This is a genomic window from Nocardiopsis sp. NPDC049922, from assembly GCF_040660275.1.
Classification (GTDB): Bacteria; Actinomycetota; Actinomycetes; order Streptosporangiales; family Streptosporangiaceae; genus Nocardiopsis.
Genome location: NZ_JBFAME010000008.1, coordinates 56,828 through 285,446, shown reverse-complemented (window position 1 = coordinate 285,446; position 228,619 = coordinate 56,828). Strand labels below are relative to the sequence as shown.

Below are 228,619 nucleotides of genomic sequence, written 5' to 3'. Positions count from 1 at the left end.
CTCTCGTGGGCGATGCTCGCCGTGGAGCCGCTGCACGTGGCGCTGTGGGAGGGCCACCCCCAGGCCGACCAGCCGTCGGTGCGCCTGGCCGACCTCGCCGGCAGCCCGTGGGCGCTGACCCCTCCGGACGGGAGCGGCTGGCCGGAGTGCTTCTACCTGGCCTGCCAACGGGCCGGATTCTCCCCCGACGTGCCCTTCCGTCTCTACGACCGCTCGGAGATCCACGACCTCATCGCCGACCACCGCGCCGTGGCCCCGTGCCAGTCCGACTTCGACGCCTCGGACGGCGTCGTCATCCGACCGCTGGCCGGGGCCCCGATCCAGCTGCGCCACCTCCTGGTCTGGCGCCGCGACAGCCCGGTCCACCAGGCCTCGGACCGCATCGCCCGGGCCGCGCGCGAACTGTTGGACCGCTCCCCCAAGTCGGTGGCGGCCGGACGGGTGGACGTCGGCCGGGAGTAGGGGCTCAGCCGTGGGCCCGGGCGCGCAGCACACCGCGCGCCCACGGCACCACCGACCACGCGGCCATGCCCAGCCCCGCCAGGATCAGCGCGGCGGTCGCGATCCACTCGTGCGAGCCGTCGGGGTGGTACACGCGCGTGGCCGACCCGATGTCCACGGCCGCCGACACACTCCCTTCCGCACAGGCGAAGTCGCCGCCGGAGAGGTAGATCCACTCGTGCTCCACCGACCCGTCGTCGGACCTGTAGTCCCCGTAGCAGGTACAGGACACGTGCCCGAGGTGGTTCACGCAGTCCTGCGCGGCCGCCGTGAACCGGCCGGGGTCCCCGTCGGCGCGCAGCGCGCGGATGCTGCGGTCCACGTTTCCCGCGCCCAGGTAGGCGAGGAACAGGCCGAGCACGAGGACCACCACCGGGAAGGCGCCCATCCGGCGGCGGGTCACGCCGCCGCCCCCGGCGGCTCCTCCTCGTCGGCGCAGTCGCACACCATCGCGTCCCGTTCGGCGGGTCCGGGCCGCGCGTGCAGGTACAGGGCGACCACCATCGGCGCGAAGACCAGGGAGTTGTACAGCAGGTGCAGCTCCACGCGCGGGATGAGCAACTGGACGAGGCTGGTCGGATCCTCCCGTCCGGCGATGTTGACCCCGACCAGGGCCTGGACCAGCAGCAGCAGGTGTTCGAGGTGGTGCCAGAGCTGGATGCCGAGCGAGATCCACCACCAGGTGCGCGAGCGCCCGGTGAAGCCGGGCAGCAGCAGGAACAACCCCACGAGCATGACCAGCGCGTAGCCGTAGTGCAGCCACTCGGAGGTGACCAGCCAGGGGAAGGGGATGCCGAGTATGCCCCGGGCCTCGGCCACCGGCCAGTCCAGCGCGTAGATCTGCGCCGCCTGGGCCAGGTGTTCGGCCCAGTGCGCGAGGACGATCACCATGAAGGCGCGCAACCCGGTCCGGTGGCGGCGGGTGTTGAGCACGTCGATTCCGTCGCGGTAGGCCCGGCGGGCGCTCTGGCCGAGGATCATCGGACACTCCCGGGGGCGGTGGTCGGACGCTGTCGCCAGCGGGTGACCGGGGACACGGCGGCGATGGCGATTCTGGCCAGGCGGAACAACAACCGCATCAGCGTTCCTCGAAGGTGGGGGAGGTCGCGAGCGACCCGGGGCACAACGCCCATCGTGTGCGGGCGCCGAGCCCCGTTCATCCTCAGGATTGCTCTCCACCCGGGAACGCGCACGAATTCGGCGCCGGCGCGCTCGTGGAGTCCGCGCCGGGGAAGCGGAGGGGAAGGGTTCGGACCTCCCGCCTGGACGCCCGGGACACCGAACCGGCCCGAGCGGCAAGGCCCCGGTCGCGGGGCCGCGCCCGGCGTGTGCGCGACGAGGAGACGGCGCGGTCGCCCCCACGGCGGCCAAAAAGGGACATACGGCCCCTTGACCGCAATCGCAGAATGTTTTATTAGCGTCGAATTGAAGATTCTTGACCCGACCCGCACCAGCACCACGACGCAAGCTGGACCGAAATGCCCCGTGCGGACTGGTGGGGTTTTTGGGACCTCACGTCATTCGACCTGATTCGAACATGAGTTCGATTAGCGAACACGATCAGAAAAGTTAGTTATGGATGCAAAGAGCAATCTTGGAGAAGCTAACCCGTGAACCCCTAAGAAGGATGGAGCGGTGAGTCGCGCGCTTCCCCCACGGGCTCGCGCTCACGTCGACTCCGTGCTGACCCGTCACCGTAGGAGTGGTAGTGCGCGAAGCAGTGTACAAGGCCGTCGCGATGATCCACAGACGCTTCTCCGAGTCCATCACCCTGGAGGACATCGCCAACGAGGTCTTCGTCAGCCCCTTCCACCTGTCTCGGGTTTTCGCGCAGGAAGTCGGAGTCCCCCCGGGCAGGTACCTGACCGCGGTACGCATGTTCGAGGCGAAGAAACTCCTGATCAGCTCACCGATGAACGTGTGCGACATCGTCCACAGCGTCGGATACAACAGCGTCGGCACGTTCACCAGCCGATTCACCCGCGCGGTGGGAATGACCCCGCGCCAGTACCGCCACCCCGACGTCGAGCGACTGCTGGTGACCGCCTCGGGCGGATTCAGCCGCATGCCCTGCACACACGAACTGGAGGGCCTCGGTCCGACGCCCGTGAGCGGCCGCCCGGGCACGGGGACCCTGAGCGGCACCGTGGAGCTCCCCCGGTCCGCCAACGGCACCAACGTCCTGGTCGGGGCGTTCCACTCCCGGATCCCGCAGCAGGCCCCGGTCGCCCACAGGTTCCTTCCCTCGGGGCCGCGTGTCGACTTCACCCTCACGGACGTGCCGGTCGGGAGCTGGACGATCGTCGCCCTGGCCATGCGGACCGGGATCTCCTACGGCCGCGAGAACGTCTTCGTCGGCGTCTCCCCGGCCCGTGTCGGGGTCTCGCCGGGCGACGAGGCCCGGACCCACCTCTCGATGCGGCGGCTCGCCCCCACCGACGCCCCCATCGCGGTGACCCTCGCGGACACCTCCCCCCTCCCCGTCGATTCTCCGGCCCTGGTCTGCGGCTGACGCGCCCCCGCCGGACGCGGGTGGGGGCCGCGTGGCCAGGTCCGGCCAGGGGACCGCGCTCAGACCCCCCGCGAGATCGCAGTGGTCCACGACACGCGTATGGTGTAACCCGTGGGTAACATACTCGCGAGTAACCGACCGGAATCCTCTCTGACCTCCGGTTCCGCCCCCGATCACGGAGCCACCGTCCGCCGAGACGAATCACGGACCCCCAGGACTGACCATCATGCGCACACTGAGAACCCTCGCCCTGGCCCTGGCCGTCGCGGTCCTCACCGCCTCCTGCGGCGGGGAGCGGGCGGACGGTGAGGCCGGCGCCGCGGACCTCACCCAGGGGGTGACCGACGACGCCGTCGTCATCGGCACGCACCAGCCGCTCACCGGCGCCGCGGCGCCCGGTTTCCGGCACGTGTCCACCGGCGCGCGGGCCATGTTCGACTACATCAACGACAACGGCGGCATCCACGGGCGGCGGATCGAGTACCAGGTCCAGGACGACGGCTTCGACCCCGCGCACACGCAGGAGGCCACCCGCGCGCTGATGGAGGACCACGAGATCTTCGCGATGCTCGGCGGTCTGGGCACCCCCACCCACGAGTCGGTCATCGACGAGCTCAACGAGCGGGGCGTGCCGGACCTGTTCGTCTCCTCCGGCGCGCTGTCCTGGGACCAGCCCGAGGAGTACCCCTACAGCTACGGCTTCCAGGTGGACTACACCCGCGAGGCCAAGGTCCAGGGCGCGTTCATCGCCGAGCACCTCGCCGGCGAGGAGGTCGCGCTCCTGTACCAGAACGACGACGTGGGCCCCGCGTCGCACGCCGGGATCGAGCAGTACCTCTCCGAGGAGATCGTGGCCTGGGAGTCCTACGACCCCGGTGTGCCCGAACTCTCCGGTCAGATCACCGCGATGAAGGAGTCCGGCGCGGAGGTCGCCGTGTGCTACTGCATCCCCTCCTACCTCGCCCTGGCCGTCATGGAGTCCGCCGCGATCGGCTACGAGCCCCAGTGGGTCGCGCCCAGCTTCGGCGCGGACGTGCGGATCGTGACCGGTCTCATCGAGGAGTACGCCCAGGGCACCCCGGCCGAGGACATCCCGGCCGAGGCCTTCCTGGACGGGCTCATCATGACCGCGTTCCTGCCGATGGCCGCCCAGTCCGACGACCCGTGGACCGCGTTCTTCCGGGAGATCCACGAGCGGTACAACGAGGGGACTCCCTTCACCGACACCACGATCTACGGCATGGCGCAGGCGACGCTGTTCGCCCAGGTGCTCATGGAGACCGGCCCGGACCTGGACCGTGAGGCGCTCCTGACCGCCCTGAACGCCCGCGAGTGGACGGGACCGGGTCTGGTCCCCTTCTCCGCGACGGAGGACGACCACAGCGGGTACACCGGGGTCATGGTGGTGCAGCACCACGCCGAGGGCGGCTTGGAGGTCCTCCAGGAGCCCAGGACCACCGACAGCGGTGGCGGCGAGATCCTGGAGTTCGAGCTGGACCGCCCGAGCCCCGACGAGGTCCCGCTCTCGGACGCGGACGCGGCCCGGTAGACGACGCGGGTCAGGCCAGTCGGCCGGGCTCGGCGGGGAGCGTGAGGGTGAACACGGCCCCGCCGAGCAGGTCGCTGTCCGCGACGGTCAGCGTGCCGCCGTAGTCCTCGGCGATCTCCCGGGAGATCGGCAGGCCCAGACCGCTGCCGCCGGGATCGCGCTCGCGGGACTCCTGGAGGCGGGCGAAGCGTTCGAAGACCCGCTCCCGATCGCGCTCGGGCACCCCGGTGCCGTCGTCGTGCACCCGGAGGACGGCGTTCTCCCCCTCGCGGTCGATGGTGACCTCGATCCGGGAGCGGGCGTGCCGTTCGGCGTTGGCGACCAGGTTGGTGAGCACACGGGTCAGGCGCAGGCGGTTGACGAGCACCCAGACCGGCCCCGCCGAGTGCACCCTGATCACGGGGCCGTTGCGGCGGCCGACCAGTTCGTCGGCCACCAGTGCGGACAGGTCCACGCGCTGGCTGTCGGCGACCGCGCCGGTGTCCAGGCGGGCCAACTCCAGGAGGTCGACGACGATGTTCTCCAGCCGTTCGGTGTCGGCGAGCAGGGCGCTGAGCAGGAGTTCGCGGGCCCAGGGGTCGGGGTCGGGGTCGGACAGCTCGACCTCGATCCGGGTGCGCATCCCGGCGATGGGGTTGCGCAGTTCGTGCGAGGCGTCGGAGACGAACCGGTGCTGCTTGGCGACGGCCTCCGAGAGGCGTTCGAGACTGGCGTTGGCGGTGCGTGCCAGGTGCGCGATCTCGTCGTGGCTCCTGGGGACCGGGAGTCTGCGGTCCAGGTTGCTCGCCGACAACCGGTCCAGTTCGGCGCTGATCCGCTCCACGGGGCGCAGGGCCCGACCGACCCCGTACCAGGTGATGAGCCCGCTGATGCACAGCAGCACCCCCGACATGCCGCCCAGCACCACCTCGGGGGTGGCCGTCTCGACGAGCGTGGGCCTGAGGGAGGCCGCGAGGATCCAGACGTCCCCGTAGGCCGTCTCGTCGACCTCGTAGCCGACCACCAGGAGGCACTCGCGGTTCCTGAGATGGGCCTCGGGAGCGCAGACGGTGGTGTCGAAGCGGGGGGAGTCGGAGTCCTGCTCCGGCACGGCGAGCGGGGGCTCACCGTACATGGCGGCGCTGGCCGCCACGACCTCGTGGGTCTCCCGGTCGACGACCTGGAGCCACAGGATCGGCGCGTCGGTCGGGACCAGTTCGTCGTAACGGCTGTCGGCGATGTCGTCGGCCACCAACCGTGCCGCCCTGGCCGCCTGGTCCCGGTCCCGGTCGAGGACGAACTCCCGGACGGCGACGGCGGTCGCCAGTGACCACAGGCCGATGACCACGAGGAGCACCGATACGGCCCAGAGGGTGACACGGGCACGGATCGACTTCGGGCGCAGACGGCGCCACATCGCTTGAGCCTTGTCGATCCACTCTGACACCCGGCCATTGTCACTCAAAGTGACGTACTTGCGTCGGACGGTGCTCGGTGTGGCGATCCGGATCTGCGCAGGAACCCTGTGGCGTCGCGGCCGGGCGACGGCGCTGCCCTCGGGGGGCACCGGGGACGCCCGCCTCGGCACGGACGGCTGGGTCCCCGCCCGGTCAGGCCTCGTAGGGATCCGGCGGGTTGGCCACCTCCGACCGCTCCAGCGCCTCGAACCGGTGCTCGCTGACGTCGACCAGCTCGCCCTCCGGCTCGACCCACGTGCCGCGGACCGTCCACCAGGAGTCGGCCTCCGGCTCCGGCACGTTGGTGATGAGCACCCGGTTGACGATGGCGTCGGCGGCGCAGCACGCCATCTGGAGCCGGGCCAGGTACCACCCCTCGCCCTCGGGGTTGGGCACGGCGAACCCGGTCAGCTCGACCTCGCGCCCGGACAGCGCCCGTTCCTCGTCGACCCAGGCCCGCATCACGAACTGACGGATGTCCATGGCGACCACCTCGCCCGGCTCCGCGTCGTCCAGGCCGTCGTCGAACCGCCCCGAGGGAGGCCCCTCCCCCGGCGCGCTGGCGGGCTCACTGCGCTCCACCGTGTAGGAGCCCAGCGCGGGCGGGGCCACGACGAAGACGGCCACGACCGGCACCAGCAGCAGCCAGGCCACCCGGGGCGCGCGGGAGTGGTCGTGACCGTGGCCGCCCCCGGAGGCGTGATCGCCGTCCGCTCCCCCGTCGGCGGCCTCGGCGGCGCAGAACGCGTGGTCCTCCCCGTCGTCCTCGCCCCGGTTCCCGCCGCGGATCTCGGCGACCACGACCACGGCGCCGAGCGCGACCGTGACCGCACCGGCGGCGACCAGGAAGGGGCCGAACCCCGGTTTGACCCAGTTGAGGTACATGTCGGTGGGGATGGTGCTGGTCAGCGCCGCGGCCCCCAGCAGCACGAGGGTGAGTCCCTGGGCGATGCGGTTCACAGGATGAGGCCTCCGATCAGGAACGTGCTGAGCAGTCCGACCACCAGGCACAGCGGAGCGAACCGGACGGCGAAGCGCCACCCGAACACCGCCGCCTGCATCGCGATGAGCTTGAGGTCCACCATCGGGCCGATCACCATGAAGGCGAGCTTGGCCGTGGGCGAGAAGTCGGTGAAGCTGAGCGCGACGAAGGCGTCGGCCTCCGAGCAGATGGACAGCACGACCGCCAGCGCCGCCAGGACCAGCACCGACACCACGGGCGCCTCGGCCACCGACAGCAGCCACTCGCGCGGCACGAGGATGTTCAGGCTCGCCGCGGCAAGCGCGCCGACCACGAGGTAGCCGCCCGCGTGCATCATGTCGTGCAGCATCGAGTCGCGGAAGACCAGCCAGCGGGCGGCGCCCGCGGCGTGCGTGGGGGCGGGCAGCCGCAGCCAGTCCGCCCGGCCGAACCGCACCCAGATCCAGCCGATGACCACCGACGCCAGCAGCGAGGCCGCGAACCGGGCCAGCACCACCTCGGGCTGTCCGGCGAAGGCCACGGCGGTGGCGATCATGACGACCGGGTTGATGGCGGGCGCGGCCAGCAGGAACGTGAGCGCGGCGGCCGGAGCGACCCCGCGCTTGACCAGGCTTCCCGCGATGGGCACCGACGCGCACTCGCACCCCGGCAGGAGCGCCCCGGACAGTCCGGCGACGGGCACGGCCGCGGCCGGTCTGGACGGGAAGAAGCGCTGGTAGACCGAGGCGGGCACGAAGGCCGTGAGGGCGGCGGACAGGGCGACGCCGAACACCAGGAACGGCAGCGCCTGGAAGCTGATCGCGGTGAAGACGGTGGCCCAGGCGAGGAAGGCCTGGCTGGTCAGCTGGTCGGACAGCCACGCGTGCGCGAGCGCCATCGCGGTGATGAACAGGGCGAACAGCCAGACCGTCCCGGTCCTGCGCGCCCCGGAGCGGCGTCCCCACTCCGAGGGGGGCAGCTCGTCCCCACGCTCGTCCCACCCTCCGGCGAGCGAGTCGCCGAGGGAGGCGTGGGGGGTGGAACCGGCGGCTGAAGGGGTCCGGTCGGACACGGTGCTACTCCGCGTTGTCGGATGGAATCTTCAGGAATGGTAACCGAAAACCGTTTTCGTTCGGGACGGGCGACCGCGGCCTGTGGACAAGCCGGACGCCCCCCGCACGGACGGGCGCCGGGTCAGCGGCCGGCGCCGCCGTCCTCCCCGCCGTCGTCGGGGCGGTCCTGGTCGTCGGTCGGCACCACCGGGTCGCCCAGCCGTACGCCGTGGCCGCGCGCGATGTCCTCGGGCAGCGCGCCCTCGGGGTCGCCCCAGCACTCCACGTTCCTCAGGTCGGGCATCTTGGCCAGCGTGAACTGGGGGTCCAGGCCGTTGCGGTACTGACGACCGTAGTCCGCCAACAGCCGGAACGCGATCTCCGACAGCGGTATCAGCGCGACGAGGTTGACCACCGCCATCACGCCCATGAACACGTCCGCGAGCGTCCACACCAGGGTCAGCGGCGCCACGCTTCCGGCGAAAACGGCCACCAGGACGAGCGCGCGGAAGTAGGTCAGGTGGTGCGGCTCGGCGTCGAGGAACCTGAGGTTGGTCTCACCGTAGTAGTAGTTGCCCAGCACGGAGGAGAAGGCGAGCAGGAACAGGATGACGGTGAGCGCGTGCACCGCCCATCCGCCCAGGGAGGACGCCAGCGCGACCTGTGTGACCTGGACACCGCCCACCCCGCCGTACTCGGGCTCGGGCACCAGGATGATGAACGCGGTCACCGAGCAGATGAGGAGGGTGTCGAAGTACACGCCCAGGCACTGCACGAGGCCCTGCTTGACCGGGTGCGACACCGACGCCGTGGCGCCCGCGTTGGGCGCCGACCCCAGCCCCGCCTCGTTGGAGAACATGCCGCGGCGCATGCCCTGCACGATCGCCGCGCCCACGCCGCCGGCGACGAACTCCCGCGCGCCGAAGGCCGACACGAAGATGTCACTGATCACCCGCGGCAGCTCCTCCAGGTTGAGCAGGACGACGACCAGCCCGAGCAGGAGGTACAGGAGGGCCATCGTCGGGACGAGCGCCTCGGTCCAGTGGGCGATCCGGCGCACGCCGCCGAAGACGACCAGTGCGACCAGGCCGACCAGGAGCAGACCCACGACCGCGTTCAACAGCCAACCGCCGGGCCCCCCGAGCTCCGCCACGGTGGCGGCCACCGAGCCGGAGATGCTGTTGGCCTGCACGGAGTTGAAGACCAGGGGGAAGGTGATGGTGATGACCACGGCGAAGAGCACACCCATCCAGCGCTGCCCCAACCCGTGCTGCATGTAGTAGGCCGGGCCCCCGCGGAAGCCGGTCCCCGTGCGCACCTTGTACAGCTGCGCCAGGGTGGACTCCACGAAGGCGGCCGAGCCGACCACCGTCGCCATCAGCCACATCCAGAACACCGCGCCGGGCCCGCCCAGGACGATCGCCGTGGCCACGCCGACGATGTTGCCCGTGCCGACGCGCGAGGCGGCCGAGATGGCGAACGCCTGGAAGGAGGAGATCTCCGGCTTGCCGTCGGGTGCGACGCCGGGACTGCTGCGGATCACCCGGAACATCTCCGGGAGCAGCCGGAGCTGGACGAAGCCCGAGCGCAGGGTGAAGTAGACGGCCAGGACGATCAGGAGCGGGATGACCAACCAGCTCCAGAAGACGTCGTTGACTGCGGTGATGGCGTCGTTGAGGGCGTTCACCCGTTCCCCTTCTGGTGGCGCGGTCACCCCGGACCGGGACCGGGGCCGTCCCGCCACTGTCCACAAGGACGGGCGGCCCGAGCACTCGGGACACGCGAAATCGGGGTAAAGGACCGTCAGGATCCCGCGGCGCCGACCTATGCCGATGTCCCACATGGCGACGCGCCCACCTGTGGGGAGCATGAACATGGCCCAGGTCACGTTCGGTCCCTACCGTTCGTTCCATGGAACCGAACACCGCCTCCTCCCCCGCCCCGGATCAGCGCAGAACGCCCATCCTGCGCGTGGTGACGGCCAGCCTCGTCGGCACGACGATCGAGTGGTACGACTTCTTCCTGTACGGCGCGGCCGCCGCCCTCGTCTTCAACCAGATCTTCTTCCCCGAGGCCGACCCCCTGGTCGGGACCATGTTGGCGTTCACCACCTACGCGGTGGGCTTCGTGGCCCGACCGCTGGGCGGGCTGGTCTTCGGGCACTTCGGCGACCGGATCGGCCGCAAGCAGCTGCTCGTGATCAGCCTGCTGATGATGGGCGCCTCGACCTTCGCGATCGGCCTGCTGCCCACCTACGCCGCGATCGGTGTGGCCGCGCCCCTGCTGCTGACGCTCATGCGGGTCGTCCAGGGCTTCTCCCTGGGCGGGGAGTGGGGCGGCGCGGTGCTGCTCGTGTCCGAACACGGACGGCCCGAGCACCGGGGCTTCTGGGCATCCTGGCCGCAGGCGGGCGCGCCCGGCGGCAACCTGCTGGCCACGGCCGTCCTGGCGATCCTGTCCGTGACGATGACCGACGCGAGTTTCCTCGCCTGGGGTTGGCGCGTGCCCTTCCTGCTGTCGGGCGTGCTGGTGCTGGTCGGCCTGTGGATCCGGCTCGCCGTCAACGAGTCCGAGGTGTTCCGCGAGGCCCGTGAGCGCGCCGAGACCGCGGCCGTCCCCGAGCGCGCCCCCATCGTCGGCGTCCTGCGCGACCACTGGCGCGAGGCCCTCGTCGCCATGGGCGTGCGCATGGCGGAGAACGTGTCGTACTACATCGTCACCGCGTTCATCCTCGTCTACGCCACGCAGGAGGCCGAGCTGTCCAGGGCCGAGGTGCTCAACGCGGTGCTGGTCGCGTCCGCGGTCCACCTGGTGACCATCCCCGCCTGGGGCGCGCTGTCCGACCGGATCGGCCGCCGCCCGGTCGTCACGGTCGGCGCGGTCGGCATCGCCCTGTGGGGCTTCGCGTTCTTCCCGCTCATCGACGTCGGAACCTTCTGGTCGGCGACCCTGGCCGCGACCGTCGGACTGATCTTCCACGGCGCCATGTACGGGCCGCAGGGCGCCTTCTTCTCCGAGCTGTTCAGCACGCGCGTGCGCTACTCGGGCGCCTCCGTGGGCTACCAGCTGGCGTCGATCGTCGCCGGCGGCCTGGCGCCGCTGATCGCGACCGCCCTGCTCGCCGCGTTCGGCACCTCGCTGCCCGTGGCGCTGTACCTCACCGCCATGTGCGCGGTGACCCTGGTGGCCGTGGCCGTCGCCCGTGAGACGCGCGGCCGCGACCTGGGCGAGGCCGCGCCCGCACCGGCCGCCCGCTGACCGCGAACGCACGAGGGCTCGGGCCCGGCCGAAGCCGGACCCGAGCCCGTGGTGTGCGCGGACGCCCGTGTCAGGGCCGCCCGCCAGCGCGGATCAGTACCGCGAGGCCGAGTCGTAGCGGTCGCCGCGGCGGTTGTCGCCCCGGTAGCCGCCACGGCGCTCACCGTCGCGGAAGCCGCCGCCCTCACCGCGGCGGTCGCTACGGGGACGGTCGCCCCGGTAGCCGCCACGCGGGCCGCCCCGGCGCTCACCGGAGTCGCCGAAGCGCTCGCCCCGGGGACGGTCACCCCGGTAGCCGCCGCCCTCGCCGCGCTCGGACCGGCGCTCGCCGTCCCGGAAACCGCGGCGCTCACCGTCGCGGAAGCCGCCGCCCTCACCGCGGCGGTCGCCCCGGTAGCCGCCGCGCGGGCCGCCGCCCCGGTAGCCGCCGCCACGGGGGCCGCCCCGGCGCGGACCGCCACGGCCGCGGCGCGGGCGCTCGGGCTCCGGCGGCTCGATCCACGGCTCCCAGCTGGGCTCCTTGGCCCCGGTCACCTCGGTGAGCAGCTCGTCACCGGGGTTGACCAGGTGCTGCTTGGCGTCGACACCGGCGTCACTGAGCAGACGGCGGGCCATCCGGCGCTGGTTGGGCGCCACCAGGGACACCACGGCGCCCGAGGAGCCCGCGCGGGCGGTGCGGCCGCCGCGGTGCAGGTAGTCCTTGTGGCCGGTGGGCAGGTCGATGTTGACGACCAGGTCGATGCCGTCGACGTGGATGCCGCGCGCGGCGACGTCGGTGGCGACCAGGGCCTGGATGCGGCCCTCGCGGAACTTGGCGAGGGTGCGGGTGCGCACGCTCTGCGTCTTGCCGCCGTGCAGCGAGGCGCAGGGCACCCCGGCCTGGACCAGCTGCTCGCTGATGGTGTCGGCGCGGTACTTGCTGCGCACGAACAGGATGGTGCGGCCCTCACGCGCGGCGATCTGGGCGACGATCTTGTTCTTGTCACGCGGCAGCACCTTGAGCAGGTGGTGCTCCATGGTGGTGACCTGCGAGACCGGCGGGTCCACCGAGTGGGTGCGCGGGCTGTCCATGTACTTGCGCACCAGCTTGTCGACGTCGCCGTCGAGCGTGGCGGAGAACAGCAGGGTCTGGCCGTCGGGGTGCACCTGGTCGAGCAGCTCGCTGACCTGCGGCATGAAGCCCATGTCGCACATCTGGTCGGCCTCGTCGAGCACCGAGATCTCCACGTCGCCCAGGTCGCAGGCGCCCTGCTCGATCAGGTCGGTGAGGCGGCCCGGCGTGGCGACGAGGACGTCGACGCCACGGCGGAGCTCGTTGATCTGGCGGGTGTAGGAGCTGCCGCCCACGACGTCGCCGACGCGCACGCCCAGGACGCGGGCGTAGCCGCGCAGGGCGTCGCGCACCTGGTGGGCGAGTTCGCGGGTGGGCACGAGGATCAGGGCCCGCGGTCGGGCGGAGGCGGCGCGGCGCTCGGAGCAGCGGGTCAGGACCGGCAGGCCGAAGGCCAGGGTCTTGCCCGATCCGGTGCGGCCGCAGCCGAGGACGTCCCGTCCGTCGATCGCGTCGGGAATGGTGGCGGCCTGGATCGGGAACGGGGTGGTCACACCGTTCTTGGCCAGCTCGTCGACGATGTCCTGGGGCAGCCCGAGACCGTCGAAGGCAGGCTCTACGGCAGTGTCCGTCAAGTGACGTGTACCTTCCTCATCGTTTGGCGGCGTTTCGAGGAAGGCTCCACACGGCCCCGGGGACCCAGCGAAGAAATCACACAAACGCGCCTGATCACACGCGGAAGCGGGCCCCGATGGACATGGGGCTCCTGGGCTCTTCGGATCAAGAGTGGCGTCGACGCCGTCGACACGCTGTCCGCGTCTTGTGCGGCCCGGCACGCTCGGATGCGCGCGGCAATGGAATGACCGCTTGGAGCAGCGTACTAGAGATCCCCCCGGAACGGGGACGGGATGGGCGGTTTTCCCCGGTGATCCAGGTCTCCCCACCCCGTCCCGCGCGGGAGCGCGCGCTACCGCCGCCCCGCGGCCATCCCCTGGGCGAGCGCGGTGAGCCGGCCGATCTGGGCCCGGCGCTCGGCCGCGATCTGCTGTTCGAGCGTGTTGCCCGCGGCCTGCTGGAGCAGCGCCTTGGTGGCGGTCGCGGCGTCGCGGTCGGTGGCGAGCAGCCCCTGGACCAGGTCGTCGACGGCGCCGGGGAGTTCGTCGACGCCGACGACGAGTTCGGCCAGGCCCAGCTCGCGGGCCTCGTGGGCGCCCACCCGGCGCGCGGTCAGGCAGATCTCGGTCGCGCGGTGCACGCCCACGATGTCCACGAGGGGCTTGGTCCCGGTCAGGTCCGGAACCAGGCCGAGCGCCGGTTCCTTCATGCACAGGGAGGCGTCGTCGGCCAGGACGCGCAGGTCGCAGGACAGGGCCAGCTGGAACCCGGCGCCGATGGCGTGGCCGCGCACGGCCGCGACGGTCACCAGGTCGGGGCGGCGCAGCCACAGGAAGCCCTCCTGGAGACCGGCGATGTAGCCCTCCAGGTCGGCGGCGTCGGCCGAGCCGTCGGCCAGGCCCGCGACGATGGACCGCTCGCCGTCGACGCCCTCGGGGGAGAACATGGCGAGGTCGATGCCCGCGGAGAAGATGTCACCGTCTCCGGCGATGACGACGATTCGGACATCACTCGGCAGCGTCTGGCCAATGTGGGCCAGCGTGGTCCACGTACGGCCGGTCATCGCGTTGCGGCGCTCCGGACGGCTGATGGTGATCCGGGCGACGGGCCCGTCCACCGCCAGCCTCAGCCCCGCCCTGGACAGCTCCTCCTCGGTGGGCGCCGTCCCGGGGCCGTGCGCTGCCTGTGCCATGGGTTCCTCCGTCGTGTCGGGTTCCACCCTGACATTACTCTCCGGTAACCGAAGCGCCGCTGTCGGGCCGGGCCCGACGCGGCGGGACGCCGTCGGCCCCCTAGACGACCGGCCGCCGGCGGCGGGTGGCCCCGCCCCGCCCGCGCAGTTCGACCCCCGCCTCACCGAGCAGCCGGTGGACGAACCCGTAGGACCGGCCGGTGGCCGCCGCCAGCATGCGGATGCTCTCGCCCTCGTCGTAGCGGCGCTTGAGTCGGGTGGCCAGAGCCGAGCGGTCCTCCCCGGACACGCGCGTGCCCTTGCTCAGCGCATCGTTCACAGATCACTCCTCGGAGTCGTCGTGAGCCGGATCGGGCTCACCGCCATGATCCGGTACCGGAACGGGGCGACGCCACACCCACGGTGCGCCACGCCCCCGTCACTCTCCTCGGACAGGGTTTCGGAACACCGCAATCCACGCCCGAAACGGACGGGGGTGAACCTCGCGGCCCGCTGGGCGTCCCCGCCGCCGCGGACGGCCGGGGCCGGGGAGCGCACGGCTCACGCGAGCGCGATGAGGTCCTCGAACTCGGTGTTCCAGACGTCCTCGACTCCGTCGGGCAGGAGGATGACCCGCTCGGGCTGGAGCGCCTCGACCGCGCCCTCGTCGTGCGTGACCAGCACGATCGCGCCCTTGTAGTTGCGCAGAGCCGCCAGGATCTCCTCGCGGCTGGCCGGGTCGAGGTTGTTGGTCGGCTCGTCCAGCAGGAGCACGTTGGCGCTGGACACCACCAGGGTGGCCAGGGCCAGCCGCGTCTTCTCACCGCCCGAGAGCACCCCGGCGGGCTTGTCGACGTCGTCGCCGGTGAACAGGAAGGAGCCCAGGGTCTTGCGCGCCTCGACCTCCGGGAGGTCCGGGGCCGCGCTCATCATGTTCTCCAGCACGCTGCGGTCCACGTCCAGGGTCTCGTGCTCCTGGGCGTAGTACCCCAGTTTGAGCCCGTGGCCGGGGACGACGCGTCCGGTGTCGGGTGTCTCGACCTCGGCCAGCAGGCGCAGGAGCGTGGTCTTGCCCGCGCCGTTGAGCCCGAGGATCACGACGCGGCTGCCCCGGTCGATCGCCAGGTCCACGCCGGAGAAGATCTCCAGGGACCCGTAGGACTTGGACAGCCCCTCCGCCGTGAGCGGCGTCCGGCCGCTGGGCGCGGGGTCGGGGAAGCGCAGCTTGGCGACCCTGTCGGCCTTGCGCACGCCCTGCACGCCGCCCATGATCCGGTCGGCCCGGTTGAGCATCTGCTGCGCCGCCCGCGCCTTGGACGCCTTGGCCCGGAACCTGTCCGCCTGCTTGCGCAGGGTGTCGGCCTGCTTCTCGGCGTTGGCCAGTTCCCGGCGGCGGCGCCGCTCGTCGGCCTCGCGCTGGGTCAGGTACTGCTTCCAGCCCATGTTGTAGACGTCGATGACGCTGCGGTTGGCGTCGAGGTAGAACACCTTGTTGACCACGTGCTCGACCAGGTCGACGTCGTGGCTGATCACGATGAGGCCGCCCTGGTGCGACTTGAGGAAGTCACGCAGCCAGACGATCGAGTCGCCGTCCAGGTGGTTGGTGGGCTCGTCCAGCAGCAGGGTGTCCGACCCGCTGAACAGGATGCGCGCGAGTTCGATCCGGCGTCGCTGGCCGCCGGAGAGCGTGTGCAGCGGTTGGGCGAGCACGGTGTCGGGCAGCCCCAGGCTGGAGGCGATCGCGGCGGCCTCGGACTCGGCGGCGTACCCGCCCAGCACGTGCAGCCGCTCCTCCCACCGCGCGTAGGCGCGCACACCCTTGTTCCGCGTCTTGGTGTCCGTGCTGGCCATCTTCTTCTCGGCCGCGCGCAGCCCCTCCAGGGCCTCGTCGATGCCGCGCGCCGACAGGATCCGGTCCCGGGCGATCACGTCGAGGTCTCCGGTGCGCGGATCCTGGGGCAGGTAGCCGATGGAACCGGAGGACGTGACGGCGCCGCCGGTGGGCAGACCCTCGCCCGCGAGCACCTTGGTCATGGTGGTCTTGCCCGCGCCGTTGCGACCGACCAGGCCGATCCGGTCTCCCGCCGCGACGCGGAACGTGCTCGGCTCCAACAGGACCCGGGGTCCGACGCGCAGTTCGAGGTCGGTGGCGATCAGCATGGCAGGGGCTTCCTAGCGGTGGTGGGACGGGAACGGGACGGTACAGCCTAACGGCACCCGTCCGAGGCGGCACCGGGATTACGGCCGCGGGCCGGGGGTGGGCGGCCCCGCCCCCACAACGGGAGCGGGGCGGCCCGCATTCCCCCAGGGGACCGGGCCGCCCCGCGTCGATCGCGGACGTCCTCCCGCGCGGACCGGGTCCGCGGCCGGAGATCAGGCCTTCGTCGCGGACGCGCCGTCCGCCCCCTCGCCGCCGGGCGGTCCCGCGTCGCCGACGTCGACCGCCCTCCCGGAGCCGGGAGCCGCGGCGTGGTGCGTCGGCGGGCGGTTGCGCAGCAGGGCGGCGAGCACGGCGGCGATCGGCGTGGCCAGGAACAGGCCGGGGATGCCGCCGAGGATGCCGCCGACGGTCAGGGCGATGAGCACCACGGCCGAGGGCAGTTCGAGGGCCTGGCCGTAGATGCGGGGGGCGAAGACGTTGCTCTCCAGCTGCTGCACGAGGATCACCGCGCCGAGCACGACGAGGGCCACCACCCAGTTCTCCGTCACCAGGGCGACGAGGACGGCGAGCAGGCCGGAGAGGAAGGCGCCGATGATCGGGAGGAACGCGCCGACGAAGGTCAGCACGATCAGCGGGATGGCCAGGTTGGTGTCGATGAGGAAGACGAGGAAGACACCGATGCCGACCGCGTCGAAGAGGCCGACCATCGCCACACCGCGCACGTACCGGCCCATGACCCCGTAGGCCACGTGGCCGCTGTACCGCAGACCCGGGCGGGACTTGGGCGGCAGCAGGGTCACGATCCACTCCACCAGCCGGTCGCCCGAGTGCACGAAGTACACCGTCAGCGCGAGCATCAGCACGAGACCGACGAGCAGCTGGAACACCGCCGTCGTCGCGGTCCAGGCGCCGGTGAGGATCTGGTCCTGGTTCTCGCTGATCGTCTCCTCGATCTGGGCCCAGGCGCTGTCGATGATGTTGCTGAACAGCGCGGGGTCCAGGCCGAAGGGCACCTCCAGCTCCTGGAGCTGGATGACCGCGCTGTTGACGCTGGCCACGAGGTCGTCGAAACCGCTGACGGCGGGCGTCACGATCAGCGAGATGACCCCGCTGAGCACGGCGAGCCCGAAGATCACGCTGACCGCGGTGGACGTGCCCCGGCCGAACCCGGAGCGCTTGATCGGGTTGGGCCGACGCAGCCAGTTGGCCATCGGCATGAGCAACGCGGTGAGGAACACCGCGAGGATCAGGGGCAGCGTGACGACGCTCAGGTAGACGAGCGCGTAGACGAGCAGCCCCGCCACGACGCCGATGAGGAGCACCCGCCAGGCCACGTCGCTGACCATGCGGAGGATGTCGCCCGCGCCGACGTCGTCCTGTTCGGCCAGCTCCTCCTCGGGGATCTCCGGATCGGGCGCGGCCACGACCGGGGCCGCCGCCCGGACGCGGCGCTCGGCGCGGACTCCGCGGGCCGAGATCCACTTGTTCAGGAGCGCCCGCACTCCCGGCCGCTGGGCTTGCACATGGACTCCATTCTCTGGGGGTTGCGGGTGGGGCGTCCGGGAGCCGACGGGCCGGAGGAGCCGCCGTCGCCGGATGCGCCGGGGTGCGCGATCCGGTTCTCCCACGTCACATGGTTCCCAACGAATCAGAACTGCCAGGGTTCCCGGGGGCCGCCGCTGCGGACGATCTCGTTGCCGAAGGGCGCGAGGGCCACGGGGATCATCTTCAGCGACGCCCACGCCATGGGTAGTCCGATGATAGTCACGGCCAGCCCCACGGCGGTGACGACGTGGCCGATGGTCAGCCACCATCCGGCGACGATCAGCCAGATGACGTTGAGGACGGTGCTGCCCCCGCCCGCTCCCGGCTTGCGGACGAGGTCCCGGCCGAAGGGCCACAGGGCGTAGCTGGCCATGCGGAAGGAGGCCACACCGAAGGGGATCGTCACGATGAGGACGCAGCAGATCACGCCCGCCACGACGTAGCCGACCGCCAGCCAGAACCCGGCGACGAACAGCCAGATGATGTTGAGGATGAGTCGCAGGAGGGCCATGGTGTGCCTCGTCTCCTTGTGTGTACCGGGCGGGTCGGCGACCCCTGTGGCCGCCTCCGCACTTCTACCGTCTGTGACGCGCGGACGCCACGACCCGTTCGGCGCCGTTTCCCGGACCCTTCCCCTAGGGGTCGCGACCGGCGGACGGCGCCCCTCCCCCTACCGACGGCCGTCGCCCAGGGTGAGGACATACGGTCAAGCCCTATCGCGCGACCTGGTGCTGTCCGCAATGTGATCGGCGCATCAGGGAGAGCCCCTAGGCAGGCGGGACATCGCCCCATACGATGTGCTGTGTCCTTCGCAAGGCGAGAGAACTTGCGATTTGCGACAAACTCGGACAATCCACCAGATGCCACCCAGCGGGCATCAGGTTTCGGTAACGGTTCTGCGAGTAATTTCCCTACCCCCCGTGCATGAGCGGGAGTGGGGATGGCATGATTACGTACCGGCTCGGACGGAGGCCGTCACCGCCTCCGCAGCCGTTCGTGTGAGAGCACTCCGTCCCCGGCGGACCAGCGCCGCCAGGACCGTGTCTTCTCGTGGTCTCAGCCACACCGGGGAACACCGCCACACCGTCCGGCGTTCGCGTCGTGCGGGGTGCCTCACGCCGCATGACAACTTTTGGTGACTGAAGCTTTTTTCGACAGCTTACTAGCGATTTCAGTAGAGGTGGTTCAAGCATGTCTCAGGTACGTCGGCAGGCCGCGCTGCGCCCCCGCCCGAGCTGGGGGTGGCAGGATGCCGCCGCGTGCCGGGGCGAGGACCTTGTGCTCTTCTTCGGCCCCGACGGCGAGCGCCAGCCGGAGCGGGAGATCCGTGAGCGCAAGGCCAAGGAGATCTGCGCGGCCTGTCCGGTGCGAACCGACTGCCTGGACTACGCGATCTCGCGTCCGGAGAAATACGGCACCTGGGGCGGGCTCAACGAGGACGAGCGCGCCTCCGAGCGCCGCCGCCGGATGCGCCGCGCCAACGCTGCCTAGCCGAGGCTCCCGACGCCCGCTCTGCGGATCTCCCCCGGTGGCCCCGGCCCCCGAACAACCCGCGGCGCCCCGACGATCGTTCGTCGAGGGCGCCGCGGGTTTTCTCGTGCCCGTGCCCCCGGTCGTCGGCGGCGCGTGAGGGATCGCCGCCGGGCGTGGCTCGGGTTCACTCCTTTCGCCCCGCCAGGTGCCGGTCGAACCAGTCGAGCGCCTCCGTCGCGACCCGCCGCCACTCCCGGCCCCCTTCGAGGAGCTGCTCGGCGCCCTCCATCACCCGGAGATCGGTGGGGCCGCCCATCCGCCCGCGCGCCCACTCGCTCAGCTCGCGGACGAAGGAGTCGCCGCTCTCCAGCATCACCAGCACCGGCGCCCGCACCTTGGGCAGGCTCGGCTCGGCCAGGTCGATCCGGCCGCCGTAGACCACGACGGAGCCCACGTCCTGGGGTCGTTCGGCCGCCGTGAGCAGTGCCGCCGGGGCCGCCGTCCCCGAACCGAGGATCCCCACCGGTTCGTTGCCCGCGTCCGTGGCGCGCCGCAACCACGTGACCGCCGCGTTCAACCGGTCGCCCAGCACACCGGTGTCGGCGCCCTCCGCGCGCTCCGCCCGCTCGTCCTCGGTCAACAGGTCCAGGAGCAGGGTGGCGTAGCCGGCTCGGCGCAGCACCGAGGAGATCGCCCGCCAACGCGGATCGGCCCGGCCCTCCCCCATCGCCACGACGATCGCGCCGCGCAGGGTCGCGGGCATCGTGAGGTCTCCGTCGAGGTAGTCCTCGCCGGACCGGATCCGCACGCCGCGGGTGACGTCGGACGGCGGCTGGGCGCGTCCGCGCTCGGCGAGGATCGCGGTGACGTGCCCGTCGGAGAGCTGGGAGAAGTCGCGGTACCACTCCCCGACCGCGTGGAAGTTGTCCGGGGCGCTGAGGACGACCAGGGCGTCGGCCTCCGGCCGCAGGCTCTCGACGGCCTCCGGGGCCGCGACGGGCACGGCCAGGATGAGCCGGGCGGGTTGGGCCTGGCGGACCATCCGCAGCGCGGCTCGGGCGGTGCCGCCGGTGGCGACCCCGTCGTCGACGACCACGCAGTCGCGTCCGGCGATCCGCGGCGCGGGGCGGTCCCCCCGGTACACGCGGCGGCGGCGTTCGAGTTCGCCGCGCTCGGCCTCGACGGTCTCGGTCAGCGCCTGGCGCGGGATGCGCATCCGGGCCAGGGCGAGGTCGTCGAAGGTGACGTGCCCGTCCTCGGAGATCGCGCCGACGCCGAGTTCGGGACGGCCGGGGAGGCCGACCTTGCGGACCATGAGCACGTCGAAGTCGGCGTCGAGCAGTCGGGCGAGTTCGGCACCGACCGGAACCCCGCCTCGGGGCAGGGCCAGCACCAGCGGGTCCGTGACCGCGTACGGACGCACGCGCTCCGCGAGGCGGCGACCCGCCTCGGACCGGTCGGTGAAGGGCAGCGATACGGGTACCGGGTTCATGTCCTCACCGGCGCCGGGACCGTGGCCCCGGCACCGCTCCTCTCGGCTGTCCGGGTGAGCCGTTGGAAAAGTGGTACCGGCATACCCCGCGCGACGGCGGTCACAACCCCGCCGTCAGGCAAAAACCGTGAGTCAGGTGTTTCTCAGGGAGGTTCTGAGCACGCCCATGAGCAGCGCGTCGTGCCTGCGTCCCTCCCACAGCAGGGCGTCGCGCAGCCGCCCCTCGACGGTGAATCCGCACGACCGGTACACCGCGATCGCCCTCATGTTGAAGGCGTACACGTGCAGCCAGACGCGGTGCAGACCGATCCGGTCGAAGGCGTACTCCAGCACGAGTTCGGTCGCCTCCCGGCCCAACCCCTGTCCGGCGAACTCGATCGCCGACAGCGCGATGCGGTACCCGGCGCTCTCGTTCTCCGGGGACACGTCGTAGATGGACAGCTCGCCCAGGTAGCGCCCGTCCTTGGGAGCGGTGATGGCCAGGTCGAGGCGGTCGGTGCGGCCCGCCCGCGTCTCGCACCACTCGCGTGCCTGGCCGTAGGTGAGATGGCGGTGCGTACCGGTGAGTCTGCGCACCTCCTCGTCGAGGCTGGCGGCGAAGTAGGCGTCCGTGTGCTCCGGGCCCAGCGGCACCAGGCGCACGCGTTCGCCGACGAGGGTGGGCGCGTCTCGCAGCGCGCTCGCGTTCATCATGGGCACTTCCGGTTCCGTCCGGGCCGTGCGCACGGTTCCCGGCATGGGGGTCGGCGGGCAGGGATGGGGCCCGTGCGGGAGGGGCCGCGGGGCCGGTGCGGAACGTGACGGTGAATGTGGCGGAACACCTATGTAAATCGGCGGCGGCGTCGGAGGCAAGCCCGGGGCGGGCGCGAACGATATCCGGGTGACGCCCCGGGAGCGGAATGGATAGCATCCGCACGCACCGTCCGCCGCCCTGGGAGCCGCCGTGAACAGGTCCATCGCCCCGAAGACCCCGACCGCGGCGCCCCCGCCCGACGCCCGACGCGCACGGGTCGCGGTCTCCACCCTCTTCTTCGTCAACGGGTTCACCTACACGAACGCGGTGCCGTGGCTGCCCGTGATCAAGGCCGACCTGGGCCTGAGCAACGCGGAGCTGGGCATGGCGATCGCGGCGGGCCCCGGCGGCGCGCTCCTGACCGGAATGCTCGCGGGACCGCTGATCCACCGCTTCGGCAGCGGACGCGCGGCCGTCGGCACGAGCCTGATCACTCTGGGAGCGCTTCCGTTCATCGCCCTGGCGCAGAACTGGTGGATGCTCGCGGCCGCGTTCCTCGTCCTGGGCAGCGCCGACGCGTGGACCGACTCCGCGCAGAACGCGCACGGCCTGCGGGTGCAGCGACGCTACGGGCGCACCATCATCAACACCTTCCACGCGGTGTGGAGCATGGCCGCGGTCACGGGCGGTGTCGTGGGCGCGACGATGGCCGGTGCGGGCGTGCCCGTCCTGGCGCACCTGGGCGGGGTGGCGCTCGTGCTGGTGTGCGTGAACCTGCTGGTGAGCCGGATGCTGCTGCCCGGGGCCGAGCACAGCGAACGCGAGGACGGGGCCGAGGGCGCGGACGGGCGGCGCGCACGCGTGCCCGCGCGGGGCCTGCTCCTGTTGCTGTCCCTGGGCGCGCTGTTGGTCTTCGCGGCCGGGATCGAGGACTCGGCCGCGTCGTGGGGCGCGGTGTACATGACCACGGAACTGTCGGCGCCCCTGTTCCTGGCGGCGATGCCGTTCGTGGCGTGCCAGGCGATGATGACGGTGGGACGCCTGCTCGGGGACCGGGTGACCGACCGCTTCGGCGCGGCCGCCGTGGGCGCGGGGTGCGGACTGCTGGCCGCGGGCGGCATGGCGCTGGCGCTCCTGGTCCCGCATCCGGTGGCGGCCGTCGTCGGGTTCGGGATCATGGGCCTGGGTGTGTCCACGCTGTTCCCCCTGACGCTCGCCGCCGCCGGTGACGTGCCGGGGGTGCGCACGGGTGACGGCCTGGCGGTCGTGGGCTGGCTGGGGCGTGCGGGGCTGCTGGCCTTCCCGCCACTGGTCGGGGTGCTGGCGGACGCCACCGACCTGGGCACCGCGCTGTGGGTGGTCGCGGCGGCGGGTGCGGCGGCCTTCCTGCTCTCCCCCGCGCTGCGCCCTCGTCGCTGAGACGCCGTCGTGAGCCGGGCCGGTCGGGTGGGCCCGAACGGCAGGCGGTGCCCCGAGGCATGGAAAGGGCCCCCGACCGTGGAGGGTCGGGGGCCCGACACACGTCACGACCCATCGGGGCCGTGTGGGTGCGGTCGTCAGGCGACCGACGCGGGGCGGCGAGCACCGGCCCAGAGGGCCATCGCGCCGATCCCGGTCACGACCACGCCGCCGAGCACGAAGCCCTGGAGGTCGACGCCCGTCGTGGCGAGCGCCTCCTGCTCCTCGTCATCGTCGGACGACTCGTCGGAGTTCGAGTCGTCGCTCGGGGACTGGTTGTCGTCACCGTCGTCGTCGGAACCGTTGTCGCCGGAACCACCGTTGCCGGAGCCGCCGTTACCAGAACCGCCGTTACCGGAGCCGCCGTTGCCGGAACCGCCGCCGTTGTCGCCGGAGCCGCCGTCACCGGAGCCCCCGCCGTCACCGCCGCCGGAACCACCGTCGCCGCCACCGGAACCGTCGTCGCCGCCGCCGTCACCACCACCAGGGGGGGTGCCACCGCCGTCGCCGTCACCGTCACCACCACCAGGGGGGGTGCCACCGCCGTCGCCGTCACCGCCGCCGTCACCGTCACCACCACCAGGGGGGGTGCCGCCGCCGTCGCCGTCACCGCCGCCGTCACCGTCACCACCACCAGGGGGGGTGCCGCCACCGTCGCCGTCACCACCGCCAGGGGGGTTACCGTCGTCGCCGCCGTCACCGCCACCGGGGGGAGTACCGCCGTCGCCGCCGTCACCGCCACCAGGGGGGGTACCGCCGTCGCCGCCGTCGCCGCCGTCACCACCGCCAGGGGGAGTGCCGCCGTCACCGCCACCAGGGGGGGTGCCGCCGTCGCCCGGGGTGGGAGCGTCGAGTTGGGCCACGACGGAGGCCGCGACCGTCTGCTGCTCCACCCCGGGGGAGGTGGTGGACGCGGTCTCGTCGGTCGTGTCGGCGAACGCCGGGCCGACCGAGAATCCGGCCATGAACAGGCTGGCGGCGGTCACCGTCAGAGCCCGCTTCTTGGGGGACATCCGTCTCCTTATCTTTCCTTATGCCGAGTACTCACCGATGTGGAGTACTCACTGAGGGGGAATGGCGTAGAGGTGGTCGTCGTGGACCACGATCGCGTCGTCGCCGAGCAGTCCCCGCGGCTGCTCGGCCCCGGTGGGGAGCTCGGTGGCCGTACCGTCGGCGGTGACCGCCACGGACCGTCCGTCCAGCTGGCCGAAGACCTGGCGGCCGATGGCGATCTCCGGCTCGAATCCGGGGACGACGGCGCTCTCACCCGTTTCGAGGTCCACCACGGTGGGGCCGTAGGAGGCGACGCGCGTCCCGATCGGCAGGGAGGCGTAGCCCGCGTCCGCCATGTCGGCCTCGTCGACCTCGACCCCGCCGAGCACGGTGCCGTCCTCACGGTCGTGGAAGGCCAGGTAGCGTCCGTCGCCCTGGTTCGACCGCCAGAGAATGATCACGTACTCCTGGAGCGCGGTCATCACCCGGTCCATCTCGCCGGCCTCGCTCGGGCGCTGGGGGACGACCTCCGTGGAGCCGCCGTCGGGATCGATCCATTCCCAGGGACCGTCCACGACCGCGGTGAGGACCCGCTCGCCGTCGGCCAGCATGGCCGCCGAGCCCGCGGGAACCTCGACCTCGCGAAGCGCGCCGTCCGCCGGGACGAGGCTGCTGTCGCCCGTCCGCACGAGCACGGAGGAGTCTCCCGCGTACTGGACCACCGCGTCGTCGGGGAGGTCGACGCTGGTGGGATCACCGCCCTCCACCGGCCAGAACCACAGGGCCGCGCTGGTCTCCAGCACGACGGCGGGCGCGCCCTCGTGGAGGGCGAACCGGGGGATCCCCAGGGACTCCCCCATGTCCGCGGGGAGGTCGGCCGCCCAGAGGCGCTCGCCCTCGGCGTCGTACAGGTGGAGTTGGCCGCCGGGCGCGACGAGGGCCAGGTACGCGCCGTCGCGGCTGGTCCTCGGCCAGGTCCCGGGCGCCACCTCGGCGTCGAACACGTAGGTCTCGGAGTAGCCGGGCGGCGCGGCGGCCGGCAGCGGCTCGCCGGGGTCGTCCGTCTCCTCCGCCACGGGCCCGGCGGGACCGTCCGGCAGGAAGCGCAGGGCCAGGGCTCCCGCGCCCACGATCAACACGAGCGCGAGCGCGGCGGCTCCGGCGATCAGCAGCGCCCGTCCGCGTCGGTGCCCGCCGCCCTCAGCGGACCGCGGGCCGTGCGCGGGGCCCGGCTCGACGGTGTCGGCGGCCTGGACCACCCCGTCGGGGGTGGCGACCAGCCGCCAGAAGCCGTTGGCGTCGCGGGCGTCGACGAGCACCGGCTGCCCGATCCTGGCGGCGTAGCCGGTGGCGACGTCCAGCGCCGCGCGTCTCGTCTCCTTGGGCACGTGGCCGGTGACGATCTGGCGGTGCCCCTCGATGGAGATCTCGGCGCTCCGCTCGTCGGGAGCGATGACGATGACGACTGTGGGCCGGGACTGCCCCGGTCGGGACGCCCGGCTCATGGTGCCTCCGAAGGCATGGGAAGGGTGGACCTGTTCCTGTGAGCGGGTGACGGGTGGCCTCGATCGGCTGTGGCGGTGGCTCGCGGCCCGGGGCCGCCGGGCGCCGGATCTGCGCACGCGTGGTCAATGCTGCACGAGATGATACTGACCGTCGCTGGTCGTGTCGGAACGGATCTCCGGGCAGGGATGGGGTCTATGGGGCCAGGGATTCGGTCAACGGTGGACACACGGACACACATACTCCCCCCATTCCCCTGATGACCTGGGCAATCTCCTCGCGCTCAGGCCGATCACCGGCCTCCAGAACACCCTCGCCCGTGGAGTGGACACGTGAGAACGGCAATTGGTTCACACCGAAACTGGCCGAAACTGGCCACTCCTCCGTCGCCGTCGCCGCGCCCCGCCGCCGTCAGCGATCGCCCGCCATGGTCTCGATGACGGCCCTCTCCCGCCGACGGACCAGCCGGTCGGCGCGCTCGAAGCCGCGGTCGGCGATCTCGGCGCGGGCGGAGGCGGTGCGCACGGTCGGCCACATCGCGTCGATCTCGGAGTTGAGCGAGGAGCCCGCGAGAACCGCGACCGCCATGACGTAGAGCCAGGCGAGGATGGCGATCGGCGCGGCGAGGGAGCCGTAGATGCTCACGTCGCCGAACGAGGCGTCCAGGTAGGCGCGCAGCCCCGCGGACCCGGCCATGAGCACGATCGTCGCGAGCAGCGCGCCGGGCAGGTGGCGCCAGGGAGGTGTGCGCACCGGCACGCTGAGCACGTACAGGAGCGTCACCGCGGTCGTGGCGAGCAGGCCGACCACCGGCCAGTAGAAGTGGTTGAGCAGCCCCACCGTCGCCGGGAGCAGCTGGTGGACCAGGTCGGGCCCGGCGACCAGGATCGGCAGGACCAGGATCGCGAAGAGCAGTCCGCCCAGGTAGGCGACGAACGCCAGAACGCGTTGGCGCGCCCATCCCCGCAGATCGTCCAGGCCGTAGGCGATCGTGATCGACCGGATGAAGACGTTCATCGCCCGCGACCCCGACCACAGCGACACCAGGAAGGTCACCGACAGCAGTCCGCCCCGGACCCCGCCGAGGAAGTCGTCGACCAGCGGTTCCACGACGGTCCGCACGGTGTCCGGGGTCAGTGTGCGGGCGGCCAGGTCCAGGATCCACACGCGGATCTCCTCGACCAGGTCCTGGCCGAACACCGCCGCCAGCGGCCCCAGCGCGCCCAGCAGGCACAGCAGGAGCGCGGGAAGGGAGATCAGCGAGAAGAACGCCGACTCGGCGGCCAGCCCGAGCACCCGGTAGCGCGAGAAGGAGCGCAGCGTGCGCAGGAACAGCAGGACGGCACCGTGCGAGAACGGGTGCCGACGCAGCCACGCGTCGACCGCCCGCCAGAGCCCCTCCCAGAAACCGACCACGGGGAGAACGTTAGCGGCCGTCACCGGGGGCGCCCCCTCCCGCCCACCCCCGAGGGTGACGTGACTCACGTACCGACGTGGCGAACGTGCCTGGACAAGGCGGCTGGCCGCGTGCCATTCTCGATGCATGATCGCTGCTCTGGACCCCATGCTCTGCGTGCGCCGCCACGTGGACTTCCTTCGGGTCCGCAGCGCCATCTGTTGCAGCGTCGGTTGACCTCGCCGCCTTTGTGACGCACCCGTTATCCAGGAGTGCGCGCGGCCCCGGCGCTCGCCTTCTTCGATTCCCACACCCGTGGTCTCCACCCGTCCGCCCGGCACGATGACGTGCGGCGCGATCGGGCCAGCGGTGCGGGCGCCGGGCCCGTGAGCACCCCGCGACCTCATCGGAGACACCCGCGATGCCTCCCTCTTCCGCGCAGCCAGGCACGCCGACGTCGGCGGCCAAGCCCCGCCGACGCCGTGGCGAGGGCCAGTGGGCCCTCGGCTACCGTGAGCCGCTGAACAAGAACGAGGAGAACAAGAAGAACGACGACGGACTCAACGTCCGCGATCGGATCATCAACGTCTACTCCAAGGCCGGATTCGACTCCATCGACCCGGCCGACCTTCGCGGGCGTTTCCGCTGGTACGGGCTCTACACCCAGCGCGCCCCCGGCATCGACGGCGGCAAGACCGCCGTGCTGGAGCCCGAGGAGCTCGACGACCGCTACTTCATGCTGCGCGTGCGCGTCGACGGCGGTCAGCTGTCCGTCGCCCAGCTGCGCGCGGTCGCGGAGATCTCCCGCGACTACGCGCGTGACACCGCCGACGTCACCGACCGGCAGAACGTCCAGCTGCACTGGGTGCGGGTCGAGGACGTCCCCGCCATCTGGGAGAAGCTGGAGTCGGTGGGCCTGTCCACGATGGAGGCCTGCGGCGACACCCCGCGCGTGATCCTGGGCTGTCCGCTCGCCGGCGTGGCCGAGGACGAGATCCTCGACGCCACCCCGGAGATCCACCAGGTCCACGACGACCACATCGGCAGCCCGCTGTTCTCCAACCTGCCGCGCAAGTTCAAGTCGTCGATCTCCGGGTGCTCGTCGTACTGCACCAACCACGAGATCAACGACGTGGCCTTCGTCGGGGTGCGGAACGAGGCCGGGGAGGCGGGCTACGACCTGTTCGTCGGCGGTGGGCTGTCCACCAACCCGATGTTCGCCAAGCGGCTGGGCACGTTCGTCCGTCCCGACCAGGTGAGCGAGGTGTGGGCCGGGGTCTGCTCGATCTTCCGCGACTACGGCTTCCGCCGCCTGCGCACCCGCGCCCGGATCAAGTTCCTCATCAAGGAGTGGGGGCCGGAGAGGTTCCGCCAGGTCCTGGAGGAGGAGTACCTGGGCCACGCCCTCCCCGACGGCCCGGCGCCGGAGCTGGACCCCGGTCTGGAGCGCGACCACGTGGGCGTGCACCGCCAGCGCGACGGGCGCTTCTACGTCGGGTTCGCGCCGAAGGTGGGTCGGGTGTCGGGCGGCACGCTGCTGCGCGTCGCCGACATCGCCGAGGCGCACGGGTCCGACCGCATCCGCACCACCGCCGACCAGAAGCTGGTCATCCTCGACGTCGACGGGGACCGGGTCGACTCGATCACCGAGGCGTTGGAGGCCGAGGAGCTCCAGGTCAGGCCGAGCACGTTCCGCCGTCAGACCATGGCGTGCACCGGCATCGAGTTCTGCAAGCTGGCCATCGTGGAGACCAAGGGGCGCGCCTCGTCCCTGATCGACGAGCTGGAGAAGCGGCTCCCGGACTTCGACGAGCCGCTGACGATCAACGTCAACGGGTGCCCGAACTCCTGCGCGCGCATCCAGGTCGCCGACATCGGGCTCAAGGGCCAGCTGGTGATGAACGACCGGGGCGAGCAGGTGGAGGGCTACCAGATCCACCTGGGCGGCGGCATGGGGCTCACCGCGTCCTTCGGCAAGAAGGTCCGCGGCCTGAAGACCACCGCCGACGAGCTGCCCGACTACGTGGAGCGGGTGCTGCGCCGGTTCCAGGCCCAGAGGGAGGACGGGGAGTCCTTCGCCGCCTGGGTCGGGCGGGCCGACGAAGCCGACCTGAAGTAGGCCGCGTCCGGTCCCGGGAACGGGGCCGGACCCACCACCAAGGAAGAAGAGGTGCGCCATGTCCGAGAGGGCCGCGCCCTACTACTGCCCCTACTGCGGTGACGAGGACCTGGTGCCCGAGGAGGGCGCCGCGGTCAAGGGCGAGGGATACCCCTGGGCCTGTCTTTCCTGTGCCCGGGTGTTCCGGGTGAAGTACGTCGGGTTGCGCTCCGCGTCGTTCTCCGCGGGAGGCGCCCCCTCCAGACCGACGGAAGGTAACGCATGAACGCCACCACCGCCTCCGTGGGCGGCCCCGAACTCGCCGAGCGGGCCTCGCGTGAACTGGAGGAGGCCACGGCCCAGGAGATCATCGCCTGGGCCGCGGAGACCTTCGGCGACGGCCTGTGCATGACCTCGTCCATGGCCGACGCGCTGATGGTCGACCTGGCCTCGCGGGTCAAGCCGGGGATCGACGTGATCTTCCTGGACACGGGGTACCACTTCCCCGAGACCATCGGCACACGCGACGCCGTCGAGTCGGTGTACGACATCACGCTGGTCAACGTGGAGCCGAACCGCACGGTGGCCGAGCAGGATCAGGCCCTGGGCCCGCGTCTGCACGGGCGCAACCCGGAGCTGTGCTGCCACCTGCGCAAGGTCGAGCCGCTGCGGCGGGCGCTGGCGCCCTACTCGGCGTGGCTGACGGGCGTGCGCCGGGGGGACTCGGCGACGCGACGCGACACCCCGATCGTCCAGTGGGACCGGCGCCGCCGTATGACCAAGGTGAACCCGATCGCGCGGTGGACGCAGGACGAGGTGGACGCGTACGTCGCCGAGCACGGGGTGATCGTCAACCCGCTCCAGTACGACGGGTACCCGTCGATCGGGTGCGAGCCGTGCACCCGGCGTGTGGCCCCCGGGGAGGACCCCCGGAGCGGCCGGTGGGCCGGGACGGGCAAGACCGAGTGCGGGATCCACGTATGAGCACCGGGGCCCGGGGCGGGGTCGAGCGGGGATCGGTCCCGCTGCTGGCGGTGGCGCACGGCAGCGCCGACCCGCGGTCGGCGGCGGCCGTGTCGGCGCTGTTCGAGCGGGTGCGGACGCTGCGGCCCGGCCTGGACGTGCGCGTGTCCTACCTCGACCACGTGTCGCCCAGTGCCGAGGACGCGCTGACCGCCCTGGCCAGGGGCGGCGCGGGCGAGGTGGTCGTGCTGCCGACCCTGCTCACGGCGGCCTACCACAGCAAGGTGGACCTGCCCCGGGTCCTGGACAGGGCTCGCGAGGAGAGCCCCTGGCTGCGGGTGCGCTACGCCGACACCCTCGGCCCGCACCCGCTGCTGCTCGACGCCGTGGAGCGGCGGCTGGCGGAGGCGGGGGCCCGTCCCGGACCGGACACCGCCCTGGTCCTGGCCTCGGCGGGGTCCAGCGACCCGGAGGCCAACGCGACCGTGGTCTCCCTGGCGGAGCGGCTGGCCGAGCGGGGGCCGTGGCGGGAGGTGGTTCCGGCGTTCGCGTCGGCGGCGTCGCCCGGGCCCGGTGAGGCCGTGGCGGCGCTGCGGGAGCGGGGCGCCGGGCGGGTGGCGGTGGCGAGCTACCTGCTGGCGCCGGGGTTCTTCGCCGACCGGGTGCGCGACCGGTCGACGGCGGCGGGTGCGTCGGTGGTGTCCGAGGCCCTGGGCGACGTCCCCGAACTCGCCCGGGTGGTGCTGGAACGCTACGACGCCGCGGTGGCGGCGCGACACGCGCGCGTGTGAGACACGGGCGGTCCCTCTCGCCGAGGGGCCGCCCGTCGTCGTGCGGGGCGGTGGCGTCCGCCGTCCACAGGCCCGGGATTGGCTCTTGTGGGGCCCCTCGTCGGCGAGAAGAATCGTGGGCACGTCGGCCCGTCCGGGTCGCCGAAGCCACGTCGAACACGGGGGTCGAAGGTGTCGGAGCACGGGGGGATGCGGGAACTGCTGCGGGGGCTGACGGTGTTCGCGGGCCCGCTCGCGGAGTTCGACCCGAAGACCGCTCCGGAGGATCCCGCACGGCTGTTCCGGGACTGGTTCGCCGAGGCGGTCGAGGCCGGTGTCCGGGAACCGCACGCGATGACGGTGGCCACGGTGAACGGGCGCGGGGAGCCGTCCTCCCGGGTGGTCATCATGAAGGACTTCACGTCCGAGGGGTGGTGGTTCGCCACCACGACGGGCTCACGCAAGGGCCGGGACCTGGCCGAGAACCCGGGCGTCGCGCTGTCCTTCTACTGGGGTGAGCAGGGGCGTCAGGTCCGGGTGCGCGGTGTCGCGGAGCTGGCGAGCCCCGAGCAGTGCGCCGCCGACTACCTGGCCAGACCGCTGGAGTCGCGGGTGGCCGGTCTGCACGGGAGACAGAGTGAGCCGTTGGCCGAGCTGGCGGACGTCCACCGCACGGCCGACGAGAGCCGCGCGCGGTTGACGGCCGATCCCGGGTTGGTCCCCTCGGACTGGGGGCTGTACCGGGTGGCGGCGACCGAGGTCGAGTTCTGGCAGGCCGACCGGGACCGACGACACACCCGCCTGCGCTACGCCAGGCCCACGGTGGAGGCGGCGTGGGACCGCGAGCTGCTGTGGCCCTGAGCCGGAGCGGTCGGCGGAGCCGGTCCGCGGATGCGGGGTGCCCGGTGCGAGCCTGAGCCGGGATGGACGGCGGCACGGGTCTCGGGGGCGGGTGCGGACGCGGCGCGACCAGTGCATGACCCAGGCCCGCGCGGCGCCACTCCCCCGCGCCCCGGGCGCGGTCCCGGACGGTCGTGGTGACCGGCCCGGGCGGTGACTCCGTCGCCCACGGCTCCGCGTTCGGGGCTGGGAGGTCGCAGGCCACTCCACAACCGAACCCGATTCTGTTCGAGGTGGGTCCACGGGTTAGGATGCCGCCACTCCCACCGCTGACCCACGGACGGAAAGGCGACGATGCCCGCCACACACGAGGTGTTCAACCAGGCCATCCCGCTCGGCGACTACGCGGCCGCGGAGGACCCGGCGCTCCTGGAGGGGCTGCGGCGCGAGGGCGCCGGGTGGGCCGAGGCCGAGGTGCGCGAGGTCGGCGACGCCGCCGGGACCGAACGGGTCCGCTCCTGGGGCGAGTCGGCCAACGCCTACCCGCCCGTCCTGCGCACCCACGACCGGTACGGCCACCGCGTGGACGAGGTCGACTACCAGCCCGCCTACCACGTGCTCATGGAGCAGGCGGTCCAGCACGGCCTCCACGCGGCCCCGTGGGCCGACGACCGCGCGGGCGCGCACGTGGCGCGCGCCGCCAAGTTCTTCCTCTGGTCGCAGCCGGAGAGCGGCCACGGCTGCCCGATCTCGATGACCTACGCGGTCGTCCCGGCGCTGCGCCACGCCCCCGAGCTGGCCGCCCGGTACGAACCCCTGCTCACCTCCCGGACCTACGACTTCGGCCTGCGCCCGCCGCTGAGCAAGCGGGGGCTCATCGCGGGCATGTCGATGACCGAGAAGCAGGGCGGGTCGGACGTGCGGGCCAACACCACGCGCGCCGTGCCCACCGCCGAGGGCCACCACCTGCTGACCGGGCACAAGTGGTTCACGTCGGCGCCCATGAGCGACTTCTTCCTCACCCTCGCCCAGGCGCCCGAGGGCCTGAGCTGCTTCCTCGTCCCCCGTGTGCTGCCCGACGGCACCCGCAACGCGCTGTGCGTCCAGCGGCTCAAGGACAAGCTGGGCAACCGGTCCAACGCGTCGGCCGAGCTGGAGTACGACGGCGCCGTCGCGCACCTGGTCGGCGAGCCGGGTCGGGGTGTGCCCACCATCATCGACATGGTCAACAGCACCCGCCTCGACTGCGTCATCGGGTCGGCCGCCGGGATGCGCGCCGCCGTGGTGCACGCCCTCCACCACACCGAGCACCGCTCCGCCTTCGGCTCCCGGTTGGCGGAGCAGCCCCTCATGCGCAACGTCCTGGCCGATCTGGCGCTGGAGTCCGAGGCGGCCACCGCGCTGATGACCCGCCTGGCCGGGGCCGTGGACCGGTCGGTCCGCGGGGACGAGGCGGAGACCGCCTTCCGCCGTCTGGGCGTGGCCGTGGGCAAGTTCTGGGTGACCAAGCGGCAGCCCCCGCACGCGGCCGAGGCCCTGGAGTGCCTGGGCGGCAACGGGTACGTCGAGGAGTCGGGGATGCCCCGCCTGTTCCGGGACTCCCCGCTCAACTCCATCTGGGAGGGGTCCGGGAACGTGGCCGCGCTGGACGTCCTGCGCGCGATGGGCCGGTCCCCGGAGTCGGTGGAGGCCGTGCTCGCCGAACTCCGCGCCGCCTCGGGCTTCGACGCCTACTTCGACGCCGCCCTCAGGCGCCTGGAGCAGACCCTGTCCGACCTGGGCGAGGCGGAGTCCCGCGCCCGGTCGGTGGTGGAACTGATGGCGCTCACCCTCCAGGCGTCGCTGCTGCTGCGGTACGCGCCGACCCCCGTCGCCGAGGCCTTCACCGCCAGTCGTCTGGGCGGTGAGTGGGGCCACGTCTTCGGCACCCTGCCGGGCTGGATCGACAGCGAGGCGATCCTGGAGCGGGCCCGTCCCCGGAGGTAGTCCCGGCGGTCGGGGAGGGCGCCCTGCCCGACCGCCCGGCCCCGCGTCGGCCCGTACTGGAACACGCTGATAATTCCCACGAAAAGCCACAAATCGAGACAGGGCGCGAATGATCATCGCCTCTGACCGGCATAATTCGGCGACCGTGGCGGAAGGAAGAAGGCGAACGCGACCGCTCGCTTTCGGGCCGTGGCGGGACACAGTGCCCCCGAACCGGCTGGCGAAGGCCCTGACACCAAGAGACTGACGACGCCAATGGTGGAAGTCTGGCCCGGTAGTTCCTATCCGCTCGGTGCGACCTTCGACGGGTCCGGCACCAATTTCTCGCTCTTCTCCGAAGCCGCCGAACGCGTGGACCTGTGCCTGTTCGACGACGACGGGGAGGAGACCCGCCTCTCCTTGACCGAATACGACGGATTCGTCTGGCACGGATACCTTCCCGGCGTCGGTCCGGGACAGCGGTACGGATACCGCGTCCACGGCCCCTACGCGCCCGAGCACGGTCTGCGGTGCAACCCCAGGAAACTGCTCACCGACCCCTACGCCAAGGCGCTGAACGGCGAACTCACCTGGCACGAGTCCCTGTTCAGCTACCACTTCGCCGACCCCGCGCGCCGCAACAACGCCGACAGCGCGCCCTACGTGCCCAAGTGCGTGGTGGTGAGCCCGTTCTTCGACTGGGGCAACGAGTCCCGGCCCAGCACGCCCTACCACCGCACGGTCATCTACGAGGCCCACGTGCGCGGCCTGACCATGCGCCACCCCGGGATCCCGGAGCACCAGCGGGGCACCTACTCCGGGCTGGCCCATCCCGCGATGATCGACTACCTCACCTCGCTCGGGGTGACGGCGGTCGAGCTCATGCCCGTCCACCACTTCGTCCCCGAGCACGCCATGGTCGCCCGCGGGCTGACCAACTACTGGGGCTACAACACCCTGGCCTTCCTGGCCCCGCACAGCGGCTACGCGGCGCTCGGGTCGCGCGGCCAGCAGGTGCAGGAGTTCAAGGCGATGGTGAAGTCCCTGCACGAGGCGGGCATCGAGGTCCTGCTCGACGTGGTGTACAACCACACCGCCGAGGGCGACCACATGGGCCCCACCCTGTCGCTGCGGGGCATCGACAACCTGAGCTACTACCGGGTCAGCGACGAGGACCAGCGCTACTACCTCGACTACACCGGCTGCGGCAACAGCCTCAACGTGCGCCATCCGCACTCGCTCCAGCTCATCATGGACTCGCTCCGGTACTGGGTCCTGGAGATGCACGTGGACGGCTTCCGCTTCGACCTCGCCTCCGCGCTCGCGCGGGAGTTCCACGACGTGGACCGCCTGAGCACCTTCTTCGACATCGTCCAGCAGGACCCGGTGATCTCGCAGGTCAAGCTGATCGCCGAGCCCTGGGACGTGGGCCCGGGCGGTTACCAGGTGGGCAACTTCCCGCCGTTGTGGACCGAGTGGAACGGCAAGTACCGGGACACGGTCCGCGACTACTGGCGGGGCCAACCGGTGCTGGGAGAGCTCGCCTCCCGTCTGGCCGGGTCGAGCGACCTGTACCAGGACGACGGCCGCCGCCCCGTCGCCTCGATCAACTTCATCACCTGCCACGACGGCTTCACCCTGGCCGACCTGGTCTCCTACGACCACAAGCACAACGAGGCCAACGGCGAGGGCAACCGGGACGGCACCGACGACAACCGGTCCTGGAACCACGGTGTGGAGGGTCCCACCCGCGACCCCGAGATCATCACCCTGCGCCGACGCCAGGTGCGCAACTTCCTCACCACCCTGTACCTGTCGCAGGGCGTGGTGATGCTCTCGCACGGGGACGAGGTGGGCCGCACCCAGGACGGCAACAACAACGCCTACTGCCAGGACAACGAGATCTCCTGGATCGACTGGAAGGGCGCCGGTCTGGACGGGGAGGAGCCCGACAACGACCTCCTCGACTACGTACGCGTCCTGGCGCGTCTGCGTCGCGACCACCCGGTGTTCCGCCGGCGCAGATTCTTCCGCGGCAGTCCGGTGGAGGGCGGGCGCGGCGACGGTCGGGTGCTGCCCGACATCGTGTGGCTGCGTCCGAACGGCAAGCCGATGTCGGGCCCGGACTGGAACTCGACCCGGCAGGCCCTGGGCGTGTTCCTCAACGGGGACGCCATCACCGAACCGGACCCGCGCGGGCGGCGCATCCGCGACAGTTCGTTCCTCCTGCTGCTCAACAGCGGCGCGGAGGCGGTGGACTTCACCGTGCCGGGCACCGAGTACGGGATGGCGTGGGAGACGGTCCTGGACACCGCCGAGCCGGACGTGTCCGGACGTCCGTCCGTGGCCGCCTCCGGCCCCGTCCGGGTGATCGACCGGGCGCTGGTGCTGCTGCGCCGGGTCTCCCACCGGCACGGGCGCACCCCCTGAGCGGGGCCGGTCGACCGCGTGGTGGCGCCGTCCCGGCGCGAACGCCTCGGCGAGGCCGCCGAGACCCGGCGGTGGACGGCTCCGGGCGGTTCAGGGCTCGGCGGCCGACACCGCGGCCGGTCCGGCGGGCCTCGGAGCCGGAACGCCTACGCTTGGTGACCATGCCGTCGAACACCCCGAACACCCCGAACACCGCGCCCTCCGGCCCCGGCCCGTTCCGTCAGCTCCTGCCCGAGCCCGGCGCCGACGTGGACCTGGCCACCGCGTACGCCTACCCCGACGACCTCGACCGTCCGTTCGTGCGCGCCAACATGGTCTCCAGTGTGGACGGAGGCGCCATCGGGCCGTCCGGGCGCAGCCGCGACCTGTCCTCCGCCCCGGACCGGAGGGTGATGGGCGTCCTGCGCGGTCTGTGCGACGTGGTGCTGGTGGGCGCGGCGACCGCCCGCGTCGAGGGGTACGCGCCCGTCCGCCCGCGTGAGGTCTGGGAGCCGCTGCGGCGCGGGCGGCCCGGAACCCCGCCGATCGCGGTCGTCTCCCGCACCCTCGACCTCCCCGAGGCCCTGCTGACCTCGGCGCCCGAGGACGCCCGAACCATCGTGTTCACCACGGCGTCCGCGCCCAGGGAGCGCCGCGAGCGGGTCCGCGCGTGCGCCGACCTCGTCGTCGTCGACGGTCTGTCCGTGGGGCCCGAACACGTCGTGAACGCCCTCGGCGAGCGGGGGCTGTTCCGGGTGCTGACCGAGGGCGGTCCGCATCTGCTGGCGGAGTTCGTCGGAGCCGGGCTGCTGGACGAGCTGTGCCTCACCCTCAGTCCGCGCGTGTTGGGGTCGGGCGCACCGCGCGTCGTGGCCGGGGGCCCCGGGACGCCGGGCGCCCCGACGCGGGCGTCGGTCAGGAACACACCCGTGCGCATGGCGCACCTCCTGGAGGCCGAGGAGAACCTCTTCGCGCGTTACGTTCGAGAATAGGGAGGTCTTTGGGGCCGGACCGTATCCGGTTGGTTTCGGCTGCCCCACAACCACGCATGAATCGCCCCGCAACCGGACATACCCGATGTGTGCCATCCACTGGAAACACCCCCATTGGACACACCGCGACGGGGCTTACCGGCTTGGCCCCCCGGGCGAGAGGATGAACGTAGTGCCGACGTCCGACAACGGGTCCCCTCCGGTCTACCGGGAGATAGCCGAGGAGCTACGCGGGCAGATCCGCTCCGGGCGGTACGCCGACGGCGACCGCCTTCCCGGGGAGAACACCCTGATGGAGCGCCATGGCGTCGCACGGGCCACGGCACGCCAGGCGCTCTCCGTGCTCATCAACGAGGGTCTGGCCGTGGCGGTGCGCGGCTCGGGCATCTACGTCCGGCTCTTCCGGCCCGTCCGCAGGCACGGCGCGCGCCGCCTGTCCAAGGACCTGTGGGGCAGCGGGAGGGCGATCTGGCAGACCGACAGCGAGGACCGCGGCTACGAGGTCGACTCCCTCGACGTCGACGAGACCGTGGCGCCCGAGCACGTGGCCCGCGCGTTGGAACTGCCCGGGGGAGCCCGGGTGCTCCGCCGCTCCCGGCGCTACCTGGTGGACGGCAGGCCCGTCCAGAGCGCGGTCTCGCACTTGCCGCTGGCCGTCCTGGAGGCCCGGGGCGACTCCCCCGCCGCCCGCCGCGTGCGCGAGCACGACACCGGCCCCGGCGGGATCTACGCGCGGCTGGCCGACCTGGGGCACGCGCCCGCGCACTTCACGGAGGAGATCCGGGTCCGCATGCCCACGCCCGAGGAACGGTCCGACCTCGAACTCAGCGCGGGCACGCCCGTGCTGGAGGTGGCCCGCACCGCGCTGACCGGCGGGCACCGCCCGGTCGAGTTCAACGAGATCACCATGGACGGGTCGGCCTACGTCCTCCAGTACGACTTCGACGCCTGAGCCGCGCGCCCCTCCGCCCCCGCGCCGCCCCGTCGAGACCGGCCGACGCCACGCGAGGGGAGGGGCGCGTTCGCGCCCCTCCCCTCCGTTCTCTCAGTGACCACTCCGCCTGGAGGCGAACACCAGATACGTCAGGACCAGCAACACCAGCCCCACCGCGATCGCCCCGGCGGCCGCGAAGGGCAGACTGCCGGACGCCGTCATCGCCCATCGGGCGACACCGAGACCGAGGACGAGCGCGACGGCCAACGCGCACGCCGCCACGACCGTGACGAAGGCGAGCAGCTTCCCGTCGTTCCACGGCTCCGGCCTGGCGGCGTCGATCCGCGCCACGGCGACGCGCGCGCCGAGCTCCGTCGCCCAGCGCAGTTCCCGGCCCACGGTCGCCGCGCCCGCGGCGACCGATCCGGGCCAGGCCCTGACGCCCGCGGTGGCCTGATCCAGCCACCACAGTCCGTATCTGAATCTCCCCACGCGCAGTGGTCGCCTGCTGACTCCGAGTGCTTGCTGTGCCGTAACCACCATCTCACCTGCCCCGGCGCACATCGACCACTGACCCTGTTTGAGGCCTACCCCTGGCTTTGACGACCGAACGTGACCCAGGGGGAGGTTAGGTGTATATGGCCCTTAGGAAGGATTTGCCCCACTACAGATAGTGATGAGCGTTCCTTCCGAAACGCAGTCGAGGCGGCATCCGAGCCCGATTACCGGTAGCGTCGTCACCATGGCTGACGCAGCGGAACAGGGCGCCAACGGCGGGGCCCCGAGGATTCCCCAGACCGACGCGGAGTGGCGTGAGCGACTCAACGCGCAGGAGTACGCCGTACTCCGGCGGGCGGGCACCGAACGCCCGTGGAGCGGCGCCTACGTCGACACCAGGACCACCGGCGTCTACCAGTGCCGGGGGTGCGGAACCGAGCTGTTCCGCTCCAGTGAGAAGTTCGACTCGCACTGTGGCTGGCCCAGCTTCTACGACCCGGCCGACTCCGCCGCCGTCACCCTGCACGAGGACGCCTCCCTCGGCATGGTGCGGACCGAGGTGCGGTGCGCGACCTGCGCCTCCCACCTGGGCCACGTCTTCCACGGTGAGGGGTACGACACCCCCACCGACGCCCGGTACTGCATCAACTCCGTCGCCCTGACCCTGGAGCCCGCCGACCCGACGCAGTAGGTTGGCGTACCATCCTGGTTCCGGACACACGCGGGAGTACCCTCCCCAGCCAACGGCGGGTCGGCACCCACGCCCCGTCGGCGTCGGATCGGGGATAATCGCCTCCAGCGCACCAACGGTCGGCTCCGCCCACCCGCGGGGCGCCGCGCGGAGGAGACCCACCCGGTCTCCGCGCACGCGCCCCGCACCGCCGGACAGCCCCGCGGTGGTGTCCGGGGTGCGGACGAACCGACCGACCCGTGACGAAAGCGCTCGATGACCGACGACTCACCTTCCACAGCCGCCTCCCCACGCACTCCGGCCCGGCCGCGCCTCGGCATGGCCCAGGGGTCGGCGCCCTGGCTGCTGCCCGCCCTCGGCGCGGCGGGCGCCGCCGTACTGGCCGCCCGGGGATCCCGCCGACGCGCGGCGGCCGCCGTTCCGGTGATCGCCCTGGCCGCGGGCATGACGTGGTTCTTCCGCGACCCCGAGCGGGGCCCCGCCACCGGCCGCCTGATCTCCGCGGCCGACGGCGTCGTCCAGAGCATCGACCGCCAGTCCGACGGCCGGACGCGGGTGGCGGTGTTCATGAACCCCCTGAACGTGCACGTCAACCGTGCACCCCTCTCCGGAGTGGTCACCCGGGTCGAGCACCGCCCCGGGGGTTTCCGCCCCGCATTCGACAAGGACAGCGAGCGTAATGAGCGCGTCATCTGGACCCTTGAAACCGAGATCGGTGAGGTCACGGTCGTTCAAATCGCCGGCGCGATGGTCCGGCGTATCGTCCCGTATCTCGCTGCGGGGCAGAAGGTCGAGCAAGGCGAGAGGATCGGTCTCATCCGGTTCGGGTCGCGGGTCGACGTCTACCTTCCGTCCGGGGTCGCCCCGGCGGTGGAGGTCGGCCAGAAGGTCCGTGCCGGAGAAACCCGTCTTGACGCCGACTGAGCGAGCGCTCCTGGAGCCCGACACCGCGGCCCCGGCCGACGCCCCCCGTCTCCGACTGGGCGTGGCCGACTACCTGACGCTGGGCAACGCCCTGTGCGGCTTCCTCGCGGTGTGGGCGCTGGCCGCCGCGCAGTCGGCGCACGCCGCCTCGGGTGTCGGCGGGCCCCTGCCCAAGGCCGCCATGGCCACGGTCGTCGGACTGATGCTGGTGGCCGCCACCCTGGACGTCCTCGACGGTCGCGTCGCGCGCAAGCTCGGCGGCAGCGGCATGGGCGCCGAACTGGACAACCTCGCGGACGTGATCAGCTTCGGATTCGCCCCGGCGTTCTTCTTCGTGGTGTGGGGTGTGTTCTCCGGCGGTCCGGCCGTGCTGCCGGTCGTCGCCGGGGGCGCCGTCCTGCTGGCGGTCATCGTGCGCCTGGCGCGCTTCTCCTGCCAGGCGCCGGGGGCCGCCTACTTCACCGGGCTCCCCTGCCCGTTCGGCGCGATGGCGGTGGTGACCGTGGTCCTCATGGACCCGCCGCTGTACGCGGGCGTCTGCGCCGTGCTGCTCATCTCCTGGTTGATGGTGAGCCGGATGGAGTACCCCAAGCCGCGCGGCCGCAAGATCTACGCCGTGCTCGGCTCCCTGGCCACCGGTGTGGCCCTCATGGCCGCCTGGGGGGTGGGCCTGCCCGCGGGCGACGTGCTCATCTACCTCATGAGCGCGGTGGTCCTGGGCTTCATCGTCACGATCCCGTTCTACGTCCTGGCGACGCGCAGGTCGGCGGGGCGCTGAGCCGATCGCGAGGCACCCGGACGCGACGTGCCCCGGGCGGGTCCCCGCCCGGGGCACGGTCGTCCCGGCACGGGCCCGGGGCGCGTCGGCGCCGGTTACGGCAGGGCGTCGACGAGCTCGGCGACGCTCCGGCGGCGCCCCGTGTAGAACGGCAGCTCCTCACGGGTGTGCAGACGGGCCCTGGCGCCGCGCAGGTGCCGCATCAGGTCCACGATGCGGTGCAGCTCGTCGGCCTCGAAGGCCAGCAGCCACTCGTAGTCGTTGAGGCCGAAGGAGGACACGGTGTTGGCGCGCACGTCCGGGTAGGGGGCGGCCATGCGGCCGTGCTCGGCGAGCATCGCGCGGCGCTCGTCGTCGGGCAGCAGGTACCACTCGTAGGAGCGCACGAACGGGTACACGCACAGGTGGTCGCGCGGCTCCTCACCGGCGAGGAAGGCGGGCACGTGGCCGCGGTTGAACTCCGCGGGCCGGTGCAGGCCCACGACCGACCACACCGGGGTGCTGGCGCGGCCCAGGCGGGTGCGGCGGAAGGCGGTGTACATCTCCTGGACCTGCTCGGAGGTCTCGGCCACCCACCAGAACATGATGTCGGCGTCCGCGCGCAGACCCTGCACGTCGTAGCTTCCGCGGGTGGTGATCCCGCGCTCGGCGGACTTGTCAAGGAGGGTCTGGAGCTCGTCGGCCGCCGCGGCCCGGTCGACTCCGTCGAGGCCCTCGACCTTGAAGACCGACCACATGGTGTAGCGGATGAGCGCGTTCAGGTCGGTGCCGTCCTGGTCGACGGCGGTGTTCTGCTGGCCCGTCACGGGTTGACTCCTTGCTCGTTCGTTCCTTCGGCGTCGCCGCCGGGGGCGGTGTGACTGTTCGGGGGGAGGGTGCGCACCAGGCGCTCGGCCGCGCGGCCCGCGTCGGCCACGCACGCGGGGATGCCGACGCCACCGTAGGCGGCGCCGCACACCCCCAGGCCGGGGTGCCGGTCGACGGCGGCGCGGATCCGGTCGACCCGTGCGGTGTGGCCGACCCCGTACTGCGGGATGCCGTTCCACCAACGGGTGACCCGGCTCCGCACGGGGGGGCCGGCCAGCCCGGTCACCGTGGCCAGGTCGGCGGCGGCGACCGCGGTCAGTTCCTCGTCGGAGCGCTCCAGGGCCGCGGTCTCGCCGCCCCGGCCGATCGAGCAGCGCACCACGACCAGGTCGTCGCCGGGGTTGGCCGCGCGCAGCTCGTCGGCGATCCACGGCCACTTGTTGCTGGAGAAGGTGGCCGCCTTGATGGTCAGCCCCTCCCCCGCCGGGACGAGGAAGCCGCTGCCGGACAGCGGCCCCGGGAAGGCCGAGGCGGGCAGCACGAGGGTCACCAGGGCCATGCTCGCGTACTCGACGGCGGACAGCTCGCGCGCGGCCTCAGGCACGTGGTCGGCGAGCAGCCGGGCGGCCTCGGGCGCGGGGCAGGCCAGCAGGACGGCGTCGCAGTCCAGCCGGTCGCCCGTGCTCAGGTGGACCCGCCAGCCCTCCGGCAGGCGCCCCAGCGCGTCGGCCCGCGTGCCGGTGCGCACCCGGTCGCCGTGCCGCTCGGCCAGCGCGCCGACGAGTCCGGCGATCCCTCCGCGCAGCGACGCGAACACCGGCCCGGCGGAGGTGGGGGCGGCGCCCCGGCCCGCGAGGCTGGCGTGCACCGCGCGCATGAGGGAGCGGTCCTCGCGCGCCATGGGAGCGATCTGCGGCAGCGCCGCGTCGAGGGAGAGCCGGTCGGCCCGCCCCGCGTACACGCCGCCGAGCAGCGGTTCGACGAGCCGGTCGACGACCTCGTGCCCCATGCGCGTCCCGACGTAGGAGGCCACCGGCAGGTCGCCGCGTACGGGCGTGCGCGGCCACACCAGGTCCAGCCCGGCGCGCAGGGTCCCCCTCCAGCTGAGCACTCCGCTGCGGGCGAGTGCGCGCAGGTCCCCGGGCACCCCCATGAGCTGGCCCTTGGGCAGCGGCCGGATCCTGCCCCGGGTGTAGATCGCGGCGGAGCCGGGGCCGGGGTGGACGACGCGGTCGGCCAGGCCGAGTTCGGTGATGAGGTCGAGGGCCTCGGGGCGGCGGGCGAGCACCGACTCGGCCCCGGCGTCGACGGACACTCCCGCCACGGGCGAGGCGTGCAGCTTGCCGCCGGGCGTGTCCGCGGCCTCCACCACGGTGACGGCGGCTCCGAACCCGGTGAGGCGGTGGGCGGCGGTGAGTCCGGAGACCCCTCCCCCGACCACGACGACGTGCGGTGCTTCTGCCATGCCCCCAGCTTTCCAGATGCCGCGGGTCACACCGACCCGCCGTCCCCGAAACGCGGTGGTGCTCCCGTGCGCCGCGCGGCTCCCGCGTCCCGCCCGTCCCGTGTGCGGTCCGATCCGCGACCCCGTCGTTGCGCCGTCGTTATCCGAAGACCGAAACGCCCGCCCCGCGCCCCACGTCGAAGGGTCATGAGAGCAACCACTTTCCCCCAGCGGTGGCGTATGACGGTGGCCGGCCTGTCCACGGGTCTGGCCGTTCTCCTGGTGACCTCCTGCGGCGCGGCCGGTTCCGACTCCATGACCGCGGACGAAGCGGGCGCGTCGGCGCACGGGCGGGCCGAGAGCGCCGCCGTGGACGAGGGTGCGGCGGCGGACGTGGGCGCCCAGGCCGAGGAATTCGAGGAAGGGGCCGGGGACGGCGCGGGCGCGCTCGGCTCCGGCGTCGAGGACGCGAACCGCGACCTGATCCACACGGCGACCATGAGCGTGCGCGTCCAGGACGTGGAGGAGGCCGCTCAGCGCGCCGCGGAGCTGACCGTCGAGGCGGGCGGCTACGTGTCCTCCGAGCAGCTGTCGACCCCCGTCGGCGAGTCGCCCACCGCGACGCTGACCCTGCGCGTCCCCGCCGAGGACTACGAGGACGCGCTGACCGACCTGGCGGAGCTGGGCGACCGGTCCTCCCTGGAGCGCTCGGTGGACGACGTCACCGAGGAGGTCGCCGACGTCGAGAGCCGCATCGCCTCCGCCGAGGCGGCCCTGGAGACGCTGCGCGGATACCTGGAGGAGGCCGAGAACGTCGACGAACTGCTGCGTGTCGAACAGGAGATCCAGTTCCGCCAGTCGGAGCTGGAGGCCTTCCAGGCGCGGTTGGAGACGCTGGACAACCAGACTGCCTACTCCACGGTGCACCTGAGCCTGGACAGCCCGGACACCTACGTGGACGGCCCCTCCGGCGAGGCCGTCGGGTTCCTGGAGGCCCTGGAGCAGGGCTGGGGCGCCCTGGCGGCCGTCGCCCTGTGGACCGCGGTCATCGCGGGCTGGGCGCTCCCGTTCCTGGTGATCGCCGCGGTGGTCGGCCTCCCGCTGTGGTGGTACCTCAGGCGGCGCGCCCGCGCCGCGCGGGCCGCGCGCGAGGACGGCGCCACGGACCGGACCGACACGACGGCCGGCGGCGCCACCGACCGCGACGCCGGAGGTGACACCGACGGCGACGCGAACGCCACCGGGGACGGCGACGATGCCGGTTCACCGGGCCGGAACGGGTCGGACTAGGCGGCCCCGGGGCGGGTCAGCCCGCACGGGCTGACCCCGCGTCGGGCGGCCCCGCGGTCAACCGGCGGTCTGCTCGTGCACGTAGGCGGTCAGGCGCGTGAGCATGTCCGGGTCGGTGCTCGGCAGGACCCCGTGGCCCAGGTTGAACACGTGGCCCTCGGCGGCCCGTCCCCGGGACAGGATGTCGCGGGTCCGTCCGGCGACGACCTCCCACGGTGCGAACAGCGTCGCCGGGTCCAGGTTGCCCTGGAGGGTCTTGCCGGGCCCCACGCGGCGGACCGCCTCGTCGAGCGGCACCCGCCAGTCGACGCCCACGACGTCGGCGCCGGCCTCGCCGAGGAGGCCGAGCAGCTCGCCGGTGCCCACGCCGAAGTGGATGCGCGGCACGTCGTACTCGGCGAGCTGGCCGAAGATCCACGAGGTGTAGGGCAGCACGGAGGAGCGGTAGTCCTCGGCGCTGAGCGCGCCGACCCAGGAGTCGAACAGCTGCACGGCGCTGGCGCCCGCCTCCACCTGGGTGCGCAGGAAGCCCAGGGTGATCGCGGCCAGTCGGCGCATGAGCTCGTCCCAGAGCTCGGGCTCGCCGTACATGAGCGCCTTGGTGTGCTCGTGGTTCTTGGACGGGCCGCCCTCGATGAGGTAGGAGGCCAGGGTGAACGGCGCGCCCGCGAAGCCGATGAGCGGCGTGTCGCCCAGCTCGCCGACGAGCTGCCCGACCGCCTCGGTCACGTAGGGCAGGTCACCGGGCTCGATCTCGCGGAGCCGCTTGAGACCGGGCGCGTCGCGGATCGGCTCGGCGACGACGGGGCCGACTCCCGGCTTGATGTCGAGGTCGATGCCGACGGCCCGGAGCGGGACGACGATGTCGCTGAAGAAGATCGCGGCGTCGACGCCGTGGCGTCGCACGGGCTGCAGCGTGATCTCGGTGATCATGTCCGGGCGCGAGCACGCCTCGAGCATGGGCACGTCGGCGCGGACCCGGCGGTACTCGGGCAGGGAGCGCCCGGCCTGGCGCATGAACCACACCGGGGTGTGGGACACGGGCAGCCCTCGGCAGGCGCGAAGGAAGGGAGAGTCTTGAAGCGTCACACCTCGATCGTGCCATGCCCGTTCCGGTGCTCTCGCTCGGATCGCCGGACCGTGACCCGGACGGGCCCGGAATCCGGTGTGTCGGCCGGCGCCACGGTCCCAAGATCATCACAAAACACCGACACGCCGTGCGAACTCCGTACCGACGAAGGTGACTCGTGCCACGGTCGGTTCCGTTCCCATCAACCGACCCGCGCCCCGGTGTCGGTCGGCTGGCTATGCCCGAACGACCCCCGGGACGTGATCACCACAAGATGAAGGCTGACGTTTCCACCATGCCTGATGTCGGTAGCGCCGAGAACGCGCACGAGACGTTCCGGCGAGCGGTCGAGGCGCTGCACGGCCCCTCCGTGCGCCCGGAGATCGCCGTACGGGAGATCCCCGCCCCCCAGCGGCTGGCCCCCCACGCGGCCGCCGTGTCGGCCGAGGTGACCGTCCAGGGCGAGGAGATCGCCTGGGGGCGGCTCATCGTCCTGTACGACCCCGAGGGCACCCGCGACTGGCCCGGGCCGTTCCGGGTGGTGTGCCAGGTCAACTCCGAGCTGGAGTCGGAGATCGCCACCGATCCCCTGCTCGGACCGGTCGCCTGGAGCTGGCTCACCGACGCGTTGGACGCGCACGGGGCCGCCCACCACACACTCAGCGGCACGGTCACGCGGGCCACGACGGAGGGGTTCGGCACCAAGTCCGGCGAGGGCGCCACCACGGAGGTGGAGATGCGCGCCTCCTGGACGCCGGAGTCGGAGCAGCTGTCCGCCCATGTCAACGCCTGGTTGGCGCTGCTGGCCTCGGCCTCGGGACTGCCTCCCCTGGACGTCGCCGACATCGCCCGGCAGCGCTCCCGGTCCTGAGCCCGACCAGGGCCGTCCCAGGCCGGTGGGAGCGGTCCTCGTTCCGCGTCCGGTGGCCGCAGCGCATACCGTAGTGGTGTGGCGAACGCGTTGAACTCCAAGACAGAACCTCACGAACCAGGAAACGACGACGCTGAGAGGGCGCCTCTGCTGCGGGAGCCGCGTGAGGGCCTGCCCGACGTCACCTCCGACGCCGACGCGCTCGCCGGTGTGGTCGCGGCCGTCTCCGCCGGGACGGGCCCGGTGGCGGTGGACGCCGAACGCGCCTCCGGGTACCGGTACGGCCAGCGCGCCTACCTGGTCCAGCTGCGCCGGGAGGGTTCCGGTTCGGCGCTCATCGACCCGATCGCCTGCCCGGACCTGGGCGCGCTCGACGCGGCGCTGGACGGGACCGAGGTGGTCCTGCACGCCGCCCACCAGGACCTGCCGTGCCTGTCGGAGGTCAACCTGCGCCCGCGCAGGCTGTTCGACACCGAGCTCGCCGGTCGGCTGCTCGGGTACCAGCGCGTGGGGTTGGGGTTCATGGTGGAGCGCCTGCTGAACGTGCGCCTGGCCAAGGAGCACTCCGCCGTGGACTGGTCCCAGCGGCCCCTGCCCGAGGACTGGCTGCGCTACGCCGCGCTGGACGTGGAGATCCTCATCGAGCTGCGGGACGCGCTGGAGGAGGAGCTGGCCGAGACCGGCAAGCTGGAGTGGGCGCGCGAGGAGTTCGCGGCCGTGCTCGCGACCCCGCCGAAGGAACCGCGGCCGGATCCGTGGCGCCGGACGTCGGGCATCCACCGGGTGCGCAACCAGCGTTCCCTGGCCGCCGTGCGTGAGCTGTGGTACGAGCGGGACCGCATCGCCCAGGAGCGGGACGTCTCGCCCGGTCGGGTCCTGCCGGACGCCGCGATCGTGGAGGCCGCGGCGGCGATGCCGCGCACCTCCGGTGAGCTGGCCGGGATACGGCAGTTCGGGATCAAACTGGCGCGTCGCTACCTCACCACGTGGATCAGGGCCGTCAACCGGGCACGGGACATGCCCCAGACCGAACTCCCGCGCCCCAACGCGCCGGGCGACGGGCCGCCGCCGGTGAACCGGTGGTCGGACCGGGCGCCGGAGGCGGCGCGGCGGCTGGAGGCGGCGCGCGCGACGGTCACGGGGATCGCCGAGGACGTGGTGATGCCGACGGAGAACCTGCTCCTGCCGGACACCGTCCGGCGGCTGGCGTGGGCGCCGCCGCGGTCGGTCGACGCCGACTCGGTGGCCGCGTTCCTGCGCGAGCGCGGCGCCCGGGACTGGCAGGTGGGACTGACCGCGGAAGCCCTGGCCACGGCCCTGTCGGGAGCCGAGAAGGGCTGATTTTTACCCCCGCTTCACCCACTTAACCCCAACGTGACCGAACTCACCCCAAACGAGGGGTGGTTCACGCCTGTTCTCGCGCTGCGTGTCCGATTATGTTATGGAAATGTGCCCCGAACACCGGGGGGCTCTTGGTGAAGGCGACGATCCGCGGCGGTGTCCGCCGCGGGCGGCGATCAGGGAGATGTGGTGAGTCTGCTGGCGTTCTGGCGTGCGCTTCTGCGCGAAACCGGCCTGTCCCGAGCGGACAGGACGCGCCCGGCGTATACCGCGGCGCCCGCTCCCGTGGGCCCGTCCGAGGACCCGGCGGACGAGTACGTGCGCGTGGTGAGCGCGGCCGGGGTCTCCGTCGCGGGCGCCGAGGTCGACTCGGGGTACGCGACGGCCACCGAGACCGCCGAGCCGCTGCCGCGCCGTCCGGTCCCACGGACCGCCGGGCCCGCCCGTGCCACCGCCCCCGCCCCGACCGCCCAGTCCGGGGGCAGGCGCGCGGCGTCGTTGGAGCGCACCCTCCAGTCGCTCGTGGAGCGGCACGGCACCGAGCACCCGGACACCATCACCGCACGCAACAACCTCGCGACCAAGTACGCGCAGATGGGGCGGCGGCAGGCGGCCGTGCAGCAGTTCCAGCTGGCGCTGGGCGAGGCCGTGTCGGTGCACGGGGACGAGCACCCGCGCACCGAGATCATCCGCGAGAACCTGGCCTGGGCGCTGGAGGACGCGGGTCAGCCCACCGAGGCCGCCGCCCAGTGGGAGATCCTGCTGCGCGAGCGCGAGGAGCAGTTCGGCCCGGCCGACGAGGACACCGTGGAGGCGCGCAGCCACCTGGCCGCCTGCTACCGGCGCGACGGTCGGCTGGACGCCGCGATCGCCCACTACGAGCGGGCGATCGTGGACGTGGCCACGACCGAGCGGCGGGAGGAGCTCCGGTTGGGGCTGAGCATGGCGCTGAGCCTGGCGGGTCACTGCGAGGCCGCCATCGGGCAGCTGCGCACGGTGCTGCTGGCCCGTCGCCGCCGCCTGGGCAAGGGCCACCTGGACACGCTCGGCGTGCACCACCGGCTCGGCCGGGCGTTCACGCAGGCGGGCCGCCCGGACGAGGCGGTCGAGGTGCTGCGCGACGCCTACCGCGTGGCGCTGAACTCCTCGGGCGACCCGGAGGTGCGGCGGCTGACGCTGCGGCTGCGGCGCGACCTCGCGGGCGCCTACAACGCCGCGGGCCGTCCCCGCGAGGCGGACGCCCTGCTCTGAGCCCGATGACGCGGGGGCGCGCGGATCCGGTCCGCGCGCCCCTCTCCCGTGTTCCCGGACCCGTCCCTTCCCGCCGGGAGGCCCCTCCCGGCGGTCCGCGCGCGGTAGGTCCCGCCACCACTCGCGTTATTTGTTACTGGCGAGTAGCATGAGCGTGACAAGTCCGTCCCACCGCCTGAGAAGGAGGGCCCATCGTGCCGCGAACCGCACGCGATGTCGTGTTTGTCGACGGGGTCCGCACCCCGTTCGGCAAGTCTGGCAAGGGCCTCTACGCAGAGACGCGTGCCGACGACATGGTCGTCCGCGTCATCCGCGAGCTGCTGCGCCGCAACCCGGGTCTGCCGCCGGAGCGCATCGACGAGGTCGCCATCGCCGCCACCACCCAGATCGGCGACCAGGGCCTGACCATCGGCCGCAGCGCCGCCATCCTGGCCGGGCTGCCGCAGAGCGTCCCCGGCTACGCCATCGACCGCATGTGCGCCGGCGCGCTGACGGCCGTCACCACCTCCGGCGCGGGGATCTCCTTCGGCGCCTACGACGTGGTGATCGCCGGCGGCGTCGAGCACATGGGCCGCCACCCCATGGGTGAGGGCGTCGACCCCAACCCGCGTTTCCTCTCCGAGAAGCTGGTCGACCCGTCGGCCCTGGTCATGGGGAACACCGCGGAGAACCTGCACGACCGCTACCCGACCATCACCAAGGAGCGCGCCGACGCCTACGCGGTGCGCAGCCAGGAGAAGGTCGCCAAGGCCTACGCCGACGGCAAGATCCAGCAGGACCTCGTCGAGATGGTCGTCCGCTCCCTGGAGAAGGGCTGGGGCCTGGCCACCGAGGACGAGCCGCCGCGGCCCGGCACGACCATGGAGTCGCTCGCCGGCCTCAAGACCCCGTTCCGCGCCCACGGCAACGTGACGCCCGGTAACGCCGCCGGGCTCAACGACGGCGCGACCGGCGCGCTGCTCGCCGCCGAGGACGTCGCCGCCGAGCTCGGCCTGGACGCCCGCATGCGCCTGGTCGACTTCTCCTTCGCCGGCGTCGACCCGGCGGTCATGGGCGTCGGCCCGGTCCCGGCCACCGAGAAGCTGTTCGCGCGCCAGGGCATCTCGATGGACGACATCGGCGTCATCGAGATCAACGAGGCCTTCGCCGTCCAGGTGCTCGCCTTCCTGGAGCACTTCGGCCTCGCCGACGACGACGCCCGCGTCAACCCGTGGGGCGGCGCGATCGCCGTCGGCCACCCGCTGGCCTCCTCGGGTGTGCGCCTGATGATGCAGCTCGCGCGCCAGTTCGCCGAGCGCCCCGACGTCCGCTACGGCCTGACCACCATGTGCGTCGGCCTGGGCATGGGCGGGACCATCCTGTGGGAGAACACCAACTACGAGGGGGGCAAGTGAGCACCGCGATCGAGCAGGCCAGGGAACTCTTCGGCTCCGAGGTCGTCACCAACGCGATCTCCCGTGACGTCCAGCTCCCCTACGGGGCGGGCACCGCGGTCCTGATCACCCTGGACAACGGGCACGACCACACCAAGCCGAACACCTTCGGCCCCGGCGGTCTGCTCAGCCTGGACGCCGCGATCGAGGCCGCCAGGGAGCGGACCGACATCGTGGCCGTCGCCGTCACCGGCAAGCCGTTCATCTTCGCGGTGGGCGCCGACCTGACCGGCGTGCCCGCCCTCCAGAACCGCGAGCAGGCGCACGCCATCGGCAAGCTCGGGCACGACGTGTTCCGCAAGCTCGGCGAGCTGGACGTGCCGACGTTCGCGCTGGTCAACGGTGCCGCCATGGGTGGCGGCGTCGAGGTCGCGCTGCACTGCACCTACCGCACCGTCTCCTCGGGCGTCCCGGCGTTCGCGCTGCCCGAGACCTTTCTGGGCCTCGTCCCGGGCTGGGGCGGCACCTACCTGCTGCCCCACCTGATCGGCGCCGAGAAGGCCCTGAAGCTGATCGTCGACAACCCGCTCGCCCAGAACAAGATGATCAAGGGCACGCAGGTCTTCGAGATGGGCATCGCCGACGCCGTCTTCGAGCCCGCGGACTTCGTCGAGGAGTCGCTGCGCTGGGTGGCCCAGGTCGTCAAGGGCGACATCACGGTCGAGCGCCCCGAGGTCGACAAGGGCGAGGCGTGGGACAACGCGGTCAACATGGCCCGGTTCACCGTCGAGGGCAAGCTGCACGGCGCCGCCCCGGCCCCGGCCCGCGCGGTCGAGCTGGTCGCCGAGGCCAGGAACCGCACGCGTGACGAGGGCTTCGCCGCCGAGGACGACGCGCTCGCCGACCTGATCATGAGCGACCAGCTCAAGTCCGGCCTGTACGCGTTCGACCTGGTGCAGAAGCGCGCCAAGCGGCCCGCGGGCGCCCCGGACAAGCAGCTGGCGCGCAAGGTCACCAAGGTCGGCGTCGTGGGCGCCGGTCTGATGGCCGGGCAGCTGGCCCTGCTGTTCGCCCGCCGCCTGGACGTGCCGGTCGTCATGACCGACCTGGACCAGGAGCGCCTGGACAAGGGCGTGGCCTACGTCCACGGCGAGGTCGACAAGCTCCTGAAGAAGGGCCGCGTCAGCCAGGACAAGGCCAACCGCCTCAAGGGCCTGGTCACCGGTTCGCTGACCAAGGACGCCTTCGCCGACGCGGACTTCGTGATCGAGGCCGTCTTCGAGAAGATGGAGATCAAGCAGCAGGTGTTCGCCGAGGTGGAGGCCGTGGTCTCCCCCGAGGCCGTCCTGGCCACGAACACCTCCTCGCTGTCGGTCACCGAGATGGCGTCCAAGCTCCAGCACCCCGAGCGGGTCGTGGGCTTCCACTTCTTCAACCCGGTCGCCGTCCTTCCGCTGCTGGAGATCATCCGCGGTGAGAAGACCGACGACGCCGCGCTGGCCACGGCCTTCGCCACGGCCAAGAAGCTGAAGAAGACCGCGGTGCTGTGCAAGGACGCCCCGGCGTTCGTCGTCAACCGGCTGCTCACCCTGTTCATGGGCGAGGTCCTGGCGGCCGTGGAGGAGGGCACCGAGCCCGAGGCCGCCGACCGCGCGGTCGCCCCCCTGGGGCTGCCGATGTCGCCCCTGATGCTCCTCCAGCTGGTGGGCCCGGCGGTGGCGCTGCACGTGTCCGAGACGCTGCACGCGGCCTTCCCGGAGCGTTTCGCGGTGTCCGGGCAGCTGGCCGAGGTGGTCAAGGCCGGCAAGACGCAGATCTTCGCGCCGGACTTCAGCATCGACCCGGAGGTGAAGGCCCTGCTCAGCGGCGGGACCGCCCCGTCCGAGGAGAGCGCGATCCTGGACCGGGCGCTGCGCGCGCTGGCCCGCGAGGTCCGCATCATGCTGGACGAGGGCGTCGTGGCCGAGCCCGCCGACATCGACCTGTGCCTGATCACGGGCGCGGGTTGGCCGTTCCACACCGGTGGCATCACGCCGTACCTCGACCGCTCCGGCGTGTCCGAGGCCGTGAACGGCAAGCCGTTCCACGAGGGCGCGCTCAAGGCGCTCTGACGGTCGGTAGGACCCTGGACGGACCCAGCGGGCCCGTCGCCGAAAGGCGGCCGGGCCCGTTCTTCTATGTCATTTCCACACGAAACCGAATTACTGAAGAATTCAGTCACTCATTCATACTTGTCAGTAACCCTGTGTAATATCTGGTGCGTGGCAATCTCCCCAGAACACCAGATCTACACGGAGTTGTTCTCCGACTCCCCCGACATGGCCGTGGAGTTCCTGCGCAAGCGTGACGTCCGCATCCCGGACTACGAACGCAGCGAGATCACCAGTTTTCTCCGAGGATGCCTCGGCCTTCAGGGGGAGGAATCGGAGCCTCCCACCTCAGGCCGTGGTGACGGCCAAGCCGCCCGGGGGTGAGGTGGCTCACACCGGATGGGGATTCTCCCTTCCCTGTCGGCGCTTGTGGCTAGATTGCCGATCGTGACGACACCACCACACACAGACCAGGAAGCTGGGTACGCCCGGTACACCTTTCGGCTGCGTGTGTCGTCCACCGCCCGCCAAGCGCTGTCGCGCGAGTGGGATCGGTGTCGGTGGGTGTGGAACCAGTGCGTGGCCCAATCCCGCGCCGCACACGCGGCCAAGGAGGAGTGCGGTCCGGCCCGGTTGGACAAGATGCTGACCGGGTGGCGTGCGGCCAGGCGTCTGGCCCGGTACCAGCGGATGATGGCCCGCAGGAAACCCGCCAAGGGCCGAAAGCCATCGAAGGGCTACCAGCGGGCCAGGAGACAGGCGGCTCGGGCGCACGCGAAGGTCGCACGCCAACGTCAGGACAGCGCGCGGAAGTGGGCCAAGCGTGTGGTGCGTGACCATGACGCGATCGCGGTGGAGGACTTCACACCTCGGTTCCTGGCCAAGAGCACGATGGCGCGTAAGGCGGCGGACGCGGCGATCGGGGCGACGAAGCGCGCTCTGGTGGAGATGGGTCGCAAGCACGGCCGGGACGTGCGCCTGGTGCGTCCGGCGTTTACGACGATGGACTGCGGTTGGTGCGGTGCCAGAGCCAAGCACCGCCTGCCGTTGTCGGAGAGAACGTACACCTGCACCGCGTGCGGGGTTTCGCGTCCCAGGGACAAGAACTCGGCGTTCGTGGTGTTGGTCCGGGCGGGTCTGGCCCCGGCTGGTGTCGAGGGCATAAGACCGTGCGCCCCGCCGGGGCGCACGGCGGCCTGAGCCAGGAATCCCCGCACATCCCATGGCGGGAAGGGTGATGAGAATCCCCTTCCCTTCAGGGAGGGGAGCAGTCAAGTCCTGCGACCTCGGACACGTCGACCCGGTCGAACGCCGCTCCGACGTCGCCATCTGCTGCGTGGCGAGGGTCCCAACGGCCCCCACGACTCCCCCATGGGCGTCATCGTGAAGGTGCGGCGCGACCTGTCCGAACGCAAGCGCTTCACCGACCCGACCACCGTCGCCGCCTCCCCCGGCCTGGGGGTCCTCTCGGCGACGGCACACGGGGCCCGCAAGGCGGACGTCCTGGACGCCCTGCACGCCGGCCTCGACAAGATCGACCCGGAGAAGGCGGCGAAGTACATTGGTTACTCGCTCCGCCTACTCTCCGACACCGACGGACATAAAGCACTGGAGAAGCTCATGATGGCGGACACGTTCGAGTCCACTAGCGCCTGGACTGAGAGTCTCGAAGCCAAGGGCGAGGCGAAGGCGATCCTGCGCCTCCTCTCCAAGCACGGGATCGAGGTTCCCGAGGAGGCACGTGAGCGTATCAGCCAGTGCCAGGACGCGGACATGCTCGACACCTGGCTGGAACGGGCGGTAACCGCGGCCACGGTCGACGAGCTCTTCGACGAATGATCCTCGACTACCACAGCCCCTGGGCGGACAGCCTCAGGGCCGAGGGCAAGGCCGAGGGAGAAGCGGCCATGCTCCTGCGGGTCGTCAAGGCCCGGAACATCCACGTGACCGAGGAAGCGCGAGCCCGCATCATCGGCTGCCGAGACCTCACCCAGCTCGAAGCCTGGGCCGACCGAGTCCCGAGCATCACCTCCATCGACCAGCTCTTCGACGAGTAACGAAGTCCCGACGGGCCCGGCTCCCCAGATGACGACCGGGCCCGTCGGCTCCGCTCTCGCGGTCCTACACGCGCTCGGGCACCCGCGGCCGCCCGGTCGGGGCGGCCTCCCCCGGGGCGTCCTCCTCGGCGCCGCCCTCGGAGATGCCCACGCGGTCGTGCAGCCAGCGCAGCGGTCGCGGCAGCCACCAGTTGAGGTCGCCGAGCAGCCGCATGGTCGCGGGCACCATCACCGCCCGCACCAGCGTGGCGTCCACGACCACGGCCATGGCCAGGCCCACGCCGATGATCTTCAGGAACAGCAGCCCCGAGGTGCCCATGGCCACGAGCACGACCACCAGCAGCAGCGCGGCGCTCGTGATGATCCGCGCCGTCCGCTGGAGCCCCGTCGCGACCGCGTGGGTGTTGTCCCCGGTCCGCAGGTACTCCTCGCGCACCCGGCTGAGCAGGAACAGCTCGTAGTCCATCGCCAGGCCGAACGACACGACGGTGATGAGCACCAGGTAGGTCGGGTCGATGGTGCCGACCGCCTCGAAGCCCAGCAGTCCGGCGAGCGCCCCCTCCTGGAAGGCCAGGACCACCATGCCCAGGGAGGCGCCGAGCGACAGCGCGCCCATGAGCACAGCCTTGACCGGCAGCACCACGGAGCCGAAGGCGAGGAAGAGCAGGAGCACGGTCGCGCCGGCGACGAACGCCACGGTCGTGGGGACGGCGTCCACGATCGCCGCCACGTTGTCCAGCTGCCGTGCCGCCACACCGCCCACGAGGGCCTCCTCGGCGCCCTCGGGCAGGGGTTGGGCCCGGATCTCGCGGACCAGCTCAGCGGTCTCCGGGTCGTCGATCTCCCCCTCGTAGGCGACCAGCACGTGCGCGACGCCGTCACCGGTGCGCTCGACCCGGGAGAGCGCCACCGACGACGACAGCCCCTCCAGGCGCTCGGCGTACGCGGTGAGGTCCTCCCGCGCGACCTCCCCGGTGACGGCGATGTGCAGGCGTCCCATCCCACCGGCGGGGAAGTCCTCCTCCAGCGCCTCCGTGGCGATCCGGCTGGCGGCGTCCTCGGGCAGGTACCGCTGGTCCGTGGCGCCCAGCTGGGTGGCGGAAAGGCCGGAGCCGAGGATCAGCAGCACGCCGCCGACCGCGACCAGGGACACCGCCGGGCCCCGCATGACCGTGCGGGCCAGACGCGCCCACGCTCCGGCGCCGTCGTGGACCGCGCCGGTGACGGTACGCGTCGGCAGGGGCAGTCGGAGCCGGTCGATCCGCCGTCCCACCACCGACAGCAGCGCGGGCAGGAACACCAGGGCCGCGAGGAGGTCGAACACGACGACGGCGATCCCGCCCCAGCCGATCGACTTGAGGATGGGCTGGGGGAAGAACAGGAGCCCGGCGAAGGCGATGCCGACGGTGACTCCGGAGAAGGCGACGGTCCGCCCGGCGGTGTCCACCGTACGGCCGATCGCGGTGGCGACGGAGTCCCCGCGGTCCAGTTCCTCCCGGAAGCGGCTGACCATGAACAGTCCGTAGTCGATCGCCAGCCCCAGGCCGAGGATGGTGGCGACGTTGACGGCGAACACCGACACCTCGGTCACGTACGTCAGGGCGCGCAGCAGGGTGAGGGAGCCGAGGATGGCCAGGCCGCCGACGCTCAGCGGGACCAGGCCCGCCACGACGCCGCCGAAGATGAGCACGAGCAGGAACAGCAGGACCGGCAGGGTGAACAGCTCGGCGCGCACGATGTCGCTCTCGGCGGTCGCCGACAGCTCGTTCTCCACGCCGACGGGGCCGCCCAGGTGCGTCTCCAGCGGCCCGGCCGCCAGGACCTCGGCGACCTCCTCGAACTGGTGGAGACGGTCGGCGTGGGTCTCCCCGCTCAGGGTCACCGGCACGTAGGTGGCGTGCTGGTCCTCGGACACGAGCATGCCGCGTTCGACGTCGCTGAGGCTCTCGTCCAGGTAGACGTCGTAGGACGCGACCAGGTCCTCGGGAAGGTCGTCGGTGACGCGCTGGACGGCGGCCGCGAAGGTCGGGTTGGTCACCCGCATCTCGTCGCTGCGGAGGACGGCCACGATGTCGACGTCGTCGTGCCCCAGTTCCTCCTGGAGCAGTTCGGTGGCGCGGGTGGACTCGGCCCCCGGATCCTCGAAACCGCTCTCGCTGACGTCGGAGAAGACCCCCGAACCCCAGACGACGGCGAAGGCGGTGAAGAGCCCGGTGGCCGCCAGCACCCACCACCGCCGGCGGTGGACGGCCAGGCCCAGTCGGCCGAACAGGCCAGCGTGTGTCGGCATGCGACGCCCTCTCAGTGAACGCTCTTCATGGCGGTGAACGGCGTTTGCTAACGGTGTTCACTAAAGCGTGCACCCGTTACGATGTCAATATCGCCGACGAGAACCACAGCGCCACCGAACTGGCGCCCTGAGACGGGGTGTAGTGCAGCACATGACGAAACCGCAGGTCGCCCGAGGGCAGGCGGAACAGGCAGGACTGAGCCGCCGGGAGCGTGTGCGCGAGGCCACACTCACCGAGATCAAGGCGATCGCCAGACGGCACCTCGTCGAACACGGTCCCGCGGGGGTCTCCCTGCGCGCCATCGCCCGCGAGATGGGGATGACCGCGCCCGGCCTGTACCGCTACGTGTCGGGGATCGACGCCCTGCTCGTCGCGATCACGGCCGACATGTTCGACGAACTCGGCGCCGCCGTGGCCGCGGCCGACGCCAGCGTTCCCGACGAGGACACCGACCGGCGCATCCGCACGTCACTGCGCGCCTTCCGGGCCTGGGCGGTCAGCCACCGGAGCGAGTTCGCGATCATGTTCGGGCCCCGCCCCCACGTGGATCCGAACGCGGACACCGCTCCGGCGATCGAGGCCGCCCGGCGCTTCGCCGCCACCTTCTACACGCTCTTCGACCGGCTGCTGGCCGAACGCCGCTTCGTCCTGCCGGACAGCGCACACGTCACCCCCGAGCTCGCGCGCGAACTGCGCTCCTTCGCCGAGACCTGCGGCTTCTCCGCCCCGCACATCCCGGTGGAGGCGGTCATGGTGCTCAGTTCGTGCTGGGTGCGGCTCTACGGGGTGGTGTGCATGGAGGTCTTCGACCAGATGAGCGTCGTGATGCGCGACATGGAACCACTCTTCGAGTCCGAACTTCACACCGTGCTGACGGGCCTGGGGGTGAGGTACGAGCCGCCGGGGAGTACCGCACCCACCACCATCGGTTCATCCGATTAGGCCCCATACTGGAGGTTCGCCTTACATGCCGGATTCGCACCCGCGGGTCCGGCTATCTCCAGCGTGTGTCGGCACGAGAGCGAGGACGGACCCCGTGGAGAACCCACCCGGCGGTGACCGGCCCGGGAGCGAGGAACCCCTGACGCGACCACCCGGACCGGACGACACCGCCCCCACCCCACCGGCCGCCGCCCCGGCGCCCACCCCGAACCCCATCAGCCCCACCTCGACCCCCGTCCCCACGGACCCCGCCCAGACCAACCCCGCTCCCCCCGCCGCCCCGCCCAACGTGACGACGCCCCTTCCCCAGTACCCGGGCGATCACCCGCGAACGGCTCCTCAGGTGTCCCAGGGGTTCCCGGGAGGCCAGACGCCCCACAACCCTCAGGTGACCCAGGGATTCCACCAGTCCCAGGGCCCCCGGGTGCCCGAAGCGGTCCAGGGAACCCAGGCGTTCCAGGGGCCTCAAGGAACCCAGGCCCCCCAGGGGCCGCGGGACACCCAGCGTCTCCAGGGCCCGCCGCCGGTCCCGCACACCGCCCCGCACCAGGGGTTCGGGGACGCGTGGAACCACCGCCCGGGCACCCCTCCGGTCCCTCCGGGCGGCCACCCCGGCTGGGCCGGGTCCCCGCAGGCGGGCTGGGCTCCCCCGCACACGTGGTACCCCCCGCAACCGCCGCGCCGCCGGAGCGGCGGGAAGGTGCTGATCGGCACGGCGGCCGCGGCGGCGGTCGCGCTCTCGGCGCTGGCCGCGAGCGTCGTGACCGTGGTCAGCACCCCGCGCGAGGAGCCCTCGGCGGGGGGAGCGAACGTCTCCCTGTACTACGAGGCCGCCCTGACCGCGGCCCCGAACCCGGTGGAGGTCGACCTCGTCGACCACCCCCTGTACTCCGTCGCCATGCCCACGGCGGTCGAGTGCGACCCGCCCGAACTGGACACGGACTCCGACGAGTCCTGGGAGGCGTTCGCCGACGCGACCGGGGAGTGCCTGGACACGCTGTGGGAACCGGTGCTGGCCGAACTCGGGCTCCACGCCGAGACACCGGACATCACGGTCACCCGCGAGTCCCCCGACTCCGGCGACGAGGAGGGCTACACGCTCGCCTACTACGAGAGCGACTACACCCGCATCACCGTCGTCCTGCCCAACGTCCGCGAACTCGGCGCGTTCGTCCCCGACGAGGACCAGGAGGAGGTCTGGGTGGCCCTCATGGGGCACGAGTACGGCCACCACGTCCAGTTCGCGACCGGCATCCTCGACCTCTCCCACGAGCGGCAGTTCGGGTCCAAGGACGAGGAGGAGCAGCTGGAGGCACTGCGCCGGACCGAACTCCAGGCCGAGTGCATGGCCGGGGTCGGCCTGCGGGCGATCATGGACGGCGACGCCGAGGCCCTGGACGTCGTGGACGAGCACTTCAACGCCGGCGGCGACCTGGACACCCACGGCAGCGCGGTCAACCGGTCGTTCTGGCTGAGGGAGGGCTGGTCACGCGAGACCGTGGAGGGATGCGACACCTACGGCGCCGAGGCGCGCCGGGTCTCCTGAGCACCGTGCCCGAGCCCCCGCCCGACCCGTGGCGGGCGCGGGGCCCGGCCGGGGCTCAGTCGCCCTCGATGACCTCGCGGTAGGCCCCCCAGCCGTGCAGCTTCACCCGCTCCCCGCGGTCGAGCCGCTCGGCCTGCTCGGCCTCGGCGCTGTCGATGCGCAGCCAGTCGCCGTACCCGCTGTGCTCGATCCCCAGCTCGTCCAGGAGCGTCTCCAACGGGACCAGGTCCGGCGCGGCCGAGCGCAGCGTCGGCGCGTCGTCGAGGAGGGAGCGGACGGTCCCGGCGGCGTCGGACTTGTTCGTGCCGATCACCCCGGTGGCGCCGCGCTTGATCCATCCGGCCACGTAGTCGCCGGGGACGGGCAGCCCGCCGGTGTCCAGCACCCGGCCGGCCTCCTGCGGGACGGTCCGCTCGACCGGGTCGAAGGGGACGCCGGGCAACGGGACCCCCGCGTACCCCACCGACCGGAGCACCATCCCGACGTCGAGTTCGGTGGTCTCCCCGGTTCCCGCCAGGTGTCCGTCGGGGTCCAGGCGGGTGTGTTCCAACCGGACTCCGGTCACCCGGTCGGTCCCCAGGATCTCCTCCGGGCGCACCCAGAAGTGCAGCAGGACACGGCGCGGGCAGCCGCGCGGGGCGCGTCGCGCCTGGTCGGACAGCAGCCGCAGGTTGGTGCGCGCCGCCCGGGCCACCTGGTGCATCTCGGGGGCGGGTCCGCCCACGTCGGCGGGGTCGATGTCGACCTGGTCAGCGGGCACGACCACGTCCACGTCCGGCAGGGCGAGCAGGTCGCGCAGTTCGGGCGCGGTGAACTTCGCCTGGAGCGGGCCGCGCCGGGCCAGCAGGTGGACGACGCGCACGCGGCTGGCGGCCAGGGCCTCCAGGACGGGCTGGGGGATGTCGGTGTGCCGGAGCTCGTCGGCGGTCTTGGCGAGGATGCGCGCCACGTCCAGGGCCACGTTGCCCGCCCCGACCACGGCGACCTCCTCCGCGCCCAGGACGAACCGCTCCAGCTCGCTGTCGGGGTGGCCGCAGTACCAGTTGACGAAGTCGGTGGCGGCGACGCTTCCGGGCAGGTCCTCGCCGGGAACGCCCAGTCGGCGGTCGACGCTGGCGCCGGTCGCGTAGACCACGGCGTGGTGCGTGCGGGTCAGGTGGGCGCGGGTGAGGGTGGCCCCGAACTCGACCCCGCCGACGAAGCGCACGTGCGGGTGCTCCAGGACCTTGCGCAGCGCGCGGGCCACGCCCTTGATCTTGGTGTGGTCGGGGGCCACGCCGTAGCGGACCAGACCGTAGGGGGTGGGCAGCCGGTCCATGACGTCCACCCGGACGGGGACGCGGCTCTGGCGGGTGAGCGCGTCGGCCGCGTAGATGCCCGCCGGCCCGGATCCGATCACCGCCACCCGGAGCGGCTCGGCGGTGCGCTGCTGGTCGGGGTCGGGAACGGTCATGGGTCCATTCTGACAGTTCCGGGGCCGGTGCCGGGTGCACGTCGAGGGTGTCCCCGCGTCGGGGACACCCTCATTCGTGCGGATCCGGTGGAGGCCGGGGGCCGGGCCCCGCCGTGTCTCAGGCCCCGTCTCCGGTCAGGGAGCGGCCACCGGGGTCGAGGCGGACTCGGTGTGACGGGAGACGGTCTCGGTGAGCTTGCGGGAGAGCTCCTGGGGGGTCAGGCCCTGCTGTTCGAGGATGCGGTCGCGCTTGGCGTGGTCGAGGAACTCCTGCTCGATGCCGAAGGTGCGCACGGGCACGTCGACGTCGTTGTCGCGCAGGAGGCGGGCGACGGCGTCACCGACGGCGCCGGTGCGGCCGTTGTCCTCGATGACCGCCACGACGCGGTGCTCGGCGGCCTCGGCGACCAGGGCCTCGTCCAGGGGCTTGACCCACATCGGGTCGACGACGGTGACGCCGATGCCCTGGTCGGCCATCCGGTCGGCGACCTCGCAGGCGACCTGGGCCATACTGCCGACGCCCACGATGAGCAGGTCCTTGGAGCGGCCGCCCTCGGTGGCCCGGCGCAGCAGGTCCATGGAGCCGACCCGGCCGATCGCGTCGAGGTGCTCGGCGACCGCGCCCTTGGGGTAGCGCACGACCGTGGGGGCGTCCTCGACCGCGACGGCCTCGCGCAGGAGGCGGCGCAGACGTTCGGCGTCGCGCGGGGCGGCCAGGCGCAGACCCGGCACGACCTGGAGGATCGACATGTCCCACATGCCGTTGTGGCTGGCGCCGTCGTTGCCGGTCACCCCGGCGCGGTCCAGGCAGAAGGTGACGCCCTGCCGGTGCAGGGCGGCGTCCATGAGGACCTGGTCGAAACACCGGTTGAGGAAGGTGGCGTAGACGGCGACCACGGGGTGGAGGCCGTTCATGGCCATGCCGGTGGCGGCGGTGGCGGCGTGCTGCTCGGCGATGCCGACGTCGAAGCAGCGGTCGGGGTAGGCGGCGGCGAACTTGTCGAGCCCCGTGGGGTAGAGCATGGCCGCGGTGATGGCGACGACGTCCTCGCGCTCGGCGCCGATCTCCACCATGGTCTCACCGAAGACCGAGGTCCACTTCTCGGCCTTGGGTCCGGGCTTGGCCCGTCCGGTGTCGACGTCGAAGGGACCGGGGGCGTGGAACTGGTCCTCGTCGTGGTTCTCGGCGGGGGCGTAGCCCTTGCCCTTCTGCGTGATGCAGTGGACGATCACGGGTCCGCCGAAGTCGCGGGCGCGGCGCAGCGCCTTCTCCAGGGCGGGCTCGTCGTGGCCGTCGATGGGACCGAGGTACTTCAGCCCCAGGTCCTCGAACATCACCTGCGGCTGGATGGCGTCCTTGACGCCCTTCTTCAGGCCGTGCAGGGCCTCGTACAGGGGCTGGCCGACGACGGGCGTCCGGTTGAGCGTGGTCTTGGCCAGGTCGAGCGCCTGCTCGTAGCCGGGGGTCAGGCGCAGGGAGGCCAGGTGGTCGGCGATCCCGCCCCGGGTGGGCGAGTAGGAGCGGCCGTTGTCGTTGACCACGATGACCAGGCGCCGGTTCTTCCGCTCGGCGATGTTGTTGAGCGCCTCCCAGGCCATGCCGCCGGTGAGGGCGCCGTCGCCGATCACCGCGACCACGGTGCGGTCGTCGCGGCCCCGGACCTCGTTGGCCCGGGCCATGCCGTCGGCGTAGGACAGGGCGGTGGAGGCGTGCGAGTTCTCGATGAAGTCGTGCTCGGACTCGGCGCGGGACGGGTACCCGGACAGGCCGCCCTCGGACTTGAGGTTGGTGAAGTCGTGGCGGCCGGTGAGCACCTTGTGCGCGTAGGCCTGGTGACCGGTGTCGAAGAGGATGGGGTCCTTGGGCGAGTCGAAGACCCGGTGCAGGGCGATGGTCAGTTCGACGACGCCGAGGCTGGGGCCGAGGTGGCCGCCGGTCTGCGCACAGGAGTCGACCAGGAAGTCCCTGATCTCCCGCGCCAGCGTTGGAAGCTGGTCGGCCGGGAGCTTCTTGAGAGCTTCCGGATTGTGTATCGACTCGAACAGTGCCACTGTCTCGTCAGTCCCCTCGTCCAACGTGTCCGCGTGAGTTTGCCGTCTCCGGCCGCCGACCTGGCCCGGAATTGGCTACCGGCAGGTATACACACCCGAGTCTATGAGCCCGTGTCCACGGGTCGCACCCGGGACGGGAACGGGTCGGCGTCCCCGGTCGGAGCCGCCTTCGCCCCCGGAACGCTCCGGGCCGACGGCGCGTGCGCGGACATCGGTCCCACACGGTTTTCCGCGTACATTACTCGCTCCCGAGCATGTCATTGCCCCTCACCCACCGACGCTAACCGAGGGCGGCCCTCGTGAGCAGGCCCATCGCCGAGACCGTGACCACACACAGCATCGCCGCGCGCAGCCGGGCGGCGTCGATCCGGCGGCGCACGACGTTGCCCAACGCGAAACCGGCGCCGACGAACGGGATCGCGGCGACCCCCACGACGGCCGTCCGGGTGTCCAGCTGCCCGCCCGCCCCGAGCGCGACGAGGGAGACGGTCGCGCCGAGCAGGAAGAAGGCCGCCAGCGTGGCCCGCACCCGCGAGGGCGGCTCGTGCTGGTAGAGCAGCGCCATCGGGGGACCGCCCACCGACGTCGCGGTGCCCGCGAACCCGGACAGGCAGCCCGCGACGGCGAGGGAGCCCGGACTGATCCGCACGCGGAAGGACCACACGGACAGCACCACGGCGGTGAGCACCATGGCGCCGACCAGCCCGGCCAGCGCCCGGGGCGGGAGGGTGGCGACCACCCACACGCCCGCCACCGTCCCCGGGATCCGGGCGGGCAACCCCCAGGCCACCCCCTTCCAGTCCACGTGCCGCCACTCCTGGACCAGCGTGAACAGGGGGAGCAGGACCGCGGCGATGAGCATCGCCCCCGGCATGAGCGTCGGGTCCAGGAGGGAGATGACCGGCGCCGCCACCAGCCCGAGGCCGAGTCCGACCGTGCTCTGCACGGCCGCCCCCGCGAGGACGGCCGTTCCGGCGAGAAGGACGAAGACCCAGGGGTCCGCGGTGCCGAGCGGCCCGAGGGAGACGGGATCCAGGAGTGCTGTGTTCATCAGGGAGCCGACGCTACATGTCGACCCACCCGGTCGGGATTGGGAGGTGGGTTCATGGGATCACCAGGCGTGGACGTGCCTCCGCACCTCGTCGGTGTATTCCATGGCCCTCTCGGGGTGCAGGAACCAGTCGATGAGGCCGCTCGGGTCGCTGAAGGAGTCGGCGAACCGGTCGGCGGTCGGCTGGTGCTCGGCGGCCAGCCGGAACAGCTCCCACACGTGCCGGGGGCCGGAGAGCATGACGCCGCTCCACGCGGTCACGTGGCGGGCCTGGCGCCAGTACGAGGCGAAGGCCCCGCGCATGAACGCCTCGTCGAACGGCCGCGTTCCGTGGTCGACGATCGCGCGGCGGTAGACGTCGGCGCACAGGGAGGCCATGTTCGCCCCCTGCGCGGTGACGGGGTCGTTGGTGACCACGGTGTCGGCCATGCCCAGCACCGCGGTGCCGTGCGGCAGGCGGGCGACGGGCTCACGGACGACCGGGGCGTAGGCGCCGCGCAGCGCGGCCCCGGGGTCGGCGGGCCTGGCCCGGGCGAAGCGCTCGTGCTCCCAGGGCGCGTGCTCGCGCAGGAGGTCCGACAGCCCGTCGAACACCTCCTCGGCCGAGGCGTCGGGGGCCGCGGGGCGGTCCATCGGACCTCCCGGCACGGCCTCGACCATCACCGCGTGGCAGGACCCGGCCAGGGAGTAGGTGGGCAGGCTGATCACCTCCCCGACCCCGGGCAGGGCGGTGCGGCTGAGGATCGCGCCCTCGGGGTGGGGCTCCGCACCGGTGACGTAGGCGACCGTCAGGGTGCGCTGGGGAACGTCGGAGGACACCCGTGCGGTGTCCCTGGGGAAGATCCGGGCCGTCTCGCCCCGTCCCGCGGCGACGACGGTCAGGTCGTGGTCGCGGGCGAGGTCCTCCAGTTCCGCGACCGTGACGCGGCGGCGGAGGAACCGGCCGCCGTCGCGCACGAACCGCTCCAGCCACGCGGAGAGGGTGAGCCGCTGGTCGACGGACTGCGCGGGCTCGTCCAACCGGCCGACCCAGGACACGTCGGGGTCCGCCGTTCCCGCGACCCTGACCCCGACCCCCTCGATGAGCGGCGCGCGGTCGTGCCAGAGGGACAGCCCGTGGCGCCGCTCGCGGCGCAGGGCGGGCCCGAAGAGGCACTGGGTGGACAGCACCGGTCCCCCGCGCAGTTCCTCCGGGCCGCGCGGGCTGACCAGCGTGACGTCGTAGCCCTCGGCGCGTAGGCCGATGCCGAGCTGGAGGCCCGACGGGCCCGCGCCGATGACGAGGATCCTTCGCATGCTCTTCCCTCCTGGGGTGCGCCCCGGAACCCGGCCCGCGTGCCGGGGCCGACGTGGTCCGGGCACGACTGAGGGGCCGACGTGCGGGCGGCCCGCCCGGCGCCGAGGCGGTCGGTCGCGACGAACGTAACAGCGGCTCCGCGCGAGCCCCCTCCGGGTCCGGGTTCCGTCCACCGCGCCGGTCCTCGCGTGCGCGCACGCGAGGACCCCGGTCCGGCGGGAGGTCCGGACCGGGGTCGGGGCGGCCGGGAGTGGAGGAGCCGCCCTGCGGAGGGAGAACGGGTCGGGCGCTCGACGGCGCCGGCGCGCCCGACCCGCCTCCTAGGCGCCGCCCCGGGCGTGGGTCTTGCGACCGCGCCGGGAGACCGCGTCCAGGATGACCGCGATCAGCAGGACCGCCGCGGTGATCATGAACCGGACCGAGGTGTCCATCTGGAGCAGGAGCAGACCGGAGGTGATCGCGCCCAGGACCAGGCCGCCCAGGAGGGCGGAGTAGGCGTTGCCGCGACCGCCGAAGAGGCTGGTCCCGCCGATGACCGCCGCGGCGATGGCCATCATCAGCTCGGCCCCGCCGCCGGTGGACACGCTCGCCGCGAAGTTGCGCGAGACCAGCATGATCCCGCCGAGCGCGGCCAGCGTGGACGCGATGCCGAACACCGACACGCGGATGAGGTCCACGTTGATGCCCGCGCGCCGGGCCGCCTCGGCGTTGCCGCCCACCGCGTAGACCATGCGCCCGTAGCGGGTCTTGCGCAGGACCAGGTCCAGCAGGACGACGAACCCGACGAAGATGAGGAAGGCCAGCGGGACCCCGTTGTACTGGTTGAGCATCCACACGCCGCCGACCAGCGGGACCGCCAGCAGCGCGGTCCGCGCCAGGACCTCGACCGGCGCGCGGTGCGGCAGGCCGGACAGGCGCCTGCGGTGCTCGGCGGTCAGGACGGACACCAGGTACAGGGCCAGGGTCGCGGCCACGAGGGCCCAGCCCAGGACCGGGACGAAGTAGGTCTGGGTCAGGAGGGCGATGGGACCGCTGGAGCTGGTGTTGATGGTGCCGTCGCTGCCCATGAGGTACAGGTGCGTGCCCTGCCAGCCCAGAAGACCCGCCAGGGTGACGACGAAGGCGGGTACGCCCACCTTGGCGAAGATCACTCCGTGCAGGAGCCCGATGAGGAGCCCGACGCCGAGGGCGGCCAGGATCGCCAGCCACTCGTTGACCCCGTGCCGTACGGCGAGCACCGCGAGCACGGCGGCGGACAGACCGGCGACCGAGCCGATGGACAGGTCGATCTCGCCGAGCAGCAGCACCATGATCACGCCGGTGGTCATGAGGCCGATCGCGGCGATCTGCACGGTCAGGTTGGACAGGTTCTGCGGCGAGAGGAACCGGTCGTTGAGCGACTGGAAGACGACGGCGATGAGGATGAGCCCGACGATGACCGGGACCGGCCCGAGCTCGCCGCCGCGCATGTTGCGTCGGAGGGCCTGGAGCCAGCCGCGCGGGGAGGCCGCGGTGACGAGCAGTCGGGGGTCGCGCGCGGCCTCGGTGGGCGCCGCTTCCGTGGCGGTGTCCTCGTGGGTGAGGTGTGTCTGCTGGGTCATCGGTGGTCCTTCGTGGCCACGGCGGAGGCGCCAGTGCGTTCGGAGCGGCGGGTGACCGGGTTGTCGGTGGCGCCGGTGATGGCGGCCACGATCTCCTCGTAGCTGGTCTCCGCGATGGGGAAGTCCCCGGCGTTGCGGCCCAGTCGCAGCACGACGGCGCGGTCGGCGACCGCGCGGACGTCGGCCATGTTGTGGCTGATCAGCACCACGCCCAGGCCCTGGTCGCGCAGCCGCTCGATGAGGTCGAGCACCTGCGCGGTCTGGGCGACGCCCAGCGCGGCGGTCGGCTCGTCCAGCATGACGACGCGGGGCTGGCCCAGCAGGGAGCGGGCGATGGCGATGATCTGCCGCTGGCCTCCGGACAGGGCGGAGACGGGGATGCGCAGGTCGGGGATGCTCACCGAGAGGGAGTCCAGGAGCTCCCGGGCCCGGCTCTCCATGGCCACCTCGTCGAGGGTGCCCGGGAAGTGCAGCTGTTCGTTGCCGAGGAACAGGTTGGCGACGATGTCCAGGTTGTCGCACAGGGCGAGGTCCTGGTAGATGGTCGCGATGCCGAGCCGCTGGGCGTCGGAGGGCGAACCGATGCTGACCGGCTGCCCGTCCCACGCGATGGTCCCGCCGTTGTCGGCGGGGTGGGCCCCGGCGATCACCTTGACCAGGGTGGACTTGCCCGCTCCGTTGTCACCGAGCAGGGCGACGACCTCTCCGGCCGCGACGTGGAAGTCGACCTCGCTGAGGGCCCGGACGGCCCCGAAGGTCTTGGAGATCCCGGACAGTTCCAGGACGGGGTTGCTCATGGTGCTGGTGTCTCTTTCCTCGTCCCGGTGGCGGGGCGGGCCGGTCGGCCCCGGCCCGCCCGCCGTCGGGACGTCGCGCCGTGGACCTACAGGGCTTCCTGGCAGAACTCGGTGTCGGCGTAGTCGTCGGTGCAGATCTCCTCGATCGAGTAGAAACCGTCGGAGACGACCGTGTCGCCGATGTTCTCCTCGGTCACCGCGATCGGGTCGAGCAGGACGGACGGGACGGGCTCGCCGTCGGCGTCCTCGACGTCGGTGAGGGTGTACTCGCCCGCGTCGAGGTCCTGGCCGGTGGCCAGGGCGACCGCCATGGCGGCGGCGATCTCGGCCTCGGGGCGGATCGCCTTGTAGACGGTCATGTACTGCTCACCGGCGATGATCCGCTGGATGCCGTGCAGCTCGGCGTCCTGGCCGGTGACGGGGGGCAGGTCCTCGGTGTCGACGCCCGCGCTGCGCAGGGCGGAGATGATGCCCGAGGCCATGCCGTCGTTGGCGGAGTAGACGCCGATGATCTCGTCCACGCCCAGGGAGGTGATGGCGCCCTCCATCTGGCTGTTGGCCTGGTCGGGCGACCAGTCCGGGGTGTCGAACTCCTGGCCGATCTCGATCTGGTCGTCGAGGATCTCGTGGGCGCCCGCCTTGAAGTCGGCGGCGTTCGGGTCGGTGGGCGAGCCGTTGATCATGACGATCTGGCCGTCGCCCGCGGTGCCCTCCTGCTCGATCGCCTCCAGGAGCGCCTGCCCCTGGACCTGGCCGACGCGGACGTTGTCGAAGGACACGTACATGTCCACGCCGCCCTGGGCGAGGCGGTCGTAGGCGACGACGGGCACACCCTGGGACTGGGCCTCGTTCACGGTTCCGGCGGCCGCCTGGGAGTCGACCGCGCCGAGCACGAGCACGTCGACCCCGTCGGTCAGCATGGCCTGGGCCTGCGTCTGCTGCTCGTCCACGTCCTGGTCGGCGTTGGCGTAGGAGAGCTCGCAGTTGGGGCACAGCTCCGCGAGGGCCTCCTCGAAGTAGGGCCGGTCGAAGGCCTCGTAGCGGGCGGTCTGGAGTTCGGGCAGGAGGAGGCCGACGTGGAAGCCCTCCTCCAGGCTGTGCGTCTCCCGCTCGGCCTCGCCACCGGTGGTGGTGAGGGAGCCGCAGCCGGAGACGAGGAGGGCGAAGGCCGCGGTGGCGGCGGGGAGGGCCAGGGTGGCCGCTCGTCGGGTGAAGGTGCGTCGTGTGCTCAACGCGGGGTGCCTCTCTGGACGGGGGATCGGTGTGGGAACTCGCGAGTGATGGTGTGAAGTAGAACCCCACCGACGCCTTGTCGTCAACTCATGAACACATAACTGAAACATTACGAGTGATGTGTTCACCGGTTGAAGACAGTAAAAGTCCAGGTCAGAGCGGCGAACAGCACCTGTGACATCGTGTGAAGGATATGCGGACCGACCCGCGTTCAACCCGCGTCACCCACTCTGACCTCGGGGTACACGGGAGGCACGGCAGTGTCCACGGTACGCGTGAAGGCAACCGGAGGGCGGCGGGGAGGATGACGACGGGGTCAGCGCGCGACGCGCGACGCCGTCCACAACGCCCCGTACAGGGACGCGTCCCGGCCGAGCGAGCCGGACACGAGGGTCAGATCCCGCAGGGCGCCGCTCAGGGAACCGAGCTCCATCGCCCGCCGCATCGGCTCCAGCAGCAGGTCGCCGGCCTCGGCCAGACCGCCGCCGAGGGTGACCCGCTCCGGGTTGAACAGGTTGGCGACGATGGCCATCCCCTGCCCCAACGCCGTGCCCGCCTCGGCGATGATGCGTCGGCAGCCCGGGTCGCCCGTGCGGGCGGCCGCGACGACGTCGGTCACCCGGGGGCCGCCCGGACCACGGGCCACCTCCGAGTTCCGCGGCAGCATGGCCAGCAGGTAGCGCGCGCCCACGAACGTCTCCAGGCAGCCGCGGTTGCCGCACCGGCACACCTGGCCGCGCGGGTCGAGCGCGATGTGCCCGATCTCGCCCGCGGTGCCGCCCGCGCCCCGGAACAGCTCGCCGGACAGGACGATCCCGGCGCCCACGCCCTCCCCGATCACGAGGTGGATGAGGTGCTCGGCGCCCTCTCCCGCGCCGCGCCGCCCCTCGGCCAGCGCGGCGAGGTTGGCGTCGTTCTCCGCCGCCACGGGGACGCCGAGCCGTTCGGCCAGGGCTTCGGCGGGGCGGAAACCCGCCCACCGGGGCACGCACGAGATGGCGCCGACCTCGCCGGTGCCCGGATCGAGGGGACCGGGGATCGAGGCGACCGCCGAGGACACCGTGCGCAGGTCGATCCGCGCGCGCTGGAGGGTGGTCTCGGCCAGCCAGGCGGCCCGGCGCACGCTCCGCGCGGGGTCGGCGGCGACGTCGTAACCGATCTCCTCGCGTGCCAGGAGGTTGCCGTCGCTGTCCCCGACGCCGACCGCGACGTGGTCCGCGCCGAAGTCGACGGCCAGGACCGTGCCCGGCGGGCGCAGGAGGGTGACCGCCCGCGCCCGGCGGCCGTTGGAGGCGGTGTCGCGGACCGAGACCGTGCCCGCCGCGCGCAGGCCGCGCACGATGTTGGACACGCTCGCGGCGGACAGGCCGGTGGCGCGGGCCAGTTCGGCCTGGGTGCGCGTGCCGTCCCGGCGCAGCACGTCCACCACGCGGCGCTCGTTGGCCTGACGCAGGGCGGACTGGGACCCGGGCGTCACGGTGGCGTCGGTCACCCGGTTCCCCCTCGTGATCGGTGAATGCGACAGCGCCGTGCGCTGCTGTGAGGCATGCTACAAGGATTGAACGCAAGCGAGAACACGGCCCCACGGCTACCCTCCTGGATGTGCCAGTGGAGAGTGTCCGAACCAGCGACGACGGGTGGGAGAACCGCCTGGTCTCGGCCGTGCTGTCCCGCGCCCCGGAGCGGCGGCCGCGCGTGGTCGCGGTCGAGGGCCGGTCGGGATCGGGCAAGAGCACCGTCGCCGCGCGGCTGGCCGCCGCCCTGGACCGGGTGGGCGAGCCCTCGGCCGTGCTGACCATGGAGGACCTCTACCCGGGGTGGGAGGGGCTGTCGCTCGCCCACCGGTTCCTGAGGGAGTGGGTCCTGGAGCCGATCGCGCGCGGCGGACGCGTGGCCTGGCGGCGCTACGACTGGGAGCTCGGCCGCTTCGGGGAGGGATGGACGCCGCTGCCCCCTCCCCTGGCGGACGGCGTCGGCACACTCGTCGTCGAGGGGTGCGGCTGCGGGGCCGCCCCGGCCCGCCCCCACCTGGACGTCCTGGTGTGGGTGGCCGCGACCGACGCCGAACGGGCCGGTCGACTGGACCGACGCGGGGACGCGGCGCTGTACGCCCCCTACCGGGCCCTGTGGGCGCGGCAGGAGGAGGAGTTCCACGCCGAGCACCGTCCCCGGGAGCACGCGGACCTGGTCGTGGACAACTCGGCGGCGGGTGGGCCCGAGGGCTGAGGGGTGCTCGGCGCGGAGGTTCAGTCGCCGCTGACGCGCGTGGGGAGGTCCGCGCCCCGGACGAAGTCGGTCACGCGGTCGACCTGCTCGGGGTCCTTCAGGATGCGGTTGTGGCCCAGGCCGGTGGTGGTGACCAACCGCGACCGGTCGCCGAACGCCGCGTGCGCCCGTCGGGAGTGCTCCACCGGGACGACGGGGTCGTCCTCGTCGTGCAGCAGGAGCACCGGGTGGGTGAGCACGTCCGCCCCGTACATGGTGGAGAAGCGCGCCCACGCCGTGGTGTCCCCGCCGAAGTAGTGTCCCTCGATCGACGCGCGCAGCGCCCGTGACGTCCGCGGCCGCAGGCGGAGGGCGGCCTCGAAGCCGCCGGTCACGAACGCGAAGTCCGCCATGCCCGAGACCAGGACGACACGGTCGGCCGCCAGTCCCTCGCACAGGGCGTGGACGGCGAACGGCGCCCCCAGTGAGTGGGCGACGACCGCGCGGAACCGACCGTGGCGCGCCTGGAGCAGCTCCATGATCCTCCGGGCGTCGAGGATCGTGCCCACGGGACCGCCCGTGGCTCCGTGGCCCGGGGCGTCCCAGGCGACGGGGCTGTATCCGAGGTCGAGGAGTCGCCGCGCGATCGGGGCGAGTTGGGCGGCGCGCGAACCCCATCCGTGGACGAGCAGGACGGGGTGTTCGCCGTCGCCCCAGGCGTAGGCGGCGACATCCCAGCCGTCCACGGCGAGCCGTGCCGTGCGCGCGCTCCCGTGCAGGTCGAGCGCGCCCGGGGAGACCGGACGGGGCCGCGGCGGTCGGGCCCACGCCCTGCGGGCCAGGGCCCCGGCGAGGCGGGGAGCGGGAAGGGCGACCGCGTTGAGGGCGGCGCCGAGGAGAGGGGCGGTGTCCACGGTGGGCTCCTGGTGGTGGAAAAAACAGTACGAACGGTCGTATTATTTGTTTGCCATCATCGTTCCGTCAAGTGGTGGGTATCCTGTCCAGAACACCGACCGACCGTTCACTCCCGACGTCCGTGGAGGCGCCGAGCATGACCACCAGCACCGACGGCCGGATCCTGCGGGGCGAGCAGACGCGCCGGACGGTGCTCAGGCGCGCGGTGGACATCGCGTCGGAGGAGGGGCTGGAGAGCCTGTCCCTGGGTCGGCTGGCCAAGGAGCTCCAGATCAGCAAGAGCGGGGTGTTCGCGCACTTCGGCTCCAAGGAGGAGCTCCAGCTCGCCGCCGTCCGGGCGGCCAGCAGGATCTACCACGACCACGTGGTGCGCGAGGCCATGGAGGTGCCCCCCGGCGTGGGCCGCCTGTGGCGGCTGTGCGCGAACAAACTCGCCTACTCGCGCGAGCGCGTCTTCTCCGGGGGCTGCTTCTTCTACACCGTGACCGCCGAGTTCGAGTCCCGGCCGGGCCGGGTGCGCGAAGCCCTGGTCCGGGCGCAGCACGCGTGGCGCGACCTCATCGTGCGTACCGCGGAGGACGCCCGCCAACTCGGTGAGCTCTCGCAGGACACCGACACCGCGCTCCTCGCCTTCGAGGTGCACGCGTTCGTGGACACGGCCAACGCCCTGTCCCTGCTGGAGGACGACCTGACCACGCCCTACGTCACGGCCCGCGGAGCCCTCGCCGCCCGGCTCGACGCGCTGGCGACCCCCTCCGCCCCGCGACCGTGGGCCGACGAACCGGACGACGCGGTCACGCGCCCGGACTGACGCCGCCGGCCCGCGCTCAGCCCGACGCGCCGCCGTCCCCGTGCCTCCGCGAGGCGACCCCGACGTACACGCCGACGAGGCGGGCGATCACGGTGGCGAGGAAGAGGGTTCCGATCACGGCCTCGAAGGCGGCCATGGAGCGCATCCACGGTTCGACGGCGACGATGTCCCCGTACCCCAGCGTGGCGAGGGTGACGTACGAGAAGTACACGAAGCGCTGCCAGGTCATCGCCTCACCGGGGTACGCGCTGTCGACGAAGCTGCCGGGGAGGAGGATCTCGACCGCGCTGAACCAGGCCGCGAACACGCCCCCGATGAGGAGGTAGACGCTGATCGCGGCCACGATCACGTCCAGGCTGTGCGCCGCGCTACGCCAGTAGACGAACTTGAGCAGTGAGTAGACGACGCCGACCTGGAAGGCGGAGAGCGTGGCGAACAGGCCGAGCAGCGCCACCCTGTACTGGGGGTCGACGGCGACCCACAGGGCGAAGAACGCGAGCACCACGCCGATGACCAGGACCGGCAGCACCCGGTCGCGCTCGTCGTGGACGACGCGCAGCCCGAAGACGATCATCCCCGCGTAGAGCAGCATGTACAGCGCGGTCCAGCCCGGCCCGTGCAGCGTCAGCGGGTACCCGAACTGGAGCAACACCACGAACAGCAGGAACAGGCCGAGGTTCGGACTGCGGTCGCCCACGGTCGCCTCCCCCGCCGTGCCTGCCTGCGCGGCTGGCCCCGTCGCCGCACCACGATGATGCGGCAACGGGGCCGGTCACGTCAGTGCGACACCCCGGGCCGCCCGTGGGGGGTGCGTCGGCCACAGGCCTCAGGCGCCGCAGATCTCCCGCGCCCTGCGCAGGTCGCCCCGGATGCGTTCGACCCCGGCGGTCAGCTGCGGCAGCTGGGAGTTGGACTGCTGGAGTTCCCAGACCCGACGCGACCGGTGCGGAGGTCCGCCACACGTCACCCGCAGCACGCTGCCGGAGACCACCGCGCCGATCAGGCCGAGGAGACCGATCCAGATCATGAGGTTGATGACGAAGACCGGGATGATGAAGTCGGTGGTGATCCCGCTCTCGACGAAGGCGATCCCGAGCCCGACCGGAAAGCCGAAGGCGGCGTACCGGCAGTACCGCATGGTGTTGGACAGGCGTAGCTGGAGCCTGACCCGGTCGGCCAACGCGTCGTGCTTCGCTCGTGCGTCGTGGAAACGCCCCTCCCAGTCACGCTGCTGGTGGGCCAGGGCCCGCATCGTGGCCATCGATCCGTAGACGACGGCCGCGCACCCCGCGTTGACGGGCAGCGGGCTGGCCTCGACACGGCTCCACAGGATGTCGACCCAGTCGGACAACTCCTGGTCGCCGCCGGTGTCGGGCCGCACCATCCGCTCCGGGTGGAGCAGGAAGCTGAGGATGAGCGCCGGGTTGGCCTCGGCGCGGGCCGACCGCCACCCGGCCAGCTGGTCGACGAGCTGGCGGTGGAAGTCGATCCCGGCGCGTTCGGCCTCCTCCAGGTGGTCGGCGAGCTGGCGGAGACGGCCGGGCTCGGGGCCGTGGTGGGCGTCCATGACGCGCAGGACGTCCGGGCGGGCGAGCAGCGCCATCTCATTGGCCAGCGGCGCGCCGGTGAACAGCGGCCGGGGGTCGTTGAACAGGTCGCCCAGTTCCGCCGGGGTGACGCCGCGGCCGCGGAAGACCGGGGGCAGCTCGGGGCACAGTTGGGCGATGAACGAGGCGATGGCCAGGTTGGCGTCGTTGATCTGGCGGCGGAACAGGGAGCGGTCGACCGAGACGTCGCCGAGGTCGTCGACGATCCAGGCGCCGAGGGCCGCGCGTTCCGGCGGGTCGCTGAAGACGCGGACGGCGGCGTTCCAGTTCTGCTGCATGGCCGTGGCCAGGGAACGGGTGTCGGTGAACCGGACGCCGACGAAGTGGTACGGGGGCACGCCGCCGTGGTGGGGCGCGCTCGGCTGGCGGGTGGCGCCGGTGTTCGGGCCGGTCGCGGGCGGCGGGGTGGTGGAGGCGAGCCGGGTGTAGGGGCGGGTCGGGTCGACCGGCACGGGCCGCTCGACGCGCGTGGGGTCGATCGGGACCGGCCGCTCGACGCGGGTGGGGTCCACCGGGGCCGCCGGGGCGCTCGCGTCGATCCGCGTCCGGTCCACGCCCACGCGGGTGGCGGCGTCGGCCACCGCCTCGGTCCTCGCCGACTCGGGGGCGGCGGGCGGCGCGGCGGGCTGGGAGCCGTCGCCGGGCGCCGACACGAGCTGGTTGAGCAGGGTCGCGGCGTCGGGTCGGCGTTCGGGGTCCTTGTCCAGACAGGCGCGGACGATGTCGCGTAGGACGCCGGTGAGGGCGCCGAGTTCGGGTTCGGCGCTGAGGATCCGGGCGATGCGGGAGGCCTGGGTGGGGCCGGGGAAGGCCTCGTGCCCCGTGGCGGCGTAGACCATCACCGAGCCCCACGCGAAGATGTCCACGGCGGAGGTGAGCCGGGCCCCCTCCAGTTGTTCGGGCGCCATGTACCCGATGGTTCCGATGACCCCGCTGGCGGTGACCGACGTGGACTCCACGGCCTTGGCGATGCCGAAGTCGATCACCCGCGGCCCGTCGGGGGCCAGCATGATGTTCTCCGGTTTCAGGTCCCGGTGCACCACCCCGGCCGCGTGGATGGCCGCCAGAGCCGTCGCCGTGGAGACCGCCAGGCGGTGCAGCTCCACGCCGGTGCGCGGGCCCGTGTCGGCGACCGCGTCGTGCAGGGTGGGCCCGTCGATGAACTCCGTGGCGATCCACGGTTCGGCGGCCTCGGGATCGGCGTCGAGGATCGCGGCGATGCAGAAGCCGCTCACCCGCCGCGCCTGCTCGACCTCGGCCGTGAAGCGGCGACGCATGTCGGCGTCCCCCGCCCAGCTGGCGTGCAGCACCTTCACGGCGGCGCGGGTGCCGTCCGGGGCCTCGCCCAGGAACACCTCTCCGAATCCGCCGCGCCCGAGCGAGCGCGCCAGTCGGAAGTCACCGACGACGCGTCCGGTGCGGCCGTGCTCCGCACCCGGTCCGTCCTGGATCTGGGGGTCGTTCACCTTCGGCCCGTTTCTTGGTTGATGGTCACGCGGTCCGCGTCGGACGGTGGTCGCCGCGCTGGATCCGCTCGACGAGGTCGTCGGCGAGCATACCGAGGACGTCCGTCCCGCGTGAGCCGGAGTGACCGTGATGACCGTCCCGCCGCGTCCTTCTCCACACGAAGGCGGGGGCCGCCACCGTCGGTCGGACGGTGGCGGCCCCCGTTGAACCGCGCGGCGCGCCGTGTGGGCGCGGGCGGAGCCGTGGGACTACTTCGCGATGAGCTGGCGCAGCACGTACTGCAGGATGCCGCCGTTGCGGTAGTAGTCGGCCTCACCCGGGGTGTCGATGCGCACCACGGCGTCGAACTCGACGCCGGTGTCGGTGCTGACCTTCACCGTGCCCGGGACGCGGCCCTCGTTGAGCTCGGTCACGCCGGTGATGGAGAAGGTCTCCTCGCCGGTCAGGCCGAGGGAGTCGGCGGAGTGGCCCTCCGGGAACTGGAGCGGCAGGACGCCCATGCCGATCAGGTTCGAGCGGTGGATGCGCTCGTAGGACTCGGTGATGACCGCGCGGACGCCCAGCAGGCGGGTGCCCTTGGCGGCCCAGTCGCGCGAGGAGCCGGAGCCGTACTCCTTGCCGCCCAGGACGACCAGCGGGATGTCCTGCGCCGCGTAGTTCTGCGCGGCGTCGTAGATGAACGAGACCGGCGCCTCGGGCTGGGTGAAGTCGCGGGTGTAGCCGCCCTCGGTGCCCGGCGCGATCTGGTTGCGCAGGCGGATGTTGGCGAACGTGCCCCGGATCATCACCTCGTGGTTGCCGCGGCGGGAACCGTAGGAGTTGAAGTCGCGGCGCTCGACGCCGTGGGACGTGAGGTACTCGGCCGCCGGGGTGCCCGGCTTGATCGCGCCGGCCGGGGAGATGTGGTCGGTGGTGACCGAGTCGCCCAGCTTGGCCAGGACGCGGGCTCCGGTGATGTCGGCGACCGGAGCCGGGGTGGTGGCCATGCCCTCGAAGTACGGGGGCTTGCGGACGTAGGTGGACTCGTCCTCCCACTCGAAGGTGTTGCCGGTCGGCGTGGGCAGCGAGCGCCAGCGCTCGTCACCGGCGAACACGTCCGAGTAGGCGCTCTCGTACATGTCCGAGGCGATCGCGGAGTCCATGACCTCCTGGATCTCCTCGGCGGAGGGCCAGATGTCGGCCAGGTAGACCGGCTCGCCGTCGTTGCCGACGCCCAGGGGCTCGGTGGTGATGTCCACGTCGAGGGACCCGGCCAGCGCGTAGGCGACCACCAGCGGCGGCGAGGCCAGGTAGTTCATCTTCACGTCCGGGTTGATCCGGCCCTCGAAGTTGCGGTTGCCGGACAGGACCGCGGTGACCGCGAGGTCGTTGTCCTGAACCGCCTTGGAGATCTCCTCCGGCAGCGGGCCGGAGTTGCCGATGCAGGTGGTGCAGCCGTAGCCGACCAGGTTGAAGCCCAGCTTGTCCAGGTACGGGGTCAGGCCGGAGCGCTCGTAGTAGTCGGTGACGACCTTGGAGCCCGGGGCCATGGAGGTCTTGACCCACGGCTTGCGGGACAGGCCCTTGTCCACCGCCTTCTTGGCCAGCAGGGCGGCGCCCAGCATGACCGAGGGGTTGGAGGTGTTGGTGCAGGAGGTGATCGCGGCGATGACGACGGCGCCGTGGTCGATCTCGGTCTCCGTGCCGTCGGCCATGGTGACCTTGACCGGACGGTGCGGGCGCCCGTTGGCGGTCGTGGCCGGGGCGTCGGAGGCCGGGAAGGACTCCTCGCCCGCCTCGTCGTCGGAGACGTAGTTGTGGACGTCGTGGCGCCAGGTCGGCTTGGCCTCCGACAGGGCGATGCGGTCCTGCGGGCGCTTGGGGCCGGCGATGGACGGGACGACCTCGGCCAGGTCGAGCTCCAGGTACTCGGAGAACTCGGGCTCGTTGGCCGGGTCGTGCCAGAAGCCGTTGGCCTTGGCGTAGGCCTCGGTCAGGGCGACCTGCTGCTCGGAGCGGCCGGTCAGGCGCATGTAGCGGATGGTCTCGTCGTCGATCGGGAAGATCGCGGCGGTGGAGCCGAACTCCGGGCTCATGTTGCCGATGGTGGCGCGGTTGGCCAGCGGCACCGAGGCGACGCCCTCGCCGTAGAACTCGACGAACTTGCCGACCACACCGTGCTCGCGGAGCATCTCGGTGATGGTGAGCACCAGGTCGGTGGCGGTGGTGCCGGGCTTGAGCTGACCGGAGAGCTTGAAGCCGACCACGCGCGGGATGAGCATGGAGATCGGCTGGCCGAGCATGGCGGCCTCGGCCTCGATGCCGCCGACGCCCCAGCCCAGGATGCCCAGGCCGTTCTGCATGGTGGTGTGCGAGTCGGTGCCGACGCAGGTGTCGGGGTAGGCCTGGCCGCCCCGGCTCATGGTGACGCGCGCCAGGTGCTCGATGTTGGCCTGGTGCACGATGCCGGTGCCGGGCGGGACGACCTTGAACTCGTCGAAGGCGGTCTGGCCCCAGCGCAGGAACTTGTAGCGCTCGTAGTTGCGCTCGTACTCGATCTCGACGTTGCGCTCGAAGGCGTCCGGGCGGCCGAAGAGGTCGACGACGACGGAGTGGTCGATGACCAGCTCGGCCGGGGCGAGCGGGTTGATCTTGTCCGGGTCGCCGCCGAGGTCGCGCACGGCCTCGCGCATGGTGGCGAGGTCGACGACGCACGGCACGCCGGTGAAGTCCTGCATGATCACCCGCGCGGGGGTGAACTGGATCTCCTGGCTGGGCCGGGCCTTGGCGTCCCACCCACCCAGCGCGCGGATGTGGTCGGCGGTGACGTTGGCACCGTCCTCGGTGCGCAGAAGGTTCTCCAGCAGGACCTTCAGGCTGTAGGGAAGTCGGTTGGCGCCCTGGACGGCGTCCAACCGGAAGATCTCGTACGACTCGTCGCCAACACGCAACGTGTCACGGGCGCCGAAGCTGTTCGCGGACACGGTGTCTGCCTCCTGATCTCGCCACTGATGTCCCCAGCATCCTGCCCGATCGGGCGGGCGCGGGGCCTGCTGAGGCCGCCCTCACCGGATTCCGGGGCCTCGGAGAGCCACGGGGCTGCCCTCCGCTGCCCCCGGCATCCATCCGATCCACGCTGACCCGCGACGACACCACTCGTCCGGACCAGGCGGTCGTTGACCGCGGGCGTCCACGATGTTCGGGGCCGGGCGCCGACAAGCGGTCACGTTCACACGCCCGTACCGGGTGCGGGTCGGGGGGAGTCCCGCTGTTATCTTGATGTCAAGGTATCCAACTTGTATCTCGATATCAAGTTATCGGGCGGCGGTCCGACCCCCGACGCCACCCCCCGACAACCGCCCGCGACCGCCGCGCTCAGCCGAGCTGCGGCACGACCTTGTCGGCCACCAGTTCCAGGTGGTCCAGGTCGGACATGTCCAGCACCTGGAGGTACACGCGCTCGGCGCCGATCCCGGCGAACGCCCCGAGCTGGTCCACCAGCTCGTCCGGGGTGCCCGCCAGGCCGTTGCGCCGCAGTTCGGAGACCTCGCGGCCGATCCGGTCGGCCCGCCGCGCGATCTCCGGCTCGTCGCGCCCCACGCACAGGACCTGCGCGGCCGAGTAGACCATGGGGGAGGTCCGCCCGCAGGCGCGCACCGCCGCCCGGGTGCGCTCGAAGGCCGCGGAGGTGTCCTCGACCGAGCCGAACGGCACGTTGTACTCGTCGGCGAACTTGGCCGCCAAGCGCGGCGTGCGTTTGGGGCCGGTCCCGCCGATGAGCACGGGAGGATGCGGCTCCTGCTGGGGCTTGGGCAGCGCGGGGCCCTCCGCCAGCCGGTAGTGCCTGCCCTCGTAGCGGAAGCTCTCCCCCGCCGGTGTGGACCACAGGCCGGTGATGATGTCCAGCTGCTCCTCGTAGCGGTCGAAGCGCTCACGGGCCGCGGCCGGGAAGGGGATGCCGTAGGCCGCGTGCTCCTCCTCGTACCAGCCCGCGCCGAACCCGAAGTCGACGCGGCCGCCGCTCATCCGGTCCACCTGGGCGACGGCGATCGCCAGCGGTCCGGGGTAGCGGAAGGTCGCGGCGGTCATCAGCGTGCCGAGCCGGATCCGGGACGTCTCGCGGGCCAGACCCGCCAGTGTGATCCAGGCGTCGGTCGGTCCGGGCAGGCCACTGACGTGGTCGCCCATGTGCAGGTAGTGGTCGGAGCGGTAGACGGCGTCGAAGCCCAGCTCCTCAGCCGCGCGGGCGACGGCGAGCTGGTCCTCGTAGGTGGCCCCCTGCTGGGGCTCAAGGAAGATCCTCAGGCGCATACGCCCCATTTTCTCCCACCGCGGAGGGCGTGCGGACCTCCGGCGCGCGGGTACCGTCGAAAAGGCCTGACCAGCGCCCGCCCCTCCGTGAACCGATCCCCGTCCCCGTCCCGATAGCCCGACACGTGAAGCTGTTCCGCCGCTCGCGCCGCCGCGCGCCCTCCTATGGTCCCGACAGTTCCGACCCGGAGCTGCTGGCCGCCGTCGCCGCCGGGGAGTCCGACGCCCTGGAAATCCTGCACCGCCGCCACGCTCCCTGGCTGCGGGCACGTCTGCGCTACCGGTGTTCGGACCCCGACCAACTCGACGCCGCCCTCCAGGAGACCTTCCTGGCCGTGTGGCGCAACGCCGGGTCCTACACCCCGCGACCGGGCGACACCGACGCCGGGGCGTGGCTGTGGACCATCGCGATCCGCCAGCTCATCTCCCAGCTGCGCAAGCGCGCGAACCGCTGGATCGCGGACGTGGAACCCGAACCCTACGAGACCATCGGCGACGCCTCCGCGGAGGACATGGTCCTGCTCAACATCGAGCACGGCCCCCTGGGCGCCGCCCTGCACTCCCTCTCCCCGGAGCTGCGCGCGGCCATCCAGGCCACCGTGCTGGACGGACTCACCGTGCGGGAGGCCGCACAGATTCTCCAGATCCCCGAAGGAACCGTGAAGACACGGGTGATGCGCGCCAAGGCGCGCCTGCGGGAGGCACTGACATGAACTGGCACCTGACCCCTGCCCAGATAGGCGCGTACGCGTCCCACACCGTCGACGACGTCACGGCGATGTCCGTGGAGGCCCACCTGATGCACTGCGCACCCTGCCGAGGACTCCTGCCGGTGGACGAGGACTGGATCGAACGCAGTTGGGCGGATCTGCGCGACGTCGTCGACCGTCCCCGCCCGCACCCGGTCGAACGCCTGCTGCGCTCGCTCGGGCTACGCGACGGGACCGTGAAGCTGCTGGCCGCCACACCGCAGCTGTACCGGGCCTGGCTCATGTCCACGGTGCTCGTCCTGGTCTGCGCCCTGTTCGCCGCGCACGCGCTGCCGAGCGGATCACTCGTGTTCTCCTTCACCGCGCCGATCGTGCCCCTGGCCGGGGTGGCGCTCGCCTACGGCCGGGGCGTGGATCCGGCGCACACCCTGACCTCGATCACGCCGATGGCCGGACAGCGGCTCCTGTTCCTGCGCACGTGCGCGGTCCTGGTGCCCGCGGTGATCCTGTGCACCCTCGCCGCGCTGCTGATGCCCGTGCCCACCACGCCGTGGTCGGCGGTCTTCTGGCTGCTGCCCGCGTTGACGCTGGTCGCCGGTTCGCTCGTGCTGTCCCGGTGGGTCCACCTGAGCCTGGCCAGCGGTGCCGTGGGACTCCTGTGGCTGCTGTGCCTGGCGATGCTGTCCGGCGCCAAGCACCTCACCCCCCTGGCCATGGTCGCGCCGCACGCGCAGCCCTGGTGGGCCGTGGCCCTGGCCGCCCTGGTCGGCGCCCTCCTGATCCGTTCCCGGGTGAGGACCTCGTGACCGACCCGACCGTGCCCGCCGTCCACGCGCGCGGCCTGACCCGCAGCTACGGCAACCGGACCGCGCTCGACGGCCTCGACCTCGACCTGGGGCCGGGCGTGACCGGCCTGCTGGGCCGGAACGGGGCCGGGAAGACCACCCTGTTGCGGTGCCTGGCCACCGACCTGGACGCCGACCGGGGCGAACTGCGTCTCCTGGGACGCGACCCGCGACGCGCGACCGACCGCACCGAGATCCGGCGGAGTCTCGGCTACCTGCCGCAGAACCCCGAGTTCTACCCGCACTTCACCGCGTTCGGCCTGGTGGACTACGTGGCGTGCCTCAAGGAGCTGGGCGGGCGCCGGGCGCGCCACGACGAGGTGCGGCGCAGCCTGACCCGGGTGGGCCTGTACGACCGCCGCCACAGCCGGGTGCGCCGCCTGTCCGGAGGGATGCGCCAGCGGTTGGGGCTGGCCTGCGCGCTGCTGGGCGATCCCGCGCTCCTGCTCCTGGACGAGCCGACCATCGGTCTGGACCCCGAGCAGCGGATCCGGTTCCGCAGCCTGGTGTCCGAGCTGGCGACGTGGAGCACCGTCGTGCTCTCCACCCACCAGATCGAGGACGTGGCGGCCCTGTGCCGCCGTGTCGTATGCCTCGACCGGGGCCGCGTGGTGTTCGACGGGACGCCGGGCGAGCTGGTGGAGCGGGCCCAGGGCCGGGTGTGGGTGCAGCGGGAGCGTCCGCGCGCGGGGGTCACCACGTGGCGTCTGGCGGACGGCCGCTACCGCGTGCTCACCCCGGAGGGGACCGCCCCGGCCGACGACGCGCGCACCCCGGTGGAGCCCACCCTGGAGGACGCCTACCTCCTGCTCACCGGTGTGGAACGGGAGGCGGTGTGAGACGCGCCGCGGCGTTCGCACGGCTGACCGGCTTCAACGTCCTGAGACTCCTGGCCCAGCCCCTCCTGTACCTGGGAACGGCGGTCTCCGCGGTGCTGGTCTACGCCACCCAGGTCGGATACCCCCGGCCCACCGCGCTGGACGTGGCCAACACGACGGAGACCGCGGCACTCGCCGTCGCCACCACGATGTTCGCGGCGACCACCTTCCCCGCGGTGCGCGAGGCCCGCTACTCCGGCTCCGTCGTGGCGCCCCTCGGCCGCACCGGGCGGTTGCTCTCCCTCATGGTCGCCGCCGCTCTGGTCACGGTGGCGTGCCAGGCGACCGCGGCCGTGCTCTGCCACCTGGCCGCCGACGGCCCCCTGCCCGGGGCGGTCAGCCCGTACTCCCGGGCGGTCCCCTTCGCCCTGGCCCTGGCCGGGCCCGCCGCCTCGGTCGCGGCCGCGATGTGGACACGCTCCTACGCCCAGATCATCGTCCCCGTCGTGATCGTGCCCGGCTACCTCCTGTATCTCGACACGGCCCTGGCGACCACGAGCCCGGAGGTGGTCTATCGGGTACAGAGCCTGGCCGTCCTCAGCTTCGACCCCTTCTCCAACCGGTCGCCCAGCATCACCGTGCTCTCCGTGCTGTACCTGGTCTACGCCCTGCTGCTGGTCGGACTGTTCGTCTCGGTCGCGCTGACCGCCCGGCCCCGGCGGGGCGCGGCGCGCGGGATCGCCGCGGGGGCGTGCGCGGTCCTCGCCACGGGAGCCGTGGCCACGCCCGTGTACGCCAACGCGGTCTACGGGTGGGACCACGAGTTCCCCGACAGCGCCCTGCACGGCACCGCGAGCTGCGAGGTCAGGGAGGGGATCACCTACTGCCCGCTGCCGGGTTTCGAGAACCTGGTCGACGAGTGGCACGACGCGCTCGGCCCGCCCCTGGCGTTGCTGCCGGAGGGAGCCCGGGACCGCTCTCCGGTGGTCTGGCAGGACGGAGAGATGTTCACCCGGGACTTCGACGCGCCCGAGGGGCGCGGCGTCGTGGTGTACGACTTCGGACTGTTCGAGGACCCGTACTTCCAGGCCGAGCTCACCAGTGGGGCCGCCCGGGTGGTCCTCGGTCTGCCGGAGGCCTACACGGATCCGTGCTGGGCCACGGGGCAGGCACGGCTCCCCCTCATGGTCTGGCTGGCGACGGTCACCTGGGACGGCGCCGACGGACCCTGGCCGCCGGACATCAGCTACCAGCTGGCCACGTTCGGCCCCTCCAAGACGGACCTGGCGGTGGTGCGTGCACTGGAAGGACTGCCCGACGAACGCGTCGCGAAGGCCCTGGCCGACCACTGGGACGCGTTCTCCTCCGCGGAGGGTCGGACCGCGGACCTGGCCGAGCTGCTCGACGTCCCCGTACCCGCGGACGGGGACCGGGTGGCCGACGCGCAAGACTGGAACCGCCACGACCCGTGGTACTACTTCGAGCCCGAGGTCGACCTCCCCCCGGGGAACGCCGGCCCCTGCAACTGACCACGTCCCCGGGGCGCGGCGGAGCCCCCGCCACGGGCCCGGATAGGATGGCGCCCGTGAACACCCACTGGCACCGCGTTCTCCCACCTCCGTGCGCCTGAACGGGCGCACGAACCGGTCCTGATCCACACGGCGTCCCCCGCCCATGAGCCGGGACGCCTCTCCGTCGTGCGCCCGTCGCCGGTCCCCGAACCATCGACGACGGAGAGTCCACGACTGTGTCGAACCACACCACCCTGCCCACGCGGCGCCGCCTGGCCCGCGGCCCCCTGCCCGTCCTCGGCGCCGCCGTCCTGTGGGGAACCACGGGCACCGCGAGCTCCCTCGCCCCGGACGGCGCGCACGCGGCGGCCGTCGGGGCCGCGGGGCTGACCCTGGGCGGTCTGCTGCTGTTCCTGACCGGGCGCGGGTCGCTGACCCTCGTCCGCGCCGCCGACACCCGCACCCGGTGGGCGCTCGCCCTGGGCGCCCTCGCGGTCGCCGGGTACCCGCTGTCCTTCTACCCCGCGGTCGACCGGGCCGGGGTCGCGGTCGCGACCGTGATCACGCTGGGCAGCGCGCCCGTGTTCTCCGGGCTGCTGGTCTGGTGGGCCGAGCGGACGCGCCCCACCCGGCGGTGGTCGGTGGCCACTCTCGCCGCGGTGGTCGGCTGCGCGGTGCTCGTGTTCGGCTCGAAGGCGGGCGGCGCCAACGGTGACGCCGCGGGCGTGCTCCTGGCCCTGGCGGCCGGGGCGTCCTACGCGCTGTACGCGGTCATCGCCGGGTCGCTGATCCGGCGGGGCCACGCGTCCGGGGCCGTGATGGGCACGCTGTTCGCGGGCGGCGGCCTGCTGACGCTGCCGGTCCTGCTCTCGGCGGGCGCCGCGTGGCTGGCCACGACCAGCGGCGCGCTGGTCGCCCTGCACCTGGCGGTGCTCACCGTGTTCGTCGCCTACCGGCTGTTCGGGATGGGGCTCAGGCACACCCCGGCGTCGGTCGCCACCACGCTGACGCTGGCCGAGCCCGCGGTCGCCGCCCTCCTGGGGGTGCTGGTGGTCGGTGAGCGGCTGTCCGCGCTCTCCTGGGCGGGGATGGCCGTGCTGGCGCTCGGTCTGGCCGTGCTGCGCGCCCCCGAACGGCGACGCTAGGGCCGTCGGGGCCCGAGGGGCGCCTTCCCTCGGGCCCCGGACGTCCTGGTGTCGCGGTTCACGTGCCCCGTACGGGCTCCCACACGGGGATCCCGGCAGCGCGTGCGCTGGCGATCATGTCGCGGGTGCCCGCCCCGCCGGGGAACGCGATGCACCCGTCCGCGCCCAACCTGGCCATGTGCTTGTTGCGGATGGGTCCGGCCGCGCGCCCGTGCTCGGTCCACCGCGCGGGGTGGGGTTCGACGGTCCACCCGTAGGCGAAGGCGATGTGGTGGGCGAGCCGGTCCACCCCCGGGGGCTCGGGGCGACCGTCGCGCGTCGCCAGCTCGTAGGGCGTGCCGTCCTCCCGGACGGTCTTGCACGCCCCGTGGACGAGCACGTGGGGGCCGGTGGGGGCGTAGTGGGCGAGCGCACGCGCCACGGTGGCGGCGTCGGTGTAGTCGCGTCCCCCGGTCACGATGATGCGCACCGCTCACCGCCGCCGGTCGTCGCACCCGGCGTCGTCGCGGCGGGCGATCGCGATGCCGGGGTCGCGGGGGGACGCGGGTTCGTGCCCGGGGAGGAGGGTCATGAGGGGGCTCCTTGTGGTCGGTGCTGGTCCGATGGTGCCGTAGACCGGTGACGCATCAGCGACGCACGGGAGCGCGGGTCACTTCGATGTGCCCCGCTTGACCAGCACCGCGAGCATTTCCACGTGGTGGGTCATCGGGAACGCGTCGAAGGCTCGCAGGTCCGCCAGCGCGTATCCCTGGCCGTCGAAGGCGGCCAGGTCCCGGGCGAGCGTGGCCGGGTCGCACGACACGTAGGCGACCGCGCGCGGCCGGGTGCCCGCGAGCAGGCGCACGACCTCGGCGCCGCCACCGGCCCGCGGCGGGTCCAGGACGACCACGTCCGCGCGCACGTCCGCCCACTCGCGCATCTGGGCGGCCACGTCGCCCTGCTCGATCCGGGCCTGCTCCAGGTCCCGCAGGTTGTACCGGGCGTCGCGCACGGCCTCGGCGCCGCTCTCCACGCCCATCGCCCGCCCCTGCGGGCCGACGGCCTCGGCGAGCGGGCGGGTGAACAGCCCCGCGCCGCAGTACAGGTCCAGGGCGGTCTCCCCCGGCTTGGGCGCCAGGGCGTCCATGACCGCCTCGGTCAGGACCTCCCCCGCCGCCGGGTGCACCTGCCAGAAGCCGCCCGCGCTGACCCGGTACTCGTGTCCGGCCACGGTCTCCCGCACCCCGCGGCGCCCGCGCACCGACTGGACCCTGCCCCCCTTGAACCGCCGCAGGACGGCGCTGGAGGCCTTGAGCTCGGGCAGGGGGCCCAGCTTCGAGCCTGTCGGGGTCACGACGACGGCGCGGTCGGCGCAACTGGCGGAGGCCACCGCCTCCACGTCCCGGACGTCCTTCCAGACGGCGTCGGTCACCCCCAGTTCGGTCACGCCGGGGTGCGCGATCAGGCACTCGTCCACGGGCTCGATGTCGTGGGACCGGTGGCGGCGCAGCCCGGGGCGCCCGTCCCGGTCGACGGCGAAGCGCACGCGCGTGCGCCAGCCCAGGCCGTCGGGGTGCCCGGGCAGCTCCTCGACGACGACCTCGCGGTCGATCCCGGCGATGCGGTGCAGCTGGTCGGCGACGACCTTGGCCTTGATCCGGCGCTGCGCGTCGAGCGAGGCGTGCTGCCAGTCGCACCCGCCGCACTTTCCGGGCCCGGCGAACGGGCACGGGGCCTCGACCCGGTCCGGGGAGGCCGTGAGCACCTCGACGGCCTCGCCGCGCAGGAAGCGCGACGTCCGTTCGGTGATCCGCACCCGCACGCGCTCGCCGGGCAGAGCGTGACGGACGAAGACCACCTGGTCGTCGTGGCGTCCCACGCACCATCCGCCGTGCGCGACGTCGTCGACGGAGAGTTCGAGCTCGGTGCCCACACGGGTCATGGGGAAGTCCTTCGGAAGAGAGGCCGGGTACACCGGTGACCCTGCGCGCACAGCCACCAACCGCATCCAATCTAGCCGACCCGCGGGGCCTCCCGGACGGCCCGGACCTCGCGCGTCGGTTCCCGGGGCGGTCGCGCGTGTCGGGGCGATCTGTGCCAAGGTGTGACCGTGGGCGCACGGCGTCCACCGGGTCGAACGGCGATCTCGACGGGAGTACGGGCGAGGTGCACATCGTGATCATGGGGTGTGGGCGGGTGGGCTCCACCCTCGCGCACACACTGGTGGACCTGGGGCACTCGGTCGCGGTGATCGACCAGGACCCCGACGCGTTCCGGCGGCTGCGCGGCGCGGTCGCCAAGCACGCGGTCCGGGGCGTGGGGCACGACCGGGAGGTCCTGCTCGCGGCGGGGATCGACCACGCCGGGGCGTTCGCCGCGGTGAGCAACGGTGACAACTCCAACATCATCGCCGCCCGGGTGGCCCGCGAGACCTACGGCGTCGAGCACGTCGTCGCGCGCATCTACGACCCGCGCCGCGCCGAGGTCTACCAGCGCCTGGGCATTCCGACCGTGGGAACGGTGCGCTGGACCGCCGACACGATCCTGCGCCGCATGGTCCCCGGCGACGAGCGGCTGGCCGCCGGGCCCGAGTGGCACGACGCCTCCGGCACCCTGGCCATGAACGAACTGACGCTTCCCCCGAGCTGGGCCGGGCGCAGGGTGGCCGACCTGGAGGCGCGGGCCCCGGTCCGGGTCGTGTACCTGACCCGGGACGGCTCCATCCTGCTGGCGCGCTCCGACGAGCTCCTGGCCGGGGGCGACGTCCTGCACGTGGTCGCGCACGGCCGCGACCTCGACCAGCTGCGCCTGGACACCGGCGACGAGACGGGACACGAGTGAGATGCGGATCGCCATCGCGGGAGCGGGCAGTGTGGGCCGCTCCATCGCCACCGAACTGGCCGCCAGCGGTCACGACGTGCTGCTGATCGACCGGGAGACCCGGGCGATCGGCGTCGACGACCTCCCCCAGGTCGAGTGGCTGCTCGCCGACGCGTGCGAGCTGGCCAGCCTGGAGGACGCCCGACTGGGCGACGCCGACGTGGTGATCGCGGCCAGCAGCGACGACAAGGTGAACCTCGTGGTGTCGCTGCTGGCCAAGACCGAGTTCGGGGTGGACCGGGTGATCGCCCGGATCAACGAGCCCGACAACGAGTGGCTGTTCAACGAGTCGTGGGGCGTGGACCTCGCGGTCTCCCCGCCCCGGCTGATCGCGGACCTGGTCGAGGGCGTCACCGACGACGAGCTGGTCGAAGAGGACGCCCTGCCGCCGCTGCCGGGCGCGGAGATCGCCGAGTCCGTGCTGCACGCCGCGAGCCCGTTCGTGGGCGGGCCGGAGAGCGCCCTGACCGGGCGCCTTCCCGAGGGCGTGGCGCTGGTCGCGGTGGTCGGTCCGGGCGGTGTGCGCCCCCCGGACCCCGAACGCGGCCTGTCGGTGGGCAACACCGTGGTCTTCCTCGCCGAACCGGAGGCGCTGGGCCCCCTGGAGGCCCTGCTCGGCCCGGTCGACGACGCCGCCCCGAACGAGGGCTAGCCCTCGGTGGTGTCGTCGCCCTTCTCCGGGTCCTCCGGCCGGGCGGCGGCGCCGTTCTCCAGGGGGGTGCGGCCCCGGGCCAGCACCCACACCATGGCGGCGAACGCGGCCACCTGGAGCGGCCAGCCCATCCCGACCTTGGCCAGGCCGAGGAGGGCGAAGGTGTCGGCGACGTCGTAGTGGTCGAGCAGCCACAGCGGATACTGCACGACCACGCGGATCACGCACGGCAGGACCAGCAGCCACGTCAGCCGGGAGGACAGCCTGACCACGGCCGGGTTGGCCCGCCAGGAGGTGAAGTCCTCCTTGTTGCCGATGAACGGGCCGATCATCAGACCGATCGCGGGCCAGCGCACGAGCACCGACAGGCTCAGGACCACGGCGTAGACCGCGTTGTAGATGATGCCGGGCAGGAACGCGTCGGCCGCCTCGCCGCTGCGCATGGCGAAGACCGCCGCGATGCCGATGCCGAACAGGCTGGTGAGGACGTACTGCACCGACGAGCGCTGGACCAGGCGGACCGCGCCCAGCAGCAGCGCGGCCACCGCACCGGCGATGATCGACTGCCGCAGGTCGGACAGCACGATGTAGGTGAGCGTGAAGGTGAGGGTGGGCACGGCGGTCTCGACCATGCCGCGCTTGCCGCCCAGGGCCTTGGCCAGCTGTGACCGTACGAGCGCCTCGACGGTGTCCTCGGTGACCCTGGGCGTGTCCGCCCCGTCGCCGTTCCCGGTCGGCCCGGCGGTCTCCTCGGAGGCCCGCTGCTGGTCAGTCATCCCGCTCCCGGTCGGTGCTCGTCGTGTCCGGTCGGCGCCGCCCCCGCATCGGGTCCGGCGCCGTCAGTCCAGCCTAGTCCACGTGTCACCGCCGCCCCGGGACGAACGGCGGACGCGGTCGAATACGCGGCCTCGCTCCGTCCCACCCCGTCCCGGTTCGCCCGCCCTTGGCGTGTGCCCGGTGTCACACCTGGCGACCGTCGTCGCGAGTCCGTACGCTGGCGGCGTCGACCCCGTCGCGAGGAGCCCCCATGCGTTTGTCCGACCCGCCGAGAACCGACCACCTGGCGTTCGCCGCCGCCCTGGACCGGGTCCTGGCCGCCCCGGACGCCTCCCACGTGTGGTCCCCCCACTCGGTCGGCACGGTGCTGGGCCTGCTCGCCACCGGCGCTGCCGGTCGGACCCGGGACGAGCTGGAGCTGCTGCTCGGTCGGGACGTCCCCGTCCAGCTGGCCGCGCTGGACGCGGCGGTGTCCGCCGCCACCGGCCTGGACCTGGCCGCCCTCAACGGCCTGTACGTGCCCGACGACCTGCGCGTGCGGCCCGCCTTCGCGACGCAGGTGCGCGCCCGGCCCGGCGTCGAGGTGGAGGGGGTCGACTTCGCGCGCGACCCGGAGGGCGTGCGCCGACGGGTCAACGGCCGGGTGTCCGAGGTGACCCGGGGCCTGGTCCCGGCACTGCTGTCCGCCGGTTCGGTGCACCCCGACACACGGCTGCTCCTGGTCAACGCGCTGTGGGTCGCGATGGTGTGGACCGAGCCCTTCGCCGCGGACGCCACACGCGGGCGGACCTTCCACGCTCCCGCCGGTCCCCGCGAGGTCCCCACCATGCACCGCCGGGAGGACATGGCCTACGCGGAGGCGGCCGGGTGGCGCATGGTCGGGTTGGCGGGCGAGCACGGCCTCACCCTGGACGTGCTGCTGCCCGACGACCCCGCGTCCGCTCCCCCCGTGCCGGACGCGGCGGCGCTGGCCGACCTGTACCGGGCGCGCCGCCTCCGTGAGGTGAAGCTGGCGCTGCCCCGCTTCTCGGTGGAGACCGAGGCCCAGCTCCTCGCCCCCCTGGCGGAGCTGGGCGTCACGCGGCTGGCCGGTGACCGCGCCCGGTTCGACGGGATCAGCGACGAGCCGCTCCGGGTGGACGCGATCCTGCACCAGTCCGTGCTCCGGGTGGACGAGAAGGGCGCCGAGGGCGCAGCCGCCACCGCGGCGATCGTGGTGATGGCGGCGGTCGCCTCCTCGCCGCCCGTGGAGTTCACCGTGAACCGGCCGTTCGTGTTCGTCCTGCGGCGCGGCGAGGCGATCCTCTTCCTGGGCCGCATCACCGACCCCGTGGACCCCGGCCCCGCCGCGCCCTGAACGGCGGCCGCGGTCAGACGTCGAAGACCTCGAACTCCGTGGCCAGCGCCGCACCCACGCGGCGGCCCGCCTCCGCGGCGGCGCTGGACAGGAAGGACTTCTGGTCGAAGCCGTCCAGGTTGGCCAGGTACACCTCGTGCGCGTCGAGCGACGCGACCCCCGCCGCCAGGTCGGACTCGCCCAGTTCCACGAAGTGCGTGGAGCGGGGCGAGGCCCCGAAGGCCACGAACCGCACCCCGGACCACGGTTCGACGCCGTCACCGAGCTGGTCGCGGAACACCCACCGGTTGGCGGCGTCGCGGACCGCGTCGAGCAGGGCGGGGCCGAGCACCCGGTGGTCGGCGTGGTTGAACGAGGTGCCGCCCGGGAAGGCCTCGCGGAAGTTGACGGACACGATCACGTCGGGGCGGTGCCGCCGGATCGCCTCGGCGAGGGCGCGCCGCAGGGGGAGACCGTACTCCAGGGCGCCGTCCGCGAACTCGAGGAACTCCACGGTCTCGGCGCCCACGGCCGCCGCCGAGGCGCGCTGTTCGGCCATGCGCAGGGGGCCGCACTCCTCGGGCGGCAGGGCGTCGATGCCCGCCTCACCCCGCGTGACCATGAGCTCGACCACGCTCTTGCCCTGCCCGGTCCAGCGTGCGATCGCCGACGACACCCCGAACTCCAGGTCGTCGGGGTGCGCCACGACCGCCAGGGCTCGGTTCCAGTCCTCGGGAAGCGGCCGGGGGGCGCTGTTGTCGTTCGTGTCCGTCATGACACTCACCCTAGAACCTACGCCGCCCCGGCACGCCGCCCGATGGTTCAGGAACCCTCGGCCCCGTCGGGCGTCCGCCCGGCCTGACCCTCGCTGGACGAGCCGTTCGGGGAACTCCCGGCGTTGCCGCGCTGGGCCGCGCGATGGGCCGCGCGCTCCTTGACGGCGGCGGCCATCCGCTCCTGGAGCTGCTTGGGCACCGTGATCTCCAGCAGCTCGCTGGGCGGCACCGGCTGGTCGCCGCGGACCACGACGATGTTGGCGAACAGCTGCTCGGCCTCGGCCATCATCTCGGGCTTGGAGGCGCCCTCGCCGCGGATCACGCCGCGCAGCACCCAGCGCGGACCGTCCACGCCGATGAACCGCACCCGCTGGCCCAACTGCCTGCCGTCCTCGGTCTTCTTCCCCTTGACCGGGATGACGGCCTGGAGTTCGGGGCCGAAGGTCCCCGAGTGCTCCTCGGCCTTGCCGCCCTGCTTGGTGACCTGCTCGCGCAGCTCCTCGCGCATCTCGTCCCACAGCCCCGAGGACTTGGGGGCGGCGAAGGGCTGCACCTGGAGCGCGGTCTTGCCGCGCACGAGCGTCACGCCGATGATCTTCTGCTTGCCCCTGGCGTCCTGGGCGACGTTCACCTGGATGTCGGTGCCCTGTTCCATGGGCAGCTTGAGGCTGCCCAGGTCCATGCGCCGGGCCTCGGGAACGTCCTCGGTGGAGTCCCACGGGCCGGTGGCCCGGTACCGGTCGGCCTCCTTGTCGATCCGCTCGGTCGGCCGCTCTGGCTCGATCTCGTTGTCGAAGGAGACCTCTCCCGCGGCGCCGTTCCTCCGAGCGGCGGCCCCGGTCTCCGCGGCTCCGCCGGTCTTGTCGTCCCGCTTCTTACGGCGGCGTCCAAACACGCCCTTCACCTCTCCGCTTCCGTTGCTCCCCGGGTGGCACCGGGGTTTCGGGGCGCCGTCACCGCAGCGCGGCGTGGCCCCCGGTCGAACCGAACCCGCCCGCGCCGCGCACCGACTCGGGCAGGGAGTCCGCCTCGACGAACTCGGCCCGCTCCACGCGCTGGACGACCAGCTGCGCGATGCGGTCCCCGCGCGACAGGCGTACGGGGGTGTCCCGGTCGGTGTTGACGAGTGTCACCCTGATCTCGCCGCGGTACCCCGCGTCGACGGTGCCCGGCGCGTTGACGATGGTCACGCCGCAGCGCGCCGCCAGCCCCGAACGCGGGTGGACGAAGGCGGCGAACCCGTCGGGCAGGGCGATCGCCAGCCCGGTGGGGACCGTGGCCCGTTCGCCGGGGGCGAGGTCGACGTCGACGGCGGTGTACATGTCGGCGCCCGCGTCACCGGGGTGCGCGTACGCGGGCAGGGGAAGGCCGGGGTCCAGGCGGCGGACCGTGATCGGGATCCGTCCGCCTTCCAGGGATGAGGTACTCACAACCGCTGAGCCTATCGCCCTTCGGGAGGTGCGTCCGGTGTCCGACGCCCCGGTGCGCGGTGCGGGCCCCGGTCACGGCCGGACCCGGGGCATCCGCACGGGGGCGGGGCGCTCGGGCCCCGCCCCCGGCGGCCGTTCCGGCGCGGTGCTCAGTCCTCGGCGGACTCCGGCAGCGTCACCTCGACGGTGAGCTCGGCCTCGTCGGTGGCCTCGAAGTCGATCCCGGCGGCGCGACCGGCGGCGGCGATGTCACCGCCGGCGGCCCGGGCGGCCTCGACCTGCTTGCCCGAGACCCGGACGAGTTCGACCTCGGCGCGCATGGACAGCTTCGCCTCGGACTTGGCCTTGCGGACGGCGCGCAGCACCTCGGCGGTGGCGGCCAGCACGGCCGGGTCGCCGTCGACGGCGGCGGCGCGGTACTCGGCGGCCTCCGGCCAGGGTTGGGCGTGCACGGAGCCCTCCTGCCACCAGTTCCAGACCTCCTCGGTGACGAAGGGCAGGAACGGGGCGAACAGCCGGTGCAGGGCGCCCAGGGCGATGAGCAGGGCCGCGCGCGCCGAGGCGCCCTCGGCCGACTCGGTGTCGTAGGCGCGGGCCTTGACCAGCTCCAGGTAGTCGTCGCAGAAGTCCCAGAAGAACCGCTCGGCGCGCTCCAGGGCCCGGGTGTGGTCGTAGGCCCGGAAGGCGGCGGTGGCGTCGTCCACCACGTCCGCCAGGGTGGCCAGCATCGCGCGGTCCAGCGGCTCGGTGACCGCGGACGGGTCGGTGGCGGCGCCCTCGCCCGCGACCGACATGACGAACTTGCTGGCGTTGAGGATCTTGATGGACAGCCGTCGGCCGACCTTCATCTGACCCTCGTCCATGGCGGTGTCGGTGCCCAGGCGCCCGCTGGCCGCCCAGTACCGGACCGCGTCGGAGCTGTACTTCTCCAGCAGCGCGACCGGCGTGACGACGTTGCCCTTGGACTTGGACATCTTCTTGCGGTCCGGGTCCAGGATCCAGCCGGAGATGCCGGTGGTGCTCCAGGGCAGGGTGCCGTTCTCGAAGTGGGCGCGCACGACCGTGGAGAACAGCCAGGTGCGGATGATGTCCTGGCCCTGCGGACGGAAGTCCATCGGGAAGACGCGCTCGAACAGGTCGGGGTCGCGCTCCCACCCGGAGGCGATCTGCGGCGACAGGGAGGAGGTCGCCCAGGTGTCCATGACGTCGGGGTCGCCGATGAAGCCGCCCGCCTGGCCGCGCTGCTCCTCGGTGTAGCCCTCGGGCGTCTGCGAGCTGGGGTCGACCGGCAGCTGGGCCTCGCCCGGCAGGATCGGTTCGTCGTAGCGCGGGTTGCCCTCGGCGTCGAGCGGATACCAGACCGGGAACGGCACGCCGAAGAAGCGCTGGCGGCTGATCAGCCAGTCGCCGTTGAGGCCGCCGACCCAGTTCTCGTACCGCGAGCGCATGTGCTCGGGGTGCCAGACGAGCTCTCGCCCGCGCTCGATGAGCGCCTCGCGCAGGCTCTCGTCACGACCGCCGTTGCGGATGTACCACTGGCGGGTGGTGACGATCTCCAGGGGCTTGTCGCCCTTCTCGTAGAACTTCACCGGGTGGGTGATCGGGGTGGGCTCGCCGACCAGGTCGCCGCTGGCGCGCAGCAGCTCGACCATGCGCTCGCGCGCGGTGTGGACGGTGGCGCCGACGAGGGAGGCGTAGGCCTCGCGTCCCTCGGGGGACTCCAGGCCCTTGGGCGGGTCGGCCATGATGCGGCCGTCCCAGCCGATGACGGGGCGGGTCTCCAGCTGGAGCTCGCGCCACCAGGTGACGTCGGTGATGTCGCCGAAGGTGCAGATCATCGCGATGCCGGACCCCTTCTCGGGGTCGGCGATGCGGTGCGGCCGGACCGGAACCTCGACGCCGAAGACCGGCGTGCGCACGGTGGTGCCGAACAGGTCCTGGTAGCGCTCGTCGTCGGGGTGGGCGACCAGGGCGACGCAGGCCGCGAGCAGCTCGGGGCGGGTGGTCTCGATGTGGACCGGTTCGCCGTCGGGCTTGTGGAAGGCGAGCTTGTGGTAGGCGCTGGGGCGCTCCCGGTCCTCCAGTTCGGCCTGGGCGACGGCGGTGCGGAAGGTGACGTCCCACAGGGTGGGCGCCTCGGCCATGTAGGCCTCGCCGCGGGCCAGGTTGCGCAGGAAGGCGCGCTGGGCGGCGGCGCGGGAGTTGTCGTCGATGGTGGCGTAGGTGTGCCGCCAGTCGACGCTCAGCCCAAGGCGGCGCCAGATCGACTCGAAGACCTTCTCGTCCTCTTCGGTGAGCTGGTCGCACAGCTCGATGAAGTTGCGGCGGGAGATGGGGATCTGCCGCTTGGGGTCGGGCTTCTCCGGGGGCTGGAAGTCCGGGTCGTAGGGGATCGACGGGTCGCAGCGCACCCCGTAGTAGTTCTGGACGCGGCGTTCGGTGGGCAGGCCGTTGTCGTCCCAGCCCATCGGGTAGAAGACGGCCTTGCCGTTCATCCGCTGGAAGCGGGCGACGGTGTCGGTGTGCGTGTAGGAGAACACGTGGCCGATGTGCAGCGAGCCAGAGACGGTGGGCGGCGGGGTGTCGATGGAGAAGACGTCCTCGCGGCCGCGGGTGCGGTCGAAGTGGTAGACGCCGGACTCATCCCATACGTCGACCCACTTCGCCTCGATACCGTCCAGCGAGGGCTTGTCGGGCATGCGGAAGGAATGAGAGCCGTTGGTCATGTGGCAATGGTAGTGCGCCGAGGGCCGTGTTCGTTCCGCATTCCCGGCCCTCCCGAACGGACGTCAATACCCCAGCGGGGTATCATGCGTCCGAGGGGCGTCCGTGAAAGGATCCCCGGTACGGACACGGCGCGCGACGCGCGTGCCATCGAAGCCCAACGGAAACGGTGAACGAGACAACATGGCCAAGAAGGACGGCGGTGAACTCGCCCCCGCTCTGATCGGATTCGCGGCGGGGTTCGCCGCGGAGTACGTCACCCGCAAAGCCCTGACCTTCGCCTGGACCCGCGCCACCGGCGAGGAGCCCCCGACGGACATCGAGTCCCCCGAGGTCGGCCTCGGCCGCGCGCTGGGGTGGGCCGTGGTGGCCGGCGTCGGCGTGGAGGTCGCCCGGGTGCTGGCCGTGCGCACCGCGCGCAAGGGGCTGACCCGGTCCGGCCGCGACGCGATCGAGGCCTAGACCCGGCCCCGCCCCCCTCCGAGGGCGGGCGACGGGCCGACCGAGGCAAAGCCGGAGCCCGCGGAGGCGCGGAGCACGGACCCCGGAAGACACGCGGTGGGCGGCCCACCGCACGCGCCACGCGTGTGGTCGGCCGTCCACCGCCGTGCGCGGTGTCGGCGCCCGGGACGGCGGTCACCGCCGTGCGGGCCCCGGCGACGGGGGTCCGGCGGTGTCGCCGCGGACGGGGACGGTGGTCCGCCCCGTCCGCTCAGACGCATTCCTTGCAGATCAGCTGCTTGTCGCGCTGTTCGGCGAGCTGGCTGCGGTGGTGCACCAGGAAGCACCGCCCGCAGGTGAACTCGTCGGCCTGACGCGGGAGGACGCGGACCGCGAGCTCCTCGCCGGACAGATCCGCGCCGGGCAGCTCCATACCTTCGGCGACCTCGTCCGGGTCGGCGTCGATCGGCCCGGCGGCCTTCTCCCCGCGCCGCGCCTGCAACTCCTGGAGACTGTCCTCGTTGATTTCCTCGTCAGTCTTGCGCGGGCTGTCGTAGTCGGTGGCCATCTGTGCTAACTCCATCCCCCTCGTTCAGTGCCTCGTCGCGCGGGTGTAACGCTTGAGAGACCTTCGTTGTGCCCGGTTCGGCCGATGAGTTTTCCGCTCCTGGCGAACCGTGCCCCCTCCCGGGTCACCGTCCACAGGTCAGCGGCACTCTCGCGGGACCGTGACCGAAGACGGCCATGGCGGCCACGCGTCGGTCGGCTCCCCGTGTACCACCCGGAGTCGGGTTCCTGCTTAGGACCCTGTCCGCCCATCTCGGACGAGCGCGGAACACTCCCCCACCGGTGGGCAATATCCAAGACATGCCCACGTCAGGAGGGATTCCCTCCGTGTCCACGCCCGGGGAAGCATACCCACCCGGAGTCGGCGCTCGTGACAGGGGTGGGCGTGTCTTCGGACACGTATAGATACCACGAAGCGTGGCCGTACGCAGCTCGCGCGCGGCCCTCAGCGACGCTCGGCCGCCTCCGCGGCGGGAACGGGCAGGCACACCGTGACGACGAGCCCGCCGCCCGCGCGCGGCCAGGCGGTCACGACGCCCTCGTGCGCGCGCACGACGGAGCGGACGATGGACAGTCCCAACCCCGCGCTGCGCCCCGAGCCCACACGGTCGCCGGAGCCGCGACGGAACGGCTCGAAGAGGCCCTCGATCTCGTAGGCGGGGATCACCTTGCCCGAGTTCTCCACCTGGACGGCGGGGCGGCCCTCGTACATGCCGCTGCGGACGGTGATCTCACCCTCGGCGACGTTGTACTTGAGGGCGTTCTCCACGAGATTGCCCACGAGCCGCTCCAACAGGACGGGGTCGCCCTCCACCGGGGCCGGGCGCAGGTCCAGGCGCAGCTGGAGGCCGGACTCCGCCAGCTCGCCCGCCAACTGGCTGAGCACCGTCTCGGCGACCTCGCCGAGGTCGACGCGGGTGCGCGCCTCCAGCTCGCGGTCGCTGCGGGCCAGGAAGAGGAGGCCGTCGATGAGGCGTTCGTGGCGCGCGTTGGTCTCCAGCAGGGTCTGCCCGACGCTCTTGAGGTCGGCGGACACCTCCGGGGAGCTGAGCGCCACCTCCAGGAGGGTCCGGTTGATCGCCAGCGGGGTGCGCAGTTCGTGCGAGGCGTTGGCGACGAACCGGCGCTGTCCGTCGAAGGCGCGGTCGAGCCGCTCCAGCATGCCGTCGAAGGTGTCGGCGAGTTCGCGGATCTCGTCGTCGGGCCCGGACAGGGCGATCCGCTCGTGCAGGGAGCGTTCCGACAGCCGCCGGGCGATCCGGGTGATCTTCTGGAGCGGGGACAGGGCCCGCCCGGCCACCGCGTACCCCAACGCCACCGCGAGCAGCCCGACCAGGAACAGGGCGAGCAGGGAGAACCGCGTGACGTGGGTGAGGACCTCCTCGATGAGGTAGCTCTGCGCCGCCAGCTCCGAGGCGCTCTCCTCGTCCAGCAGGGCGTTGAGCAGCACCGTGACGATCAGGTAGTTGACCAGCACCAGCACCGAGCCCGCGGCGAAGAACAGCATCCCGTAGATGAGGGTGAGCCGCGAGCGCAGGCTGAGGTTGTCGGTGAAGCGGTGCACCCGTTCGGCGGCGGCGGAGCGCTCCGCCCCCTCTCCGGAGGGCGCCACGGTGTTGAGCCTGCGCCACGTGCCGGTGTCACCCGGGCGGGTCGGCTCGACCTGTCCGGGCTCCGGGCGCTCCGCCGGTCTCACAACCGGTACCCCGCGCCGGGGACGGTCTGGATGACCGGCGGGTCGCCGAGCTTCTTGCGCAGGGTCATGACCGTGACCCGGACGACGTTGGTGAAGGGGTCGGCGTTCTCGTCCCAGGCCTTCTCCAGCAGGCCCTCGGCGCTGACCACGGTCCCCCGCGCGCGCATGAGGACGTGGAGGACGGCGAACTCCTTGGGCGTCAGCGCCAGTTCGCGGCCATCGCGGTGGACCCGGTGGTTGGCCGGGTCGAGGGCGATGCCGTGCCGCTCCAGGACGGGAGGCAGCGGCGGCACCGCGCGGCGGCCCAGGGCGTGCACGCGGGCGACGAGCTCCGCGAAGGCGAAGGGTTTGGCCAGGTAGTCGTCGGCGCCCAGGGTGAGCCCCTCGACCTTGTCCTGGACCCCGCCGGAGGCGGTGAGCATGAGGATGCGGCCGGTGTAGCTGTCGCTCACCAGCGACCGGGCGACGTCGTCGCCGTGGGTGCCGGGCAGGTCGCGGTCCAGGACGACCACGTCGTAGTCGTTGACGGTCACGTACTCCAGGGCGGTGTCGCCGTCGTAGACCACGTCGACCGCCATCGACTCGCGCCGGAGTCCGACCGCCACGGCGTCAGCCAGGACCCGTTCGTCTTCGACCACGAGTACGCGCACGTTGACCTTCTCGACCTCTGTTGCCTGGGAAAAAGAAAAGAGGGGCCGCTGCCGGCGCATCCCCCAACACACCGGCAGCGGCGTTCTTGGTCCCGGCCGCGTCATCCGTTCTCCCACATCCGGAGTAAGGAGGCGGTAAACCCGCCGTGGCCTCCGTCGCGGAGGGCCACTCTCCTCATCCCGTGGGGACACGGGCGCTGGGCCGAGAGCATTCGATCCCTGCTTCGCACGGGGAGCCGCCGCCGACGAATCCCCCAACCGTCGGCGGCGGCCCAACCCCGCACATCTCGAATCTGACACATCAAGAATAAGAAACAAGTAAGCACGGGGCGCACCGGGGAAATGTGTCATGCGACACCCGCGCGCCCCGGCCCGTCCGGGGCCTCGGCGGCCCGGTCCGCGAAGCCGGGGGCGCCGATGGGGTTTGGATCACCATGCGGTAGGGGTAGGAGACGCACGCGTGGACACCGGCCGCCTCCGGCCGGACCGCGACGGGCACGCGCCACACCGAGGTGGCGCCACCGCATCGCGCGGACACGCAGTCGTGCGCTGACGGCTTTCACCGGGGCACCCGTGTGCCCCGGTGCCGACCCCTGAGAGAGGTGTCATGGGCGAGTTCCTCGCAGAGATCAAGGTCCGGATCAACGAGACCTCCCGGTCGCTCCGCTCGGCTCAGGCCGCCGGGGACGACTTCCTCGCCGACACACACGCGTCGGAGCTCGAGGACCTCTACCGGATCGCGGCTCGCAACGGCATCGACACCCGCTGCTGACGCGGGTGCGACGGCCCTGACCCGGATCCCCCCGGACCGGCGGGGCCGAGGACACGGGGCGGGGCGGACCGGTGGTCCGCCCCGCCCCTCACGTGTTCCCGGACGCTCACTCCGCCGCGGGCCCGCGGCCGGCGGCCCCGTCGGCCCTCAGCCGTCGGTGTCGGCGCCGAGCGGCGCCAACAACGCGTCGAGGGCCTCGTACAGCTCCGGGCGCGCCGCGATGACCAGATCGCCGCTGGGCGGCCCGCCGGCCGCCCCGCCCACGCGCACGCCCGCCTCGCTGGCGACCAGGCCGGGCGCGGCCCAGTCCCAGGGGTTCAGGCCGCGCTCGTAGTAGGCGTCGCAGCGGCCGGTCGCCAGCCCCGTCAGGTCCACGGCCGCGGCGCCGCAGCGCCGGATGTCGCGCACCCTGGGGAGCACCTCCAGCAGCACCCGCGCCTGCTGGGCGCGCCGCTCGGGGAAGTACCCGAAGCCGGTGGCGACCAGGGCCCGGTCCAGCGGCACCGCGTCCGGGGCCCGCAGCGCCACACCGTTGCGGCGGGATCCGTGCCCGAGGACCGCCTCGAACATCTCCCCGCGCGAGGGGACGTTCACGGCCGCGGCCACGACCCTCCCGTCCACCTCGGCGGCGATCGCCACCGCCCAGTCCGGGCTCCCGTACAGGTAGTTGACCGTGCCGTCGATCGGGTCGACGATCCACCGCACGCCGCTGGTGCCGCTCGCGCCGCCGCCCTCCTCGCCGAGGACCGCGTCGTGGGGGCGGGCCTCCAGCAGGCGGGTGCGGATGAGCTCCTCGGCGGCCCGGTCCATCTTCGTGACGACGTCCGTGGGGCTGGACTTGGTGTCGAGCACGGTGATGCCCGCCTGGCCCTCGGCGGCGAGCTCCCCCGCCTCGGCCGCCGCGCGCACGGCGAGCGCGCGCAGCTCCTCGGGGTTGGGCGGATGGTGGGTGGTACTCACGTGTGGTCCCCCGTTCGTGGGTCGCGGGCGGTTAGGGCGTGTGCCGTGGATGCTGCCCGTCGCGAGCGGCGTCTCCAGTGCGGCGCTCGCAAGGCCGAAGAAGGAGTCAGGGTGGGGTCCTTTCGACTGATGAGAACGCGGCGAGAGTTGTGCTGGGGCGTCGCGCAGCAGGGTATGTGTCCGCGACACACGCCCTCGGGGTCAGAGCAGTTCCGGCCTGGTCCACTCCTTGCCGTGGACGTGGTGGTCCAGGAAGGCGAAGATCGTCTCGTACCAGATCCGGGCGTTGCCGGGCTTGAGGATCCAGTGGTTCTCGTCGGGGAAGTACAGGAACTTGGCGTCCACCTCGTGCAGGAGCAGGTCGCGCCACAGCCGCAGGCCCTCGGAGATCGGCACGCGGTAGTCCTTGTCCCCGTGGATGACGAGCATGGGCGTGCGGACGCGGTCGGCGTGCAGGTGCGGCGAGTTCAGCGTGTAGCGGTCGGGCTGGGCGAGCGGGGTCCCGAACTCCCGCTCCCACACCGACGGGAGGTCCGTGGTGCAGCTGAAGCCGTCCAGCGCCCACAGCGAGGCGTGCGAGACGATGGCGCGGAAGCGGCCGGTGTGCCCGGCGATCCAGTTGGCCATGTACCCGCCGAAGGAGCCGCCCATCATGGCGGTGCGGTCGGCGTCGACGTCGGCGCGCGCCTCGGCGGCGTCGGTGATCGCCATGACGTCGGCGTGGGTGCGCGGCCCCCACTTCCCCCAGGCACGGCGCAGCATGTCCTGACCGTACCCGGTGGACAGGGCGGGGTCCGGCAGCAGGACCGCGTAGCCGCGCGCGGCGAGCAGCCAGGGGTTCCAGCGCCAGGACCAGCCGTTGAAGCTCATGTAGGGACCGCCGTGCACCCAGAGCATCAGGGGCGCGGGGGACTCGGCCGAGGCCTCCTCCGGCAGCACGAGCCAGGACCGGATCCGCGCGCCGTCGTCGGCGGTGGTCTCGATCTCGGTCAGGGTGCCGGGCATCGTCAGCTCGGAGCCGGGGGTGCGCAGCGCGGTGGGCGCGCCGTCGGCGGCGTCGGCGTCCAGCCGCACGGGCGCGGGCGGGGCGTCCCAGGCGTCGCGCAGGGCGAAGACGTGGCGGCCGTCGGGTGAGGGGTTGAGGGCGCTGTAGGCGCCGTGGTCGCCCGTGAGGCGGGTGAGCTCGCCGGAGTCCGGGTCGACGCGGAAGAGCGGTCTGCGGCCGTTCTGGTCGGCGACGAGGAAGACGGACGCGGAGTCGGCCGACCACGCGTACTCGCGCGGCCAGAGTTCGTGGTCGGCGAGCAGGTCGCGGCCCTCGCCCGTGGCGAGGTCGACCAGCCAGAGGGTGTGGTCGCGGGGCTCGCCGTCGTAGGTCCCGGCCGAGCCGCGCGTGAGCAGGACGTGGCGGCCGTCCGGGGAGACCAGGGGGCCGCCGAAGTCGTGGTCGGGGTCGCTGGCCAGGGTGCGGCGCTCGCCGGTGGCGGTGTCGACGGTGACGATGTCGGTGCGCAGGGAGCCCCGGCCGGTGGGGACCTGCCACTCGGTGACGAGGGCGGCGCCGTCGGGGGTGAGGTCGCCCGAGGCGTTCACCAGGGCCATGCCGGCGTCGGGGGTCAGGTCCCGGTGCTCACCGAGGCCGGAGTCGCCGTCGGCGGGCGGTTCGGCGACCAGGTAGCGCGGGTGGTCGGGGCCGATGTCGCCGTCCCAGTAGCGGATGGGCAGGGCCTCGTGGAGGATCGCGGTGACACCGGCCTCCTCGCGCGCCTTGCGGGCCTCCTGGTCGGCCTCGGCGGTCTCGCTGCCCGCGTGGGTGTCGGAGGTGAAGGCGACCAGGCCGGAGTCGCGCGCGACGGTGAAGGAGGAGACGCCGCCGGGTCTGGAGGCGACCTGGCGGGCCTCGCCGCCGCCGGCGGGCAGGAGCCACAGGGCGGCGCCCGGGGCATCGCCGGAGGTCGTGTCGGGGTCGGGTCTCCCGGAGCCGAACAGCAGCGATCCGTCGGGAAGGAAGCGGGCGACGCTCTCACCCTCGGCGGATCGGGTCAGGCGCCGGGGAGCGCTCCCGCCCTCGGACTCGGGGGCCGTGTCGATCTCCCACAGGGCGCTGTGGAAGGAGGCGCCGTCGGGGCCGAGGCCGCTGACGGGCGCCACGAGGCGGGTGCCGTCCGGGGAGAGGCGCAGCCCGTTGACACGGCGGAGACGGACGTACTCCGGCAGTTCGTACCAGGAACGAACCAAGGCGAATCCTCCTGAACCGTCGACGTGGGGTCTGGGCCGACCCTATCGGGCGCGTCCCCGCCGACGGCTGGAGCGCCCGCCCGGACGGGGGACCCGCGCGGACCGGCCGCCGGGGGTTTCGGTTCGGGCGCCGGCAGGGTTCTGCAAGACGAGTCGAGCCGCTAGCGAGGAACGAGCGTCAGGCGAAGACGAGGATGAAGAATCCCTGCCTCTGGGGCGCCCGAACACGGGCCGAAGCGAAGCGGAGGCCCAAGAAAAGCACAGCCGGGGACCTCCGCCCGACCCGGCTCAACGCTGCCGGCAGCAGACCTGACCGCCCTCGGCGCAGCGGGGCAGGTCGCCCAGGCGCACCGGCGCGGTCCCGTCGGTGTACTCGCGGACCAGCTCGGTCACCATGGACACGAACCGCGGGTGGGTGCCGGGGCTCAGCGCGCGCTCGTAGCCGACGCCGAGCTCGCGCGCGGTCTCGCGGGCCTCCACGTCGAGGTCGAACTTGACCTCCATGTGGTCGGAGACGAACCCGTGCGGGACGACCACGACCGCGGGGACGCCGTCCTTGGCCAGCTCCTCGATGCGGTCGTTGACGTCCGGCTCCAGCCAGGGCTGGCTGGGCGGGCCGCTGCGGCTCTGGTAGACGACCTCGTGCGGGTACTCGCCGTCGAGCCGCTCGGCCACCAGGCGCGCCACCTCGGCGAGCTGGGCCCCGTAGGCCCCCTCCGGACCGAACGCCTGGCCGGGACCGCCGCTGGCCTCGGCCATCGCGGTGGGGATGGAGTGCGCGGAGAACAGCAGCCGCGCGCCCGCGCGCCGCTCCTCGGGGAGCGCGGCGAGGGCGGCGCCGGTGTGCTCGACCAGGGGCTCGACGAAGCCCGGGTGGTCGTAGAAGGGACGGATCAGCTCGACCTCGGGGGCGTCGTCGCCCAGGGCGGCACGGGCCCGGTCGATGTCCTCGTGGTAGGCGGTCCGGCTGGACCAGTTGCAGTACGCGGAGGTGGGCAGCGCCAGCACCCGGCGCACGCCGTCGTCCCGCATCCGGGCGAGGGTGTCGGTGAGCATCGGCTCCCAGAACCGGTTCCCCCAGTAGACGGGAAGGTCCACCCCGTTGGCGGCGAAGTCGTCGGTGATCGCGGCGATCAGGTCCCGGCACTGCTGGTTGATCGGGCTCACGCCACCGAAGAGGAAGTAGTGCTCACCCACCTCCGCCAGCCGCTCGCGGGGGATGCCGCGCCCGCGGGTGACGTTCTCCAGGAACGGGATGACCTCGTCCTCGCCCTCCGGTCCTCCGAAGGAGATCAGCAAAAACGCGTCGTAAGGCCTCATGGGACCTATCAAACCAGCCCTCCCGGGGCCCGCTCGCCCACCCCCGCTCCGGTGTCCCGTGTTCTTCGGCCCACCGGGACACCCCTCCCCTCTGGCCACACAAGTGACTCGTGGGTAATGTCACGGTGCATGACTGACGTGTTGTGGAACACATGGGCGGGCACCCACCAGGCCCGCCCCCGGCGGACGGCGGCCCCGAACAGCACCGACGAGGTCGCGGCGGCGGTCGCCTCCGCCGCGGAGGAGGACCTGAGGGTCCGGATGGTCGGCTCGGGCCACTCCTTCACCGACGTGGCGGTCACCGACGGGCTCCTGCTCTCCCCCGCCTCCCTGGCCGCGGTGCGCTCGGTCGACCCCGACGCGGGAACGGTCACGGTCGAGGCCGGACTCCCGTTGTGCGACCTCAACGACGCCCTGGCCGAGCACGGCGTGGCCCTGGCCAACATGGGCGACATCGCCGTGCAGACCGTGGCCGGCGCCGTGCAGACGGGCACGCACGGGACCGGGCGGGACTCGGGCGGTCTGGCCAGCCAGGTCCTCGGACTGGAGATGGTGCTCGCCGACGGGTCGGTCGTGAAGTGCTCGGCCGACCGGGAGCCGGACCTGTTCCACGCCGCCCGGGTGGGGCTGGGCGCGTTCGGGGTGGTCACCGCGTTGACGATGGCGGTGCGCCCCGCGTTCCTGCTGCACGCGCGCGAGGAGCCGATGCCGCTGGACGAGGTCCTGGAGCGGCTGCCGGAGCTGCGCGCGGACAACGACCACTTCGAGTTCTTCTGGTTCCCCCACACCGGCAACACCAACACCAAGCGCAACAACATCACCGAGGGTCCCGCGCGTCCGCTCTCCACCCTCCAGGCGTGGTGGGACGACGACTTCCTGTCGAACACGGTCTTCGATCGCGTCAACCGGCTGTGCCGGAGCTTCCCCTCCCTGGTGCCGGGCGTGAACCGGATCAGTTCGCGGGCCCTGTCCGCGCGCGCCTACACGGACGTGTCGCACAAGGTGTTCGCGTCGGTGCGCGACGTGCGGTTCGTGGAGATGGAGTACGCGATCCCGGCCGAGCACGCGGCGGACGTGCTGCGGGAGGCGCGGTCGATCGTCGACCGGGGCGACCACCGGGTGAGCTTCCCGGTGGAGGTGCGCTTCGCCCCGGCCGACGACGTGTGGCTGTCCACGGCCCACGGCCGGGACACGGCCTACGTGGCGGTGCACATGTACCGGGGGGTCCCGTACGAGGCCTACTTCGCCGACCTGGAGGCGGTGTTCACGTCCGTGGGCGGCCGACCGCACTGGGGCAAGATGCACACGCGCGAGCGCGCCTACCTGGAGGAGGTGTACCCGCGCATGGGGGACGCGCTGGCGGTACGCGACCGGGTGGACCCGCACCGCCGGTTCGGCAACGCCTACCTGGACCGGGTGTTCGGGTGAGGGGAGGCCGTCCGGGGCGCGGCCCGGGGGCGGGTCAGGTGCCGGTCGAGGGGGCGCCGGCCGTGGAGTCGTCGACCGGGCGCTCCCCGTCCGGGTCGGTCTCCGGTTCACCGCCGCCGTCGTCGGGCGGGGTGGGCTCGGTGGTCCCGCCGTCGTCGCCGGTGTCCTCGTCCCCCGTCTCGCCGGGGTCGGGCGTGGGCGTGACCGGGTCCTGCCCGGTCCCTCCGTCGGTCCCGGTCCCGCCGGTGCCCTCCGCGCCCTCGTCGGCGGGCGTGTCCGTCTGCTCACCGGTGCTCTCGGGGACGTCCACGGTGACCTCGGGGGCCTCGGCGTCCTCCTCCTGCGCGGGCGGCGCGGAGGTCCCTCCCCCGAGGAGGGAGGGAGCGGTGGGTTCGTCCTGACCGTGCATCCACGCGGTCATCGAGCGGCCCGTGAGCAGCTCGAAGGCCAGGATCACCAGCATCACCAGGGTGAACACGATCACGGCCGGGACGAGGACGGCCTTCCAGCTCCGCCGCGCCGGGCGCTCCCCGGCCGGGGACCCCTCGGCCGGGGCGCCCCCGTCGTCCTCCGTGGTCGGCAGCGCCATGGTCCGGGTCGCGGCGACGTCGTCGGCTCCCCCGGCGACGTGCGGCAGCGCCGCCGTCCGGGCGGCGTCGGAGTCCGTCGCGGCCTCGGCGGGGGCGACCGGCGCGGCCGCGCCGGTCGTGGCGCCGACCGCCCTCTCCGCGAGGTGCCTGGCCTGTTCGCCGCTGCGCGAGAACCAGTGCTGGAGCAGAGGGCTGGCGACCGTGCTCAGGACGGCGATGACGGCCGCGCCGATGACCGTTCCGTACACGTTGAGGTAGGAGGCCGCGGTCGCCGCGGTGAGGGTGGCGGCGCCGGCCCCGGCGACCTGGGACACGCTCAGGTCGATCCGCTTCCTCGGTGTGCGGTCCTCCTCCTCGTCGTCCGCCTCGTGGTGTCCGGTCCGACCCATCCGGTCGTCCCCCCTTCGTCGGCCGCGCGGGGGCGCGGCGGGAACTCGATGGTGATCGCGGGATGGGCGGGGATCTCCAAACCACTACAAACCGCCCATAAATGAAGAACTCAGACTAAGCTCACCCAGTGCCCGATAACGCCAGGAGTCAAGAAGGGCCACATTCCGGTGGACATCGGCGTGTCGAGTTGCGCCGACAGGGATTCCGTGCTCCCGGAGCCGTCCGGGATCGGAGTTTTTCCCGGGCCTGGGGTGATTCGGTACCCGCGGGATACCATCGCGGCGGAGCCTTGGCGCGGGATGGACGACATCCCGCCACGACCGCTCCCGGTCGGCGCAGGGTCCGCGTGTCAAGATTGGCACCGGAGACGACCGTTGAGGACCCCGGGACGGTCCGGGGCGGCCCGTGGTGAGGACTACGGACGGGAGGCGGGCACACAGTTCGGACATGCCGGGCGCGGTACTGGCCGAACCGTGGTCGGCCGACCAGACTTGGAGAACGCGGGGGCTGGTCGCCGAACCTGCCCTCGACGGGACGCGAAAGGGAGGGCGATGCACGAGCTTCGCCTCGTGGCCGTGAGCGAGGACGGCACCTACCTGGTGCTCGCCAGCACAGGCCGTGGAACCCGTTTCATGCTGCCCGTCGACGACCGCCTTCGCGCCGCCGTACGCGGCCAGTTCTCCCGGCTCGGCCAGTACGAGATCGAAGTGGAGAATCCGTTGCGCCCCAAGGAAATCCAGGCCCGCATCCGGTCCGGCGAGACCGCGGAGGCCATTTCCGAGATCTCCGGGATCCCCATCGAACGGGTGCGCTGGTTCGAGGGCCCCGTCCTCCAGGAGCGCGAGTACATCGCCCAGCAGGCCCAGCGCGCCACCGTGCGCGCCACCGGCGACTCGGGCCCCGGCCCCTCCCTGGAGGAGGTGGTCACCAAGCGGATCGGCGCCCACCAGCTGGAGACCGGTGACGCCTCGTGGGACTCCTGGAAGCGGGAGGACCGGACCTGGCAGATCAAGCTCGTCTTCCTCCACGGCGGCGACGAGCGCGTCGCCCACTGGCTGTACGAGCCCAGACACAACAGCGTCACCCCCGCCGACGAGGAGGCCGTCCGGTTCACCGAGCCCGCGGCGCCGGTGCGGCCGACCACCCCCGACACGACGGTCACGCCCTTCGCCCCGCGTCGGCCCGAGGGCACGGCGGAGCGGCCCAGGACCGACTCCACGCAGCCCGCCGAACGCGGAACCGACCAGCCCGCCCGTCGGCTGTCCCCGGCCCGGGACGCGACCCCGGACGAGCCGCTGCGCCCCGCACCCCGCACCCTCCCCGACCCGTTCGAGGCGCCCGAGCCCGACGAGCGGTACCAGCGTCCGCCGGACCCCCTCCCGCCCCGGGAGGCTCCGCGCACCGACCCGGCGACCGCCCGCCGCGCTCCGGAGCGGACCGCCGACCGCCCGGCTCCCGCCGACCCCTTCGGCCCGATTCCCGCCGTCGAGCACCGCCCTCGGCCCGCCGAGCCGGACACCCCTCCACCCGCCGCCGAACCGCCCGCCCAACCCCGACCCGCGCGCCGGCGCCGCGCCACCATCGACCTCTCCGACACCGGCCCCACCCGCCCTGCCGCGCCGGAGCCGCCCTCGGCCCAGGCCGCGGCCAACGGCGCGCCCGACCGCGCCGCGCCCAAGCGCAAGGGCCGCGGCCGCCGCGCCTCCGTCCCGTCGTGGGACGAGATCATGTTCGGCTCCAAGAAGGGCGAGTAACCGCCCCGGCCGCGCCCCGCCCGGCCGTGGCGCCGCCCGTCCCCGTTCACGCCCCGGTGCGCCGCGCACCGGGGCGCGGTGCGCGCCCCCGCGTCGGCCCCGTCAGGCGCGCCCGCGCCGACCTCCGGCGCCACCGCGCGGACCCGCCCCGCCGCGCCGCGACCGACCCACCACCCTTGCCTGTGTCAGGGCGGACACCCGCGTGTCAGCGTTCTGTCAGACCGGGTCGGCAGACTGGTCGTCGAACGGTAGAAACGGAGGAGCGATGACTGACGCCATCCGCGCGGAGGGTCTGGTCAAGCAGTTCAAGGGCAAGCGCGCCCTCGACGGGGTCGACCTGACGGCGAGGACCGGGGCCGTGCTGGGCGTCCTGGGGCCCAACGGATCCGGGAAGACCACCACGGTGCGCATCCTGTCGACACTGCTGCGGCCCGACGGGGGCCACGCCGAGGTCGGGGGCTTCGACGTGGTCAAGCGGCCGCACGACGTGCGCCGACTGATCGGACTGACCGGCCAGTACGCGGCGGTCGACGCCGAGCTCACGGGCACCGAGAACCTGATGCTCATCGCACGCCTGCTGGGCTACGGCCGAGGCGCCGCCCGGGCGCGTTCGGCCGAGCTGCTGGAGCGCTTCGAGCTCACCGACGCCGCCGGCCGTCCCGCCAAGACCTACTCCGGCGGCATGCGCCGCCGGCTCGACCTGGCCGCGAGCCTCGTGGGCCACCCCACCCTGCTGTATCTGGACGAGCCGACCACCGGCCTGGACCCGCACAGCCGCAATGGCCTGTGGGACGTGGTGCGCGGTCTGGTCGACGACGGCGTCACCGTGCTGCTCACCACGCAGTACCTGGAGGAGGCCGACCAGCTCGCCGACGACATCGTCGTGCTGGACCACGGCAAGGTGATCAGCAGGGGCACGCCCGAGGAGCTCAAGAACCACGCGGGCAAGCAGGTCCTGGAGCTGCGCACGGTCGAACCCGAGCAGCTCGACCTGGCCGTCCGGATCGTCGAGGCGGTCACCAGCAGCCCGGTGACCCGCGACGGACTGGGCGCGAGCGTCGCGGTCACGGACGCCGCCGTCCTGCCCGAGGTGGTCCGCCGCCTCGACGAACAGGAGGTGGCCGTCGCCGAACTGTCACTGCGCAAGCCGAGTCTGGACGAGGTCTTCCTCGCGCTGACCGGACACACCGCCGAAGACGAGTCCACGGGGGAGACCGTGGCGGAAGGGGCCCGAGCATGAGCGACGTGACCACCCTCAAGCCCTCCGAGGGGGTGCACAGGAGCGGCGGCGCACCGACCGCGCCCCGGGCGATCGGCCCGGCGAACACGGTGAGCAACGGCCTCCAGCTGGCCTGGCGCAGCGTCCTGAAGATCAAGGCGAACCCCGAGGAGGTCCTCGGGCTCACGTTCATGCCGATCATGTTCGTGACGCTGTTCGTCTTCGTCTTCGGTCAGGCGATCATGGGCGACTGGCGGGAGTACCGGGACTTCCTCATGCCCGGCATCATCGCCCAGTCGGTGGTCTTCGCCACGCTCGGCACCGGGTTCACCCTGTGCCAGGACGTGGAGAAGGGCATCTTCGACCGGTTCCGGTCCCTGCCCATCGCGCGGTCCGCGCCCCTGATCGGCGCCATCCTGGGCGACCTGGTCCGGTACTCGATCACCGTGGTGATGGTGCTGCTGGTCGGCCTGGCCATCGGGTTCCGCCCCGACGGCGGCGTGGTCGGCGTGGTCGCCGCCGCCGCGCTCATCCTGCTGTTCGCCTTCGCGCTGTGCTGGATGTCGGCGTTCGTCGGCATGATGGTGCGCACCCCGATGGCCGTGCAGAGCTTCGGGATGATCCTCATGTTCCCGCTGACCTTCGGCAGCTCGGCCTTCGTCGCCCCGGAGGCCATGCCCAGCTGGATGCGGGTCGTCGCGGAGAACAACCCGATCACGCACGTCGTGAACGCCATGCGCGGCCTGATGATCGGCGGGGACGTCGCCGCTCCGGTCACCTGGACGCTGGTGTGGTCCGCGATCTTCGTCGCGGTCTTCGGCCCGCTGGCCGTGTGGGCCTACCGGCGCCGCACCTGAGCGACCGCGGCGCCGCGCTCCGGGGGATCCGGACGCGGCGCCGCCCGGGTCACATCGGCCGGACGCCCTCCAGGTCGTCCGGCACGATCGGGGCCAGCCACCCGTTCACGCCGGTGCGGATCTCCACGGGATCCGTCTCCGCCCCCTGGACGAGCAGACGTTCGAACCCCGCCTCGCCCAGCGCGTGTACGAGGTCCTCCCGGGCCGCCCGTACCAGCGGGCTCACCAGATTGGGCAGCCCCCGCAACGCCTGGGCGTGACCGAGCATGGCGGCCGCCCGTTGCGGCTCACCCGCCGCCAGGAAGGCGCCCAGGACCTCCAGCACGTCCGCGCAGACCGGCCCGAGTCCGCGCGCGGCCCGCCACCAGGCCCGCCCCGCGTCCCGCCAGGCCCGGTCGGAGTCACCGGCCCTCCACGCGACCGTGGCGGACACGAGCAGCCAGTACGGCTCGACGTAGACGGGGGCGAAGCCGCCCAGGCGCGTGACGGTCGGCCCGATCTCGTCCACCACGGCCCTGGCGCGCTCCAGGTCGCCGGACTCCCGCAGGAGCTGGGCCTCGGCCAGCCGCACGATCACCACGTGGTCGTCCTCACGCGGGGGTCCGTGTTCGGCCGTGGACTCCAGATCGCGCCGGGCCGCCTCCAGGTCGCCGACGTCGATGAGGACCTGGGCGCGCTTGACCCGGAACATCATCGCGATCGAGGTCAGCTCCGCCCGGTCCGCCAGCCCGATCCCATCGTCGAGCAGGACGCGGCACCGCTGCGCGTCGTCGAACCGGCGCAGGTCGGACAGCTGGAGAATGGCCTGGAGCTCACCCCAGCTGTCGCCGACGGCACGGAACCCCTCCCGCGCGTCGACCGAACGCTCCATGGCGCGTTTGGCGTCCCCGAAGACGGCGTCGAGCAGCGACATCATCAGGCGCACCATCGCCCGCAGCCAGGGATCGTCCTGGTCCGCCGCGCGTTCGATCCGCTCGCGGGCCGGTCCGTCCGGTCCCTCGTTGAGGGCCTCGTAGACGAGCCCGTACAGCAGCATGGGGTGGGCCTCGGGTCGTTCACCGGCGTCCCGGAGCACCCGCCGCACGGCGCGGATGTTGGCCAGGATGACCTCGTGGTCGGTTCCCCGCTCGGGCGCGCTGTGAAAGAGGCAGCTGGCGTAGGCGACGGCCCTCCCCTCCGGCACGCGGTCGCCGACCAGTGTCAGCACCTCGGCGCACCAGCGGCAGAACTGGTGCCAGCCGCCCTCCAGGATCCAGTACCACTGGGTGTACTCCACGAGGTCCAGGGCCAGGTCGACGTCCCCCCGCTGAACCGCCCAGCGCACGGCGGGTCCGCAGTTGTCCGCCTCGGCCCCGAGCCGGACCACCCACTCGGTCTGCCGGGGGCCGCGCAGCAGCGGCTCGGCCTCGCGCCACAGGTCGCGCACGTAGCGGGCCTGGAGGTCGCGGACCTGGTGCTCCTCACCGCTCTCGGCGAGCCGTTCGGCCGCATAGGCGCGGACGGTCTCCAGTTGGCGGTAGCGGGGCGGGGCGTCCTCGCGCACGGGGTTCTCCGCGATCACCAGTGACTTGTCGACCAGCGCGAACAGCACACCCCACACGTCGCGGCCGCCGACCGTCCCGTTCTCCCCCGGGTCCGCGCAGATCCGCTCGACGGCCTCCAGGGTGGCCCCTCCCGCGAAGATCGACAGGCGACGCAGGAGCCGGCGCTCGGGCTCGTCGAGCAGCTCCCAGCTCCAGTCGACGACCGCGCGCAGGGTGCGGTGGCCCGGACGCGCGGAACGGCTGCCCCCGGTCAGGAGACGGAACCGGTCGGAGAGGCGGTGGACCAGCTGGGCCGGGGACATCGACCGCAGGCGCGCGGCGGCCAGCTCCAGGGCCAGGGGCATGCCGTCCAGGGCTCGGACGATGCGCACGACGTGTCCGACGTTGTCGGCGGTGACCGCGAAGTCGGAGCGCACGGCGCGGGCGCGTTCGGTGAACAGCGCGACGGAGGCGAACCCGGCGGCCCGTTCGGCCGTGGCGCCCTCGGGGGGCAGTGCCAGGGGCGGGACCGGGACGAGCCGCTCCCCCTGCACTCCGAGGGGTTCACGGGAGGTGGTGAGCAGCCGCAGTCCCGGACAGCGGGCGAGCAGCGGCTCGACGACGCGCGCGACGTCGTCGACGAGGTGCTCGCAGTTGTCGAGCACGACGAACGCGGACTGGTCGCCGAGGTAGGCGGCGACGCGCTCCTCGGCCGGGGTCACGGGCGTGCTCGAACGCGCCTGGACGATGGCGTGGTCGCGCAGGTCCAGAGCGGCGACGACCGCGTCGACGATGTCGTCGCCGGAGCCGACCGGGGCCAGTTCGACGAACCAGCCGCCGCGGGAGAGCAGTTCGGGCGCGCGGTCGGCCAGTGCGCCGGCGATCTCGATGGCCAGTCGGGTCTTGCCCGCTCCGCCCGGACCGAGCAGGGTGACGAGTCGGGACTCGGTCAGCTGCGCGACGGCGGAGTCCACCTCGCTCTCGCGCGGCACGAAGCTGGTGAGGGCGGCGGGCAGGTGGAGCTGCGGGGGCGGCGTCCGGCGGTGGCCCCCGTCGCGACCGCGTGCGCCGACGGCGCCGATGTCCCCGCGGAGCACACGGAGGTGGACGTCCGACAGCCTCGGCGAGGGATCCAGACCCAGGTCCTCGGCGAGCCGAGCGCGGAAGGCCTCGTAGGCCTCCAGCGCGTCGGCGGTGCGCCCGGTCGCGGCGAGCGCGCGCATGAGGAGTTCGACGGGGCGTTCGCTGTGGGGTTCGCGCAGGGCCAGCGCCTCGGCCTCGGGCAGGGCGTCGTCGGCCCGGCCCAGGTCGAGCAGTGCGGTCAGGTGGTCCTCGACGAGCGCGGCGTGCGTCTCGGCCAGACGCCGCGCGACGTCCTCCGCCAGGCCCCGCGACGTGAGCTCGGGCAGGGCGGGCCCGCGCCACAGGGCCAGGGCGTCGCCGAGCGAGGTGAGCGCGGCGGCGGACTCCCCCGCGTCGAGCTGGGCCCGACCGCGCTTGGCCAGGGTGTCGAACTCCCCCAGGTCGACCTGTCGGGGGTCGATGACCAGCCGGTAGCCGGAGGCGTCGCCGTTGATCTCGACGTCGGGGCCCAGGGCTCGGCGCAGCCGCGACACCAGCGCCTGGAGGGCGTTGCCCGACGAGACCGGTGGTCCCTCCGTCCAGATCGCGTCCGTGAGCTCCTCGGTCGAGACCCGTTGACCGGGTCGGAGCAGGAGCAGGGTGAGGAGGGTGCGCAGGCGCGCGCCCCCGATGGTGATGGCCCGTCCGGACGCGTCGTGCACCAGGAGGGGGCCGAGGATGGAGAACCGCACGGGTCCATGATCACCCATCCGGTCACGTGATGCCCGGAATTACCCGTCCGACCGGAGCGTCCACCGGGCTCGGCGGCCGGTCGGCGGTGGAACGGCGGTGCGACGACTGCGGACCACGCGGCCGACCGCAGTAGGGTTCCCCTGGAACGTGCGTCGGCGGACCGCCGAGGTCGCCCGGCTCGACCCTCGCGGGTCCGGAGCCGGGTCGCCCCCGACGCCGTTCCTCCCGTACGTCGAATCGCGCCCCATCGGCCCGAAAGCCCAGCAGGAGTCCCATTGTTCCCGGCCCTCCCTTCCCCTTGGACCACCAGTGCGCGCACGGCGCCCGGCAGGCCCGCGCTCCGCGGCGCGGGCGTGGTCGGGGCGGGCGCCGTTCTGGCCCTGGCCACCGGGTGCGGCGTGCTCTCGCCCGGGCAGAACGGCGACATGCCCACCAACATCGACGTCACCAGCCCGCGCATGCAGCAGGGTGAGCCGCTGCCGGACGCCTACGCCTGCGGCGGCGGGGAGTCGGACGCGGACGAGGGGCCGGCCTCGCCGCCGGTGCGCTGGTCGGGGCTTCCGGACGGCGTGGGCTCGATCGCGCTGGTCGTGGACGACCCCCAGGCGGCGGAGGTGTTCTGGGTGGTCTTCGACCTGGACCCGCAGCTGGTCGAGCTGCGGCAGAACACCGTCCCGGCCGACGCCAAACAGGCCATGAACAGTTCCGGGGACGCGGGGTACGGCGCTCCCTGCCCCACCGACGGCGACGTGCACGAGTACCGCTTCACCGTGTACGCCCTGGACGGCACCCTCGACCTGCCCGACGGCGCCGAACTGAGCCGGACCCTGGAGGCGATCGCCGACCAGGCCGTCGCGCGCGGATCGCTGGTCACCACCAGCGAGTGACCGGAACCGCGGTCGGGCGGCGCCCCCGCGTACGGTTCCACGTTCGCCGCGTCCCGTTTGCTCCGGGTTCTACACGAGGAAGCTCCCGTCGCCCACTGCACACGGAGCACGACAAGGCATACAGTGGGGCCGTGCCCCTCACCCCGTTTCAGACGACCGTTATCCGTCCACCCGCCGCCCAGCACCCCGACCTGAGACCGCACCGGACCGCCCGCGTCGCGCCGGGCGCGCTGACCCGGCAGCCCGGACGCACGCGGATCCAGGCGGCCGCCGTCTCCCCCCGACCGGTCCCCGCCAGGCCGGTCCACGGTGCGCTCCGGATGCGGCCGACCTCTCCAAGGTAGTGCGTAGACCATGACCGTCACCGTCATCATCATCATCGCCGTCATCGTCGTGCTGGCCGTCCTGGTGCTCCTGCTGCTGGGCATGCGTGCCCTCAGCACGACGTCGCCCGAGGACGACTACGACGACGAGCAGGAGTACGAGAGCACCGGGGCCGACGACCGGGGTCGCGGGCGCGGGCGCGGACGCGGCGACCAGGAGGCGCCCCGCCGTCCCCGGCGGACCCGGGAGGACGGGGACGCAGAGCCCGACCGGCGTCCCCGGGGTCGGCGGAAACGCGGTGTGGACTGGGATGACGACGCCGACCTGTCCGGCAACGGCTTCTGGTCGAGCCTGGGCGACGAGGACCGGGACGACGGGCCGGCGACCGACGGCGTCGCGGACGACCGCGCGGCGGACGGCTACGACGACGTCGAGGCCTACGACGATGACGGCTACGACGAGGAGTACGACGGGTACGCCGACGAGGAGGACGGGGACTACGAGGACGAGCGCGACCCCGCACCGGAACGGACGCGCGGCGGCGTCCACGCCGAGGGCGGCACGAGCGGCGCGCGCCCGGCCGTGACCTCCGGTCCCTCCGACGACCTGGCGGTCCTGGCGAGCCTGGGTCAGAGCGGCGGCCCCGCCCCCGAACCCCGAACGGGCGACGCGCGGCCCCGAGCCGAACTGCCGCGGGCGGAGGACACCCGGGCGGACGCGCCCCGCGCGGCGACGCCGCGGGAGGACGCGCCCGGGGCGCGGCCGTCCCGCGACGAGGACCCGCTCGGCACCGGGCCCTGGACCCCCGACCGGGCGCTGCCCTCCGCGTCCGCCGAGCCGACTCCCTGGAGCGGGTCCGCCGACCGCGACCCGCTCGGCGGCTCGGGCTCCGCGAGCGCGTACGGCGGGTCCTACACCGGTTCCTCCTACAGCGGCTCCTCCTCAGCGACCCCCCTGGCGGGCTCCGCCGCCTCGGACGACCCGCTGTCGGGTCCGTCCGCCTACGGGACGGGGCCGTCCGGGTTCGGTGAACTCCCCCGGTCGAACGGCTCCGGGTCCACGGATCCGCTCGACCCCGGGTTCCGTCCGTCCTCCACCCCCGAGGACACCGGGTCGCCCATCTGGTCCAGCATGGACACGGGATCGCACCAGCGTCCGACGCCGCCGTCCCCGAGCGGGTACGGCCGAGGCCGCCCCGACGCGCCCGGCGGATACGACACGGGCACCCACCGGTACTCGTCCCACGACACCGGGGCGCACTCCCGGAGCTCGTACGACACCGGGACCCACGCGCGCGGGAGCCACGACACCGGCGCGCACACGAGGGGCGCCTACGGCACGCCGCCGTTCCCCGAGTACGACACCGGCACCCACACCGCCCCCGGCTCCTACGCCCGGCCCGAGTACGACACGGGCACGCACGCGCACCGGTCCTACGACACGGGCGCCCACACGCGGGGCGCCTACGGCACCCCCGCGCCCTCCGAGTTCGACTCCGGCACCCACCAGCGCTCCCACGACACCGGCGCGCACGCGCGCGGCTCGTACGCGAGCGAGCCGCTGTGGGGCGAGGACGCCCTCGGCGGGCCGAGTTCGCCCACCGTCCCCGGCTCCCCGAACGGGACGGGCGGCTTCGGCGGCGGCCACGCGGCGCCCGGCGAGCCCGGAGCGTCGCCGTTCGACACCGGCGGATACTCCCGGTACCCCTCGGAGCCGACCCCGCCGGGAGGCATCCCCTACCCGGGCGGATCACAGGGCTTCCCCACCGGCGGTTACCCGGCGGGCCCGCTGCCCGGAGAGGTTCCGGGCGACGCCCTCTCCGGCTACGGCCCCCAGCCGCCGCGGTCCCCCGAGCCCTACGGGAACCCCGACGCTCTCGGCGGCGGGTACACCGGACCGCACCCCGGTTACGCGGGCGGCCACCCGCCCGCGGAGGGCTGGGGGCGGTGGGAGGACACCCGGAACGGCGCTCCGCCCCTCCCTGGGCACCCGCACGTGCCCCCGCCCAGCCCCTCGTACGGCCCCCAGCACGGGGCGCCCGACGCGCAGAACCCGCCGGTGCACGGCCGGGACCACTACGAGGGCGGCTACGAGGACGGCCGGTTCATCTGAGCCGGGCACCGCGCACGGTGACCGCCCTCCGTGACACGGGGTGACCGGCCCCGCCGGTCAGCACACCCCTTCACACCGCCGAGGCGACGGGACATCCCCCGTCGCCTCGGCGGTTCTTCGTTCCCGGCACGCACGCCCGGTGTGAAACCAGGAAAACGGTTGCCAAATCCACGACAGTCCGTCACATCGCACGCGCTCCGTTGACTACAGTTGGTGATTGACACCGGACTCTCCGCGTCCGGCCCGTCGCTTCGCGTTCCCACGCGCATCCCCCGTCCGGACACCGACGTCCGCGTGCACCGCCACCCGACCGCCTGGTCCGACCCGAACGGAGCCACCATGCGCACCCACGCCCAGGGGCCACCGACCGAGCCGCCGGCCGCTCCGGCCGCGCACAGCCGTCTCCTCGACCGCAGAACGGTCGCGGCCGACGTCGGCGCCTCCCTCGTCGTCTTCCTGGTCGCCGTCCCCCTGTCGCTGGGCATCGCCGTCGCCGCGGGCGCGCCGCTCATCGCCGGACTGACCGCGGCCATCGTCGGCGGTATCGTCGCGGGGCTGTTCGGCGGCTCGATGGTGCAGGTCAGCGGGCCGACCGCGGCGCAGACCATCATCGTGGCCGAGCTGATCACCACCTACGGCTGGCGGGTCACCTGCCTCATCACCGTGCTCGCCGGGCTGCTCCAGATCGCCCTGGGCGCCGTCCGCATCGCCCGGGCGGCGCTGGCGGTCTCCCCGGCGGTGATCCACGGCATGCTCGCCGGGGTCGGCGCCACCATCGCCCTCGCACAACTGCACGTCGCGCTGGGCGGTGCGCCGCAGAGTTCGGCGCTCAGGAACATCACCGACCTGCCGCACCAGGTCGCGCACAACCACACCGCCGCCGTCGCGGTCGGGGTCATCACGATCGCGATCATGTTCGGCTGGGGCCGACTGCCGGCCATCGGCCGGATCCGCCCGTCGGTCGTGCCCGCCTCGCTGGTCGCGGTGGGCACCGCCACGGCCATCGCCACCCTGGGCCGGTGGGAGGTCCAGACCGTCACCCTGCCCGACTCCCTGGTCGAGGCCTGGTCCGGCCCGGCGCTGCCCGAGTCCGGCCAGTGGCACGGCGTCGTGCTGGCCGTGGCCGCGGTGGCGATGGTGGCCAGCGTGGAGTCGCTGCTGTCGGCGATCGCCGTGGACCGCGAGCACGGCGGTCGACGGGTCCAGCTCAACCGCGAGCTGTTCGGGCAGGGCGCCGCCAACACCGTCAGCGGGGCGCTGGGCGGGCTCCCCGTGGCGGGCGTGATCGTGCGCAGCACGACCAACGTGCGCGCCGGTGGGCGCACGCCGCTGTCGGCGATCCTGCACGGCGTGTGGATCCTGGTGTTCGTCGCCCTGTTCGCGCGCGTGGTCGAACTCATCCCGATGGCCGCGCTGGCCGCGCTGCTGGTCTTCGTCGGCGCGCGGATGGTGTCCATCGCCCACCTGCGCGACCTGCGCCGCCACCACGAGGCCAGCGTCTACCTGGTCACGCTGTTCGCGGTGGTCTTCCTCGGGCTGCTCGAAGGGGTGTGCCTGGGCTTCGCGCTGGCGATGATCGTCTCCCTCCGGCGGCTGACCCGCTTCACCGTGCTCACCGAGGAGCGCGGCGACCGCGTGCACGTGTCCGTCCACGGGTCGCTGACCTTCCTGGGGGTGCCGCGCCTGGCACACGTCCTGCGCACCATCCCCCCGGGCGCCCGGGTCGACCTCGACCTGCACGTGGACTTCATGGACCACGCCGCGTTCGAGGCCGTGCACGCCTGGCGCGTGGACCACGAGCGGAGCGGCGGCGCCGTCGACATCGACGAGGCCCACGAGCAGTGGTACACGCGCAGCTCCACCCGGACGGCGCCGGCGGCGAAGACCGCGCCGACCGGACAGGCGCGGTGGTGGGCGCCGTGGGAGATGCGCGGGGAGGCCGACAGTCAGCTGAACGCCCTGGGGCTGCTGACCGCCGGGGCCCGCGAGTACCACGCCAGCACCGCCGACCGCATGCGGTCGGTGATGAGCCGCCTGGCGCACGGCCAGAACCCGACCGCGCTGTTCGTCACGTGCGCCGACTCGCGGGTGGTGCCCAACCTCATCACCGCCAGCGGCCCGGGTGACCTGTTCACCCTGCGCAACGTGGGCAACCTGGTGCCGCCGTCGGGGACACCCGGAGACGGCTCGGTGGGCGCGGCGGTGGAGTACGCGGTGACGGTGCTGGGGGTGCCCTCGATCGTGGTGTGCGGACACTCGCACTGCGGGGCGATGCGGGCGCTCCTGGAGGGGGCCCACACGGACACCGCCGAGACCGGCACGTCGCACATGTGCCGCTGGCTGGCCAACGCGGGGCCGAGCCTGGCGCGCCTCGACGCGGCGCCGGACCTGCCCGAGGGCCCGCCGACGACGGAGACGCTGTGCCGCCTGGCCCAGGTCAACGTCGAGGAGCAGCTCGGCAACCTCATGAGCTACGAGGTGGTGCGGGAACGGGTGGAGTCGGGGACGTTGACGCTGACGGGGATGTACTACGACCTGGAGACGGCGCGGGTGCACCTGTTGGACGCCGCGACGGGTCGGTTCACTCCCGTGCCGGGCGTCGTCACCGGCACGGTCCCGCCGCAGCGCACGGGCACGGACGCCGGTGGTCAGTTGATCGACGAGTCCTCGTCCGGCGCGTCGTCACGGCCGTCCTGTTGAACGCCCGACGCCTGGTAGGTGGCGAGCGCGATGATCACGACGATGGCCAGGACCGGCAGGCCGAAGAGGATCACCCAGATGAACGCTGAGTCGAACAAGTGTCACCCATTCCCGTGAACGCCGATGCCCGTCGGGCCGCCGACCTCGCGGCCCACGGGCGGACGCGCTCCGGGCCCCGCCGGGGCGCGGAGCGCAGGGCCAATCTACCTTCGGACACACGGCTCGGGCCATCACCCGGGCGCTGTAACGCCCTAGCCCCGGCGCGTCGGGCCGGGTTCGGCGGAGAGGTGTGAGGGAGGGAGTCGGCCGGTAAGCCGGATTCTGTCGGTCCGAAGGGACCGGACGGTCATCCATCTGGGACCGCCGTTGCCGACGGCCTCGGTGCGGTCTACCCGCGGACTCGGGCGGGCCGCCCTCGAACATCCGCGCGGGAGCCCGGAGGCTCCCTTTTTGACCTTGCTCCGGGTGGGGTTTACCTAGCCGACCGGATCACTCCGGCCGCTGGTGGTCTCTTACACCACCGTTTCACCCTTACCACCGCGAACGGTGGCGGTCTGTTCTCTGTGGCACTGTCCCGCGGGTCACCCCGGGTCGGTGTTGCCGACCACCCTGCCCTGTGGAGTCCGGACTTTCCTCGAACCCGTACCGTCGGCACGGGTCCGCGACCGTCTGGCCGACTCCCCCTCATCCCGCATTCTACGCCCGTTGGCCGGGGGTTCCGCCCAGATGGGCGGTGTCGTTGAGCGAGCGGACCACCATGGGGCCGTCGGCGTAGCAGTCGACCTCGGTCAGGCAGGCCGTGTCCAGGTGCATCCGGTACAGCGCCGCCAGGGGGGCGAGCATCGCCCGTTGGACCACCACCTTGATCGGCGTCACGTGGGTGACCACCAGAACCGTGCGGCCCGCGTACCGGTCGACGAGCGCGTCCCGCGCGGCCACGACCCGCGCCGCGGCGTCGGCGAAGCTCTCGCCCCCGGGCGGCGCCGTCTCCGGGTCGGCCAGCCACCGGTCGACCTCCTCGGGCGCCCGGGCCCGCGCCTCGGCGAAGGTCATCCCCTCCCAGGCCCCGAAGTCGGTCTCGACGAACCCCTCGTCGATCTCGACCGACAGCCCGAGCTCCTTCGCCGCGTAGGCGGCGGTGTCGCGGGCGCGCCGCAGGGGCGAGGAGACCACCGCGTCGATCGACCACGCGGCGAGGCGGTGCGCGGCGGCCCCGGCCTGGGCGTGCCCGTGGTCGGTCAGCGGGAAGTCACCCCGACCCGCGAACCGGCGCTCCACGGACAGCGGGGTCTGTCCGTGCCGCAGCAGGACCAGCCGGGTCGGTCGGTCCTCGGCGGACGCCCAGCCGCCGCTCACTGCTCCGCCTGGGCGCCCAGACCCGACTCCTCGGTGCGCACGAGGATGCGGCGGCAGTCCTCGCAGCGGACGATCTCGTCGGCGGGGGTGGCGCGGATCTCGTTGAGCTCGACCGTGCTGAGCGCGAGCTTGCATCCGCCGCAGCGCCCGTACCGCAGCGGCGCGGCGGCCAACCCGTCGTACTGGCCGCGCAGCTTGTCGTACAGCGCCAGCAGGTCGGCGGGCACGTCGGCGGCGACGCGCTCGCGGTTCCGGGCGACCCGGTCCCGGTCCAACCGGATCTCGGCGGCGGCGGTGTCGCGGCGGGCCGTGACCTCGGTGTACCGGGCGGCCGTCTCCTCGTGTTCGGAGGTCAGACGGGCGGCCTCGGCCTCCAGCCCCTCGGCGCGCTCCATCACCGCCAGCACGACCTCCTCCAGCTCGGACTGGCGGCGGCCCAGGGAGGCGATCTCCGACTGGAGGTTCTGCAGCTCCTTGGCGTTGGTGATGGCCCCCGACTCCAGGCGCCCCGAGTCACGCTCGGCGCGCGCCCGCACCTGGTCGACGTCGCTCTCGGCCTTGCGCTGTTCACGGCCCACGTCGGAGATCCGCGTCCGCACGGCGATCAGTTCGGCGTCGATCTGGTCGACGCGCTCCTTGAGCTCCGCCGCCTCGGAGTCCTCCTTGAGGTTCCGGGCACGGTGGTCCAGACGCTGGAGCTCGGTGTCCAGGGCCTGGAGGTCGAGCAGTCTGGCCTGTGCGGCGGGTTCGGCTTTCACGTGTCACGTCTCCTGGAGTGGCTGGGGAAGGCGGGGTCGCCGTCCGCGCCCGTCTCTGTGCAGTTGGGTTCGACCGCCCGGTGGGGCGGAAGGGGAGCCTCAGATGTGATGGAAGGTCTGCGACCAGGCGTCCGTCACGACCGTCGACACCCGGATCTCCACGTTAGCCCCATCCCGGCCGTCTCCGCGCGCGAGCGCGTCGGCCAGGTGGATCGCCCCGTCCGCGAGCCAGGGCCACTCGCTGGCGAAGTGGGGGGTGTCGACCAGGGCGGGCCCCGGGTCCTCGGCGAACTCCGAGGCCGGGTGGTGGCGCAGGTCCGAGGTGACGAACGCGTCCACGCCCGCGGCCCGGGCGGCGCCCAGCAGTGAGTCACCCGCCCCGCCGGACACGGCGACCGTGGTGATCAGGCGGTCCAGGTCACCGGAGACGCGGATCCCGGGCGCCGTGGCGGGCAGCCCCTGGGCGACCTGGGCGGCGAAGTCGTGCAGGATCATCGGCTGGTCGAGGGCGCCGATCCGTCCGATGCCGCGCCGTCCCTCGGGGTCGGTGGCGTCGGGGTCGAGCGGACGCAGGGGCCCGGTCAGACCGATCGCGCGCGCCAGGGCGTCGGACACCCCGGGCGCGGCGGTGTCGGCGTTGGTGTGCGCGGTGTACAGCGCGGCCCCGGCGCGGATGAGCCGGTGGACGACGTTGCCCTTGGGGGTGTTCGCGGCGACGCTCGTGACGCCGCGCAGCATGAGCGGGTGGTGCGTGACGACCAGGTCGGCGCCCCACTCCAGGGCCTCGTCCACGACCGCGGCGACCGGGTCGACGGCGAACAGGACGCGCTCCACGCGCTGGTCGGGGTCGCCGCACACGAGTCCGACCGCGTCCCACGACATCGCCCACGCGGGTGGGTAGATCTCCTCGAACGCGGAGATCACGTCGGCCAGGCTGCGGGGCGGGGTCGCGGTGCTCACGGCCACGACCCTAGCGCCTCCCCGGACCGCCGCGCGCGGGAAGCCGGTCCGCGAGTCGACCGGCCACCGAACCCAGCCGATCGACGACCTCGGGCGGCGCGTCGAGGTCGAAGTCGGCGCCGAGGGAGACCACGGCCAGCGTGTACTGGCAGACCAGGTCGAGCGCGTCGGCGCTGATCCGCACCACGCACGCGTCCGGTCCCGTGGCCTCGATCGCTCCCGGGATCGGCCCGTGGAGCCGGGAGCGCACGGTCTCGGCGGACAGGTCCAGGCCGATCCGCGCGGTGTGGCGGTGGGTCGCCCCGGCGAAGGACCGGACGATGTACTCGGCGGGGTCCGCGGCGGGCAGCTCCCTGGGGGTGAAGCGGCGGTGCGTGCGCCGGATGCCGTCCATCCGGTCCACCCGGAACGTGCGCCAGTCCCCGCGGTCGGCGTCGTGCGCGATCAGGTACCAGCGTCCCTGGTGGTCGACCAGGTGGTGCGGTTCGACCCGGCGCTCCCGTCGGCGGCCCTCCCGGTCCCGGTAGTCGAAGTCCACGACCGCGTGCTCCCGGCAGCACGAGCCCAGCATCGCCAGGTCGCAGGGGCTGACGGTCGGGACCTCCCCCCGGCGCACCGCCGTGGTGGTGTCGCTGACCGCGGCCAGGCGCGGGCGCAGCCGGGAGGGCAGCACCCGCTGGAGTTTGGCCAGCGCCAGGAGCGCGCTCTCCTCGACACCGGACACGGTCACCAGGCCGAGCCCGATCGCCACCGCCTCCTCGTCGTCGAGCAGCAGCGGCGGAAGCTCGTGTCCGGGGACCATCCGGTAGCCGCCCGCGACCCCGGGCACGCCCTCCACCTGGTAGTCGAGGGACCGGAGCCGGTCGACGTCCCGACGGAGGGTGCGGGCGCTGACCCCGAGGCGGTCGGTCAGCTCCGCGCCCGTCCATTCGCGGCGGCTCTGCAGCAGCGACAGCAGGCGCAACAGCCGCTGCGGCATGCCCTTGCGGACCGATGTGTCGTCCATGCGCCCAGAATGCCAGCCATCGCGGCCATGATGTGGCCGCGATGGCTTCTAGGTTGTCCGCATGACGCAGACGACGCAGGACACGAACGTGGTGGAAGCGCTGGCCGCACGGGTCTCCGGACCGGTGCTGTCGTCGGCGGAGGACGGATACGACGCGGAGCGGACCGGGCTCCAACTCCTGGGCGGGCACCGCCCCTCGGCCGTGGTGGGGGCCGCCGACGTGGACGACGTGAGGACGGCCGTGGCCGTGGCCGCCGACCACGGGCTCCAGGTCGCGGTCCAGGCCAGCGGCCACGGGGTGGGCGTGCCCCTGGACGGGGGCGTCCTGATCAGCACCCGCCGCCTGGCGCGGGTGCGGGTGGACCCCGACCGGCGGACGGCGTGGGCGGAGGCGGGCACGCCCTGGGCCCACGTCATCGCGGCCGCCGCCGAGTACGGCCTGGCCCCGCTGTCCGGGAGCGCGCCGGGGGTCGGCGCGGTTCCGTACACGCTGACCGGCGGTGTGGGACTCCTGGCCAGGACCCACGGGTACGCCGCCGACCACGTCACGCGCCTCGACGTGGTGACCGCCGACGGTCGGGCGCGCCGGGTGTCGGAGCGGGAGGAACCGGACCTGTTCTGGGCGCTGCGCGGCGGTGGCGGCGCGTTCGGCGTGGTCACGGGGATGGAGATCCGGCTGTTCCCCCTGGAGCGCCTCTACGGCGGCAGCCTGTTCTTCGACGTCGACGGGGCGCCCGAGATCCTGGACGCGTGGCGCGAGTGGACCTCCACGGTCCCCGAGGAGCTGACCTCGGGGCTGACGAAGCTGGTCCTCCCCGACGTTCCGGGCGTGCCCGAACCGCTGCGGGGCAGGCACGTCGCCCAGGTGGCGGTGGCCTGGGCGGGCCGACCCGACCGGGGACCGGCCGTGGTCGAGCCGTTGCGCGCCGCCGGGCCGATCCTCGGCCAGACCCTGGGCGAGCTGCCCTACGCCAGGTCCGGGGAGGTGTACGCCGAACCCGACCACCCGCACGGCTTCCGGTCGCGCAACCTCCTGCTCGACGGGCTGGACCCGACGGCGACGGCGCGGTTGACCGAGATGACCGGCCCCGACCTGCCGTTCACGGCGGTGGTGGGGGTGCGCCACCTCGGCGGAGCACTGGCGCGGCGGCCGGAGCCGTCCAACGCGGTCGGCCACCGCGCCGCCGCCTACTCCCTGACCGTGATCACCGCCAACGGGGGCGGCGAGGAGGATCCGGGGGCGCGGGAGCTCCGGGACGGGGCCGCGTCGCTGTTCTCCGGGCGGGCGGTCGGACGCTCGCTCGGGTTCAGCTTCGGCCCGCTCGGCGACGGCGAGGTGCGGGAGGCCTTCGCGCCGGAGGACTTCCGGCGGCTGTCGCGGATCAGGGGCGTGTACGACCCGGACGAGGTGGTCCGGTCCAACCACCGGATCCCGCCGCTGGTGTGAGGCACGGGTCCGGCCGCGCCCCGCGCGTTCGGCCGGACCCGTGCCCACCTGCGTCTAGGCTGGTCACCGCTATGAACGATGAACAACAGCGGCCCCAGTCCCCGATCGGAGCCCACGTTCCGGTCGCGGGCGGCATGGCCACCAAGGGTCTGCCCTACGCCGAGGAGATCGGCGCCGAGACGGTGCAGGTGTTCGTGTCCAACCCGCGCGGGTGGGCGACCAACGGCGGCGACCCGGAGCAGGACGCCCGGATGCGGGAGCGCGCCGACCTCCCGCTGTTCGTGCACGCTCCCTACCTGATCAACCTGGGCGCGCCCAACGAGGAGACCGCGCAGAAGTCGGTCCGGTCCCTGGAGCACGCGCTGACCCGGGGCGGGGAGATCAACGCGCGCGGTGTGGTGGTGCACACCGGGTCGGCGGTCTCCGGCGGGCGCGAGGCCGGGCTGGAGCGGGTCCGCGACCGGCTGATGCCCCTGTTGGAACGGCTCGGCGGCGACGTCCCGCCGGTGCTCCTGGAGCCGATGGCCGGACAGGGCCAGGTGCTGTGCGCCACCGTCGACGACCTGGTGCCCTACTTCGAGGCCCTGGACTGGCACGACAACGTGGGCGTGTGCCTGGACACCGCCCACCTGTTCGCCGCCGGGCACGACATCTCCACGCCGGAGGGCATGCGCGAGACCCTGGACCGCTTCGGCGAGGTCGTGGGCGGGGACCGGCTGCGGGTGATCCACGTCAACGACTCCAAGGAGCCGTGCGGGAGCAAGAAGGACCGCCACGAGAACATCGGCGCCGGACACATCGGGACCCGGCCCTTCGGGGAGCTGTTCACGCACCCGGTGACCGCGGGGATCCCGCTGATCCTGGAGACGCCCGGCCCGGCGAAGCCGCACGCGGCCGACGTCGCCACGCTCAAGGAGCTGCGCGAGGGCTGACCCCGGGGGCGCGGTGGGGGTCGGCCGGGACGGCCTTCGCGGGCGTGCGCGGAACCGCCGCGCACCCCACCGTCGCCGTCCACGGGTATGGGCCACAATGGACGGACACGCCCGTGCGGGATGGGCCTCGCGCAATGGAAGGGAGCCCCGGATGGATCCGGTCTCCATGGTCGTCGGCGCCACGATCGCCCTCGGTGCGTTCGTGGCCGGTCGGATCGTCACCCGGCGCCAGGCGCGGCAGTCGCTCGAACAGCAGCGGCGCGAGGAACAGGCCCGGGCCCTGCACGGCGGGCCGCAGCAGCCCCAGCCGCTCTGCGGGTGCGGCCACCACCTGGTCTTCCACGACCGCGGGTCCAAGAAGTGCATGACGCAGGTGGTCATCCCCGGCCGTTGGACGGGGCAGAGCGGCTCGACCTACCGCCAGTGCATGTGTCAGGGCTACCGGGGTCCGATCCCGGTGGACGAGTACTACGCCCCGGACCTGCTGGAGGACAACGGCCCCTGACCGGCCCCGCCCGCCACGGCCCGCCGCCCCGCGCCGCCCCGGTCCGCGGGCAGCGCGCGGTGCGGAAGTCTGGACCACGGACCGCGCCGGGATGACAACCGTGCGTCCCGCCGCGACAATGTCCCAGCACCGACCAGCCAGAGAGTGGACGTTTACCCGTGACGACCCCTGTGACACCCACGATCGACCAGCGCATCGCCGACGAGCTCGGCGTGGGCGCGCACCAGGTCACCGCCGCCGTCGGACTCCTCGACGGCGGATCGACCGTGCCCTTCATCGCCCGGTACCGCAAGGAGGCGACCGGCGGGCTGGACGACGCGCAGCTGCGCACGCTGGAGGAGCGCCTGCGCTACCTCCGCGAGCTGGCCGAACGCCGGACCGCGGTCCTGGAGTCGATCCGCTCCCAGGGCAAGCTGGACGAGGAGCTGGAGGCGCGGATCAACGCCGCCGACTCCAAGGCCCGTCTTGAGGACATCTACCTCCCCTACAAACCCAAGCGTCGCACCAAGGCCCAGATCGCCCGCGAGGCCGGGCTCGAACCGCTGGCCGAGGGGCTCCTGGCCGACCCGTCGCTGGACCCGCGGGAGAGCGCCGCGGCCTACGTCGACGCCGACAGGGGCGTGGCCGACGCCAAGGCCGCCCTGGACGGCGCCCGCGCGATCCTGGTCGAGCGCTTCGCCGAGGACGCCGACCTCACCGGGCTGCTCCGTGAACGGCTGTGGAACCGGGGCCGCCTGGTGTCCGCCGTCCGCGAGGGCAGGGAGGAGTCGGGCGCGAAGTTCGCCGACTACTTCGCCTTCTCCGAGCCGCTGACCGAACTGCCCTCCCACCGCGTCCTGGCCCTGTACCGGGGCGAGAAGGAGGAGGTGCTCACCCTCACCCTGGAGCCGGAGGAGCCGCCCGCCGAGAGGGCCGACGGCACCACGCCCCGCAGCTCCTACGAGGACGCCATCGCCCACCACTTCGGCGTCGTGGACCGCGGCCGCCCCGCCGACCGCTGGCTCCAGGACACCGTCCGCTGGGCCTGGCGCACGCGCGTCCTGGTCCGCCTGGACATCGACGTGCGCATGCGGCTGTGGCAGCGGGCCGAGGACGAGGGCGTGAACGTCTTCGCCGCCAACCTGCGCGACCTGCTCCTGGCCGCCCCCGCCGGAACCCGCCCGACGCTGGGCCTGGACCCGGGCCTGCGCACGGGTGTGAAGGTCGTGGTCGTCGACGGCACCGGCAAGGTCGTGGCGACCGACACGATCTTCCCGCACGCGCCGCGCAGGGACTGGGAGGGCTCCCTGGCCACGCTGGCGCGGCTGAGCGCCGAGCACGGCGTGGAGCTCGTCGCGATCGGCAACGGCACGGCCTCGCGCGAGACCGACCGGCTCGCCGCCGACCTGCTCAAGCGCCACCCCGAACTCGGACTGACCAAGGTGATGGTGTCCGAGGCGGGCGCGTCGGTGTACTCGGCCTCCGCCTACGCCTCCGAGGAGCTGCCCGACCTGGACGTGTCCCTGCGCGGCGCTGCCTCCATCGCCCGCCGCCTCCAGGACCCGCTGGCCGAGCTGGTCAAGATCGACCCCAAGTCCATCGGCGTCGGCCAGTACCAGCACGACCTGGCCGAGGCGAAGCTGTCGCGCTCGCTCGACGCGGTCGTCGAGGACTGCGTGAACGGTGTGGGCGTGGACGTCAACACGGCGTCGGTCCCCCTGCTGACCCGGGTGTCGGGTGTGACCTCCACCCTGGCCCGCAACATCGTCGCCCACCGCGACGCCAACGGCCCCTTCCGCACGCGTGCGGCGCTGCGTTCGGTCGCGCGGATGGGCCCCAAGGCGTTCGAGCAGTGCGCGGGCTTCCTCCGGGTGCCCGACGGCGACGACCCGCTGGACGCCTCGGCCGTGCACCCCGAGGCGTACCCGGTCGTGCGGCGCATCCTGGACCGGACCGGCACGGACCTGCGGTCGCTGATCGGCGACGGGAAGGCGCTGTCGCGGATCCGGCCGCAGGACTTCGTCGACGACACGTTCGGGCTGCCGACCGTCACCGACATCCTCTCCGAGCTGGACAAGCCCGGCCGCGACCCGCGACCCGCGTTCACCACCGCGACCTTCAAGGAGGGCGTGGAGAAGCTGGATGACCTGGAGCCCGGGATGATCCTGGAGGGCGTGGTCACCAACGTGGCCGCGTTCGGGGCGTTCGTGGACGTGGGCGTGCACCAGGACGGCCTGGTCCACGTGTCGGCGCTGTCGCACCGGTTCGTCGAGGACCCGCGCGACGTGGTCAAACCCGGCGACGTGGTCCGGGTGAGGGTCCAGGACGTCGACATCCCGCGCAAGCGCATCTCGCTCACCATGCGCCTGGACGACGAGGCCCCCGGGGGGCGCGGCGGCCGGGGCGGCAAGGACGAGCGCGGCGGTCGCGGTGACCGCGGCGGCAGGGACGAGCGCGGCGGTCGCGGTGACCGGCGGCGCGGGGGAGGCGGCGGCCGGGGCGAGCGGAACCGGAACGACGCCCCCTCCGGCGCGATGGCCGACGCCCTGCGCCGTGCCGGTCTGAGCAAGTAGCGACCTCGCGCGCGGTGGCCGGGACCCGCGGGTCCCGGCCATCCGTCAACGGGGGTCGAGGGGCACGTCCCTCCACAGGTCGCGCACGGGCGAAGGGTCGGTCGGGTGGAGGTCGTCGACCAGGTCCCACACCCTGACCGGGGTCGCCTCGTCCGTCACCGGCGGCCAGCCCGGGTCCCCGGAGGCGGCGAAGGCGGCCCAGGCGTCCACCATCCGCTTGGACAGCGACCAGTGGTCGTCGGTGACCGCGTCGTCCAACAGGAACCGGGCCATGTCGGTGTCGAGCGTGCCGAACGCGAAGGGCAGGTCGAAGGCGTGGCAGGCGCCGAGCCTGCCGCCCAACACGGTGGTCTCGGCGGCCAGCCGGAAGAAGTGCGACCGGCCGCCTCCGGCCGCGTGCGCCTCGGCGAAGCGCACCGAGTACTCCGCGAACAGGGCGTCGCCCATGATCTCGTCGTACAGCTCGTCCAGGGTCGCCCCCGGGTACAGCGCCCGGTAGTCGGCGACCGCTCCCTCGGGCAGCCCCGCCCTGGCGGCGGCCCTGGTCAGGGCGGCCTCGTCGGCGATGCCCGGGCCCTCGCCCAGCCCGGTGAAGAGCCGGTACTCGTGCGCGTTGTGGCCGACGAGCAGGTCCACGTCGCGCGCCGAACCCCCGGCGACCGCCCGGAGCGGGGCGACGGGCAGTTCCGGCCCGCCGACCACGGGCGCGTAGCAGGTGAGGGTGCCCGGCCGACGCCGCAGGACGTCGTCGGTCGCCGCCAGGAGCCGTTCCGGGGGCAGCTCCGCGAGCGCCTCGGGCTCCAGCGGCGCCCCCGCCGCCTCGGCCACGCGCGCGGCGACGGCTCGGGCGGACTCCGCGGTCACCATGTCACTCGGAACGCTGTGCGCGACGGCCCGGCGGAAGTATCCGCGTGCCAGGGGCGAGGCCATCAGGCACGCGACCGCCCCCGCCCCGGCCGACTCCCCGGCGACCGTGACGCCGTCGGGGTCCCCGCCGAAGGCCGCGATGTTGTCGCGGACCCAGCGCAGGGCGGCGATCTGGTCCAGGAGGGCCCGGTTGTCCGGCCGTTCGGGCACGTGGCCGTACCCCTCGAACCCGAGGCGGAAGTTGACGCTCACCACGACGAGCCCGTTCTCGGCCAGCCGGGTGCCGTCGTAGGTCGGTTCCGCGGAGGACCCGACGATGTAGGCGCCGCCGTGGATCCACACCAGGACGGGAGCCCGCTCCCCCTCCCGGGCTCCGCTCCACACGTTGAGCGTCAGGCAGTCCAACGAGGTCTCGGACCCCCAGGGATGGGCGCCGATCATGCCGACGCTCTGCGGCGCGGGGGGACCGAAGTGCGCGCAGTCGCGCACGCCCTCCCACTCCGGCGCGGGCCGGGGCGCGGCGAACCGGTGCGCCCCGAAGGGCGCCGCCGCGTAGGGCAGCCCCCGGAAGACGGTGACGTCACCGTTCGCGGAACGCGCCGAGGGAATGCCCCGAACCCGTCCGCCCTCCGTCGTCACGATCCGTTCGACGTCCACCAGTGGCCTCCCGTCAGGTCTCCCGCCCCTCTTTCCTAACAACGTCAGGTTTGTCGCGCAAGGGGCGTGACGGGCACGGCGCCCGTCCCGAGGGTGACGCGTGCGGACGGCGCGCCCGTGACATACCATCCAGTCGGTACGTCCAGACGAGCGGAGACCCACCATGCGCGCCATCCAGATCACCGAGTTCGGCGGACCCGAGGTCCTCGTCCCCGCCGAGCTCCCCGACCCCGAGCCGGGACCGGACGGGATCCTCGTCGAGGTGTCCCGCGCCGGGATCAACTACGCCGACACCCACCAGGCCGAGAACAGCTACCTCGCCCCCTCCTCGCTCCCGATGGTCCCGGGCGCCGAGATCGCCGGACGCGCCCCCGACGGCCGCCGCGTCGTGGCGATCGTCGGCGGCGGGGGCTACGCCGAACGCGCCGCGGCCATGCCGGGCACGACCTTCGACATCCCCGACGGGGTCTCCGACGAGGCCGCGCTCGCGCTCGTCGTCCAGGGCGCGACCGCGTGGGTGCTGCTGCGCAGGAGCGTGCGGATGGACCCGGGCGAGTCCGTGGTGGTGCACGCCGCCGCGGGCGGGGTGGGCACGCTCGCCGTCCAACTCGCCAGGGCGTTCGGCGCGGGCCGGGTCATCGCGGTCGCCGGCGGCCAGGCCAAGCGCGACCTCGCCCTCGACCTGGGCGCCGACGCCGTCGTGGACTCCGCGGCGCCCGACATGACCGAGGCGCTCGTCGCCGCGAACGGGGGCCGGCGGGTGGACGCGGTCCTCGACATGGTCGGCGGCCGGGTGACCGACGAGAGCGTCCGGGCGCTGGCCCCGTTCGGCCGCCTGGCGTTCTACGGGATGGCCTCGCGCGAGGATCCCGAGCCGGTGCGGCTGCCCAACCTCATGCGGTTCTCCACCACCGTCGCCGGGATGTGGCTGCCGCACGCCTGGACGCTGCCGGGCGACGTGGTCGGCCAGGCCATGGCGGAGCTGTTCGCGATGGTCGCCGACGGCCGCCTGCGACCGGTCGTCGGCGGGACCTACCCCCTGTCCGAGGCGCGCCGGGCGCACGAGGACCTGCGCTCGCGCGGGACGGTCGGCAAGCTGACCCTCGACCCGTCGGTCTAGGGCGTGTGTGGTGGATGCTGCCCGTCGCGAGCGGCGCATCCAGTGCGGCTGTCGCAAGGCCGAAGAAGGAGTCAGCCTGGGTTGGCTGTCGACTGATGAGAACGCAGCGAGAGTTGTGCTGGGGCGACGCACAGCAGGGCAAGTGTCCGCCATACACGCCCTAGGGTCCGGCCCGGCGCCGTCGTCGCGCGTCGCGGCCGCACGGACCCTTGTGGCGCGCCCGTGACTCCCCGTAGGATCCCTCTGTGCATACCGACCAGTCGGTTTAAGGAGAACCAGATGACATCCCGGTTCGGCGGGCGGACCGCCATCGTCACCGGCGCCAGCCGCGGCATCGGTCTGGGCATCGCCCGACGCCTCGTCGACGAGGGCGCGCGGGTGTGCCTGACCGCGCGCGGCGCCGACGCCCTGGACGAGGCGGTCAAGGCCCTGGGCGGCCCCGACCACGCCGTCGCCGTGCCCGGCAGGGCCGACGACCCCGAGCACCAGGACGCCGCGGTCGCCGCCGCCATGGAGGCCTTCGGCAGCGTCGACCTGCTGGTCAACAACACCGGCATCAACCCGGTGTTCGGCCGGCTGATCGACCTGGACCCGGCCGCCGCGCGCAAGATGGTCGAGGTCAACGTGCTGTCCGCGCTCGCGTGGGTCCGCGCGGCGCACGAGGCGTGGATGGCCGACCACGGCGGCGCGGTCGTCAACGTCTCGTCCGTGGCCGGGACCCAGCCCTCGCCCGGCATCGGCTTCTACGGAGCCACCAAGGCGATGCTCAGCCACATCACCGCGGAGCTGGCCGTCGAGCTCGCGCCGGACGTGCGCGTCAACGGGGTGGCCCCCGCCGTGGTCAAGACGCGCTTCGCCTCCGCCCTGTACGAGGGGCGCGAGGAGGAGGTCTCCGCCGCCTACCCCCTGGGCCGCCTCGGCGTCCCCGAGGACGTGGCCGGCGCCGTCGCCTTCCTGCTGTCCGACGACGCCGCCTGGATCACCGGCCGCACGCTCGTCCTGGACGGCGGCGTCACGCTGACCGGGGGGTTCTGAGATGGAGCTGCACGAACGCGGGGCCGTCGTCACGGGGGCGGGCAACGGGATCGGGGCCGCGCTCGCGCGCCGACTGGCGGAGGCGGGGGCGCGCGTGGTCGTCAACGACCTGGACGCCGCCGCGGCCGAGGCCGTGGCCGCCGAGATCGGCGGGGTGGCCGTGCCGGGCGACGCGGCGAGCGAGGGGGGCGTCACGGCGCTCATCGCCGAGGCGGGCGCCCACCTGGGCGCGATCGACCTCTACGTGGCCAACGCTGGCGTGGGCATCGGGTTCGGCCCCGACACGGCGGAATCCGACTGGGACCTGTCCTGGCAGGTCAACGTGATGGCGCACGTGCGCGCCGCGCGCGAGCTCCTGCCGGGCTGGCTGGAGCGGGGCCAGGGGCGGTTCGTGTCCACCGTCTCGGCGGCGGGGCTGCTGACGATGCTCAGCAGCGCGCCCTACTCGGTGACCAAGCACGCCGCCCTGGCGTTCGGCGAGTGGCTGTCGGCCACCTACGGGGACCGGGGCGTCACCGTGCAGTGCGTGTGCCCGATGGGGGTGCGCACCGCGATGCTGGAGGCCAGCGGGGAGACCGGGAAGGCACTGATGGACGCGGACGCGATCACCCCCGAGGAGGCCGCCGACGCGGTCATGGCGGGGCTGGCGGACGGGCGCTTCCTCATCCTCCCCCACCCGCAGGTCGCCGGGTACTACGCGGCGCGGGCCACCGACACCGACGGCTGGCTGGCGGCGATGCGGCGCCTGAGGGCGAACGTCTTCACCGGGGAGGACGGGGCGTGACCGAGGAGCTTCCCGGACTGGATCCCGAGCGGCTGCGGGCGTACCTGGACCGCGCGGCGCCCGGGCTGGTCGCGGGCCCGCTGAGCGGCCACGTCATCGCGGGCGGCAAGTCCAACCTGACCTACGTCGTCGCCGACGGAACGGGCAGCTGGGTGGTGCGCCGCCCGCCGCTGGGGCACGTGCTGGCGACCGCGCACGACATGACGCGCGAGTACCGGGTGATGACGGCGCTGCGCGACACCCCCGTCCCCGTCCCGCGCACGTACGCCCTGTGCGAGGACCCCGACGTGCTCGGGGCGCCCTTCTACGTCATGGAGCACGTGGCGGGCACCCCCTTCCGCACCCGCGACGAGATCGCGGTGCTGGGCGCGGAGCGGACCCGCGCCGCGGCGGAGTCGCTCGTGGCCACGCTGGGCGCGCTGCACGCGGTGGCGCCCGAGAAGGTCGGGCTCGGTGACTTCGGCCGCCCCGTCGGCTTCCTGGAACGCCAGGTGGGGCGGTGGCGCACGCAGCTCGACGCCTCGCGCAGCCGCGACATCCCCGGGATCGACGAGCTGCACGAACGCCTCGCGCGGACGATCCCCGAGCAGTCGGCGCCCGCGATCGTGCACGGCGACTACCGGCTCGACAACGTCCTGGTCACCCCCGAGGGCGATCTCACGGCCGTCCTGGACTGGGAGATGGCCACCCTCGGGGACCCGCTCGTGGACCTGGGGCTGATGCTCGTCTACCGGGAGCAGACCACCGACGTGGGCGGCGACTCCGCGCCCGCGACCTCCGCCGAGGGATTCCCGTCCTCGGCCGAGCTGGTGGAGCTGTACACGGCGGCCACCGGTCGCGACGTGTCCCGGCTCGCCTGGTACGTGGCCTTCGGCTGCTTCAAGCTCGCGGTGATCGCCGAGGGCATCCACCTGCGGCACAGCCGGGGCCTCACCGTCGGCGCGGGCTTCGACCGGATCGGCGCGATGGTCGCGCCGCTGGTCGAGCGCGCCCACACCACCCTGAGGGAGGAATGATGGACTTCACCTTCGACGAGGAGACCGAGCGGCTGCGCGCGCGGCTGCTGGCCTTCATGGACGACCACGTCTACCCGGCCGAGCCGGTGCTGGAGGCCCAGCTCGCCGAACGCGACGACCCGTGGTCGACCGCGCCGGTCGTCCGCGAACTCCAGGAGAAGGCCCGCGGGCAGGGGCTGTGGAACCTCTTCCTGGCGGGCCACCCCGAACACGGGGGCGTCCCCAACCTCACCTACGCGCCGCTGGCCGAGATCACCGGCCGCAGCCCCCGGCTGGCCCCCGCCGCGCTCAACTGCGCCGCCCCCGACACCGGGAACATGGAGGTGCTGGCGATGTTCGGCACCGAGGAGCAGAAACGGCGGTGGCTGGAGCCCCTGCTGGAGGCGCGGATCCGGTCGGCCTTCGCGATGACCGAGCCGGACGTGGCCTCCTCCGACGCCACCAACATCGCCACGACCATCACCCGCGACGGCGACTCCTACGTGGTCAACGGCCGCAAGTGGTACATCACCGGGGCGCTCAACCCGGACTGCGCGGTCCTCATCGTCATGGGCAGGACCGATCCGGACGCCGAGCGGCACCGGCGGCAGAGCCTGGTGCTCGTGCCGCGCGACGCCCCGGGCGTGACCGTCCGGCGGGGCATGAGCGTGTACGGGTACGACGACGGCGACCACGGCGGCCACGCCGAGGTGGTCTTCGAGGACGTGCGCGTGCCCGCCGACCACCTGGTCGGCGGCGAGGGCGACGGGTTCGCGATCGCCCAGGCCCGTCTCGGTCCCGGGCGGATCCACCACTGCATGCGCGCCATCGGCATGGCCGAGCGGGCCCTGGAGCTGACCTGTCGGCGGGTGCTGGACCGGGTGGCGTTCGGGCGTCCGCTGGCGGACCAGGGGGTGGTGCGCGAGTGGATCGCCGAGGCGCGGGTCAGGATCGAGCAGCTGCGGCTGCTGGTGCTCAAGACCGCCTACCTGATGGACACCGTGGGCAACCGGGGCGCCCACACCGAGATCCAGGCGATCAAGATCGCCACGCCGCGCACGGTGGAGTGGATCCTGGACCGCGCCATCCAGGCGCACGGGGCGGCGGGGGTCAGCCAGGACCTTCCGTTGGCCGCGTGGATGGCGGGCGTCCGGGCACTGCGGTTCGCGGACGGTCCGGACGAGGTGCACCTGAGGTCCCTGGCCCGCGCCGAGCTGGCGCGGTACCGGTAGTTCCGGCCCCGGGGCACGCGCCCGGCGCGCGTGCCCGGGGCCGCGCCCTCCGTCAGTCCTTCGGGCGCAGTCCGCTGATGAGCAGTTCGGCGAAGTGCCGTCCGACGTCCTCGCCGGACAGGGCGCCGTCCTTGCGGTACCAGGTCCCCAGGTGGTGCACCGATCCGAAGAAGTAGTCGACGACCAGGTCGGCGGGCACGTCGTCGCGGAAGGCCCCCTCGTCCTGGCCCTGCTGGACCAGGTCGCGGAACAGCTCGTGGTAGCGCCTGCGCTCGGCGCGCACGGTGCGCTGCTTGTCCTGGTCCAGCTGGTGCATCGAGCGGAAGAAGATGACGGTGTCGTCCAGGTTGGCGACGCTGGTGACGATGACGTCGGCCGCCGCCTCGCGCACGCGCTCGGTGACCGGGGCGTCCTGGGCGGCGATCCGGACCAGGTGCTCGGTCTGCATCCGCAGCACGCGCGCGTAGACCTCGTAGAGCAGGTCGTCCTTGGAGCCGAAGTAGTGGTACATCGCGCCCTTGGTGACCCCGGCGGCCGCGACGATCTCCTGGACGGAGGTCCCCTCGAACCCCCGCTGGGCGAACAGCCGCGTCGCCGCCCCGAGCAGCCGCTCGGGCACCGCCCCGCGTTCGGGCACGGCCCCGGCCTCCGATCCGGCCGTTCGCTGTCCTCGCGCCATGTCCAGCCTCACCTCGCACCCCCGGACGGGGCGAATCGCCACCGACCAGGACAGCATACCGACCGGCTGGTACCCCATGCACGTGCCGACGCACGGGCCCGCGGACGTCACCCGTCCGTGAACTGCTCGGCGAAGGCGGCCGAGGGCTCGATCGGGGTGATGACGTCGACGAGGACGCCGCTGGGGTCGGCCACGATGAAGTGCCGCTGGCCGAAGTCCTCGCTGCGCAGGGACAGCTGGGGCGTGAGCCCGCCGCGCTCCACGAGCCGTTCCCACTCCGCGTCCACGTCCTCCACCTCGATGTTCAGCAGCAGTCCGCGCACGGGGAAGCGATAGGCCTCCGGCAGCGTGGGGTGCGTGTGGTCGAGGAGGGCGAGTTCGTGGGCGGGCGGGCCGGGGCGGCGCAGACTCACGTACCAGTCGGCCTCGAAGGTCACCTCGAAGCCGAACAGATCCGTGTAGAACGCCCGCGTCTCGTCGATGCGGGACGTGCAGATCACCGGGTAGAAGCTGGTCAGGCGCATGGTCGACTCCTTTTCACGTACTCTCGGTATGTGAAGGTATGCTATTGACGTACCAGAGGTATGTCAAGAGGGAGGGGACCCGATGGCCGCGACCACCCGCGCGCTGCAGAGGGAACGGACCCGGAGGGCACTGGTCGGGCACGCGCGTCGGCTGTTCGCCGAACACGGATACGCCGAGGTGGGCCTGGCCCAGGTCGTCGCGGCGGCCTCGGTGACCAAGGGCGCCCTGTACCACCAGTTCGACGGCAAGGCCGACCTGTTCCGCGCCGTCCTGGAGGAGGTCCAGGCGGAGGTCGCCGCGGCGGTGGCGGACGCCGCCGAGGCCCACGACGACCCCTGGCTCCGGCTCACCGCGGGGTGCCGGGCGTTCCTCACCGCCAGCACGGACCCACGGGTGCAGCGGATCATGCTCGTCGACGGCCCCGCCATCCTCGGCTGGGACACCTGGCGGTCCATGGACGAGGCCGGGTCGGCCCGCCACCTGGCCGAGGCGCTCACCGCACTGGCCGACGCGGGCGTGCTGCGCCCGCAGCCGATCGCACCGCTCGCCCACCTGCTCTCCGGCGCGATGAACGAGGCGGCCCTGTGGCTGGCCTCGTCCGGAACCGACCGCGACCTGGAGGACGTGTGGACGGCCCTGTCGGGGATGCTGGACTCGCTGCGGACCGACACGGCCACGCGCGGTGGGCGATAGGCTGGCCGGCATGTCGGAGCGCGCGCGGGAGGAGCGGGAGTTCAAGGCCGACTTCGTCCGGCGCTTCTCCGAGTACTGGCAGTCGCAGGGCCGCCCCCGCGCCGAGGGGCGCATCGTCGGCTTCCTCCTGGTCGCCGACCGCGAGGCGGTCACCGCCGACGAGATCGTCGAGGGCGCCCAGGTCAGCCGCGGGTCGGTCTCGCAGTCCGTGCGCCGCCTGGTGGACCTGGGCTTCGTGACCCTCAGGGAGGCGCCCGACCGGCGCTCGCGGCTGATCACCATGGACGAGGACGTCTGGGGCGGCTTCCTGCGCAACGAACGCGGCTACCTCAGGCAGCAGCGCGAACTGGCCCGGTCGGCGCTCGACCGGCTACCGGGGCTGAGCCCACCCTCCCGCACCCGCCTGCGCAACATGTACGACTACATGACCTGGCTGGACGACTACCACGACACCCTCCTGGCGCACTGGGAGGAGTACAAGGCGCGGCGGGACCGCTGATCAGGTGCGCTCGTGCGGGATGACCAGCGGGGTCCCGGTGCGCGGGTCGGGCACCACGTCGCAGGCCAGCCCGAAGACCTCCCCCACCAGGCGCGCGGTGACCACGTCCTCCGGCGTGCCGTCGGCGACCACGCGACCGCCCGCCATCATCACCAGGCGGGTGGCGAACCGGGCGGCCTGCGCCAGGTCGTGCAGGACCGCCACGACGGTCCGCCCCTTCCGATGCAGGTCGGCGAACAGCTCCAGCAGTTCGTACTGGTGCGCGATGTCCAGGTAGGTGGTCGGCTCGTCCAGCAGGAGGACACCGGTGTCCTGGGCCAGGACCATCGCCACCCACGCGCGCTGGCGCTGCCCCCCGGACAGCGACCCCACGAGGGAGTCGGCGAGGTCCGCCGTCCCCGTGAGCTCCAGCGCCTCGTCGACCGCCTCCTCGTCGCGCGGACTCCACTGCCGCAGGAGCGTGTGGTGCGGGAACCGTCCGCGCGCCGCCAGCGCCCGGACGGTGATGCCCTCCGGGGCGAGGGGGCTCTGCGGCAGGAGCGCCAGGCGCCGGGCGACCGCCTTGGCCCGCTGGGCGCGAACGTCGCGGCCGTGCAGCAGCACCCGCCCGGACACCGGCCTGTTCACCCGCCCCAACGCCTTGAGCAGGGTGGACTTCCCGCAGCCGTTGGGACCGACGATGACGGTGAACTCCCCCTCGGCCACCTCCAGGTCGAGGTCGCGCACGACCGGGTCGGCCCCGTACCCCAGGGTCAGGCCCTCCGCGGCCAGCACCGGACCGTTGCCCTCGCTCACACGACACCCCTTCGCCATTCACGAACCAACAGGTAGCACAGATACACCCCGCCCAGCGCCATGGTCAGGACGCCGACCGGCAGCCCCTCGGCCGCCGGGACCTGCTGCACGACCAGGTCGGCCGCGGCCAGCAGGAACGCCCCGACCAGGGCGGACACCGCCAGGTTCGGGCCGGGCACACCGGTCGTCCGGCGTGCGATCTGCGGCGCGGTCAGCGACACGAACGCGATCGGGCCCGCGACCGCGACGGCGGCGGCCGACAGCACCACCGACAGCACGATGGCCGCCGTGCGGGTGCGCCCGGCCCGCGCGCCGAGGGAGTCGGCCAGCTCGTCGCCCATCTCGTTGACCGCGACCGGTCCGGCCAGGGCCAGGGCGAACGGGACGGCCGCGGCCAGCGTGATCCCGATGGTCGCCGCGTGGTCCCACGACCGCGCCCCGAGACTCCCGTAGAGGTAGGCGGACAGGACGGCGGCCTCGTTCCTGGCCAGCACGGCGACGACGTACTGGGTGAAGGCGTGCGCCATGGCGGCCACGCCGATGCCCGCGACGATGAGGCGGCCGGGGTGGCGCAGCCCGGTGCCGGTGGCCAGGGCCACGAGGACCATGGCCAGCGCCGATCCGGCCAGCGCCCCCAGGGGGACGGACACGGCGCCGGGCAGCAGCAGCGCGGCGACCGCCGCTCCGGCCCCGGCGCCCGCGCCCAACCCGATCACGTCCGGGCTGCCCAGCGGGTTGCGGGTGACCGACTGGAACAGGGCGCCCGCCATGCCCAGGGCCGCGCCGGCGCCCAGGGCGACGGTCAGGCGCGGCCCGCGCAGACGGTCGAGCACGAAGGTCTCCGTGGCCTCCCCGGCCCCCGCGACGACGGCGGGCAGTCGGCCGAGCGGGATGCCGAGACGGCCCAGCGTGAGCGTGAGCGCGGCGGTCCCCGCCAGGAGGAGGACGTACAGGGCGGCCCACAGGAGTGCGCGCGCGTGGAGCGGCAGGGCGATCCTCCGCCCCACCCTCAGCACGGGACCGGTCCGGCGTCTCGTCGCCCGGCTCACGTCGTCCCCCGCATCCGTCGTACCGCGTACAGGAGCACGGGAGCGCCCACGAAGGCGGTGACCACGCCGACCATGAGCTCGATCGGCCGGGCGACCGTGCGGCCCACGACGTCGGCGAGCAGCAGCAGGGTGGGGCCGACGAGCAGGGCGAACGGCACCTGGAGGCGAAAGTCCACACCGACCGCGGCGCGGACGACGTGGGGGACGGCCAGGCCGACGAACCCGATGGGTCCCACGGCCGCGGTCGCCGCGGCCGCCAGGACGGTCGCCGCGAGGAGGGCGGCGGCGCGCACCGCCGCGGTGTTGGCCCCCGTGGACACGGCGGCCTCCTCTCCCAGGGCCAGGGCGTTGAGTCCGCCGGCCGCGAGCAGGGCCACGACGGTCGCGGCGGCGATGGCGGGCAGCACCGTCAGGGAGACGTCGAGGTCCCGTCCGGCCAGGGAGCCGACGACCCAGTACCGGTAGGTGTCGAACACCTCGGGCATACGCAGTGCGACCGCCTGCACGTAGGCGGTCAGGACCGCGGAGACCACCGCTCCGGCCAGGACGAGGCGGGCCGCCCCGCCGTCGCCGCCCCGGGTGCCGACGGCGTGGGCGATGAGTCCGGCCACGATCGCGCCGGGCAGCGCCCACCAGAGCGCCCCGGTGGTCGTGGTGGGTCCGAACAGGGCGGTGGCGGTGACCACGGCGGCCGCGGCCCCGGCGTTGACGCCGAGCAGACCGGGGTCGGCGAGCGGGTTGCGGGTGACGCCCTGCATCAGGGTGCCCGCCAGGGCCAGCGCGGCTCCGCAGAGGGCGCCCACGACGGTCCGCGCGAGGCGGCTCGCCACCACGGCGGCGGTGAACTCGTCCGCCTCGCCGGTCAGGACCGCCCACAGTTCGGCGGGCGGTGTGGGCCGCCCGCCGAGGGCGAGGCTCAGGACGACCGCCCCGGCCAGGGCCGCGGCACCGGCGCCAAGCGCGACGGCGGTGCGGGCGGGACCCCTCCGGGGCGGTGCCGGGAGTGTCTTCACGATCGCTCCGTCAGGGAGGTCAGCCGTCGACGTTCTCCGCGGCCTCCTGGATCAGGGGCACGTAGCGGTCGATGACCCAGGGGACGGTGAGCGGGTTGATGATCGAGGACGCGGTGACGAAGGAGGTGTCGTCGCTGGCGACCACGGAGCCGCGTTCGATGGCCGGGATCGCCGCGTACAGGTCCTGCGCCTCGATCTCGGCGCGAGTCTCGGGGTCGGTGTAGAAGGTGAAGATCAGGTCGCTGCCGTTGAGCTGGTCGGCGTTCTCCAGACCGATGACCGCCGAGTCGGTGCCCTCGGTCTCCGGGAAGGTCTCCACGACCGGGTCGACGGTCAGCCCCATGTTGCTGACCATGGCCACGCGCTGCTCGGTGGGCATGAGCACGCCCAGGGTGCCGGGGCCGTCGGTGTAGACGTAGGAGAAGACGAGGTCCGCGAACTCGGGGTTGTCCTCGGCGACCGCGGCGAACCGGTCCTCGATGTCCTCGATCAGTCCGGCGGCCTCGTCGGGCTGGCCCAGCGCGGTGGCGACGACCTCGATCTGCTCGTCCCACTCGGCGTTCCACGCCTCCTCGGCGTAGGCGACCGTGGGCGCGATGTCGGTGAGGACGTCGTACTGCTCCGGGGTGATCCCGGACCAGGGGGCGAGGATGACGTCGGGCTCCAGTTCGATGACGGCCTCGAAGTCGATGTCGTCGGCCCCGGCGAACTGGGTGGGCAGCTCGTCGCCCGCCTCGGTGACGGCCTCGTGGATCCAGGGCAGGTAGCCGGTCTCGTCGCTGCCCCACGGGTAGCTCTCGATGCCGACGGGGGTGACGCCGAGGGCGATCGCGGTCTCGGCGGAGCCCTGTCCGAGGGTGACCACGCGCTCGGGCCGCTCGGGGATCTCCGCCGAGCCGAGGGCGTGCTCGACGGTGACGGGGAAGGCGCCGTCAGCCGAGGCGGAGTCGCCTCCGCCCTGCTCCGCCGGTCCGGCGCCGCAGGCGGCGAGGCCGAGGGCCAGGAGGGCGGTCGATCCGAGAGCGCCGAGGCGGCGCGGGGTGGAGTCCATGCTGACGCTGCTTTCTTCGTGACGGGGGAGGGTCGCCTCGTGTCCGGAGGGCCGCGCGGGGACGGGGGTCCCAGGGGCGACGCGCGGGGGGATGGACCAGGACGGACCTGACGACAACCAAGGTAAGTCTAACCTCACTTCCCCGTCATTTCAAAAATTCTGAAACCGCCCGACGGGCCACGCCCGCGCCCCAGCGGCGCGCGACCCCCGTCGGGACCGCGCGCCGTCGCCCTCCGCGACCACGGGGAACGTGTGAAGGGTCACACTCCGCGACCGGCGAACCGCACGCGATTGCGCGAGTATCAGATATCTGATTATAGTCAGCATGCTTCCTTCTGATCGATATCAGTCACCTCTGCCCGTGGAACCTCGCAAGGAGTCGTCATCGTGTCCGGACCCCCAACCGCGCAGGCGACGGGAATCGGTCGGTCCTGGCTGCCGCTGGTCCTGGTGTGCGTCGCCGCGGCGCTCCTGCCCGCGGCCCTCACCGGATCGTCGGTCGCCCTCCCCGACATCGGCACCGACCTGGAGACGGACCTGGCTCCGTTGCAGTGGGTCGTGCACGCCTACAACGTGATGTTCGCCAGCTTCATGCTGGCCAGCGGCGGCCTGGCCGACCTGTTCGGCCGCCGCCTGATGTTCACCCTCGGACTCTCCCTCTTCGCCCTGTCCTCCCTGGTCAGCGGATTGATCAGCGACATCGTCCTGCTCGACGTCCTGCGCGGCGTCTCCGGCGCCGGCGCGGCCGCGGTGATGACCGCCGGGTCCGCCCTGCTCGCCCAGGTCTTCACCGATCCGGCCACCAGGGCGCGCGCCTTCAGCATGCTCGGCGCCTCCTTCGGCATGGGGCTGGCGCTCGGCCCCTCGACCGCGGGGCTGCTCGTCGGCGCGTTCGGCTGGCGCGGGGTGTTCATCGCGCAGGCGATCATCGCCGGTCTCGTCCTGCTGGGCGTGGCCAAGCTCCCCGAGTCCAGCGACCCCGACGCCACCCGCGTCGACTGGTGGGGCGCGGTCACCTTCACCAGCAGCCTGTTCCTGCTGACGCTCAGCGTGGTGGAGGGGCCCCAGCGCGGGTGGGGTGACCCGGTCGTACTCGGCGGCTTCGCCCTCGCGGCGGCGCTCATGGTCGCGTTCGTGGTGGCCGAGCGGGTGCAGCGGCGCCCGATGTTCGAGCTCTCCCTGCTGGGCAACCCCCGCTTCATCGCGGTGTGCCTGGTGCCGGTCCTGCTCGCCTTCGGCTTCGTGTGCCTGCTGGTCTTCCTGCCCTCCTACTTCATCGGCGTCAACGGGATGTCCCCGCAGGGTTCCGGCCTGACGATGATGCTGCTGACCGTCCCGGTCATGGGGCTCCCGCTGTTCGCGGGCCAGATGCTGCGCTTCATCCCCGTCGGCTGGCTGCTCGGCCTGAGCATGCTCCTCATCGGGCTCGGCGCCGCCTGGCTCACCACGCTCACCCCCGAGACCGCACTGGTCGGGCTGCTCGGCCCGCTCATGGTGATCGGCTCCGGCGTCGGCGTCTCCTTCGGCATCATCGACGGCGCCGCGGTCAGCTCCGTCGAACCCGCCCGCGCCGGTATGGCCGCCGGGATGTTCAACACCATGCGCCTGGCCAGCGAGGCGATCGCGGTCGCGGGCATGGGCGCCTTCCTGGTCAGCCTGACCCAGACCAACCTCACCGAACAGCTGCCCGCCGTGACCTCCGACGAGGCGCTCGACATCGGCGCCCTGGCCAACCAGGTCGCCCAGGGCGACCTCACCGGAGCGGCCGGAACGGTCACCGGCGACGAGACCGAGGTGTTCGGCGTCATGGCCGCCTCCTACACCGACGCCTTCCAACTCACGCTGTGGATCCTGGCGGCGGTCTGCCTGGCGGGCGTGCCCTTCATCATCGGCCTGCTGCGCGAGCCCCGGCCCTCGGCGGGCGAGGGCGCGCCCGCAGGAGCCGGCACCGCCGCGTCCACCGACCGGACCCCCGACGCGGACACCGACACCCCCGTCCCCACGCCGCGCTCCGAACCCGCCGGAGACGCGCACTGAGACCCGCGGGCCCCGGCCCGCACCCCACATCAACGCCAACCCCCAGTCCTTTCCGGGACGACGCAGTTCTCACAAGGAATAGGAAGGCCATCATGCGACGGATCAACAAGGCGATCTTCGCGTCCGCGACCGCCCTCGGGCTGGTCGTCGTGCCCGCCGCCGGCTCGGCGCTCGCCGAGCCCGACACCTCGGCCCAGGGCGGTGGGGACATCATCCAGCTCCCCGTCACCTTCGAGGTGGAGAACGTCAACCGGTCGGCCGTGCAGTGCAACACCGACGGCGAGACCTACGAGGTGGCCGGTCACCTGACCGCGCCCGCCGACGCCTTCCGCGGCCGCCCCCGCGACCTCACGGTCACCATGTACCAGCACGGCATCGCCGGCGGCGAGTGGTACTGGAACATGGACATGGAGGGTTACAACCACGTCGAGGAGATGGCCGAGCGCGGCCACATCTCCGTCAGCATCGACCGGCTCGGCTACGACGACAGCGGCGTCCCGAACGGCTACGACACCTGCATCGGCGCCCAGGCCGACGTCACCAACCAGATCGTCGAGCAGCTGCGCGAGGGCGACTACGAGCTCGACCGCTCGGTCGACCGGGGCGCCATCCCGGGCCGCCACATCCCCGAGTTCGACAAGGTCGTCCTCGCCGGTCAGTCCAACGGCGGTCTGATCGTCAACATCGCCGCGATCTCGTTCGGCAACGTGGACGGCCTGTCCGTGCACGGCTGGGGCGACCTCGGCTTCACCCCGGAGGCCGACGAGCGCTTCATCGCCGCGACCGGCGGCTGCCTCCAGCGGATGAGCCCGGCGATGGAGGACCCCCGCCCCGAGCTGCCCGAGGGCTACAACTACTACGACAACGGCACCGAGGAGTTCCTGACCGGTAACTTCGCCGACGCCACCCCGGAGATGCTGGAGGCGGTCACCCCGCTCCAGAACGCGCACCCGTGCAACGACATGTCCACCATCACCTCGGCGATCTACGTCGACCTGATGCGCATGGACGAGATCGACGTCCCGGTGCAGATCGTCTTCGGTGAGGAGGACGCCCGTATCCAGGATGTCCAGCTGCAGGCCGACCTGTACAGCGGTTCGCCCGACGTCCGCACCCTGGTGGTGCCGGACGCCGGTCACTACATGGGCCTGGAGCGCAACGCCGAGACGGTCTTCGAGGACATGGACGCGTGGCTGACCGAGTCCATCGGCTAGGCCTCGACGCCCCGCGCCGACACTGAACGGGACCGACTCCCCCACGGGGGTCGGTCCCCTTCGTCGTGCGGCGGGATGTGCCAGGGTGAGGCCAGGCGCCGTCGCGGAGGGCGCGGCGGGTGAAGGGGGCGACCATGTGTCTGCGTGGAACCGGTGAGACCGTCCGATCCCGGAGTGGGGAGGCGGTCGCGACCGACCCCCCGAGCGCTCCGGCGGCTCCCCGCCCCTGGCCGTCCGACCACCGGCGGATCGTCGACCTCAGCCACGTGGTGTCGCCGTCGATGCCCACCTTCGACGACGAGAAGCCGCGCCGGGAGCCGACCGGGCCCGTCCAGGCCGACGGCGCGTTCGGGTTCTGGTTGCAGCGCTGGACGCTGACCGAGCACACGGGCACCCACCTGGACGCGCCGGCGCACGTGATCGGGGGCGGCAGGACCGTCCCTGAGATCGCGCCGCACGAACTGGTCGTCCCCGCCGCGGTCATCGACATCCGGGCACGGGCGGCCGAGGACCCCGACACCGTGGTCACGGTGGACGACGTGCTGGCCTTCGAACGGGTCCACGGGCCGATCCCGGCCGGGGCGGCGGTGCTGATGAACTCCGGCTGGGACGCGCGCTGGCCCCAGGGTGACGGGGCCGTGCGCGGCGTGGGCGAGGACGGCGCCTGGCACTTCCCCGGCTTCGGGCCGGAGGCCTGCGAGTACCTCGTGTCGCGGCGCGGTGTGTCCGGGGTGGGCGTGGACACCCTGAGCACCGACCCGGGGACCACGACCGAGTACCCCGCGCACGAGGTGGTCGGACGGGCGGACCGGTGGGGGCTGGAGTGCCTGCGGGGACTGGACCAGCTGCCGCCGAGCGGCGCGACCCTCGTGGTCGGCGTGCTCCCGGGTGAGGAGGCCTCCGGTGGCCCGTGCCGGGTGCTGGCGATGTGGTGACTCAGGCGGAGCGGCGTCGGGAGCGTCGGGCAGCGGCTCGGCCACCCCGGCGGTCCGTCCGGGGCACCGCGGGACGTTCGAGCAGACGGTGACGGTGCCCCGGGTGCGCCGGGCCATCGTCCCCCCTCGACAGCACGTCCACCCATCGTACGCCGGGATGCGTGGGGCATCCGGATACCCGGAGCATCCGGACCGGGCACGACCCGGAGCGCGGGTGGGCCGGAGGGCGCCGTCAGGAGGAGACGTGGCCCGCGGTCGGCTCGTGGTCCTGTGGTGTCTTCCCTTCACCGGTCGACCGCGATCCCGGTGTCCTTCCCCCTCCATCCACGCTACACCCCGAGCACCCGTCCGCGCCGCCGGAACGACCGCCCGACCGGCGCCGGGAACGCGTCCGTTGACCCGGGACGCCATCCGTGTTGGGGTCGGAGCATGGAGACCTTCGCCGCCGTCGAGTTCGACGCCTGGGCGGTCCAGCGCCCGGGGCCGGTCGCCACCCGTCCGCTGCGCCGCGTGCGGCGGACGGTCCGACCGCCCACCGGGCACCAGATCGTGGTGCGCGTGCGCACGTGCGCCGTCTGCCGTACCGACCTGCACCTGGCCGAGGGGGACCTGCCGCCGCGCGGGCCGGGCACGGTGCCCGGACACGAGGTCGTCGGCGACGTGGTCGCCTCCGGGGAGGAGGCCGGTCGGCTGGCTCCGGGGACACGCGTGGGGGTGGCCTGGCTGGCCGGTACCTGCGGGGCGTGCCGCCACTGCCGACGCGGCGCCGAGAACCTGTGCCCCGACTCCACCTACACGGGGTGGGACACCGACGGCGGCTACGCCCGGTACCTGACCGCCGACGAACGCTACGCGCACCCGCTGCCGGAGGGGCTGGACGACGCGACCGCCGCGCCGCTCCTGTGCGCGGGCATCATCGGCCACCGCGCGCTCGCCCGCGCGGACCTGCCCGCCCGGGGGGTGCTCGGGATCTACGGGTTCGGCGCCTCCGCACACCTCACCGCGCAGGTCGCGCTCACCGGGGGCGCGCGCGTCCACGTCATGACCCGGTCGGAGCGGGCGCGGGAACTCGCGCTGCGCCTGGGGTGCCACTCGGCCGCGGGGGCCCGCGACGCCCCGCCCGAGCCGTTGGACTCCGCGATCCTGTTCGCCCCCGTCGGCGACCTGGTCCCCACCGCGCTGGCGGCGCTGGACCGCGGCGGGACGCTGTCGATCGCGGGCATCCACCTGAGCGACGTGCCGCCGCTCAACTACCGGGAGCACCTCTTCCAGGAGCGCACCGTCCGCAGCGTGACCGCCAACACGCGCGCCGACGCGCGCGCGTTCCTCGCCTTCGCCGCCGAGCACCCGCTGACCGTCGAGACCACGCCCTACCGGTTCGAGGACGCCGACCGGGCCCTGGCCGACCTGGCCGCCGACCGCGTCACCGGCGCCGCCGTCCTGGTCATGGCGGACGACTGACGGCCGGGCGCGGCCTCAGACGCGGTGGACGACCAGAACCGGACACGGCGCGTGGTGCAGCAGCGCGTGCGCGACGCCGCCCAGGGCCAGCCGGGCGAACCCGCGGGTGCCCCGGGCCCCGACCACGATCATGCGCGCCTCGCCCGCCGCGTCCAACAGCGCGGTCATGGGCTGGGACCGCACCACCTGTCGGACCACCTCCACGTCCGGGAAGTCGGGAAGGCGCCGGGCCAGCACCGTGTGGAGCGCCGCGCCCTGTTCCGCCACCATCTCCTCCTCGACGCGGCTCCACGGACCGACCCCGCTGTCGGCGAACACGGGCGCGGACCACGCCCACACCGCGCGCACCCGGTCCCCGTGCAGGTCCGCCATCCGCAGCGCCGCCGACAGCGCCCGGTCCGCGTGCCGCGAACCGTCCACGCCGACCACGACCTCGCTCTTGTCCGCGTCCATCCCCTCCTCGCCCACGACCAGCGCGTAGCCGGGGGCGTGCGCGGCGACCTGGTAGGCGACGGAGCCGATCCGCATCCCGGGGAAGCCGCCCCGGCCGCGCCTGCCCACGACGATGACGTCGAAGTCCTCCGCGTGCCTGAGCAGCTCCGCCGCGGGAGAGCCGTCGACCACGCGGACGTCGAGGTCCAGATCCGGCCAGCACTCGCGCACGTGTGCCTCCGCCCCCTCCGCCGCCGCGACGGCCTCCCGCTCCCACAGGTCCGAGGGCCAGCGCGACACCGACACGGTCAGGTCGCCGTCGAACACGGCCATCAGCGTCAGGCCGATCCCCCGGCACACCGCCTCCCGGGCTGCGCACTCAGCGGCGCGCAGACCCGCGTCGGAGCCGTCCACCCCTACCAGAATCGATCGCACGAGAGTCCCTCCGTCCTCACCCTCCATCGTCCACCCGGGGGTCACGTGCCCGCGACCGCGACACGGCGCCCGCCGGATGGGTCCGGCACACCTGGCCGCGGCTTTACCGACGCCGTGACCTCGAACGCGTATCGTCGAACGTGGGGCCGTGCCACTCGAGGTGACATGGGGAGGGACCATGTCCGATGCGACCGCGGGAAGCGAGAGCACCGCCGAGCACGCACCGGGACTCGGTGACCTGGGCGAGGAGCTGCGCCGGGTGATCCGGGCGGTGGGCGCCCACGCCGGTGCCGTCTACCTGCTCGAACCCGGTGACGACACTCTCGTGATGTCCGTGCTGGCGGGCGTCGCGCGAGATCTCGTGCGCTCCTGGTTCCGGGTCGCCCTGACCGCCGGACTGCCGGTGGCCGAGGCCGCCCGGGAGCGGCACCTGGTGTGGCTGCCGAGCGGTGAGGAGCTGGCCCACCGGTTCCCCCGGGCGGCGATCACCGTCCCCTACGACTTCGCGACCATCGCCCACCCGCTGATGCTGAACCGCGAGGTCCTCGGCGGGTTCTTCGTCATCGGCCGCTCCGACCGCCCCGGGCTGTCGAGCGAGGAGCGCGAGGAACTGGCGGGGGCCGCGCGGGCGATGGTCGACACCCTGGAGCACGCCCGCGCGATGGGGCGGCCGATCAGACCCACGCCCGCCCCCTACATGCTGCGTCCGCCGCCCCCGGCCTCGGACCCGCGCGAGGTCCTCAGCGAACTGGTCGACCGGCTGCCCGAGGGCCTGTGCTCCCTGGACGTCAACGGGCGCGTCACCATGGTCACCGACGCCGCCACCGAGCTTCTGGGCCAGCCGCGCGAGCGGATCGTCGGGCACCGTCCCTGGACGGCGCTGCCGTGGCTCGACAACCCGGTGTACGAGGACCGGTACCGGGCGGCGGTGCTCAGCCACCGTCCGACGGAGTTCGTGGCGCTGTGCCCGCCCGACCAGTGGCTGTCGTTCCGCCTCCATCCCGGGGAGACGGGCGTCAGCGTGCTGATCTCCGAGACCGAGGTCGACTGGGAGGGCGAGGAGCCGCACACCCGCCAGGCGCCGACCCGGGCCGGCGTCCTCTACCACATCCTCCACCTGGCCTCGGCGCTCACCGAGGCGGCGAGCGTGAACGACGTCATCGACCTGGTCGCGGGCGAGATCGTCCCGGCGGTGGGTGCGAGCGCGCTGGCCCTGTTCACCCACGACGCCGAGCGCAGGCAGCTGCGCCTGATCGGCCAGCGCGGGTTCGACCCGGCCTTCGTCGCCAGCATCGACGGGGAGTCGGCCGACGCCAAGGCGCCCGCCGCTCGGGCGTCGATGACGGGTGTGCCGGGGTTCTTCCGGTCCCTCAAGGAGTTGCAGACGGTCTACCCGTCGCCGGAGGTGTACGTCCAGAAGGACATGGAGGGATGGGCGTTCCTGCCCCTGGTGGCCTCGGGGCGCCCGGTCGGCGCGTGCATGCTCGGCTTCACCCGGCCGCACAACTTCACGGTGCAGGAGCGGGCGGTGCTCAACTCGCTGGGCGGCCTCATCGCCCAGGCGTTGGAGCGGGCACGGCTGTACGACCTCAAGCTCAACCTGGCGCGCGGTCTCCAGGCGGGGATGCTCCCGCGCTGGCTGCCGCGGATCCAGGGAATCTCGAGCGCGGCCCGCTACCTGCCGGGGACCGAGGGCATGGACATCGGCGGCGACTTCTACGACCTGATCCCGCTCGGGCCGGGCCGGGGCGCGGCGGTGATCGGGGACGTCCAGGGGCACAACGTGTCCGCCGCCGCTCTGATGGGACAGCTGCGCACGGCGGTCCTGGCGTACGCGACGGCCAGGGACGGCAGGCCGGGCGAGGTGTTGACCCAGACCAACCGGCTGCTGTGCATGATGGAGTCCGAGCTGTTCGCCAGCTGCCTCCTGCTGCGGTTGGACACGGTGTCCAGGCTGGTGCGCATGGCGCGGGCGGGCCACCCGGAGCCGCTGATGGGCGGGCTCGACGGCGGTCACATCCTGTCGGCGCCGGAGGGAATGCTGCTCGGGATCGATCCGGAGGCGGAGTACCCGGAGACCGAGTTCGAGCTGCTCCCGGGCGCGACGCTGGCGATGTACACCGACGGGCTGATCGAGGCGCCCGGGATCGACCTGGACGAGGCCAAGGCCGGGATGGCCGACCGGCTGGCGGCGCTGCACCACCTGCCGGTGGAGCGGGCCGCCGACGAGCTGACCTCGAAGGTCAGCGAGGTCCCGCACCGCAGGGACGACACGGCGCTGCTGCTCCTGCGCGCGGAGGACTGAGCGGGCCGGTCAGCCGGCGGCGGCCAGGGGCAGTCGCCTCCCGGCGGCGGGTGACCGCCGTCAGCCTCGCGTGAACTCGAACGTGGCGCCGTCGGTGGCGTCGTGGGAGACGTACTCGACCGTGTAGTCGAACAGCTCGGCCGACTCGCCGGGGCGGAGCGTGACCTCCTCGTCGGTCTCCCGGTTCCTGCGGTCCTCCTCCTCGGTCACGGTGACCTCGGCGCTCTGGTCGTCGGCGACCTCGATGTCGAACTCGTACTCGATGTCCCTGGTCTCCCAGAGATCTCCCGAGTGGCGCGTGCCACCGACCCCGACGGTGCAGTCGCCGTTGCGGCACAGAGTGGTGTTGGCTCCCGAGCAGGAGACCGAGGCGAGTGCCACGACGAGGGCCGCACCGCAGACAGCGGGGGTGCGAAGACGCATGCTGATTCCGCCCTTCGGATCCGGTTCCGGGGGTCTCCCGGTCCATGAGCAGAGGTCAGCGTAGCAGCCGGGTTCGCGGCAGCCGTCTGGCGAGAGGGCGGGCGCCCCCCGTCGCGGGCCGGTTCAGGGACGCTGGGGCGGACCGATCAGGGGTGCCTTCACGGGTGCCGCCAATCCCACGAACACCACCATCTCGCGGCCGCCCGGGTTGGTCAGGCGCGGTCGTGTCTGCCAGTTGTTGGCCAACCAGACGTTGCCGGACGGGTCGATCTGGATCCCCGTGTTCCGTACGAGCGCGTCACTGGTGTAGCCCGTGTCCGCCGGGGAGATGGGCTGGCCGGTCCGGTGTCCGGGCGGGCAGGCCGAGGTGTCGGCGCCGCACAGGTGGGCCACCCGCTGGCCGCCGAAGTTGGCGACCCAGACGTTGTCGTCTCCGTCGACCGCGATGCCCCACGGGATGTGCAGACCGCCGTTCTCGAAGGGGGCGCGCGGGGTGCTGCCGTCCGGGCCGATCACGGTGACGGAGGGGTCCGTCCCAGGGTTGAGGATCGACTCGAGGAAGTCCTCGATGCTGGCGTCCCCGCAGGGCGGCTGCACGACGTCGGAGTTGGCCACCCAGACGTTGCCCAGGCCGTCCGAGGCGATACCCATGGGCGCGTCGATCCCGCCGCCGTCGACCGATCCGACCGGTGTTCCGTCCGGGGCGAGCACCAGGACACTGGAGGTCCGGTTGCTGGTCACCCAGGCACGGCCCCGGGTGTCGATGGCGATCGCGAACGGCTCGGCCAGCAGGTCGGAGCCCGGATCGATGTTCTCCGCGTCGGACGGCACCCCGTCCGGGATCCGGGTCACGGTGTCGTTGCCGCAGTTGGCGACCCAGATGGTGCCGTCCCGGTCCGAGACGGTGCCCTGGGGTCGGCTGATGTCACCGAAGCGCCAGCCCGTGCGCGGAGAGAGCGGTCGCCCCTGGGAGTCGAACTGCGAGACGCTGCGGGAGAGCCGGTCCTGGTCCCGTTCGCACCCCAGGCCCTGGAAGCCGAAGTTGCCGACCCACGTGTCGCCCTTCGGGTCCAGGGTGACACCGTAGCCCGCGCCGTAGACACCGCCCCCGGAGAACGGCGCGCCCGGAGCGTCCCGACCGTCCGGCGTGAACTTCAGCAGCTGCTCACCGCCGCACACCGTCTCACGGGGGTCGGCGCCGAACTCGTAGTTGTTGATGATCCAGGCGTTGCCGTCGGCGTCGAAGGCCATGTTGCCCGGCCCGTCGAGTTCGCGGCCGTTGCCGACGTAGCTCAGGGCCAACGTCCAGGCGTCCGGCGCGGCTCCGAGGGCGGGGGCGAACACGTCCTCCGTCCGGGAGACCCTGAACAGCGGGTCGACCCGGTGGCCCGGGGCGCGGGCGACGTTGAGCGCCGCCTGCAACGTGTTCCGGGGCGGGCGCTGGCCCTCGGAGCGTGTGAGGCGAAAGAGGCGCTGGCAGGTGTCGGGACCGGTGCAGCTGGCCAGGAGGTTGGCCAGGGAGTTGAACGTGCGCAGGGTGGAGGTGCGGTCGCCGTTGGGCGGCGCGGCCAGGACCCGGGCGATCCCGCCGGTCCTGGCGTCGGCGAGGTTGCGCGAGGTGAGGGCGGCGTTCTGGGGTCCGGGGTGGGGACCGGCGATGTCCGGCCCGTCCATGAACTGCGCCATGGAGAAGGCGGTGGCCACGGTCGTCCGCTCGTTGACCACCGCACGGGAGCGTGGGGACGCGGGGAGCACGGCGGCCATGCTGACGGGGTCGCGGTCCGTGTCGCGGTAGCCCTGGCCGCGGGGATCCCCGTCCGCCACGAGGTAGAGGACCGCGTCGGGGTTCGAGGGGCGCCGGTAGCGGATCTCGAAACGCCCGTCCGGGGTACTGCGCGCGGATCCGAGGACGGTCGCCGGGGCGTCCCATCCGTCCCCCGCGCGGTACAGCCTGACGCGGGCCCCCGCCAGCGGCTCTCCCCCGTGGGTGACCGTGCCGAGCTGGCGGGCCGGACCGGGCTCAGGCCCCTCCGTACTGGCTGCCGAGGTGGTGGTGAGCGCGGCGAGGACGGCCCCGGCCACGAGGACACAGCGACGGCGCATGTGGACTCCGATCCACGTCGGCGACTCCACGTCGGAGCGCTCCGGGACTGACGGCGACGAGCGTAGCACTTTGCGTAATCAGATAGCCACGAAGAGTAATGAACGAGTCTCGGTGCGCACCGTTCAGGTGGAGTACCCCTCGCGGTCATCCGGGAGGGGCACCATGGCCGCTCCCCCACGTGAAAGCGAGCGCCCGCCCGTGTCCCTCCTCACCGCCCCCACCGGGACCGGGCGTGCGCGGCCCGCCGCTGTCGGCTCAGGCGAGCACCGACCCGAGATCGACGGGCTGAGGGCCGTCGCCGTGCTCCTGGTGGTCACCTACCACGTCTGGCTGGGGCGGGTCTCCGGCGGCGTCGACGTCTTCCTGATGCTGACCGGCTTCCTCATCACCGCCTCCCTGGTGCGCGCGGCCACCGGCCGGGGGATCCGCTACGGCGCCTTCCTGGCCCGGCTGGCCGCGCGTCTGGTGCCGACCGCCGCCGTCGTCGTCCTGGCGACGCTGGCCGCGACGTGGCTGTTCCTGCCCGAGACCCGGTGGCGCGAGGCGCCGGGCGACGCGGTCGCGGCCCTCCTCCACCACACGAACTGGCGTCTGGCGCTGAACTCGGTGGACTACCTGGCACGGGATGACCTCAACCCGCTCCAGCACTTCTGGTCGCTGTCGGTGCAGGGGCAGTTCTACCTGGTGTGGCCCGCGCTGGTCGCGGTCGCCGTGTGGACGGCCCGGCGCGGTGGACGTGACCCGCGCTCCCCGCTGCTCGTCGCCCTGTCCGCGGTCCTCGTGCTCTCGTTGGCCTACTCGGTGTTGATGACCCGGATCGACCAGCCGTGGGCCTACTTCGACACCGGCGCCCGGCTGTGGGAGTTCGCGCTCGGCGGGCTGCTGGCCCTGCTGCCGTTGGGAAGGGACCTGCCGCGGGCGCCGCGTGTGGCGCTGGGCTGGACCGGCCTGGCGGCGCTGGTGCTGTGCGGGGTGCTGCTGCCGGTGTCGTCGGTCTTCCCCGGGTACGCGGCGCTGTGGCCCACGATGGCCGCCGCGGCCGTCCTCGTGGCGGGCGCCTCCGGTTCGGAGTTCGGAGCCGACCGACTGCTCTCCCTGCGACCGCTGCGCTACCTGGGCTCGATCTCCTACGCGCTGTACCTGTGGCACTGGCCGCTGCTGGTGTTCTACCTGTCCCTCACCGGCCGTGGCCTGGCGACCCCGTGGGGCGGGGCGGCCGTCCTGGCGGTGTCGGTACTGCTGGCGGCGGCGACCACCCCGGTGGCCGACCGGCTGGCCGCGCTGGGGCGCGGCGGCGGGAGGAAGGCGGTGCGGCGCGGGGTGGCGGTGGCCCTGGCCTGTCTGCTGCCCGTTCTGCTCACGGCCGGGGCCTGGGCCGGGTTCCAGTCCGCCGAACGCGACCGGTGGGAGAGACTGCTCGCCGACGGCCGCAGCTACCCGGGAGCGGCCGCGGCCGACGGCGCGCAGGTGCCGGACCGGCCGGTCTACCCGCCACTGGTCTGGGCGGCCGAGGACGCGCCCGCGACCTACGACGACGGGTGCAACCAGACGACCGCCGCCCCCGAGGTGATCACGTGCGTCTACGGGGTCGACGACCCGGTGCGTACGGTGGCGCTGGTGGGCGGCTCGCACGCGGCGCACTGGTTCCCGGCCCTGGAGAGCATCGCCCTGGACCGCGACTGGCGGCTGGTCAACATCGTCAAGGGCGCCTGCCTGTTCACCGACGCCCCCCAGTCCTACCGGGGCGAGCCGTACACCTCGTGCGCGGAGTGGAACCGCGGGGTGATGGCCGAACTCGACCGGCTGCGGCCCGACACGGTCTTCACGACGGGCACCACGACCAGCCTGGACACCTCGATCGGCTACGGCGAGGAACAGGTCGTGGACGGCTACGTGGACCGGTGGCGCGAGCTCGGGGACATGGGGATCGACGTGGTGGCCGTGCGCGACACCCCGAGGTTCCGTTTCGACGTGCCCGGCTGCCTGGCCGAGGCCGACCCGGACGAGTGCACCTCGGCGCCGGAGGAGTCGATGGCGCCGGTCTCGCCGCTGGAGGAGGTCGAGCCGCCCCCGAACGTGACGGTGGTGGACCTGACCGACCGGTTCTGCGACCGCGACGCGTGCCGTCCCGTGATCGGCAACGTCCTCGTGTACTGGGACAGTAGCCACATCGGCGCGACGTTCATGCGCACCCTGGCGCCGGAGCTGGAACGGCGGTGGGCGCGGGCCGAGGGCTGGTGAGGTCCGCGGAAGGCAGGTCCCCGCTCGACCGTCCACCCGCCGGGCCCCAGAAGAGACGACGAGACGACCCGGCGAGGCGGCCGAAGGCCCCCGAGCAGGGTCGTCCTGAGTCCGTGGGCGCGAAGGGACTCGAACCCCTGACCTATTGCTTGTAAGGCAATTGCTCTGACCAACTGAGCTACGCGCCCGCGTCGCGAGCGATCATACCCTCTCGCCACGGCCGTCGCGCCTGCCGTTTCCGGGCAGGGAACGCAGCTCCCGCAGGTAGTCCTCCACCTCACGGGGCTCGGAGACGGGCGTGGTCACGGTCCAGCGGACGGTCCCGTCGGCGTCGACGAGGAAGGTGCCGCGCCGCGCGGTGCCGCGGGTGGGGTCGAAGACCCCGTAGGCGTCGGCGACCGCCCCGTGCGGCCAGAAGTCCGACAGCAGGGCGAACGGGAAGGACTCCCGGTCCGACCAGGTACGCAGGGCGAACACCGAGTCCACGGACACGGCGAGGACCGTGGCCCCCAGTGCCTCGAACTCCGCGTGGCGCGCGCTCAGGTCGGCCAGCTCGCCCGAGCAGACGCCGGAGAAGGCCAGGGGGTAGAAGACCAGCAGCACGGGGCGGCCCCGCAGGCCGGTCAGGGTCGTGTCCCGCCCGTACTGGTCGTGCAGCGTGAAGTCGGGCGCGTCGGCGCCGACGGTGATGGTGTCGGTCATGTTCGTCGGCGGGCGCTCCTCAGCGCCGCGCGCCCTCCCTCGGGACGCGCGGCACCGGATGCCCCCACCTCGTCGGGGTGGTGTCCGTCACCGCTTGGGAACGACCATACGGGTGCACGACCAGTCCGCGCCGACGCTGATCGCACTGGTCTGCGACAGCCCGGACGTGGTGGCCGCCTCGGAGACGTCGCCCGGGGCCACGTGCAGTTCGCGCCCCGCCTTGGGCGTCAGCACCAGGATGATGCCGCCGTCGGCGATCAGGGGCACCGTGTCCATCAGGGCGTCGGTGAGATCCCCCTCCTCGTCGGACCGCCACCACAGCAGTGCCGCGTCGACATCGCCGTCGAAGTCCTCGTCGACCAGTTCCTCGCCCGTGACTTCGGCGATGGAAGCGCGCAGTCCCTCGTCGACGTCGTCGTCGAAGCCGAATTCCTGCACCACCTGACCCGGCTTGAATCCGAGTCGGTCAGCCAAGCCGCGTTCGCTCTGTGCCTGGCCCGCGGTCGCGCTCACGAAAGTTCTCCTCCACAGATGGTTTTTCTCAATCTTGCCTGCACGAAGCAGTTGTCACAACGATGCCGGGCCACATTCACCGCCCGTCGCGTGGTTCCGTGACCATCGCTGATCGCCTAGTTCACACGCTAGTGGCATCTCCCGTCAACGCGCCGTTCGACCCGGGGCCCCAGCGGTTCCCGTCTCACGCCGTCGTCAGGAACGACAGGCGCACCTGCCGGTCCGGGTTGTCGATGTTGAGGTCGACCACGGCGACGGACTGCCACGTCCCCAGTTCGAGCCGTCCCGACAGCACGGGGACGGTGGTCTGCGGGGCGACGTAGGCGGGCATGACGTGTGATCGTCCGTGCCCGCGGGAGCCGTGCTTGTGCCGCCAGCGGTCGTCGGCGGGGAGCAGGTCGTCGAGTGAGGCGAGCAGGTCGTCGTCGGACCCGGCGCCGAGTTCGATGATGGCCACGCCGGCGGTCGCGTGCGGGACGAACACGTTGAGGAGTCCGTCGCCGCCGCCCGCGACGAAGTCGGCACACTCGCGGGTGATGTCCGTGATGCTCTCCGAACCTCCTGTGTGCAGCTCAAGGATCTGTGTCCGCATAGCGCCACCTTCGCGCAGCCGCGGCGCTCGTGCAACCATCTTCCGCCCGACTGTGGATGACGATGGGCCCACGAAACGCCATACTCGTCCACAACGTGTGAGAACCTGGGACAAACGAGGGGGAACGGTGACTGTCTCGTTACGTCTGGGGCCCCTGGTGCGGCACGCCGGACCGACCACCGCGACGGTGTGGGTGGAGACGGACGCGCCGTGCCTCGTGCGCGTCCGCGTCGACGGTCGCGAGGCCGCCTCGGCACGGACCTTCACCGTGCACGGACACCACTACGCGGTGTGCGACGTCGCCGGCCTCCCGTCCGGCGCGCGCCTCCCCTACGAGGTCCTCCTCGACGACGCGCCCGTGTGGCCCGAACCGGACAGCCCCTTCCCGCCCAGCGTCCTGCGCACCCTCGCCCCGGACGCCCCCACCCGCCTGCTGTACGGCTCGTGCCGCACCCCCACGGGCGACAGCCCGGAGGGCCTCGTCCGCTACGGACCCGACATGCTCCGCGCCACCGCCCGACGGCTGGCCCTCGAACCCGTCGACGGCAACCTCCTGCTGCTGCTCATCGGCGACCAGGTCTACGCCGACGAGGTCCAGGAGTCCATGCGCGCGGTCCTGCGCCGGTCGCGCGCCGCCGACCCCGCGGACGGCGCCCCCGACGACGAGGTGGTCCGGTACGACGAGTACGCCGAGCTCTACCGGCAGGCCTGGAGCGACCCCCAGGTGCGCTGGCTGCTGTCGACCGTCCCCAGCCTCATGGTCTTCGACGACCACGACGTCCGCGACGACTGGAACACCTCCGCCGCCTGGCGCCGCGCCATGGACGCCCTCCCCTGGTGGCGGTCGCGGATCACCAGCGGCCTGGGGTCGTACTGGGTCTACCAGCATCTGGGGAACCTCTCCCCCGACGCCCGCGCCGACGACCCCGTCTGGGCCCGGGTGCGCGACCACGGCTCCGACGCGGCCGAGGTCGTGGACGGCTTCGCCTGGCGCGCCCACGCCGAACCCTCCTCCTACCGCTGGAGCCACCGCCTCGACGTGGGACCGGTCCGCGTCCTGGTCACCGACACCCGGTGCGGTCGTGCCCTCGACGAGGGGGCCGAGCGGTCCATCCTCGGCCCGGACGGGCACGACTGGCTCGACGCACAGCTCACGGGCGGCCCCGAGCACGTCGTGGTCGCCTCCACGGTCCCCGTCCTGCTCCCCCCGGCCGTCCACCACCTGGAGGCCTGGAACGAGGCGGTGTGCGCGGGCGCGTGGGGCGGCTGGGCCCGGGGACCGGCCGAGCGGCTCCGCCAGGCCCTGGACCTGGAGCACTGGGGCGCCTTCCAGTACTCCTTCCGGCGCCTGGGCGCGGGCGTGCGCGCGCTGGCCGGCGGCGAACGCGGCCGGGCGCCGGCCACGGTCCTGTTCCTGAGCGGGGACGTCCACTTCTCCTACCTCGCCCGGACCGAGGGGGCGGACGGAACCCGCCGGGGCGGCGCGGAACCGGACGGAACGGAACCGGGAACGGCCCCGTCGGGCGGGCACCGCACACGCGTGGCCCAGCTCGTCTCCTCGCCGCTGTGCAACCAGACGCCGATCCACCTACGCCGGGCGGCCCGCCTGTCCGCCAGCGGGCCGTTCGCGGCCCTGGGAAGGGTCCTGGCGTGGCTCGCCAGGGCGCCCCGGCCCTGGCTCCGCTGGCGGCTGGAGGGTCCCCCCTACTTCGGGAACACCATCGGCGAGGTGGTCTTCGAGGGCGCCTCGGCGGAGGCCGCCTGGTACCACTGCCCCGGGGCGGGGCCGGACGCCCCGCCCCGGGTGCACCGCCGCGCGAGCGTGTGAGGTCGGGGCGCCGTCACGCGGAGCCCGGTCCGATCAGGGCTTGGGCGAGCTCGGCCGCCGCGTCGACCGCGTGCCGTGGCGGTCCCGACCGGCGACGGTCCGCAGGGCGCCGCCCCGTTCGATGATGCTCCGCGCCGCACGGTGCACGATCACCCGCGTCCCGTCGGCCGCCACCCGCGTCCGCTCGGTCCACACCCCGGCCCCGGAGCGCACCCCGCCTCGGGCGCCCGCGGCGTCCTCGCCCTCCGTGTCCACGCGGGTTCCCCGCTCCCCCGCGGTCGGGGCCGCCGGGCTGGCGTCCGCGGAGTCCGCGCCGCCCGGGGCCGCACCGGTCCCCGAACCCTCCGCCGCGGTCCGCTCGGCCGCCGACTCCGCCTCGGCCCGGCGCCGGTCCCGCTCCTCCCGCCACCGCCGCCAGGCGCGCGCGAGCGGCGTGGCGACCGGCCAGGTGACCGCGGCCGGGCGGGACAGGGCGTGCCAGAGGTAGGCGGTGGTGCCCCACGCCTCCATGGCGCGGCGCGCCCGCGTGATCGTGAAGAAGGTGGGCAGTGCCAGCAGCAGCTGCGGCCAGGCCAGCGCCAGGGCGGCCAGGAGCGGGTACAGGCCGCCGCCGATGAGGGACGCCGCGGCGCCGAGCAGCACCGGGACGAGGGCCAGGCACACCCGCAGGCTGGTGAACTGCCGGAAGCGGTGCAGGGACCGACGCGCGGAGACCGGCGGGGACAGCCCCTCCGGAAGCGGCGTCGGCTGGACGACCAGGGCCAGGAGCAGCGTCCCCACGCCCACCGAGGAGGCCAGGAGGATCGTCCACCCCGGCGCGGACAGACCACCCCCGACCACGAGGTAGACGAGGGCGAGGACCGGGATCGGCGCGGGGATCCAGAACAGGACCCTCCTGCGCAGCTCGCCCTCCTGTGTGGGCTGGAGCACGGCCTCGGTCGCCGTCTCGATCAGCCGGAAGCTCTTCCTCGGTCGCTCGACCACAGCCTTGACCCCCCAAGAACGTCGTGTCAGGGCGGCGCGGGAACCTCGCGTGTGCCCCTCCTCGCGGTCCCACCGGCGTCCCGCCCACCACAAAGTTATCCCTTTTCGTGTGGTCCCCGGGCGCACACGGGCAGTTACAGACATACCCGACCGGAGTGAAAGATCCATAAGTAGGCAGGTATGACGGGCAACGATCGGGTTACGGATGGATGCGCGACACGCGGCACGGCCTGCGAGGACCCCCTACGCGGCGCCCTCCAGCCGCCCCAGGGCCACGGCGATCCTGAGCACGAACGACCCGCGGCCGTCCGAGGGCGTGTGCCCGGTCAGTTCGGCGATGCGGCTGAGCCGGTACCGCACGGTGTTGGGGTGCACGAACAGCATCCGCGCCGTGGCCTCCAGCGACGACGCGTGTTCCAGGTACACCGACAGCGTGTCCAGCAGCGGCGACCCGGCCTTGGCCAGCGGGACGTGGACCTCCTCGACCAACTGCCGCCGCGCGTCGGCGTCCCCGTGCAGCGCGCGCTCGGGCAGCAGGTCGTCGGCGAGCACCGGGCGCGGCGCGTCGGGCCAGGCCACCGCCGCGCGCAGGCCGCTGACCGCCGCCCGCGCCGAGGACCCCGCGGCGCGCAGGTCGGGCACGGCCGGGCCGACCACGACCGGCCCCGGCCCGAACAGCCCGGCCAGGGGCTCCGCCGCGACGAGGGGCAGCTCCTCCTCCGGGTAGCGGTCGCCGACGCCGACCACGACGACCACCCGCGACCCCTGGCGGCCCGCGAGCACGTCGTGCCCGAGGCGCCGGGCGGCCGCGCGCAGGTCGTCCAGGACCTTGGCGCCGCCCTCGCCCTCCGTCTCCCCCGCCACGGCGATGACGGGGGTGTGCGACCAGCCCAGGGCCGACCCCCAGGTCTCCAGGCCCTCCTCCCGGTCGCCGTGCAGCAGCGCGTCGACGATGAGCGCCTCCAGGCGGGCGTCCCACGCGCCCCGGGCCTCGGCCGCCCGCGCGTAGACCTTCGCCGAGCTGAACGCCACCTCCCGCGTGTAGCGCAGCACCGCCTCGCGCAGCTGCTGGGCCCCGCCCGGCGCCGCGAGTTCGTCGACCTGGGCCTCGACCACGTCGATGACCACGCGGATCATGTCGACGGTCTGCTGGAGGGACACCGACCGGGTCAGCTCGCGCGGAGCCGTGCCGAACACCTCCACGGTGATCGCGGGCCGACCGCGCACGGGGTTGCGGAACCAGTCGACGAAGGCCGCCACCCCCGACTGCGCCACCAGGCCGATCCACGACCGGTCCTCGGCCGACATCCGGCGGAACCAGCCGAGCCGCTCGTCCATGCGCGCGACGGCGGCCGTGCCGAGCGCGCCCATGGAGCGCTCCAACCGCCGCACGGTCTCGGCGCGCACGCGGTCCTGCTCGGGCTGGTCCTGTCCCCCGCCGGAGGAGTCTCGGGCATCCTGGTCATGGGTGTTCACACCTCTAGGTTCGCATCCCGTGACCGCCCGGGGCGGCCCGCCCCGTGTCAGCCGCGCTCCGGAGCGCGCCGTCGGAGTCCCGCGTCCCAGTTGGCGCGCCCCTCCGGCTGCCCCGGAGTGATCTCTCACACTCAACGCGTACCTGCGGCTCCGCCCCTCGACTACCGTTTTGTGGAGGGCCTACAAACGACCCCGAGGGAACTTCGTGTCCCTCCCCCTCTGACTGGTGAACTCCCACAGGGCAAGGTTGATGACGTGCTTGTAATCGTTGCTCCAGGCCAAGGCGCCCAGGTCCCCGGCTTCCTCTCCCCGTGGCTCGAACTGTCCGGTGTCCCCGAACAGTTCGCCGCGTGGTCCGAGGTCACGGGTCTCGACCTGGTCCGCTACGGCACCGAGGCCGACGCGGACGAGATCCGCGACACGGCCGTCGCCCAGCCGCTGCTGGTCAGCGCCGGTCTGGCGGCCGCCTCCGCCATCCTGGGCACACTGACCACGCCCTCCCCGGCGCTGCCGGCCGACCGCGCCCTCGTGGACGCCGTCGCCGGTCACAGCGTGGGCGAGTTCACCGCCGCGGCGGTGGCCGGGGTCCTGTCCCCGCATGACGCCCTCGCGCTGGTCGCGGAGCGCGGCCGGGGCATGGCCGACGCCGCCGCGCGCACCGAGACCGGCATGACCGCCGTCCTCGGGGGCGTGCGCGAGGAGGTGCTCCAGGCCGTCGCGGACGCCGGGCTGACCCCCGCCAACGACAACGGATCCGGGCAGATCGTGGCCGCCGGGACCACCGAGCGGCTCGCCGCGTTCGCGGAGAACCCGCCCGCCCGCGCCCGACTGCGTCCCCTCTCCGTCGCCGGCGCGTTCCACACCGAGCACATGGCCCCCGCCGTGGAGCGCGTCCGCGCGGCCGCCGCTCCCCTGTCCCCCCAGGACCCCACGGTCCGGCTGCTGTCCAACGCCGACGGCGCCGTCGTCGAGCGCGGCTCGGAGTACCTCGACCGCCTCGTCTCCCAGATCTCCTCGCCGGTCCGCTGGGACTCCTGCACCCAGACCCTCGCCGACCTGGGCGTGACCGCCCTGATCGAGCTGACCCCGGCCGGCACCCTCACCGGCCTGGCCAAGCGGGCGCTGCGCGGGATCGAACTGCTCGCGGTGAAGACGCCGGACGACATCGACCGCGCCACCGCCCTCATCAAGGAGCACGCCGGGGTCAGCGCCCCGGCGGGCGCCGACCAGGAAGGCTGAGACATGTTCAACACCCCGAGCGCTCCCGCGGGCGCGACCATCGTCGCCTTCGGTGAGTACCAGCCCCCGCGGGTCGTGACCAACGCCGACCTGGAGGCCCGGGTCGAGACCACCGACGAGTGGATCCGCAGCCGCGTCGGCATCGAGGAGCGCCGCGTCGCCGGTCCCGAGGACACCGTGGCGAGCATGGGCGTGGCCGCGGGCGGCAAGGCGCTGGCGGCCAGCGGGCTGTCCCCCGACGACATCGACCTGGTGATCGTCGCCACGTGCACCGTCACCGACCAGATCCCCAACACCGCCGCGACGGTCGCCGCGCACCTGGGCATCACCGCCCCCGGCGCCTTCGACGTCAACGCCGCCTGCGCGGGCTTCTGCTACGCGCTCGGCGTCGCCTCGGACGCGGTGCGCGCCGGGAGCGCCCGCAACGTGCTGGTGGTCGGCTCCGAGAAGCTCAGCGACTGGGTGGACTGGGACGACCGGTCCACCTGCGTGATCTTCGCCGACGGCGCGGGCGCCGTCGTGGTCTCCGCGGCCGAGGAGCACGGCATCGGCCCCGTCGTCTGGGGCTCGGACGGCGACCGCGCCGACAAGATCTACCTGCGCGACCACAAGTACCTCTACCAGGAGGGTCAGGCGGTCTTCCGCTGGACCACCACGGAGCTGTACAAGGTCGCGCTGGAGGCCCTCGAGAGGGCCGGGGTGGAGCCCGGTGAGCTGACCGCGTTCGTGCCGCACCAGGCCAATCTGCGCATCGTGGAGTCGATCGCCCGGAAGCTGGGTGCGCCCCAGGCACTCGTGGCCCGCGATATCGTCACCGCTGGCAACACCTCCTCCGCGTCCATTCCCCTCGCGCTCTCGCGCATGGTCGGACGCGGAGAACTGCCCTCGGGGAGCATCGTGCTCACCCTGGGCTTCGGGGCGGGACTGGTCTACGCCGCTCAGGTGATCCGCATCCCCTGATCCCGCACCCCGGTCCGCGGTCACTCCGCACGAGCCGGCCCCGCACAGCGCGGGACGTCCCCGGAACAGAACGTCAAGCAAGGAGACACACGACATGGCCCACAGCGAGCAGGAGATCCTGACCGGCCTCGGCGAGATCATCGAGGAGATCGTCGGCACCGAGCCCTCCGAGGTCACTCCGGAGAAGAGCTTCGTCGACGACCTGGACATCGACTCGCTGTCCATGGTGGAGATCGCCGTCGCCGCCCAGGACAAGTTCGGCGTCGAGATCCCCGACGACCAGCTCAAGGACCTGAAGACGGTCCAGGACGTCATCACCTTCATCCAGAAGTAGCGTCCCCGGGTCGCCGGGGCCGGGAGCACCGGCCCCGGCGACCCCCTCCGCGAACCGCGGCGGCCGCGCGCCGCCCGGCCCCGTCCAGACATCCGCCAACGCCTCCCGGTTCCCCGCGTCCGGGTACGATCCACGAGAAGGGCGATCGGATCATGTCCAAGACCGATGTCGTCGTCACCGGCCTCGGCGCCACCACCCCCCTCGGGGGTGACGTCGCGACCACATGGTCCGCGCTCCTCGACGGCCGGTCCGGTGTCACCATGCTCGACCCCGACTGGCACGAGACGCTCCCGGTGCACTTCGCCGGGCGCATCGCGCAGGAGCCCGCCGAGAAGCTTCCCCGACCGAGGCTCCGCAGGCTCGACCGCACCCAGCAGTTCGCCCTGATCGCCGCCGAGGAGGCCTGGGCCGACGCGGGCAGCCCCGAGGTCGACCCCCTCCGCCTCGGTGTCGTCGTCTCCAGCGGTATCGGTGGCATCCTCACCATCCTCGAGCAGTACGACACCTTCCGTGAGAAGGGCTGGAAGCGGGTCTCCCCGTTCACCGTGCCCATGCTCATGCCCAACAGCCCCGCCGCCGCGGTCTCCCTGGAGTACGGCGCCCGTGCCGGCGCGCACGCCCCGGTCAGCGCCTGCGCGTCCAGCGCCGAGGCCATCGCCAACGCGATCGACATGATCCGCGACGGCCGCGCCGACATCGTCATCGCCGGAGGCACCGAGGCGGCGATCCACCCGCTCAACATCGCCTCGTTCGCGTCCATGCGCGCCCTGTCGACCCGCAACGACGACCCGCAGGGCGCCTCCCGCCCGTGGGACAAGGACCGTGACGGGTTCGTCATGGGCGAGGGCGCCGGGATCATCGTCCTGGAGTCCGCGGAGCACGCCGCCGGGCGCGGCGCCCGCGTGTACGCGCACGCCGCCGGTGTGGGCTACACCGCCGACTCCTACGACATCGTCCAGCCCGACCCCGAGGGCGCGGGCCAGGCCCGGGCGATCGACCTGGCCCTGGCCGACGGCGGCCTCGCGCCGAGCGACATCGTGCACGTCAACGCGCACGCCACGTCGACGCCCGCCGGCGACGTCGGCGAGACCCGCGCGATCCGCACCGCTCTGGGCGACAGCGCCACCGACCGCGTCGCGGTGACCTCGACCAAGTCGATGACCGGCCACCTGCTGGGCGGCGCGGGCGCCGTGGAGTCGATCGCCACGGTCCTGGCCCTGCACGACGGCCGCATCCCGCCGACGATCAACATCGAGGAGCTCGACCCGGAGGTCGTCGTGGACATCGTCCGCGACAAGCCCCGGGACATGCCCCCCGGCGACGTGGCGGCCATCAACGAGTCCTTCGGCTTCGGCGGGCACAACGTCGCCCTGGCGTTCCGCCGCGCCTGACCCGGCCTCTCCCGGGCGTCACGGCACCGCCGTGGCGCCCGTTCGCCGTGTCCGGCCCGGGTGACCGTGCGCGCACCGGCTGGGACTGCGTCCAGGTGAAGGTCTGCTGAACAGCGGCCCACAGGCCTTCTTCTCGGAATCGGGGCCCGTCACCATGGGAACGTGACTGTCCACTCGCCCCAGCATCTGGCCGAAATCCCGCATACCGACACGATCCCGCCGGCGCCCCGGCGCTCCTCCGGCTCCGTGACCTACCGGCCCGTCGTGGACCTCGACTCCGGAGCGGTCGTGGCCGTCGAGGTCGTCACGTCCCTGCCGCCGGCCAACCGGGACGGCGTCGCCGAGGTGACCACCCGGGAACAGGTCGTGGTCGCCGAGTGGCTGCTGACGCTGGTCAAGGAGGCGGCGGGCACCGAGAGCCTGCTGCCGCTCGTCCTTCCGCTGCCCGCGCGGACGCTGACCGCGGGCGACGAGTTCGTCTCGCTGGTCGAGAGTCGACTGCGCCAGGCGGGCCGACGCCCGCGCGACATCACGTTCATGCTCACCGCGGACCTGGCCGACCTGCCCCGTCAGACCGTCGCCGCCGGTGTGGCGCGGCTGCGCGCCGTCGGCTTCCGGTGCGGTTTCGGCAGCGCCCTCGTCCGGCCCGACCTGATCCTGGAGACCACGCCGTTCCTCGTCCGCCTGGACCCCACGATCGTGTCGGGGGTCTCCTCCGACCAACGGCGGACCACCATCGTCGAGGGGCTGGCCCGGATCGGCCGGGGCAGCGGGGTCTACGCGATGGCGGCGGGCGTGTCCAGCGCCGAGGACGTCGTCCGACTGCGCCGCTGCGGCCTGCGCGTGGGGACCGGTGACTTCTTCGCCGACAGCGACTGGCGGCCGGGCGAACGCGTGACGCCCGTGCCCGAACCCGTGCCGACCGACCAGGACCCGGGCGACGCCGGACCGCAGATCACCGAGTTCATGCTCCCGCCGGTGGGCTTCGACTCCGACTCCACCGCCGAGGAGATCATCGACGCGTTCACCGGCGACCCGGCGCTCAACAGCGTCATCCTCATCGACCACCGGGACCGCCCGCTGGGCGTCATCGACCGGACGCGGTTCCTGCTGTCGGTGACCGGCCGGTACGGGCACGCGCTGCACGCCAAGCGGCCCTCGATGCGGCTGGCGGAGTCGCCGAGGACCGTGCCCGCGTGGATGTCGGCGATCGCCGCGCTGCGTGTGGCCGGGCAGGACAACGCGCGCGTCTACGAGGACCTGATCGCCGTCAACTCCTACGGCCAGGTCGTGGGCGTGGTCCACGTGTCCGACCTGATCCAGTCGCTCTCACGCAGCTGATCCGGGTCCGCGCCGTCCCGGGCGCGCACCCGAGGCGTGCGGCGCGCGGCCGACCCCCGCCCGTGCCCGCTAGTGGCTGGGCGCGGGGCCCTTCGTGCCCGAGGGGCTGCTGGTCGGCACGCCCTCGTCCACGGTCTCGAACCCGCCGCGCTGCGCGGCCTCCTCGATGGCGCGCGCCATGCGCTCCCGGGTGGCCTCGTCGTGCAGGTAGTCCAGCGTGGGCCGCTTGGGCAGGCGGCCGTCGCCCGAGGACCGGCCCAGGGCACGGCGGCGCAGCCACGGCACCAGGTACTGGCGGGCCCAGCGGCGGTTCTCCCGACGGCGCAGGATGCGCGGCAGCTGCTGGGGCGGGGTGCTCCACGGGTCGGTCCAGGACTCACGGGAGCCCATCGGGAAGCCGAGCAGGTCGGCGACGCGGGCCGCGACGATCCGGTGCCCGGTGCCGTTGAGGTGGAGGCGGTCGTCGCTCCAGGCACGGGAGTCGGTGAGGGCGTTGAGCGCCCACAGGTCCACGATCTCGGTGCCGGTGCGCTCGGCGACGGCGCGCATGTGCATGCTGAACACGGCGATGCGGCCCCGGTAGTAGCGCAGGACGGGAATCCACCCGGTGTCGTGGCCGGACAGGATCACGACGCGGATCCCGGCGTCGCGCAGCCTCCGGATGCCCGTCTCGAACTGCTCGGCGAGTTCGTCCAGGTCCCCGCCGGGCCGCAGCACGTCGTTGCCGCCCGCCAGGACGGTCACCAGGTCCGGCTTCCACTCCAGGGTCTGGTCGAGCTGTTCACCGAAGATGTGCCGCATCCTGCGGCCGCGCACGGCGAGGTTCGCGTAGCGGAAGTCGGGTGCGTAGGAGCCGAGGTGCTCCGCGAGACGATCGGCGAAGCCTCGGTACTCGCCGTTCGGGCCGCTGTCGTCTTCCATCCCCTCGGTGATGCTGTCGCCGATCGCGACGTAGGACCGGATGGCGTCCGGTCTGCTCGCGCGCGCGGCCACTGGGGGATTCGTCTCTACGTCAGTCACGTCAACCAATCGTCCGGCTCGACCGCCCCACGCGCGCGTTGCGCCGAGGGCGCGCGGAACGGAAGTCTGGCAGGGGCCGCGATGCCGCCGCCCCGATCCGAACACCGTCGACCCCGGGCGGCCGCTGGGCGGCCCCCCGACCGAAGGGCGTTCGGACGAGGACAGTGCCCGATCAGCATACCCGTGACCGGTGTCAGCACGCCGGAACGGGGAGGGTTCGGGACGCGTCGGACACCCTGGTCCGGCCTGGTTCGGCGGGCGGCCCGCGCGCCGGAACCACCGGCCACGGCGGCCCTCCGCCACCCCCCGAAGGGTATGAGGTGGCTCACATCGACAGGGACCGCCGCGTCCGCGATGGCCCTTGTCACGGTCCCCGCACGGCCGGGTCACAGTCGGGTCGAGGGAGCCCGGGACGTCCTGGGGGTACCCATGTGGCTTCCGGCCACGTACGATCTCCGTCAAGTACTCACGGCGCCCCTGTCCCCCGGCACGCCGTGTCCGCTCACGGCACGACCGACCGGCCCCACCGGTCCGGCTCCCCATGGGTGAAGGGCGCGTACTGTGGTGCACCGAACCGAAGGCCCGTGCGGTTCCCTCCCAATTCACGTGCAGTCACCAGGAGGTCGAGGTCCCCAGCGGATGAACGCCGTCTCCCCGATCTGCCTCGTCGACCTCGCTCCCGCCCTGCGGTGGTCGCGGTCGCCGGACGTGGCACCCCTGCTCCACCACGACCGGCTCATCGACGGCTGGTGGCACTCCCTTCCCGTGGCCCGCGTGCTCGACATCGCCGGGCCGCCCTGGCTCGCCCACGGCATCGCCCGGCTGGCCACCGAACAGTGGGCGCACGTGCCGCTCAGCGAGTTCCTCCCGAGCCTGCGCACCCAACCGGTGGACTGCGCCGACCTGGCCGAGCCGGTACGCGGCGCGGTCACCGCGACCGCGGGCGACTGGGAGCACCTCATCTCCGCCAGCCCCCAGGAGATCCGGGAGTGGCCGATCCCCGGCTGCGGTGTCCTCGACATCGTCAGCACGGTGGCCTGGCGAGCCCTCCAGCCCTGCTGCGAACTGCCCAGCGGTCCCATGCCCTCCCCCGCGTTGATGCAGGAGGCCGTGCGCACGGTCGCGCACTGGCTGCCGGGCTCCGCCCCCGATCACGTGCGGAGCGCGCTGGAGTATCTCACCGCCGCGACGGGCGCGGCCGACGGGTCGGAGGTCTCCGAGGGTGCCGGGCTCGACCCGACACCTCCGCAGACCCCGGCGACCCGCGCCATCCGCACGCTTCGGGCCCTGCGCGCCCAACGCGCCGAGGACCAGTTCGCCCCGGAGGACGCCAGGACGGTCGAGGCCGCCGCGGTCGGACAGACGTCCGCGCCGACCGCCATGGTCAGCTCCGCCGCGATGATCCCGGGCGGGGTCCAGGGCGCCGAGGCCGTCGTCGCCGAGGGGCTCGGGGACCTGCGCTCGCAGTTCCGCAGCTCCCTGCTGGGCCCCGGACGCACGCTGCGCCGCCCCTCCTTCGGTCCGCCCAAGGCGATGCGCTCCGCGCCCGTGGAGGAGGAACCGTCCGCGCCCGCCCTGGGGGAGCACCCGCTGGTCGACCTGGTCGACGGCCTGTTCCGCTCCTGGCCCGACCTGGAGCGCACGGTGGCCGCGGAACGGCTCTTCGCCACCGACCCGATCAGCATCCGCGTGCTCTCCGAGCAGATCGCGGTGGACGTCAGCGAGATCCGGGCGGCCCAGCGCCGGGTCGAGGAACGCCTGCTGCGGTGGCTCAACTCCCCCGAGGGCGCGCCGATCACCAAGCACCTGCGCGAGCTGTCCGAGCAGCTGGGGTCGGCCACCACCATCGACCGGCTGATCAACGCGCACGCCGACCACGCCGTGAACGTGCCCACGCTGCACACGCCGCTGTGGCGGGTGGTCATCACCCTGTTCACCGACCGCCGGATGCACAACGGCTGGCTGATCGCCGACGACCCCAACCGCCTGCGCTGGCAGACCCGCGAGCTGCTGACCGACGCCCCGAGCCTCACCGAGGCGGGTATCCGCCTGGGGCAGATCGGCATCCGCCAGCAGGAGCTGCGGGCCTGGTTGCTGAGCACCCCGGGGGTGAGCCTCAAGGACGGGCACGTGTTCGTCGACCCGTCGGTGCCGATGGAGGCGCCCGCCAGCGGCTCGTCCGGCGGTTCCGGCGCCCGGACCGAGAACGGGCTGCCCATCCGGCGCCGTCCCGAGGGGCACGCGGCCCCGGCCGCCGAGGAGTCCCCCTCCGCTCCGGCGCCCGAGGTCCGCCCGCACAGAGCCGAGTACCCCCCGCCCGCGACCGCGCACCGACCCGACCCCGTGCCCTCCGGTCCGATCCCGGCCGTTCCCCCGCCCTCCGCGACCGCCCCGACGGGTCCCGTCGCCCCGGGCGACCCGGCGATGGCGGCGCGGTGCTTCCGCGCCCCGGACGGGCGCTGGTGGCACCGGGTCGACATCACCGCCGACCACCTCAACGGCGCTCCCGTGGCGGTCCCGGCGCGCTACGCGACGCATCTGGGCCTCCAGCCGGGCCGTCTGCTGTGCCTGACCGCCCCCGGCGCGGACCTGCTCGTGCTCGTGTGGCGCGACCAGCCCGCGTTCGACTCCCTGCGTCCGCTGCTGCGGCGGCAGGCGGCCCAGCCCGGTGACCGGATGTTCATCACCGTCGCCGGCGACCGGCTCGACGCCCGCAAGCTGCCGTCGACCGACCTGAGCGGCTACTCACCCGCCGGGCGCGCCCTGCACCTGAGCGGGTACACCGCGCACGCCTCCACCGAGGAGTCGCTGCGGATCCTGGCCCGACGGATCAGCGAGGACGACGCCGCCCTCGCCGACCCCCAGTCGCTCATCGACCGGCTCGAACTGCGCGGGGACACCGACATCGCCGGAGAACTGCGCGCCGGGCTGTTCGCCGCCCGCTGACCGACCACGCCGTGAGGGCCCCCGGGCGGACCGCCCGGGGGCCCTCACGGGTTCACGGCACACAGGACTACCCTCGGAGACGCAATGCATGTAGGTTAGCCTTACCTAAGAGAGGTGAGGTGATCCTCATGCGCGCGTTCCGCCGTGCCCTGGAGCCGTCCCCCGCCGAACGCGCGCGTTCGGTCCTGGCCCGCCCCAACCCCGCGACCGTGACCACCGCCGACCTGTCGGTGGACCTGCCCGCCCCCGTCTGCCACACCGGCCCGGACGACGAGATCACGCTGTTGGTCCCCGACGGGCATCCGATCCTGAACGAGGTCGGCGCGGGGTCCCTGGAGGCGACCGTCGAGTTCATCGACGTCGCCCCGCTGGACCTGCGCGACCCCACCCGCTCCCTGCTGTGGATCAGCGGCGAGCTGGGCGTTCCGGACCCGGACGAGGCGCGCGAGCTGGCGCTGAACGTCCTGGCCGCGGACCCGGACGAGCGCCTCCTCGACCTCGGGCACGGGTTCACCATGGTCGTCCTGGCGCCCCACCTGATCGTGCACTCCGCCCAGGACGGCTGCCACCTGCTCCACCCGGGCGAGTTCGGGCGCGCCCGCCCCGACCCGTTCGGCCGTTGGGAGGGCCCGTGGCTGCGCCACCTGGAGGAGGCCCACGCCGACCTCCTGTACGCGCTCCTGGAGTGGTGCGACACCCCGCTCCCGGACGGCCGCCCCCGCCCGCTGGGGGTGGACCGCTTCGGCCTGCTGCTGCGTCTGGAGTCCGCCGACGGCGACCACGACGTGCGCATCCCGTTCCGCCGCCCGGCACGGACCCCGCACGACGTCGCCCACGAGGTCCACGTCCTGGCCGGTATCGCCCACCACCGCTGAGCGGGGTGGCGGACACCTACGCCACTCGGCCCGGTCCGACGACGGGCGCGGTCAGCGCAGCACCCCGGCGAGCAGGCGCACCCCCTCGTCGATCTCGTGGGCTCCCGCCGTGGCCGCGAAGCTGAGCCTCAGGTGCGGCCCCGGCGGTTCGGCCGGGAAGTAGACGTGGCCCGGGGCCACGGCGACTCCCGAGCGGAGCGCTTCGGCGACGACCCCGCGCTCGTCCGCGCCCTCGGGCAGCGGGAGCCACAGGTGGTAGCCGCCGCGCCGCGAGACCGGCTGCTCCAGCCCGGGCAGTTCCCTGAGCAGGGCGGCCGTCATCGCGGTGCGGCGCTCGGCCAGTCCAGCCGCGAGCGCGCCCAGGTGGCGGCGCCAGGCGGGGGAACCGACCAGTTCCAGGGTCGCCTCCTGGAGGGGGCGCGGCACGAAGAAGCTGTCGACCACCTGGATGGCGCGCAGACGGCGCAGTACCGGGCCCCGGGCGGCCAGGGCGCCCACCCGCAGGCTCGGCGAGGTGGCCTTGGTCAGGGAGCAGACGTGCACGACGGTGCCGTGCTCGTCGTCGGCGGCCAGCGGCGGTGGCTGCGACCCGGCGTCGGCGTGGGCCAGGCGCCGGGCGAAGTCGTCCTCCACGACGAAGGCGCCCGCCTCCCGCGCGATCCGCAGGACCCGCGCCCTGCGTTCGGGGGCGAGCACGGCGCCCGTGGGGTTGTGGAAGAGCGGCTGGCAGACGAGCACGCGCGCCCCGGTGGCGCGGAAGGCCCCCTCCAGCAGTTCCGTGCGCAGCCCGTCGGCGTCCACGGGCACCGGAACCGGCCGCATCCCGCAGGCGCGCGCCACCGCCAGGAGCCCCGCGTAGGTGGGCGACTCCACCAGGACTGACCCGCCGGGCGGGGCGAGGGCGCGCAGCGCGGTGGTGAGCGCGCTCTGCCCTCCCGCCGTGATCAGGACGTGCGAGGCGTCCAGGTGCCCGGTGGGACCGGTGATCTCGCGCGCGAACCAGCCGCGCAGCTCCTCGATCCCCCCGATCGGCGGCTGCTCCCACACGCCCGGCCGGCGCGCGGCGCCCGCCAGGGCGGCGGCCATCGCCCGGTCGGGTCGGAGCGAGGGGTGCAGGTAGCCGCCCTGGAAGGAGATCGTGCCCGGCGGCGGCGCGGCGAGCGTCGCCAGGACCCCGGCGTCCTCGACGGAGCGGGGCACGGAACCGCCGGGCCCGGTCGCGGTCTCCGCGCTGAGCGCGACCTCCTGCCACGAGGTATCCCCGCCGCGCCGGGCCGGGGCCGACCGCTCGGCCCGGAAGGCTCCGGCTCCGGGCCGGGTGACGAGCACGCCCTCGGCCGCCAGTTGGGCGACGGCCCGGGAGACGGTCACGGGACCGACGCCGTACCGCTCCACCAGCGCGCGGCTCGACGGCAGCTTCTCCCCGGGCTGGTAGCGCTCGAAGTCACGACGCAGCGATGCGGCGAGAGCGCCCACACTGCTACTCTCTTTCATGAGAGTACAGAATAGCGCTATCGACGAGAATCCGGTAGCGGTCCGCACCGGAACCACCCTCGCCGCCCTGGGCGTGCTCAGCTTCTCGTTCAGCCTCCCCGCCACGGCCTGGGCACTGGACGGATTCGGCCCCTGGACCGTGACGGCCGTGCGCTGCGCCCTGGCCGGGCTGCTGGCCGCCGTGGCGCTACGGGTGGCACGGGTACCGCTACCCGACCGCCGACAGATCGCCCCGATCCTGGTCGTGGCCCTGGGGTGCGTGGTGCTCTTCCCGCTCCTGAGCACGCTCGCCCTCCAGACCACCTCCACCGGGAACGCCGCGGTCGTCGTGGGCGCGATGCCCATCGCCACCGCCGCCTACGCCGCCGTGCGCACGGGCGTGCGCCACTCCCCCGTGTTCTGGGCCGCCGCGGTGGCCGGGACCGCCGTGGTCGTCGCGTTCACGTTCCTGCGCAGCGGCGGCGTCCCCTCGACCGGAGACCTGTACATGATCGGCGCGGTCGTGGGCGGCGCCGCCGGGTACGCGGAGGGCGGCCGCCTCGCCGCCCGGACGCCCGGGTGGCGGGTCATCGCCTGGGCGCTGGTGTTCTCGCTGCCGGTGTTCGTCCCGGCGTCGGCGCTCGCCCTGGCGTGGGAGCCGGCGCACCCCACTCCGACAGCGGTGACCGGACTGGCCTACCTCGTGCTCATCAGCCAGTTCGGCGGTTTCGTGGCCTGGTACGGCGGCATGGCGATCATCGGTGTGGCCCGGGGCAGCCAGCTCCAGCTCGCCCAGCCCGTGCTCACCCTGTCGTGGGCGGTGCTGCTGCTGGGCGAGCCCCTCACACCCGCCGCTCCGATCGCCGCCGTGGCCGTGCTGGCCTGCATCATCGTCACCCAGAGAGCGAGATAGCACAAGCGGGCCGGAACCCCGCAGGGTCCCGGCCCGCCCGCACGCTCGACGCGTTCCTCAGACGTTGAAGCCCAGCATGCGCAGCTGGTCCCGCCCGTCGTCGGTGATCTTGTCCGGACCCCACGGCGGCATCCAGACCCAGTTGATCCTGACCTCGCGCTCGAACTCGTCCAGGGCGCTGGTGGCCTGGTCCTCGATCACGTCGGTCAGCGGGCACGCCGCGCTGGTCAGGGTCATGTCCAGGGTGATGATGTCGTCATCGGCGCTCACCCCGTACAGCAGCCCCAGGTCCACGACGTTGACGCCCAGCTCGGGGTCGATCACGTCCTTGAGCGCCTCGCTGATCTCCTCGACCAGCTGCTCGGCCTCGGGGGACAGGGGCGCGGCGGACTCGGCGCCCTCGGCGGCCCCGGCCTTCACCGTCTCGTTCTCGCTCATCGGGCGCCTTCCTTCTCCAGGGACTTCGACACAGCGTCCTTCCAGGCCATCCACCCCAGCAGGGCACACTTGACCCGCGCCGGGTACTTCGACACGCCGGCGAAGGCCACCGCGTCCTCCAGCACGTCCTCGTCGGGCTCGCCCCGGCCCCTGGACTGCATGAGTTCGGTGAAGGCCTCCAGGGTGGCCATGCCCTCGGCGACCGTGCGCCCGATCAGCAGGTCGGTGAGCACCGAGGTGCTGGCCTGGCTGATCGAGCAGCCCATCCCCTCGTAGGAGACGTCGCTGACGACCGCCCTGTCGTCGAGGGCCGCCCCGTCGGAGGGGGTCAGCGCCACCCGGAGCGTCACCTCGTCCCCACAGGTGGGGTTGATGTGGTGCGCCTCCGCGTTGTGCGGGTCCCGCAGTCCCTTGTGGTGGGGGTTGCGGTAGTGGTCCAGGATGATCTCCTGGTACATCGCGTCCAGCTGCATGGTCAGGCTGTTCCTCGCTCGCTTCAGGGCCGGGTTCCGAAGAACCGCTGCGCGTCCTGGATCGCCGACACGAGCGCGTCCACGTCCTCCAGGGTGTTGTAGAGGTAGAACGACGCGCGCGTGGTCGCGGGGATGCCGAGCCTGCGGTGCAGCGGCCAGGCGCAGTGGTGGCCCACCCGCACCTCCACGCCCCGGTCGTCCAGGACCTGACCCAGGTCGTGGGGGTGGATGCCGTCCACGACGAACGACACCGCGCTCCCGCGGTCCACGGCCTCAGTGGGACCGATGATCCGCACGCCCTCGACGGCGCCCACCCGCTCCAGCGCGTACGCCGTGAGCCGGTGTTCGTGCTCGGCCACCCGGTCCATGCCCACCTCGCTGAGGTAGTCACAGGCCGCGGCCAGGGCGACCGCCTGCGGCGCCATGGGCACCCCGGCCTCGAACCGCTGCGGCGGCTCGGCCCACGTGGAGTACTCCATGTGCACGACGCCGATCATGGACCCGCCGGTGATGAACGGCGGCATGGCCTCCAGCAGCTCCCGCCGGGCCCACAGGACGCCGATCCCGTTGGGACCGAGCATCTTGTGCCCGGAGAAGGCCAGGAAGTCCACGCCCAGCTCGGCGACGTCCACCGGCATGTGCGGGACCGACTGGCAGGCGTCCAGCAGCACCAGCGCACCGACCTCGCGGGCGCGGGCGACGATGGTCGCCACCGGGTTGACCGTGCCCAGCACGTTGGACTGGTGGGCGAAGGCCACCATGCGGGTGCGCTCGTTGACCAGGTCGTCCAGGTCGGACAGGTCGAGGCGCCCCTCCTCGGTGACCGGGAACCACCGCAGCGTCGCACCGGTGCGCTGGCACAGCTGCTGCCAGGGCACCAGGTTGGCGTGGTGCTCCATCTCGGTGACGACGATCTCGTCCCCGGGCCCCACCTCGAAGCGGCGGAGCCCGTCGTCGGCCGTGGCCGCGTTGCTCATCGCGTAGGCGACGAGGTTGATCGCCTCGGTGGCGTTCTTGGTGAACACCACCTCACCGGGGACCGCCCCGACGAACCGGGCGATGGTCTCCCGGGCGGCCTCGTAGGCGTCGGTCGCCTCCTCCGCGAGCTGGTGGGCGCCGCGGTGCACGGCCGCGTTGTGGCGCTCGTAGAACTCGCGTTCGGCGTCCAGTACCCGTCTCGGCTTCTGGGAGGTCGCCCCTGAGTCGAGGTACACCAGAGGGCGCTCGTCACGGACGGTCCGGGAGAGGATCTCGAAGTCCTTCCGGATCGCCTGGGTGTCGAGCGGGCCCGTCCCGGGCCGACCGAACTCGCGGAGGGTCACGGTTACGCGCCCGCCTTCACGAACCGCTCGTAGCCGTCGGCCTCGAGCGCGTCGGCCAGCTCCGGGCCGCCGGACTCGGCGACGCGGCCGTTGGCGAAGACGTGGACGAAGTCCGGCTTCACGTAGTTGAGGATGCGGGTGTAGTGCGTGATGAGCATGACGCCCATCTCGCCGCCGGCCTTGGCGCGGTTGACGCCCTCGGACACGACCTTGAGCGCGTCGACGTCGAGGCCGGAGTCGGTCTCGTCGAGGATGGCGACCTTCGGCTTGAGCAGCTCCAGCTGGAGGATCTCGTGGCGCTTCTTCTCACCGCCGGAGAAGCCCTCGTTGACGCCGCGGGCGGCGAACGCCGAGTCGATGGCCAGGTCCTTCATCGCGCCCTGCAGCTCCTTGGAGAACTGGCGGAGCTTGGGGGCCTCGCCCCGCACCGCGGTCACGGAGCTGCGCAGGAAGTTGGACATGGACACGCCCGGGACCTCGACCGGGTACTGCATGGCCAGGAACACGCCGGCGCGGGCGCGCTCGTCGACGCTCATCTCCAGGATGTTCTCGCCGTCGACCAGGACCTCGCCCTCGGTGATCTCGTAGCGCGGGTGGCCCGCGATCGCGTAGGCGAGGGTGGACTTGCCGGAGCCGTTGGGGCCCATGATGGCGTGGGTCTCACCGGAGTTGATGGTCAGGTCGACGCCCTTGAGGATCTCCTGCCGCTCGTCCTCTCCGATCAGGACGTCGGCGCGCAGACCGCGGATCTCGAACTTCGTCATTTCAGGCCTCAGGAATTCTTCTCATCCAGCGACACGAGCACGTCGTCGCCGTCGATCTTCACGTCGTAGGTGGGGACCGGCTGGGTGGCGGGCGGGTTGATCGGCGCCCCCGAGCTCAGGTCGAAGCAGGAACCGTGCAGCCAGCACTCGATGGTGCCGTCCTCGACCTCGCCCTCCGAGAGGCGGACCTCGGCGTGCGAGCACACGTCCCGCACGGCGTAGACCTCGCCCTCGGAGCGGACCAGGGCGACCGGGGTCCGGTCGTCGAGCTCGACCCCCAGAGCCCCCTCCTCGGGGATCTCGGAGAGCTCGGCGACCTTCACCCACTGCTTGGTCTCACTCATGTGCGGCCAGCTTCCGCTCGACCTTGGCCATGATCTCGTCGCGCAGGTCCTCGACCGGGATCCGGTTGATGAGCTCCAGGAAGTAGCCGCGGATGACCAGGCGGCGCGCCTCGTCCTCCGGGATACCGCGCGAGCGCAGGTAGAACAGGTGGATGTCGTCGAGGCGACCGCTGGCGGCGGCGTGGCCGGCGCCCTCCACCTCACCGGTGAAGATCTCCAGGTTCGGCACCGAGTCCACGCGGGTGTCGTCGGTGAGCTGGAGGTTGCGGTTGTGCTCGTAGGAGTCCGTGCCGGTGGTGCCCTCGCCGATGATCACGTCACCGATCCAGACACCGTGCGCGTCCTTGCCGCTGAGCGCGCCCTTGTACTCCACGCGGGAGCGGGTGTGCGAGAGGTTGTGGTCGATCAGCGAGCGGTGCTCGTGGTGCTGGCCGTCGCCGGTGAAGTACAGGCCGTGCAGCTCGGCGTTGCCGCCGCGCCCGGTGTAGGCCACCTTCGGGGAGAGCCGGACCAGGTCGCCGCCCAGCGTGATGACGATCGACTTGAACGTGGCGTCCTTGGCGACCTGGGCGTTGTGCTGGGTGACGTCGACGGCGTCGCCGTCCCAGTCCTGGAGGCTGACCAGGGTGAGCCGGGCGCCCTCGCCGACGTGGACGTCCACGCTGCCCGCGCGCACGCCGCCACCGGTCTGGTTGAGGACGATGACCGCCTCGGCCAGCGGCTTGACGTCGATGACGTACTGGTCGAAGCGGGTCCCGCCCTGCGCCTCCCGGTCGATGGTCACGTGCCGGTCCAGGGCCTTGCCCTGGGCGACGGTGACGACCGTGGCCTCCTCGAAGGAGGTGTGGGCCTGGGCGACCACGCGGTCCGCGGGGCGGCCGGCGGTGCCGATCCGGGAGTCGTCGCGGCCGACGCGCTCCACCGTGACGCCCTCGGGGGCGTCGACGTCGAGCTTGTCGGTGCCGTCGGCGACGGCGCTGCCGTCGTGCAGGCCCCTGAGGCGGCGGATCGGGGTGAACCGCCACTCCTCCTCACGACCGGTGGGGACGGGGAAGTCGTTCACGTCGAAGGACCCGTGGGTGGCCAACTTGGAGAACGGGATGTCCCCGAGACCGTGACTGTGGGCCTTGGGTTCGATGCTCGGGCTGGTCAACTTAACCAACCGCTCCTTCCATCTGAAGCTCGATCAGCCGGTTCAGTTCCAGCGCGTACTCCATGGGCAGCTCGCGCGCGATGGGCTCGACGAACCCGCGCACGATCATGGCCATGGCCTCGTCCTCGTCCATCCCCCTGCTCATGAGGTAGAACAGCTGGTCCTCGCTGACCTTGGAGACGGTCGCCTCGTGCGCGAGTTCGGCGTCGTCCTCGCGCAGGTCGTTGTAGGGGTAGGTGTCCGAGCGGCTGATGGTGTCGATCAGCAGCGCGTCGCACTTGACGGAGGACTTGGCGTGGTCGGCGCCCTCCTGCACCTGCACCAGACCCCGGTAGGAGGCGCGGCCCCCGCCGCGTGCCACCGACTTGGAGATGATGGTGGAGGAGGTGTTGGGCGCGCAGTGCACCATCTTGGAGCCGGTGTCCTGGTGCTGGCCCTCACCGGCGAAGGCGATCGACAGGGTCTCGCCCTTGGCGTGCTCGCCCATGAGGTAGACGGCCGGGTACTTCATGGTGACCTGGGAGCCGATGTTGCCGTCGATCCACTCCATGGTGGCGCCCTCTTCGGCGATGGCGCGCTTGGTGACCAGGTTGAAGACGTTGTTCGACCAGTTCTGGATGGTCGTGTAGCGGCAGCGCGCGTTCTTCTTGACGATGATCTCGACGACCGCGGAGTGCAGCGAGTCCGACTTGTAGATCGGCGCGGTGCAGCCCTCGACGTAGTGGACGTAGGCGCCCTCGTCGACGATGATCAGCGTCCGCTCGAACTGGCCCATGTTCTCGGTGTTGATCCGGAAGTAGGCCTGGAGCGGGATCTCCACGTGCACGTTCTTGGGCACGTAGATGAAGGACCCGCCGCTCCACACGGCGGTGTTGAGCGCGGCGAACTTGTTGTCGCCGGGCGGGATCACCGAGCCGAAGTACTCCTCGAAGATCTCCGGGTGCTCCTTGAGGGCGGTGTCGGTGTCCAGGAAGACGACGCCCTGCTCCTCCAGGTCCTCACGGATCTGGTGGTAGACGACCTCGGACTCGTACTGGGCGGCGACACCGGCGACGAGGCGCTGCTTCTCGGCCTCGGGGATGCCCAGCTTGTCGTAGGTGTTCTTGATGTCGTCGGGCAGCTCCTCCCAGGAGGTCGCCTGCTTCTCCGTGGACCGCACGAAGTACTTGATGTTGTCGAAGTCGATCCCGGACAGGTCCGCGCCCCAGTTGGGCATGGGCTTCTTGTCGAAGAGCCGCAGGGACTTGAGGCGGAGCTTGGTCATCCACTCCGGCTCGTCCTTCTTGGCGGAGATGTCGCGAACGACCTCTTCGTTGAGACCGCGGCGGGCCTTCGACCCGGCCTCGTCGGAGTCGGCCCAGCCGTACTCGTAATTGCCGAGCCCTTCGAGCTCGGGGTGCGCGATAGACGTCATGCGCGGACTCCTCCTGGACTCAGACGTCCTTGTGGTGTTCCGAGCCGCCCGCCCCCTGGCGGGTGGCGTTGGTCGCGGGGGTGCCATCGCCCCCGCTCGCCCCGTCCCCCCGAGGGGTGACGTGCGTGGTGCAGACACCGTCGCCGTGGGCGATGGTGGCCAGCCGACGCACCGGGGTGCCCAGAAGCCGCGAGAAGGCCTCGATCTCGGCCTCGCAGAGCTGCGGGAACTCGGCGGCGACGTGGGCGACGGGGCAGTGGTGCTGGCACAGTTGGTCGCCGCCCCCGGGTGCGGGCGCCCGGCCCGCGGTGGCGGCGTAACCGTCGTTGGACAGGGCCTCGGCCAGGAGCCGGACGCGCTGTTCGGGAGGAACCGCGTCCAGCAGTGGCTTGTAGCGCCTCTCCAGGTCGGCGACCTGACGCTGGGCGAACTCGCCGACGGCCTCGGGGCCGGCGGTCTCCGCGAGGAAGCGGAGCGCGCTGGAGGCGAGGTCGTCGTAGGCGTGGACGAAGGCGTCCCGCCCGGCCTCGGTGATGGCGAAGACGCGCGCCGGGCGACCCCTGCGCCGGCGTCCGCCGACGGGTCGTGCGTCGCGGCCCTCGACCATGCCCTCGCTGGTCAGGTTGTCGAGGTGACGGCGGATGGCCGCCGGGGTGAGTCCGAGCCGTTCCCCCAGGGTGGAGGCGGTGATCGGGCCCTGTTCGAGAATGAGCCGCGCGACCCGGGCACGGGTGCCGTTCTCGGCCCCGCGATCGGGACCGGACATCGGGCGGGGCACACTGGTCGCGTCGGGCACAGTGCTCCCCTCCCTTCTCCGGACGCCGCTCGTGTTTTAGACAACATCAGTGTGGCCTAAATAAGTCCGCGTAGGCAAACCCGCATTCATGCGCTTCGTCACGAAGGTCAGCCTTGCCTAACTGCGAATTCACACGGTGGCCATCGGCCGGTCACAACGCCGACCGGCGGAGAAACAGTCCGATATCCCATATGGCGAGACGCCGCTCCGCCATACGGACACCGCGGCCCGTGCCCGCGCACCGCGCGCCCGACGGCGCCGCCCCGGGCCGGTGCCCCGCCCCACCGGGCCGCACGTAGACTCATGGCCCATGGACACAGCCGCGGTCGAGGTCGTCGACCTGGTCAAGCGCTACGGTGCCACCACCGCAGTCGCCGACCTGACGTTCACCGCGCGCAGGGGCGCGGTCACGGCGCTGCTCGGCCCCAACGGCGCGGGCAAGACGAGCACCATCGAGATCTGCGAGGGGTTCCGCCGTGCCGACGGCGGGCGGGTGCGCGTCCTGGGCCTGGACCCGGTCGCCGACGCCGCCGCGCTCAAGCCCCGCGTCGGGGTGATGCCCCAGTCCGGCGGCGTGCCCACCGGCGCCCGCGCGGGCGAGTGGCTGCGTCTGATGGCCTCCTTCCACGCCCGTCCGATCGACCCCGACCTCCTGCTGGAGCGCCTCGGCCTGACCTCCGCCGCCGCCACCCCGTTCCGCCGCCTGTCCGGCGGGCAACAGCAGCGCCTGTCCCTGGCCTGCGCGGTGGTCGGCCGCCCCGAACTGGTCTTCCTCGACGAACCGACCGCCGGGCTGGACCCGCAGGCGCGGATGGCCACCTGGGACCTGGTGGCCTCCCTGCGCGCCGCCGGGGTGGCGGTGATCCTCACCACCCACCACATGGACGAGGCCGAGCGGCTCGCCGACCACGTCATCGTCGTCGACCGGGGCTCCGTGGCCGCGCAGGGGAGCCCCCGCGAGCTGACCGGCGACCGCCGCGAGGTGCGTTTCTCCGCCGCCGGGCCCCTGGACGCCGGGGCGCTGCGGGCCGCCCTGCCCGAGGGCGGCCGGGTCGGGTCGGCGACCGCCGTCGGCGGCGGCCGCGAGTACGTGGTCACCACCGACGACCCCGACGCCCTGGGCCCGGAGTTCCTGGCCACGGTCACCGCCTGGTGCGCCTCGGCCGGGATCCTCGCCGAGGACCTGCGCGTGCGGCGGCGTACCCTCGAAGACGTCTTCCTCGAACTCACCGGCCGGGAACTGCGCGACTGATGACCGAGCACACCTCCAGCACGCCCACGGCCGCCCCCGTCGGCCGCACCGCCGACGGCGGCGCCGACCTGTTCCGTCCCGATCCGCAGGCCGCACCGGCCTGGCGGATGGTCACCGCGCAGGCGCGGATGGAGCTGCGGATCATGCTGCGGCACGGCGAGCAGTTCCTGCTGACCATGGTCATCCCGGTCCTGCTGCTGGTGGGGTTCAGCCTGACCTCCGTCCTGGACGTGGGCGGGGGCTCCCGCGTGGACGCCCTGACGCCCGGCGTGCTGGCGCTGGCGGTCATGTCGACCTCGTTCACCGGCCTGGCCATCGGAACGGGGTTCGAGCGGCGCTACGGGGTGCTCAAGCGCCTGGGCGCGACCCCGCTGTCGCGGTTCGGCCTGCTGGCGGCCAAGACCCTGGCCGTGCTCGGCGTGCAGGCGATCCAGGTCGTCGTGCTGTGCTCGGTGGCCCTGCTGCTGGGCTGGTCGCCCTCGCTCACACCGGTCGGCGCCGTGGCGGCGCTGGCCCTCCTGCTGCTGGCCACGGCCGCGTTCAGCTCACTCGCGCTGCTGATGGCGGGGACCCTGCGCGCCGAGGCCACGCTGGCCGGGGCCAACCTGGTGTACGTGCTCATGCTGGGGCTGGGCGGGGTGCTCTTCCCGACCAGCGGCTTCCCCGGTCCGGTCGAGCAGACGGTGTCGGCGCTGCCGATCACCGCGCTCACCTCGGGGCTGCGGGCGGTGCTGGTCGACGGGTCGCCGCCCGGTGCGGCCTCCTTCGCGGTCCTGGCGGTGTGGACCGCCGCGGCCGCGCTGCTGGCGGGCCGCCTGTTCCGCTGGGAGTAGGCAGTGTTTGTTGTGGTCCTCCGCTTCGCTTCGGACCGTGTTCGGGCGCCCCGAAGGCAGGGATTCTTCCCCCTCGGCTACGCCTATCGCTCGTTCCTCGCTACGCGGCTTGCCTCGTCGTGCAGAACCCTGCCGGCGCCCGAACGGTAACCCCCTGGGGTGTCCGGCTGCTCAGGACAGCGGGAGCAGCCGCCACTGCTGGTGGGCCTGGCCCGCGTCGGCGGCCTGCGTGACCAGTGTGCCGTTGTCGGGCGCGCCGCCCTGGCCCTCCAGGGCCTGGCCGGTCGCGCGGTTGACGATCCGGACCACACCGGCGCCGACCTCGATCAGGGACCACTGCTGGTGGGGCTGGCCGGTGCGGGTGAGCAGGGCGGCGCCCGGACCCGCGTCCGCCGCGGCGGGGATCTCCAGGAGCTTGGCGGCGCCCACCGCCTCGATCTCGTAGAACCCGCCCTCGACGGGGACGAAGCGCCACTGCTGGTTGGCGCCGTCGTGGCGGTCCCACAGGTGGACGGGGGAGCCGTTGGCGGTGGCGGCCTGTGCGACGTCCATGACACGGCCGCCGTTGCCGTTCTGGAGCACGTAGGTCACCGCGGGGTCCAGGCCCGCGGGGTGGGTGGGCTCCGCGGAGGGCTCCTCGGTCGGCTCCTCCGTGGGTTCCCGCTCGGGGGCGCCCGCGGGCTCGGCGAGGATGCCCGCCTCCACCGCCAACGCGGGTTCGTCCGGCGCCGCCGTGCCCGGGAGGAGGAGACCGCCCGTGTACCCGGCGATGGCCACGACCATCACCAGCGCGATCGCGCCGACGACGATCGGCCAGCGGGGGGCGCGGCTCCTGGCCTCGGGGGCGGTGTCGGATCGAGAGGGCATGAGTGCGTGCTCCAAGGCGGCGGGGTACGGGCCGTTTCCGCGACGACCCCGGTCTATTTCACACCACATGGGCTGATTCGCGCATGTTGACCGGTCGAGGCGGTCCTCGCCCGATAGGGTCGGCCGCCATGGAGGTCATCGGAGTTCCCTGGTTCATCGCCGTCCGGCATCTCGGACCGCCCCTGTTCCTGCTCGCGGTGGGCGGGGCGGTGCTGGTGCTGCGGCGTCCGGCCCGGCGCGGACTGGTGTGGGCGGCCCTGCTCACCAACCTGGCCGCCGCGGCGCTGCCGTACGCGTGGATCGGCGCGCAGGCGCTGACCGCCCAGGCCGAGCGGACGGTGTTCGGGCTGGTCATGACACTCCTCCAGCCGGGCCTGGTGGTCGTGGCGTGGCTCCTGGTCCTGGCCGCCCTGGTCGGCCCGCGCCGCTCCGGGGAGAACGGTTCCGGGGACGACCGTTCCGGGACGCCCGCCGTCGCGGAACAGGACCCCCAAAACGTAGGATGATCCACTATGAGCTCCTCGTCGGGCCGTACCCTCGCCGCGCCACGCGCGGTCCTGGAGTCCGTGCCTCCGGTCTGGCTGGTCCTGGTCGGCATCTCCTCCGTGCAGATCGGCGCGGGTGTGGCCAAGAACCTGTTCGACGTGCTGCCGCCGGCCGCCGTGGTCTGGCTCCGGCTGCTCACCTCGGCGGCGCTGCTGGTCGTGGTGGCGCGCCCGGTGCTGCGCGGACGCGACCGGGGCGACTGGGCGGTCGTCCTCGGCTACGGGGTGTCGCTGGCGCTGATGAACTTCTTCATCTACCAGGCCTTCGCGCGCATCCCGTTGGGGATCGCGGTCACCATCGAGTACCTGGGACCGCTGTCCATCGCGATCCTGGGCTCGCGCCGACGCGTCGACCTGCTGTGGGCCGCGCTGGCCGGGCTGGGCGTGGTCGCGCTCGGCCTGGAGTCGGGGTCCATGGATCCCTGGGGCATCGTGTTCGCGGTGCTGGCCGCGACGGCGTGGGCGGGGTACATCCTGCTGAGCGCGGCGACGGGGCAGCGCTTCGAGGGGGCGTCGGGGCTGGCGGTCGCGAGCGTGGTCGGCGTGGTGCTCCTGGCCCCCGCGGGGGTCGCCCAGGGCGGCGCCGCGCTGCTCGACTGGCGGCTGCTGCTGTTCGGCCTGGCCGTGGGCGTGCTGTCGTCCGTGGTGCCCTACTCGCTGGAGCTGACGGCCCTGCGCCGGATGCCCCCGCGCGTGTTCGGCGTCCTCATGAGCCTGCAACCGGCCGCCGCCGCGCTGGTGGGGCTGGTACTGCTGGGCGAACTGCTCACCGTGTGGCAGTGGATCGCGGTCGCCTGCGTCATCGTGGCCAGCGCCGGGGCGACGCGCACCTCGGCCCGACGGGGTGAGAGCGGGCGCGAGGTCGAGCCCTCCCCCGCACCGCCGCGCCAGGACGAGTGAGGCTCCTGGAACCCTCGGACCCGGCCTCACGCCCGGCGACGGCGACGAGGAGCGGGGCGCGGGACCGCTGACGGACGTCGTCGACCGGGGCGTCCGCGCAGGTCGTGGCGGTCGACGGGGGCGGGCGCCGCAGCCCGCAGGCGTGTACTACAGTCTGTCGTATGTTTGCGCTCCCGGACGCCGCGACCACGGCCCCGCACCCGCTCCCCCCGCTCGCGACGGAGACCATCGAGATCCTCGGCGCCCCGCTGTGGGCGTTGCAGATCGCCGTCGCCGCCACCGGGGTCCTGGTGCTCGTCCTCCTCGCCCGCACCATCTGGACGCCGACCCCGCGGTCGCTGCGCGCCTGGGCGCTGGGCAACGTCGTGGTCAACGCCGGGATCGCCGTCACCGGCGCCACCGTGCGCGTCACGTCCTCCGGGCTCGGGTGCTCGGAGTGGCCGCGGTGCACCCCCGAGAGCTTCGTTCCCATCGACACCGAGCACGCCGCGCTCAACGCCGCGATCGAGTTCGGCAACCGCACGCTCACGTTCGTCGTGCTCGCGGTCGGGTTCATCACCCTCCTGGCCGTCCTGCGCTCGCGCCCCAGACGCCGCGACCTGACGCGGCTCGCCGTGATCATCCCCCTCGGCGTGCTCGGCCAGGGCGTGGTCGGCGGCATCACCGTGTGGACCGACCTGCACCCGGCCTCGGTCGCCACGCACTTCCTGCTGTCCATGGTGGTGACCTTCCTGGCCGTGGCGCTGTACGTGCGCTGCCAGGAGCCCGAGGGCACGCCCCGGATCTCGGTCGGCCCGATGCTGCACGCGCTGAGCGTCGGCCTGCTGGTGATCGGGTTCCTGCTGCTGGTCGCCGGGACCGTGGTCACCGGGACCGGGCCGCACGGCGGCGACGCCGAGGCCCCGCGCTGGGACCTGGTCCTGAGCACCGTCACCCGCGTGCACTCCGCCCTGGCCTGGCTGACCCTTGCGGTCGCGGTCCTGGCCGCGGTGATCGCCGTGCGCGGCGGGGCGCGCCGTCCGGTACGGGTCAGCGCCCTGGCCCTGGTCGCGGTGCTGGTCCTCCAGGGGATCCTGGGCTACACGCAGTACGCGCTGGCCCTGCCCGAGGGCCTGGTGGTGCTGCACGTACTCGGCTCGACGCTGACCTGGATCGCGGTCTGCCGCCTGTACTTCGCCACCACGCGGCTGATCCCGGCGGGCGGGGAGCTCAGCGGCCCGGAGACTGACCGTGACGGGGAACGTAGTCCTGCTGAGCCCGCGCCTGGGCGATGACGTGGGCGAAGTCCGACCGGCGTAGGAAGCCCGAGTCGGTCGGACGCTCGGCCCATCCGGGGGTCACCGGCCGCGGCATCCGCCCCAGGAAGGTGTCGCGCGCCACGTGCATGAGCGCCAGGAACGAGTCCCGGCGCACCTTCCAGTCCTCACGCGGCAGACCGGCGTCGAGCTTCTTGTGCAGCAGCGCCAGCTCGGTCGCGGCCAGCTGGTACTCCTTCATCGCCGTGCGGCCGCGGCGGCCCGCGTTGCTGGCGGCCCACTCCCGGGCCCGGCGGCGTCCGGCCATGGAGCTGAGCATGGTGACGTCGGCCCGCGTCACCAGGCCGGTGGGGATGTACCGAGGCAGGTACTGGGCGATGGCCCTGATCTGGGCGTGCCGGTCCCGGACGGCCGTTCCCAGCAGGCACATCAGCACCACGAACAGCACGAGGTAGGCGGCGGCGAGCCCGAGCCATCCGAAGCGGGTCGAGGCGTTCCACATGCCGTGCAGCACGACCGCCAGCCCCCATCCGGCCACGGGCGCGAACAGGCGGGTCACGCCCGTGTGCATGGCCGCGTAGGCGACCCCGACCCCGATCATCGCCGTGTAGATGGGGTGGCCGAAGGGGGCGATCAGGCCCCGGATGGCGAACGTGGCGACCAGGGTGTCGTCGAAGAACGCGCTGAGGAAGTACAGGACGTTCTCGGTGAAGGCGAAGCCGGTGGCGACCATCGCGGCGTAGACGACGCCGTCGGTGAAGGTGTCGATCTCGTGGCGGCGGCGCCACAGGATGATGAGCAGGACGGCGCCCTTGGCGCTCTCCTCGACCATGGGCGCCACCACCGAGGTGGCGACGTAGTCCCCCAGGTCCGCGCCGTACAGCGGGACGGTGAGGTTGTTCATGCCCCAGGTGTTGAGCAGCAGGGACACCACCACGGCCACGCCGGCGCCCCAGACGAAGGCGAAGAACAGCACCCATCCGGGTTCGGGTTCGAACCGGTCGAGCATGAGGATGAGCGGCACCAGCACGGACACGGGGATGACGGCGGCGATCAGGCTGACGGCGAAGCCGATGGCGCCGTCGATGCCGGCGGCCGCTCCGCCCGCCATGGCCAGCAGCCACAGGTAGACGAGCATGCCGAGGAGGCACACCACGCTGACCGTGGTGCCGACGATGAGCGTCGCCGAGTAGCGGGAGCGCCGGCCCTGGAGGATGGCCTTGCTGTCGAGTCGGGGCATGGGCACCGATCGTATCGGGATCCGGGGCGGGCCGCGCCGTCGTCCACAGGCGTCCGCGCACGTCTACCGCCGTGTCGCCGAATACGGCACTATCGAGCCAGGATCCCGTCGTCGTACCGGAAGGTCCGCCATGGACACCACCCACTCGTCCGCCACCGCCCTGTGGGCGCTGCGGGCCGCAGCCCTCCTCCACCTGACCGTCCTCCTGTGGGAGGGCGCCACCGCCGGACAGCTCGTGACCTTCAACGAGGACGCGCTGCCGCTCCACTTCTACGGGGCCTTCGGCGTGCACGTGGCCGCGGCGGCCCAGGTCGCGGCCGCCTGGTGGGTGTGGCGGGGCGCGGGACGGGGGCCGGAGGCGCCCAGGACGGTGCTGGCGGTGAGCCTGGTGGCCTTCGCCCTCGGCTTCGGCCAGGCGGCGATGGGCAGCTACGGGCCGCTCCAGGCGCACGTGCCCGTGGCACTGGTCCTGACCGGTCTGGTGGCGTGGGCCGCCGTCCTGTCCTGGTCGCGCGGGCTCAGAAGCCTGCCGGTCGGAGACTGACCGGCCGCCGCACGCCGCACACGCGTGTGGCGGCGTCCCGCACGGGACGCCGCCACACGAGCGGTGAGGGGGCGGTCAGCCCAGGACGTTCGCCAGCAGCGGGTCCACGGTGACCGCCACGAACAGCAGCGCCAGGTAGGCGTTGGACAGGTGGAAGAAGCCCATCGTCTGGAGCTTGGCGCCGGTCACGCCCGCCATCGAGCGGCTGAGCAGGCGGTGCGCCTGGCCCACCAGCAGCGCGCCCAGCACGATCGCGACCACGCCGTAGAACCAGGTGGTGCCCGCCACCGGCCAGAAGATCAGCGACACCACCACGGTCGCCCAGCTGTAGAGCACGCACTCCAGGAGCACCCGGCGGTCGGAGGCCACCACGGGCAGCATCGGCACCTTGGCCGCGGCGTAGTCCTCGCGGTAGCGCATGGCCAGCGCCCAGGTGTGCGGGGGCGTCCAGAAGAAGACCACCAGGAAGAGCACGAACGGCGCCCACGACAGCCCGCCCGTGACGGCGGCCCAACCGATGAGGACCGGCATGCACCCGGCGATGCCGCCCCACACGACGTTCTGGGCGGTGCGCCGCTTGAGCAGCATCGTGTAGACGAAGATGTAGAAGAGGATCGCGAAGACCGACAGCGCCGCGGAGAGCCAGTTGACCAGGACGGCGAAGCCCGCGGTGGAACCGACGGCGAGCACGAGGCCGTAGGTCAGCGCGCCGCGCGGCGTGACCAGGTCCATCGCCCCCGGACGCTGGCGGGTGCGGCGCATCTCACGGTCGATGTCGCGGTCGATGTAGCAGTTCATCGCGTTCGCGCTGGCCGCCGACATGGTGCCGAACAGCAGCGTGGCCACCGCGGTCCACAGCGGCGGGACACCCCCGGCCGCGACGAACATCACGGGGATCGTGGTGATGAGCAGCAGCTCGATGACGCGGGGCTTGGAGAGGGCGACGTAGGCGCGCACGTGATCGCCGAAGGAGGCCTTGCGGGGGGCCTGGGGGGCGGCGGTGTCGGCGGCGCCGGTGTGCGGGGAACGGTCGGCGAGGGCCATCAGCACCGCGCCCCCGGTCGGCTCGCTGGCGTCCCCGGGTGGGGCACCGGCTCGGTTTCGGACACGCGGATACCTCGACAAGTCTTAGGGTCTCGACACTGCTCGCCATGCGGGGTCGATCGGGCCGACAAAGCGTCTGGATCGGCGGAAACCCCGTCAACGACATACTGTAGTACACCCGCATGCGGGTGCCGCACACACCCTCTGACCTGCGCAAACGCAATTTTCGACGCTGCTCGGCACACGAGGCCGGAGGCACCGGGCACAGGACCTGTCACGATGATGGACCCGGTGCCTTCGAGCACGCGAGAAGTCCCAGCTCACGACCGGGAACCGCACCCGCGCACCCACCCTACTCACACGGTGGTCCGACGGGCACGGCAACACCACCGACGTTCGCGAGACCGAACCCGAAGACCGTGCTCACGCTTGACCGGCGCCTTCGAGAAGGCATGGCGAAGCCCCCGGCCGTGAGGGGCGGCCGGGGGCTGGCGGGGCAGGCTCAGGACAGGGACTCGATCAGGTCCTCCTGGGCGGAGCGCAACCGCTCAAGTTGTTCTGGGCCGTGGCGTTCCTCGATGTCGGGACGCAGGAGTCGATAGGAGGCCCACAACATGCAGGCTCGCCCCTCTGGAGAGAAGAGATCGTCGTGGAAACGACGTTGGACCTCATCGGCCAACTCCGGCACGAAGAAGGAACAGGCCCACAATGTCGCAGGATCAGCTCCCCTGGGTAGCCTGCCCCAGCACTCCCAGTCCAGAATGCACAGGCGGGGTGCGGTGAGGTTGCCCCAGTGCAGGTCGCCGTGCCCGACAACCCAATCCCAGGTGCGGGTTTCCAGTTCCAAACCCGTATGTTTCTTCAGGTCCCTCACGATGGGCCCCGGGGGAAGGGAGACGCGCCTGGTCGTGGTGTCAGACAGATTCTCCAACGCCTGCGTCAGATCCTCCCACCACTTCGCGTCCACGTCGGGAACGTGGGTCGGTGTGGATCGGGGACAGGCGGCCGGATCCTCGGCCAAGGTCATCTCCTCAGCTCGGAAGATGACACCCGCATGGGTCCAGTGGCATGCCTGGATGAACTCAGACCGGGGGACGCCCTGGATACCGAGTGACTCCTCCAGCCCACTCAGCTCACGAGAGAAGATACTCCCAGGCTGATACCAGTTCAGACGGACCCAGGTTCGCTCCTGAGTCGGCATGCCGATGGATGGTTTGCTATTACCCGGGGTCTGTCCTTCGCGTTTCAGGCGCACCCCGAGGCGGCGTTCCGCCTCGTTGAGGATCTGATCCCGAGAGATCCCCACGCCTTGCAGAGTTTGTGCGTTCCATGCGGTTTCGATGGTGTGGGACACCACGGTTACCCCCTAGTAGCTAGGGTTGCCGATATCGCAGCTGCAGTCGCTCATCTCTTTGTTGCAAGTCTCCGCACACTTCACCGGACATGTGAACTCCTTCGTGGAAGAACTCATCATGGTCAGGGCAGAACCTGCCCGTTTTATGTGTCGAACTCACTTGCAGGTGTCGCGGGTGGCCGTGCTCAGTGTCCTTTCCGGATGATAGGTGTCCTCGATCCCGTTCGTGAGGCGTTCGCGAGAACGGCGTTCGCCTGAGAGTGCCGCATCCCGTACTGGCGGGTGAGGATCTGGTAGCAGGTGTGCCAGGAACCGGCCGCACCGTCCACGCTCCACTCCCCGCGCCCCAGATAAGCGACCACGGGGTCATCGGGCGGCACCGTTCGACCCTCCCGAGTCCACATGCATCTCCCGGTCGGGGGCGAGCGCGTACCAGGTCGACCCGAGGCGGACGTGCACCCGCCCGTCGCCGAGACGCGGGACGTCGGTCACGACGCGCAGGTGTTCATGTTCCATGAGGACGATGTCGCCTCGGGCGAGTTGGTCGGCGCGTCGGGGTTCCCACAGAGGCATGACGTCACCTCCGGTGCCGAGTGGCGTGCAGGCGGGAGCCGAGGAGTTCGACCCGGTCGGCGCGGACGACGTCGTCGGCGCACCCGTCCGGTCCGGTGTGCACGGCGACGAACCCGCCTGTGTCGCGGGAGATCGTCCAGCCGGGATACAGGCGGCGGAGGGCGGCCACGGCGGGGAGCGGTTTCGCGTCTTTCATGTTCCCAGCTCACACCTGGGTAACGGTGTGCGCACCGGGTGTGCCTGCCCCTCGCACTGTCCTTCAGGATGTGCGTATGGAACGCACGTTCAGTGGAGTTCTCATACACGCCATGGCCCGGAGCGGCTACACCAACCAGCGGTTGGGGCGGGAGATCAACCGGGATCCCTCCGCCGTGTCCCGATGGCGTAACGGCACCACCAGACCGAACGGGGACGTGGCGGAGCAGCTCGACGGCATTCTGGGATGCCATGGCGCGTTGGTGCGCGCGTGGCACCGGGACACCACCGGAGCCGACCGCGACCACTGGAAACAGCGGGTTCCCTGGTACGAAGCCAACTCGCACACGATCGAGATGGCGTCGCCCCACCTGATCCAAGGGACGTTGCAGTCCCGCGCCTACGCCCGGTTCATGCTGCGAGAAGCCCTCTACTGGGGGACCGATGCCGAGATGGACAAGGAGGTGGCCCGACGCTGCTCCCACCAGGGATGGCTGGCCGAGAACGGCAATCCGTGGGTGGTGGGGGTGTTTCCCCTTGCCGCGTTGACGTGCCTGCCCCTCCGGGTGCGGAGAGACCAGGCCGCCCGGCTACTGTCCTTGATTGACACGGAACGGGTGACCGTGCACCTGGTCAACGACCAGACCCCCATAGGACTCCCCGCGATGCTGAACGTCTACCACCTTCGGGACGGCAGCACGGCAGCCGCGTCCGAACACAACGGTGGGATGTTCGTGCACGAACAGGCGGCCAGCGTCGCCCGGCTCGCTGACATGTTCAAGCGGGTTCTGGCCTCCGCCCTGCCCAAGGTGGAGACCCGATCAGTACTACAGGAGATCGCCACATGAATAACTGGCACAAATCGAGCTACAGCCCCTCAAGCGCCGAATGTGTCGAGGTCCGCGAGCACGCGGCGGGGGCGGACGTGCGGGACACGAAGCACCGGGAGGCGGGTCACCTGCCGTTCCCCTCCGGCGAGTGGGTCGCGCTTCTGGCGGGGGTGCAGGGCAGGGGGTAGGTCCGGTTTCCTCGAAGCCCCGTTGGCGTGGAGTCGGCGGGGCTTCTGTCCGAGTCCTTGGCGTGGACATGCGCCCCATCGGCCGTACACCGGCCGGCCTGAGGGTGGGGCAGCGGCTGGTTAGGCTGCCCCGTATGGATTCCGAACTGCAGGATCTGTCCTCTCGGTTCTCTCATGTGACCTTCACCCGGCTCGCCCCGGGGGAGCACGGCAACGGCGCGGTGTGGCGGATCGAACCGCGCGCGGAGTCCAGTGTCCGCGCCCTGTACGCGTACAGCTTCGAGGAGGCGGCGCGGCTGGCGACCACTCAGGCTGCGGGTCGTCAGCACTGTTGACTTCCTCCTCCTCGTGAACGAGGAGGATTCCGACCGCCCCTGACAGGGGCGGCGGCGCTGCGCGCCTCGCGGCGCGAGCTGGTTCCTGCTTCGCCGACATGGCTTCCCAGAGGTCTCCGCAGGCTGGCACGGTTCACCCCGGTAAGGAGCTAGTCCATCCGCGCGTCAGGGTGTTCTGGGCCGCGTTCACGTCCGCGTTCGCCGTGTGCCCGCACGAGGTGCACCGGAACACCGATTGGCTCTCTCGGTTGTCCGGTGCGACGTGCCCGCACGGGCGACAGGTCTGCGACGTGTACGCGGGATCGACCTCCACGATCCGGGTCCCGGTCCCCCGGGACTGGTTCTGGCACGCGCGCTTGAAGCCGTGCCACCCCTTGGACAGGATCGCCCGGTTCAACCCCGCCTTGGCGGCCACGTTGCGGCCCGGTTCCTGGACGGTGCCCCTGGCCGAGGCGGTCATACCCCGGGTGTTGAGTTTCTCCAGCACCACGACCGCGTTCTTCTCACAGAGCACGTGCGCGGTCTGGGCGGTGAAGTCCGCGCGCCGGGCACGCACCCGCCCGGTGAGCGTGGACAGCGCCGTCTTGGTCCTGGCCCGGTTGTTCGAGCCCTTGCGCTGCCGGGAGAGCGTGCGGCGCAGACGGCGTTCGCGTTCGTGCTCCTTCGGGGTCTGGAAAGCGCGGTCGAACAGGTCTCCGTCCGAGGTGGCCACGGCGACCGCCACGCCTCGGTCCACCCCCACGGCCGAGTCCGGCACCGCGTGTTCGGCGGGTGTGCGCTCACCGTCCTCGCACAACACGGAGATGTACCAGTGAGCGCCGTCCCGGGAAACGGTGGCCGACCGGATCGTGCCCTTGGGAGCGCGCGACCACCGAAACCGCACCCACCCCAGCTTCGGCAGCTTGAGGCGCCCCCACCTGCGGCCCAGGCGTTCGACCTGGATGCGTGGCCCGTCGGGGAACCGGAAGGAGGGTTTCCACCGGTGTTTGGCGCGCCAGTTGACGTGGAAGGTGCCGTGGTCCCGGCACGCACGGTCCAGGTCCCTCAGCGTCTGCTGGAGGATGTGCGAGGGCGCCGCACTCAGCCAGGTCTCCTCGGTCTTGGCCTCGGCGAGTTGGGCGGCCTGGAGGTGGTAGCCGCAGTAGGGCTGGTCGTATCCGCGCCGCCACCGGTCCACGGCCTGGCGCCGCTGGTCCAGGGCAGTGTTCCACACCGCACGGCAGGCAGCGCCGTACTCGGCGCACCGCTGGGCCTGCTCGCCGGTGAGCGAGAGCCGGTACCGGAACCCGGTCAGCATGGTGGGAACACCTCCCCTCGATCCAGAACAGAACCCTGACAGAGAGCGACGACAGTCCGAGGTGGGGGCTGTCCCCGCCCTGAAGGACGGGGTCTGCACCGCCAACAAACTTGGTCAGCGGCCGTGGCGAAGGCTTCGGCCCCGTCAACACGGCACCACCTGGACGTCCACGCCCTGGTCGCGGATCCGGCGCAGTTCGTCGCGGGGGACGCCGTCGTCGACGATGACGAGGTCGAACCGGGTCAGCGGCGCCAGCGCGTAGAGGCCCTCCCGGGTGAACTTGGTGTGGTCGACCAGCAGGACGCGCCGCGCCGCCGCGTCCATGAGCGCGCGCTTGACGTGCACCGTCTCCTGGGACTGGTGGTAGCAGGTGCCGTGGGTGATGGCGGTCGTCGACATGAACAGCACGTCGGCCCGGAACGAGCGCACCGCGTCGGCGGTGTGCAGGCCCAGGAAGGCGTCGTAGGCGGGGTAGTAGGCCCCGCCGAGCGCCACGACGTCGATCCCCGGCACCCCGGCCAGCGCCTTGAGCGCCGACAGGAAGTTGGTGATGACGGTCAGCGGCGCCCGTCGCGGCAGCCGCTTGGCCACGTGGAGGGCGGTGGTGCTCTCGTCCAGCATCACCGACTGCCCGGGTGAGACGAGCGTGAGCGCGGCGGCGCTCAGCCGGTTCTTCACCTCCGACATCGCGGCCCTGCGGTGTTCCAGGTCGCCGTGGAACACGGCCGAGGTCTGGGCGGTCGCACCGCCGCGGACCTTGCGCAGCCACCCCTGTGACTGGAGCGCGTCGAGGTCGCGGTGGATGGTCATCGGACTGACGTCGAACTCCTCGGCGAGCGCCTCCACGCGCACGAACCCGGCGTCGGCGACCCGCTCCCGGATGCCCAGCTGCCGTGCGTGCCGTCCGGCGCCCGGCACCGCGGTGTCACCGTCGCTGGATGCGCTCCGCGACATCGCGCCCCCTCGTGTTCCTCGCGAGACCTCAGCGATCCGGGCCGCTGACCAGTGTGAGATCTCACAGTATCTAACACCGGTGAAATTCGCGGTAATCCCCGTGTGACACGGGTGAGTGCCCAGCACCGTCACAGCCGAGGACGCCGAGCGTGTGATGAGTGTGTGGCCAAGCCTTGTGTCCCATAACACGCGTCACTTTCATGGACATCACACGCGGTATCGCACCAGGTCCACCGGTCGGCCCGTGAGGACCGTCCACGACGAAAAGAGGTGACCTCGATGTCCAGCACACAACACGATCCGCGGTCCGTGGCGGAGCCCGCGCCCCGCCACTGGACCGAGCGGATCGGCATCCCCCGACCGCTGGCATGGGGCTTCATCGGTGTTCTCATCTTCATGATCGGCGACGGCGTCGAAGCCGGATACCTGTCGCCCTACCTGCTGGGCGAGGGCATCCCCGCGCAACGCGTGGCCCTCGTCTTCAGCGTCTACGGAGCCACCGCGAGCATCGCGGCCTGGTTCTCCGGCGCGCTCTCCGACATCTGGGGACCCCGCCGGGTGATGTGGACCGGCCTGGTCATCTGGATCGTCTGCCACATCCTCTTCCTCACCATGGCCCTCACCACGGTCGACTACCGCCTCATCCTGCTCACCTACGGCCTGCGCGGATTCGGCTATCCGCTGTTCGCCTTCGGGTTCCTGGTGTGGGTCTCCGCCGTCACGCCGCGCCGACGGCTGGGCACGGCCGTGGGCTGGTTCTGGTTCGCCTTCACCGGCGGCCTGCCGACCCTGGGGTCGCTGGTCGCCAGCGGTCTGGTGCCGCGCATCGGCGCCTACTCCACGCTGTGGGTCGCCCTCGCGCTCATCATCGTCGGCGGTCTGATCGCGCTGCTGCTGGTCCGCGAACCCACCGGTTCCCGGCGTCTGGCCCCCGAGGGCGAGCGCCCGATCATCACGCTGCTGGGCAGCCTCACCATCCTCTGGCGACGCCCCCGGATCGGCGTCGGCTCCGCCGTCCGCACCATCAACACCGCCTCGCAGTTCGGGTTCCTGGTGTTCCTGCCGATCTTCTTCACCGAGACCGTGGGCCTGTCCCTGGAGCAGTGGCTGCGGCTGCTCACCGTCATGTTCGCCACCAACATCGGCTTCAACCTGCTCTTCGGCGTCGTCGGCGACCGGCTGGGATGGCGTCGCACGGTGGCCTGGTGCGGCGGCGTCGGTTCGGCGATCAGTGTCCTGGCCCTCTACTACGTGCCCGTCGCCGTCGGACCCCAGTACGCGCTCGCCCTCCTGGTCGCCGCGTTCTACGGCGCGACCCTGGCCGGGTACGTGCCGCTGTCCGCGCTGATGCCGTCGCTGGCCCCCGAGCACAAGGGCCAGGCGATGGCCGCGCTGAACCTCGGCGCCGGCGTCAGCGTCGTCGCGGGTCCCGCCATCGTCGCCGTGTTCCTCGGCCCGCTCGGCGTGGTCGGGGTGATGTGGATCTTCGCCCTCCTCCACCTGGCGAGCGCGTTGATGACGGCCTTCCTCAGGCTCCCCGACGAAGGGGGCGCGGACGAGGTCCCGCCCGCGACGGTTCCCGAGCGGCAGCCGGCCGCTCCCCTCCCAGAACGGGAATGACCAGGGACAGGTAGCACCACCGATCCGCACGACGCGTATCCGCCGCCGCTCCCGTCGGGAGCGGCGGCCCCCACCACCGACTGGAGGACACTGATGGCGGTCACCACCGTCGATGTCGGCACCTCGATGATCAAGGCCGTCGTCTTCGACGACCACGGCAACGAGGTCGCCGTCGCCCGCCGCGCCACGGAGGTGCGCCGCCCCCGGCCCGGTTGGGCCGAGCAGGACATGGACCACGTCTGGCGCACGGTGGTCGCCGCCGTCCGCGAGGTCCGCGAGCGGACCGGCGAACCCCTGGACTTCCTGGCCGTCACCGCCCAGGGCGACGGTTGCTGGCCCGTGGACGACGCGGGCCGACCGAACGGACCGGCGATCCTGTGGTCGGACGGGCGCGCGGCCCCGATCGTCGAGGAGTGGCGTGCCGACGGCGTCCTCGACGCCGCCTTCCGCCGAGGCGGATCGCTCACCTTCGCCGGTCTGCCCAACGCGCTGCTCACCTGGCTGGCCCGCAACGACCCCGACCGCCTGCGGCGCACCGCCGCCGTGCTCACCTGCGGCGGCTGGGTGTTCCACCGGCTCACCGGCGCCGTCGCGGTGGACGAGTCCGACGCCTCGGCCCCCTTCCTCGACCTGCGCACCCGCGACTACGACCCCGCCTGCCTCGACCTGTTCGGCCTGGACTGGGCGGCCGGCCTCCTGCCCGAGGTGCGCGGCGACGACCGCCGCACCGGAACGCTCACCCCCGCCGCCGCGGCCGAACTCGGTCTTCCCGAGGACCTCCCGGTCGTCATGGCCCCCTACGACATCGCGTCCACCGCCCTGGGCGTCGGCGCCGTCGCGGACGGCCAGGCGTGCAGCATCCTCGGCACCACCCTGTGCACCGAGGTGGTCACCACCGCGCCCGACACCACCGGCGAGCCGAGCGGGCTGACGATCGCGCTCGACTCCTCCGGGCACCTGCTGCGCGCCTTCCCCACCCTCGCCGGGACCGAGATCCTCGGCTGGGCGTCCTCCCTGCTCGGCACGGACGACCCGGCCAGCCTGGGCGACCTGGCGCTGGCCGCCGACCCGGAGCCCAGCGGCCCCCTCTTCCTCCCCTACCTGTCCCCCGCCGGGGAGCGGGCGCCCTTCCTCGACCCCCACGCGCGCGGCACCTGGTGGGGGCTGTCCCTGGAGCACGACCGCGCGCGGATGGCGCGTTCGGTGTTCGAGGGGCTCACCCTCGTCCTCAAGGACTGCCTGGCCGCCTCCGGGACCGCCGTCACCGAACTGCGGCTGAGCGGCGGCGGAGCCAACAGCGAGCGGTGGTGCGCGCTCATCGCCGACGTCACCGGCGTGCCCGTCGTCCGCTCCACCGACACCGAGGTCGGCGCCAAGGGCGCGTTCCTCAGCGGACTGGTCGCCACCGGCCGCTCCCCCGACCTCGCCACGGCCGCCGCGGACCACGTCCACCTGCGTCCGATCCGCGAGCCCGACCCCCGCCTGGCCAAGCTCTACGCCCACACCTACGAACGGTTCCTGGCCCTGCGCGAGCTCACCCGCCCGGGGTGGGCGCTGATGACCGCGGGCCCCGGGACCGGGCCCTCGGGGAAGGAGCACCCGCGTGACTGACTCCGGATCCGTGTGGGTCGGCGTCGACCTCGGCACCCAGAGCGTCCGGGCGCTGGCGGTCGACGCCCGCGGGGCCGTCCTCGGCGAGGCCCGCGAGCCCCTGAGCAGCCACCGCGACGGCGACCGCCACGAGCAGGACCCCGAGCGGTGGTGGACCGCCGTCGCCGACGCCTGCCGCCGCGCGCTGCGCGGCGTCCCCGCCGCCCGCGTCTCGGGCGTGGCCGTGGACGCCACGTCGGGCACCCTGCTGCTCGCCGACGCCCACGGCACACCGCTCACCCCCGGGCTGATGTACGACGACGGGCGTGCCGCCGCGCAGACCGCCCGGGCCGACGAGGTCGGCGCGCACGTCTGGGCGGAGCTGGGCTACCGCCGCATGCGGGCGACGTGGGCGCTGCCCAAGCTCCTGTGGCTGCTCGACCACGACCGCCGCGCCCGGTCGGGGACCGCCGTGGTGCTGCACCAGCCCGACCTCATCACCTGGCGGCTGACCGGGCACCGCACCGCCGCCGACGCCAGCCACGCCCTCAAGACCGGCTACCACCTCGTCGAGGAGCGCTGGCCCGAGGAGGTGATGGCCGAACTCGGCGTCCCCGCGTCGCTGCTCCCCGAGGTCGTGCGGCCCGGCACGGTGTTGGGCCAGGTGTGCGCCGCCGCGTCCGAGCGCACCGGCCTGCCGCGCGGGGTCCCGGTCATCGCGGGCATGACCGACGGCTGCGCGGCGCAACTGGGCGCCGGAGCCCTGGCGCCCGGCGCGTGGAACTCCGTGCTGGGCACCACCCTGGTGCTCAAGGGCGTGACCCCCCGCCTCCTGCGCGACCCCGGCGGCGTGGTCTACTCGCACCGCTCCCCGACCGGGGACTGGCTGCCCGGCGGCGCGTCGAGCACCGGGGCCGGGTCGCTCACCCACGCCCTGCCCGGCCGCGACCTGGACGCGCTGTCCGCACGGGCCGCCGCGCGCGGAGCCACGTCCACCGTGGCCTACCCGCTGGTCTCGCGCGGGGAGCGGTTCCCGTTCCACGCGCCCGACGCCGAGGGCTTCCTGCTCGGCGCGCCCGCCGACGAGACCGACCACTACGCGGCCCTGCTCCAGGGGGTCGGCTACGTCGAACGGCTCTGCTACGACTACCTCGACCTCCTCGGCGCCCCCACCGACGGTCCGCTGAGCCTGACCGGCGGCGCCGTGCGCAGCCGCTACTGGTGCCAACTGCGCGCCGACATCCTGGGCCGCCGGGCCGTCGTGCCGGCCAACGCCGAACCCGCGCTGGGCATGGCCGTGCTCGCCGCCTCCCAGGAGCGCGATCCGCGAGGGGTCGCCGCCGAGATGGTGCGGGTACGGGCGACCGTCGACCCGCGCGACGACCACGAGACCGACCGCCTGCGCGAGGGGTACCTGCGCTTCGTCGACGAACTCCGCGGCCGCGGCTGGCTCGACCCCGACGTCGCCGAGCACGCCGCCGCGCGCGCCCGGTGAGCAGGGGAGGCGAACGGTTCGTGCCACCACGCGCGACTCCCCGACACGACCGACTCACACCGCGAGAACGGAGTACACAGTGACCGACCTTGTCCTGGCCCGGCACGGCGAGACGATCTGGCACGCGGACAACCGCTACGCGGGCTCCAGCGACGTTCCGCTGACCGCGCGCGGCCACGCCCAGGCCGAGGCGCTGGCGGCCTGGGCCGGCGGCGCGGGGCTGGACGCGGTGTGGTGCTCCACCCTCTCCCGCGCCCGCGAGACCGCCCTGCGCAGCGCGTGGGCCATCGGCGCGCAGCCGCACGCCGACGATCGGCTTCGGGAGCTCGACTTCGGCGAGGCGGAGGGACGGACCGCCACCGAGATGGAACGGCTCTTCCCCGAACACCGGGCCGCGTTCACGGCCGACCCGGTGGCCCACCACCTGCCCGGCGGGGAGGATCCGCGCCTGGCCGTCAAGCGGGCCCTGAGCTGCCTCGACGACATCGTCGACCGCCACCCCGAGGGACGCGTCCTGGTCATCGCGCACAGCACGCTCATCCGCCTGGTCCTGTGCCACCTGCTCGGCGTCCCGCTGCGGGAGTACCGCCGCCTCTTCCCGACCGTGCGCAACACCGCCCTGACCACCGTGAGCGTGAGCGCCGGGCACACGGCGCTGATCGACTACAACGTCCCGCCCGGGGTCGCCGCCGCGCGCCCGTCCGACCGGGGAGAACCGTAGGCCGCCGCCCTCCGCGCCGACCCCGGCCCCGCATCCGTATCCACATCCGACCAAGAGACCCGAGGAAGACCCCATGACCACCACCGTCCTCGCCGCGGGCGACCGTTTCGTGCTGCCCGGGCTGCTGTCCGACGCCGTCCGCGCCCGGGTGGGCGCCGACGTCGAGGTGCGCGAGCTGGAGCTGCCGTGGCCGCACGTGCCCTTCGGCCCCGTCGCCGAGGTCCAGGAGGCGTCGGGCACCGAGGAGGAGCTCATCGCGGCCCTGCGCGGCGCGCGCGTGTGCGTCACGCAGCTGGCGCCGCTCACCGAGCGCGTCCTGGCGGCCTGCCCCGACCTCGAACTGTTCTGCGTGAGCCGGGGCGGACCGGTCAACGCCAACCTCGACGCGGCGACCCGGCACGGCGTCGCCGTCTGCTTCGCCCCCGGACGCAACGCGGCGGCCACGGCCGAGCACACCCTCGGCCTCATCCTCGCCGCCGCACGGCACATCCCCGACCTGCACGCCGACCTGCGGGCCGGGCGCTGGCGCGGCGACTTCTACGACTACGACAACTGCGGTCTGGGGATCGAGGGGGCCGCCGTCGGGCTCGTCGGCTACGGAGCCATCGGCCGCCGGGTCGCCGCGGCGCTGTCCGCGCTCGGGGCCCGCGTCCTGGTGTACGACCCCTACGTGGCCGAGGACGCCCTGCCGGAGTCAGCCGCCAGGGTGAGCCTCGACGAGCTGCTGGCCCAGGCGCGGATCGTCTCGCTGCACGCCCGTCTGACCCCCGAGACCAGGGGCCTCATCGGGGAGCGGGAGATCGCCGCGATGCGGCCCGGCGCCGTCCTGGTCAACTGCGCGCGCGGAGGACTGGTCGACTACGACGCCGTCCGCCGCGCCCTGGAGTCGGGACACCTGCACGCGGCCGCCTTCGACGTCTACCCCGAGGAGCCCGTTCCGCCGGGCTCCGGGCTGCTCAGGGCCCCGAACGTCGTGCTCACGCCGCACGTGGCCGGGGCGAGCCGCCAGGTCGCGCACACGGCGGCCGACCTCGTCTCGGCCGAGGTCGACCGCTTCCTCCACGGCCGCCCGCTCGCCCACTGCGCCAACCCCGCCGTCCTCGACGCCGACGGGGTGTACCGGAACGGGAGCGTGGGCGGAAGGTAGACGGAGGGGCGCACGAGGCCGGCTGTCCCGTCCGGTGCGGCGCCCCTCGACGAGACTTCGCACACGTTTCACCGAACGACCGGACCCCCCGGCCGCTCACCCGTCGCCCGCGAGGCGCGGACCGCGTTCCCGGCGGGGCCACGCCTGAGCGGCCGCTTCACCGGACGGTGATGCACGGTGTCGGGTAGCGCCTCACCTGGACGCGGACGATAGGCTCACAGTTGGCCGAACCTGTCGGGATTCCCTCGGCCGTCGCGACCGTTGCACTGGGTGACCTCGCGGCCGGGGGGCATCGTACGCCCCGCTCCGACACCCAGGGTGGTCCGTCCCCCGCCGGGTCACCGGTCCGCCTGACCGGCGGGCCGTGCCGGGCGCCGACGACCGTCCCGGCGACCGTACGCCCACAACCACACCCCGCGCACACCGTGCCGAACGGGTGCCCGAGAAGGAGAACGAAAGTCCGTGAACGCCCACACGCCGCACGAACTTGAGTGGTCGGACCTCGACCTCCGCGCCGTCGACACCGTCCGAGCACTGGCGATGGACGCGGTAGAGAAGTCGGGTAACGGACACCCCGGCACGGCCATGAGCCTCGCGCCCGCCGCCTACCTGCTCTTCCAGAAGGTGATGCGGCACGACCCGACGGCCCCCGAGTGGGTGGGCCGCGACCGGTTCGTGCTCTCCTGCGGCCACTCCAGCCTCACGCTGTACATCCAGCTCTACCTCGCCGGGTACGACCTGAGCCTGGACGACCTCAAGGCGCTGCGCCAGTGGGACAGCCGCACCCCCGGCCACCCCGAGTTCGGGCACACCGCCGGCGTGGAGACCACCACCGGCCCGCTGGGCCAGGGCATCGGCAACGCGGTCGGCATGGCCATGGCCGCCCGCCGTGAGCGCGGCCTGTTCAACCCCGAGGCCGGTCCGGGCTCCAGCCCCTTCGACCACCACGTCTACGCCATCTGCTCCGACGGCGACGTCCAGGAGGGCGTGAGCCACGAGGCCAGCGCGCTGGCCGGGACGCAGCGTCTGGGCAACCTCATCATGATCTGGGACGACAACCGGATCTCCATCGAGGACGACACCCGCGTCGCGCACACCGAGGACGTCGCCGAGCGGTACCGCGCCTACGGCTGGCACGTCGAGGAGATCGACTGGACCGCCTCCGGCGAGTACCACGAGGACATCCACGCCCTGTACGAGGCGATCCAGCGCGGCAAGGCCGAGACCGAGCGGCCCACGTTCATCCGCCTGCGCACCGTCATCGGCTGGCCCGCGCCCAACAAGCAGAACACCGGCGCGATCCACGGCGCGGCCATCGGCACCGCCGAGATCTCCGCCACCAAGGAGATCCTGGGCCTGCCCGACGAGCCGTTCGCCGTCGAGGACGCCGTCATCGAGCACACCCGCACGGCCCTGGACCGCGGCCGTCAGGCGCACTCCGAGTGGGAGGCCGCCTTCCAGGCCTGGCGCCGCAGCGCCGGTGAGCACGGCGACCTGTTCGACCGGCTCCAGTCCGGCAAGCTCCCCGTGGGCTGGGAGGACAGCCTGCCCGTCTTCGAGGCCAGCGAGAAGGGCATGGCCACCCGCAAGGCCAGCGGCGAGGTGCTCAGCGCCGTCGCCCCGGTCCTGCCCGAGCTGTGGGGCGGCTCCGCCGACCTGGCCGGGTCCAACAACACCACGCCCAAGGGCGAGCCGTCCTTCCTGCCCTTCGACCGCGCCAGCACCATGTTCCCGGGCAACCCGTACGGCCGCGTGCTGCACTTCGGCGTCCGCGAGCACGGCATGGGCTCCATCCTCAACGGCATCGCCCTGCACGGCCCCACCCGCCCCTACGGCGGCACGTTCCTGGTGTTCAGCGACTACATGCGCCCGGCCGTCCGGCTCGCCGCGCTGATGAAGCTGCCGGTCACCTACGTGTGGACGCACGACTCCATCGGCCTGGGCGAGGACGGCCCCACCCACCAGCCGGTCGAGCACCTGTGGTCGCTGCGCGCCATCCCCGGTCTGGACGTCGTCCGCCCGGCCGACGCCAACGAGACCGCGGTCGTCTGGCGCAAGGTCCTGGAGACCACCGACCGCCCCGCCGCGCTCGCCCTGACCCGCCAGAACCTGCCGGTCCTGGACCGCGCCGAGTACGCGCCCGCCGAGGACGCCGTCCGCGGCGGCTACGTGCTGGCCGAGGCCGGTGGGGGCGCCCCGGAGGCGATCATCGTCGCCACCGGCAGCGAGGTGCCCATCGCCCTGGCCGCCCGCGAGGAGCTGGAGTCGGCGGGCACGCCCACGCGCGTGGTCTCCATGCCGTGCGTCGAGTGGTTCGACGCCCAGAGCGAGGAGTACCGCGAGAGCGTCCTGCCCTCCTCCGTGCGCACCCGCGTGTCGGTCGAGGCCGGGATCGCGCTGGGCTGGCGCGCCTACGTCGGTGACGCCGGCGAGTCGGTCGGTCTGGAGCACTTCGGCGCCTCCGCGCCCTACCAGACCCTGTACGAGAAGTTCGGCATCACCTCCGACGCCGTGGTCGCGGCGGTGCGCGCCAGCGCCGCCAAGGCCGGACGCTGACCTCGCGGGCCCCGCGCCAAGACCCGGCGCGGGGCCCGCGCCCCGTGTTACCGGGCGCCCGACGCCCACGAGGAAGGCACAAGACACCATGAGCCACACACCACTGAAGGCCCTCTCCGAGGCGGGCGTGTCCGTCTGGCTGGACGACATCAGCCGTGAACGGCTGCGCACGGGCAACCTGGCCGCCCTGATGTCCACCCACCACGTCGCCGGGGTGACCTCCAACCCGACGATCTTCGAGAAGGCGCTCGCCGAGGGCGACGCCTACGACGAGCAGCTGCGCGAGCTCGCCGCGCGCGGCGTGTCGGTCGACGAGGCCGTCCGCCTGCTCACCGCCTACGACATCCGCTGGGCCGCCGACACCCTGCGCCCGGTCTACGACTCCACCGAGCGGGTGGACGGCCGGGTCTCCCTGGAGGTGGACCCGCGTCTGGCCCGCGACACCGAGCGCACGGTCGCCGAGGCCAAGGCCCTGTGGTGGCTGGTCGACCGGCCCAACCTGATGATCAAGATCCCGGCGACCGCCGAGGGCCTGCCCGCGATCACCCGTGTCCTGGGCCTGGGCATCAGCGTGAACGTCACGCTGATCTTCTCGCTGGAGCGCTACCGCCAGGTGATGGACGCGTTCCTGGCCGGGATGGAGCTGGCCCGCGTCAACGGCCACGACCTGTCCCGGATCCAGTCCGTGGCGTCGTTCTTCGTCAGCCGCGTCGACTCCGAGGTCGACAAGCGGCTCGACGCCGTCGGCACCGACGAGGCCAAGGCCCTGCGCGGTCGGGCCGCCGTGGCCAACGCCCGCCTGGCCTACCGCGAGCACGAGGAGGTCTTCTCCTCCCGCGAGTGGAAGGCCCTGGCCGACCTGGGCGCCAAGCCCCAGCGCCCGCTGTGGGCCTCCACCGGCGTCAAGGACCCCGCCTACGAGGACACCCGCTACGTCACCGACCTGGTGGCGCGCGACACCGTCAACACGATGCCGCAGGCCACCCTGGACGCCACGGCCGACCACGCGGTCGTGACCGGCAACACGATCCTGGGCACCTACGAGCAGGCCGAGGACGACTTCGCCGCTCTGGAGGGCGTCGGCGTCAACCTCACCGAGGTGTTCGGGGTCCTGGAGGACGAGGGCGTGCGCAAGTTCGTCGACTCCTGGGAGAGCCTGCTGGGCGGCCTGTCCGCCAAGCTCGACCGGGCGTCCTGACCCCCGACCGCCGCGCGGAGCCCTCCCGCGAGCGGGACCGCTCCGCCCGCGTCGAGGGGCGCCCCGACCCACCGGCTCGGAGCGCCCGGCCCGCGCCCCCGTCCCCACCCGGACGGGGGCGCGGGCTCCCAGCCACCATCCACCGGACACTCTCGACAGAAAGACGAGACACGTGAAAGAACCGGTGATGCCCGGAGCGGTGCCCAACCCGCTCCGCGACGCCCAGGACCGCCGCCTGCCCCGCATCGCCGGGCCCAGCGTGCTGGTCCTGTTCGGCGTCACGGGCGACCTGGCGCGCAAGAAGCTGCTGCCCGCCATCTACGACCTCGCGAACCGGGGCATGCTCCCCCCGGGGTTCGGCCTGGTGGGCTTCGCCCGCCGGGACTGGGAGCACCAGGACTTCGCCGCCCAGGCGCACGAGGCGGTCCGCGCCCACGCGCGCACGCCGTTCCGTGAGGACGTGTGGCGCCAACTGAGCGAGGGCATCCGTTTCGTCCCGGGCGACCTCGGCGACGACGACGCCTTCGACCACCTGGCCGAGACGGTGCGCGAGCTGGACGCCCAGCGCGGCACGGGCGGCAACTACGCCTTCTACCTGTCGCTGCCGCCCAAGCTCTTCCCGACCGTGGTCACCCAGCTCAAGCGCTCCGGGCTGGCCGAGGCCCAGGAGGGCGAGGGCCCCGGCGGCACCACGCCGTGGCGGCGGGTGGTGATCGAGAAGCCCTTCGGGCACGACCTGCACAGCGCCCGCGAGCTCAACACGGTCGTCGACGACGTGTTCCCGCCGTCGTCGGTGTTCCGCATCGACCACTACCTGGGCAAGGAGACGGTCCAGAACATCCTGGCGCTGCGCTTCGCCAACACCCTGTTCGAGCCGCTGTGGAACCGCAGCTACGTGGACCACGTGCAGATCACCATGGCCGAGGACATCGGCGTGGGCGGACGCGCGGGCTACTACGACGGGATCGGCGCGGCGCGCGACGTCATCCAGAACCACCTCCTGCAACTCCTGGCGCTGGTCGCCATGGAGGAGCCGGTCTCCCACGACGCGGACGCGATCCGCGCCGAGAAGGAGAAGGTGCTGTCGGCGGTCTCGCTGCCCGCGGACCTGTCCACCGGGACCGCGCGCGGCCAGTACGCCGCCGGGTGGCAGGGCGGCGCGGCGGTGCGCGGCTACCTGGAGGAGGACGGCATCCCGTCCGACTCCTCCACCGAGACCTACGCCGCCCTGAAGCTCATGGTCGACACCCGCCGCTGGTCGGGGGTGCCGTTCTACCTGCGCACGGGCAAGCGCCTGGGGCGGCGGGTGACGGAGGTGGCCCTGGTGTTCCAGGGGGCGCCGCAGCAGCTGTTCCCCCGCACCGACATCACCGAACTGGGGCAGAACGCCCTGGTCCTGCGCATCCAGCCCGACGAGGGGGTGACGCTGCGCTTCGGCTCCAAGGTGCCCGGCGCCAGCATGGAGGTGCGCGACGTCAGCATGGACTTCACCTACGGCCAGTCGTTCACCGAGGCCAGCCCGGAGGCCTACGAGCGGCTCATCCTGGACGTCCTCATCGGCGACCCGCCGCTCTTCCCCCGGCAGGAGGAGGTCGAGCTGTCCTGGCGGATCCTGGACCCGGTCGAGGAGTTCTGGGCCAAGTCGGGCCGACCCGAGCAGTACGGCTCGGGCACGTGGGGCCCGGAGTCCGGTGAGGCCCTGCTCGCCAGGGACGGCCGCCAGTGGCGGCGCCCGTGACCGCCCACGACCACGCCGGAGGGAACCGCCGATGACGCTCTACCTGCCGCACACCACGACCGCGGCGATCGCCGAGGCGCTCATGGCCGAACGGCACAGTGTCGGCGGCGGCGCCATGAACATGGTCCTGACCCTGGTCATCGTCACCGACGAGGCTGACCACTACGACGCGGTGCGCGCGGCGACCGAGGCCGGGCGCGAGCACCCGTCGCGGGTGGTGGCGCTGATCCGGCGCGACCCGAAGGCCGAACCGGTGATCGACGCCGAGATCCGCCGCCCGGGCACGTCGGGCCCGGGCGAGGCGCTGCTGCTGCGGCTGTACGGGCCGCTGGGCGAACACCCGGACTCCGTGATCACGCCGCTGCTGGTGCCGGACGCGCCGGTCGTGGCGTGGTGGCCCGGGGTGGGGCCGACCGACCCCGCCGCCGACCCGGTGGGCCGCCTGGCCCAGCGGCGCATCACCGACGCGCTGCGTGCCCCGGACCCGCTGACCGACCTGCGCGAACGCGTGGCGCACTACACCCCCGGCGACACCGACCTGTCCTGGACCCGGCTGACGCCGTGGCGGTCGCTGCTGGCCAGCGCCATGGACCAGCGGTGCGGGTGGGTGACCTCCGCGACCGTGACGGCCGAGGAGCACTACCCGAGCGCCGACCTCATGGCGGCCTGGCTGACCGACCGGCTGGCGGTGCCCGTGGAGCGCGCCGTCTCCGACGGTCCCGGGCTGACCGAGGTCCGCCTGACCACCGACCAGGGGGACGTCGCCCTGACCCGGATGGACGGGCGGGTGGCCACGCTGTCGCGGCCCGGTCAGCCGGACCAGACCGTGGCCCTGGAGCGGCGCGGGGCGGCCATGGCGCTGGCCGAGGAACTGCGCCGACTGGACGCCGACGAGATCTACGCGAGCGCCGCCCGCCATCTGGGGCCCAAGCTCGCTGGAAGCGGAGCACACGAGCGATGAGTGGACCGGAGATCCTCCGCCACGCCGACGGGGACGAGCTCGCCGACGCGGCCGCGCGGCGGCTGACCGACATGATCGCCGAGGCCGGACGGGACGGGCGCGCGTTCCACCTGGTGCTCACCGGCGGCGGGGTCGGCATCGCGACCCTGCGCGCGCTGGGCGACCGGGCCGAGGCGGTCGGTCTGGACTGGGCGCACGTGCACCTGTGGTGGGGGGACGAGCGCTTCCTGCCCGAGGGCGACCCCGAGCGCAACGAGACCCAGGCCCGGGAGGCGCTGCTGGACCGGGTGAAGCTGCCGGTGCACCACGTGCACCCGATGCCCGCCTCCGACGGGATGGACGGAGACCACGTCGAGCACGCGGCGACCCGGTACAAGCGGGAGCTGACGGCGGCGGCGCGCGGCGAGGCGCCGGTGCCGCCGTTCGACGTGTGCCTGCTGGGCGTCGGCCCGGACGCGCACGTGGCGTCGCTCTTCCCGGGGCTGCCCGCGGTGTGCGAGGAGGGGTCGGCCGTCGCGGCGGTGCACGACTCGCCCAAGCCACCGCCGCGGCGGATCTCGTTGACGCTCCCGTCGATCCGGTCGGCCCGCCAGGTGTGGGTGCTGGCGTCCGGCGAGGGCAAGGCGGAGGCCGTGCGGCTCGGGCTGGCGGGCGGGGACCCCTGCGAGGCGCCCGTGGCGGGCGCGCGCGGCGACGAGCGCACCCTGTTCTGGGTGGACGAGGCGGCCGCGGCCCAGCTCTGAGACCGATGGGCGGCCCCGTCCGGACAGCGTGTCCGGGCGGGGCCGCCCATTTCCGGTCAGACGGTCCAGACGGTCAGACCCAGACGAGTTCGCCGCAGATACGGTCGGCGAAGGTTTCCGCGCTGCGGATGCTGTGGAAGCCGGACCCGTTGATGGGCCGGGCCATGCCGCCCTTGCCGTCCGGGGCGGTCACGCCGTAGTACGCGTGCTCCATGGTGTCGGTGTCCTCGTTCCAGATATCCACAAGGAACGCTCGGGGGTGAGCGGGCTCGGGCTCGTTCTGGTAGACAGAGTTCGAGTCGCGGTGGGGGCTGTCCGGCATCGGTTTCCCTTCCGTGGCCGATCAGGCCCGGACGGGGAGCGTAGGAACAAACCGTCCGGGCCGCCTGTGTTCTAGACAATCAGGCACAGACAACCACCAATCCGACATCACACTGTGATGGCCATCTCACCTTCTGCTATAGTGACACCCAGATTCCGATAGCACAACTCTGTCTCACAAGATTCTGTGAATCGCTCAGAGGGAACGATGGCGAAGAAGAAGCGCTCCAACCGAGTCACCCTGCGCGGCCGTTGGTTGGGCCAGCGCCTCCGGGAGCTGCGGGAGGCCAACGATTTCACCTTGGAGCACGTGGCCGAGTTCATGCAGCGCACGAACGGCACGATCAGCCGGTTCGAGAACGGCGTGTATCCGGTGCGTCGCCCGGACATGCTCGCCATGCTCGATCTCTACGGCGTGAAGAACCCCCGACAACGCGACGGACTCCTCAAACTGGGCGAGAGCGTCTGGCAGTCCGGCTGGTGGGACGGCTACGCGGACGTCTCGGACGAGTTCATCGACTTCGTGTGGCTGGAGGAGAGGGCCACCGAGCACTGGCTGTTCGACAGCACGACGATCCCCGGCATCCTCCAGACGCGAGCCTACGCCGAGACGATCATCCGCACGGCGGAATTCGACGGATCCGCGGAACGGGTGAAGCGTGGTGTCGAGCTGCGGCTGGAGCGCCAGAAGCTCCTGAACCGCGCTGAGCCGCCACGCATCCGCGCAGCCTTGGACGAGGCCGTGCTTCGACGACGTGTCGGCTCGGCGGCGATCATGCGGGAGCAACTCGCCCATCTCGTGGAGTGCTCACGCCTCCCAACGGTCAACGTCCGTGTACTCCCCTTCACCGTCGGAGCCCACGAAAGCCCGACCGGCGCCTTCAAGTACTACGTCATGGATGAGCCCTATCCCGATCTGGTCTACGCCGAGACGCCCAAGGGAGCCGTCTACATCGAGGAGCCAGACACCGACCTGGTAGCTGCTCGGTATGATCGGCTGTGGGAGAAGTCCCTGCCAGAAACCGCATCCGTCGAGTTCATCTCGGCGCTGAGCGAGGAGCCATCGTGACCCCCGAGCCGACGTTCCAGCGTCTCTCCAGCGAGGAACGCGCCACCATCGACTGGCACATCAGCACGTTCAGCGAGAACGGCGGCGCCGCGTGCGTGGAGGCCGGGGCCCTGCGTGACGGGACCGGCCGCGTCGCCGTCCGGCACAGCCACCACCCCGAGGGCGCGCACATCGTCTACACCCGCCAGGAGTGGGAAGCCTTCACGAAGGGCATCCGCGCCGGAGAGTTCGACTTCGACGCCTGAGACCGCACACGAACGCGCCCCCCGGTCCGGGGGGCGCGTTCGTGTGCGGCGGACGACCGCGTCAGCTACACGAGCTCGGCGAGGGGCTTGGCCACCGGCCACTCGATGTCGACGTCCAGGGCATTGTTGACGTAGTTGGTCAGCACGTTGAGCGCGACGCCCGCGATGACCTCGACGATCTCGGCGTCGCTCAGCCCGGCCTCACGGGCCTTGGCCAGGTCCTCGTCGGCCAGGGCCCCGCGCGCCTCGGTGACCTTCACCGCCAGGCCCACGACCGCCGCGGAGCGAGGGTCGGTGCTGGTGCCGCGGCGGGCGGCGACGATCTCGTCCTCGCCCACCTGGGCGACGTTGGCCGCGACGTAGGTGTGCGCGGCCAGGCAGTAGTCGCAGCCGTTCACCTCGGCGACGGCCAGGGCGACGCGTTCGCGGTCGGCGGCCGACAGCGAGCCGCCGCCCAGGGCGCCGTGCAGGCCGAGGTAGCCCTTGAGGGCGTCCGGGCTGTTGGCGAGGGCCTTGGCCACGTTCGGCACGACACCGAGGGCCTTCTTGACGGCGTCGAGCTGCTCGGCGGCGGCCGGGGTGGCGGAGGCGGGGTCGATCAGGGTGACACGGGACATGGCAGGCTCCTTCTCTAAATCGAACAGACCTGTTCGTTCGATCTGGAGACGAATCTAGGCGCACCCACGCCGCCTTGTCAAACAGATCTGTTCGTTCGATACTGGCGGGCATGAGAACCACGGAGCGACGGACCCCCGTACGCGAGCGGCTGCTGGAGACCGCCGACCGGCTCTTCTACGGCGAGGGGATCCACGCGGTCGGCATCGACCGGATCATCGCCGAGAGCCGCGTCGCCAAGTCCACGATGTACGTGCACTTCCGCACGAAGGAGGAGCTGGTCGAGGCGTACCTGCGCCGACGGCACGCGGCGATCGCCGACCACGTCGAGAGCGCGGTCGACCAGCGCTCCGGCGGGCACCGCGAGCGGGTGCTGGCGGTGTTCGAGGTACTCGACGACTCCTTGTGCTCACCCGACTGGCGCGGTTGCCCGTTCACCAACGCCGCCGCGGAGTACCCCGCCCACGAGGGCGTCCGCTCGGCCGTGCGCGACTGGCGCGACTGGCTCCACTCGCTGTTCGACCGCCTGCTGGGACCGCGAGCCGAGAAGGCGTACCTGGCACCCGCGCTGGTCCAACTCGTGGACGGCTCGATGACCGCCGCGCACCTGGACCGCACCACCGACGCCGCGTCCGTCGCCCGGCGCGTCGCCGCGACGCTCCTGGACACGGCCACCTGACCCGGAAATGACCGACCAGGTCAGGACTTGATAGGCAAGTGATCACTTGCCTATAGTGGGGGCATGGCCGAAGACGTCTTCAAAGCCCTGGCCGACCCCACGCGCAGAACCATCCTCGACGAACTCGCCGAGCGGCAGGGGCAGACACTGTTCGAGATCTGCGGTCGGCTGAGCATGAAACACCAGCTCAGCCTGTCCCGCCAGGCGATCTCCCAACACCTCGCCGTGCTGGAGGCCGCGGGCCTCGTCGAGACCCGACGCGAGGGGCGCTACAAGTTCCACGACCTGAACCCGGCTCCGCTGACACACATCGCCGAGCGATGGATCAGGCCCGACGCACCGGAGGACTCATGAGGATCCGTCTGACCAGTGTCTTCGTCGACGACCAGGACAAGGCCCTGCGCTTCTACACCGATGTGCTGGGCTTCGTGAAGAAGACCGAGGTCCCGCTCGGCGGAGCCAGCTGGCTGACCGTCGTGTCCGCCGAGGAGCCGGACGGCACCGAACTGCTCCTCGAACCCGACGGCCACCCCGTCGCCAAGGCCTACAAGGCGGGTCTGGTCGCGGACGGCATCCCGTGCGCCCAGTTCGACGTCGACGACGTCCAGGCGGAGTTCGAGCGACTTCGGGACCTGGGCGTGCGCTTCACCCAGGAGCCGACGGAGATGGGCCCGGTCACCATGGCGGTGTTCGACGACACCTGCGGCAACCTGGTCCAGATCGTCCACCACGCGTAGGCGCCGGAGGACGGGTGTGCCCCCGGACCGACGCGGTCCGAGGGCACACCCGGGTCAGAGGCGGGTCAGACCGCGCTCGGGCAGGACACGTCGCCCCCGGGCGCCTGGCCCGTGAGCAGGTAGGCGTCCACCGGGTCGTCCACGCACGCGCTCTTGTCGTTGCCGTAGAGCGTGTGCCCGGCGCCCTCGTAGGTCACCAGGGTCGCGGTCTCCAGCTGACCGGCCAGCTCCTCGGCCCACGCGTACGGGGTGGCCGGGTCGCCGACGGTGCCGATCACGACGACCGGCGGGGCGTCCGGCGCGGTGAACGCGGTCGGCGCCACCTCGGTGTCCGGCCAGTACGCGCACGGCAGCTGGTCCCACACCAGATCGGCGCCGAACAGCGGCGACTCCCCGACCGCCCGGTCCGCGGCGTCCCGGTAGGCGGCGATGTCGGTCGGGTCGTTCCGGTCGGCGCAGTTGATCGCCGTCAGCGCCACCTCGTAGTCCAGCTCCTCCTCGCCGGGCTTGGTCTCCACGGGTTCCTCCTCCTCGTCCCCGTGCAGCCCGTAGGTGTTCTCGTACAGCAGGTCGAGGTACTCCCCGGTGGCCGCGGCGTCGCCGGAGGCCAGCGCGACCACCAGTTCTCCGAGGTAGGGCCAGCTCTCCTCGTAGTACAGCTCCATGCTGATCATCGACACCAGCGTGGCCCCGTCGACCGTCACACCCTGGACGTCCGGCGGGTCCTGGTCGAGCGCGGCCATGAGGTCCGCCATCACCTCGTCCGCGTCGTCCGCTCCGGAGAACGGGCAGCCCTCGCGGGTGGTCGCGCAGTCCTCGGCGAACAGCTCCCACGTCCCCTGGAAGCCCATGGCCTGGTCGTAGGCGACCTCGACGTTGGGCCGGTCGGTCTCCACCGCTCCGTCCAGGACGAGGGCGCGGGCGTTCTCCGGGTACATCTCGGCGTAGAGCGCCCCGATGTAGGTCCCGTAGGAGTAGCCGACGTAGCTCAGCTGGTCGTCGCCCAGCGCGTCGCGGAGCACGTCCAGGTCGCGGACGACGTAGACCGTCCCGATGTTGGCGAGGAACTCCTCCCCCACGCCGTCGACGCAGTCCCGCGCGTACGCCCGGGCGGCCTCCTCCAGGGGCTGGAGGTCGGCGTCGGTCAGGTCACCGGGATCGGTGTCCGCGAACCCCTGGCGCGCCTCGACCATGGCGTTCCAGTTCCCGCACGCGAACCCCGAGCTCTCACCCACGCCGCGCGGGTCGAAGGAGACCAGGTCGAAGGAGGCCCTGACCTCGTCGGAGAACGAGGGGTAGTCCAGCATGTCGAGGCCGGTCACGCCGGGCCCGCCGGGGTTGACCACCAGGGATCCCACGCGCTCCTCGGCCGGCCCCTGGGCCGGGGCGCGCACCACCGCGAGGTCGAGGGTCTCGCCCTCGGGCCGGTCGTAGTCCACCGGGACGGAGATCGTCCCGCACTCCAGGGCCTCGACCCACGCGGCCTCCGACCCCCACTCGACGAGTTCGTCGACCTGTGTGTCGTCGTAGCAGGTCGACCAGTCGACCGTCTGGCCGGCGAACGCCGCCGAGACGTCCCCCGTCCGCGCGGTCTCCGCCGCCTCCGGCTCGCCCGACGCCGGGACGCACCCCGAGACCAGGGCGGTCACCGCCATCACCGTTCCGGCACCCAAGGCCGGGACTCCCCACCGCACCCGCGGCTCCGTTCTGTCCACGCGTCGCATCCGACGCGGTGCTTGGCTCCATGGCGCGCCACCGGGATCCTCCGGTTCGGCGCACGGGGGATGGGACGGACCGAACACCGTTCCGGTTGCGCCGAATGCGCGCGGACTCGGTGACGCTGGACACAGGGCACGGGCGCGGGCGGCTCAGAGACGGCTGACGTCGGTGTCGAGGAGGGCGGGGAGCGCGTCGGGCGACGCGGTCACCACCATGGGGCGCAGCGGTTCCCCGAAGGAGAGGCGGTCGGCGGGCGCGCGGTCGCCGGGGGCGGTGTGCGCGATCCAGTCGACGAGTTCGCGCGCCCGACCGACGTCGCGCCCCGGCCGGGTCAGGGCCACGACCGCGCCCGCCACGTCGCAGCGCAGGTGGAGGTGGAGGGTGGCGGCGAACGCGCTCTGCGCCCACGCGCCCGGCGTGACGCCGTGCGTGCGACCGTCGTGGGCGCGGCGCCTGCGCCAGGCCGGTGCGGCCAGGCCGACCGCCCGGTCGTCGAACGTGAGCACGAGGCTCGGCCGCTCCTGCGCGGTCAGGCACTCCTCGGGATCGGTGAGCGTGGCGTCCATCCACACCCCGACCGGGCCGCTGGCGGCGCGGGCGAGCGCGGTGCGCGCCGCGTCGACGAGGGCCGCGTCGACCTGGGTGCGTGCGGCGCGGCACAGGCGCGCGGTGAGCGGCGCGTCGAGCGGGGTGTATCCGGACAGGACCAGGGGCCAGTCCACGGCGGCGCGCCCCTTGAGCGGCAACACGCCGTGGGTGCGGCAGACGACCGCGCGTTCGTGCGGCAGCTGGTACGTGACGCAGGCTCCCGAACGCAGGGCGGCCAGGGCCAGGCCGAGGCTCATCGCCTTGGTACCGGTGGTGATGTCGGCGATCACCGGGGGCGGTGGGGCGTCGGTGTCGCCCCCGGGTGCGGTCTCGCGGACGATCCAGTCGCGGGCGACGGCGGCGACCGCCTCGGCGTCGGCCCCCTCGACCGGGTCGGGGGTGAGGCGCACACGGTCACGGTAACCCGCCGCCCGCAGGTGGTCCGCGTCGGCGGGGGCGGCCCCCGGGTGTTCGGCCGCGTGCAGGGTGCGGGCCGCCGCCACGCGCACGTTGTCGCGCAGGCTCTGCCGCGAGGGCAGCACCAGCGCGCGGGCGGGCCGGTGGGCGTGGACGGCGGTCAGGGTGCCCAGGCGGCTCCCGCCCAGCGCGGTGACCAGGAACGGCCGGTCGCCGGGGCCCGGATGGACGACGGGTGCGGGGGCCGGGTCGGAAGGAGGGAGGACGGGCGGGTCCGGGCGCGGCGGGTCACCGGTGGCCTGGGGCGGGCGGTGGCGGGGCGTGGGGAAGAAGGCTGTGCGCAGGTCGTCGAAGGAGGTGATCCGCTCCAGCAGGTCGCCGAGGTTCCACACGTGCACGAGCCGGGCGGTCAGCGCGGGATTGTAGGCGGTGATCGCCTCCCGCAGGCCGGGGACGGCGGGGCCGGTGTGGACGAACAGGACCTGGGCGGCGCCGCCGAAGACGCGGCGGGCCTTGGCCACGGTCCACCCGGCGCGCGCCACGACGTCGGCGGGCCGGGTCTTGGCCTCCACGCACAGGACCCGGTGGCGGTGGCGGACCACGGCGTCGAAGTCGGCGACGGAGCCGGTCGGGTGGACGGGGTCGGCGACCTGCCGCGGGCCCAGGACCTCGGTGTCGGGCTGGCGGCGCACGAGTCGTCGCAGGTGGGACAGGACGCGTCCCTCGGCCACCACGCCGCGTCTGACGGACGGGGACATGTCCGGGAAGCGGGCCAGGAGCGCCTGGGTGCCGCCCTGGGCGACGAGTCGGACGGGTTCGGGGTCGCGGTCGTGGAGCCACCGGGCGCCGTGGACCTCGGCGAGGGTGCGCAGGTCGACACCGGTGGTGGTGAGGGGCGGCCCGGGGTGGGCGGGGTCGGCGGTGCGCAGGGTGTCGCCGCCGGCGTCGAGGTAGTGGCGCCAGCGTCCGGCGTGCGGGTGGCGGTCGGCGGACAGGGCGCGGTGGTGGAAGAGGGCGGCGGCCACGCTCATGACCTTGGTGCCGCCGGTGTAGTCGAGGAACCAGGGGCGCGCGCCGTGGTCGCGGTGGAAGGCGTCGAGGGTGCCGGACACCGCGGCGAAGTCGTGCGGGTCGGGGCCCACGCTCAGGGGGTGGACGGAGGCGGGCGCGGCGATCCGTTGGACGGCGGCGGCGACGCGTCGGGCGATGGGCCGGGTCCCGTCGCTGCACAACAGGGCGACGTGGTCGACGGGCAGGGTGAGCGAGGAGAGCAGGGCCGGGGTGGGGTTGCGGCCCACGAGGACGACGGCGGTGCGGGGAGTGTCCACGACGCCCTTCTCCGACGGGTGGTCCGGGGGCCTCCACGCTAGATCAGGTCCGCCGCTTTCTCCAGGGTTCGGCGACCGGACGCGGTCGTCGTGGGAGGCGTGCTCGCGGCGCGGCGGGTTCACCGGCCCGCGGGCTCCGGCCTCGCGGGCACGGGCCTGCCGCTGATGACGAACGACCGGCAGGCGGTGACCACGCCGTGCCCGTCCCGGACCAGGTCGGAGGGGACGAGCAGGTCGTGGCGCTCGGGGTGGGCCGAGCCGACGACGGAGGAGACGATGAACCACACCCCCGCCTGAGGTTCGGGGAGGTCGGCGCGGGTCCGCCGCTCCGCCACGAGCGGCACCCCGGCGGGCACGCCGTCGGCCTCCGGCACCGGTACGCGCACCGCCTCCACGCGTACCGGGTGGGTCGCCCGGGGCCAGCTCTCGATCACGCGCGAACGCTCGTCGACGACTGTCACCACATGCGGCGTCAGGTTGACCACCGGCATCCGGCGACCTCCGTTCCTCTCGCTCCGCGACGGCCTCCGCGGGGTCGCGGCGGGCCGCGTCGGCCCCGGCCGGGGCCGTCATCGCAAGTCTCTCGGACACAGCCGCCCGCCCTGCTGGGACACTCCCGGCGACCCGATCGCGGGACTGGTGTGACACGTGTCCGTTTCGTGGCTCTCGGCGACACGAATACGGGTGCGGAACCACGTTCAGGCGTTGACAGTCTGTTCGGAACCGCCCTACTTTGGGGGCGGACCTCCCGTTCGCGCGGGGGTGTCCGGCCACGGTCTCACCGACTCTCACACACGCTTTCCCGGAGGGCTGGGAGAGCGACCCGGCCCCGGAACCCCGGGGAGAAGAGTTCGTGAGCACGCACCACTGCTCCGCCTGGGAGCTGTTCGGCTCCGCCGCCTTCCTGCGCGCGTTCACGCGTGTGCTGGGGTGCGGGCCCTGCTCCGCGGACGGAACCGCTCAGGGCTGCGCGGGTCACTCCGAGCAGTTCTGTGACTATGTCGACCTGTGCGCCGAGCACTGCCCGTGCCCGGTCCACGGCGGCGACCCGACCAGTGTCATCGCCGTGCGCATGGCACGGGCCGCGCCCACGGCGTCCGGCGTCGACCGCACCGCCGCCCACCGGCTGCGCGACGCCTTGGACGACGTGCGCCGCGACCGGTCGTACAAGAACCTGCGCCGCGTGTACCCGCAGCCGGTGGCGGGCGGGCGGACCCGGTGCGCCTTCTCCGAGCGCCCCCGCCGCTGGGCCCAGCGGCGCGACGTCGCCAGGGTGGCCGCCGACGTGGTCGACCAGGAGGCGCTGGCCCTGCTGGTGCTGACCGCCGGATGGGGCAACCCGGCCGCCGACCTGCCCGAGGACATCCACCCGGGCGAGACCGTCTCCTTCACCGAGGACGGCAGCGCCGTGCCCGTCTCGGACCTGCACGGCCGCCCGGTCACCGAGGCCAAGGAGCCGCCGATGGTCTCCACCGCGACCGGCGACTACCTGCTGCGCAAGCTCGCCGAACTGGCCGCCGGACGCGACGCCGACCAGGGCCGCACTCCCGACCAGCGGCGTCGGCTGCACCTGCGCGAGGTCCTGCCGGGGGTGAGCGGCGAGGACGTCGCCCGCCGCCTGACAGGGGTGCTGGGGCGCATGGCGGTCGACATGCCCGCGCACTTCCGCCTCGTCCAGCAGGCCCGCGGCCGCGCGCGCAGCGCCCCCTACGCCCCCGTGCCCGACTCCCCCGCCGTCGAGGAGGACACCACCGGCCGCCGCGAGGTGCTCTCGCCGACGGAACGGTCCTGGTTGGAGGAGACCGGCCGGGAGCTGGCCGACCGCGCCCAGGCCGACCGCGCGCGCTTCGACGCCGATCCGCGGGGCGCCCTGGACGGTCTGCTGCGCCGACTGTTGGAGGAGGGGGCGGACGTGCCCGAGCGCTGGTCCGCCGCCCAGGACGACCCCGACCTGCGCGCCGACCTGCTGGAGGCGTTGGCCGAGGCGATCGAGCGGTGAACCCGGTACAGACCGCTCATCCGTCGCGTCCGGGACCGTCCGGAGACCGGCCGCGCTCCCGGTCCGCGTCGGCGAACCGGACGGTCAACGGCGGCAGAACCGGGTACTCGGCGAACTCCCGCAGTGACATCACGGCCGTGCGGTCCCACGGCAGGCGGTCGCGCCACCGGCTGGCCAGGCACACGTCCACGGCCTGGTCGACCTCGCGCCAGCGCTCCGGACGGGGCTCACCGGACAGCCTGCCCGCGACCAGCGCGGAACCGAACGCGTCCAGGAACCCCTGGACGCGCGCGTCGGTGGCACGGCTGACCCCGGCGGCCGGATCGAGCGACACCGCGCGCGCCCCGCGGTCGACCACATACAGCTCCGGCCGCAGGTGCACGCTGCCCATGCCCAGCGACTTGCCCATGCCGATCTTGTGCGCGTGGGCCGGGTCGGCGGGGTCCCCTCCGTCGACCGGGTTGTCCAGGAGCAGCGCGCGCAGGAGCGCCCCCAGTTCCCCGTCGGTGAGGTTGGTGAAGACGACGCGCGAGCGGAAGGTGAGGCCGTCGCGCAGGGGCACGACGTCGCGTTGGGTGTCGCGGACCGGCTCGGCCCGGTGCCCCGGTGGCAGGACCGTGACGCCCAACTCCTCCTGGGCGCGGGCGTCGTACCGCACCGGGCGGCCCAGATCGGCGCGGTGCCGGTGCAGGTAGGTCTTGTAGCCGCCCAGGCGGACGCGCCCCTCGTGGGACCAGGTGACGATGTCGGGCCGGTCCCCGGCCGCCGCGTCGGGCCCCTGTACGAGGTAGTTGGCGAAGCAGCCGCGTTGCGGGGAGAGCAGGCGCACGCGCAGGGCCGCGCCGTCGGGGTAGTCGGGGTCGGGATCGGCGCTGAGCGCGTGCCCGAACGAGACCCGGCCCTTGGACGCGGCCGCCTCCCCGGCGAAGGTGTCGGTGTCGCCGAACATCGCGCGGCACACGTCCACCGGGCGGCCCGCCCGGCCCGTCCGGTCGGGGTCGCCGTGCTGGGGACCCAGGACCGCGGCGGGGACGGCCCGGCGGACGGGGTTGTCGTCGCTGACGGCGATCCGGTAGCCGCCCGACCGGCCGAAGGAGACGACGTCGCCGGACAGGTCGACGTCGAACCAGACCGGTTCGAGCCCGTCGCGGGGCAGTCCGCCGCCGCTGGCCCCGGCCACCGGCGGGCGGCGGGGCTCGGCGGTGTCCACGCCGAGGCCGTCGGGGAAGGCGACGCGCTGGTAGCCGGTGATCTGCTCGGCCGACTCGAACAGCTCCACCATGGCGTCGGGGACCGGGGAGCGCCCGGAGCGCGGGTCGGGCGGCCGGGGAAAGAGGTAGGCGTTGCGGCGCTCTCCGGCGGCGACCCCGGTCAGGACGGTCAGGCAGGGGACGATCCCGCCGCGCCCGCGCCCCGGGGCGCGGGGGGCGCGGGCGTCGAGGTAGCTCCGGGCCTCGGGTTCGGTGGGGGCCACGGCGCAGATCCGCCTCTCCCCGGGCAGGTGGACCGCGTGCACCCAGCGGAACTGCAGGCGGCCGTGCTGGTCGTGCGCGGTGGGGACGTAGCCGCCCGCGCGCGGCGGGTCGGGGAAGTCCGCGACCCCGAAGTCCCAGGTCCGCAGGCTCTCACGGAGGACGTCGAAGGACACCCGCAGCGCCTGCCCGGCCTCGCCGGTCAACGGGGTGGCCGGAACCTCGACGACGTACCACCGGTCCTCGTCGGCGTCGTGGAGGAGGAACCCCTGCTTGGTGCGCAGGCCCGCGCGGCGCTTGCGGTAGTGGGCGTGCTGGTGGGCCATGACCTGGCGGGCGCGGGTGGACAGCGCGCTGTCGGCGCTGTCGGGGTCGATCCGTACGGGCGCGCGGAAGAACAGCATCGGGGTGTTGACCGGACCGGTCTCGCCGCTGGTGAGCATGCGCACGGTGTTGCGGACGAGGCCGCGCAGGGTGGAGCCGGGGATGGCCGGCAGACTGGCGTCGCCGTGGGGGAAGCGGGTGGAGACGTTGACCGCGCCCCGGTCGAGGATCTGTCCGACGAAGGTGGGCGTGAGCGTGGTGAGGGTCAGCTCGATCCAGCCCGAATGGGTGCCCTCGACCGTGCGGTCGTGGCTGCGCAGGAGGTCGTCGGTGCGCCATCCCCCGTGCAGGTCGGCGGCGGGCATCGGGGTGTCGGCCAGGCGCACCAGGCCGTAGGGCGCCGTGGCGTGGTACCGGGCCGGGGGATCGCCGTCCTGGTCGTCACCGCCGCACGGTGGGGACCCGCGCGGCCGCCGCATCAGTCCCCCGCCCATCGGATCTCGTCGCCGGTGCCGACGTCGATCTCCGGTCCGGTCGGTTTGGCCCCGGTGGACAGGCCGGTGAGACGGTGGAAGGCGACCCCGACCGCGCCGGTGGCGGGGTCGGCGGCCCAGTACTCGCGGACGGTCAGCCAGGTGCCCCGGCTGGTCAGCGCCGTGCGCCCGCCCGGGGCGGGGCGGGTGTGCCCGGCGAAGTCGGCCCACGCGACCGGCAGGACGGCCGTGGCGCCACCGGGCTCGCGCGTCACCGACAGGGGCGCCCGGGTGTCGACGGTACGGCTGTGCGCGGGCCCGTTCCAGCCCTGGAGGAGGAAGGAGCGGTCGCGCGGGCGGAGCCAGTCGGGGACCGGGGCGGGGTCGTCGGCGCTGATCCACCCCGCCTCGGCCCGTTCGCCGAGGCGGATCTGGGCCGAGGGGGAGAAGACCAGGGCGTCCAGGATCCGCCAGCGGTCGGCGGCGGGGTCCAGGGGCGGCGTGGTCGGGTCGGCGCCGGGAAGCGCGTCGGAGCGGAACCAGCGGTCGCGGGGGCAGGAGCCGGTGACACGCGTGTCGCCGAGTTCGGCGAGCAGCCACTGGGGCTGGTCCGGGGCGTCCAGGAGGCGGCAGCGCGATCCGCGGTCGAACACGTCGGTGAGGACGTCGTCGATCTCCTCCGGGGTCAGCCGACGGACCGCCAGGCCCGCGGGGCGTGGGGGGTGGTGGGTCACCGGTCACCTCCGGGCGGGTCGGCGGGGGCCAGACGGGCATGCAGGGCGGCCAGCCAGCGTCGGGCGGTGGCCGCCTCGGGACTGGCGGGTGCGAACACGGCGGCGGTGAGGTCGACCGTGCGCGCGGGTCCGCCGTCGCCGGGGTGGACGGTCACGGCGGCGCCCGTGGCGGTGAGGCGCCCGTTGCCGCTGCCCGCGCCCGCGCCGAGGGTCTCGAAGGGGACCGTGGCCAGTTCCCGGACCAGGAGGGTGAGCAGGCCGAGGACGGCGTCGTCGGGTTCGCGCACGTCGAGGACGGCCTCGGCGGTGCCGCCGCAGTGCAGGTCGGTGGTGAACAGGCGGCCGTCGACCGCGTCGCCGAAGAGGGCGTCCACGGTCAGACGGGTGGTGGTCAGCGGCGCGCCGCCGGTCAGGACGGGGGTGGCGCGCAGGCGCACGCGGGAGGGACGGGGCGCGCCCCGTGCGGTGTCGGCGCCCCACCAGTGGGCGTGCCAGCGCCGCCAGTGGGAGGGCGGGCCGCCCAGGTGTTCGGCGGTGTCACGCACCAGACGGGCGGCGATCCGTTTGAACAGGGAGAACAGGGCGGTGTCGCCGAGGACGGGGGCGAGGCGGACGTCGGTGGGGTCGGTGGCGGCGCCGACCGGGCGGTGGCGGTGGGCGCGGTCGACCGCACCGATCCGGTCGCTGGGCGGCGCGTCCCCGATCATGATCAGCCCGGGTCGCGGGTCGGGTAGCGGTCCGGCTGGTGACCCCCCGCTCCCACGGGGCACACCCGTTCCCGGGGTGCGCACGGGCGCCTCACGGCGTTCGCCGACGGCCAGGGTCAGGTGGAGTTCGGCGCGGTGGCGGCGGTCGGTGACGGCGGCGAGGGCGGCCAGTTCGGCGGCGGTCGCCCCGTGTCCGTGGGCGGCCAGCTCACCCCGCAGAGCGGCGAGCAGGCCGGCGCCCTCCCCCGGCGCGGCGCGATCGGCCGCGTCCGCGCCGGTCACCGGGTCCTCCCCAGTCTCCGAGACCCCCAGGTCCTCCGGGTCCCCGGGGGCGGTGGCACCCTCCGACCAGCGCTCGGCCCAGGTCCGGGCGTGGTGGGCGAACCACCCGTGCTCGTCGGTCAGGTCATACCTTCGGGCGGTCCAGCGCGTGGCCCGCACGGCTCCGTACCCCCTCCCCGTGCGACCGCCCACGTGCGCGCCCGCCCCCAGACCGTCGAGCCCTCCGGTGGCGAGCACGAGCAGCGCCAGGAGCCCGGCCTCGTCGGCGGGGGTGGGGACGCGCAGGCGCAGGTGCGCGGTGAAGACGGTCCCGGCGGGCAGGATCTCCCACTGCCACGTCCGTCCGGGCCGGACGGCCCCGGTGGCCGGGTCCACGCGCGTCCCCGCGCGCACCGCGACCGTCGTCCCCTCGGGGAGGACGGCCCGGGCGTCGTCGAGGTCCAGCGCGCTGGGGACGGGCGGCACCCCCTGGCCGGTCTCGGTCCGGGGCGCGGAGGAACCGAGGAGCGTGCGCACGCGGTCGGAGTCGCCGGTCCGCTCGGCCAGCTCGTGGCGCAGCAGCCCGGCCAGGGTGGTGGCGCGCAGCCGGGGCGCCCCCGTGCGCGGGTCGCGGTCCAGGCGCGGGTCGGCGTCGCTCTCGGCGGCGTGGCGGGCAGCGGCCTGGGCGGCGCCGACGTGGGTGTCGGACAGCAGGCACAGACGCGCGGCGACCTCCCAGACCAGGGCGGGGCTCACCTGCGGCCTCCCCGGGGCGGGCCGCCGTCGGCGGTCGGGCGCAGGACGCGCGCGGTCTCGGCCAGCCAGGACGAGACCAGGACCAGGCACAGGCGCGCCGCCCCCCGGCGTTCCCAGGCCAGGGCGTGCGCGGACAGGCCGCTGGGGTGGGCACGCGGTGGCCGGCCGTCGGTCAGGGTCAGGTCGACGGCGGCGACGGCCTCGGCGTAGGCGGGGCTGTGCCGGGGGTCGGGCCGGTTGTCCGCCCACCACACGGCGGCGCCCTCGGCCAGGTCCTCCAGCCAGGCGCGCACGGTGACGGTTCCGGGTCGACCGGGCCGCGCCAGGCGGGCGCGCTCCAGGGCGCGCACCGCCCGGTCGTGCAGCACCCTGCGCGCTCCGGAGGGGTCGGTGTCGGCGCAGGGGTCGCCCGTGACGGTGCGGTGCAGGGCCGCCAGGGCGTCCTCGGGGGTGTGGTGGGGATGGAGCACGACCTCGCGCAGACGGCCCACCAGGCTGGGGGTCAGCGGGGTGAGCAGGTGCGCCGAACCCCGCGCCAGCGCGCGGGCGTGGTCGCGGACCGGCGGGGCGGCCGCGTTCCAGAGCAGGTCGTCGTACAGGGAGCGCAGCTGGGCGTCGGCGTCGGGGTCCGGGGGCGTGGACAGCGTGGTCCGGTCCCCGCCCGCGAGGGGTTCGGCCACCGGGGCGAGCGGTTCGGGGACGGGCGGCGGCGGGGACGTGAGCGTGAACTGCCCGTGGCCGTCGACCACCCGCTCCCCCAGCGGGTGCGCCTCCAGCAGGCGGGCCCGGTCGGTGGTCAGGTCCCGGTCGAGGCGGAGCCGGACGACGGCGCCGGGCCGGGCCGCCCAGCGCTCCGCCATCGGCCCCTGGTAGCCGCGGTGGTAGGCGCCGACGGTCTCGGCCTCGACGTGGCTGGCCAGGACCTCGGCGCGGGTGTCGGGCAGGCGCCGGGCCAGCAGGTCGAGGACGGCGGGGACGAGCGCGTGGGGCCGGTGCTGGCCGTGCTCGTCCACCACGAGGGCGGGTGAGAGCAGCAGGAGGTCGACCGGGGCTCCGGCGGGCCAGCAGCGGTCGGGGTGGACGGGGTCGACGCGGTCGGGCGAGAGCAGGCGGTCGGGGTCGACGGGCGCGACGCGGACCCCGCCGTGCGCCCGGGTGCCGCCCGACCCCAGGGTGAGGGCGCCCTCGGCCTCGGCGAGGGCGGCGACCACCCGTTCGGCCAGGGCGCGCAGGGCGGCGGGGTCGGGGGCGCGCAACTGCCAGCGGGCCTCGAAGACCTGTCCGGGGTCGAGCGCGGTGGTGAGGAAGGGAACGCCCTGGGGGTTGGCGCCGACGCGGGACCGGCCGAGGTACTGCTCGGCGGTCGTGCGGACGCGGGCGCGCAGCGACCGGTCCGGGGTCAGCGGGTCGCGGACCGCGCGGTAGGGGGTGGCGGGGTCGGTGGGGCCGAACACGTCGACGGTGGTGTCGCCGTCCTTGCCCGGGGTGTACAGGTGGGCGGGCGGCGGCAGGGCGGCGGCCGCGCGGGACAGGTGGGCCGCGGCCGGGTCGCCGTCGGGCTCCAGGCGGGGGTGGGCGGGGGCGAAGCGCAGCGCCTCGCCGCGCGCCACCCAGGCGTCGAGGTCGTCGAGGCGTCCGGCGCCGCGCAGGGCGGCGGCGAGCATGCCGCGCTGGGCGCGCCCGCTGATGACGTGCGCGGAGTCGACGCTCAGGGGGTCGAAGGAGGTGCGCACGACCAGGGTGTCGGTGAGGACGTAGCGCAACGGCAGGTAGGCGGTCTGGAGGGCGGGGGTCACCGGACCTCCCTCGCGCGGGTCGCTGAGCCGGTCGAGGTTCCCCGGGCGAGCGGGGCCGCCGGGGCGGGTGGGGCGGGCGGCATCCCCGGGGTCGGCGGATTCCCCGGGGCGGGTGGGGCGGCCAGTCGCAGTGTGGTGGTGTGCGGGTCCTCCGGTCCCGGGCCGACCAGACGGACGTCGACGCGACCGCGGCCCCGGGTGCCCCTCGATCCGATCTGGGTGGTGGCCAGGCAGGCGCGGGCGAGGATCCGCCAGTGCTCCTCGTCGGCGGGCGCGGCCCAGGTCAGCGCGGCGGTGAGGGTCAGCCCGGGCAGCAGGACGCGGTGAGTGCGCAGCCGCCCGGGTTCGGGGGCGCCGTCGGGGCCGACCTCGACCCCCGACTCCAGGGCGGTGTAGGCGTCGGTGACCGCCCGGCGCAGTGTCGTGCGCAGCGGTTCCTCCCGCCCGGCCAGCGCGCGGGCCACGGCGGCGCGCACGTCGTCGCCGAGGACGGCGTGGCCCACGCGCAGCATGCGGTCGGCGCCGTGGGAGCGGTCGCGGCCCAGGAGGTCGTCGGCGGCGCGGGACAGGTGCGGGGCGACGGTCAGCGCGCTCGCCGCCCCGGCGCGCAGGCGCGCGGCCAGGCGGTGGCGGGGCAGGTAGGGCAGACCCCGGTCGTCGGTGACCACGTCGGTGTCGGCCCCGGTCCCGTCGGCGCTCGCGCCGACGAACAGGGCGGGTGAGGCCAGGTGCACGGCGATGCGGTCGGGGCGGCTCACCGGAACGGGCCCTTCGCCGCCGGGACCGCGCCCGCGCGGTCGGGGGGTTGGGGCAGGTGCGGCGGGAGGGCCTCGGCCAGGCCGGGGTCCAGGTGCAGGTCCATGACCTCGACGGCGTCCAGCAGAGCCCCGGGGGTCCAGTCCGCGGGCAGTGCGACGGGGGCGCCGGTCACCCTGGCGCGGCGGTCGAGTTCGGGGCCGGGGTCGGCGCCCGTCTCCAGGAGCGGGACGAGCGCGGACACCAGCCAGCCCCGGTGGCGGGTGTCGCCGTCGGCGAGCAGGCTGCCGGGCGCGCCGCCGGACAGGTAGCGGTCCAGGAAGCGGGCGAACCCGGTGCCGGTCAGGGGCAGGGCGGTGCGCGGGCTCGGGGCCTGACGGGCCCGGTCGAGTCCGCGCAGGACGCGCTCCACCCCGTCGAAGCGGGTGGTCCAGGCGACGACGTGGTCGTCGGGGGCCGTGGGGTCGATCGCGGCGCGGTCGACGCGGTGCTGTTTGGCGCGGCGGCACATCGCCTCGCACAGGTCGTACCCCAGGGACAGGGGCGCGCCTACGGGCTGGACCGCGATGCCCGCGCCGACGGTCGGCACGTGGGTGGAGTGGACGCCCCCGTCCAGCCCGGTGACCGCGCGGCCGCCGTCGGACGCGCCGCCGCGGGCCTCGGCGAGCGCCCGGTGCAGTGCCACCCGGGGGTCGCGGGGGTCGGCGATCCGTTCGGGGTCGGCGTCCAGCCAGTCCAGGGCGTACCGGGTCAGGCTCAGCGCCAGCCGGGCGTCGCACAGGACGGTCAGGTCGTCCCCCGCCACGACGATGGGGCGCAGCGGCAGTCGGACCGGCCCGGTCGGCGTGTGGAAGAGGGAGACCGGGCCCGCCGCGCCCACGCCGGGGATGTGCGGGCGGCGGCCGGGGTCGGCGCGGACCGTGGCGGCGACCGCGCGGACCAGGGCGCGGGCCAGCCCCTCGGTGAGGCCCGCGATGCGGGTGGACAGCCGCCGCTGGGCCAGGGCGCCCGATCCGGGAACGGCGGGGTCGGCGACGCGGTCGCGGTAGTCGCCGAGGATGACGCCGAGGCCGTTGACGTCCACGTGCACGACGGCCAGGCGGCTGACGTCGCCGTGGTCGCGGCCGAGCCGGTCGACCTCCATGGGGAGCGCGAGCTCGGGCTCCCCGGTGGCGGTGACCGCCCCGTCCAGCCACGCGGTGCTGTGGGCGCGGTGCCAGCGGCGGCCCACACCGCGCGCCCGGGCCACGTCGGCCGCCACCCGCTCGTGGACGCCCGCGTCGTCCTGGGCCCGGCTGCTGTCCACGACCTCGGCGGGCCCTCCGGTGACCGCGCACACCGCGGTGACGCCGTACCCGTGGGCGGGGGTGTGCAGCGCCGACATGCGCCGCCGGGCGTCGCGCAACCGCGAGGGCAGGACCGCCAGGGCCTCGTCCACGCCCGCGACGACCGTCCCGGCCCCGGTCTGGCCCCCGACGCGGCCGTAGGGGACCAGGGCGACCACGGGGGTGAGCCGCCCGGCCAGGTCGCGCAGCCGCCGGGTGTAGCGGCCGGTGAACTCCCGTGCGGTGGGCAGGTCGGGCAGGACGACGGTGAGGGCGCCGCCCGCGTCGCGCAGGACCACGTGGTCGGGCGGCAGCAGGTCGGCGACGCCGTGGCGGGCGTCGGCGGTGTCGGTCGCCTCCGCGACCAGGGCCGCCCGGCCCACCGCGTCGAGGATGCGCCGACCGCCGAAGACGAACGCCTGGATCCCGCGCAGATCGACGCCGACCACCACACCGCTGACCGGCGGGGCTCCCGCCTCCTCCCGGCGGCGGAGCGACCCCGCTGTCGGGGTCGGTCGGGGGTCGCGACGTGTCACCGTGGGAGATCTCCCTCTGGGCGGGCAGGGCTCGGGTCCGGACGTGCGGGCGTCCTGGTGACCTCTCTCGGACGCTGCCGGTATGGCCACGACCACCACCGATACCAGGTGCGCCACCCGCCCGACACCGTGACCTCCAGGATTGTCCCGTTCCGGTCAGTGCCCCGGGACAGTGTCCGAGAGAGCTGGATGCGCGTTCCCCCTTCCCTCACGGAGAGGTCTCCACCATGACCCGGCACCTACCGGAACCCGCGGCGCTCCCCGGCCCGTCCACGGCCCCGGGGCCCACCGTCCCGGCGCCGCTGACCGCACAGGACCTGGTCCCCCACCTGCGCGGTCTGGCGCGGGCGCTGCGGGAGCGACGGGAGGACCGGGGCCACACGCCACCGTCCTGAGAGCGGGCGACGGCTCCCGCCCCCGTCCACGGGGTGGGAGCCGTCGGTCCCGGATCAGTCGAAGAGCGTCCCGCTGAACTCCTCCGCGGCGACCCGGGGGCGCGTGCCGTCCACCCGCTGGGGCGCGCGGCGCCCGCCCCGGTCCGCCCGCCCGCGGGAACGGGGTACGGGGACCCGGTGCGACGGCCCCGCGCTGGTCACCGTGTCCACGCGGACGGCGCCGAACCCCTGGGCGGTGTACTTGCCCACGCCCGACAGCTCGACCAGCTCCAACAGGGCGGCGAAGGCGTCGGCGTGGCGGCGT

The 228,619-nt window shown here is 73.0% G+C and carries 201 protein-coding genes, 1 tRNA gene and 1 other RNA gene (2 of these 203 cut by a window edge); 101 read left to right on the top strand and 102 right to left on the bottom strand.

Going from position 1 to position 228,619, the window contains the following annotated elements; all coding sequences use genetic code 11:
* A protein-coding gene (locus AB0I72_RS17340; RefSeq protein ID WP_358569148.1) for a LysR family transcriptional regulator crosses the window boundary here: on the top strand, positions 1–462 show its final stretch. 471 nt of this gene lie to the left of the window's left edge; 462 of the gene's 933 nt are visible here — the last part of the coding sequence; its start codon lies beyond the left edge, outside the window; the stop codon is at positions 460–462.
* Positions 463–466: 4 nt separating this feature from the next.
* Here the strand turns inward: AB0I72_RS17340 and AB0I72_RS17335 are convergent, their stop codons facing one another.
* Together AB0I72_RS17335 and AB0I72_RS17330 are read right to left on the bottom strand one after the other, a co-directional pair.
* Positions 467–904, bottom strand: a complete 438-nt coding sequence (locus tag AB0I72_RS17335) for a hypothetical protein (protein WP_358569145.1) — start codon at positions 902–904, stop codon at positions 467–469.
* Entirely contained in the window at positions 901–1,482 is a 582-nt protein-coding gene (locus tag AB0I72_RS17330) for a hypothetical protein (protein WP_358569142.1), read from the bottom strand. The genes AB0I72_RS17335 and AB0I72_RS17330 overlap by 4 nt, the downstream gene beginning before the upstream one ends.
* Before the next feature lie 727 nt (positions 1,483–2,209).
* Between AB0I72_RS17330 and AB0I72_RS17325 the strand changes: the two genes are divergently transcribed.
* On the top strand, positions 2,210–3,013 hold the full coding sequence (locus AB0I72_RS17325; RefSeq protein ID WP_358569139.1) for a helix-turn-helix transcriptional regulator: 804 nt from the start codon (positions 2,210–2,212) through the stop codon (positions 3,011–3,013).
* Positions 3,014–3,239: 226 nt separating this feature from the next.
* On the top strand, positions 3,240–4,562 hold the full coding sequence (locus AB0I72_RS17320; protein WP_358569136.1) for an ABC transporter substrate-binding protein: 1,323 nt from the start codon (positions 3,240–3,242) through the stop codon (positions 4,560–4,562).
* Positions 4,563–4,572: 10 nt separating this feature from the next.
* Here the strand turns inward: AB0I72_RS17320 and AB0I72_RS17315 are convergent, their stop codons facing one another.
* The 4 genes from AB0I72_RS17315 to AB0I72_RS17300 form a co-directional block, all read right to left on the bottom strand.
* The gene (locus AB0I72_RS17315; protein WP_358569133.1) at positions 4,573–5,988 is read right to left on the bottom strand and encodes a HAMP domain-containing sensor histidine kinase; all 1,416 of its coding nucleotides are present in this window, start codon (positions 5,986–5,988) and stop codon (positions 4,573–4,575) included.
* 163 nt (positions 5,989–6,151) lie between these two features.
* A complete protein-coding gene (locus tag AB0I72_RS17310) occupies positions 6,152–6,958 on the bottom strand; it encodes a TIGR03943 family protein (RefSeq protein ID WP_358569130.1) in 807 nt (268 codons plus the stop codon).
* Positions 6,955–8,031: a permease gene (locus AB0I72_RS17305; RefSeq protein WP_358569127.1), complete on the bottom strand. Its 1,077-nt coding sequence runs from the start codon at positions 8,029–8,031 to the stop codon at positions 6,955–6,957. Before AB0I72_RS17305 ends, AB0I72_RS17310 begins: the two co-directional genes overlap by 4 nt.
* A gap of 122 nt (positions 8,032–8,153) precedes the next feature.
* On the bottom strand, positions 8,154–9,698 hold the full coding sequence (locus AB0I72_RS17300; RefSeq protein ID WP_358569125.1) for an alanine/glycine:cation symporter family protein: 1,545 nt from the start codon (positions 9,696–9,698) through the stop codon (positions 8,154–8,156).
* A gap of 224 nt (positions 9,699–9,922) precedes the next feature.
* Between AB0I72_RS17300 and AB0I72_RS17295 the strand changes: the two genes are divergently transcribed.
* Complete coding sequence (locus AB0I72_RS17295) at positions 9,923–11,269, top strand: MFS transporter (RefSeq protein WP_358569122.1); 1,347 nt, start codon at positions 9,923–9,925, stop codon at positions 11,267–11,269.
* A gap of 93 nt (positions 11,270–11,362) precedes the next feature.
* On the opposite strand, the gene AB0I72_RS17290 is transcribed toward AB0I72_RS17295, so the two are convergent.
* The 6 genes from AB0I72_RS17290 to AB0I72_RS17265 form a co-directional block, all read right to left on the bottom strand.
* Positions 11,363–12,955 (bottom strand): DEAD/DEAH box helicase, encoded by a 1,593-nt coding sequence (locus tag AB0I72_RS17290; RefSeq protein WP_358569119.1) that lies wholly within the window; start codon positions 12,953–12,955, stop codon positions 11,363–11,365.
* Between the two features lie 332 nt (positions 12,956–13,287).
* Positions 13,288–14,127 carry an enoyl-CoA hydratase/isomerase family protein gene (locus tag AB0I72_RS17285; RefSeq protein WP_358569116.1) on the bottom strand — a complete coding sequence of 280 codons (840 nt, stop codon included), beginning with the start codon at positions 14,125–14,127 and terminating at the stop codon, positions 13,288–13,290.
* A gap of 100 nt (positions 14,128–14,227) precedes the next feature.
* Positions 14,228–14,446 carry a helix-turn-helix domain-containing protein gene (locus AB0I72_RS17280; RefSeq protein WP_358569113.1) on the bottom strand — a complete coding sequence of 73 codons (219 nt, stop codon included), beginning with the start codon at positions 14,444–14,446 and terminating at the stop codon, positions 14,228–14,230.
* A 221-nt stretch (positions 14,447–14,667) separates the two neighbouring features.
* Positions 14,668–16,266, bottom strand: a complete 1,599-nt coding sequence (locus AB0I72_RS17275) for an ABC-F family ATP-binding cassette domain-containing protein (protein WP_358569110.1) — start codon at positions 16,264–16,266, stop codon at positions 14,668–14,670.
* A gap of 213 nt (positions 16,267–16,479) precedes the next feature.
* Entirely contained in the window at positions 16,480–17,790 is a 1,311-nt protein-coding gene (locus AB0I72_RS17270; protein WP_358569107.1) for an AI-2E family transporter, read from the bottom strand.
* A 125-nt stretch (positions 17,791–17,915) separates the two neighbouring features.
* Positions 17,916–18,323: a YccF domain-containing protein gene (locus AB0I72_RS17265; protein WP_358569104.1), complete on the bottom strand. Its 408-nt coding sequence runs from the start codon at positions 18,321–18,323 to the stop codon at positions 17,916–17,918.
* Between the two features lie 680 nt (positions 18,324–19,003).
* Here AB0I72_RS17265 and AB0I72_RS17260 point away from each other — a divergent pair.
* Positions 19,004–19,303 (top strand): WhiB family transcriptional regulator, encoded by a 300-nt coding sequence (locus AB0I72_RS17260; protein ID WP_017588640.1) that lies wholly within the window; start codon positions 19,004–19,006, stop codon positions 19,301–19,303.
* A gap of 166 nt (positions 19,304–19,469) precedes the next feature.
* Here the strand turns inward: AB0I72_RS17260 and AB0I72_RS17255 are convergent, their stop codons facing one another.
* Complete coding sequence (locus AB0I72_RS17255; protein WP_358569101.1) at positions 19,470–20,777, bottom strand: phosphoribosyltransferase family protein; 1,308 nt, start codon at positions 20,775–20,777, stop codon at positions 19,470–19,472.
* A 132-nt stretch (positions 20,778–20,909) separates the two neighbouring features.
* Positions 20,910–21,470: a GNAT family protein gene (locus AB0I72_RS17250; protein WP_358569098.1), complete on the bottom strand. Its 561-nt coding sequence runs from the start codon at positions 21,468–21,470 to the stop codon at positions 20,910–20,912.
* Positions 21,471–21,732: 262 nt separating this feature from the next.
* On the opposite strand from AB0I72_RS17250, the gene AB0I72_RS17245 reads away from it, so the two are divergent.
* Positions 21,733–22,929, top strand: coding sequence for an MFS transporter (locus AB0I72_RS17245; protein WP_358569259.1), 1,197 nt, complete (start codon positions 21,733–21,735; stop codon positions 22,927–22,929).
* 137 nt (positions 22,930–23,066) lie between these two features.
* On the opposite strand, the gene AB0I72_RS17240 is transcribed toward AB0I72_RS17245, so the two are convergent.
* The 3 genes from AB0I72_RS17240 to AB0I72_RS17230 all read right to left on the bottom strand — a co-directional run bounded on the left by AB0I72_RS17240 (position 23,067) and on the right by AB0I72_RS17230 (position 26,880).
* On the bottom strand, positions 23,067–23,981 hold the full coding sequence (locus AB0I72_RS17240; protein ID WP_358569095.1) for a hypothetical protein: 915 nt from the start codon (positions 23,979–23,981) through the stop codon (positions 23,067–23,069).
* Between the two features lie 48 nt (positions 23,982–24,029).
* Positions 24,030–25,466, bottom strand: coding sequence for a hypothetical protein (locus AB0I72_RS17235; protein WP_358569092.1), 1,437 nt, complete (start codon positions 25,464–25,466; stop codon positions 24,030–24,032).
* A gap of 409 nt (positions 25,467–25,875) precedes the next feature.
* The gene (locus tag AB0I72_RS17230; protein ID WP_358569089.1) at positions 25,876–26,880 is read right to left on the bottom strand and encodes a YihY/virulence factor BrkB family protein; all 1,005 of its coding nucleotides are present in this window, start codon (positions 26,878–26,880) and stop codon (positions 25,876–25,878) included.
* 401 nt (positions 26,881–27,281) lie between these two features.
* On the opposite strand from AB0I72_RS17230, the gene AB0I72_RS17225 reads away from it, so the two are divergent.
* The 9 genes from AB0I72_RS17225 to AB0I72_RS17185 all read left to right on the top strand — a co-directional run bounded on the left by AB0I72_RS17225 (position 27,282) and on the right by AB0I72_RS17185 (position 37,849).
* Positions 27,282–28,979 carry a nitrite/sulfite reductase gene (locus AB0I72_RS17225; protein ID WP_358569086.1) on the top strand — a complete coding sequence of 566 codons (1,698 nt, stop codon included), beginning with the start codon at positions 27,282–27,284 and terminating at the stop codon, positions 28,977–28,979.
* Positions 28,980–29,037: 58 nt separating this feature from the next.
* On the top strand, positions 29,038–29,244 hold the full coding sequence (locus AB0I72_RS17220; RefSeq protein ID WP_268643108.1) for a hypothetical protein: 207 nt from the start codon (positions 29,038–29,040) through the stop codon (positions 29,242–29,244).
* A complete protein-coding gene (locus tag AB0I72_RS17215; protein WP_358569082.1) occupies positions 29,241–29,942 on the top strand; it encodes a phosphoadenylyl-sulfate reductase in 702 nt (233 codons plus the stop codon). Before AB0I72_RS17220 ends, AB0I72_RS17215 begins: the two co-directional genes overlap by 4 nt.
* Positions 29,939–30,712 carry a sirohydrochlorin chelatase gene (locus AB0I72_RS17210; protein WP_358569079.1) on the top strand — a complete coding sequence of 258 codons (774 nt, stop codon included), beginning with the start codon at positions 29,939–29,941 and terminating at the stop codon, positions 30,710–30,712. Before AB0I72_RS17215 ends, AB0I72_RS17210 begins: the two co-directional genes overlap by 4 nt.
* Positions 30,713–30,901: 189 nt before the next feature.
* Positions 30,902–31,552 (top strand): pyridoxal 5'-phosphate synthase, encoded by a 651-nt coding sequence (locus tag AB0I72_RS17205; protein ID WP_358569256.1) that lies wholly within the window; start codon positions 30,902–30,904, stop codon positions 31,550–31,552.
* A 333-nt stretch (positions 31,553–31,885) separates the two neighbouring features.
* Positions 31,886–33,517 carry an acyl-CoA dehydrogenase family protein gene (locus tag AB0I72_RS17200; protein WP_358569076.1) on the top strand — a complete coding sequence of 544 codons (1,632 nt, stop codon included), beginning with the start codon at positions 31,886–31,888 and terminating at the stop codon, positions 33,515–33,517.
* A 255-nt stretch (positions 33,518–33,772) separates the two neighbouring features.
* Entirely contained in the window at positions 33,773–35,926 is a 2,154-nt protein-coding gene (glgX, locus tag AB0I72_RS17195) for a glycogen debranching protein GlgX (RefSeq protein ID WP_358569073.1), read from the top strand.
* A 161-nt stretch (positions 35,927–36,087) separates the two neighbouring features.
* Positions 36,088–36,897 (top strand): pyrimidine reductase family protein, encoded by an 810-nt coding sequence (locus tag AB0I72_RS17190; RefSeq protein WP_358569070.1) that lies wholly within the window; start codon positions 36,088–36,090, stop codon positions 36,895–36,897.
* Positions 36,898–37,060: 163 nt separating this feature from the next.
* Positions 37,061–37,849, top strand: coding sequence for a GntR family transcriptional regulator (locus AB0I72_RS17185; protein ID WP_358569067.1), 789 nt, complete (start codon positions 37,061–37,063; stop codon positions 37,847–37,849).
* A 93-nt stretch (positions 37,850–37,942) separates the two neighbouring features.
* Here AB0I72_RS17185 and AB0I72_RS17180 read toward each other — a convergent pair whose 3' ends face one another.
* Positions 37,943–38,323, bottom strand: a complete 381-nt coding sequence (locus tag AB0I72_RS17180; RefSeq protein ID WP_358569064.1) for a hypothetical protein — start codon at positions 38,321–38,323, stop codon at positions 37,943–37,945.
* 250 nt (positions 38,324–38,573) lie between these two features.
* Here AB0I72_RS17180 and msrB point away from each other — a divergent pair, with 250 nt between their 5' ends.
* The 3 genes from msrB (at position 38,574) to AB0I72_RS17165 (ending at position 40,722) form a co-directional block, all read left to right on the top strand.
* Positions 38,574–39,020 carry a peptide-methionine (R)-S-oxide reductase MsrB gene (msrB, locus tag AB0I72_RS17175; RefSeq protein WP_358569061.1) on the top strand — a complete coding sequence of 149 codons (447 nt, stop codon included), beginning with the start codon at positions 38,574–38,576 and terminating at the stop codon, positions 39,018–39,020.
* Positions 39,021–39,275: 255 nt separating this feature from the next.
* Positions 39,276–39,944 (top strand): phosphatidylserine decarboxylase, encoded by a 669-nt coding sequence (locus AB0I72_RS17170; RefSeq protein ID WP_358569058.1) that lies wholly within the window; start codon positions 39,276–39,278, stop codon positions 39,942–39,944.
* Positions 39,931–40,722 carry a CDP-alcohol phosphatidyltransferase family protein gene (locus AB0I72_RS17165; protein WP_358569055.1) on the top strand — a complete coding sequence of 264 codons (792 nt, stop codon included), beginning with the start codon at positions 39,931–39,933 and terminating at the stop codon, positions 40,720–40,722. Before AB0I72_RS17170 ends, AB0I72_RS17165 begins: the two co-directional genes overlap by 14 nt.
* A 95-nt stretch (positions 40,723–40,817) precedes the next feature.
* Here AB0I72_RS17165 and hemQ read toward each other — a convergent pair whose 3' ends face one another.
* On the bottom strand, positions 40,818–41,528 hold the full coding sequence (gene hemQ / locus AB0I72_RS17160) for a hydrogen peroxide-dependent heme synthase (protein WP_358569052.1): 711 nt from the start codon (positions 41,526–41,528) through the stop codon (positions 40,818–40,820).
* Positions 41,525–42,994 carry a protoporphyrinogen oxidase gene (gene hemG / locus AB0I72_RS17155; RefSeq protein ID WP_358569049.1) on the bottom strand — a complete coding sequence of 490 codons (1,470 nt, stop codon included), beginning with the start codon at positions 42,992–42,994 and terminating at the stop codon, positions 41,525–41,527. Before hemG ends, hemQ begins: the two co-directional genes overlap by 4 nt.
* Positions 42,995–43,180: 186 nt before the next feature.
* Between hemG and AB0I72_RS17150 the strand changes: the two genes are divergently transcribed.
* Positions 43,181–44,263 (top strand): DUF4349 domain-containing protein, encoded by a 1,083-nt coding sequence (locus tag AB0I72_RS17150; RefSeq protein WP_358569046.1) that lies wholly within the window; start codon positions 43,181–43,183, stop codon positions 44,261–44,263.
* A gap of 57 nt (positions 44,264–44,320) precedes the next feature.
* Here the strand turns inward: AB0I72_RS17150 and hemE are convergent, their stop codons facing one another.
* A complete protein-coding gene (hemE, locus tag AB0I72_RS17145; protein ID WP_358569043.1) occupies positions 44,321–45,352 on the bottom strand; it encodes a uroporphyrinogen decarboxylase in 1,032 nt (343 codons plus the stop codon).
* A 275-nt stretch (positions 45,353–45,627) separates the two neighbouring features.
* Between hemE and AB0I72_RS17140 the strand changes: the two genes are divergently transcribed.
* The 9 genes from AB0I72_RS17140 to AB0I72_RS17100 all read left to right on the top strand — a co-directional run bounded on the left by AB0I72_RS17140 (position 45,628) and on the right by AB0I72_RS17100 (position 54,315).
* Positions 45,628–46,203: a DUF3000 domain-containing protein gene (locus AB0I72_RS17140; protein ID WP_358569040.1), complete on the top strand. Its 576-nt coding sequence runs from the start codon at positions 45,628–45,630 to the stop codon at positions 46,201–46,203.
* A gap of 78 nt (positions 46,204–46,281) precedes the next feature.
* A complete protein-coding gene (locus tag AB0I72_RS17135; protein ID WP_358569037.1) occupies positions 46,282–47,544 on the top strand; it encodes a ribonuclease D in 1,263 nt (420 codons plus the stop codon).
* 198 nt (positions 47,545–47,742) lie between these two features.
* Entirely contained in the window at positions 47,743–48,795 is a 1,053-nt protein-coding gene (locus tag AB0I72_RS17130; protein ID WP_358569253.1) for a tetratricopeptide repeat protein, read from the top strand.
* A gap of 194 nt (positions 48,796–48,989) precedes the next feature.
* Complete coding sequence (locus tag AB0I72_RS17125) at positions 48,990–50,189, top strand: acetyl-CoA C-acyltransferase (RefSeq protein WP_358569034.1); 1,200 nt, start codon at positions 48,990–48,992, stop codon at positions 50,187–50,189.
* Entirely contained in the window at positions 50,186–52,279 is a 2,094-nt protein-coding gene (locus tag AB0I72_RS17120) for a 3-hydroxyacyl-CoA dehydrogenase NAD-binding domain-containing protein (protein ID WP_358569031.1), read from the top strand. The genes AB0I72_RS17125 and AB0I72_RS17120 overlap by 4 nt, the downstream gene beginning before the upstream one ends.
* 150 nt (positions 52,280–52,429) lie before the next feature.
* Positions 52,430–52,642: a hypothetical protein gene (locus AB0I72_RS17115; protein ID WP_358569028.1), complete on the top strand. Its 213-nt coding sequence runs from the start codon at positions 52,430–52,432 to the stop codon at positions 52,640–52,642.
* 195 nt (positions 52,643–52,837) lie between these two features.
* Positions 52,838–53,458, top strand: coding sequence for a transposase (locus AB0I72_RS17110; protein ID WP_358569025.1), 621 nt, complete (start codon positions 52,838–52,840; stop codon positions 53,456–53,458).
* Between the two features lie 171 nt (positions 53,459–53,629).
* Positions 53,630–54,097 (top strand): hypothetical protein, encoded by a 468-nt coding sequence (locus tag AB0I72_RS17105; RefSeq protein ID WP_358569022.1) that lies wholly within the window; start codon positions 53,630–53,632, stop codon positions 54,095–54,097.
* The gene (locus AB0I72_RS17100) at positions 54,094–54,315 is read left to right on the top strand and encodes a hypothetical protein (RefSeq protein ID WP_358569019.1); all 222 of its coding nucleotides are present in this window, start codon (positions 54,094–54,096) and stop codon (positions 54,313–54,315) included. Before AB0I72_RS17105 ends, AB0I72_RS17100 begins: the two co-directional genes overlap by 4 nt.
* 64 nt (positions 54,316–54,379) lie before the next feature.
* Here the strand turns inward: AB0I72_RS17100 and AB0I72_RS17095 are convergent, their stop codons facing one another.
* Positions 54,380–56,605 (bottom strand): MMPL family transporter, encoded by a 2,226-nt coding sequence (locus AB0I72_RS17095; protein WP_358569016.1) that lies wholly within the window; start codon positions 56,603–56,605, stop codon positions 54,380–54,382.
* Between the two features lie 151 nt (positions 56,606–56,756).
* Between AB0I72_RS17095 and AB0I72_RS17090 the strand changes: the two genes are divergently transcribed.
* Positions 56,757–57,548: a TetR/AcrR family transcriptional regulator gene (locus AB0I72_RS17090; RefSeq protein ID WP_358569013.1), complete on the top strand. Its 792-nt coding sequence runs from the start codon at positions 56,757–56,759 to the stop codon at positions 57,546–57,548.
* Between the two features lie 388 nt (positions 57,549–57,936).
* Positions 57,937–59,094, top strand: a complete 1,158-nt coding sequence (locus AB0I72_RS17085) for a neutral zinc metallopeptidase (RefSeq protein WP_358569010.1) — start codon at positions 57,937–57,939, stop codon at positions 59,092–59,094.
* Positions 59,095–59,149: 55 nt separating this feature from the next.
* Here AB0I72_RS17085 and AB0I72_RS17080 read toward each other — a convergent pair whose 3' ends face one another.
* The 8 genes from AB0I72_RS17080 to AB0I72_RS17045 all read right to left on the bottom strand — a co-directional run bounded on the left by AB0I72_RS17080 (position 59,150) and on the right by AB0I72_RS17045 (position 70,070).
* Positions 59,150–60,547: an FAD-dependent oxidoreductase gene (locus tag AB0I72_RS17080; protein WP_358569007.1), complete on the bottom strand. Its 1,398-nt coding sequence runs from the start codon at positions 60,545–60,547 to the stop codon at positions 59,150–59,152.
* Positions 60,548–60,682: 135 nt separating this feature from the next.
* Positions 60,683–62,599, bottom strand: a complete 1,917-nt coding sequence (gene dxs, locus AB0I72_RS17075) for a 1-deoxy-D-xylulose-5-phosphate synthase (protein WP_358569005.1) — start codon at positions 62,597–62,599, stop codon at positions 60,683–60,685.
* 280 nt (positions 62,600–62,879) lie between these two features.
* On the bottom strand, positions 62,880–63,650 hold the full coding sequence (locus AB0I72_RS17070; protein WP_358569002.1) for a sulfite exporter TauE/SafE family protein: 771 nt from the start codon (positions 63,648–63,650) through the stop codon (positions 62,880–62,882).
* Positions 63,651–63,710: 60 nt separating this feature from the next.
* Positions 63,711–64,946 (bottom strand): styrene monooxygenase/indole monooxygenase family protein, encoded by a 1,236-nt coding sequence (locus tag AB0I72_RS17065; RefSeq protein WP_358569000.1) that lies wholly within the window; start codon positions 64,944–64,946, stop codon positions 63,711–63,713.
* Between the two features lie 321 nt (positions 64,947–65,267).
* Positions 65,268–66,548: a sugar ABC transporter permease gene (locus AB0I72_RS17060; RefSeq protein ID WP_358568997.1), complete on the bottom strand. Its 1,281-nt coding sequence runs from the start codon at positions 66,546–66,548 to the stop codon at positions 65,268–65,270.
* Positions 66,545–67,345, bottom strand: coding sequence for an ATP-binding cassette domain-containing protein (locus tag AB0I72_RS17055; protein WP_358568994.1), 801 nt, complete (start codon positions 67,343–67,345; stop codon positions 66,545–66,547). The genes AB0I72_RS17060 and AB0I72_RS17055 overlap by 4 nt, the downstream gene beginning before the upstream one ends.
* An 86-nt stretch (positions 67,346–67,431) precedes the next feature.
* Entirely contained in the window at positions 67,432–68,577 is a 1,146-nt protein-coding gene (locus AB0I72_RS17050) for a sugar ABC transporter substrate-binding protein (protein WP_358568991.1), read from the bottom strand.
* Positions 68,578–68,894: 317 nt separating this feature from the next.
* On the bottom strand, positions 68,895–70,070 hold the full coding sequence (locus AB0I72_RS17045; protein ID WP_358568988.1) for an ROK family transcriptional regulator: 1,176 nt from the start codon (positions 70,068–70,070) through the stop codon (positions 68,895–68,897).
* A gap of 158 nt (positions 70,071–70,228) precedes the next feature.
* Here AB0I72_RS17045 and AB0I72_RS17040 point away from each other — a divergent pair, with 158 nt between their 5' ends.
* Positions 70,229–70,804, top strand: a complete 576-nt coding sequence (locus AB0I72_RS17040) for a phosphoribulokinase (RefSeq protein WP_358569250.1) — start codon at positions 70,229–70,231, stop codon at positions 70,802–70,804.
* Between the two features lie 20 nt (positions 70,805–70,824).
* Here AB0I72_RS17040 and AB0I72_RS17035 read toward each other — a convergent pair whose 3' ends face one another.
* Entirely contained in the window at positions 70,825–71,697 is an 873-nt protein-coding gene (locus tag AB0I72_RS17035) for an alpha/beta fold hydrolase (protein WP_358568985.1), read from the bottom strand.
* 137 nt (positions 71,698–71,834) lie between these two features.
* Between AB0I72_RS17035 and AB0I72_RS17030 the strand changes: the two genes are divergently transcribed.
* Positions 71,835–72,509, top strand: a complete 675-nt coding sequence (locus AB0I72_RS17030) for a TetR/AcrR family transcriptional regulator (RefSeq protein ID WP_358568982.1) — start codon at positions 71,835–71,837, stop codon at positions 72,507–72,509.
* Between the two features lie 16 nt (positions 72,510–72,525).
* Here the strand turns inward: AB0I72_RS17030 and AB0I72_RS17025 are convergent, their stop codons facing one another.
* The 4 genes from AB0I72_RS17025 to AB0I72_RS17010 form a co-directional block, all read right to left on the bottom strand.
* Positions 72,526–73,206, bottom strand: a complete 681-nt coding sequence (locus tag AB0I72_RS17025; RefSeq protein WP_358568979.1) for an ion channel — start codon at positions 73,204–73,206, stop codon at positions 72,526–72,528.
* A 129-nt stretch (positions 73,207–73,335) separates the two neighbouring features.
* Positions 73,336–75,582: a serine/threonine-protein kinase gene (locus AB0I72_RS17020; RefSeq protein WP_358568976.1), complete on the bottom strand. Its 2,247-nt coding sequence runs from the start codon at positions 75,580–75,582 to the stop codon at positions 73,336–73,338.
* Positions 75,583–75,831: 249 nt separating this feature from the next.
* Positions 75,832–78,546, bottom strand: coding sequence for an aconitate hydratase AcnA (acnA, locus tag AB0I72_RS17015; RefSeq protein WP_358568973.1), 2,715 nt, complete (start codon positions 78,544–78,546; stop codon positions 75,832–75,834).
* A gap of 391 nt (positions 78,547–78,937) precedes the next feature.
* Entirely contained in the window at positions 78,938–79,873 is a 936-nt protein-coding gene (locus tag AB0I72_RS17010; protein ID WP_358568970.1) for an LLM class F420-dependent oxidoreductase, read from the bottom strand.
* Positions 79,874–79,998: 125 nt separating this feature from the next.
* Between AB0I72_RS17010 and AB0I72_RS17005 the strand changes: the two genes are divergently transcribed.
* From AB0I72_RS17005 to AB0I72_RS16985, 5 genes are all read left to right on the top strand, one after another.
* On the top strand, positions 79,999–80,586 hold the full coding sequence (locus tag AB0I72_RS17005) for an RNA polymerase sigma factor (protein WP_358568967.1): 588 nt from the start codon (positions 79,999–80,001) through the stop codon (positions 80,584–80,586).
* Positions 80,583–81,389 (top strand): zf-HC2 domain-containing protein, encoded by an 807-nt coding sequence (locus tag AB0I72_RS17000; protein ID WP_358568964.1) that lies wholly within the window; start codon positions 80,583–80,585, stop codon positions 81,387–81,389. The genes AB0I72_RS17005 and AB0I72_RS17000 overlap by 4 nt, the downstream gene beginning before the upstream one ends.
* The gene (locus AB0I72_RS16995; protein ID WP_358568961.1) at positions 81,386–82,267 is read left to right on the top strand and encodes an ATP-binding cassette domain-containing protein; all 882 of its coding nucleotides are present in this window, start codon (positions 81,386–81,388) and stop codon (positions 82,265–82,267) included. The genes AB0I72_RS17000 and AB0I72_RS16995 overlap by 4 nt, the downstream gene beginning before the upstream one ends.
* Entirely contained in the window at positions 82,264–83,775 is a 1,512-nt protein-coding gene (locus AB0I72_RS16990; protein ID WP_358568958.1) for a hypothetical protein, read from the top strand. Before AB0I72_RS16995 ends, AB0I72_RS16990 begins: the two co-directional genes overlap by 4 nt.
* A 218-nt stretch (positions 83,776–83,993) precedes the next feature.
* Entirely contained in the window at positions 83,994–84,902 is a 909-nt protein-coding gene (locus tag AB0I72_RS16985) for an EamA family transporter (RefSeq protein WP_358568955.1), read from the top strand.
* A gap of 58 nt (positions 84,903–84,960) precedes the next feature.
* On the opposite strand, the gene AB0I72_RS16980 is transcribed toward AB0I72_RS16985, so the two are convergent.
* Positions 84,961–85,371: a hypothetical protein gene (locus AB0I72_RS16980; protein ID WP_358568952.1), complete on the bottom strand. Its 411-nt coding sequence runs from the start codon at positions 85,369–85,371 to the stop codon at positions 84,961–84,963.
* Positions 85,372–85,551: 180 nt separating this feature from the next.
* Positions 85,552–86,823 (bottom strand): class I SAM-dependent RNA methyltransferase, encoded by a 1,272-nt coding sequence (locus AB0I72_RS16975; protein WP_358568949.1) that lies wholly within the window; start codon positions 86,821–86,823, stop codon positions 85,552–85,554.
* Positions 86,824–87,047: 224 nt separating this feature from the next.
* Here AB0I72_RS16975 and AB0I72_RS16970 point away from each other — a divergent pair, with 224 nt between their 5' ends.
* Together AB0I72_RS16970 and AB0I72_RS16965 are read left to right on the top strand one after the other, a co-directional pair.
* A complete protein-coding gene (locus AB0I72_RS16970; protein WP_358568946.1) occupies positions 87,048–87,722 on the top strand; it encodes a TrkA family potassium uptake protein in 675 nt (224 codons plus the stop codon).
* Between the two features lies 1 nt (position 87,723).
* Positions 87,724–88,413, top strand: a complete 690-nt coding sequence (locus tag AB0I72_RS16965; RefSeq protein ID WP_358568943.1) for a TrkA family potassium uptake protein — start codon at positions 87,724–87,726, stop codon at positions 88,411–88,413.
* Here AB0I72_RS16965 and AB0I72_RS16960 read toward each other — a convergent pair.
* On the bottom strand, positions 88,410–89,189 hold the full coding sequence (locus tag AB0I72_RS16960) for a DUF3159 domain-containing protein (protein ID WP_358568941.1): 780 nt from the start codon (positions 89,187–89,189) through the stop codon (positions 88,410–88,412). The genes AB0I72_RS16965 and AB0I72_RS16960 overlap by 4 nt on opposite strands.
* 251 nt (positions 89,190–89,440) lie before the next feature.
* On the opposite strand from AB0I72_RS16960, the gene AB0I72_RS16955 reads away from it, so the two are divergent.
* Positions 89,441–90,547, top strand: coding sequence for a serpin family protein (locus AB0I72_RS16955; RefSeq protein WP_358568938.1), 1,107 nt, complete (start codon positions 89,441–89,443; stop codon positions 90,545–90,547).
* Positions 90,548–90,560: 13 nt separating this feature from the next.
* On the opposite strand, the gene AB0I72_RS16950 is transcribed toward AB0I72_RS16955, so the two are convergent.
* The 4 genes from AB0I72_RS16950 to valS form a co-directional block, all read right to left on the bottom strand.
* Positions 90,561–91,301, bottom strand: a complete 741-nt coding sequence (locus AB0I72_RS16950) for a PIG-L family deacetylase (protein ID WP_358568935.1) — start codon at positions 91,299–91,301, stop codon at positions 90,561–90,563.
* Positions 91,302–91,348: 47 nt separating this feature from the next.
* The gene (locus tag AB0I72_RS16945; RefSeq protein ID WP_358568932.1) at positions 91,349–92,197 is read right to left on the bottom strand and encodes a DUF3710 domain-containing protein; all 849 of its coding nucleotides are present in this window, start codon (positions 92,195–92,197) and stop codon (positions 91,349–91,351) included.
* 58 nt (positions 92,198–92,255) lie between these two features.
* Positions 92,256–92,732 (bottom strand): dUTP diphosphatase, encoded by a 477-nt coding sequence (gene dut / locus AB0I72_RS16940; RefSeq protein WP_358568929.1) that lies wholly within the window; start codon positions 92,730–92,732, stop codon positions 92,256–92,258.
* Between the two features lie 149 nt (positions 92,733–92,881).
* Positions 92,882–95,458, bottom strand: a complete 2,577-nt coding sequence (valS, locus tag AB0I72_RS16935) for a valine--tRNA ligase (RefSeq protein WP_358568926.1) — start codon at positions 95,456–95,458, stop codon at positions 92,882–92,884.
* 181 nt (positions 95,459–95,639) lie between these two features.
* On the opposite strand from valS, the gene AB0I72_RS16930 reads away from it, so the two are divergent.
* Positions 95,640–95,918: a DUF4235 domain-containing protein gene (locus AB0I72_RS16930; protein ID WP_358568923.1), complete on the top strand. Its 279-nt coding sequence runs from the start codon at positions 95,640–95,642 to the stop codon at positions 95,916–95,918.
* A gap of 250 nt (positions 95,919–96,168) precedes the next feature.
* Here the strand turns inward: AB0I72_RS16930 and AB0I72_RS16925 are convergent, their stop codons facing one another.
* The 3 genes from AB0I72_RS16925 to AB0I72_RS16915 form a co-directional block, all read right to left on the bottom strand.
* Entirely contained in the window at positions 96,169–96,465 is a 297-nt protein-coding gene (locus tag AB0I72_RS16925) for a DUF4193 domain-containing protein (protein ID WP_358568920.1), read from the bottom strand.
* A 444-nt stretch (positions 96,466–96,909) separates the two neighbouring features.
* Positions 96,910–98,160, bottom strand: a complete 1,251-nt coding sequence (locus tag AB0I72_RS16920; RefSeq protein WP_358568917.1) for an ATP-binding protein — start codon at positions 98,158–98,160, stop codon at positions 96,910–96,912.
* A complete protein-coding gene (locus tag AB0I72_RS16915) occupies positions 98,157–98,810 on the bottom strand; it encodes a response regulator transcription factor (RefSeq protein WP_358568914.1) in 654 nt (217 codons plus the stop codon). The genes AB0I72_RS16920 and AB0I72_RS16915 overlap by 4 nt, the downstream gene beginning before the upstream one ends.
* A 607-nt stretch (positions 98,811–99,417) precedes the next feature.
* Here AB0I72_RS16915 and AB0I72_RS16910 point away from each other — a divergent pair.
* Positions 99,418–99,582, top strand: coding sequence for a hypothetical protein (locus AB0I72_RS16910; RefSeq protein ID WP_017598337.1), 165 nt, complete (start codon positions 99,418–99,420; stop codon positions 99,580–99,582).
* A gap of 147 nt (positions 99,583–99,729) precedes the next feature.
* Here AB0I72_RS16910 and AB0I72_RS16905 read toward each other — a convergent pair whose 3' ends face one another.
* The 3 genes from AB0I72_RS16905 to AB0I72_RS16895 all read right to left on the bottom strand — a co-directional run bounded on the left by AB0I72_RS16905 (position 99,730) and on the right by AB0I72_RS16895 (position 104,100).
* On the bottom strand, positions 99,730–100,542 hold the full coding sequence (locus AB0I72_RS16905; RefSeq protein ID WP_358568911.1) for an inositol monophosphatase family protein: 813 nt from the start codon (positions 100,540–100,542) through the stop codon (positions 99,730–99,732).
* Between the two features lie 201 nt (positions 100,543–100,743).
* On the bottom strand, positions 100,744–102,780 hold the full coding sequence (locus AB0I72_RS16900; protein ID WP_358568908.1) for a S9 family peptidase: 2,037 nt from the start codon (positions 102,778–102,780) through the stop codon (positions 100,744–100,746).
* A gap of 288 nt (positions 102,781–103,068) precedes the next feature.
* The gene (locus AB0I72_RS16895) at positions 103,069–104,100 is read right to left on the bottom strand and encodes a ferrochelatase (protein ID WP_358568905.1); all 1,032 of its coding nucleotides are present in this window, start codon (positions 104,098–104,100) and stop codon (positions 103,069–103,071) included.
* A 129-nt stretch (positions 104,101–104,229) separates the two neighbouring features.
* Between AB0I72_RS16895 and AB0I72_RS16890 the strand changes: the two genes are divergently transcribed.
* Positions 104,230–105,528, top strand: a complete 1,299-nt coding sequence (locus AB0I72_RS16890) for a D-arabinono-1,4-lactone oxidase (RefSeq protein ID WP_358568902.1) — start codon at positions 104,230–104,232, stop codon at positions 105,526–105,528.
* 34 nt (positions 105,529–105,562) lie between these two features.
* On the opposite strand, the gene AB0I72_RS16885 is transcribed toward AB0I72_RS16890, so the two are convergent.
* Positions 105,563–106,507: a hypothetical protein gene (locus tag AB0I72_RS16885; protein ID WP_358568899.1), complete on the bottom strand. Its 945-nt coding sequence runs from the start codon at positions 106,505–106,507 to the stop codon at positions 105,563–105,565.
* Positions 106,508–107,059: 552 nt separating this feature from the next.
* On the opposite strand from AB0I72_RS16885, the gene sepH reads away from it, so the two are divergent.
* The 3 genes from sepH to AB0I72_RS16870 all read left to right on the top strand — a co-directional run bounded on the left by sepH (position 107,060) and on the right by AB0I72_RS16870 (position 110,338).
* Positions 107,060–108,262 (top strand): septation protein SepH, encoded by a 1,203-nt coding sequence (sepH, locus tag AB0I72_RS16880; RefSeq protein WP_358568896.1) that lies wholly within the window; start codon positions 107,060–107,062, stop codon positions 108,260–108,262.
* A gap of 265 nt (positions 108,263–108,527) precedes the next feature.
* Complete coding sequence (locus AB0I72_RS16875) at positions 108,528–109,502, top strand: ATP-binding cassette domain-containing protein (RefSeq protein ID WP_358568893.1); 975 nt, start codon at positions 108,528–108,530, stop codon at positions 109,500–109,502.
* Positions 109,499–110,338, top strand: coding sequence for an ABC transporter permease (locus AB0I72_RS16870; RefSeq protein WP_358568890.1), 840 nt, complete (start codon positions 109,499–109,501; stop codon positions 110,336–110,338). Before AB0I72_RS16875 ends, AB0I72_RS16870 begins: the two co-directional genes overlap by 4 nt.
* 49 nt (positions 110,339–110,387) lie before the next feature.
* On the opposite strand, the gene AB0I72_RS16865 is transcribed toward AB0I72_RS16870, so the two are convergent.
* The gene (locus AB0I72_RS16865) at positions 110,388–113,675 is read right to left on the bottom strand and encodes a BTAD domain-containing putative transcriptional regulator (RefSeq protein ID WP_358568887.1); all 3,288 of its coding nucleotides are present in this window, start codon (positions 113,673–113,675) and stop codon (positions 110,388–110,390) included.
* Between the two features lie 276 nt (positions 113,676–113,951).
* Between AB0I72_RS16865 and AB0I72_RS16860 the strand changes: the two genes are divergently transcribed.
* From AB0I72_RS16860 to AB0I72_RS16850, 3 genes are all read left to right on the top strand, one after another.
* On the top strand, positions 113,952–114,563 hold the full coding sequence (locus AB0I72_RS16860; RefSeq protein WP_358568884.1) for a YbhB/YbcL family Raf kinase inhibitor-like protein: 612 nt from the start codon (positions 113,952–113,954) through the stop codon (positions 114,561–114,563).
* 354 nt (positions 114,564–114,917) lie between these two features.
* A complete protein-coding gene (locus AB0I72_RS16855; protein WP_358568881.1) occupies positions 114,918–116,999 on the top strand; it encodes a hypothetical protein in 2,082 nt (693 codons plus the stop codon).
* Between the two features lie 339 nt (positions 117,000–117,338).
* The gene (locus AB0I72_RS16850) at positions 117,339–119,699 is read left to right on the top strand and encodes a bifunctional SulP family inorganic anion transporter/carbonic anhydrase (RefSeq protein WP_358569247.1); all 2,361 of its coding nucleotides are present in this window, start codon (positions 117,339–117,341) and stop codon (positions 119,697–119,699) included.
* Here the strand turns inward: AB0I72_RS16850 and AB0I72_RS16845 are convergent.
* The 6 genes from AB0I72_RS16845 to AB0I72_RS16820 all read right to left on the bottom strand — a co-directional run bounded on the left by AB0I72_RS16845 (position 119,648) and on the right by AB0I72_RS16820 (position 123,779).
* The gene (locus AB0I72_RS16845; RefSeq protein ID WP_358568878.1) at positions 119,648–119,797 is read right to left on the bottom strand and encodes a hypothetical protein; all 150 of its coding nucleotides are present in this window, start codon (positions 119,795–119,797) and stop codon (positions 119,648–119,650) included. The genes AB0I72_RS16850 and AB0I72_RS16845 overlap by 52 nt on opposite strands.
* A gap of 196 nt (positions 119,798–119,993) precedes the next feature.
* Positions 119,994–120,380, bottom strand: an RNA gene (rnpB, locus tag AB0I72_RS16840) — RNase P RNA component class A.
* A 15-nt stretch (positions 120,381–120,395) separates the two neighbouring features.
* Positions 120,396–121,055 carry a histidine phosphatase family protein gene (locus AB0I72_RS16835; RefSeq protein WP_358568874.1) on the bottom strand — a complete coding sequence of 220 codons (660 nt, stop codon included), beginning with the start codon at positions 121,053–121,055 and terminating at the stop codon, positions 120,396–120,398.
* Positions 121,052–121,813, bottom strand: coding sequence for a C4-type zinc ribbon domain-containing protein (locus AB0I72_RS16830; RefSeq protein WP_358568871.1), 762 nt, complete (start codon positions 121,811–121,813; stop codon positions 121,052–121,054). Before AB0I72_RS16830 ends, AB0I72_RS16835 begins: the two co-directional genes overlap by 4 nt.
* 99 nt (positions 121,814–121,912) lie before the next feature.
* Complete coding sequence (locus tag AB0I72_RS16825) at positions 121,913–122,779, bottom strand: Nif3-like dinuclear metal center hexameric protein (RefSeq protein WP_358568868.1); 867 nt, start codon at positions 122,777–122,779, stop codon at positions 121,913–121,915.
* 4 nt (positions 122,780–122,783) lie between these two features.
* On the bottom strand, positions 122,784–123,779 hold the full coding sequence (locus AB0I72_RS16820) for a WYL domain-containing protein (RefSeq protein WP_358568865.1): 996 nt from the start codon (positions 123,777–123,779) through the stop codon (positions 122,784–122,786).
* Positions 123,780–123,840: 61 nt separating this feature from the next.
* Here AB0I72_RS16820 and AB0I72_RS16815 point away from each other — a divergent pair, with 61 nt between their 5' ends.
* From AB0I72_RS16815 to AB0I72_RS16800, 4 genes are all read left to right on the top strand, one after another.
* Positions 123,841–125,226 (top strand): FAD-binding oxidoreductase, encoded by a 1,386-nt coding sequence (locus AB0I72_RS16815; protein WP_358568862.1) that lies wholly within the window; start codon positions 123,841–123,843, stop codon positions 125,224–125,226.
* Positions 125,227–125,297: 71 nt separating this feature from the next.
* Positions 125,298–126,158, top strand: coding sequence for a deoxyribonuclease IV (locus AB0I72_RS16810; protein ID WP_358568859.1), 861 nt, complete (start codon positions 125,298–125,300; stop codon positions 126,156–126,158).
* A 151-nt stretch (positions 126,159–126,309) separates the two neighbouring features.
* Positions 126,310–126,663 (top strand): hypothetical protein, encoded by a 354-nt coding sequence (locus AB0I72_RS16805; RefSeq protein ID WP_358568857.1) that lies wholly within the window; start codon positions 126,310–126,312, stop codon positions 126,661–126,663.
* Between the two features lie 158 nt (positions 126,664–126,821).
* On the top strand, positions 126,822–129,215 hold the full coding sequence (locus AB0I72_RS16800; protein ID WP_358568855.1) for a Tex family protein: 2,394 nt from the start codon (positions 126,822–126,824) through the stop codon (positions 129,213–129,215).
* A 45-nt stretch (positions 129,216–129,260) separates the two neighbouring features.
* Here the strand turns inward: AB0I72_RS16800 and AB0I72_RS16795 are convergent, their stop codons facing one another.
* Positions 129,261–130,739, bottom strand: a complete 1,479-nt coding sequence (locus AB0I72_RS16795) for a carboxylesterase family protein (protein ID WP_358568852.1) — start codon at positions 130,737–130,739, stop codon at positions 129,261–129,263.
* A gap of 163 nt (positions 130,740–130,902) precedes the next feature.
* Here AB0I72_RS16795 and AB0I72_RS16790 point away from each other — a divergent pair, with 163 nt between their 5' ends.
* From AB0I72_RS16790 to AB0I72_RS16770, 5 genes are all read left to right on the top strand, one after another.
* Positions 130,903–131,859: an NADPH:quinone oxidoreductase family protein gene (locus AB0I72_RS16790; RefSeq protein ID WP_358568849.1), complete on the top strand. Its 957-nt coding sequence runs from the start codon at positions 130,903–130,905 to the stop codon at positions 131,857–131,859.
* Between the two features lie 279 nt (positions 131,860–132,138).
* Complete coding sequence (locus AB0I72_RS16785; RefSeq protein WP_358568846.1) at positions 132,139–132,894, top strand: SDR family oxidoreductase; 756 nt, start codon at positions 132,139–132,141, stop codon at positions 132,892–132,894.
* Between the two features lies 1 nt (position 132,895).
* A complete protein-coding gene (locus AB0I72_RS16780) occupies positions 132,896–133,678 on the top strand; it encodes an SDR family oxidoreductase (RefSeq protein WP_358568843.1) in 783 nt (260 codons plus the stop codon).
* Positions 133,675–134,694: a phosphotransferase family protein gene (locus tag AB0I72_RS16775; RefSeq protein ID WP_358568840.1), complete on the top strand. Its 1,020-nt coding sequence runs from the start codon at positions 133,675–133,677 to the stop codon at positions 134,692–134,694. The genes AB0I72_RS16780 and AB0I72_RS16775 overlap by 4 nt, the downstream gene beginning before the upstream one ends.
* The gene (locus tag AB0I72_RS16770) at positions 134,694–135,905 is read left to right on the top strand and encodes an acyl-CoA dehydrogenase family protein (protein ID WP_358569244.1); all 1,212 of its coding nucleotides are present in this window, start codon (positions 134,694–134,696) and stop codon (positions 135,903–135,905) included. Before AB0I72_RS16775 ends, AB0I72_RS16770 begins: the two co-directional genes overlap by 1 nt.
* Positions 135,906–135,957: 52 nt before the next feature.
* Here AB0I72_RS16770 and AB0I72_RS16765 read toward each other — a convergent pair whose 3' ends face one another.
* Both AB0I72_RS16765 and AB0I72_RS16760 read right to left on the bottom strand, forming a co-directional pair.
* The gene (locus AB0I72_RS16765) at positions 135,958–136,584 is read right to left on the bottom strand and encodes a TetR/AcrR family transcriptional regulator (RefSeq protein ID WP_358568837.1); all 627 of its coding nucleotides are present in this window, start codon (positions 136,582–136,584) and stop codon (positions 135,958–135,960) included.
* A 107-nt stretch (positions 136,585–136,691) separates the two neighbouring features.
* Complete coding sequence (locus AB0I72_RS16760; RefSeq protein ID WP_358568834.1) at positions 136,692–137,108, bottom strand: VOC family protein; 417 nt, start codon at positions 137,106–137,108, stop codon at positions 136,692–136,694.
* Positions 137,109–137,190: 82 nt separating this feature from the next.
* Here AB0I72_RS16760 and AB0I72_RS16755 point away from each other — a divergent pair, with 82 nt between their 5' ends.
* Both AB0I72_RS16755 and AB0I72_RS16750 read left to right on the top strand, forming a co-directional pair.
* Complete coding sequence (locus AB0I72_RS16755; protein WP_358568831.1) at positions 137,191–137,802, top strand: helix-turn-helix domain-containing protein; 612 nt, start codon at positions 137,191–137,193, stop codon at positions 137,800–137,802.
* 10 nt (positions 137,803–137,812) lie between these two features.
* Positions 137,813–138,301, top strand: coding sequence for a MarR family transcriptional regulator (locus AB0I72_RS16750; RefSeq protein ID WP_358568828.1), 489 nt, complete (start codon positions 137,813–137,815; stop codon positions 138,299–138,301).
* Here the strand turns inward: AB0I72_RS16750 and AB0I72_RS16745 are convergent, their stop codons facing one another.
* Genes AB0I72_RS16745 through AB0I72_RS16730 form a run of 4 tightly spaced genes read right to left on the bottom strand, consistent with a single transcriptional unit; the run spans position 138,302 to position 142,209 of the window.
* Positions 138,302–139,096 carry an ABC transporter ATP-binding protein gene (locus tag AB0I72_RS16745; RefSeq protein ID WP_358568825.1) on the bottom strand — a complete coding sequence of 265 codons (795 nt, stop codon included), beginning with the start codon at positions 139,094–139,096 and terminating at the stop codon, positions 138,302–138,304. It abuts the gene before it with no gap.
* Entirely contained in the window at positions 139,093–140,112 is a 1,020-nt protein-coding gene (locus tag AB0I72_RS16740; RefSeq protein WP_358569241.1) for an iron chelate uptake ABC transporter family permease subunit, read from the bottom strand. The genes AB0I72_RS16745 and AB0I72_RS16740 overlap by 4 nt, the downstream gene beginning before the upstream one ends.
* Positions 140,113–140,141: 29 nt before the next feature.
* A complete protein-coding gene (locus tag AB0I72_RS16735; protein WP_358568822.1) occupies positions 140,142–141,158 on the bottom strand; it encodes an iron ABC transporter permease in 1,017 nt (338 codons plus the stop codon).
* A 19-nt stretch (positions 141,159–141,177) separates the two neighbouring features.
* Positions 141,178–142,209 (bottom strand): iron-siderophore ABC transporter substrate-binding protein, encoded by a 1,032-nt coding sequence (locus AB0I72_RS16730; protein ID WP_358568819.1) that lies wholly within the window; start codon positions 142,207–142,209, stop codon positions 141,178–141,180.
* 387 nt (positions 142,210–142,596) lie between these two features.
* On the opposite strand from AB0I72_RS16730, the gene AB0I72_RS16725 reads away from it, so the two are divergent.
* From AB0I72_RS16725 to AB0I72_RS16710, 4 genes are all read left to right on the top strand, one after another.
* Positions 142,597–144,246 (top strand): MFS transporter, encoded by a 1,650-nt coding sequence (locus AB0I72_RS16725; RefSeq protein WP_358568816.1) that lies wholly within the window; start codon positions 142,597–142,599, stop codon positions 144,244–144,246.
* Between the two features lie 92 nt (positions 144,247–144,338).
* On the top strand, positions 144,339–145,460 hold the full coding sequence (locus AB0I72_RS16720; RefSeq protein ID WP_358568814.1) for an alpha/beta fold hydrolase: 1,122 nt from the start codon (positions 144,339–144,341) through the stop codon (positions 145,458–145,460).
* Positions 145,461–145,594: 134 nt separating this feature from the next.
* A complete protein-coding gene (locus AB0I72_RS16715) occupies positions 145,595–146,395 on the top strand; it encodes a cyclase family protein (protein WP_358568811.1) in 801 nt (266 codons plus the stop codon).
* A 429-nt stretch (positions 146,396–146,824) separates the two neighbouring features.
* Entirely contained in the window at positions 146,825–147,856 is a 1,032-nt protein-coding gene (locus AB0I72_RS16710) for a zinc-binding alcohol dehydrogenase family protein (RefSeq protein WP_358568808.1), read from the top strand.
* Between the two features lie 15 nt (positions 147,857–147,871).
* On the opposite strand, the gene AB0I72_RS16705 is transcribed toward AB0I72_RS16710, so the two are convergent.
* Entirely contained in the window at positions 147,872–148,723 is an 852-nt protein-coding gene (locus AB0I72_RS16705) for a universal stress protein (RefSeq protein WP_358568805.1), read from the bottom strand.
* Positions 148,724–148,901: 178 nt separating this feature from the next.
* Between AB0I72_RS16705 and AB0I72_RS16700 the strand changes: the two genes are divergently transcribed.
* The gene (locus tag AB0I72_RS16700; RefSeq protein ID WP_358568802.1) at positions 148,902–151,028 is read left to right on the top strand and encodes a SpoIIE family protein phosphatase; all 2,127 of its coding nucleotides are present in this window, start codon (positions 148,902–148,904) and stop codon (positions 151,026–151,028) included.
* A 60-nt stretch (positions 151,029–151,088) separates the two neighbouring features.
* Here AB0I72_RS16700 and AB0I72_RS16695 read toward each other — a convergent pair whose 3' ends face one another.
* Positions 151,089–151,451: a hypothetical protein gene (locus AB0I72_RS16695; RefSeq protein ID WP_358568799.1), complete on the bottom strand. Its 363-nt coding sequence runs from the start codon at positions 151,449–151,451 to the stop codon at positions 151,089–151,091.
* Positions 151,452–151,574: 123 nt separating this feature from the next.
* A complete protein-coding gene (locus tag AB0I72_RS16690; protein WP_358568796.1) occupies positions 151,575–153,554 on the bottom strand; it encodes a hypothetical protein in 1,980 nt (659 codons plus the stop codon).
* 163 nt (positions 153,555–153,717) lie between these two features.
* Between AB0I72_RS16690 and AB0I72_RS16685 the strand changes: the two genes are divergently transcribed.
* A complete protein-coding gene (locus AB0I72_RS16685; protein ID WP_358568793.1) occupies positions 153,718–155,796 on the top strand; it encodes an acyltransferase family protein in 2,079 nt (692 codons plus the stop codon).
* Between the two features lie 114 nt (positions 155,797–155,910).
* Here the strand turns inward: AB0I72_RS16685 and AB0I72_RS16680 are convergent.
* The 4 genes from AB0I72_RS16680 to AB0I72_RS16665 all read right to left on the bottom strand — a co-directional run bounded on the left by AB0I72_RS16680 (position 155,911) and on the right by AB0I72_RS16665 (position 157,603).
* A tRNA-Val gene (locus AB0I72_RS16680) sits at positions 155,911–155,984 on the bottom strand.
* A gap of 13 nt (positions 155,985–155,997) precedes the next feature.
* On the bottom strand, positions 155,998–156,498 hold the full coding sequence (locus AB0I72_RS16675) for a peroxiredoxin (protein WP_358568790.1): 501 nt from the start codon (positions 156,496–156,498) through the stop codon (positions 155,998–156,000).
* Between the two features lie 87 nt (positions 156,499–156,585).
* A complete protein-coding gene (locus AB0I72_RS16670; protein ID WP_358568787.1) occupies positions 156,586–157,011 on the bottom strand; it encodes a DUF3052 domain-containing protein in 426 nt (141 codons plus the stop codon).
* 184 nt (positions 157,012–157,195) lie between these two features.
* Positions 157,196–157,603 (bottom strand): YjbQ family protein, encoded by a 408-nt coding sequence (locus tag AB0I72_RS16665; protein ID WP_358568784.1) that lies wholly within the window; start codon positions 157,601–157,603, stop codon positions 157,196–157,198.
* 127 nt (positions 157,604–157,730) lie between these two features.
* Here AB0I72_RS16665 and AB0I72_RS16660 point away from each other — a divergent pair, with 127 nt between their 5' ends.
* Positions 157,731–159,431 carry an alkaline phosphatase D family protein gene (locus AB0I72_RS16660; RefSeq protein ID WP_358568781.1) on the top strand — a complete coding sequence of 567 codons (1,701 nt, stop codon included), beginning with the start codon at positions 157,731–157,733 and terminating at the stop codon, positions 159,429–159,431.
* 33 nt (positions 159,432–159,464) lie between these two features.
* On the opposite strand, the gene AB0I72_RS16655 is transcribed toward AB0I72_RS16660, so the two are convergent.
* Positions 159,465–160,415: a hypothetical protein gene (locus AB0I72_RS16655; RefSeq protein ID WP_358568778.1), complete on the bottom strand. Its 951-nt coding sequence runs from the start codon at positions 160,413–160,415 to the stop codon at positions 159,465–159,467.
* 243 nt (positions 160,416–160,658) lie between these two features.
* Positions 160,659–161,891, bottom strand: a complete 1,233-nt coding sequence (locus AB0I72_RS16650; protein WP_358568775.1) for a helix-turn-helix domain-containing protein — start codon at positions 161,889–161,891, stop codon at positions 160,659–160,661.
* Positions 161,892–162,146: 255 nt separating this feature from the next.
* Here AB0I72_RS16650 and AB0I72_RS16645 point away from each other — a divergent pair, with 255 nt between their 5' ends.
* From AB0I72_RS16645 to AB0I72_RS16625, 5 genes are all read left to right on the top strand, one after another.
* Positions 162,147–163,130, top strand: a complete 984-nt coding sequence (locus AB0I72_RS16645) for an ACP S-malonyltransferase (protein WP_358568772.1) — start codon at positions 162,147–162,149, stop codon at positions 163,128–163,130.
* Positions 163,131–163,133: 3 nt separating this feature from the next.
* Positions 163,134–164,090 (top strand): beta-ketoacyl-ACP synthase III, encoded by a 957-nt coding sequence (locus AB0I72_RS16640; RefSeq protein ID WP_358568769.1) that lies wholly within the window; start codon positions 163,134–163,136, stop codon positions 164,088–164,090.
* 94 nt (positions 164,091–164,184) lie between these two features.
* A complete protein-coding gene (locus AB0I72_RS16635) occupies positions 164,185–164,424 on the top strand; it encodes an acyl carrier protein (RefSeq protein WP_017598397.1) in 240 nt (79 codons plus the stop codon).
* A gap of 152 nt (positions 164,425–164,576) precedes the next feature.
* On the top strand, positions 164,577–165,815 hold the full coding sequence (gene fabF / locus AB0I72_RS16630) for a beta-ketoacyl-ACP synthase II (RefSeq protein WP_358568766.1): 1,239 nt from the start codon (positions 164,577–164,579) through the stop codon (positions 165,813–165,815).
* 195 nt (positions 165,816–166,010) lie between these two features.
* The gene (locus AB0I72_RS16625) at positions 166,011–167,156 is read left to right on the top strand and encodes an EAL domain-containing protein (RefSeq protein WP_358569238.1); all 1,146 of its coding nucleotides are present in this window, start codon (positions 166,011–166,013) and stop codon (positions 167,154–167,156) included.
* A gap of 69 nt (positions 167,157–167,225) precedes the next feature.
* On the opposite strand, the gene AB0I72_RS16620 is transcribed toward AB0I72_RS16625, so the two are convergent.
* Positions 167,226–168,176: an SGNH/GDSL hydrolase family protein gene (locus tag AB0I72_RS16620; RefSeq protein WP_358568763.1), complete on the bottom strand. Its 951-nt coding sequence runs from the start codon at positions 168,174–168,176 to the stop codon at positions 167,226–167,228.
* A 639-nt stretch (positions 168,177–168,815) separates the two neighbouring features.
* On the opposite strand from AB0I72_RS16620, the gene AB0I72_RS16615 reads away from it, so the two are divergent.
* Both AB0I72_RS16615 and AB0I72_RS16610 read left to right on the top strand, forming a co-directional pair.
* Positions 168,816–171,122 (top strand): hypothetical protein, encoded by a 2,307-nt coding sequence (locus AB0I72_RS16615; RefSeq protein ID WP_358568760.1) that lies wholly within the window; start codon positions 168,816–168,818, stop codon positions 171,120–171,122.
* Positions 171,123–171,250: 128 nt separating this feature from the next.
* A complete protein-coding gene (locus AB0I72_RS16610) occupies positions 171,251–171,997 on the top strand; it encodes a DUF2470 domain-containing protein (RefSeq protein ID WP_358568757.1) in 747 nt (248 codons plus the stop codon).
* A 51-nt stretch (positions 171,998–172,048) separates the two neighbouring features.
* Here AB0I72_RS16610 and AB0I72_RS16605 read toward each other — a convergent pair whose 3' ends face one another.
* Positions 172,049–173,491 (bottom strand): PLP-dependent aminotransferase family protein, encoded by a 1,443-nt coding sequence (locus AB0I72_RS16605; protein ID WP_358568754.1) that lies wholly within the window; start codon positions 173,489–173,491, stop codon positions 172,049–172,051.
* Here AB0I72_RS16605 and AB0I72_RS16600 point away from each other — a divergent pair.
* Positions 173,490–174,383, top strand: a complete 894-nt coding sequence (locus AB0I72_RS16600) for a DMT family transporter (protein WP_358568751.1) — start codon at positions 173,490–173,492, stop codon at positions 174,381–174,383. The two genes, AB0I72_RS16605 and AB0I72_RS16600, sit on opposite strands and share 2 nt — an antisense overlap.
* A 57-nt stretch (positions 174,384–174,440) precedes the next feature.
* Here AB0I72_RS16600 and AB0I72_RS16595 read toward each other — a convergent pair whose 3' ends face one another.
* The 8 genes from AB0I72_RS16595 to AB0I72_RS16560 are packed head-to-tail and all read right to left on the bottom strand — an operon-like array spanning position 174,441 to position 181,057.
* Positions 174,441–174,821, bottom strand: a complete 381-nt coding sequence (locus AB0I72_RS16595) for a metal-sulfur cluster assembly factor (RefSeq protein WP_358568748.1) — start codon at positions 174,819–174,821, stop codon at positions 174,441–174,443.
* Positions 174,818–175,294, bottom strand: a complete 477-nt coding sequence (sufU, locus tag AB0I72_RS16590) for a Fe-S cluster assembly sulfur transfer protein SufU (protein ID WP_358568745.1) — start codon at positions 175,292–175,294, stop codon at positions 174,818–174,820. Before sufU ends, AB0I72_RS16595 begins: the two co-directional genes overlap by 4 nt.
* A 23-nt stretch (positions 175,295–175,317) precedes the next feature.
* Complete coding sequence (locus AB0I72_RS16585) at positions 175,318–176,616, bottom strand: cysteine desulfurase (RefSeq protein WP_358568742.1); 1,299 nt, start codon at positions 176,614–176,616, stop codon at positions 175,318–175,320.
* Positions 176,617–176,618: 2 nt separating this feature from the next.
* Entirely contained in the window at positions 176,619–177,380 is a 762-nt protein-coding gene (gene sufC, locus AB0I72_RS16580; RefSeq protein ID WP_358568739.1) for a Fe-S cluster assembly ATPase SufC, read from the bottom strand.
* Positions 177,381–177,388: 8 nt separating this feature from the next.
* Positions 177,389–177,724, bottom strand: coding sequence for a non-heme iron oxygenase ferredoxin subunit (locus AB0I72_RS16575; protein WP_358568736.1), 336 nt, complete (start codon positions 177,722–177,724; stop codon positions 177,389–177,391).
* Positions 177,717–178,877, bottom strand: coding sequence for a Fe-S cluster assembly protein SufD (gene sufD, locus AB0I72_RS16570; protein ID WP_358568733.1), 1,161 nt, complete (start codon positions 178,875–178,877; stop codon positions 177,717–177,719). Before sufD ends, AB0I72_RS16575 begins: the two co-directional genes overlap by 8 nt.
* Position 178,878: 1 nt before the next feature.
* On the bottom strand, positions 178,879–180,291 hold the full coding sequence (gene sufB / locus AB0I72_RS16565) for a Fe-S cluster assembly protein SufB (RefSeq protein WP_358568730.1): 1,413 nt from the start codon (positions 180,289–180,291) through the stop codon (positions 178,879–178,881).
* Positions 180,292–180,310: 19 nt separating this feature from the next.
* Positions 180,311–181,057 (bottom strand): helix-turn-helix domain-containing protein, encoded by a 747-nt coding sequence (locus AB0I72_RS16560; protein WP_358568727.1) that lies wholly within the window; start codon positions 181,055–181,057, stop codon positions 180,311–180,313.
* A gap of 340 nt (positions 181,058–181,397) precedes the next feature.
* On the opposite strand from AB0I72_RS16560, the gene AB0I72_RS16555 reads away from it, so the two are divergent.
* Together AB0I72_RS16555 and AB0I72_RS16550 are read left to right on the top strand one after the other, a co-directional pair.
* Positions 181,398–182,339 (top strand): ABC transporter ATP-binding protein, encoded by a 942-nt coding sequence (locus tag AB0I72_RS16555; RefSeq protein ID WP_358568724.1) that lies wholly within the window; start codon positions 181,398–181,400, stop codon positions 182,337–182,339.
* Positions 182,339–183,172: an ABC transporter permease gene (locus tag AB0I72_RS16550; RefSeq protein ID WP_358568721.1), complete on the top strand. Its 834-nt coding sequence runs from the start codon at positions 182,339–182,341 to the stop codon at positions 183,170–183,172. Before AB0I72_RS16555 ends, AB0I72_RS16550 begins: the two co-directional genes overlap by 1 nt.
* Before the next feature lie 171 nt (positions 183,173–183,343).
* Here the strand turns inward: AB0I72_RS16550 and AB0I72_RS16545 are convergent, their stop codons facing one another.
* Positions 183,344–184,039 carry an RICIN domain-containing protein gene (locus tag AB0I72_RS16545; RefSeq protein ID WP_358568718.1) on the bottom strand — a complete coding sequence of 232 codons (696 nt, stop codon included), beginning with the start codon at positions 184,037–184,039 and terminating at the stop codon, positions 183,344–183,346.
* A 128-nt stretch (positions 184,040–184,167) separates the two neighbouring features.
* On the opposite strand from AB0I72_RS16545, the gene AB0I72_RS16540 reads away from it, so the two are divergent.
* From AB0I72_RS16540 to AB0I72_RS16530, 3 genes are all read left to right on the top strand, one after another.
* On the top strand, positions 184,168–184,545 hold the full coding sequence (locus AB0I72_RS16540) for a hypothetical protein (protein ID WP_358568715.1): 378 nt from the start codon (positions 184,168–184,170) through the stop codon (positions 184,543–184,545).
* Between the two features lie 6 nt (positions 184,546–184,551).
* Positions 184,552–185,484, top strand: coding sequence for an EamA family transporter (locus AB0I72_RS16535; RefSeq protein WP_358568712.1), 933 nt, complete (start codon positions 184,552–184,554; stop codon positions 185,482–185,484).
* A 161-nt stretch (positions 185,485–185,645) separates the two neighbouring features.
* Positions 185,646–186,758 (top strand): COX15/CtaA family protein, encoded by a 1,113-nt coding sequence (locus AB0I72_RS16530; protein ID WP_358568709.1) that lies wholly within the window; start codon positions 185,646–185,648, stop codon positions 186,756–186,758.
* Here AB0I72_RS16530 and AB0I72_RS16525 read toward each other — a convergent pair.
* Complete coding sequence (locus tag AB0I72_RS16525) at positions 186,694–187,980, bottom strand: PrsW family intramembrane metalloprotease (RefSeq protein WP_358568707.1); 1,287 nt, start codon at positions 187,978–187,980, stop codon at positions 186,694–186,696. The genes AB0I72_RS16530 and AB0I72_RS16525 overlap by 65 nt on opposite strands.
* Before the next feature lie 130 nt (positions 187,981–188,110).
* On the opposite strand from AB0I72_RS16525, the gene AB0I72_RS16520 reads away from it, so the two are divergent.
* On the top strand, positions 188,111–188,524 hold the full coding sequence (locus AB0I72_RS16520) for a hypothetical protein (RefSeq protein ID WP_358568704.1): 414 nt from the start codon (positions 188,111–188,113) through the stop codon (positions 188,522–188,524).
* A 75-nt stretch (positions 188,525–188,599) separates the two neighbouring features.
* On the opposite strand, the gene AB0I72_RS16515 is transcribed toward AB0I72_RS16520, so the two are convergent.
* From AB0I72_RS16515 to AB0I72_RS16500, 4 genes are all read right to left on the bottom strand, one after another.
* Positions 188,600–189,568 carry a heme o synthase gene (locus tag AB0I72_RS16515; RefSeq protein ID WP_358568701.1) on the bottom strand — a complete coding sequence of 323 codons (969 nt, stop codon included), beginning with the start codon at positions 189,566–189,568 and terminating at the stop codon, positions 188,600–188,602.
* A gap of 502 nt (positions 189,569–190,070) precedes the next feature.
* A complete protein-coding gene (locus AB0I72_RS16510) occupies positions 190,071–190,922 on the bottom strand; it encodes a hypothetical protein (RefSeq protein WP_358568698.1) in 852 nt (283 codons plus the stop codon).
* A 366-nt stretch (positions 190,923–191,288) separates the two neighbouring features.
* Positions 191,289–191,495: a hypothetical protein gene (locus AB0I72_RS16505; RefSeq protein WP_358568695.1), complete on the bottom strand. Its 207-nt coding sequence runs from the start codon at positions 191,493–191,495 to the stop codon at positions 191,289–191,291.
* Positions 191,496–191,499: 4 nt separating this feature from the next.
* Positions 191,500–191,691, bottom strand: coding sequence for a hypothetical protein (locus AB0I72_RS16500; RefSeq protein WP_358568692.1), 192 nt, complete (start codon positions 191,689–191,691; stop codon positions 191,500–191,502).
* Positions 191,692–191,803: 112 nt separating this feature from the next.
* On the opposite strand from AB0I72_RS16500, the gene AB0I72_RS16495 reads away from it, so the two are divergent.
* The 3 genes from AB0I72_RS16495 (at position 191,804) to AB0I72_RS16485 (ending at position 193,043) form a co-directional block, all read left to right on the top strand.
* Positions 191,804–192,538 (top strand): Scr1 family TA system antitoxin-like transcriptional regulator, encoded by a 735-nt coding sequence (locus tag AB0I72_RS16495; protein ID WP_358568689.1) that lies wholly within the window; start codon positions 191,804–191,806, stop codon positions 192,536–192,538.
* Positions 192,535–192,708: a DUF397 domain-containing protein gene (locus AB0I72_RS16490; RefSeq protein ID WP_358568686.1), complete on the top strand. Its 174-nt coding sequence runs from the start codon at positions 192,535–192,537 to the stop codon at positions 192,706–192,708. Before AB0I72_RS16495 ends, AB0I72_RS16490 begins: the two co-directional genes overlap by 4 nt.
* A 134-nt stretch (positions 192,709–192,842) precedes the next feature.
* The gene (locus AB0I72_RS16485; RefSeq protein WP_358568683.1) at positions 192,843–193,043 is read left to right on the top strand and encodes a hypothetical protein; all 201 of its coding nucleotides are present in this window, start codon (positions 192,843–192,845) and stop codon (positions 193,041–193,043) included.
* 133 nt (positions 193,044–193,176) lie between these two features.
* Here AB0I72_RS16485 and AB0I72_RS16480 read toward each other — a convergent pair whose 3' ends face one another.
* Both AB0I72_RS16480 and AB0I72_RS16475 read right to left on the bottom strand, forming a co-directional pair.
* Positions 193,177–194,340: a transposase gene (locus AB0I72_RS16480; protein WP_358568680.1), complete on the bottom strand. Its 1,164-nt coding sequence runs from the start codon at positions 194,338–194,340 to the stop codon at positions 193,177–193,179.
* Positions 194,341–194,484: 144 nt separating this feature from the next.
* The gene (locus tag AB0I72_RS16475) at positions 194,485–195,294 is read right to left on the bottom strand and encodes a DeoR/GlpR family DNA-binding transcription regulator (protein WP_358568677.1); all 810 of its coding nucleotides are present in this window, start codon (positions 195,292–195,294) and stop codon (positions 194,485–194,487) included.
* Between the two features lie 279 nt (positions 195,295–195,573).
* On the opposite strand from AB0I72_RS16475, the gene AB0I72_RS16470 reads away from it, so the two are divergent.
* The 10 genes from AB0I72_RS16470 to pgl all read left to right on the top strand — a co-directional run bounded on the left by AB0I72_RS16470 (position 195,574) and on the right by pgl (position 209,063).
* On the top strand, positions 195,574–196,914 hold the full coding sequence (locus tag AB0I72_RS16470) for an MFS transporter (RefSeq protein WP_358568674.1): 1,341 nt from the start codon (positions 195,574–195,576) through the stop codon (positions 196,912–196,914).
* Between the two features lie 93 nt (positions 196,915–197,007).
* The gene (locus AB0I72_RS16465) at positions 197,008–198,525 is read left to right on the top strand and encodes an FGGY-family carbohydrate kinase (RefSeq protein WP_358568671.1); all 1,518 of its coding nucleotides are present in this window, start codon (positions 197,008–197,010) and stop codon (positions 198,523–198,525) included.
* Positions 198,518–199,999 carry an FGGY family carbohydrate kinase gene (locus AB0I72_RS16460; protein ID WP_358568668.1) on the top strand — a complete coding sequence of 494 codons (1,482 nt, stop codon included), beginning with the start codon at positions 198,518–198,520 and terminating at the stop codon, positions 199,997–199,999. Before AB0I72_RS16465 ends, AB0I72_RS16460 begins: the two co-directional genes overlap by 8 nt.
* Before the next feature lie 79 nt (positions 200,000–200,078).
* The gene (locus tag AB0I72_RS16455) at positions 200,079–200,720 is read left to right on the top strand and encodes a histidine phosphatase family protein (RefSeq protein WP_358568665.1); all 642 of its coding nucleotides are present in this window, start codon (positions 200,079–200,081) and stop codon (positions 200,718–200,720) included.
* 73 nt (positions 200,721–200,793) lie between these two features.
* Positions 200,794–201,867 (top strand): 2-hydroxyacid dehydrogenase, encoded by a 1,074-nt coding sequence (locus AB0I72_RS16450; RefSeq protein ID WP_358568662.1) that lies wholly within the window; start codon positions 200,794–200,796, stop codon positions 201,865–201,867.
* A gap of 462 nt (positions 201,868–202,329) precedes the next feature.
* Positions 202,330–204,423: a transketolase gene (tkt, locus tag AB0I72_RS16445; protein WP_358568659.1), complete on the top strand. Its 2,094-nt coding sequence runs from the start codon at positions 202,330–202,332 to the stop codon at positions 204,421–204,423.
* Positions 204,424–204,511: 88 nt separating this feature from the next.
* Positions 204,512–205,621: a transaldolase gene (tal, locus tag AB0I72_RS16440; protein WP_358568656.1), complete on the top strand. Its 1,110-nt coding sequence runs from the start codon at positions 204,512–204,514 to the stop codon at positions 205,619–205,621.
* Between the two features lie 187 nt (positions 205,622–205,808).
* Complete coding sequence (gene zwf, locus AB0I72_RS16435) at positions 205,809–207,359, top strand: glucose-6-phosphate dehydrogenase (RefSeq protein WP_358569235.1); 1,551 nt, start codon at positions 205,809–205,811, stop codon at positions 207,357–207,359.
* A gap of 31 nt (positions 207,360–207,390) precedes the next feature.
* Positions 207,391–208,320 carry a glucose-6-phosphate dehydrogenase assembly protein OpcA gene (locus tag AB0I72_RS16430; RefSeq protein WP_358568653.1) on the top strand — a complete coding sequence of 310 codons (930 nt, stop codon included), beginning with the start codon at positions 207,391–207,393 and terminating at the stop codon, positions 208,318–208,320.
* Positions 208,317–209,063 carry a 6-phosphogluconolactonase gene (gene pgl, locus AB0I72_RS16425; protein ID WP_358568650.1) on the top strand — a complete coding sequence of 249 codons (747 nt, stop codon included), beginning with the start codon at positions 208,317–208,319 and terminating at the stop codon, positions 209,061–209,063. Before AB0I72_RS16430 ends, pgl begins: the two co-directional genes overlap by 4 nt.
* 73 nt (positions 209,064–209,136) lie before the next feature.
* On the opposite strand, the gene AB0I72_RS16420 is transcribed toward pgl, so the two are convergent.
* Positions 209,137–209,385: a hypothetical protein gene (locus AB0I72_RS16420; RefSeq protein ID WP_358568647.1), complete on the bottom strand. Its 249-nt coding sequence runs from the start codon at positions 209,383–209,385 to the stop codon at positions 209,137–209,139.
* A 207-nt stretch (positions 209,386–209,592) separates the two neighbouring features.
* Between AB0I72_RS16420 and AB0I72_RS16415 the strand changes: the two genes are divergently transcribed.
* Both AB0I72_RS16415 and AB0I72_RS16410 read left to right on the top strand, forming a co-directional pair.
* Positions 209,593–210,453 carry a helix-turn-helix transcriptional regulator gene (locus AB0I72_RS16415; protein ID WP_358568644.1) on the top strand — a complete coding sequence of 287 codons (861 nt, stop codon included), beginning with the start codon at positions 209,593–209,595 and terminating at the stop codon, positions 210,451–210,453.
* Positions 210,450–210,698: a DUF397 domain-containing protein gene (locus AB0I72_RS16410; protein ID WP_358568641.1), complete on the top strand. Its 249-nt coding sequence runs from the start codon at positions 210,450–210,452 to the stop codon at positions 210,696–210,698. Before AB0I72_RS16415 ends, AB0I72_RS16410 begins: the two co-directional genes overlap by 4 nt.
* 65 nt (positions 210,699–210,763) lie before the next feature.
* Here AB0I72_RS16410 and AB0I72_RS16405 read toward each other — a convergent pair whose 3' ends face one another.
* Entirely contained in the window at positions 210,764–211,315 is a 552-nt protein-coding gene (locus AB0I72_RS16405) for a peroxidase-related enzyme (RefSeq protein ID WP_358568638.1), read from the bottom strand.
* A gap of 110 nt (positions 211,316–211,425) precedes the next feature.
* On the opposite strand from AB0I72_RS16405, the gene AB0I72_RS16400 reads away from it, so the two are divergent.
* The 3 genes from AB0I72_RS16400 (at position 211,426) to AB0I72_RS16390 (ending at position 212,729) form a co-directional block, all read left to right on the top strand.
* The gene (locus AB0I72_RS16400) at positions 211,426–211,992 is read left to right on the top strand and encodes a TetR/AcrR family transcriptional regulator (protein ID WP_358568635.1); all 567 of its coding nucleotides are present in this window, start codon (positions 211,426–211,428) and stop codon (positions 211,990–211,992) included.
* A 63-nt stretch (positions 211,993–212,055) separates the two neighbouring features.
* The gene (locus AB0I72_RS16395) at positions 212,056–212,346 is read left to right on the top strand and encodes a metalloregulator ArsR/SmtB family transcription factor (RefSeq protein ID WP_358568632.1); all 291 of its coding nucleotides are present in this window, start codon (positions 212,056–212,058) and stop codon (positions 212,344–212,346) included.
* On the top strand, positions 212,343–212,729 hold the full coding sequence (locus tag AB0I72_RS16390; RefSeq protein ID WP_358568629.1) for a VOC family protein: 387 nt from the start codon (positions 212,343–212,345) through the stop codon (positions 212,727–212,729). The genes AB0I72_RS16395 and AB0I72_RS16390 overlap by 4 nt, the downstream gene beginning before the upstream one ends.
* A 65-nt stretch (positions 212,730–212,794) precedes the next feature.
* Here the strand turns inward: AB0I72_RS16390 and AB0I72_RS16385 are convergent, their stop codons facing one another.
* The 3 genes from AB0I72_RS16385 to AB0I72_RS16375 form a co-directional block, all read right to left on the bottom strand.
* Entirely contained in the window at positions 212,795–214,402 is a 1,608-nt protein-coding gene (locus AB0I72_RS16385) for an alpha/beta hydrolase (protein WP_358568626.1), read from the bottom strand.
* A gap of 195 nt (positions 214,403–214,597) precedes the next feature.
* A complete protein-coding gene (locus tag AB0I72_RS16380; protein WP_358568623.1) occupies positions 214,598–216,781 on the bottom strand; it encodes a CRISPR-associated protein in 2,184 nt (727 codons plus the stop codon).
* A gap of 119 nt (positions 216,782–216,900) precedes the next feature.
* Positions 216,901–217,272 carry a hypothetical protein gene (locus tag AB0I72_RS16375; protein ID WP_358568620.1) on the bottom strand — a complete coding sequence of 124 codons (372 nt, stop codon included), beginning with the start codon at positions 217,270–217,272 and terminating at the stop codon, positions 216,901–216,903.
* A 362-nt stretch (positions 217,273–217,634) separates the two neighbouring features.
* Between AB0I72_RS16375 and AB0I72_RS16370 the strand changes: the two genes are divergently transcribed.
* Positions 217,635–218,780, top strand: a complete 1,146-nt coding sequence (locus AB0I72_RS16370; protein ID WP_358568617.1) for a hypothetical protein — start codon at positions 217,635–217,637, stop codon at positions 218,778–218,780.
* Between the two features lie 16 nt (positions 218,781–218,796).
* Here AB0I72_RS16370 and AB0I72_RS16365 read toward each other — a convergent pair whose 3' ends face one another.
* From AB0I72_RS16365 to AB0I72_RS16340, 6 genes are all read right to left on the bottom strand, one after another.
* Entirely contained in the window at positions 218,797–220,941 is a 2,145-nt protein-coding gene (locus tag AB0I72_RS16365; RefSeq protein ID WP_358569232.1) for a TIGR03986 family CRISPR-associated RAMP protein, read from the bottom strand.
* Between the two features lie 113 nt (positions 220,942–221,054).
* Positions 221,055–221,783 (bottom strand): hypothetical protein, encoded by a 729-nt coding sequence (locus tag AB0I72_RS16360; RefSeq protein WP_358568614.1) that lies wholly within the window; start codon positions 221,781–221,783, stop codon positions 221,055–221,057.
* Positions 221,780–223,507: an RAMP superfamily CRISPR-associated protein gene (locus AB0I72_RS16355; RefSeq protein ID WP_358568612.1), complete on the bottom strand. Its 1,728-nt coding sequence runs from the start codon at positions 223,505–223,507 to the stop codon at positions 221,780–221,782. Before AB0I72_RS16355 ends, AB0I72_RS16360 begins: the two co-directional genes overlap by 4 nt.
* Positions 223,504–225,303: a hypothetical protein gene (locus AB0I72_RS16350; protein ID WP_358568609.1), complete on the bottom strand. Its 1,800-nt coding sequence runs from the start codon at positions 225,301–225,303 to the stop codon at positions 223,504–223,506. Before AB0I72_RS16350 ends, AB0I72_RS16355 begins: the two co-directional genes overlap by 4 nt.
* On the bottom strand, positions 225,300–226,061 hold the full coding sequence (locus AB0I72_RS16345) for a hypothetical protein (RefSeq protein ID WP_358568607.1): 762 nt from the start codon (positions 226,059–226,061) through the stop codon (positions 225,300–225,302). Before AB0I72_RS16345 ends, AB0I72_RS16350 begins: the two co-directional genes overlap by 4 nt.
* Positions 226,058–227,836, bottom strand: coding sequence for a hypothetical protein (locus AB0I72_RS16340; RefSeq protein WP_358569229.1), 1,779 nt, complete (start codon positions 227,834–227,836; stop codon positions 226,058–226,060). The genes AB0I72_RS16345 and AB0I72_RS16340 overlap by 4 nt, the downstream gene beginning before the upstream one ends.
* Before the next feature lie 311 nt (positions 227,837–228,147).
* Between AB0I72_RS16340 and AB0I72_RS16335 the strand changes: the two genes are divergently transcribed.
* Positions 228,148–228,315, top strand: coding sequence for a hypothetical protein (locus AB0I72_RS16335; protein WP_358568604.1), 168 nt, complete (start codon positions 228,148–228,150; stop codon positions 228,313–228,315).
* A gap of 54 nt (positions 228,316–228,369) precedes the next feature.
* Here the strand turns inward: AB0I72_RS16335 and cas6 are convergent, their stop codons facing one another.
* Positions 228,370–228,619: the final stretch of a CRISPR system precrRNA processing endoribonuclease RAMP protein Cas6 gene (gene cas6 / locus AB0I72_RS16330; protein ID WP_358568601.1), read on the bottom strand. Its footprint extends 704 nt past the window's final position; only the last 250 of its 954 coding nucleotides appear in the window; its start codon lies off the right edge, out of view — the gene reads right to left on this strand; its stop codon occupies positions 228,370–228,372.

What these genes read in the sequence shown, in the direction of transcription:
- AB0I72_RS17330 (WP_358569142.1), bottom strand. Translation starts at nt 1,482, where the DNA reads ATGATCCTCGGCCAGAGCGCCCGCCGGGCCTACCGCGACGGAATCGAC.
- AB0I72_RS17320 (WP_358569136.1), top strand. Translation starts at nt 3,240, where the DNA reads ATGCGCACACTGAGAACCCTCGCCCTGGCCCTGGCCGTCGCGGTCCTC.
- AB0I72_RS17295 (WP_358569122.1), top strand. Translation starts at nt 9,923, where the DNA reads ATGGAACCGAACACCGCCTCCTCCCCCGCCCCGGATCAGCGCAGAACG.
- AB0I72_RS17285 (WP_358569116.1), bottom strand. Translation starts at nt 14,127, where the DNA reads ATGGCACAGGCAGCGCACGGCCCCGGGACGGCGCCCACCGAGGAGGAG.
- AB0I72_RS17275 (WP_358569110.1), bottom strand. Translation starts at nt 16,266, where the DNA reads ATGCTGATCGCCACCGACCTCGAACTGCGCGTCGGACCCCGGGTCCTG.
- AB0I72_RS17265 (WP_358569104.1), bottom strand. Translation starts at nt 18,323, where the DNA reads ATGGCCCTCCTGCGACTCATCCTCAACATCATCTGGCTGTTCGTCGCC.
- AB0I72_RS17260 (WP_017588640.1), top strand. Translation starts at nt 19,004, where the DNA reads ATGTCTCAGGTACGTCGGCAGGCCGCGCTGCGCCCCCGCCCGAGCTGG.
- AB0I72_RS17255 (WP_358569101.1), bottom strand. Translation starts at nt 20,777, where the DNA reads ATGAACCCGGTACCCGTATCGCTGCCCTTCACCGACCGGTCCGAGGCG.
- AB0I72_RS17250 (WP_358569098.1), bottom strand. Translation starts at nt 21,470, where the DNA reads ATGATGAACGCGAGCGCGCTGCGAGACGCGCCCACCCTCGTCGGCGAA.
- AB0I72_RS17240 (WP_358569095.1), bottom strand. Translation starts at nt 23,981, where the DNA reads ATGTCCCCCAAGAAGCGGGCTCTGACGGTGACCGCCGCCAGCCTGTTC.
- AB0I72_RS17235 (WP_358569092.1), bottom strand. Translation starts at nt 25,466, where the DNA reads ATGAGCCGGGCGTCCCGACCGGGGCAGTCCCGGCCCACAGTCGTCATC.
- AB0I72_RS17225 (WP_358569086.1), top strand. Translation starts at nt 27,282, where the DNA reads ATGCCTCCCTCTTCCGCGCAGCCAGGCACGCCGACGTCGGCGGCCAAG.
- AB0I72_RS17220 (WP_268643108.1), top strand. Translation starts at nt 29,038, where the DNA reads ATGTCCGAGAGGGCCGCGCCCTACTACTGCCCCTACTGCGGTGACGAG.
- AB0I72_RS17215 (WP_358569082.1), top strand. Translation starts at nt 29,241, where the DNA reads ATGAACGCCACCACCGCCTCCGTGGGCGGCCCCGAACTCGCCGAGCGG.
- AB0I72_RS17210 (WP_358569079.1), top strand. Translation starts at nt 29,939, where the DNA reads ATGAGCACCGGGGCCCGGGGCGGGGTCGAGCGGGGATCGGTCCCGCTG.
- AB0I72_RS17205 (WP_358569256.1), top strand. Translation starts at nt 30,902, where the DNA reads ATGCGGGAACTGCTGCGGGGGCTGACGGTGTTCGCGGGCCCGCTCGCG.
- AB0I72_RS17200 (WP_358569076.1), top strand. Translation starts at nt 31,886, where the DNA reads ATGCCCGCCACACACGAGGTGTTCAACCAGGCCATCCCGCTCGGCGAC.
- glgX (WP_358569073.1), top strand. Translation starts at nt 33,773, where the DNA reads ATGGTGGAAGTCTGGCCCGGTAGTTCCTATCCGCTCGGTGCGACCTTC.
- AB0I72_RS17190 (WP_358569070.1), top strand. Translation starts at nt 36,088, where the DNA reads ATGCCGTCGAACACCCCGAACACCCCGAACACCGCGCCCTCCGGCCCC.
- AB0I72_RS17185 (WP_358569067.1), top strand. Translation starts at nt 37,061, where the DNA reads ATGAACGTAGTGCCGACGTCCGACAACGGGTCCCCTCCGGTCTACCGG.
- msrB (WP_358569061.1), top strand. Translation starts at nt 38,574, where the DNA reads ATGGCTGACGCAGCGGAACAGGGCGCCAACGGCGGGGCCCCGAGGATT.
- AB0I72_RS17170 (WP_358569058.1), top strand. Translation starts at nt 39,276, where the DNA reads ATGACCGACGACTCACCTTCCACAGCCGCCTCCCCACGCACTCCGGCC.
- hemG (WP_358569049.1), bottom strand. Translation starts at nt 42,994, where the DNA reads ATGGCAGAAGCACCGCACGTCGTCGTGGTCGGGGGAGGGGTCTCCGGA.
- AB0I72_RS17150 (WP_358569046.1), top strand. Translation starts at nt 43,181, where the DNA reads ATGAGAGCAACCACTTTCCCCCAGCGGTGGCGTATGACGGTGGCCGGC.
- AB0I72_RS17140 (WP_358569040.1), top strand. Translation starts at nt 45,628, where the DNA reads ATGCCTGATGTCGGTAGCGCCGAGAACGCGCACGAGACGTTCCGGCGA.
- AB0I72_RS17105 (WP_358569022.1), top strand. Translation starts at nt 53,630, where the DNA reads ATGGGCGTCATCGTGAAGGTGCGGCGCGACCTGTCCGAACGCAAGCGC.
- AB0I72_RS17100 (WP_358569019.1), top strand. Translation starts at nt 54,094, where the DNA reads ATGATCCTCGACTACCACAGCCCCTGGGCGGACAGCCTCAGGGCCGAG.
- AB0I72_RS17095 (WP_358569016.1), bottom strand. Translation starts at nt 56,605, where the DNA reads ATGCCGACACACGCTGGCCTGTTCGGCCGACTGGGCCTGGCCGTCCAC.
- AB0I72_RS17090 (WP_358569013.1), top strand. Translation starts at nt 56,757, where the DNA reads ATGACGAAACCGCAGGTCGCCCGAGGGCAGGCGGAACAGGCAGGACTG.
- AB0I72_RS17080 (WP_358569007.1), bottom strand. Translation starts at nt 60,547, where the DNA reads ATGACCGTTCCCGACCCCGACCAGCAGCGCACCGCCGAGCCGCTCCGG.
- AB0I72_RS17070 (WP_358569002.1), bottom strand. Translation starts at nt 63,650, where the DNA reads ATGAACACAGCACTCCTGGATCCCGTCTCCCTCGGGCCGCTCGGCACC.
- AB0I72_RS17065 (WP_358569000.1), bottom strand. Translation starts at nt 64,946, where the DNA reads ATGCGAAGGATCCTCGTCATCGGCGCGGGCCCGTCGGGCCTCCAGCTC.
- AB0I72_RS17060 (WP_358568997.1), bottom strand. Translation starts at nt 66,548, where the DNA reads ATGACCCAGCAGACACACCTCACCCACGAGGACACCGCCACGGAAGCG.
- AB0I72_RS17055 (WP_358568994.1), bottom strand. Translation starts at nt 67,345, where the DNA reads ATGAGCAACCCCGTCCTGGAACTGTCCGGGATCTCCAAGACCTTCGGG.
- AB0I72_RS17030 (WP_358568982.1), top strand. Translation starts at nt 71,835, where the DNA reads ATGACCACCAGCACCGACGGCCGGATCCTGCGGGGCGAGCAGACGCGC.
- AB0I72_RS17010 (WP_358568970.1), bottom strand. Translation starts at nt 79,873, where the DNA reads ATGCGCCTGAGGATCTTCCTTGAGCCCCAGCAGGGGGCCACCTACGAG.
- AB0I72_RS17000 (WP_358568964.1), top strand. Translation starts at nt 80,583, where the DNA reads ATGAACTGGCACCTGACCCCTGCCCAGATAGGCGCGTACGCGTCCCAC.
- AB0I72_RS16975 (WP_358568949.1), bottom strand. Translation starts at nt 86,823, where the DNA reads ATGACCCGTGTGGGCACCGAGCTCGAACTCTCCGTCGACGACGTCGCG.
- AB0I72_RS16965 (WP_358568943.1), top strand. Translation starts at nt 87,724, where the DNA reads ATGCGGATCGCCATCGCGGGAGCGGGCAGTGTGGGCCGCTCCATCGCC.
- AB0I72_RS16960 (WP_358568941.1), bottom strand. Translation starts at nt 89,189, where the DNA reads ATGACTGACCAGCAGCGGGCCTCCGAGGAGACCGCCGGGCCGACCGGG.
- AB0I72_RS16955 (WP_358568938.1), top strand. Translation starts at nt 89,441, where the DNA reads ATGCGTTTGTCCGACCCGCCGAGAACCGACCACCTGGCGTTCGCCGCC.
- AB0I72_RS16950 (WP_358568935.1), bottom strand. Translation starts at nt 91,301, where the DNA reads ATGACGGACACGAACGACAACAGCGCCCCCCGGCCGCTTCCCGAGGAC.
- valS (WP_358568926.1), bottom strand. Translation starts at nt 95,458, where the DNA reads ATGACCAACGGCTCTCATTCCTTCCGCATGCCCGACAAGCCCTCGCTG.
- AB0I72_RS16930 (WP_358568923.1), top strand. Translation starts at nt 95,640, where the DNA reads ATGGCCAAGAAGGACGGCGGTGAACTCGCCCCCGCTCTGATCGGATTC.
- AB0I72_RS16925 (WP_358568920.1), bottom strand. Translation starts at nt 96,465, where the DNA reads ATGGCCACCGACTACGACAGCCCGCGCAAGACTGACGAGGAAATCAAC.
- AB0I72_RS16910 (WP_017598337.1), top strand. Translation starts at nt 99,418, where the DNA reads ATGGGCGAGTTCCTCGCAGAGATCAAGGTCCGGATCAACGAGACCTCC.
- AB0I72_RS16895 (WP_358568905.1), bottom strand. Translation starts at nt 104,100, where the DNA reads ATGAGGCCTTACGACGCGTTTTTGCTGATCTCCTTCGGAGGACCGGAG.
- AB0I72_RS16890 (WP_358568902.1), top strand. Translation starts at nt 104,230, where the DNA reads ATGACTGACGTGTTGTGGAACACATGGGCGGGCACCCACCAGGCCCGC.
- AB0I72_RS16885 (WP_358568899.1), bottom strand. Translation starts at nt 106,507, where the DNA reads ATGGGTCGGACCGGACACCACGAGGCGGACGACGAGGAGGAGGACCGC.
- sepH (WP_358568896.1), top strand. Translation starts at nt 107,060, where the DNA reads ATGCACGAGCTTCGCCTCGTGGCCGTGAGCGAGGACGGCACCTACCTG.
- AB0I72_RS16875 (WP_358568893.1), top strand. Translation starts at nt 108,528, where the DNA reads ATGACTGACGCCATCCGCGCGGAGGGTCTGGTCAAGCAGTTCAAGGGC.
- AB0I72_RS16870 (WP_358568890.1), top strand. Translation starts at nt 109,499, where the DNA reads ATGAGCGACGTGACCACCCTCAAGCCCTCCGAGGGGGTGCACAGGAGC.
- AB0I72_RS16855 (WP_358568881.1), top strand. Translation starts at nt 114,918, where the DNA reads ATGACCGTCACCGTCATCATCATCATCGCCGTCATCGTCGTGCTGGCC.
- AB0I72_RS16850 (WP_358569247.1), top strand. Translation starts at nt 117,339, where the DNA reads ATGCGCACCCACGCCCAGGGGCCACCGACCGAGCCGCCGGCCGCTCCG.
- AB0I72_RS16820 (WP_358568865.1), bottom strand. Translation starts at nt 123,779, where the DNA reads ATGGACGACACATCGGTCCGCAAGGGCATGCCGCAGCGGCTGTTGCGC.
- AB0I72_RS16815 (WP_358568862.1), top strand. Translation starts at nt 123,841, where the DNA reads ATGACGCAGACGACGCAGGACACGAACGTGGTGGAAGCGCTGGCCGCA.
- AB0I72_RS16810 (WP_358568859.1), top strand. Translation starts at nt 125,298, where the DNA reads ATGAACGATGAACAACAGCGGCCCCAGTCCCCGATCGGAGCCCACGTT.
- AB0I72_RS16805 (WP_358568857.1), top strand. Translation starts at nt 126,310, where the DNA reads ATGGATCCGGTCTCCATGGTCGTCGGCGCCACGATCGCCCTCGGTGCG.
- AB0I72_RS16790 (WP_358568849.1), top strand. Translation starts at nt 130,903, where the DNA reads ATGCGCGCCATCCAGATCACCGAGTTCGGCGGACCCGAGGTCCTCGTC.
- AB0I72_RS16785 (WP_358568846.1), top strand. Translation starts at nt 132,139, where the DNA reads ATGACATCCCGGTTCGGCGGGCGGACCGCCATCGTCACCGGCGCCAGC.
- AB0I72_RS16780 (WP_358568843.1), top strand. Translation starts at nt 132,896, where the DNA reads ATGGAGCTGCACGAACGCGGGGCCGTCGTCACGGGGGCGGGCAACGGG.
- AB0I72_RS16770 (WP_358569244.1), top strand. Translation starts at nt 134,694, where the DNA reads ATGGACTTCACCTTCGACGAGGAGACCGAGCGGCTGCGCGCGCGGCTG.
- AB0I72_RS16765 (WP_358568837.1), bottom strand. Translation starts at nt 136,584, where the DNA reads ATGGCGCGAGGACAGCGAACGGCCGGATCGGAGGCCGGGGCCGTGCCC.
- AB0I72_RS16760 (WP_358568834.1), bottom strand. Translation starts at nt 137,108, where the DNA reads ATGCGCCTGACCAGCTTCTACCCGGTGATCTGCACGTCCCGCATCGAC.
- AB0I72_RS16755 (WP_358568831.1), top strand. Translation starts at nt 137,191, where the DNA reads ATGGCCGCGACCACCCGCGCGCTGCAGAGGGAACGGACCCGGAGGGCA.
- AB0I72_RS16750 (WP_358568828.1), top strand. Translation starts at nt 137,813, where the DNA reads ATGTCGGAGCGCGCGCGGGAGGAGCGGGAGTTCAAGGCCGACTTCGTC.
- AB0I72_RS16730 (WP_358568819.1), bottom strand. Translation starts at nt 142,209, where the DNA reads ATGGACTCCACCCCGCGCCGCCTCGGCGCTCTCGGATCGACCGCCCTC.
- AB0I72_RS16720 (WP_358568814.1), top strand. Translation starts at nt 144,339, where the DNA reads ATGCGACGGATCAACAAGGCGATCTTCGCGTCCGCGACCGCCCTCGGG.
- AB0I72_RS16715 (WP_358568811.1), top strand. Translation starts at nt 145,595, where the DNA reads ATGTGTCTGCGTGGAACCGGTGAGACCGTCCGATCCCGGAGTGGGGAG.
- AB0I72_RS16710 (WP_358568808.1), top strand. Translation starts at nt 146,825, where the DNA reads ATGGAGACCTTCGCCGCCGTCGAGTTCGACGCCTGGGCGGTCCAGCGC.
- AB0I72_RS16700 (WP_358568802.1), top strand. Translation starts at nt 148,902, where the DNA reads ATGTCCGATGCGACCGCGGGAAGCGAGAGCACCGCCGAGCACGCACCG.
- AB0I72_RS16695 (WP_358568799.1), bottom strand. Translation starts at nt 151,451, where the DNA reads ATGCGTCTTCGCACCCCCGCTGTCTGCGGTGCGGCCCTCGTCGTGGCA.
- AB0I72_RS16690 (WP_358568796.1), bottom strand. Translation starts at nt 153,554, where the DNA reads ATGCGCCGTCGCTGTGTCCTCGTGGCCGGGGCCGTCCTCGCCGCGCTC.
- AB0I72_RS16685 (WP_358568793.1), top strand. Translation starts at nt 153,718, where the DNA reads ATGGCCGCTCCCCCACGTGAAAGCGAGCGCCCGCCCGTGTCCCTCCTC.
- AB0I72_RS16675 (WP_358568790.1), bottom strand. Translation starts at nt 156,498, where the DNA reads ATGACCGACACCATCACCGTCGGCGCCGACGCGCCCGACTTCACGCTG.
- AB0I72_RS16665 (WP_358568784.1), bottom strand. Translation starts at nt 157,603, where the DNA reads ATGCGGACACAGATCCTTGAGCTGCACACAGGAGGTTCGGAGAGCATC.
- AB0I72_RS16640 (WP_358568769.1), top strand. Translation starts at nt 163,134, where the DNA reads ATGTTCAACACCCCGAGCGCTCCCGCGGGCGCGACCATCGTCGCCTTC.
- AB0I72_RS16635 (WP_017598397.1), top strand. Translation starts at nt 164,185, where the DNA reads ATGGCCCACAGCGAGCAGGAGATCCTGACCGGCCTCGGCGAGATCATC.
- fabF (WP_358568766.1), top strand. Translation starts at nt 164,577, where the DNA reads ATGTCCAAGACCGATGTCGTCGTCACCGGCCTCGGCGCCACCACCCCC.
- AB0I72_RS16615 (WP_358568760.1), top strand. Translation starts at nt 168,816, where the DNA reads ATGAACGCCGTCTCCCCGATCTGCCTCGTCGACCTCGCTCCCGCCCTG.
- AB0I72_RS16610 (WP_358568757.1), top strand. Translation starts at nt 171,251, where the DNA reads ATGCGCGCGTTCCGCCGTGCCCTGGAGCCGTCCCCCGCCGAACGCGCG.
- AB0I72_RS16600 (WP_358568751.1), top strand. Translation starts at nt 173,490, where the DNA reads ATGAGAGTACAGAATAGCGCTATCGACGAGAATCCGGTAGCGGTCCGC.
- AB0I72_RS16605 (WP_358568754.1), bottom strand. Translation starts at nt 173,491, where the DNA reads ATGAAAGAGAGTAGCAGTGTGGGCGCTCTCGCCGCATCGCTGCGTCGT.
- AB0I72_RS16595 (WP_358568748.1), bottom strand. Translation starts at nt 174,821, where the DNA reads ATGAGCGAGAACGAGACGGTGAAGGCCGGGGCCGCCGAGGGCGCCGAG.
- sufU (WP_358568745.1), bottom strand. Translation starts at nt 175,294, where the DNA reads ATGCAGCTGGACGCGATGTACCAGGAGATCATCCTGGACCACTACCGC.
- sufC (WP_358568739.1), bottom strand. Translation starts at nt 177,380, where the DNA reads ATGACGAAGTTCGAGATCCGCGGTCTGCGCGCCGACGTCCTGATCGGA.
- AB0I72_RS16575 (WP_358568736.1), bottom strand. Translation starts at nt 177,724, where the DNA reads ATGAGTGAGACCAAGCAGTGGGTGAAGGTCGCCGAGCTCTCCGAGATC.
- sufB (WP_358568730.1), bottom strand. Translation starts at nt 180,291, where the DNA reads ATGACGTCTATCGCGCACCCCGAGCTCGAAGGGCTCGGCAATTACGAG.
- AB0I72_RS16560 (WP_358568727.1), bottom strand. Translation starts at nt 181,057, where the DNA reads ATGTCCGGTCCCGATCGCGGGGCCGAGAACGGCACCCGTGCCCGGGTC.
- AB0I72_RS16555 (WP_358568724.1), top strand. Translation starts at nt 181,398, where the DNA reads ATGGACACAGCCGCGGTCGAGGTCGTCGACCTGGTCAAGCGCTACGGT.
- AB0I72_RS16550 (WP_358568721.1), top strand. Translation starts at nt 182,339, where the DNA reads ATGACCGAGCACACCTCCAGCACGCCCACGGCCGCCCCCGTCGGCCGC.
- AB0I72_RS16545 (WP_358568718.1), bottom strand. Translation starts at nt 184,039, where the DNA reads ATGCCCTCTCGATCCGACACCGCCCCCGAGGCCAGGAGCCGCGCCCCC.
- AB0I72_RS16540 (WP_358568715.1), top strand. Translation starts at nt 184,168, where the DNA reads ATGGAGGTCATCGGAGTTCCCTGGTTCATCGCCGTCCGGCATCTCGGA.
- AB0I72_RS16535 (WP_358568712.1), top strand. Translation starts at nt 184,552, where the DNA reads ATGAGCTCCTCGTCGGGCCGTACCCTCGCCGCGCCACGCGCGGTCCTG.
- AB0I72_RS16530 (WP_358568709.1), top strand. Translation starts at nt 185,646, where the DNA reads ATGTTTGCGCTCCCGGACGCCGCGACCACGGCCCCGCACCCGCTCCCC.
- AB0I72_RS16525 (WP_358568707.1), bottom strand. Translation starts at nt 187,980, where the DNA reads ATGCCCCGACTCGACAGCAAGGCCATCCTCCAGGGCCGGCGCTCCCGC.
- AB0I72_RS16520 (WP_358568704.1), top strand. Translation starts at nt 188,111, where the DNA reads ATGGACACCACCCACTCGTCCGCCACCGCCCTGTGGGCGCTGCGGGCC.
- AB0I72_RS16515 (WP_358568701.1), bottom strand. Translation starts at nt 189,568, where the DNA reads ATGGCCCTCGCCGACCGTTCCCCGCACACCGGCGCCGCCGACACCGCC.
- AB0I72_RS16505 (WP_358568695.1), bottom strand. Translation starts at nt 191,495, where the DNA reads ATGCCTCTGTGGGAACCCCGACGCGCCGACCAACTCGCCCGAGGCGAC.
- AB0I72_RS16500 (WP_358568692.1), bottom strand. Translation starts at nt 191,691, where the DNA reads ATGAAAGACGCGAAACCGCTCCCCGCCGTGGCCGCCCTCCGCCGCCTG.
- AB0I72_RS16495 (WP_358568689.1), top strand. Translation starts at nt 191,804, where the DNA reads ATGGCCCGGAGCGGCTACACCAACCAGCGGTTGGGGCGGGAGATCAAC.
- AB0I72_RS16490 (WP_358568686.1), top strand. Translation starts at nt 192,535, where the DNA reads ATGAATAACTGGCACAAATCGAGCTACAGCCCCTCAAGCGCCGAATGT.
- AB0I72_RS16485 (WP_358568683.1), top strand. Translation starts at nt 192,843, where the DNA reads ATGGATTCCGAACTGCAGGATCTGTCCTCTCGGTTCTCTCATGTGACC.
- AB0I72_RS16480 (WP_358568680.1), bottom strand. Translation starts at nt 194,340, where the DNA reads ATGCTGACCGGGTTCCGGTACCGGCTCTCGCTCACCGGCGAGCAGGCC.
- AB0I72_RS16475 (WP_358568677.1), bottom strand. Translation starts at nt 195,294, where the DNA reads ATGTCGCGGAGCGCATCCAGCGACGGTGACACCGCGGTGCCGGGCGCC.
- AB0I72_RS16470 (WP_358568674.1), top strand. Translation starts at nt 195,574, where the DNA reads ATGTCCAGCACACAACACGATCCGCGGTCCGTGGCGGAGCCCGCGCCC.
- AB0I72_RS16465 (WP_358568671.1), top strand. Translation starts at nt 197,008, where the DNA reads ATGGCGGTCACCACCGTCGATGTCGGCACCTCGATGATCAAGGCCGTC.
- AB0I72_RS16450 (WP_358568662.1), top strand. Translation starts at nt 200,794, where the DNA reads ATGACCACCACCGTCCTCGCCGCGGGCGACCGTTTCGTGCTGCCCGGG.
- tal (WP_358568656.1), top strand. Translation starts at nt 204,512, where the DNA reads ATGAGCCACACACCACTGAAGGCCCTCTCCGAGGCGGGCGTGTCCGTC.
- zwf (WP_358569235.1), top strand. Translation starts at nt 205,809, where the DNA reads ATGCCCGGAGCGGTGCCCAACCCGCTCCGCGACGCCCAGGACCGCCGC.
- AB0I72_RS16430 (WP_358568653.1), top strand. Translation starts at nt 207,391, where the DNA reads ATGACGCTCTACCTGCCGCACACCACGACCGCGGCGATCGCCGAGGCG.
- pgl (WP_358568650.1), top strand. Translation starts at nt 208,317, where the DNA reads ATGAGTGGACCGGAGATCCTCCGCCACGCCGACGGGGACGAGCTCGCC.
- AB0I72_RS16420 (WP_358568647.1), bottom strand. Translation starts at nt 209,385, where the DNA reads ATGCCGGACAGCCCCCACCGCGACTCGAACTCTGTCTACCAGAACGAG.
- AB0I72_RS16415 (WP_358568644.1), top strand. Translation starts at nt 209,593, where the DNA reads ATGGCGAAGAAGAAGCGCTCCAACCGAGTCACCCTGCGCGGCCGTTGG.
- AB0I72_RS16405 (WP_358568638.1), bottom strand. Translation starts at nt 211,315, where the DNA reads ATGTCCCGTGTCACCCTGATCGACCCCGCCTCCGCCACCCCGGCCGCC.
- AB0I72_RS16400 (WP_358568635.1), top strand. Translation starts at nt 211,426, where the DNA reads ATGAGAACCACGGAGCGACGGACCCCCGTACGCGAGCGGCTGCTGGAG.
- AB0I72_RS16395 (WP_358568632.1), top strand. Translation starts at nt 212,056, where the DNA reads ATGGCCGAAGACGTCTTCAAAGCCCTGGCCGACCCCACGCGCAGAACC.
- AB0I72_RS16390 (WP_358568629.1), top strand. Translation starts at nt 212,343, where the DNA reads ATGAGGATCCGTCTGACCAGTGTCTTCGTCGACGACCAGGACAAGGCC.
- AB0I72_RS16375 (WP_358568620.1), bottom strand. Translation starts at nt 217,272, where the DNA reads ATGCCGGTGGTCAACCTGACGCCGCATGTGGTGACAGTCGTCGACGAG.
- AB0I72_RS16365 (WP_358569232.1), bottom strand. Translation starts at nt 220,941, where the DNA reads ATGCCCGCCGCCGACCTGCACGGGGGATGGCGCACCGACGACCTCCTG.
- AB0I72_RS16335 (WP_358568604.1), top strand. Translation starts at nt 228,148, where the DNA reads ATGACCCGGCACCTACCGGAACCCGCGGCGCTCCCCGGCCCGTCCACG.